The sequence below is a fragment of the Pseudaminobacter soli (ex Zhang et al. 2022) genome (assembly GCF_014595955.1).
Lineage (GTDB): Bacteria > Pseudomonadota > Alphaproteobacteria > Rhizobiales > Rhizobiaceae > Kumtagia > Kumtagia pseudosoli.
Map to the genome: position 1 here is coordinate 337,281 of NZ_JABVCF010000003.1, position 165,749 is coordinate 503,029.

Here is a 165,749-nt window from a genome sequence, read left to right on the forward strand (position 1 = left end):
GCGCCGGCCGCGCTTGCCGTTCGTGCCGGCACGGAGTGAAAAATCTGGATCCAACGTCGATCTCGAATGAATTCGCCGTTGGATCTGTTTGGCCTGGGGCGACCCCCTGTTTGTCAGGTAGCCGCTACAGGTTCAGGCCTCGACGACCTTCAGGGAAATTCCCACGTCAACGGTGGCCTTGATCGAAATCGAGTAGGGGCAGGTTTCATGCGCAGCCTGCACCAGAGACTCGGCATCTTCCTGAGACAAACCCGCCAGCGTGACTTCGAGATCGGCCGAGAGGACAAATCGGCCTTCGTCGCGCCGAACCAAGCCGATATGGGCAACCACTTCGTTTTGAGCCAGGGGCAATTTGCGCGCGCGCGAGAGGGCCTGGAGAGTGGCTCCGAAACAGGCGGAGTAGCCGCAGGCAAAAAGCTGCTCGGGATTGGTGCCCTGACCGCCCGGCCCACCCATTTCCTTGGGTCGCACGAGCACGAGATCGAGCGCGGCGTCATCCGTGGTCACTCGCCCTTCGCGACCGTTAAACGCGGTGGCATGGGCTGTATAGAGCCGTCCCGCGGCTTGCGCATCGTGAATGCGTGGTCATGCGAAAACTCCCTTGGTTCACATCAGTTGGACCCGCTGCGCGTTCACCGCACTTCGCTCGGCCGCGCGGCGGGTCTGGCCGGACCCAGCGCTGAAAGCCTGCCGCTCCTTTAAGAGATCACGGCCGCCCTGAAGGGGGAGGGCGCCAGGGTCTTCACCCAGATCACCACACCGAACGCTTGCCGGCGTGGGGACCGTCGCCGACCCCCTGGACCACGAGCGGCGAGATTCCACGCTCTCCTCGGACATCGCCATCATACCGAGCTACACGGATTTTCCGGCAGCATCTGATGGTGTCGATGATTGACGAGCCTGAATGGCTCGTCTGTTCAGGCCGGCCGCGACAACCTCCCACGGGCCACTGCATTCCAATGCATCATGCAAAATTTCTGCTTCTAGCCTCCGACTATATTCGTTGGACTCCGCTACCCGGCTGGAAGAGATTTGGGTTGACGCCGCCATTCGTCCGCTGCGTCGATCAGTAGGAATCCATCCGGCGTCGCCAATGCGTGAGGCGGATTTGATGATTGAGCAGTTTGGTAGCGATGACACGAGCATTGCAGTTCCAGAAACGGAGCGATCCGGCGGCAGGGATACCTCCGACGGCCTGAAATTGCGCCTGCGCCGGATGCTCGCTGAGCAGGCCCGCAAAGGGATACCGCTCACCTACGAAAGGATAGCAAGCAAGCTCCCCGGACTCGGGAGGGACAGCAAGCTGCTGTGGCGCATGCTCGAAGAACTGATGGAAGAAGACGCGCACGCCGGCCGTCCCTTCGTTTCGGCGGTAGCGATAAGGTCGAGCGGAAACGGATTGCCGGGGCCCTGGTTCTTCCTCAAGGCGGAAATGCTTGGAAGATTCGAGGGACGGCATGGCGACATCGAGGCGTTCGCCTTCCACGCCGCCGAACTGCACCACTGCTCGACCTATGACCTCCCATGAGGGCAAATCGACCATGCTGACCGGATCGCAGTGCCGCGCAGCCCGTGCGCTGGTGGAATGGACGCGGGAAACCCTCGCCCGAAGCTCCGGCGTGGACACCTCAGTCATCGAAGCGTTCGAACGCAAGCTGGGCAACCCCGATGTCGCCGAGAACGCCAAGCTCCAGCGCGCGCTCGAGGCGGCAGGCGCTTACTTCATAGCCGAGAATGGAGGCGGCGTAGGCGTTCGGCTCAAGTTCAGCCGGACCGACGTGCGCCGCCTCTCCATTCTCGAAGGCGAAGGCGGGACCGCCGCAATGGACGACGTGCCTTGAGGCGCAGCCGCGCTTCGCGCCACTCACGTCGCGCGGCAGTAATTGTGCCGGAGGGCGCCGCAACCGCAACGAAGGTCGCATGGGACGAACTCAGCCAGGACGAGAAGACCGCGTTGAAGCGCCTGAACCGCGGACCGTATCCGGACCTCGCCGACGAGACGGGCGCCCGATTGATCCGCCTCGGACTGGCAGCAGCGCGGCCTGAGGGCATCGGAATCAGCCGCGCCGGCCGGGAACTCGTCATCGACACCCTGCTGCAGGCCCGGCCCTCCGTTTCCGATCGGTCTTAGACTGCAGGATCAGGCCGCCACTTCCTTGAGGCCGCGTAGGGCTTCCTGCACGTCGCTCCGGGCCTCCGCGAACTCCGGATAGACGGCATAGGCCGGATAGGTGAACTGCGGCGCGCCCTCGACGAGTTCCAACTGGCCCGTTTCCAGGTGCGGGGTCACCGCTCCCTTGCGGAAATAGCCCATGCCGCCGGCGCGCAGTATATATCCCAGTCCCAGCGGGCCGAGGCCGACAAGCAGGCCAGGCTCCCCGAAAGCGGCCTGGCCGAAACCGTCCTGCGCCGCGAACTGCGGACCCCAATCGACGTGGACGTAGTCGGGACTGCCCTCCTCGCCATCGATGCCACGGGCCCTTACGAGAACGAGTTGCTCCTCCTCGACGAGTTCCACCCTGAAGCCTGGCAGAAGCTTCGGCGCGTAGAGCACCGCTACGTCCAGGACGCCCGTCCTCAGTTGCTCGATCAGTTGATCGGGAACGCCGACATGCGCGCGTATCGCGACCTCCGGCTGCTTCCTCTTCATCCAGACGAGCCAGTCGAGCAGCATCGGATTCCACAGGCTGAGTTCGCCGCCGAGGGCGATCACGCTGGTTCGCCCCGGCGGTATCTTGAGCTGCTGGCGCGCCCGCTCCCATACCTGGACGAAGGATTGGGCAAAGCGCTCGAATTCCCTGCCCGCGGCCGTCAGGGTGGCCCCGCTGCGGTTGCGATCAAACAGCCTGCGGCCGAGTTCCTCCTCCAGGGTGCGGATGCGGGCGCTTACCGTCGTCTGGGTGACGTGAAGCCGGTCCGCCGCCTTCAAGAAGCTTCCCGTGTGGACGATTTCCAGAAAGGTGCGCGCGCGGTCGATGTCCATGATTACCGCCAATATGCAATAATTTTGCAGTCATACAGCATTTAATTCCGTTTGCCTTCTTCCTTTGTGACGGGCAGCTTTGGTCCAGCACAAGCTGGACTTGAACCATGCAAGACGAACGAGAAGACGTCGGGTACGCGTCACCGCCGTGCTTCATGCACGAACTGTCGCCTGACTACAGCATCGAGACCGTCCGTCAGGACTGCTGGACTGATGTCCTCAGGTGGAGGAAGGCCGAACGCAAACGGCTGATCGCCGAGCGCCTCGCGCTCTCTGCGGACGAGCGCGAGGCGCGGTCGAACCGCATCGCCGTCATGCTCGACCGAGCGCTCGGGAACGTCAGCGGCCGCATCGTCGGAGCCTATTGGCCGTTCCGCGGCGAGCCGGACCTGCGCAACTGGAGCATTAGGCTCCTCGAGCGCGGCGGCCGTATCGCGCTGCCCGTCGTCGTGCAGAAGGGCTGGCCGCTCGAGTACCGGATCTGGTCCCCCGGCGATCCGCTGGAACGCGGAGTGTGGAACATCCTCGTGCCCTCCCGCGGGCCCGCCGTGCAGCCCTCTGCCGTGATCGCGCCGCTCGTCGGCTTCGACCAGGAGCACTATCGGCTCGGATATGGCGGCGGCTTCTTCGACCGGACGCTGGCGGCGATGGCGAAGAAGCCCCTCACGATCGGCGTCGGCTACGCGCATGGCAGACTGCCCACCATCTATCCGCAACCGCATGACATTCCCATGGACATCGTCATCACCGAGTAACCGAGCGGCCGAAGGTCCTGGCTCGCACCGGGTCCGGCCAGAGTGATAGGGAGAGTGAAGTGGATGCGGCCGTCACCGTGAAGGATCCAAAACCGGGCTTCGCGTCGCGCTGGCTGTTCTCAACCAACCACAAGGACATCGGGACACTCTATCTTTGCCTGTCCATGCTCTCAGGAATTCTTGGCACCGGACTATCGGTCGCGCTGCGTATGGAACTCCAGGAACCCGGCCTGCAACTCTTCTCCGATCCGACCGTCTTTAATGTGATCGTCAGTTCGCACGGGCTGGTGATGATCTTCTTCGTCATCATGCCGGCGCTGATCGGCGGATTCGGCAATTGGTTCGTCCCGATCATGATCGGCGCACCGGACATGGCCTTCCCGCGCTTGAACAACATCTCGTTCTGGCTGCTCGCGGCTTCACTCGTCTTATTCATCCTGTCGCTGTTCGTCCCCGGCGCGCCCGGTGCCCTCGGACACGGAGGCGGCTGGACGCTCTATCCGCCCTACTCCACGGAGGGCCAGCCCGGTCCAGCGGTCGATCTCGTCATCCTGTCCATCCACCTGTCCGGCGCATCCTCCATCCTCGGGGCGATCAACTTCATCACGACCATCTTCAACATGCGCGCGCCGGGCATGACGATGCACAAGATGCCGCTCTTCGCCTGGGCCATGCTGGTTACGGCGTTCATGCTGCTGCTCTCGCTGCCGGTGCTCGCGGGCGCGATCACGATGCTACTCACCGACCGCAACTTCGGTACGACCTTCTTTGTACCCGCGGGAGGAGGCGATCCGATCCTTTACCAGCACCTGTTCTGGTTCTTCGGCCATCCGGAGGTCTACATCATGATCCTGCCGGGCTTCGGCATCGTCAGCCACGTGATCTCTACCTTCTCCCGGAAGCCGGTGTTCGGCTATCTCGGCATGGCCTACGCCATGGTCGCAATCGGCATCATCGGCTTCCTGGTCTGGGCGCATCACATGTTCACGACCGGCATCTCGCTCGATTCGCAGCGCTACTTCGCCTTCGCCTCGATGATCATCGCCGTGCCGACGGGCGTGAAGGTGTTCTCATGGCTGGCCACCATGTGGGGCGGCTCTATCAGCTTCAAGACGCCGATGCTTTGGGCAACAGGCTTCGTCCTGCTCTTCACGATCGGTGGCGTCACCGGCGTCGTGCTGGCCAGTCCCGGCATCGACCGCGTCCTGCACGATACCTATTACGTCGTCGCGCATTTCCACTACGTGCTGTCGCTCGGCGCCGCCTTCGCAATCTTCGCCGCGTTCTACTACTGGTTCCCGAAGATGACGGGCTACATGATGAGCGAGACGCTCGGTCGCCTGCATTTCTGGCTGATGTTCGTCGGGGTCAACTTGGTCTTCTTCCCGCAGCACTTCCTGGGGATGGCAGGAATGCCGCGTCGTTACGCCGACTACCCTGATGCCTTCGCAGGGTGGAATTTCGTCTCGTCGGTCGGCTCCTACATCTCGGCCGTGGGCCTCCTTGTCTTCTTCGTCGCGGTGGCCGAGGCCTTTGCCCGGAAGCGCGTGGCCGGAGCCAACCCTTGGGGCGAGGGCGCTACCACGCTCGAATGGACGCTATCCTCGCCGCCGCCGTACCATCAATTCAGTTCACTCCCTCGGATACGATGAGCGGAGGCCGCCGTGAACGAGGCCGCAGAGGTCGCAAACAACGCTCCCGTAATCGTCGCGCTCTCCCTTTGGTGGGCGGTCCTGTTCGCCCTGCAGCTTTTCGCCGGAGAGCAACAGACCGGCAGCCGGGCAGCGACTGCTACGAAGCGGCGCGAGGCAGGCGGTGCCGCTGTCTCGCAGGACTCACGTATGTCAGAGATTTGCAGACTTGATCCGGAATTCAGTCAGGACGCCTTCCTGAGCGGTGCGGGGCGCGCTTTCGAGGCGGTGCTGAATGCTTATGCCCGGTGCGACCTCGAAGCGCTGCGGAAGCTGCTCTCCATGGAGGTGTTCCAGGTTTTCGCGGCCGCCTGCGCAAAGCGGCAGGAAAGCCGCGAGACGCTCGACCTCACCTTCATTGGCATCGAATCCGCCGAGATCGTCAGCGCCGAAGCGCTTCCCGGGAAAATGGAGATCACGGTGCTTTTCCGCGCCCAGATAGTCTTTGCTGAACGGACTTACAAAGGTGACCTGCTCAGCGGGGATCCGTCGGCCGTGACGACCACCGCCGACCTGTGGACTTTCTCTCGTCCAGTCCCGGCGAGCGATAGGACATGGCTCCTGGTAGCGACCGATCAGGCCTAGCAACTGGCCAGATTACTCTCATAGGCGCGCTTCAGCCGAAGATTCATCAGTTCCTGGCTGCCTGGGCCAGGAAGCCATCCGGGTTCGATGGCTTGCATGATCCCCCTCCCCGGCGCTGCGGGCTGCTTCCACGACCTCGGCCATGATCGAGATCGCCAGGTCGCTGGCGCTCCTTGCATGCGGAAGGAGCCCGGCGGGTCCCTGGATACGCTCGAGTTCACGCCTGCCGAATCCTTGCTTCTCAAGCCGCTCCAGCCGCGTCGCCTGGGTCGCGCGGCTCCCCATTGCGCCGATGTAGAAGGCATCGGTCGCAAGCGCCGCGGGAAGGAGCCTCTCTTCCCGGTCGTGATCGTGGAACGCGAAGACGATCGCGCTGCGATCATCGACGCCCGCCATTCCATCGAGCGAGCCGATGACGGCGCCCGCATCCCGCGCGCCACTGGCGGTGAGTTCGTCCGGTGTGTGGACGACCACTTCGAAGCCTGCCGCGACGGCAATCCTGGTCAACTGGACCGGGACCGGACCGATCCCGAAGACAGCCAGCCGCCGCCGGGGTCGGTAGAGCCGTGCGAACAACGCCTTTTCGTTGCCGCCGCCGTCCATGTCCGGGCCGCCGAGAGGCACGTTCAGGACCGCCTCGTACCGATTCAGTAGTCGCTGGTCGATCTGCTCCAACTGCCTCAGCGAGACATCGATGTCGAAGACCAACTCGATCGCGCTTCCGCATGGCAGGCTTATATCGATGTAGCGCGAGCCCCGACCGTACCGGACGCGGCGGCAGCGGCCGCTGGCGATCGCATCGACCGCTTCCGCCGCGACGGCGCGCTCAATACAGCCGCCCGACAAATAGCCGGTCCACGCTCCGGTCTCGGACACCGCCATCTGCGCGCCCAGCGGACGCGGCGACGAGCCTTCGATCTCCACCAGCGTGACGATCGCGACACGCTCCCTTGCCCGCATCCGCTCGATGGCGAAATCCAGGACGTAGTCGTCGAAGGTATCCCAAGTACCGTCCGGCCGCTTCATGAGTTGCTCCTCATGGATTGCGTCGGAGGTGGCTCCTCCGACTATCCGGCGTGCCGAGTATCGGAAGCAGGACGATGCACCGCAAACGAAATTATGTGCCCTTTCGAAGCAAAAATCTTGCATTATCCGAGTGGACACAGTTCGCCAGTAGCATCGTCAGTTGAAGCCCGCGGCCTATCGAAGCCGCACCGGGCGCCAAAGCGAGGCGGCCGTCACTCTCCCGGCAGAATGTGCGTGACCTCGGGCCGCCACGACACCCAGACCTTTGCCCCCGGCGCCAGATTGAGATCGCCGAGTTCGTCATGACTCTTCTGCGCCTTGATCTCGATGCGCTCGGCTCCCTCCAGATGGATGATGGCGGTGGCGCCGACAAACTCCTCGCCCACGACGGAGGCCTGCAGTCCGTTATAGCCATCGGAGGGCGGCTGATTGCTCAGGTGCACGCGGTCGCCGGACACGACGAATGTCGCCTTGTCTCCCTTCGACAGCGGCTTGGCCGTGTTCGGAGCGACGTCGAAATCCCCGGCCGGCGTCGAGATCCTGATTGCCTCCCCGTTCACATTCGACACCTTCCCCGCGAAGATATTGGACGAGCCAAGAAATTCGGCGACGAATTTCGTCCGCGGCGCGCGATAAATCTCCTGCGGGTTGCCGATCTGCTCGATCCGCCCGCGGCTCATGATGACCACGCGGTCGGCCATGGAAAACGCTTCCGACTGGCTGTGCGTGACATAGACGAAGGTAATGCCGAGTTCGCGCTGCAGATTGGACAGCACCGTCTGCATGCGCACCTTGAGATGAGCGTCGAGGGCCGACAGCGGCTCGTCCAGAAGCAGGATCGGCGGCTCCGTCACGAGCGAACGTGCGAGCGCTACGCGCTGGCGCTGGCCGCCGGAGAGATGTGCGACGTTGCGGTCAGCAAATTCGGTGATCTGCATGCGCTCCAGCCAACGGTCGACGCGGCGCAGGCGCTCCGCCTTCTCGACACCGCGCATGCGCAGGCTAAACTCGACATTCTCCCGGACCGTCAGAAAGGGAAAGAGCGCCAGGCTCTGCCACACCATTGGCGTGTCCCGCTGCCAGGTCGGCAGATCGTTGATGCGCTTGCCGGCGAGCCGGATCTCGCCCTCGCTCGGCGCCTCCAGTCCAGCCAGCATGCGCAGCGTCGTGGTCTTGCCGCAGCCGCTCGAGCCCATGATCGCGAGGAACTCGCCCTTGCGGATCTCCAGGTTGAAATCCTCGACAGCAACGAAGCTGCCGTAGCGCTTGGCGACGCCGTCGAAAACGACGAGGGCCTGTTCGGTCATCACAGTCCATCTCCGACGGGTTCGGCGGTCTTGGTGCTCGCGCCGCCGCGTTTCATGAGAAGTATCTGGGCGAGGATCACCAGCGTCATCGAGGCAAGGAAGACGAAGGTGCCGATGACGTTGATGCGGGGGCTCACCTGCCCTTGGAGGAAACCCAGAACCTTGACCGGCAGCGTCTCGTTGAGGCCCGAAACGAACCAGGCGACGGCGAACTCGTCGAAGGACACCGCCATGGTGATGAACAGCGCCGCAAAGATCGCCGGCCTGCAGAACGGCACGACGACATGGCGCATGGCCATCCATTCCGAAGCACCAAGGTTCCAGGCGGCCGCTTCCAGGGAGGGATCCATCTGCGAGAGCCGCAGCCGCACGATCGCCATGGCGAATGGGGCGCACATGACCACATGGGCGATGATGACCGAATAGATCGCCCCGGACAGGTTGACGTTCGACAGGAAAGCGAGCATCGCGAGGCCGAGGATGACCACGGGGATGGTCGGCGGCAGCAGGGCAAGCGCGACGTAGAAGGTCTTGCCGAAGAACTTGTACCGGAAGTCCGTATATGCGGCGCCGAAGCCGATCGCCGTAGCCAGAACCGACACGATCACACCAGCGATCAGCGTGTTACGCAGTCCCTCCCAGACGAGGGGATCATTTGCGACCGCCTCGTACCAAATCGTCGAGAATCCGCCGAGCGGAAGCGACGGAAATCGGTCGACATTGAACGAGAAGACGAAACTGGCGGCAATCGGCGCGAAGATGAACGCGAACGCCAGCAGGATGTAGAGCCTGAGCGCCCAGTCGATCAGGCGGCTGCGATTGAAGTCGCTCATCGTCCACGCTCCCGGTATGCATAGCTCACGGCGGCGAAGGCTACGGCGAGTAGGGTTGCGATCATCATCAGCGCGATCACTGCCGCCCGCGGCCATTGCTGGCCCGACTTGGTGGTGTCGGTGATCAGGATCGAGAGCGTCGGCGGGTCGCCGCCACCGAGATAGAGCGGGCTGACGAAGTCGCCAAAGGTCAGGATGAAGCAGAACAGCGCCGCAATGACCAGGCCCACCTTCGCCGCCGGGACGATCACCTCGAACACCGTCCGCAACCGGCCGCAGCGCAGATTATGCGCCGCCTCGATCAGGGTCTTGTCGACGAACATCAGGCTGAAGAGCTGCAGGAGCACGACGAGCGGCAGGCTGAGGGTGACATAGCCGACCATCGTTCCGAACACGGAGTTGAGCATGCCGAAGGGCCCGAGGCCGATCTTGGCGAAAAGCGCGTTGATGATGCCGTTGTCGGAGAGAAAGATCTGCCAGGAATAGACGCGCACCAGGTAGCTGGTGAAGAACGGGATGACCATCAGGAAGATCGCCCAGCGCCGCGCCGCCTCCGACAGTTTAAAGGCGATGCCGTAGGCACAGGGGAATGCCAGCGCGCTGGTGATGACCGCTGCTGAGGCGGCGAGCGCCAGCGTGCGGAAATACGCCTCCCAGAAGACGCTCCGGCCGAGCATTCTCACCCAGTTGTCGGGATTGAAGTCGGGCTCCATTCGGAAGTTGCGGACCGACCAGAAGCTGAGCGCGATCAGAAAGAGCAACGGCGCCAGGAAGAACAGCAGTTGCCAGACCAGCATCGGCAGCGAGAATGTCAGGCCGTAGACTGTGATCGATTTCCGGGAGGAAATTCCCTTACGCGATTGAATTATGGGCACCCGAACGCTCCTTACAACAAGGGCGGGCACTTGTGCCCGCCCTTGTAACCGGCGACCGATTCCGTAAGCGGCAGACTACGATCCCTTGTATTCGGACCAGAAGTCGTTCCAGTCTTCAAGACTTTGCTGCACCGGCAGTTGGCGATACTTGATGCGCCCGTTGCGAATGAGGTCCATGGCATTGGGCTCGTTGAGCAGCATGCCCTGGCGCTTGGCCTCCTCCGGTGTTTCCTTGGCCAGCAGTTCCCAGCCTTTCTTGTTCGGGATCATGCAGGGATAGGCGGCCATGTTGGCCGACTTCACCTGGCCTTTGGGCGAGGTGATGTACTGGATCCACTTCTTGGCGAGATCCGCCTTGGTCGAGCCCTTGCCGATGCAGAAAGATTCCGTGAACTGCAGGCCACCCTCCTCGGGGATGACGCTGCGCACTTTGGCGCCGCTCCGCTCGAGCGTGCCCGTGATCCAGTCGCCGATACCGGCCATGGCCAGCATCTGGCCATTCTGCAGCGACGCGAATGTGCCGCCGTAGTCGAAGAAGCCGCCGATCTGCGGCCGCAAGGTCTTGATCTTTTCCTGGACCGCCTTCCACGCCGCTTCGTCGATGTCGTAGGGACTGGCGTTGCCGTTCAGCAGACTGATCTGGCCGAGGTTCGGCAGATGCCAGTCGAAATGCCCGACCTTGCCCTTCAGCTTGTCGGCCCAAAAGACATTGTAGGTGGAGGCTTCCTTCTCGGTGATGGCCTCGGTGTTGTAGGCGACGCCGAGGAAGCCGAAGCGGGTGATGACGGAATAGAGATCGTCGCCCACCCAGTGCCCCGGAAACTTCTGGAACTCCGGGAAGAAGTCGGCAAAGGCATAGTCGGCCGGATCGAGCTTCTCGATATAGCCGGCGGCGTTGAGCTGCTGGACGTATTCGGCGTCAGAGAGGATAAGGTCGAAGGTTCCGGGAGGCGACTGCGAGATCAGCCCAAGCATGTTGTCGCCGCCGGTGTAGTATTTCGGCTTGAACTTAACGTTGTTCTCGGCTTCGAACTCTGCGACCACATCGGGTTCGGCATGGCCGTACCAGGCCAGCATGGTGAGTTCGACGGGCGCGGCAAAGGCAAGCCGGCTCAGATAGGGCATTGCGAGCGCACTTCCCCCCAGAATGCTCGCGCCCTTCAATATTTCGCGCCGGTTACGCCGGCCCAACAGCGTCGACATGGAACTCCTCCCCTTTTTCCATTAGTTTCCGCAAGGGTATTTTTGGTCCATGCATTTGGAAAATTAATTCTAATAATCTCTACATTAACGGCCTTTATTGATAGTCCAGCTTTGCATGGCGCTTCACGGGATCGCCGGATACCCCCGCCTCGTCCAGACGACCGATAACATGATTGACCAGCCTGATCCCGGCGTCCGACAGCCTCGGGTGTTTGTAGAACAGCCCCACGCGTATCTCCGCGAGCGCCGGAAATCCGTCCGCCTCTTCAAGGACACGCATGCCGGAAAGCATCGTATATCGGGTGAGCGCGCTGACGCCGAGACCGTTGATGACCGCGTTCTGCAGGCCGCTTACGCCAGACCCCGTATAGGCGATCCGCCAACGCATCTGGGCTCCGTCGAGTGCTTGGATCATTCGCGCCCGGTAAGCGCATCCTTCCGGATGCGCCGCCAAGGGAATGCCTCGTGTCGGATCTACGGTGAAGTCCTTGGCGGCCGCCCAGATGGGGCGTTCGATCCATGATCGGGACAGGTATTGAGCGCGTTCTCCGTTGACCATTGCGACAGCGACATCCAGTTCGTCGGCGCGCAGGCGGTCAAGAATATCCGCGCTCCAGCCGCAATGCAGTTCCAGTGAAATCTCTGGGTTTCGTCGCGTGTACTCAGTGATAACACCTTGCAGAAAGGCGACGGCGTAATCGTTGGGGAGACCTACGCGCAGGACGCCGGCGATCCGAGCGCGATTGAAGTAGGAAGCCGCCTCGTCGTTGAGGCGCAGGATCTCGCGCGCATAGCTCAGGAGCATTTCTCCCTCGCTGGTGAGAAGCAGTGTTCGGCCGACTTGTCTGATGACGGGGGCGCCTACTAGTTCTTCGAGCCTGCGGATCTGTAGGGAGATCGCGGGCTGTGTGCGTCCCAGCGCGTCGCCCGCCTTTGTAAAGGCACCAAGATCTATCACCGATACGAAAGTGCGTAGCAGGTCAGTCTGGAAATTGGTGAAGCTACGCATTTGCATCTCTCATGCCGGGATGATGAATATAAATTTCTCATATTGAAGCACAGGCAGCAATTATCTCTCGGTGTAAAACTGTGAGGTTATCATGCCTGCTGAAACAGTCTTCGCGGCCGAGTTGTCTTGGCCGGACTATGATGCGAAGGTGCGCGACGGTTCCGTGCCTATCCTGGTGCCGATCGGCTCCATGGAGCAGCACGGCCATCACATGCCGATGCATGTCGACGTGCTCCTTCCCGTCGAATTCGCGCGGCGCGCTGCCAGCTCTGTTGGCGCCCTGGTGGCGCCGCCTTTCACCTACGGTTACAAGTCGCATCAGAAATCCGGCGGCGGCAATCATCTGCCGGGCACCACCAGCCTGGACGGCGCAACGCTGGTGGCGGCGCTGCGCGACGTCATCAAGGAATTCGCCCGTCACGGGGTCAGGAAGATCTGCCTCGTCAACGGGCACTTCGAAAATTCCTGGTTCATCGTCGAAGGCATCGACCTGGCTCTCCGGGAACTGCGCTGGGGCGGCGTCGACGACATGAAGATCGTGGTGCTCTCCTATTGGGATTTCGTCGACAAGCAGACGATCGCTCGGCTTTATCCGGATGGTTTCACCGGCTGGGATCTCGAGCATGGCGGCGTGCTCGAGACATCGCTGATGCTCGCCCTCTATCCGCATCTGGTGAATGTCGACCGCGCCGTCGATCACGCCCCGGCGAGCTTTCCACCCTACGACGTCTATCCGCCAAAGCCGAAGTGGACGCCGAAGAGCGGCACCCTCTCCTCACCGAAGGAGGCCTCGAAGGAAAAGGGCGAGATCCTGCTCGACATCTGCACGCGCGGCATCATCGAAGCGTTGAAGGCGGAATTTTGAAACCGATCAACACAAGCAAAGGGCCGCGAGAATGTCGCGGCCCTTCTTTTCGACCCAAATAGTATCGCAACCCGTCAAACGCTGTGCCGTGGAAGGTCCGCCTGCTCACGATGCTCTGCGTCTACCGGGTTCGACGCTTCGCACGAGGTCCCAAGCATCAGCCTTCTTATCCATCCGCCAAGACCGCTTCGGGGCGAAATAGTCTCGCGGCGCGGAGCGCAGCGGTCACGCCAACCCGCCGGCAGCGGCGGGCAATCGTGCGGAATGACCGGGGCCATCAGTTCCGGATGACGTTGTGCTCGGGTCCGAACGGGAAGCCGCTGATGTTATCGGCCCCATCTTCCTTGACGATGAGGATGTCATGCTCGCGGTAGCCGCCGGCGCCCGGAACACCCTCGGGCAGCATCACCATCGGCTCCATCGACACGACCATGCCGGGCTTCAGGACCGTGTCGATGTCCTCGCGCAGTTCCACGCCGGCCTCGCGGCCGTAGTAGTGGCAGAGCACGCCGAAGGAGTGGCCGTAGCCGAAGGAGCGGTACTTCAACAGGTCCCACTGCCGGTACATGTCGTTGAGCTCCAGCGCGATGTCCTTGCAGCGCGCGCCCGGCTTGATGAGTTCGAGACCGCGGCGGTGCACGGCGACGTTCTTCTCCCAGATGTCGAGGCTGGCGTCATCGACGTGGTCGCAGAACAGCGTGCGCTCCAGCGCCGTGTAGTAGCCGAAGATCATCGGAAATGTGTTGAGCGACAGGATATCGCCCGACTGGATCACACGGTTGGTGACCGGGTTGTGCGCGCCGTCGGTGTTGATGCCCGACTGGAACCAGGTCCAGGTGTCCATCAGTTCGACGAAGGGGAACGATTTGGCGATCTCGCGGATCATCGCATTGGTGGTGGCGATCGCCACCTCGTGCTCGGGTACGCCGGCCTTGATGGCCGCCGCGCAGGCGGCACCGCCGACGTCACAGATGCGCGCGCCCTCACGGATCAGCTTGTGCTCCTCCGCCGACTTGATGGTGCGCATCCACATCGACGGCTGGCCGACATCGACAAACTCGACGCCGGGCAGCGCCTCTTCGAGCTGGCGGCGGAAGTCGAGCGAGATATGGTCGAACTCGATGCCGATCCGCTTGGCGCCGGGGGTGAGTTGGCGCACGGCCTGGTAGTAGTTGTCGCGGCGCCAGTCGGTGTAGGTGATGTTGTCGCCGAAGCTGCGGCGCCACGGCTGGCCGCCATCGATGCCGGCGGAGATGGTGGTCGCCTTGTCATGGTCGATGACCATGCCGTACTTGCGGCCGAAATAGCAGTACAGCCAGCCGGAATAGTAGTTGATGCAGTGATAGGAGGTGAACAGCGCCGCATCGACATTGTTCTTGGCCATCCAGCCGCGAACGTCGTTCTGGCGGCGGCTCATCTCGGCGTCCGAGAACGGGGAGAATTCTTTCTCGCCATTGTGCCACTTCATCACGTGCAGCATATCGTCGGTGACAGGCGTGCTCATTGGTTCCCTCTTTGAAGACCTGCCGCCAGCATACGAAATCAGCTAAATTTCCAAAATTTATTGACGTAATGCAGGCATTAACATTCCAAATGATTTTGGCTGCACGCGCCCGCGGCCGAATGGGATCGGGCAGATGACTGCTGAGCGTGGCGTTCGACGGGTGAACCCGGGCGGCAATAGGGATTCAGAACTCAATGAGGCGCATTAGTCTCGGCCACACTCGGGATGCCGGTGTGGAGGCGCCGAGAAGCCCGGAGCTTTTCTGGTGGGGAGTGCGCCTAGTCGGAGCCGCCCTGTTCTTCCACCTTGAACGCTTCGAGGACCTCGTAACAGGCCGCAAGCGGGTGGTAGTCCGTCTTCGCCGCAGGACTCTTCTCGTTGCTGTACTTGTTGCCAGCCGCGTCGAGGACGCGGAACCAGCCGCCGTAGCGATGGTCGACGAAATGGCGATCGGCATACCGCCAATGCCGGTCGTACCAGTCCCAGTACTCCGGATTGCCTGTACGCAGGGCCAGAAGTGCGGCCGCCGCGATCGCCTCGGCGCTGACCCAGTAGTAGCGGTCGGTGTCGAGGATGGTCCCGTCGGGTGCGAAGGCATAGTCGATGCCTCCCGTCGCCGGATCGAAGGCTTTGTTCATAGCCACCCGGAAGAGCCGCTCCGCGGTCGGTAGGTGCCAGGGCTCGGGCCGGTAGCGCTCAAGAATGACGAGGAGCTTGGCCCACTCGACGAAGTGGCCCGGCAGGTAGCCGTAGGGCTTGAACAAGTCCTTGGGATTGTCGCGATTGAACTCCCAATCCGGCGTCCAGTCGGTGCGATAGTGCTCCCAGATCAGTCCGTCGCTCGCCAGGTCGACGCAGATCCGGCGCGCCAGCGTTGCGGCGCGCGCGATGTAGCGCTCCTCGCCGGTCGCCTCGTAGGCGGCGATCATCGCCTCGCACATATGCATGTTGCAGTTCTGGCCGCGATAGGCCGAGACGGCGGACCAGTCTCCCGCCGCGATCTCGTCGACATAGAGCCGAGCCTCCGGCTCCCGGAAGCGCCTTTCGAGAAGGTCGTAGGTCTCGGCGACCACCTCCGCCGCCGTCGGGATGCCGGCCCTGGCGGCGCCGGCAGCCGCCAGCAGGACGAAGGCGTGGCCGTAGCAATGGCGGGTCGGATCGGCGACGCGGGTCTCGTCCAGCACCCAGGCGTAGCCGCCATCGGGCTGCCGATGATGATTGGCGAGGAATTTCAGCCCGTGCGAGGCCGCCTCGCGAAACGCCTCCTCGTCGAACAGCATGCTGCAGAGCGCGAAATTGTAGGTGAAGCGGCAGGTCCCGACGAGATGCTTGGTACGGGCATCGAAGATGGTGCCATCGTCTAGGAACTGGTTGATGAACCCGCCGTGGCGGCGATCGATGCAGGCCGGGTGGTAGAAGTCGATGATGCTGTGGATCTGATCTCGCAAGAAAGCCTTGTCTCGATAGTTCGGCATCGCTCCCCCTCCCCTTCCCTTCAGCTATCCGAGCGCGCTGCAGGCGATCCGGTAGCGCGTGACGAACGGAGCATCGGGGCTCAGCGCGATCGTGGTTGCCGTACCGCTTCCGGAAAGTGGATTCGGTCCCGCCGACGCGGCAGGCCCAAGGTCGAACGCCGCAGCGATCGGCTCGACGCCAAGCCCGCGGAAACGGCCGTTCCACGGTGGGAAGCGGCGGCCCTGCGCCGAAATCCAGAGGAGACAGGAAGGGAGATGGGGGGCGTCCCATTCCTGTGTGACGACGTAGCCGTCGTCGGGGTAGGTCAGCGCGATGCTGCCATCGAGGCCGGTCAGCAGCGCGAGATCCTCGCCTTCCGAGGGAAAGGGCAGTGCGCTCAGATCGAGCTTCGTACCCACGGCCGAGAGCAGCATCCCGGGAGCCGCGTTCCGCTGGTCCGGCTTCAGGACAGTGCGCCCGTGCTCGACGTCCATCGGAAAGGTCCAGGCACGTGCCCCCGGCTTCAGCTCGAGGAGAACGGAGCCGGGCCGCACAGGCAACCGGTAGACTGGATGGAAGCCGAAGGACGTCCTGCAGGCTTTTCGCGCACGGATCGTCAGGGAGAACTCGATCGCCGGCGCAGCATCGGAAAGAGCGATCGTCCGTTCCAGGCCCGCGATCGCATGCCCCTCGGGATAATCGATGCCGATGGTGATCGAATTGCCGCCATGCGCGACCAGATGCCAGTGGTGGTTTGAGGAGAAGCCGTGCGGATGCTCGTCATGCACCGCGTCGACCCGCGCCGCCTCGCTCCGCCAATCCGAAGGCAGGCCGGGGCGCGACGCGTCGGCCCCGAACGGCACGCAGGGCCATTCACCGCGCAGGTGCCGCAGGATGCCGGGCCGGTCGGGTAGATCCTCCTCATCCCAAGGCGCGACGACGAATGGCTGCACCTCCCGATCGCCGAGGCGGAAAATGGCCGGCCCGAGCATGCCGCCAAGGCTCTGCACCTCGGCGCCGCCGTGCCGGCCCGTAATCTTCCAAACCTCGCCTCTCACGAGGGAGCCCGCTCTGCGGAGTGATCGCCCGCATCATGCCTCGGGCCGGTGCGGCTCTCGAAATACTCGGGATAGCGCTCCTTAACGACGTCGAGGACCTCGAAGATGCGGCGAAGATGCGAGCGCATGGCGTTCTCCGCCTCCAGCGCGTCCGCCGCCTCCAGGGCCTCGACGATGCGCCTGTGCTGCCCCAGTACGACAGACATGCTGTCCAGCCGCGGGAAGGAAAGGAAGCGGAAGCGGTCCATGTGGAGCTTCGCGGCGCTGATGTCGGCCCAGATGCCAGGGAAGCCGGCATGCGCAGCGATGTGCTGATGGAAAAGCTCGTCGGACTTGTAGAAGCGGCGGTCGTCGGAGATCGAGGCGAACGTCTCCTGAATGGCGAGTTCGCCCTTGAGCGCCCTGATCAGTTCGTCGCGTCGCGGGCTCTCCACCGCCCGCTTGATCAGCCCGACCTCGAGGGATTCGCGCAGGAACTGCGACTTCTCCAGATCGGCTATGCGCAGCGGCGCAACCATGCTTCCACGCTGGGGATAGATGTCGATCAGTCCGAGACCCGCCAACCGTGCGAGCGCCTCGCGGACCGGCGTGCGGCTGATCCCGAGCGCCTCCGACATCGCCTTCTCGGAAACGAGTTCGTTCGGTTTCAGCCTGAAGGTGAGGATCTGGTCGAGCAGGATGTCGAATGTACGCGCCCCGACCGATGCGCCCGTAATTCCAATCTCAGTCAAGCGCCGTTCGTCCTGTCTCGTTCCCGCGGACGCACCCATATCGATACTCATAGGTTCTGCAACTTCATGCCGTTCATGAAATGCCTGCGCAGCAAGAAGAACAAGACGACTGTCGGCAGGCTGGCAAGCAGGGTCGCGGTCATCACCACGTTCGGCGTCTGCGCGGCATAGCTTCCCTGCAGCACCATCAGCCCGTTCATCAGCGAGCGCACCTCCTCGCGGCTGGTGAGCACCATCGAGAACAGCAGGTCGTTCCACACCCAGGTGAATTGGATCAGGAATAGGGCGGTCATCGGCCCCCAGCAATTGGGCAGGACGATAGAATGGAAGATGCGGAACTCGGAGCAGCCGTCGAGGCGCGCGGCTTCGTCCATCTCGCGTGGCAGGCCGGCCATGTAGTTGCGCAGCACGAGGACAGGAAAGGGGATGCAGATGGCCGTGTAGAACAGGATCATGCCGAGGCGGCTGTTGTTCAGCCCCAGCTTGTTGTAGCCGATGAACAGGGGGATCAGGTACATCTGGAGGGGAAAGATCGTCCCCGAGAAGATCAGCATGAACCAAAAATTCTTGCCGCGGAAATCGATCCTGGTCAGGCCGTAGGCGGCAAGCGCCGCGATGAAGACGGCGGCTCCCGCACCGACGATGCCGTAGAGTGCGGAATTGAACATCCCCTCGCCCATGCGAGTCTTGGTCCATGCCTCGTAGACGTTTTCGAGAATGGGCTGCCACGATTGAGGGAGCGCGAGCGGATGGCCGAGGCCGTATTCCGCGTTGGTTTTGAACACCGAAACGAGCAGATAGTAGAACGGCACCAGCCAAGCGATCGCCAGCAGCGCGGCGAACAGCCAGATCAGGGCGCTCGAACCCTGTGCGCGCCGCTCCTTGGCGGCAATCGCGTCCAGGTCGAGTTTTGCGATATCGAGGGCAGCCATGCTCGTTCCCCCTAGCGCCGATCGAGCCGCTGCTGCAGGGCGCCGAGCAGCCAACTGATGCTGAAGGCGATGACGCCAAGCACGACCGCGATCGCGGCACCGTAACCCCAATAGCCGGCGCGGAACGACTCCCAGTACTGGTTTACCGCGAGCGTCAGGGTAGAGCGGTTGGGGAAGTCGCGGCCCATCACCCAGACAAGGTCGAACGACGTGAAGCCTGCCAGCACCGAGACGGTGGCGACGACCAGGATGGTCGGCGCCAGCAAGGGCAGCACGATGTGCCGGAACACCCCCCAGCGCGAGGCGCCGTCGACCTTGGCGGCTTCGATGGGTTCCGAGGGAAGCGCGTTCAAGCCCAGCAGGAGCAACACCATGGTCAGGCCGACCTGCTGCCAGATGTGCGTGACGATCATCGCAGGGGTGGCGATTCCCTCTTCGTAGAGCCAGCGGCGGGTGAGCCCTTCAAGCCCGATCGCGCGGAGCCCCGAGTTGAGAATGCCCTCGTTGGCATAGACGTAGTACCAGACCACCCCGACGGCGGTGGCCGAGAACATTCTGGGCAGGAAATAGATGCTCTTGAAGGTCTCTTCGCCCTTCAGCCCCTTCACCAAGAGCGCCAGCGCCAGGCCGAGCATCGCCGGCAGGAAGAAGGAGGCCACCACCCAGAGGATGGTGTTGCCGGTGGCGGTCGAGAAATTCGGATTCGACAGCAGTCGCTGGTAGTTGGCGAGCCCGGCATACTGGTCGAGGCCGGAGAATTTTGCCCACTTCGTCATCGACGCGTAGACGTTGAAGGCGACCGGCAACAGCAGGAACACGCCGACGAAGATCAGCGCAGGCGACATGAAGGCGAGCGCGGTCCAGAGCCGTCTGCGCGCCCGGCGACGTTCCTCGCGCATCATCAGTTCGATCGGCGGAAGCGAGGCCAACTGCTCTGTTCGTGTCATCGAAGCGTTCACGTGCTGTTTCCCCGGAGGGACGGCGGCGAAGGACCTTCGCCGCCGTCAGGCCTTATCACTGGCGGGAGGCCCAGTACTGCGAGGCGATGGCTTCCATGTTCTTCATGGCCGTCTCGGCCTGCTCCTTGGTCGGGTTGGTCATGAAGCGGTTCATCTCCTCGACGGCCGGCAGGACGATCTCGGAGGGCGACGCCTCCCAGTAGCGGGTCATGGAGCGGTAGTTGCCATCGGCGGCCGTCTTCGCGATCTCGCCGATTATGGTGTTCGGCACCTTGGCGTTCTTGTTGCCTGCATAGAGGCCGGGGGTGGTCGCCCAGGCATCCATCGCGGCGGCGCTCAGGTACCAGTCGGCGAACTTCATCACGTCCGGGTTCTCGGCGCCCTTGATGCTGATCACCAGCGGCGACGCCTCGACGATCACGACGTTCGGCACCGACGCGTCGACGTTGGGCATGATGAAGCCGCCAAAATCGGTCTCGGCCTTGAGGCCGCCGGCTTCGACGAGGCCGATGTTCCAATCGCCGGCCAGGTACATGGCGGCCTTGCCGCGGGCGAAGTCGAGTTGCTCTTCCTGGCTCGCCGGGTCGGTGAAATAGCCCTTGGCGTAGAGGTCGCCCCAGATCTCGAAGACCTTCTTCACCGGCTCGTCGGTGTACTTCAGCTTGCCTTCGTTCAGCGCGACATAGGCGTCCGGATTGGTGCGGATCAGCAGTTCCTCGAACCAGACGAAGCCGCGCCAGCCTTCCTGCAGGGAAGCGTTGAAGGGCGTGATGCCGGCGGCCTTCAGCTTCTCACAGGTGGCCATCAGTTCGTCCCAGGTCGTAGGCGGCGCCGAGATGCCGGCCTTCTCGAACAGCGACTTGTTGTAGAGCACGATCCAGCGGTTGATGCCTGTCGGCATGCCGTAGATGTGGCCGTTGACCTTGAACGGTTCGGCCGACGAGGCGTCATATTCGCCTGCCGCAATCTTCTTTTCCCAAAGCTCATCCAGCGGTGCGATCTGGCCGCTCTCGACGATCTCGGCGAGCTTCGTGCCGTTCCACCAGGTGAAGGCCTGCGGCGCGTCGCCCGAAAGCAGGCTCTGCTGGATGAAGGCCTGGAACTGGTCGGTCGCATAGGCGCTGAACTTCAGGTCGATGTCGGCCTTCTTGGCCGCCTCAGTGAGGCCGTCCCAGCCGGCCTGGTAGAACGGCTTGTCGTGGAAAACGGTGACTTCGTCGGCCTGAGCAGCGGGGGCAAGCCCCAATGCGGTTGCAGTTAGTGCAATGGCCGCCAGGCCCCTGGTAAACATGTTCATGCCCTCTCCTCCTGTGTCGGTCGCTTCATTCAGCGCGCAACGAAGAGCCCGTCGCCGCGTCGAATAGGTGAATGCGATGCCGGTCGAGCTCGAAGCGCAGCACCTCTCCCTCGCGCACCGGCTTCGGCCGCTGCATGCGGCTGGTCACTTCCCCGCCGGCGAACGCGGCAAAGACGAGCGTCTCGTTGCCTAGCGACTCGGTAAGCGTGACGGGCGCGCTGAATTCGTACGGCGCGTCGGGACGCAGGCCGTGCCCTTCCGGGACGATCTCCTCCGGACGTGCGCCGAACGTCACAGGGCGACCCAGTTCGAGACCGGCGAACCGCCCGGCGTCGATGCGCACCCGGATGTCGCCGCTCAGTTCGACTGCGAGCGCGCCATTACCGTCGCTGACAATCTTGCCTGGCAGCAGGTTCATGGCGGGCGCACCGATGAAGCGGGCGACGAACTCGTTTGCCGGGCGCTCGAAGACGTCGAGCGGCGCACCCTCCTGCTCGATGAAGCCGTCGCGCATGATCACGATCTTGTCGGCCATCGTCATGGCCTCAGTCTGGTCGTGGGTGACGTAGATCGCTGTGGTCCCTAGCTGATGGTGCAGCCGCTTGATCTCCACGCGCATGGCGCTGCGCAGTTGGGCGTCGAGGTTGGACAGCGGCTCGTCGAAAAGGAATACCTCCGGCTCGCGCACGATCGCGCGGCCCATGGCGACGCGCTGCCGCTGGCCGCCCGAAAGCTGCGATGTACGGCGGTCGAGATAGTCGGTAAGCCGCAGGATGTCGGCCGCGCGCCGCACCCGCTTCTCGATCTCCGCGCGCGGCACTTTCGCGACCTTCAGCGCGAACGACATGTTCTCGAAGACCGTCATGTGCGGGTAGAGCGCGTAGGATTGGAACACCATCGCGATCCCGCGGTCGCGCGCCGGCAGATCGTTCACCGTCCGGCCGCTGATCCTGATCTCGCCGTGGGAGACGGATTCAAGGCCCGCAACCATGCGCAAGGTCGTGGACTTGCCGCAACCCGATGGGCCTACGAGCACGACAAAACTGCCCTTCTCGATCTCGAGGTCGATCCCCTTGACCACGATCTGGCGGCCATAGACCTTGACCAGTTGCCGAAGGCTGACGTGGGACACAGGCCCCTACTCCTTCCGCGGCGAGCCGCTGAGGCGGGAAAGCAGGCCGCCGTCGACGCGGACCACTTCGCCCGTCACGAAGGAGGCTTCGTCCGACAGCAGGAAGGCGACGACTGCCGCCACTTCCTCGGGGCGCGCGGTGCGGCCGAGCGGATGCATGCCGTTGAGCGTACGCCAGACCTCGTCGGGGTCTTCGTTGAGCTTTACGGCATCCTGGAGCATCGGGGTGTTGACCGCCCCGGGTGCCACCGCGTTCACCCGAACGCCATGGATCGCGTAATCCACGGCCATCGATTTCACCAGGCCGATCAGGCCGTGCTTGGCGGTCGAGTAGGCCAGCACACCCTCCTGGCTGGCGAGACCCTGGACGGAGGCCATGTGGACGATTGCGCCGTGGCTTTCGCGCAAGAGCGGCATGGCGGCGCGGGAGAGGAAATAGGCCGCCTTGAGGTTGACGTTCATCACCTCGTCCCACTGCTCCTCCTCGGTCGTCTCGACCGTCCCGTAGCGCTGGATGCCGGCATTGTGGGACAACATGTCGAGCCCACCGTATTCCTGGCGCGCGAGATCGGCAGCGCGCGCGGCAACCTGCGGGTCGGCCGTGGAGCCGTGAACGGTCGCGACCGCGGCACCTGTCGATCGAAGGTTCTCGGCAACCACCTCCATCTCGTCGCGGGCGAGATCGACCAGCACCAGCTTCACGTCCTGGGAGGCAAGCTTCTCGGCCACCGCGCGCCCTATGCCCATCGCGGCCCCGGTGACGATGGCGCGTTTCGCAGTCTCAGTTGCCATGCTGCTCTCCTCCCGAAACTTTCTATAGGCTACTACCATGGTAGTCAAACATGCGTCACGAATGCGGCGAGAGGCAGCCCGTGACCGTTGCAGCGACCTACGCATACGGACCGAAATTTCCGCCGGCTCCGCCCCGCCGCCAGCATCCAGGTGCCGCCGACCGACGCTATATTGGACAGCCGCGCGTATCCGGGCAGGAGTTCGAAGGTGATCTTTCCGCTTGGCATGAAGGCCACGTCCGGGAAGACACGTGCGAAATCTTCCAGTACGTCCGAGCCGCCTGCCGCCTCCGCCGGATAGAATTTTAGCAGGCGGACGCCCGGGCGCCGCGCCACCATGACCTCGCTTGCAGTCTGGACACCGGGCACCATTCGGCACGCCACGGCGCGCCGCATGCGCCACAAGATCGGCGTCCAGGCCGGGTGAGATGGTGAAAGCCGCACCGGCGGCGACCGCGTCGTCAAATTGCGCGGTCGACAGAACCGTCCCGGCGCCGAACAGGATCTCGGGAAACCGCTCTATTCCGGCGCGCAGGGCCTCCAGCGCGACCGGGGTCCGCAAGACGATCTCGATCCCTCGCGCGCCGCCCGCGGCGAGCGCCTCGATCTGTTGCAGTGTCTGGCCGACCGAATTCGGGACCAGAATCGGCATGACCGCGATCTGGCGGATCCGGGCGGCGAGTTCGTCGTGGTTCATCGATCCCCACCCCGCATGAACGCCAGCGTCTCCTCCCGCGTCGGGGCGCCGAGCCTGCCCCCGAAGCGCCGGCACTTCAGCGCCGCGGCTGCACTCGCAAAGGCCAGAGCCTCTTCTTCGTCACGATCCTCGGCCAGGGCCAGAGCAAACGTGCCACAGACGTCGCCAGCGGCGAGCGTGTCCACCGCTTCCACTTGCGGCGACGGGACGTAACCAAGCTTGCCACTTCGTACGAACCAGCTTCCCCGCGCTCCGTCGGTCACCGCAACGAAGACGCCCGTTTTCTTGTGCAGCGAGGCGGCTGCTTCCTCAGCGGATGCGGTATCGCCGGCAAGAATGCATGCAGCCGGCAGCGATGCCACGACATGGGTCGCGAGCGGCAATAGCCGTTCCAGGACCGACTTCGGCGCCACATCCGCGTCGAAGACGGCCGCTATGCCGACGTCCCGTGCAGCTTCCAGCGCAAGAGCGGCAGCCCCGGGCCAGCGCGCGTCGACCATCACCGCGCCGTAGCCCGCAAGATCGAAGGGGAAGGATGCGGGATCAGACTGCGTCAACGGGTCGTAGTAGGGCACCACGATGCGCTCGCCCTCGGCATCGACCAGAATGGTCGAGATCGCCGACTTGCCGCCCTCTACGCCACGAACATGCGAGCAGTCGACGCGCTCCTTGCGCATCTGCTCGATCATCTCGCGCCCGACGGCGTCGTTGCCAACGCTGGACCACAGCGACACGCTGCCTCCTTGGCGGGTCGCCGCGGTGGCCGCACTTGCGGCCATCCCCGCTGCGATCTGCATCATTTCGGACGGGAGATACTTCCCTCCCCGGCACGGCAAAGCTTCGAGCCTGAAGATCGTGTCATAGGTCAGGGCGCCGACGCAGAGCAGGCGGGCCGGATCATTCACAGGCGATATCCCCGCTGGCTGGCGATCGCCGTCATCACGCCCCGCAGTTCCGCCAGTCCACGCAGGCGCCCCACGACCGGATAGCCCGGATGCGTCTTGCGGGTGAGGTCGTCGATCAGATCGTGACCATGGTCGGGCCGGAACGGAATTTGCGCCCAGGGCTCGCCAGCATCGGCACGCCGCTGCTGCTCTTCAAGAAGTGCGGCGACCACTGCGACCATGTCGACATCGCCACCAAGATGATCCGACTCCATGAAGGAGCCATCGGCGTCCTTCTTCACATTGCGCAGATGCGCGAATTGGATCTTGTTGGCGAAGCGGCGCGCGATTCCCGGCACGTCGTTCGCCGGATTGGCCCCGAGCGAGCCAGAGCACAGGGTCAGTCCGCTGCAGTCCGACGGCACGGCATCCAGGATGAAGGCGATATCGTCAGCGTTCTTGACGATCCGGCACAGGCCCGCAAGGTCGCGCGGCGGGTCGTCGGGATGGATGCACATGGTCACGCCGGCCTCCTCGGCCGCGGGCAGCACATTCTGCAGGAACTGGACGAGATTGGCGCGCAGCGTTTCGTGCGTCACGCTCGACTGCTCGGCGATAACCTCGCGCAGTTCGGTGATCTCGTAGCGCTTGAAGGCTCCGGGTAGCCCAGCCATGATGTTGGCGAGCAGCCGGTCCTTGGCCTCTTTAGGCGTCGTCTCGAACCACTCGCTGGCCCGCTGCAGGACCGTCGGAGCGTATTCCCGCTCAGCCCCCTTCCGCTGGAGCATGTAGCAGTCGAACGCGGCCAACTCATGCATGTTGAGGCGCAGCGCACGTCCACCGCCGGGGAGTGGCACCGCAAGGTCCGTGCGCGTCCAGTCGAGGATCAGCATGAAGTTGTAGCAGACCGTGCGGATGCCGCAGGCGCCGAGATTGCGAAGCGTCTGCGCAAAGTTGCCGTAAAGCCGCTCGAGGTCGCCGCGGCCGAGCTTAATGTCCTCGTGGACAGGAACGCTTTCCACGACGCTCCACCGCAGACTCATGGATTGATCGGCCTCGATCAGCGCCTTTCGCTCGCGGATCGCCTCGATCGGCCAGACCTCGCCATAGGGGATGTCATGCAGCGCGGTGACGATCCCCGCCGCGCCGGCCTGCCTGGCATGCGCCAGCGTCGCTGCATCGTTCGGTCCGAACCACCGCCAAGTCTGTTCCATGCACCCCTCCGCGAGCGGTCCAACATGTTGACCGCCGGTCAGTTGCAGCTATATTGGCGACTACCATGGTAGTCAATCGGACATCCCAGCCCAGCGACAACTCACAGCCTGCCGACGGAAAACCCCGGCGGCTCGGCAATCTGAGATGCATCGTCGGCGAGAGCCTCATCTGGTCGCCGCGCGACGGAAAGCTCTTCTTCACCGATCTGGTGGGCAAGAGTTTTCACTCCTACGATCCGGCGACAAGGGTATTCGAAAGCTGGGACGCACCGGAGTTCGCTACCTCGATCGGCATCCGCCGCGACGGCGGATTCGTGGTGGGTCTCGAACAGCGGATCTGCCTCTGGGAGCCGGGCGGGGACTTCGCGACTTTGGCGATTCCTGAGCCCGACAGACCGGGCAACCGGCTGAACGAGGGCGTCGTCGGCCCAGACGGGGCATTCTGGGTCGGCACCATGGCGACCAACCTTCACTCGGACGGCACGCCGAAAGAGCAGGACGGCCCGTTGGGCGCCTACTACCGCGTCCGGCCGGACGGCCGCGTCGAGCGGCTCACGCCGAACGAATATGGCATCACCAACACGATGGCGTGGTCGGCGGACGGAAAGTTCCTGACCGCCGATACAGTCGCGAACACGATTCACTCGTTCCGCGTTGGCGACGACGGCCAGATCGGGAACCAGACAATCTTCGAGCAAGGCTTTCCGCGCGGCCTGCCGGACGGGTCCTGCATGGACGCGGAAGGCTTCCTGTGGAACTGCCGCGTGGCAGGAGGCAGTTGCGTTTCCCGCTTCGCGCCTGACGGGCGGCTCGACCGGATGGTGGAACTGCCGTGCGCTTGGCCGACAAGCTGCGCCTTCGGCGGTCCCGGACTCGACACGCTCTACGTGACCTCCGCGACCTTCACCATGTCCGAAGCCCATCTGGCGGCAAATCCGCACGAAGGCGGCCTTTACGCGGTCGACGCGGGCGTGAAAGGCATCGCATCGTATCAGTTCGGCTGAACTGAGGACGGAGGACCAACCCGGGTCCTGGTATGTTGCAGTTGGCCGTGTGATCAGAAGCGACCAGTTGCTTCGTTTCCAGGTGCTTCCCTCAAACCCGGTTCCTCGACTAGCGGCCCGAGCAGCGCCTTTACATAGATTGGCCGATAGCGCCGGCGCTGCGCCGGATCTTCCTTGAACGACAAGGCGTAGTAGCCGATCTGGTGGAAATAGGTGATGCGGGCACGCACGACACTCTCGTCCGCGGAATAGCCCATTGCGAGGAACGAGCGCTCGAGCAGCGAGATGCGCAGGTCGTCCATCGCCGCGACCTCCTTACTCAAGGCCCGCGAGGCTCGCGACCAGTCGCGCACGGCGAGGTCGAGTAACGGGCTGAAGGGATTTTCGTCCACCCAGACATGCACGATTTTCGAGAAGAACTTCGGGCCATCGATATCGGTCTCATGGCGCATCGCCTCGAAGGGGGCGCAGTTGATCCGGCGCCATTCCTCGAGAAGCTCGTTATGGAGGTCCTTGAGGCTGGAGAAGTGGAAGTAGAAGCTGCCGCGCGTCACCTTGAAGTGCCGCGCCAGCCGGTCGATCTTCACCTCGGCGATGCCGCGCTTCTCCAGCACCTTCCTGGCAGCGGCGAGCCAGGCCTCGCGGCTCAGCGTCTGACGCTGGGCCCCACCTCGATCGCGCTTCTCTGGGGACCTAGCGGTCGATCGTTCTGTCTTCACGTAAGGGCATCTCCGGTCTGAACGGGTGTCGACACGCTCGCCGCCAGGCCAATCCCGGCCCAAATAGATAAGATGCCCTCTGCTTACGAAAGTATTGACTTACGCTTTTGCTTGATAACGCCAGCGAGCCGATCCGCTCCAGTATCAGGTCGACCAGTGATTCCGGTCAATCCGACGAAGCGCCTTTCAGTTCCTCGGACGCCGAGCACTGGCCAGGTGCCATTGCGGCCCGATCCGGCTGTTCGATTGCCTATTGCCGATACGATTTTGACGTGTAGAAATACAGTACTGTACCTTATGTTCAAGGCACACAGTGAGTGCGGCTCGGCGCCGAACACGAGCCGGTGCTCTATGGCGACTACCTGATGAAGCGCATCGACAAGAACTATCACCATCGCAGGAAGCTCGCCGCGCAGGCCGAGGCCGCCTGATCCCCGCCGTCCCCCCGCCCGCGAATCCAGGAGAGCTCATTGGGACCGCCCGTCGATCCCGTAGCAACATCGGAGATCCCCCCGCACGCCGCCGACGTGGTCATCGTCGGCGGAGGCATCATTGGACTGAGCACGGCACTGTTCCTTGCCCGCCAGGGCGTTTCAGTCGTGGTCTGCGAAAAAGGCCACTTCGCGGGTGAGCAGTCCAGCCGCAATTGGGGTTGGGTGCGCCGCATGGGCCGAGACCCGCGCGAACTGCCACTCATCGTCGAGGCGATGCGGCTATGGGACGAGATGCCCGACCTGGTCGGCACGGATGTCGGTTTCCGCAAGTCCGGCATCCTATATCTCTGCGAAACCGAGAAGGACGTCGCGAGCCGCGAGCACTGGCTGAAAAGCGCCGGTGATTATGCGCTGGATACCCGCATGATCAGGGGCGATGAGTTGGCCGCGCTTCTGCCTGGCGCATCCCGGCCATTCCACTCGGCACTCTATACCCCGAGCGACGGGCGCGCCGAACCGCAAAGGGCCGCTCCCGCGATCGCGCGCGCGGCGGCGAAAGCTGGCGCCACCTTGGTGGCCAATTGCGCGGTGCGCGACGTCGATACGAGCGGGGGGCGCATCTCCGGCGTTGTGACGGAGCACGGCAGGATAGCGTGCAGCACGGTCGTGGTGGCGGGCGGCGTCTGGTCGACCAGGCTGCTGCGGAGGCTCGGCACCCGCCTGCCGCAACTCGGGGTTCGATCATCCGTCCTTCGGACCGCGCCTGTCGAGGGCGGCCCGCCGGGCGCTGCCTGGGCCGCGAAATTCGCCTACCGTAAGCGGCTGGACGGCGGCTACACGGTCGCGAACGGCAGCTATACAAGGCATGACATCGTCCCTGACAGCTTCCGCTTCTTCAGCGACTTCATTCCGGTGATGACCCTTGAATGGCGGGATCTGCGCCTCGGCCTCGGCGGCTGGGGACCGCGCTCACCGCTCGCGCCGGGCGTCAAGTCCTCCTTCGAGCGCATCCGCACGCTCGATCCCGAGCCGATCACCCGATCCCTATCTGCGGCATACGCTGCCTTTCAGGAGACCTTCCCGATCTTCCGGAACGTCCCCGTCGTGCAGCAGTGGGCCGGGATGATCGACGCGACGCCGGATGCCATGCCGGTCATCTCGACGATCCAGTCGCATCCGGGGCTGATCGTGGCGACCGGGTTTTCCGGACATGGCTTCGGCATTGGCCCCGGCGCCGGCCGGCTGACTGCCGACCTCGTGACCGGCTCGAAGCCGATCGTCGACCCCACGCCATTCCGCTACGAGCGCTTCATCGATGGCACGAGGCCGCGCCCGACGACGGGCGTTTGAGCAAGTTATAAGCTGACGAACAATCAACTCCGGTGGCATGCCGGACAAGAAATCATTGGGCTCTGCAGTTCAATCAGTGAGCGAATGGCCCACAGGTTTCGAACAGCAACATTCCCGATCAGAAATGCCGGCTTGCCCGCGCCGCCCGCCTTGAGGCATGAGCCATTCTGCAGGCGGAGCAATTTCGGATGATGCGGTATCTTCTCGGTGTCGATGCGGGCTCCTCGATCACCAAGGCGGCGCTCTTCGATTTCGAAGGCACCGAACTGACGCGCGCGGCAGAGCGCGTCGATCTCGACCGCTCGCGGGCCGGTTGGTGCGAGGTGGACCCAGACCAGGCGTGGAATGCCGCCAAGACGACGATCCGCGGTGCCGTGCGCCAAGCCTCGGTCCGGCCGGAGCAGATCGCGGCAATCGGCATCTCGGCGGCCATGGTCGGCGCCTGGCTCGTCGACGCCGAGGGCAATGCGCTACGCCCCGGGATAAACTGGGAGGACAGCCGCACCCAGCACATGCTCGACCGGCGGCTGGCCACCGATCCCGACTTCTACCGGCGCATCTTCCGGGCCGACGGCTGCGTCATGCAGCAGGGCTGCACTCTGCCGGTCGCCGCCTGGCTGCGGGAGAACGAGCCAGATGTGTTCGGGGCCGCAGCGCACATCTTCAGCTACAAGGATTTTCTGCGGATGAAGCTGACCGGCATTGCCGGAGCCGACCGCACAGAAGCGGCTGTCGCCCCAGGTGACGCCCGCAGGCGGGATCGCAGCCCTGAGATGCTGGAGTTGTTCGGTCTTTCCGACGTCGCCGGCAAACTGCCTGAAGCAAAGGATTCCGAAGAGATCGCCGGCTATCTCACGCAGGCGGCAGCCGAAGAGCTCGGACTTGCCCCCGGGACACCCGTCGCGGTCGGAGCCGGCGATGTCCCCTCCACTATCGTCGGCGCCAGCGCGCTGCAGCCCGGAACGGCCCTTGTCATCCTCGGCACCACCTGCATCGCTGGCGTTGTTTCCGACGAGCCGGTGTTCACGCCGCCTGATCTGGGTCTCCTGTTCACCCTGCCCGGAAAAACTTGGTTCCGTTCCATGGTGAACGTCGCCGGCACGCTCAACCTCGATTGGGTCATCAGCACTATCCTTGGCGAAACCAAGCGCGACGCGGCGCTGTTCGAGGCGCTCGATAGGGCGATCTCCGAGGTGCTGGTCGGCTCGGAAGGGGTCGTCTACCTGCCCTACCTCTCGGACAGTGGCATCATCGCGCCGGTCTTCGACCAGCGGGCGCGTGCCGGCTTCACCGGACTTGCCCCGCGCCACGGCCGGCCACACATGCTGCGCGCCGTCTATGAGGGCGTGATCCTCGCCGTGCGCGATCTGATGCAGCACCTTCCGCCTGTCCAGGGCGAGATACTTCTCACCGGAGGCGGGGCAAACAGTCTCGTCTGGACACAGATGCTGGCCGATGCCCTTAGTAAGCCGGTGGTGGTGCCGGCCGGCTTGGAATTCGGCGCGCGCGGCGCCGCACTGCTGGCCGCCACTGCGATCGGAGCATTCCCATCGGTTCGTGAAGCGTCGGTCTCAACGCGCAAAATAGCGCGGCGCCAGGAGCCGAATGCCGGTGCCCGAGAGGCCTGGGATCGGGCGTTCTCAGCCTATTCCACACAACGCGACCTGGCCTCGCGTAAATCCGTTTGACGCGCTTTTCCCGCGTGGTACATACCACTGGGGACAGCGGGACATACCGCCGGATGGCAACTGATCTGACAGTCGAGGACGCGCCGCTCTACCAGCGCATTGCGCGCCGGCTGGAGGACATGATCGGTTCGGGCGCCCTCAAGCACGGCGATCGCCTACCCTCCGAGCGCCGTATCGCCGACGAGCTTGGCGCCAGCCGCATGACGGCGCGCCAGGCCCTGAAATCACTGGAACGGCGAGGTCTTGTCGAGACGCGCGTCGGACGCGGCGTCTTCGTCGCGCGACCGCTTATCGAAAAGGAATCGCGCACGCTCCACGGTTTCACCGCGGAGATGCAGCGCGGAGGACGTATGGTATCAAGCGTCGTCCTCGATGCCGGTATCGGCGCGGCCGACCGGGAGGTCGCGCGTGCCCTGGATATCACCGAGCATACCCTCGTTCATCGTCTCGTGCGCGTGCGCCTCGTCGATGCCGAGCCGCTGGCGGTGGAGCGGACGGAGATACCCGTGGCTCTGGCGCCGAGCCTTCTCGACAAGACCGATTTTTCCAAGGACTCGCTCTATCGCGTGCTGCGCGACGAGTACGGCCTCGTCCCCACCGAGGCGGAAGAGACGGTCCGCGCCGACCTGGCCGACCCCGCCGCCTGCTCGGCGCTTCGCATCTCGGCGGAGGCGCCGGTGCTAAGGTTCACGCGCCGCACCTTCGATGGTGCCGGGTGCCCGCTGGAATATGTGCGCTCGGTCTATCGCGCCGACAGTTTCACCATGCGGGTGAGGCTTACTTTGACGAAGGCACAATGACTGAAGCAGCGACAGCGCAAACCTACCTGACACAACTCAGCGAGCGGATCGGCGCACTCTTTGTGGCCAATACCGAAGCGATTGCCCAAGCCGTCGAGGCGGTCGAGGCGACCGCGCGGAACGACGGCCTAGTCTACATCTTCGGCACCGGCCACAGCCATCTCCTGGCCGAGGAGGCGCATTACCGCGCCGGCGGACTTGCGCTAACCGTGCCTATCCTCGCGACGGCGACCATGCTGCACGAAGGCGCGATCGCCTCGACCGCCTTCGAGCGCATGTCCGGCATCGTCGGCCCGATCTTCGACCGCTATCCCATCGGAGCCAAGGACGTGCTGTTCGTCGTCTCCAACAGCGGCGTGAATGCCGCGCCGGTCGAGGCAGCCCGGATCGGCAAGGAGCGTGGGGCGACCGTGATCGCCATCACCTCGGAGGCGTATTCTTGGGAGGCAGCGAAGGGCCGCACCCGGCTGGCCGAGGTCGCGGACATCGTGCTCGACAACGGTGCGCCCGCCGGCGATGCGACCGTGGCCGTGCCGGGCAGCGAACTGCGGGTTGGGCCCGTATCCACCTCGATCGGAGCGGCGCTGATGAACGCCGTGCTCGCCGAGGTGGCATCGCGCCTGCAGGCGTCGGGCGCCGGCGCGCCGATCTATCTCAGCGCCAACATGCCCGGCGCCGCCGAGAACAACGCGGCGCTGATCGCCAAGTACAGGCCGCGAAACCCGCATCTTTGACAGCAACTCCGCGCAAGGGAACCGCGGAAAGAGAGGGAGAACAGCAATGAGAACCAGACTTCTGGCAGTGGCAAGCCTCGCATCGATGCTGCTTGCCGGCACCGCTTACGCCGAGCCGGTCAGCCTCACGCTCTGGCACATGGAGCAGCCGCCGCATCGCGTCCAGCGCATGCAGGAACTGCTCGACGAGTTCAACAAGGCGCACCCGGGCGTCCAGGTGAAGCAGGAGCCGCAGAGTTGGGGCGAGGTCTACGCCAAGGCGCCGGCCGCATTCGCGGCAGGCAACGGTCCGGACATGCTCTTCACCATCCCGGACTTCACCACGCTCATCAAGGGCATCGACGCGCTCGTGCCGGTGGACGATCTCGCCAAGGATCTCGAGGCCAAGCACGGCTTCGTGCCGGCTACCATCGCCCCCTACCAGTATGACGGCCACACCTGGGCTATTCCCGCCTACAACATGGCGATCTCCATGTGGTACCGAAACAGCGCGCTGAAGGCCGCAGGCATCGAGGTGCCGAAGACCTGGTCCGAGTGGAAGGCGGCCGCCGAGAAACTCTCCGCCGACGGCAAGTACGGCATCGGCCTGCCGGCCAACAAGCAGCTCTATACCGACCAGACCGTCTATTCCTTCATGGTCAACAGCGGCGCGGCCGACATCTACAACGAGGACGGCTCGATCGCCTTCGACAAGCCGCAGACGGTCGAGGCCTACCAGACCTATGCCGACCTGCAGAAGCTGTCGCCGCCGGATTCAACCAGTTGGACCTGGGGCGAGGCCGAGGCCTGCTTCGCCAGCGCCTCGTGCGGCACGATCCTGCAGTTCAGCGTCATCAACACCTACGAGACACAGGCCGAGGCCGATCCGGCGGACCTCGGCGTCGCGCCAGTGCCGCACGCCGACAACCAGTCGGATTCGGCAACGATCAGCTATTCCAACGCAATCATGCTGACCACCAAGGACGAGGCCAAGCAGGCCGGCGCCAAGGTGTTCCTCGCCTGGCTGCTGGAGCCGCAGAACTACGGCCGCTTCCTCACCATGGAGCCCGGCCTGTTTCTGCCGGTCACCAATGACGGCGCCAAGGCCGAGTCTTTCTGGAGCGATCCGATCGTGACCAAGTACAAGAGTCAGGTCGAGACGATGGTTGCCAACTCCCAGACCGGCAAGCTGTTCGGCTTCACCACCGGCAAGGTGTTCCCGTCGATCGGCGCTATCTCCGGCCAGAACGTGATTGCCGAGACACTGCAGAAAATCGTCGTCGACGGCCAGAGCGCTGCCGACGCGGTCAAGGCCGGTCAGGCCCGCATGAGCGAGATCGCGGCGAAGTAAGGCAAGGCCGCGTCATGAGCAAACGCCCGGCGCTGGCATTGCCCCTCACTGCCCTGCCGGGCATCTCTCCCCGCGTGAGGGGAGAGAGCCGCCGACCGCAATGCTGGCACTCTACCTCCGCCGGTGGTCGGCGAAAGCGTAGGCGACAGCCCTCCTCCCCCCGGGCACGGGGAGAGGATGGCGGCAGCCAGGTAAGGGGCAGCGCCAACATGTCTGTTGACGTACAACACTCATGACCAACCCCCGCCTTGCCCTCCTCTTCGTCGCGCCGGCGCTTCTCTTCCTCATTGCCGTACTCGGGTGGCCGTTGGTGCAGGCGGTGATCCTCAGCTTCCAGAATGTCGGCGTGATCGGCACGGAAGGCGAGTGGATCGGCTTCGACAACTATGCCGCGGTGCTCGGTGGAAGCAATTTCTGGAGAGCGCTCGGCCGCAGCCTGCTCTGGGTCGTCGCCAACGCCATCGTCCAGACCGCTGTGGCCTTAGGTGTCGCGCTCATCCTGCACCAGAAGTTTCCGGGCGTGCGCGTCGCCCGAACCTGGATCATACTCACCTGGATCGTGCCGACCGTCGTCGTCGTCATCATCTGGCGCTGGCTGCTGTCGACCTCCGGCGGCATGGTCAACCCGCTACTCATCCAGGCCGGCATCATCCAGCGGCCGATCGGCTTCTTCGCCACGCGCGAGAGCGCCATGACGACACTTGTGCTGATCAATTCCTGGCGCTGGTTCCCGTTCGTCGCGCTGATGATGCTCGCGGGCCTGACGCGCATACCCTCCGACCTTTACGAGGCTGCCCGCATAGACGGCGCGACCGCATGGAAACGCTTCACCCGCATCACCTGGCCGCTGCTGCAGCCGACGCTGATGATGCTCGGCGTCGTCGGCACGCTGCTTTCCTTCAACGTCTTTGACGTGATCTGGCTGCTGACCGCCGGCGGCCCGTCGCAGGCCACGCAGACGCTTCCAGTGCTGATCTACGAAACGGCCTTCAAGGGCTACAGGCTGAGCGAAGCGGCGACGGTCTCGGTGCTGACCAGCCTCCTGCTGATGGGCTTTGCGCTGCTCGCCACGCGGGCAATGACCGCCAGCGAGGAGGCTCGATGAAGCGCACGCTCCCGCAATCGCTCGCCCTCTATGCCGGGCTGGCTGTCATCGTTCTCCTGATCGGCCTGCCCTTTTGGTGGGTGATGAGCGGCTCGATCAAGCTGCCGCGCGAGATCATCAGCCGCGTGCCGACCATGGTGCCGCAGAGTTTTACGCTGCAGCATTTCGAGAAGCTGCTGCAGTCGACCGACTTTCCCGCCTATCTGGTGAACAGCCTCCTGGTTGCGCTGTTCTCGACCGTCTTCACCATCGCTCTGGCCTTGCCGACGGCCTACGCCTTTTTCAGGATGAAGTTTCCGGGCCGCGCCGCCCTCTACCGACTCATTCTGGTAGCCTATGCCTTCCCTACTGTGGTCGTACTGATCCCAATCTACGGTCTGTTCGCACGTTTCGGCCTGATCGACACGCGCGCCAGCCTGGTGATCGTCAACATCGCCTTCGCCCTCCCCTTCTCGATCTGGATGATGCGATCCTTCCTCGCCTCGGTACCCCGCGACATCGAGGAGGCCGCGATCGTGGACGGTGCGCCGCCGCGCGTAATTCTCTTGAGGATCATGGCCCCGCTGATCGCGCCCGGCATCGCCAGTGTCGCGATCTTCACCTTCATCGCATCCTGGACGGAATACCTCTTCGCCTCGGTGCTTATCGTTTCCGACGCAAGGCGGACCATTCCAGTCGGGTTCGCCGGCATCATCGGACAATACCAGATCGACTGGGGGTTGCTGCTGGCAGGCGCGACGCTCGCGACCATCCCGGTCGTCATCCTTTTCGCTTTCGTCGGACGCTGGTTCGTGACCGGCCTGACCGAAGGCGCGGTCAAGTAGGAACTGCGAATGGCTGGACTATCGCTCCAGGGCGTCAAGAAGCGCTTCGGCCACACCGAGGTGATCACCGGCGTCGACCTCTCGATCGCCGACGGCGAGTTCGTCGTCTTCGTCGGCCCCTCCGGCTGCGGGAAGTCGACGCTGCTCAGGATGATCGCAGGGCTGGAGACGGTGAGCGATGGGCGGATCGAGATAGGCGGACGGGATGTCACCAACGCCGATCCGGCGAAGCGCGGCATCGCGATGGTGTTCCAGACCTATGCGCTCTACCCGCATATGTCGGTCGCCGCCAATATGGGCTTCCCGCTCGAGATGGCGGGGCTGCCTCAGCCCGAGATCGACGCCAAGGTGGCCGAAGCGGCGAAGATTCTCCATCTCGAGCCATTCCTAAAGCGCAAGCCGCGGGAACTATCGGGCGGGCAGCGCCAACGGGTGGCGATCGGCCGCGCCATCGTGCGCAAGCCCGACGTCTTCCTTTTCGACGAGCCGCTTTCGAACCTCGATGCCGAGTTGCGCGTCCAGATGCGCATCGAGATCGCCAGACTGCACCAGCAGCTCAAGTCGACGATGATCTATGTGACGCACGACCAGGTGGAGGCGATGACGCTGGCGAGCCGCATCGTCGTCCTCAAAGCCGGCCGCATCGAGCAGGTCGGAGCGCCGCTGGACCTCTACGAGAACCCCGACAACATGTTCGTCGCCGGCTTCATCGGATCGCCGCGCATGAATTTCGTTCCGGTGACTGTGGTTTCCCAGGGCGACGGCTTTGCTGTGGTCGCCGCTGCGGAGGTTGGCCTTCGCGAGGTCTCGGTGGCTGTTCGCGGCGAGCCGCCCGTCGTCGGCACCCGGGGGGTGCTAGGTGTGCGCCCTGAGCATTTTGCGTCCGGGGGCGATGCCTGCTTCGAGGGCACAGTCAGTGTCGTCGAACGATTGGGAGGACTTACCTACGTGCACGCCTCACTTTCCGACAAATCGGCGCTCACCGTCGAAAGCCGCGATCCTCGCGGTTTCGACCTCGGCACGACGCGACGCTTCGCATTCGACCCACGGCGCGCCTTTCTGTTCGATGGCACAGGGCAGAGACTCTGATGGCAGGTGATCAGATGTAGAGACGGCCGCGCGGAGAGCTTCGCCAAACTTCCTTTCCAAAGACCTCCTGCGAGATCATTGCTGTGAACATGTGGCGCAAGCTCAGCCAAGCGCCCATGTCCGCTTATGCTTCGACCTCAGCCTGCCACCTTCGGATATCCGCCATTTCCTGCATATGGACGACGGTAGCTCATTCAATCGGCGGGAATGTAATCGTATACTTCTGGCGCTTATTTGATCCGGGTCAATACGCTTAGTTGTTCATTTTCCTAAGAAGTAGCGTTGTAAATCGATGTAAACCCGGCGCGGCCTGCGTTCCGACGTCCAGTCCGCTTTCTGGGCGGGCACTTGGCAGTCCGCTCTAGTCACGACCGGAGCCATACGGAGGGCGAAGTGGACCACCGAGTGACAGATCCAGCGTCGAGACGGGTCACCCTGCGTGATGTGGCCGACCATGCGAATTGCTCGACCGCCACCGTGTCGCGGGCCCTCAACAGCCCGGAACAGGTAGCGGTCGAGGTACGGGCAAGGATTGACGCGTCGATCAAGGCCCTGGGCTATGTTCCGAACGGCGCCGCCAGAGCGCTCCGAAGTCAGAGATCACAGATCGTCGGTGCCGTCATCCCGACCATCAAGTACTCGATCTACGCGCGCCTGATCGAGTCACTCGAGCGGCGGCTGGCGATGGACGGCTATTCGCTCCTCCTGACCACACACGATTACGACCCGGTCAAGGAACTCGAGCAGACGCAATTGCTTTTGACGCGAGGCGTCGAGGGAATCGTGCTGGTCGGCGACAGCCATGACGGCGGGCTACACCAACTGTTGGCGAAGCACCGGAGGCCCTACGTCAACACCTATGTCTTCAATCCCGCCAGCAAGCATCCCTGCATCGGCTTCGACAACAGACTAGCCGCGGCGCGAGCGGCCCGATACCTGCACGATCTGGGACACCGGCGCATTGCGGTAATCACCGGTCCAACCAAGAACAACGACCGGCAGGCCGATCGTCTCGCCGGAATCCGCTCCGCTCTTGAGGAACGCGGCCTCGACCTGCCCAGCAGCATGGTGATCGAGCGGCCACACCTCATCGAGAACGGGCGGGAGGCACTGGAGATCTTGTTCCAGCTTCCCGAGCCCCCGACTGCGGTGCTGTGCGGAAGCGACGTGCTTGCATTCGGCGTGCTGTCCGAGTGCCAGGAACTTGGCGTGAGCGTTCCGAACCAACTCTCCGTGGTGGGTTTCGACGACCAGGATTTCGCGAAGCATTTGCGCCCTGCCCTGACCACCGTCGGGATCCCTGCCGTTGAAATGGGGATCGAGGCCGCCAACTACATCCTGCGCAAGCTCAACCGCCAGCCGGCCAATAACTTCACCAATCTTGATGTCCAGTTGATCGTACGCGGCACGACCATGCCGCCAGCCGCCTTGTCCACGCAGGGGAAACGCGCCGTGCCCGTCTCGGCCTGATCAGTCGTTGCTTCGCGACACATCATCCAGCGGGGAACCAGGGAGCCGTCTGCAGAGTTGCTTTCAGCGCAACTGTGCGGAGGCTCGCATGACTCTGAAAGTACATCCTGGCGAAGTGGAGCAGGTGAAGCTCACGGCCGTGTCTCATTTTCTGCCGATGGTGCTGAAGGAGGCGCTTAGGCGGATGTGTGGTATGAACTCGTCGGACTGCCTCAAGGAATTCGAGCAGTCCATGGTCGACCTGATCGACCGTATGCATGACGATCAGCAGCCGAATTTCGAGGCGATGAAGGAATTCGCGATTGCCGAACTGCACCTGCTTATCAAGGACGTGCAGGACAATCCGGAAACCAAGAAGCCCGTCGAAAATATCTCGGACCGAAGAACGCTCGGCCGCTCGGAAGTCCCGGCAACGCTCGAGGAGCAGCTTCAGCACGGGCTCGAAGACAGTTTCCCGGCAAGCGACCCTCCCGCCGTCACCACGACGACCATTCCCGGGAAGGCCAAGGAATCTACCTGATCAGGACCCAAGAGCGATGGTCAGGCCGCGCAAGAGGCCGATCATCGCTCCGCTTTTGTGCCATCCGCTTCCGCGTTTGCGGCCATGGCGCGGCGGCGGGCGGTTCTCAGCGCGAGCTTCAGCGCCGCTGCTTTGGATCTGATCCCGACCGGCGTCCTCAACATTTTCTCGGCGATCTGTTGGGCGCTCAGTCCCGACTCTGCAAGCGAACGCAATTGCTGGACCTCCTGAGGATCCCACGGAGAGCCATTCTTGGTGGTCATTGGTCCTCCCATCGAACTGCGCTTCCCAACAGTGCGGGAGGCGGCTTTGTTCCTGCGGACCGGAACGATGTTCGCGCTGTCTTCTCCTTCCGGATGAAGGTCCTCCCTGAAGGTTCGCTCGGCAATGCCGCCCTCATCCACGTAGCGTCCAGCGGGAACGAAACTTCGGGCCGCATGTTTATCTGCGGCAAACAGAGTTCCCGTCACGAGACTGCTCGTTATGGCTGTGGCCATCTGGGCCGCCTATCGAATCATGGAAGAGAACCGGCGGCCACATGGGCCAATCGGCCTCTTGCCATCCCCTGACCGCATGCGCAGGGTTGGACAAAGAGGCGGTGCCAAGAGCACGGCATGATCGGCGAGTGCGGCTTCCGTGCCCCTACCGCAGCCTGATCCAGGCCGGCGCGTGATCGCTTGCGCCTTCCCGCCCACGCGCTTCCCGCTCGACACCAGCAGCGGCAAGTCGGTCGCCAAGATTGGGTGTCAGCAGAAGGTGGTCTAGCCTCAGCCCCGCATCGCGCTCCCAGCGATAGCGCCGGTAATCCCAGAAGGTGTAGATGCGCTGGCCAGGATGCAGCACCCGGATCGCGTCAATCCAGCTTCTGCCGACGAGGCGCCGAAAGGCCTCGCGGCTTTCCGGCTGAACCAGGGCGTTATCTTCGTATGATTTCGTCGGATAGACGTCGATCTCGGTCGGCGCGACGTTGTAGTCGCCGGCAAGCACCAGCGGCACGTCCTGCCTTCGCAGAGCGGTGGCATGTCGGCGGAGCCTTGCCAGCCAGGCCAGCTTGTAATCGAACTTGGGGCCGGGTTGCGGATTGCCGTTGGGAGCGTACAGGCAGCCGATCAGGACTCCCTTCACCGCCGCCTCGATGTATCGAGCCTGATGGTCGGCAGGATCGCCAGGCAAAGCCGTGCGGGTCAGTACCGGCTCGGCGCCGCGGGCGAGAATCGCAACGCCGTTCCAGCTCTTCTGGCCCTTCCACACCGCCTCGTAACCCTCCTGGCGCAGGACGGCCGCCGGAAAGGATCGGTCGTCGCATTTGAGTTCCTGCAGGCAGACGACGTCCGGCTCGGCCTCGCGCAACCATGCGAGGAGATTCTCGAGCCGCTTGTTCACATTGTTGATGTTGAAGGTCGCGATCAGCATGTCGGGTCGCAACGCAAAAGGCGGCGGCCCGAACATTGTTCCTGACGCGCTATGCTCAGGAATTCGGCGGAACGTTCGGTAGCCATCCGCCTCTTCGACCCAGACGGTCCCGCCCGGGATGCCGGGCGGACCACGGCGGCTTACGAGGACAGCCGCTCGATCACCGCACCACAGCCGGAGAGCTTCTCCTCCAGCCGCTCGAAACCGCGATCGAGGTGGTAGACACGATTGACGATGGTCTCGCCTTCTGCCGCGAGGCCGGCGATGACCAGCGAAACCGACGCGCGCAGGTCGGTCGCCATCACCTGGGCGCCCTTGAGCCTTTCGACGCCCTCGACCGTGGCCGTCTGCCCCGACAGCGAGATCCGCGCTCCAAGCCGCGCCAGTTCCTGAACGTGCATGAAGCGGTTCTCGAAGATCGTCTCGGTGATGCGAGCCCGTCCGTTCGCCCTCGTCATCAGACCCATGAACTGCGCCTGAAGGTCGGTGGGGAAGCCAGGGAACGGCTCGGTCGTGACGTCGACCGGATGGATACCGTGACCGTTGCGCGTGATGCGTATGCCCGAATTGGTGGGCTGGATCTCCGTGCCCGTCGAGGCGACGACGTCCAGCGCGTGCTCGAGCAGATCGGCCCGGGCGCCTTCGAGGACGACATCACCTCCTGCCATCGCCACGGCCATAGCGTAGGTCCCGGTCTCGATCCGGTCAGGGATGATCTTGTGGCGGGCGCCGGAAAGCATCTCCACGCCGTCGATATGGATCGTGCGCGTCCCGGCGCCCGTGATCCTGGCGCCCATCGCGTTCAGGCAGTCCGCCAGATTAACGACCTCCGGCTCGCAAGCGGCGTTGTCCAGCACCGTCTCGCCGCGCGCCAGACTCGCGGCCATCATCAACACGTGCGTGGCACCGACCGAGACCTTCGGGAAGACATAGCGGTTGCCGGTCAAGCGATTCTTCTTCGCCTTGGCGATCGCATAGCCGCTCTCGACATCGATCTCGGCGCCGAGGGCACGCAATCCGTCGATGAAGAGATCGACCGGCCGCGTTCCGATGGCGCAGCCGCCCGGCAGCGAGACCTTCGCCTCGCCCATGCGCGCCAGCAGCGGACCGATCACCCAAAAACTCGCACGCATCTTGGAGACCAACTCATACGGAGCGGTGGTATCGACGATGTGACGGGCGGTGAAATTGATCGTGCGCGAATAGCCTTCCTGCTGCTTCTCGCGCCGGCCGTTCACCGAATAGTCGACGCCATGGTTGCCGAGGATACGAATCAGTTGCTCGACATCGGCCAGATGCGGGACATTCTCCAGCGTCAGCGTGTCATCGGTCAGCAGCGACGCGATCATCAGCGGCAAAGCCGCGTTCTTGGCGCCGGAGATTGGAATACTGCCGTTCAGCGGGTTCCCGCCGACCAGTCTGATACGGTCCATCAGAGGTCACTTTCCCGGCGAGCCGGAGTTCGAACGTTGTTTGTACAATCGCGAGGCTCTAGCCGATAGACCTGTGCGATTCAAGGAAATGCAGGCGGCCGGAAGGCCAGCGGAGCGGAAGCACGATGCCCTGAACCGCGCCCGCCGTTCTGATGCCGGACGGGTTTGGCGAGTCGCTCACGGTTCGCGGCTCCCGGATCGATTGCCTCCAAGTGCCGGGGTTTCCGGATCCTCCGCGACTTGCTTGCCGGCGCTTCTCGAGCGCGCCTGCGCCTTGCGCCGTGCGAGATTGGCGCGCAGTTCCTCTGCCAGCCGGGTGGAGCGGTCGGACTTGGGCCGGGATGGATCGTCCTGCTTCTTCTTCATTATTCCGGTACTCAGCCACGGAAAGCTCCATTCTGCCAGGCCTTCTTTAGTTCCAGGAGGGGCGCAACAGTAGGGCCTGAAAAAAGCGCCGCAATTTAGGCTTCCACAACGGCAGCATCACAACCCTCATGAATGCCTTGCGCTTGTCCGCGCGATGTGGCACAGGTCCGCCGCGTTCGGCTGGCTGCGGTAGCTCAGTGGTAGAGCACTCCCTTGGTAAGGGAGAGGTCGAGAGTTCAATCCTCTCTCGCAGCACCATCTTTCTTCGGGAAATCAAAGGCTTAAATAAAACGCGACCCACGTGAGGCCGCGTGAATCTGTGTCAAAGGCACGGAACAGTCAGCAAATTGCAAAAGAACGCATGCAGAAATCCTGCAGGTACGTTTATGCTGTGTTCGCAAATTCGCTTGGCAGAAGCCCGCGAGTCCGGCAGATGCTTCAGATAGGATAAATTCCGCGCCGTCCTGAAGCCGCATTGCCGCAACTCAAGTGCGCGTTATCGAGCTTCAGGGCGTACAGCGGTTGCGCACTTGCGCGCGCAATGCACAGCCAGCCGGTTGAGGCCTAAAGCCAGCATGACTGCGAGGTGCCTTCTACAGCGATATTCGGCTCTCACTCCAGAGCAGCCAAAACGCCAACAGCGGCGCATTTGCAGACCGCATCGAATGTATGGTCCCCGGAGGATTGTGAACCAGACCCCCAATGCCAGGTACGTGCCACGGTTCGTCCCCCTTCTTCCATTCTCCAGGTGAAAGTACGACGTAAATCTCTTCGGGCGGATGCCTGTGGACTGGATACTGCACATTTGGGGACATCAGGCTCACGCCGATCCAGATATCGGCGCGCTCCTCTAGGCCGTTCGGTCCTATGATCAACGCATTGGCGTGACCGTCGTGGAATGCGGGGTCCTCTGCTGTTTCGCTGCCAGCGCGGCGGCGCCAAGACAGCAATGGCTCTATCTTTTCAAATGTGTCGGCAATTTCAGCGATCTCAGGATTTCCGCTGCGAGCCCGAGATATCGCATCGGCTACGCCTTCGCACGCGGGAAGCCTTTCAGGTCGATGCTCTGGACGCCGATCTGTCGGCGTTCGCAACGCGCGAAAAACATCGGAAATGGTTCCCCCAAGAGGCTCTTCGCGCATAGCCGAGGAAATGACCGACTCCAATCCAGCAAGAAGAGAGCCAAGTTCCTTTGATCTTCGCGTCATTCGTTTCTCCTAATTCAGGCGATGATGGCAATGACGTTATCAGGCGAGGCGAGCTTAGATGCTGTTCGGGATCCACAAAGACAGGCCGGGGACCGCAATGAGGAGGGCCAAAACAACGAGCTCAATCAGGAGGAACGGCATGACGCCGCGCACGATCTCGGAAAAGCTTGCTTCAGGACCGGCCGCGCTCTGAACAGCGAACAGGTTCAGGCCGATCGGAGGCGTTATGACGGAAATCTCGATGAGCTTGACGACGATTATGCCGAACCAGATGGGATTGACGCCGATCTCCTGCGATATGGGGAAAAGGAACGGCAGCGTCACTACTAGCATGGAGGTAGTGTCCAGGAAGCATCCGAGGATTATCAAGAAGATAGAGACGCCGATGAGGAAACCGATCGGCCCCAGTTCGAATGACCGGAAGAAAGCGACCAGCTCTGGGATGATCCCGACGGCCACAAGCATTCGAGAGAAGAGGAGGCCGCCGATGAGTATTATGAAAATGGTGCAGCTGATGTAGGCCGCTTCCTGCAAGGAGGGATACAGCCAGCCCTTGAGAGACCCACGTGTAAAGAGCAAGGCAATCAGGATTATCCCCGTCGCTCCAACTGCTCCAGCAGCGCTTGGGGGGAAAAGGCCTCCATAGATTCCTCCCATCACGATGACGAACAGCAACGCCACGGGCCAGACCCAAGTCAAGGCTCTGAGTTTGTCCTTCATGGGGTGCGCAGGCAGGGTTGCTGGCGCCAGGCCAGGAGCAACCCGAACCAGGATCATGATGCCCAGCGCATAGGCAACTGCACTCAGAATGCCGGGTATAATACCCGCCAACAGCAACTGCCCGACTGACTGTTCGGTCATGATGGCATAGATTACCATCGTTGCCGAAGGTGGGATCATCGCTGCGAAACTGCCGGCAGAGGCGATACAGCCGAGTGAAAGGCTGCGGGAATAGCCGTGCCGGATCATCTCCGGGAAAGCCATGCGGGTGAACACGATGGCATTGACGACAGTGGAGCCCGAGATCGCCGCGAACATCGCCGAGCCGGCGATCACCACCTGATAGAGACCTCCCCGAACCGAACGGAGCCAAACATGCGCGGCGTCAAAAAGCTTGACGGTCATGCCTGAGCGCTCGGCAACAATGCCCATCAGAACAAAGAGGGGCAGGATGGCAAATGCGTAATTGCTCGATACGGAGAATGGCAGAGAACGAAGTTGTCCGAAGGCGAATGAGGAACTGAGTCCAAAATACATTCCCGCTACGCCGACAATAGAAAGAGTCACGCCTACTGGAACACCGGAGATCAAAAGCCCAAGCATTCCGAGCACTGAAATTATACCGACTACGGTCTCATCCATGAAACTCTCCAAATTCTGGGGCGCGGGCTGGCTCAATCCGGACTAGTGGCAGCCGCATTGAATGCGGCTTGTCCGGCACGTCCGGCGTAGCCGGCGTGCGTTCCCTTCGCGGCAGAAAAGATGGTAATGACGGCGGTGCTGGACCCGCGTCGCTTAGGGCTGCTCTGCTCGTGACCGCGTGGTAAGGCCCACGAAAATCTCCCTCAGGCACTGGAGAACCATCAGCGTCGAACCCAACGCGAGCGCCATACGGGCTGGCCAAACCGGGAAGCCGAGTTGGCCCTGGCGGAACTCTCCGGTTGAAATGCTGCGCAGCGTGGAAGACCAGCCGAAGTAAGCTATCAGCGCAAAGCAGGCTAGAGAGCACACTAACGCGAATACGCTGAGGGCAACCTGTAGAGAAGGGCTAAGCTGCCGTGTGAAAAGCTCAACGCGAATGTGCGCATTGCGCTGCTGAGCGGAGGCCAGCGCCATAAAGATGGCGATCACCATCAGGGTTTCGGTGATCTCATGGGTGCCCACTAGGGGGCGGCCGGTCGTCGCCCCGACCACGTCCAAAGCGCCAACAATGGCCATCAGGAGAAGGGCTATTCCGGCCAGCGTGGCCGCATAGCGGTTCAAGTTCGCGATCATTTCGAGTCTAGCCTTGCGAGAGTTGCGCCACGCTATCGTTCGCGAGCCGCTACTCGCCCGAGCCTCGCACTTCCTCCCAGATGCGGACCATATGCTCGGCAGCGTCTCCCTTCCCCGAAGCGGTCATGCTCGACACGAAATCAGCAAAGAAGTCCGGGTTCGCGTCACGCCACTTGGCTAGCTCTTCTTCAGGAAATTCATGGATGGTGACGCCATTTTGCTCAAGATATTCCCGCGCTACGTCGGCGGCGCCAGTCACTTCGTCGTAGTCACGTTGCAGTGCTTCCTCAGCTACCTGGTTGACAATGTCCTGCTGCTCGGGGGAGAGGCGGCTCCACGCGGCTTCGCTTATCCACACGCCACCCGTCGGCCCAACGAAGGCGGGCACGGTCGAAATGTGAGGCGCGACTTCATACAGCCGATAGTCGCGGACATAGTCGTAGGAGAAAGGCGCAACATCGATGCCGCCTCGCGAAAGGCTCTCGTAGAGCTCGGCCAGACCCAGGGTGACAGGGATGGCGCCGGCGGCTGCGGCGAGCTTCGGCATTTCCGAGCCCCAGGTCCGCATCTTTTTTCCGTTCAGATCGGACAGCTTGGTGAGGGGGCTGGTCGACACGAGATAATAGGGGTTCAGATTATGGAAGAAGAGAGCACGGATCCCATTCTGCTTGTGCTCTTCCCGTATCGCCGGGACTTCGTTCAAAAGCCGGGTCATCAGTTGCATGGACTGACTGACTGTTGAAAGCGCCATGGGGATCGAATTGGGTGCCGAGGTAAGCGGCAACTCCGCCGGGTAGAAACCCGCCGACATACTCGCGAGATCTACCGCGCCATCCGACATCAAGGACAGGCTCTCCGTGGCTCGCCCCAAGCCCTCGCCGAAGAAGACCTTGATCTTGACCTCACCGTTCGTGCGCTTGGTAACCTCTTCTGCAAACCATTTCTCGACCTTGCCGGACACGGTGCTCTCGAGGACCTGGCTATTGAAGTTCAGCACCGTCTGGGCTGATGCCTGAATGCAGAGGCCTCCGACGAGAGCAGCTGCAACTAGCCATTTTCCAAGGATCGTCGTGGTCTTCATCGTTAGGTTCCCTCCCCTATGCATCGAAATTGCCTGGCGGGTCGGGAAGGTGCGGTTGAGCCTCCACCAACCGTACCGACACGCCTCAATCTCTCGAGTCGCAAGGAAAACAGAGGCCGCTACCAAAGGGAAATTGTGATTCCTGAGCATCGGTTATAAGCGGGGCCTATAATGATGGACCTTCGACACGTTCAGGCGTTTTGTGCAATCGTGCGGCTGGGGAGCTTCAGCGCGGCCGCCAAGGCGTTGTCCACGACTCAGCCAAGCATTTCGATGAGGATACGCGAGTTGGAGCGTGAACTCGGCGTGCAGCTTTTCGACACCAAGAGCCGCAGGACCAAGCTCACCCAGAAAGGCAGGAAGTTCATCTTTCATGCCGAGGAACTTCTCAAGCTCGTCGACACGATTCAGGAGAGTATGGCTGACGACAAGATAGTGTCGGGCACCATTCGTTTCGGCGCGACCGAGACAGTGGCGATGACATGGCTCAGTTCGTTCGTCGAAAGCGTGAAGAAAACTTATCCTGATATCGTACTTGAGCTGGACATCGACTTAACATTCGACCTCTGGGCCAAGTTTCACGCAGGAATGCTGGACGTGCTGATCGTCCCGCCGCCTGTGGGTGAGTTGGGGGTCTATTGCGAACCGCTGGGGGAGTTTGAGTATTGCTGGATGGCGAGTCCCAAGCTTGGAATACCCCACAAGCGATTTTCCCCGATGGAACTGGCGGAGTATCCAATCATCACTCTGTCCGCCTCTTCTGCCCTCTACCAAATGACTGTCCGATGGTTCGGTGACCACGGATCTGCCCCCAACTGGGTAAACCATTGCAGTAGCGTCAGCATGGTGGCCGCATTGACCCAATCAGCCTTGGGGATCAGTTTGCTGCCCTCAACGGTACTGAAGGAAAGGAGCGCCGCTGAAAATCTGCAGCTGCTGGAAGTACATCCGCCTTTTCCGAAACTGAAATTCTTCGTGGTTTACGGAACCTATGCAATCTCGTCAGCGCTAAAGGCAGTCGTTGACATTGCAAAGGCGACAAGCACTTTCACACCTCCAGACACTTCCATGGACGAGAGCCCGTAACCTGCAACGCTGAGCTGCAAAGCCGCTAGCTAGCCGAACGGGATCAAGGTTTGATCGAGAGACTTCCGGTTGATATGAGAGTGACAACGTTCCCAATGGCAGCATCGTAGCCAGCCAAGTCTAAAACGGCTTGGCCACAGTGGACTACATGCTCGGCGGGCATAAAGATCAGACCGAAGAGGCGTACGCCTAGATGTCAGAACGCTGCTCGATACACCTGGTCGCCGGAACACGCCCCAATGTCATGAAGGTGGCGCCTCTCTTCAAGGCACTGAAGAAACAGCAATGGGCGGAGCCCTCGATCGTCTTCCTGGGGCAGCATTACTCCGAGAACATGTGCCATGACCTATTCTCGGAGTTCGACATCCACGAAATACGGCATTTCCGTCCCCTGAAATCACGGTCATTCGGGGAGCGCATGGGCGAGATCATCTCGTCCTATACGGAGATCCTGACGGAAGATCCGCCTCATATCGTCGTTGTACCGGGCGATGTCGACGTTACAGTCGGCGCAGCGATGGCGGCCAAGCGGCGAAAACATCATGTGGTGCATCTGGAAGCCGGCCTGCGCAGCCATGACGGCAACATGCCGGAAGAGCAGAACCGCAAGCTGGTGGACAGCATTTCCGACTATCTGCTCGCCCCATCCGAGGACGCTTACCAGAACCTCATCTTCCACGAGGGACACGACCACCTGCGCGTGGCGCTCGTAGGAAACATCATGATCGATGCGCTGAAGCAGACCCTAGACCGCGAGCGCGCGCAGAGGCTTCTTGCGAAATTCGATCTGAGGGAGAGAGGGTTCGCGGCTGTCACCCTGCATCGGCCTTCAAACGTCGATACGGAGCAGGCGCTGGCAAAATGCTGCCTGATGCTCACGGAGATCGCCCAACGACTCCCTATCCTCTTTCCGGTGCATCCTCGAACCCGCGCCATGCTCGAGCGGACCGGACTGATCGAGCGTCTGGAGAGCAACCCGGCGATCCGGCTCTGCGCCCCCCTCAGCTACTCCGATTTCGTCAACCTGGTGAGCGCCAGCCGCCTCATCGTGACCGATTCAGGCGGCATCCAGGAGGAGGCGGTGGTGATGAAGGTTCCGTGTCTGACCTTGCGCGAGAGCACGGAGCGTCCGGTCACAGTCGTGGTCGGCGGGAACACGCTGGTCAGCGAAGAGGATGTCATCGCCCAGGTTGATTGGGAACTCGCTTCGGAGTCGCGGCCCATTGCGTCGGTGCCGCTCTGGGACGGGCGCACCGCTGAGCGCTGCGCTCACATCATGCGCGTGCAGTGGTTGAAGATGAACGGCGCGCAGTAGGCAGTCAAAGCCCAGTCACTGTGCGGCGGCAGTCCGGCGCCGTCCTCCTCCGACTCACTTGAGATAGGCGACCTGATGGAAGCCGTCGCGGGAGAAATCGAAGGCATAGTCGAAGCGCGCGCCGAGGACCGACATCCAGTCGCGGCTCCATTGCAGGTGCGGAGGTTTTACCGTGCCGTTTCCCTTGTACCAACTCTGGGAAACCAGGAAGGCGTAGAACCCGCTCGGCTTCAGCAGATTGCCGATGCGCTCGACGATCCTCTCAGCCTCCGCCTCATCCTTTATGACCGTCGTGCCGCCGCGGTCGGTGATCAGGTCGTAGCGGACTCCGGGAAGTCGTTCTTCGTGAGTGTCGAGAAAATGCTGGAGGGTGTCGCTGGCCCAGCGCGTGGCCGGATCTCGCCCGTGGGCCTGCCGGATCGCGACCCCGGCCCCATCTACCCCCATCACCGCGGCAGGCGACATGCCGGTCCGGCGCGTTTCGAGATGCTCCCGCATCGCCGTCGTGAAATATCCCTGACCGCAGCCGATATCGAGCACCTGAAGCTCGGCACGAGATGACAACAGGTCCAGGAGCCTTCTGATGAAGACCAGGTTGCCTTCCGTTACGTCAGCAAAGAGCGGGTCCTTGGCTTCGTAACGCGCATTGTACTGCTCGAACCCGGGATGCTGAATCTCATAGAGGATCATGCCATGCCCTTGTTTGACGCCGCCCGCGCTGCGCGGATCCATCGGGGGTCCTTCTGATCCGGCAGGCGCAGGTTGGGACCGTAGTAGTGGGGGTGGATACTGACAGAAAGCCGAGCGCCTGGCTTGGCATTCGCCTTTGTCCAGGTGGCGAGGTTCAGGTCGGCGCCCGCGCGCCGTTGATTGGGGAGCAAAGCGTCATCGTATAGCGTATCGGACTCCCCCGTGCCGTCCAGGAGACGAGCGAGGCCGGAGCTTTCGAACGCCTTCCTGACATCCTCGTCCAGCGGAGGCATGGACGGCGAGCGCTGAGCCGGGAAGGGCGCCATGACCTGGCAGCGCAGGCCCAGATCGTTAAGCCTTTTTATGTCCGAGGCCAGACCCTCGGCTGCGGCCGCTCGATCACCGCCGACGAGGTGCATGGCATTGTAGAGATAGCCGACGCATCCCAATCCGGCTTCGACATCCGCCCGGATGGCAGTCCAGTCGAGCGGATAGGGCTCAATGAGCCCCCAGGAGGGATGATGCCAACGCGCAAAGGCAAACAGCGTGTAGGGGATTTTAAGCCGCCGGCAGACAGCCAGCACGCGTTCGACTGCCTGCGGCTCCGGGCCGGCGTAAAGTTGAACAAGGATCTCGGTCGGCGCCTCTCGTTGCCGGTCCAAAACCCCGTGTTCGTGCGTTGCCCCGGAGGCTTTCCGTTCGCACTCAGGCTCATAAGTGCGCCAGGTCACGAGCCTGGTGTTCGGGAGATGCTTCAAGACGTCGAAGCTCCTCTCGAGATATGCGACAGGAAGGATGTGCGCATGCGGCGGCGGCTTCGGCTCTCTAGGCGCGGCGCGCCTGAGCGCTTCCACGGCATCCGTCCTGCCGAAAAGCCAATGATCCGCATGTATTAGTGCCTGGATTCCGGGCGAGCCCGAGCGCCCATAGGCATCGGCAAGCCGCTCTGCGTCAAGGACATCGATCGTTTCGACCATCGGGCGGCCCTCTTCGAACCACCGGATCGTCATCTGGCCTCCAGAATCCATGAGGTAGAAGCATGGCCCGATGAAATACGCTTCATACGACAGCCCGACATCTGCCATCGGGACGGAATTCAGGGTGAACTGGAAAGAGCCGTCGGCGATTTCCCGCCCATACATTGCCGGGACCTCCCGATCGACGAAGACCGTCGCAAGCCGGCGGTCGCATTCCTTGAACACCTCGTAATTCACGTAGCCCAGTCCGCGCGAGAACTTGCTGCCATGCGCGGCACTGCCGGAGATCGCGATTCCCTCAGCCGCGAACCAGGCGATCTCAGCGGTGATCAATTCCTGAGCCGGAACGCCTGTAATCCGCGAGAGCGCGATGAAGTCGTTGTGGAGCCCGATCTCGTGCCCCATGGCGACGAGGCGATGGGCCGCCTCGATCATTGTGGGCGCATGCTCGATGCCCTTGCCGCGGAGCCGGCCATAGTAGTTGGCAGGTATTCCCCCATGCCCAGGCGGAAGGAGATAGAAGGTCGACCTGACACCGCAATCCTGCTCGACGAGGCCCATCAGGAGGGCTCTCCCGAGATGGTAGTCCACGTCGTGGCGTACTGCGTAACTGCCGCCGAAGCCGCCCCGCTCGGCAGCTTCCCGCATGAGCAAGTTTTGACTGCAAAGGCTCGAGAGGGTTGCCAGGAAATGCCTGTAGCTGCCTACGGCTGAGCGGCTCTGGAGGACAGCGTCCGGTGCGACCGCAAGCCTCACGACGCCTCGCCGGTCCTAGAATGGCGTCTCGGCCTGCGGTCAGACATCGCGGGCGAGATCATAGCCGAACCGATCCGCGAGCGGCTGGAAAGTGTCGGTGATGGCGGGCATCAGCCGCCGGATGTACTCGACGTGCTCCGGATTGCGGCACCACCGTCCGACGACGGACGGGTCGGGCGAGCGGAGGCCGTGCATGGCCCTTTCGATGAACTCGTTGACACGGAAATTCTGATGAAAAGCAGTCGGATCACCAGCGATTTCGAGGCCGAAGGCTTCGCCGATGCGTACCTGTTCCTGACGAGGCTGCAGGACGAGGTCCTCGAAGCGAACCGTCAGCATATTGGGACGCCCGGCGTCGAGAAGGGTTCGCAACGCCTTCATCTCCAAGCTCCAGCGGTCCAGCGAGATGTAGTATTCCGTCCCGTTGTGGACGCTCGTCAGGACATCGCGCGGGTCGCGCAGCACATAAAGCAGCCCGATCGGACGAGGCAGGGCAGGCAGGAACTGATGCGAGTAGTGAATCCGCTTAACGATGTGCACCGGCTGCGACTCGCCGGCAATCGTGGCGAAATGGCCGAAATGGCGCTCCTCAGGGGCCAGATACGTCCCCGCGAAGGTGCCCATGATACCGAACGCGTACCAGGTCCCGGAGCGGCCGCATCCCGCCAGATAGATGCGCCGGCGCGGATTCGCGACAAGTATGCGCCCGAACTCGGGGGTGTATGCGGAGGCCTCCTCGAAGTAGGGCTCGCCCCGTCTGTCCTGCGGCGTTTCAGACAGGATGCGCGACCATAGCGCGGCGGCCCTACGGCGCCGTCCGGCCGCCTGAGCGTCGCGGGCTTGGCGGGCGATCCTGCGCAGATCACTCTCCATCACGGTCATTGCGCCTGACAAGGCCATTGCCGAAGACGCTCGCCCAGTCTCACGCCGCTTTCATTGAGCTGTGAGCGGGCGTCTCGGCAGCCATTTCGGAGTTGCTGCGGATGCGCACCAGTTCCTCGAAATCCTTCTGAATGGCCTGTGCACGGGCCTGAGGCAGGAAGTGCTCGATACGGATCGCCATCTGCCGCCTGGCCTCCGCCCGAACATCCTCATCGAACATGACCTCCAGGATCCGCTGACGGCAGGTCGCCTCGTCCTCGTAATAGAGCGGATAGTAGTCCCCGAGTTGCTCGACACGGGTGGGAGACTTGTATGCTATCACTGGGACGGACCTGGCCATCGAGTCCAGCACCTTGCCCGAGCCGAGGAAACGAGAATCGTTCCCCTCGTCGGTTGCTGTGGCCATGCAGGCTGTGAGCATGGCCGGCATCTGCTCGTGCGGCATACGCGGAACGCGCACGATCTCCCTGTCCAGCGGGATGCGCACTGTGCCGCCGACCACGAACCTTATCTCCGGGTGGCTTCTGATCACATCCTTGTAGGCCGACAGCAGGATGTACGGGAAAGTGTTGCTGTCTATCCGTCCGAAGAAGCCGATCGCCTTGCCGAAGGTCATGCGCGCGCGCGCCTCGATCACATCGTGCTCGACCGGTTCCGGGAGGAAATGCGTATCGAGGGTCTGCTTGATGTTGATGATGTGCTTGGGAGCGACGATCTCGACACCGTACCATTCGCGCATCGGCTCGCTGAACATGTTGCGTTCCGAGTAGGGCGTAAGTCCACGTCTCCAGGCCTCGGTGGTGACGACAAGCGCGTCGGCCGTCTGGAAGACCGTCTCATTATAGGGATAAGCCATAGCGATCTTCGGATGGGGAAGCTGAGCAAACACGTCGGGATTGCTGCGGACGTAATAAAGATCATAGCCCGAGGTCGGCACCACGATCTCCTCGGCCGTCAGCCCAAAGTCCGGCTGGTCTGGCCGAAACAACTGGCCGTTGTAATAGACATCGGCAAACTGCGAGAGGCTGGTGAGAAAACGGCCTTCATTGATGAGATCGCCGGCCGTGCTCCCGAGTTTGGGCCGGTTGGAGTGAAGCGCGTAGATTTTGAGCCGCCGCAGCGCCGCAGGATCATGCATTTCGGGTGCCCTCCTCGATCCCCGTGCGATCGGCGACGAGGTTCAGGAACTCCGCAAACCGCGGAAACACGGCCGTCTCGTCGAAATTGCCCATTGCGTAAGCGATGGCTCTGCGGGACGCCTCGGCGAACTCCCGTTCGCCGGCGTGTGACGTGACGATCTCAACTGCCTGATCGACCGTCTCGAAGCATTCCAGGCGGGGATAGGTGGACTCCGGGGCTCCGAACGGGCTGACCATGGGCCAGCGCCGTAGAACTGGAACCGCACCCGTGGCCATGCCTTCGAGAAGGGCCTCGTGCGTGCCTTCTCGCCAACTGCAGGAGAGGATGAATCCTACGCCTTCCAGCACCGCCGGGATATCCTTGCTGTAGCCGCTGAAGACGATGGCGTCCTCGAGCTTGTGCTCAGCGACCAGCGCCTTGAACTCGCGATAGTAGGCGAGTTCGGCGCCGTCGAGAGCCGCTTCGTTCCACGGGTGGCCCACGAGTTTCAGCCGCCAGGATGCATCTCTTCGACGCAGTTGCTCCAGAACGCGGACGGCAAAGATCGGGTCCTTGTTCATGTTGGAGTACCCCACCATCCCCAGCGTCCGGCGGGCGGACGGGGCTTTGGGCCTCGCAAACGACGACATGTCATTGAAATTGGGCAACACCGCAGTTGGAAAGCCATGCTCCAGCATGCGGAACTGCTTGTCGGCAAAGCTGCGGATGTGGCCCGCGACGAACAGCATGCCATCGATGCCGCCATAGTTGAGGAAGAATGGCCACTGCGAGAAAGCCTCGTAGCTGTGGAGCCGGACGAGCAGCCGCTTGTCGGCGGGCAGGAAGCGCGACAGCCAGATCGCATGGCTGCCCGCCCACTCGCAGAAGACCAGATCGCTCCACTCCACGAGTTCTCCCAGAGTGGCATCACTTTCTACGGTGCGCCTCCAAACCTCATACGGATCAAGCCCCAGTGAGACGGGAGCGAATATCTCGTGCAGGTGATCCTTCGCCAGCGACTCCTCGGTGGAGGAAAAGTCGTAGGTACGAACATCGAAGCCCGTGTCGTGGTTCTCGAAATATTTCAATATGTTGATGACGAACTTCCAGTTGCCGCCGGAGAGGAACAGGATCCGCGTCCGCCGCCTGGGAGCGGCTCGTCCTTGCGCATGCCGCGTGGCCCTCGCCGCGCGGCGATCGGCGGCTCTCTGGATATTGTCGAACGCCAGCAGCTTGGTGAGGGGAGACTCGTACCAACGCTGTGCATTCTTCTCGACCTCTGCATTGTAGGCGAGCGCCACCTCGGGCAGCAGGAGCGGCTGGGGATGTGGCGTCACAACGCCGGCGCGCTGACACTCATGCGCGAAGCCGCGCATCACCACAGTGATGCTCCGGCGCATGGAACCATTGAAGCGCGGCATTGCGCGAATGTATTCCATGACCGTGAAGCTGGCCTCCAGACCCCGGTCGGTCGCGGCCTGGAGAAGCGCTTCTTGCATGCGTAGCGACCAGGAACCCGGCAAGCGCTTCAACGCGGCCTGACAAAAGCGCTCCGCGAACTCGTACTCTCCTGCCGAACGAAGAGCCGAGAGAAGTTCGACAGAATAGGCCTCGGACTCCGGCTTGAGCATCGCTGCAGCCATCCGGCATGGAAGGACGGCGTCCTGACGTCCCTCCTCGCCAGCAATCTTGGCCGTTTCGGCGAACTGGTGGGCGTACTGACCGAGATATGCTGCCAGTTGCGAGTGCGACGTCGACTTCCGAAGAATGGGCTCCACTGCAACTGCGGCATCGGCCCAAGCAGACCGGGCGATTGAATCGACAAGGCCCGGAGTATCTCGTACCAACAGGAATACGCGCTTTTTGCGCGCAATCACCCACTGGATTGGGTCGAGATCGTGCTCCCTATCGATCGCCGCGACAAGCCCTACCGGCTCGAACGGCGACTCCTTGAGTATCTCGCTCACGGTATGCAGGGACAGTTCAGTGCTTCCAGATTGGCTCTGCAACTGCTTGCGAAAGTGCTCGGGTTGGCCGCTAAGATTGCTAGCCAAGCCAACGATCAGATATCCGCTGTCGTACAGGAGAGGTTCAATGGCTTCGAGGGCTGAAGCGATCGTCGACCAGTTGTAGGCATGCGGATAAAGGCTGACCAGGTGATATTGCCGCTGGCGCGGCAACTGGCCGAGGTCACCGGCGAGAACCTGCGCGCCTGGGGTGAGCATCCGGAAGTCGGGCCGTAGCTCCTGTGCGACGCGAACACAGTCGACACGCCCATCGGGCAAAAGGGCTTGGACGAGGTGGCGCGTGGTGACATGGGCCTGATCGCCGTGAGCGCCAATGTCCAGCGCCGCTAGACCACCCTCGCGAGAGGCAGCAGCAATCTCAGAGAGTGCCCATGCATAACTCGATCCCTCAGGCAATGTATCAGGTGGATCGGCGAAGCGGCGATCGAATCGCGTCGACAGGAACTTGAGGTCCTCGAGTGTATACTTCGCCGTCGTCTGAGGTCGCCACAGAAGTATCTCGATCTCCAGCATCGCGACCGGTGCATCGATGCTAAACTCTTTCGAAAATGCTCCCCGTTTAAGGATTTGAAGCGGGTAGAAATAGCGGCCGAGCCGTGTCCCCTCCGAGATCGACAAACCCTCGCATGCGGGATCGAGAATTGTGCCCTCGGCGTCCAGGAAGCGCACCGCGATCACCAGATCGTTTCGGGCCCCCTCCCCCTCCGTGGCCAGCCGGCCCGACAGTACAAAATTCGTCGCACCATCCTCGCAAGGAACAGCGAGGGCGAGACCTGCCCCCTCCCTGATCTGCTGGGGAGCCGACAGGGGTAAGGAAGTCCATCTTCGCGTCAAACCCGCGATATCCAAATCGCCCCTACGGGTCAGCATCGAAACCTACCCACTTTCAAGGTTGCCAAAGCGGTTCCCAGACGGCCTGTAACATCATCAGCCTCGAGCGCAAAGTCTGCAATGTAACGATTACAATGACGTATGATGACGAGTACTCAAGCTTTCCGCTCACCTACCCATTATCACCATCCTGATGCTGATCCTCTGCACAGGGAGAGCAGCGGCGATGGCGAGATATTCACAGAGACTCTCAAGGCGGTCGTGTTACGGATCGTGTCCCCCATCGCGGCCGCCACGCGACGATCGATGAATTCCTAAGGATCTTCCTTCCGGATTGTCCGGAGACGGGCGAGAAAGCGCTCGTGACTGATCGCAAAATTGCCTGTCACAGTGGCCCCCGGCTCCACATTCTCGGTCACGACCGCGCCCATACTGACCTTGGCGCCGGCGCCAATCTCAAGACCGTTACGGATCACAGCCGAAGGGCCAAGATAGGCACTATCACCCACCACGGTGCGGCCAAGCACATTGACCAGCGCGCAGATCTGTACACGGCGGCCAATCTGCACATCGTGCGCGATGTAGACGAGATTGTCGGCGACAGTCTCTTCGCCGATGACCGTGTTGCCGCCGAACAAAGAACGGGCCACGCAGCAGTTCGAAAGCAATTCGACGAACGGCCCGACCCTGACGCCGCCCAATTGTGGAACGATGCGCCGCCGGCCGCCGATGAAACCGGTATTGAAGCCCGGGCCCCCAATCGATGTCCCCGAATGAATGATGCTGTCGTGCTCAATGGCGGTACCTGGACGGACGACCGCTCCCGGGCCGATATAGCAGCGCGGCCCGATCTCCACGCCATAGGGGGCTATGTGGGCTCCAGGATCGATGTCGGCGCTGGAATCGATCCTGTTCGGAATCGCCCGTAACTCCTTGTCACGCAGCTTCGCGCATTGCGCATGGACTTCGCTGTGCGCCGCATCCGGGTCCGCGGCGATTGCCAGCCCCAGACGCGGATCTACGCCTTCCGAAAGCGCGACCGTAGTGATGACCGCGGCTACCCGATCGCTGCCATTCACCTCGCCGAGATAGTTCTCCGAGCGAAGGGGTACGCAAAGATCATCAAGTGGCGTCGAGAGTTTTCCGGTAACGGCGAACGCACTGTCGCGCACCACCTTCAATCCGGCCAGGCCCTCGAACTCGCTCAGCCGGTGCAGGCTCATGCAACCGCGAGCCCGGCGGCGGCGGATGCATCGCGAAGCAGTCTAAGGACAGGGATCGCTTCAGCCGGCCCGGAACGAGGTCTCCGTTTCGCCTCGACACAATCGAGGAACCATCGCATCTCGTTCAACAAGGGCTCGATCCGTTCGTAAGGCACCGGTTCCCCCGGCCCCTTGACGAAGGCCGGTACACGACCCTGCGCGTCGACATAGTCCCTGTAGAGAAGCAGGCGGCGCTCAGGATCGGCTACCGTGTCCTCGAACACCAGCGCCCCGCGCGTGCCAAGAACGGTCAGCTTGTGTTCCTTGTAGGGCGAAAGCCACGAGACGTTGGCTTGCCCCGTCACGAACTCGCCGAAGCGCATGTGGACGAAGAACTGGTCGGGGATCATGGGATCGACCACCCGCACGGCCAGTGCATCCACAACTTCGGGGTAGCCGCCGAGAAGACCCAGGATCATCGAGAAATCATGCGGCGCCATGCTCCAGAGTGCATTCTCTTCGATCCGGATGGCGCCCGGATTAAGGCGGTTCGAACTGACGTGCCTGACCTCCCCTATGGCCCCTCGTTCAACCTGCCGGCAGAGCTCCAGGAACGCCGGATGATACTGCAAAAGGTGTCCGACCATAAGGGTAAGCTCGCGCTCGTCTGCCAAGGCAGCAAGCTCCTCAGCTTCTGACACGTCCATCGCAAGCGGCTTTTCCACGAAGACATGCTTGCCAGCGAGCAGGGCGCGCCTGACCAGGCTAGCGTGCTGAACCGCGGGAGCAGCTATCGCGACCGCGCGGATATGTGGAGCAAAGGCGTCGGCGAGTTTGTTGCTCAGCCGCGCACCCAGGTCTTTGGCCAGCCCAGTCAACGCATCCGCATAGGGATCCACGATCAATTCCAAGGCGCCAGCGGCAGACAGGCTCCGGGCGATGTTCTTCCCCCAGCGCCCGCAGCCGATGAGGGCGATCCGCGGAAATTCCTCGATTCTGCTGACGACCATTCAACCTCCAAGACCGCCTCGACGACCCTCCGCCGGACCTGTGCGACAGGCCACCATCGCGACGCCACCGCCCTTCCCTGCTGAGAACAGTTGAGCACCATCAGACGCCGCCCTGCAGGACACGACGCCTCGCGAATTACGGCGGAGAGTAGATTCGACCTACCCAAAAGAAGTATTGCTCAGCACCTCCTTTAGATCAATTAGGATCGATCCGAAAAGTGATCAGACGGCCATCAGCAACATTGGCTGCCACGCACACTCACCCTCGCCTCGATATAGCAATCGCACAGAACGTCGGCTTTCCATGAATGAATAATACGCGGAACTTAGGTTTTGCCTGCGATATGATGGAACATCGCGTCATTGAAGATGATATGGCATGCGCCTCGTCTGTACGGATGGTCGTTGGGTATTCTTGATCGGAGAAAAGATGACTGCAGTATCGCGATCGCCGGGAGCAGTTCCAACCAAAGTAGCTGCAAAGCTAGGACCCAGATTTGCTCCGCCAATGTCGTCCAGTTGGTAGAGGGAGTACCCGTTCTGCAATCACGACGGCCGCATCGATCGATAGGCAAATATCAGGAAATGGCGGCCGCTCACGAGGAAGGGCTTCCCGGATTTCGCCATTTGGATCTGGACGGCGAGCAATACAGGACGCTCGAAGCCCGCGCGGAGTTCATAAGAAGTGTCCTGGATCAATAGTTGGTGCGTCACGGCCACAAACCGCAGCCCGGTACGGCGGAACCCGGTTCGACCGCGGATAGACCGAGAATCCGTCGGTGACTCTCCCACCTCGTCGGAGCCAGCCCTCTCCAAAATTTCTTGAACACGCCTGCGGCGTGAACGGCGTTGACATGGCAGGGCCATTGGGCGTTATCAGCCCTGACGAAAACAACGACCGGGAAAGCGGCTCATGACCCAAATCGCCCTCACCGGGCTGGCGCGCGAACTCGCCGAGCGCGCAGATCAGGGGCGCCCGGTGCGCATCGGCGTGATCGGTTCGGGCGAGATGGGCACCGACCTCGTGACCCAATGCATGCTGATGAAGGGGGTCCAGGTCTGCGCCATCTCGACGCGGCGGCCGCACACCGCGCGTGCGGCGATCCGCATCGCCTATGGAGACGAGGCCAAGGCCGCCGAGGCCGGCAACGACACCCAGCTGACGCAGGCGATCGAGACGGGCAAAATCGCAATCACGTCGAACGAACTGCTGGTGAAGAATCCGCTGGTCGACGTCGTGGTCGACGCGACCGGCAAGCCCGGGGTGGCGGCCGATTTCGACCTGCTCGCCATGGAGCACGGCAAGCATCTCGTGATGATGAATGTAGAGGCCGACGTCACGATCGGTCCCTACCTGAAGAAGCAGGCCGACCGGCTCGGCGTGGTCTATTCTGTGGGCGCCGGCGATGAGCCGTCCTCGTGCATGGAACTGATCGAGTTCGCCACCGCACTCGGCTACAGGATCGTCGCCGCCGGCAAGGGCAAGAACAACCCGCTCAATCACGACGCCGTTCCCGACGAATACCGCGAGGAAGCCGAGCGCCGGAACATGAACCCGCGCATGCTGGTGGAGTTCGTGGACGGCTCCAAGACCATGGTCGAGATGGCAGCGATCGCCAATGCGACGGGGCTGGTCCCGGATGTACCGGGCCTGCACGGCCCCAAAGCCGACCGGGACGAACTGGCGCGCGTGCTGATCCCGCGCGAGGACGGCGGCATCCTCAACAGAAAGGGCGTGGTCGACTACACGATCGGCAAGGGCGTGGCGCCCGGCGTGTTCGTTATTGTTGAGGCGACGCATCCGCGCATCATCGAGCGGATGGACGACCTGCATGTTGGAAAGGGGCCCTACTACGCCTTCTTCCGGCCCTATCATCTGACGTCGCTCGAGGTGCCGCTGACGGCGGCGCGCATCATGCTCACCGGCAAACCGGATATGGTGCCGCTGCCGAAACCGGTGGCGGAGGTCTGCGCGCTGGCGAAGCGGGACCTTGCAGCCGGCGAGACGCTCGATGCGATCGGGGAAACCTGCTACCGCTCCTGGACCATGTCGGTGTCGGATGCGCGCGCGAAAGGCGCCCTGCCCGTGGGCTTGCTCGAAGGCGGCAAGGTGTTGAAGTCTGTGAAGAAGGGCGAACTCCTGACCGCCGACAACTCCACGCCGGAGACGACGACGCGGCTCTATTGCCTGCGCAAGATGCAGGACGAGATGCTGTACGGTTAGGACGCGGTCGACCGGTCGCGGCCTACTTCCCCAGTTCTACCGACCTCGCCCGCGCTGCCTCCACTGCCTCGGTGAGCAGCTTCTTCAGCCGGTCGTCACCCATCAGCACCGACAAGGCAGCCGCCGTGGTCCCATTCGGGCTCGTGACCTGACGGCGCAGTTCAGCCGGGTCATGGGGGCTCTCGGCCGCCAGGCTGGCGGCGCCGAGCACGGTCTGCATCGCGAGGAGCTTCGCCGTCTGCGCAGGCAGACCGGCGGTCTCAGCAGCGGCTGTGAGGCTTTCGATGAAATGGAAGACGTAGGCCGGACCGGAACCGGACACCGCGGTGACCGCGTCCATCAATCCTTCGTCCTCTATGGTCGCGACCGCGCCACTGGCGGACAGCAGGTCCTTGATGAAGGTGCGTTCGGACGCGGGCACGCGCTCCGTCGAGAACACGACCATCATGCCCTTTCCGATCGCGGCGGGCGTGTTGGGCATGCAGCGCACGACCGGCGTCTCGGCACCGAGGATCTCCTCGAAGGTCCGGACCGGCGTTCCAGCCGCGACCGAAAGGAAAACCGTGCTACCGTTCCCGAGCCGCCGATAATCGGCCGTCACATCGCGGATCACCTGGGGCTTGACCGCGAAGATCACAAGCCGCGGCTCAGCGTCCGCCGGGGGTTCGGCCGCGCTGGCGCCGGTCGCCGCGCCCAGCGCCGCCGCGCGCGAACGCAGGTCGGAACTCGGCTCGACCACAAACACATCCGAGGGCGCGAGCCGGCCGGACTTCAGCCAGCCCTCGAGCATGGCGTAACCCATGTTGCCGCAGCCGACGAGCAAAACCTTGAACATCCTGAAATCCGCCGAGAGCCGATCCAAATCCTGAGCCACTGCTCTATCGGCGATTTGACCCTGCGCCAAGCGTGGAAGTCCAACTCCACCGCGAGCACGGTGGAGTCACTGCGCCGGTCGCCGCCCAGTGACGGGGAAGCGGGCGACCAGCCTCAGCCCCATCAGTGCGAAGACAAAGAACAGCCAGACGGGATCGGCGCGGCGGAAGAAAAAACTCTCCAGGAAGGCGTTCAGCGCCGTGAACATCAGGATCATCATGAAGAGATCGCCCATCAGCACGTTCTCGCGCAGCCGCGGCACCCGCAGATAGTCGATGACCGGACTGACGAGCAACGCCCAGACCGCCACGCCGAGCGCCGGCAGGCCCATCGGGATGGCAACGTCGAGATAGCCGTTGTGGCCGTGGACGATGCCGCGGATGTCCCATTCGGCGTCGAAGGGCTTGCTCACGGTCTCCATGAAGGGAGTGCCCCAAAAACTCTCGAAGCCATAGCCGGTCCAGGGTTTTTGCATGATCATTTCGCCGGCGAACCGCCAGAGCGTCGTGCGCCCGGTGAAAGTGAGCTCGGGGTAGTTCCAGGCAACGAACTCCCGCAACGGTTCGATGAAGACGACGCCAAGCGTTCCGAGCGCCGTGCCAGCGACGGAAAGCCAGAACAGCAGGGCGGTCAGCGGCCGCATGCCGAACAGGCCGGGAAGGGCAACCGCGATCATGGCCACCGGAACGAGGCCGGCCGTCGTTTTCGAGCCCGTATGGAGCATGAAGAACATCGCCAGCCCGAACAGGATCGCGCCCGGCAATTTGCGCCCGCGGCGCATCAGGTAGAGCCCCGAGAACGACAGGCAGGCCATGACGGGTGCGGCGACGTTCTTGTGGGTGAACACCCCGCGCCACAGGCCCGCGTGTTCCGGCTCCATCGAGTCGGCCGTGTGCTTTGCTTCGTTGGGGAAAAGCACGAGCCCAACATAACAGAGCGCCAGGACCACGAAGCCGGCCACCTCGATCGCGCGCGAGAACGCATCTGCGTCTCGCGGGATGGAAAGCGCCGCGGCCATCGTCACGATACCGATAAGGGTGAAGGCCATGGCCCGCATGGCCGAGGGAGGGTCGGCGGCGTTGAACACAGAGAGCATCGCCAAAGCAATCAGCAGCAGAAACGAAGGGCTGAACAGTGCCGACATCACCCGGGGCGTGGCGTAGACGACGAGAGCCAGGATGGAGATTGCGCCCAGCGAACCGTAACCCAGTTGGTTGACGATGTTGCCGCCCGTCTCGCCCGAGCCGGCGGGCTGGAACGGCTGGAACGAGATCATCAGCATCGCCAGCAGCACGCTGGCGATGGCCGTCGGCAGGTGCGGCGAAGAGAGAAACTGCGGCAGCGACTGCCGGTCAGTTCTTCTCGGGCTGACGATACTGCTCATTGGCGTATCCGAACTCGGCCATGAGCCGACCCGCAGCGACATAGACCGGGTACATGCCGATAGAAGCCGAACCCGTCTTCAGCAGGCGCAGGGCGCCACGCAAGGGAGAGGCGCCCAGCAGCGCCAGGCTCTTCAGCACGACCCTGGCATTCGCGAACGGCTTCCCGGTACGGCGCTTCTTCTCGACCAGCGTGGAGATCACGCCATTGCGGAGACTGCGCGCACGTATCCAGTCTCGCTCCACCCGCCGGGCCGGGACCGCCTCGCGTACGATCGCCTCCACGCACCAGGCGAGCCGAAAGCCCCGCTGCGAGGCGCGACTGAGGAAATCGGAATCGCCGCCGCCCATGAAGTTGAACTTCAGGTCGAGGAAGGGCCGCTCCATGGCGTCGAGCACCGGACGGGTCACGAACAGGTTGCCTGACGAATAGAGCGCCGGGACGATCCCGGTCTGCCGGTACGGCGGGGCGAAGACCGGATGGCTTGCCCAGCGCGCGTGCGAGGGTTCGGCGAACACCGGCACCTGCGGACCGCCTACGATGTCGGCGCCAAGGTCGGACGCAGCATTGGCCAGCCGGTCGAGCCAGTCCGGATCGGCGATCTCGTCGTCGTCGATGACGGCGATCGCCCGAAGGTTGGGGAACTGCTCCAGCGCGATCTGCCAACCGGCGTTGTAGGCGCAGCAATTGCCGCGCTCATGCGCGACAATGACGAGGCCCTGCAGCGATCCCGACAGAAACGCAGGCGACGCGGCTTCCGCTCCTTCCCTGCCCTCCGCCTCGTTCTCGATGACGACTATTGCGAAGCGCCGGGTGGTCCTCTGCGCGGCAAGCGACGCCAGCGTCGCCAGCAATTGCTGCGGGCGGCGGAACGTCGGCACGGTTATCGCGATCTCGATCGCGTCCCGGTCGAGGGACGGAAAGACCGCGGAGATGGTGACTGCAGTGGACAAAGAGAAAGCCTAGTCTCCGATGATCGCCGATCTCATCGCACCGAAGCCCATAAGGGTTCGTTAAACACCGGCGCGATTTCCAACGTCAGGCGATCAGCAATCGTGAACAATTGAACGATGATGTGGGGTCTTTATCAACCCTTGGCTGTCATCAGCTTGCCGGAAGATTCGGAATTCCGGAATGCATCTTCTGTTCGCAACTTCGATCGTGCCCGACGGCTCGCTCGCCTCCGGCTACGAGATCGCCAACGAGGCGATCGTCGACGCGCTGCGGCGCGCTGGCGTACGCGTGACCATCCTCGGCTTCACCTGGCCGGGCAGGAAGCCGTCCAATCCCGCCGAGACGATCGTTCTCGGCGAGGTCGACGTGCGCAACGATAGTGCCTCGGCCATGCAGAAGGTCCGCTGGCTGGCGGAAGCAATGAAATCCGGTCTCACCGCATCGTCCGCCAAGCTCCGCACCATCGGGTTTGATGAGGTGCGGGCTGCGATCCGCAAGGCGGGGCCGGTCGACGGCTATTTGCTCAACTCCGTGCAACTGGCCGGTGCGTTCGAGCCGTGCTTCCAGGACAAGCCGTTCCTGTTCGTCGCCCATAATGTCGAAGCGCAGTCGGCGCAGCAGAACGCGCGCACCGCGCCGGATGCATTCCAGCGGCTGCTCTATCGCCGCGAGGCGCAGCTTCTGGGCGGCCTGGAAAGCCGGCTGTGCCGCAAGGCGCGCTTCGTCTACACGCTTGCGGACGAAGATCGCGCGGCGCTCGGCGTCCCCTCGGACGAGCGCTCGGCAGCCCTGCCGCTGGTGACGCGCTCTGCGCTCCCGGCTCCCGCCGCCAAAATCGCGTGCGATGCGACTCTTATAGGAACCTGGACGTGGCAGCCGAACCGGGTCGGGCTCGAATGGTTTCTCGCCGAAGTGGCGCCCCACCTGCCAGATGACTTCACGATCCGCATTGCGGGTGCCGTGCCGGCGGGCATGACTTCATCGCATCCCGGCGTCAGCTTCGTGGGCCGCGTCGAGGATGCCCATAACTTCGTGCGCTCCGGCAAGGTCGTGCCTCTGATCAGCCGCGGCGGTACCGGCGTGCAATTGAAAACCATCGAGACGTTCGAGCTCGGCCTTCCGTCGGTCGCGACATCGAGTGCCCTGCGCGGAATCGCCTACAAGCCAGAGAACTGCGTAGTTGCGGATGAACCCGCAGCCTTCGCCACAGCGCTCCGGAACATGGCGGCCGGAAAGCCACGCGTCGTGGATGGCAGCGGCTTCCACAGGGCGCAATTGGCGGCGCTCGACCGGGCTATCGCCCAGGGCCTCGACGCGCTTCGGCCGACGAGGGTGGGGGCATACGCGTGAACACACACGCAAGATTCCTCGCGATAAGCGTAAGTGATTGGAAAGCTGTCCTCGGCATACCCGTCGCGAGCATTCCACGCGGCGAGGCGTTCAGGCTGCTTACGACCATCGTGGAACAAAGGCGTTTTACGCAGATCACATTTCTCAATGCTCATAATGCCAACCTGTCCGTGGCGGACGCGGATTTCGCCGCGGCGCTCAGGTCGTTTCTCGTGCTGCCAGACGGAATCGGCGTCGACCTCGCCGCAAAGATCCTTCATGGCGCGCCGTTCCCGGCGAACCTGAATGGCACGGATTTCGTGCCCGGCTTCCTCCGCCAGGCACCGGCGCCGCTCACCGTTGGGCTGATCGGGGCAAAGCCGGAGAACGTCGAGGGAGCCGTGCGCAACTTCGCAACGCAAGCGCCCCAGCACCGGTTCGTGCTCATCAACGACGGCTATTTCACGCCACAGCAGGAACCCGGGATCCTGGAGCGCATTGCTTCCGTCCGGCCGGACGTCCTCCTCGTCGCCATGGGGGTTCCGCGCCAGGAACTCTGGATCGCCCGCAACCTGACGCCCCAGCACTGCACGGTTCCGATCGCGGTCGGCGCGCTGTTCGATTTCATGAGCGGCGCGGTGCCCCGCGCCCCGGAACTCGTGCGGCGCATGCGCTTGGAGTGGGTCTTCCGACTGACGATCGAGCCGAGCCGGCTGTGGCGCCGGTATGTGCTCGGCAATCCCCTCTTCCTTGCCCGGGTGCTTCGCGAGAAGGCGATGCAAAGACTGGAGGCATGAACACACACGTTCCGCCCGTGGCTGGTGGAGAGCGCGTAGGCAGCGGCAAGCGGGAACCGCTTCGCGCCGCCTTGGTGACGGCGAGCTATGCGCCCGACTTCGAGCGATGCCGGCTGCTCTGCGAGACCGCGGACCGGCACGTCACAGGCATAACGCATCACTACATCCTGGTGGAGGGGCGTGACGTTCCCCTCTTCAGGCAGCTTGAGTCCTCGAAGCGCACCGTCGTGGACGAGCGCGACCTCCTGCCCGGCTGGCTGCGCGCCTTCGACGATCCCTTGAGCGGGTTCCGGCGACGGATCTGGCTCAGCCTGCGCACCCAGCCGCTGCGCGGATGGCATGTGCAGCAGCTCCGCCGCATCGGGATCGCAGCGCATGCCGCAGAGGACATGCTCGTCTTCTGCGATTCCGACGTGGCCTTCCTGAAGCCGTTCGATGTCTCGCGCTTCCGGCGCTCGGGCAAAACCAGGCTGTTCCGGCGCGACGGCGCGCTGTTGGGCGGCGGTCTCGACGAGCACCGAGTATGGTCGACGAATGCCGCAAGCGCGCTCGGCCTAAAACCGGGCATCGGCGATGGCCACGATTACATCACCACCCTGATCGCCTGGGATAGACCGACCGTGCAGGCGATGTGCCGCCGGATCGAGGAGATCACCGGGCGGCATTGGGTCGCCGCCCTCGGCAGGGCGCGGCGGTTTTCGGAGTGCCTGACCTACGGGCGCTATGTCGACGATATTACTGGCGGCAAGGGCCACTTCCACGATTCCCAGGAATTCTGCCGCGTCCAATGGGACGGCAAACCGATGTCCGACGCCGAATTCCGCACCTTCGTGGAGCGGATGTCGCCGACTGAGGTCGCGATCGGCATCCAGTCCTTCATCGGCACCGATATCGCCCGCATCCGCAGGCTGGTGGCGGGCGGCTAGCGGCGGTCAGATGCGCTTGGCCGGCAGCCTCAGGGCCGAATAAGTCAGCGCTGCCGAACCAAGATAGAGCAGCGCGAAGGCACCGTTGAGCATCCAGAGAAGCTCAGCGGGCTCCTCGTTGTGCAGGAGTAGCAGCGCAAGCAAGATGGCTTTTCCTGCTCCAAGCAGGGCCAGATTGAGGGCGCGTAGCGCTGTCTGGCCGCGCGCGAACAGCAGTTCCGCATGGTACTCCACCAGATTGCGCAGCCCCGGAATCGCCAACGCGAAGGAGACCAGCCCCGCTGCCTGGGCGATGTTTCGGCCGAGCGCGTTGGGGAAGAAATGAAGGACCAGGGCGAGGAACATAAGCGCCGCGGTCGAGATGACGAACACGCCAATTTCGATCCCCGCCTTCAGCCTGAGGTTGGACAATAGCGCGGGTGCGCGCATCATCTTCTGCACCAGCATCATCGTGAAGGTGCGGATCGGGATCGCGGTGAGGTCCACCAGCCGCATGATCACCGCGTAAATGCCAGCAAGGTTCGCCCCGCCGATCGCCAGCACGATGAACTTGTCGAACTCCATCTGCAGGTAGAAGAGCACCTCGGCGCCGGCGACATAGAGCGCATCAGGCAAGCGCCGCCAGTAGAGCCGGCCTCTCAGCCGCAGCCGCTGGCGCGGATAGAACATCGCGAAGGCGAACACCGCGACCGCGAGATTGGCGCTGAGATAGTACCCCGACCAGGTTGCAAGCGACGGGTCCGCCTGGAGCATGAACAGGATCGCCGCAAGCGCGCGAGCCGCCGTACCCAGGATGGTGAGTAGCGAGCCGCGCCCGAAGAAGCCCAGCCCGTTGTTGACGATGATGACCAGTTCGACGGGCCGCCAAAACAGCGCCTCGGCGACGATGATGAGCGCGAACACCGAAATAAGCAGCGAGCCTTCGAAGAAGAGCAGGTAGACGAGCCCTGCCGCCGCGGCGAGCACCGGAAGCGACAGGGCCGAGAGCAGCAGAAAGCCTGCCGTGAAGGTGCCGATCAGTGACGGCCGTACCGTCGCGACACGGTAGAGCGTGGAGATAAAGCCGAAGCTGAGAATGCGCGACAGCATCACGCCGGCGGCAGAGGCCGCGGCGAAGATGCCGAAATCAGCGAGCGGAAGCGTATTCGCCAGGAAGATGAAGTAGGCAAGCGAGAAGACGAGGCGCCCGGCCGACCCACTGATCGCAGCCAGATAGTCGCGCAGCAGCGCGCGACGCTCCCGGACGAGCGAGGTCAGGCGCGCCAGCCGCCACCGCGGCCGGCTGTCGTAGGAACTGGTCATCGCCGCGAATGTAGCGGCGAATGCTTAAACCGGCGTTCAAACCAAGTTTCGACTTGGAATCGACTGGCGCGGCCTATCGCTTGCACGAATTAACCTTCTGTTACCTATGGGTGTTTAGGGTCACTTAACGGCTCGCTCATCCACCCCCGCGATCCGTAGAAACTCGCGTGAAAATCGATGCTGGAACGGGACGACAAGGACAGCCCCCCTGACGAGCGCTCCCTGCTGTCGCTCGCGGACAGGCTGCGCACCGAGTCTGCGCCCCCGAACTCGCGGCTGAAAAATGCCGTAGCCCAAGCGCGAGCAGAGCGGAATCCGGCTACGCGCGATCGGCTTCCGCGCTCGCGCAGAGTGTCACAGAAGACCCCGCTGCTCGCCGCTCTGGAGAGCGCCCGCGAGGAAGACGCCTCGAAAAATCCGACAAGCTGGTCGCATCGCGCCTCGAATTGGCTTGGAAATCTCACAGGGCGCAGTGAGGCTGGCTCTGCCCCTAGTCACCGGTCCGAAGCGGCCGCAGGGCCAGGGTTTGAGGCCCGTACGGAACAAGCCGCCAAAGCGCGTGCGTCCTGGACGGCCAAAGCAAGAATTTCCCAAACCGTCGAAGACGACCGCTCGAGAGACGCCCGCCAATCCGGCAAAGAGGCCTCAGCGGGCGCGATCCACCACGGCAAAATCGGCGAGTCAGGATTCCCAGTGGAGTCTGGCTTGAGGGCGAATACGCCAAGCCTTCACCTGCATTCGACCCAATCGACCTCCCTCCCCCTGCCCGGCGCTGCGGTGGTCTCCGAATCGGAAGTCGTGTCGCCTCCTGGCGGCGGCATCTGGCAGCCCCTGATCGACCCGGCGGTGGTGCTGCGCGGGATTGTCCGGTCCAGATTGCTGATCCTGGCCAGCACCGTCGCGGGAGCGCTGATCGGTGTGATGGTCGCACTCAACACCCCGAAACAATATTACGCGGCGGCGGAGTTGCTCGCCGACCCCCGGGACCTCAATCTGGTCGAGCGGGAGCTGACGCAGTCCGGCATCTCCAACGAGGCGACGCTCGCCATCGTGGAGAACCAGGTGCGGATCCTGACCTCCGGCACCGTCATTTCCAAGGTGATCGACAGGCTCAATCTTGCCCAGGATCCCGAGTTCAATGGCCAGGATGGTGGACTGAGCCTACGGGGCCTCCTTTCTTCGCTGCTCTCACGCTCGGACGGCAACGATGATCCAGGCCGACGCTACGCGCTGGCGGCTACGAACCTGCACGAAAAACTCAACGTCCAGCGCGGAGGCAAGACCTTCGTGATCGGCGTGGGCGTGACCACTCAGGACCCGGAGAAATCCGCCCTCATCGCCAACACGATGACCGACGTGTTCCTCGAGAGCTACGGCCAGCTCCAGTCGAATGCGGCCGGGCGCGCTGCAACCGAACTGAACTCCAAGCTGGACGAGCTGCGCGCCAGTGTCGAAGCCGCCGAACGCACCGTGGAGACCTTCAAGGCCGAGAATGACCTTATTGGCGCTCAGGGCCGGTTGATAACCGACGACGAGATCCTCAAGCTCAACGACCAGCTTGCCACCGCCCGCGCACACACACTCGAGCTTAATGCGCGCGCCGCCTCGGCCCGCAGCGCGAATGCCAACGACGTCCTGACCGGCTCGCTTCCGGAAGAGCTCGCGTCGCCTTCGATGCAGGAGCTTCGGGCGCAGTATTCGGCGCTGAAGGGCGAAGTCGACCGGCTGTCGGTGCGACTCGGACCGAGGCATCCGCAGTTGCAGGCGCTGCAATCCCAACTCTCCGGGGCGCGCAGCCTGATCGAGGCGGAGATCAGGCGCATATCGGGATCCATCCAAACGGAGCTGAAGCGCGCCGTTCAGTTGGAACAGGAACTGTCCTCGCGTCTCGCGCAGTTGAAGGTTCGCCAGGGCAATCTCAGCAACGAGATGGTGACCCTGCGCGAGCTGGAACGCGATGCCACGGCCAAGCGCGCTGTGTACGAGTCTTTCCTTCTCAGGGCCCGCGAGACCGGCGAGCAGCAGGGCATCAACAGCGCCAACATCAGCGTCATTTCGAAGGCGCACCCACCGCTCGAATCCGAGCCTCCGTCGCGAAGCACCATCGTGCTCGCCAGCACTTTTCTTGGTCTGCTGGCCGGCGTGGGCCTGGGTGTCGTGCGCGGAACGGCGGCCGGCCTGCGCGACCGGCTCAGCGGCACCGAACGGACGAGACTATTGCGCCGACGGCGGCGTCCGGTGACCATGTTCGACCAGGACAATCCGGTTGAAACCGCCGGCCCGTCATTCGCCGAACCTGTCGAGGGCCGCCGGTCCCAACCGCTTCAGTCAGTGGCGGGGGTGCCGGATGCCTACCTGCATCACTCCGACGGCGCGCTGTATGCGGCCGCGGCGCCGGGTCAGCCCCTGACCAATCCTCATCCGACAGCGGAAGCCCGGTACCGGCCGCATGCGATGACCGAACCGCCATCGCCCTATCCCTTCAGCCCGGCGGCGGCTCCGGCATACCGTGCAACCGAACCGCGCCCTGCCCCCCGGCATCAGCGTGTGGAGCCAAATGCGTCCAAATCCGAGGCCACGATCGAAGAGATCCGATCGAGTCTGCAGGAGTGCCGCGATGCGATCCGGGAACTCGCCGAGCAGCGCTCGCGTCGCCGCTATTTCTGAGCGGACGCTGCCTTGGCGCGTTTTCTTCAGTGTGCGACGCTATGGCAGGGTTGCCTGCGGCATTTTTGACCAGTATTCGCCTCCGGTAGAAAATTGCGGGGGATTCCGACCATGGCGGATATCATCGACGGCAAGGCCGTAGCCGAGGACGTGGTTTCGCGGGTGAAGAGCCTCGCGGCCGAACTAAAGGCCAAGAACGGTGTCGTGCCTGGGCTTGCGGTGGTGATCGTCGGCGAGGATCCGGCCAGCCAGGTCTACGTCTCGTCCAAGGGCAAGAAGGCCAAGGAGTGCGGCTTCCATTCGGTACAGCACACGCTTCCCGCCGAAACCACCGAGCGCGACCTTCTGAAGCTGATCGATGAGCTGAACTCCGACGATGCCATCCACGGCATCCTCGTCCAGCTCCCGCTGCCGAAGCACATCGATTCCGGCCGCATCATCCAGGCGATCTCGCCGGAGAAGGACGTCGACGGCTTTCATTTCGTCAATGTCGGCAAGCTCGGCACTGGCGAACTGGAAACCGCATTCGTGCCTTGCACGCCTGCCGGCTCCATGCTGCTGATCGAGCGCGTGCGCGGCAAGGACCTTTCCGGCCTCAACGCGGTGGTGGTCGGTCGCTCTAACATCGTCGGCAAGCCGATGGCCAACCTGCTGCTCGCCGCAAACTGCACCGTGACGATTGCCCACAGCCGCACCAAGGACCTGCCGGCGCTCTGCCGTACCGCCGACATCCTGGTCGCAGCGGTCGGACGGCCGGAGATGATCAAGGGCGACTGGGTGAACCCCGGCGCCACCGTCATCGATGTCGGCATCAACCGCGTACCGGCGCCCGAGAAGGGCGAAGGCAAGGGCAAGCTGGTCGGCGACGTTGCCTTTGACGAGGCGGCCAAGAATGCCGGCGCGATCACGCCGGTGCCAGGGGGCGTCGGCCCCATGACCATCGCCCTGCTGATGGCCAATACGGTGGTCTCGGCCTACCTGCGCGCCGGGCTGGCGCGTCCCACCTTCTGATCAGGGCGGCGCCTTGCGCCCAGGCGTTGCCAGGCAGACGGCGTCAATGACCGGGGATTCCCAGACGGGCCGGCAGCTCGGCTTCCTGCTCGTCGACAAGTTCTCCATGTTCTCGCTTTCGGCGGCCATCGACGCCTTCCGCTCGGCGAACCGGCTCCTCGGAAACGACTTCTACGGCTGGAAGACAGTCTCCGCCGACGGCGAGTCGGTGATGGCTTCGAACGGCTTGCCGCTGAAGGTGGACTACGCCATCGGCGACCTCCCGCCGGTCGACATCCTGTTCGTATGCGTCGGGCTCACCACCGAGTTTTCGGGCAAGAGCAAGATTCTGGGCGCGCTCCGCAGCCTTGGACGGCGCGGCGCAGCACTCGGCGCGCTGTCGGTGGGGTCCCACGTGCTGGCGGAGGCGGGTCAGCTCGAAGGCCACCGCTGCACCATTCATTGGGAAAACCGCGCCGGCTTCATGGAGCGCTTCCCCAACATCGAATGCACGAGCAACGTCTATGAGATCGACCGCAAGCGCTACACCTGCGCGGGCGGCACCACGTCGATCGACCTCATGCTGGAGATCATCCGGCGCGACCACGGCATCAACATCGCAAACGGCGTCGCCAACCAGTTCCAGCATGAGCGCATCCGCTCGGACGGCGACCGCCAGCGCGTCGGGCCCGAGCGCGACCTGACCGGCAAATCGGAGAAGCTGCGCAAGATCGTCGAGCTTATGGCCGACCATCTCGATGATCCCTTCTCCGCCGTCGAACTGGCCAAGTCCGCCGGGCTCTCGGTGCGGCAGGTAGAGCGGCTCTTCCTGCGGCACCTGAATGTGACGCCCGGCCGCTACTACATGCGGCTGAGACTGGAGCGGGCGCGGGAACTCCTGCGCCAGACCAACATGCCGATCCTTGACGTGGCGATCGCTACCGGCTTCACCTCGCACTCCTACTTCGCGCAGAGCTATCGACTGCAGTTTGGCCGCCCACCGAGTGAGGAGCGACGGACGACGTATTGAGGCGGTTTCGCTTGGGCGTTCGGGGTGCCTTTTGCGCCCACTCTGCCGGTATGAGAGTGTTGTAGCCGACGCAATCCGATGCCACAGAAGAATTGATGGAGAAGGTGCTAGTCGGTGGCGAATCGGAGGGCCAGCGTGGGACGGCGGCAGGGCCATTGCGCCGGCCTGACGCCGGGCCGCTAATGATCGTCGCCGCCTCCCGCGGGACGCGCAAGACGCCCGGGCTCGGGACCTTTCTCGAAGCCGAGATCGTGCCGCTCTGGCTGAGCAGGTTCCAATCTTACGACGCTATCGTCGGCTGGGGGCACAAGCGCAGCTCGATGCGGGCCCGGCGTATCGCCGCGGCAGCCGGACGCCCCTTCCTGATGGTGGAGGACGGCTTCCTCAGGTCGGTCGGGCTAGGAAAGAAGGAGCCGCCGCTCTCGGTGGTGGTGGACGACCTCGGCATCTACTACGACGGAACGAGGCCCTCACGCCTCGAGAAGCTGATCGATCAGCCCCTCACCCCGCCGGAGACGGTCAGGGCACAGACGCTGATCCGCTCCTGGCGTGAAGGACGCGTCTCCAAATACAACCACACCCGCGACCCGATGGGCGAACTTCCCAGCCGCTTCGTCCTCGTCGTGGACCAGACCCTCAAGGACCAGTCGATCCGCTACGGCCTGGCAGGGCCCGCCAGCTTTCAAAAGATGCTGGACGCCGCGCTCGCCGAGAACCCCGACTGCGAGATTCTGGTCAAGACCCATCCCGACGTCTGGGCCGGGAAGAAGAAGGGAAATTTCGATCTCAGCAAGATCGCCCGTCTTCCTCGCGTGAAAGTGCTTTCCGAAGACCGCCACCCCGCCGAATTGCTTGCCCGCGCCGAGGCCGTCTACACGGTGTCGTCGCAATTGGGCTTCGAGGCGCTCGTCTGGGGGCGCCCGGTGCGCTGCTTCGGCATGCCATTCTATGCGGGCTGGGGTCTCACCGCTGACGAACTGCCGGCGCCCGACAGGCGCGGTAGCGCCAGCCTGGAGCAACTCGTTCACGCGGCCCTCGCCGTTTACCCCCGTTATGTCGACCCCGAAACCGGCAGGCGCTGCGAGGTCGAATCTGCACTCGAGAACCTGGCATTGCAGAGGAAGATGCGGTCGCGGTTCCCCGAGACGATCCATGCTCTTTCCTTCTCCTACTGGAAGCGGGACGCCATCCGCGACTTCATGGCCGGATCGAAAGTGCTTTTCGTCGACAGCGCACGCTTCATACCGCCGGGCGGGACCACCGCCATCTGGGGCAACGAGCCGAAGGAGCCGCTGCTGAACAACGGTTCCCTTATCCGGATCGAGGACGGTTTCGTTCGTTCCAACGGTCTTGGGGCCGAGCTGCGCCGCCCGCTTTCGCTCGCCCTGGATCAGGTCGGCATCTACTACGATTCCACGCGCCCCTCTGGACTGGAGCAGATTTTGGCGACCACCGAATTCGACGGCAAATTGCTCCGCAGGGCGGCGCGACTGCGGGAACGCCTCGTTGCAGGTGGAGTGAGCAAGTACAATCTTCGCGCGCGAAGCTGGAGAAGGCCCAAGGTGGGCAGCCCCGTAATACTCATCCCCGGCCAGGTGGAGGAGGATGCGTCCATCCGCTTCGGCGCCCCAGGCATCCGCCGCAACATCGACTTGCTGAGGACGGTCCGGACGAGCCACCCCGACGCCTACATCGTCTACAAGCCGCATCCGGACGTCGTCGCAGGTTTGCGGGGCCAGGGAAAGGATGAGGCCCGTGCCGGCGAAGTCTGCGACGAGGTCGTGCTGGATGCCTCGATCACGCAGATGCTCTCGGAAGTGGACGAGGTCCACCTCCTCACCTCGCTGACGGGGTTCGAAGCGCTGATCCGCGGCACGAGCGTGACCTGCTACGGCCAGCCCTTTTATTGCGGATGGGGCCTGACGCGCGACATCGAGCCGATAGCCAGGCGAAACCGCAGTCTGAGCCTGGACGAACTCGTCGCTGGGAGCCTGATCCTCTATCCGACTTATGTAAGCCGGACGACCGGCAGGTTCATCACGCCGGAACAGGCCGTCGACAGTCTTCTCGACTGGCACGGAGCCGATGACAATCGCACGCTTACGGAGAAGCTTATGCGGTTCGGCGCGGGCATCGAGCGCGCGTTCGTGGCCATGTGGCAGCGCCGAGCCGATCGAAATAGATAGGGGGCCGGTCCGGCCCTTCGAGCGAGCTTCGGCTGGAACGCTGGGTTATGCGTCAGCCGCTGCCTGGATCGACGCAAATCGAGCATTCGGCCGATCGGCCGAGCTTTCGTAATATTCGATCGCCTCATCCATGTCCGAGAACTGGATCAATCGTCCTGCCTCGAGCACGACCCCGTGCTGGCAGAAATCCTTCATGATTCCGCGGCTGTGCGAGATGAGCAGCACCGTGGAGTTCTTCAAGCGTTCGCCGAGGACGATCTTGCACTTGCGCTTGAAAGCCGGATCACCGACCGCGATGACCTCGTCGATCAGATAATAATCGAACTTGATGGCCATGGAGACGCCGAAGGCGACGCGCGCCCTCATGCCGCTGGAATAGGTCCGCACCGGCTGGTCCATGAATGCGCCGATCTCTGCGAAATCCTCGACGAAATCGCGAATTTCCGGATAGCTCTGTCCATAGATGCGGGCAATGAACGCAAGGTTCTCGTAGCCCGTCATGGATCCGTGAAGACCGCCCGAAAAGCCCAACGGCCACGAGATCGTCGAACTGCGCTCGACCTTGCCGGTGTCCGGCAGTTCTGCGCCCGACAAAAGGCGCATGAGAGTGGACTTGCCCGCGCCGTTGCTGCCCATGATCGCCGTGCTCCGCCCTGGCGGAAATTCGGCGTTGATGCCTTTGAGGACGGTCTTGCGTCCCCTCTTGGCCGGATAGGATTTGGTTACGTCTACTAGCCGGATCATCGGATTAACGGGTGTTTCGCAGGGCTGCTTGGGACCGCCTGCATCATCGCAGCCGATCCCTTGTACCGTGTGTTCAGATCAGGCCGTGTGATCGCGCACCGCCTGCATCACGATATAGCCGATCAGCCACAGCACGCAGAGCGCGCAGAAGGCGAGGAAGGTGTTGAGGAGGCTGGTCGGGTACAGCGAGATCTCCGGAGCGCTCGGTGCCACCGCAACCGCGAAATAGCGGTCCTGCCGCCGCGCCTCGGCCTGCGAGGTCTCCAGCGACGCCAAGGCTGCGGTATAGGCCTTCTCCGCAAACTCCTGCTCAAGGACGAGGGCGTTATATTCGGTGAGCTGCGTGGTGAGGGTCTGGCCATTGCCATCGCCCTGCCCGCCGGTTCCGATGCCCTGGCGCTTCGCTTCGAGCTGCGTGGTGTAGGATGCAATCTGCCGGTCCATTACACGCACGGACGGCGAACTTGCGTCGACGCTGGAAAGCAGCGATGCGCGCCGCGACTTGAGCTCGATGATCGTCTTCTCGAGTTCCTGGATGATCGCTTGATCGGATTGCGCGGTCATCGTCGGGTCCACGATCTTCTGCATGTCGCGGAACAGGGCGACCGCCTGCCGAGCCTCGACAAGACGCTCCTCCGTGCGGCTCACCTCGTTCTGCGCGCTGCTGATGAGTTGGAGGCGAGCCTTGCTCGACAGTTCGTTGACCAGTTGCTCGGACGCTCTCATAACCGCGCTGGCTATGGCGGCAGCGTCTTCGCCGGTGAAGGCAGTCACCTCGAAAGTCGTGATCTTGGTTGTCGAGTTGAAGCTCGCATCAACCATCCACCGCCAGTAGGAAATGAATTCGTCCAACGGCATGTCCGGATCGATGCGGTAGACGAAATCGATGTCCGGTTTCGAGAAGTACTGACGCACATCAACGCCGAACTTCTCGTTCATGTCGATGAGAACCTGCATCGAGTGAATGTAGTCGATGACGATGTAGGCGTCCTCTGCCTGGATGGACCCGCCGATCAGCGAATCGAGGCCCAGGTTCTGTACGGTCGATCGTTCGGTGCCCCGGACGGAGAAGCGCATCTCCGAACGGTACTGATCGGAGGAGACGAAAAGGTAATAGAGCGACACCAGCAGAACGGGCAGGATCACGGCCAGCAGGAACGAAAGCTGCGTTGCGTTTACCTTCTTGCGAGCGCGCGCAAGCGGAGAGACGCGCAACGCATCGTCCAGCGCCGGCTGCAGCGGCGGAGCTTGAACAGGAGGAGACTTGGTCTCCCGCTTCGGTGTCGAGGAGATTTTTTCTTCCGGGGCCTTCAGCGACTTCGCTTTCGCCTTCGCCTTGGCTTGTGCGTCCGGCTTCTTGGGGGCGGCCTCCGCGTTCGCGGTCTTCTCGTCGCCGGCCGCTTTCTGGTCCTTTTGTCCCGGATCCTTTTTTGCCACGGGCGCTGGATCGCTCGAAGCCGGCTTGACCGGAGCGGGGCTCTCGGAGGATTTCGACAGGCCCTTCGGGTCGGCCGCATTGGCGACCTTTACCTCGGGAACTTCGCTTTTCGATGCAGGTGCCGCGGCTGCGCCGTTCGCCACCTGAGGCTGCGCCGCTTGGTCCGTCGGAGCTTGTACAGCGGCAGTCTTTGCCGTCTGTGGCGACGCTTCGAGATTCGCTGCCGACTGGTCGGCCTTGGTTGCCTGGGGCGCCGACGCCTCATTTTTGGCGACGGGACTCGCAGCAGTGGGAGCAGAACCAGTCGCGGGGCCTGGACCGTTCGGCGCCGTGCCTTCCGGAGTGTGAACCGTTTTGGCCTCGACGGGGGCCAGAGACTCCTTGATTGCTCTGGGCGCAGGGGACGCATCGCCCGCGAAGGGAGTTGAGTTCGTAGCCGGTGCGGGCGTGACCTGCCGTACGGCCGGCGCGGTCGGAACAATCGCTCCGGAAGGCGCTGGCTTGGGCATCGACGCCTGGGAAGATCCGGCTGGCTGCGGCGCCGGGATGGGAGATGCCTGCGGCGCGGCTTGCGGCGGACGGGCCGGCGGGACGGGGCGCAATACTTCCACATTCCGAGCCGCCGGAGTGGCGACTGGCCGCAGGGGAACCGCATTCGGCACAGGCCGCAGGGCCGCGGCAACATTGCTGCCGGCGCCAGACGGCAGGGGCATGCCCGGGTTTGGGCGCATTGCCGGCCCGGCCACGGGCGCGGCAGGGCGGGCAGAAGCCGGATATCCAGACGTTACCGGCGCTGAAGTAACAAGTCCAAGCGGCCGCTGCACAACTGGCGGAGCGGGAGGTGTCGGGACATTCCTTGCGGCTGCGATCGCCATGCCTGCAGCGGATGCCAGAGTGGGACCTGGGCCGGCGAGGGATTCAAGTGCAGGTTCGGATCGACCCGCGACGACTTCGAGATTCGGCCTATGGACCGGAGCCGCAGAGTCAGCCTGGACCGGTTGCGCAGCCGTCGCCGGACCCGGCCCTGGTTCCACATCGCGAGTGCGAGCGAACGCATCCCCGAAAGCAGGGTCAGAGCGCAAAGCTTCTACAATCGCGTCGATCGTATCGGATTCGTTCACTCGTCAACAGCCCGTTCTGGAGTCCCCAATCCAAGGACGAGCCTTGGGTGACGCAAAGGTAAACCTCCCGAGTTTGTCGAAAACTCGGCGGTCCTGTGTTCGCGCAATATAACCGCATTGAAGCGTTGCCACCAGCCTAACAATGCCATTGCGGGGAATCGCGCTGGGTGAGGAGCGCGCGTAAGGGGCGACTTGCCGGCGTGGGGATCTTTCCCGATTTTGCCGGATATGCCTTGGAGATGCGGGGAAACCGAAGTGAGATGGCGCCTGTTCGGGGCAAAATTGGACAGAAAACCACAGGCCTTCTTTGACAAGCCTGGGCCGGAAACAGAAAGTAAGTCCCAGAAGTGACCGTATAACAAGAACCGCGCGGAGCAGCGTCTGCACAATAATCGGTCTGGAATGGGAGAGTCTGGAATGATCAGTCCGCGTCCGGCGAAGTCGTTGGCCCGCACGCTTGCTTTTCCTGTCTCGATTGCTTCAGCTTTTCGCCGGCCCGTGCGGCGCACAGGAACCCAACACGATAGTGGAGAACAAGCTGCGATGGTCGGAGCGGATCAAGAATTAGGCGCCGGCAGGGCTGCACCTTCAGCATCTCTGCCAAGCCTCGTGAAGGCCGGATGACCTCGCTCTCCCGGTCCGCAACAAGCCCCTAACTTGGACCTAGCCCTTTGACCCTGCCCCTGCACGTGCCGATCGGCGCCACCGGCACGGTGTTCGATTAGGACCGCCCCAGCAGGTCTTGCTGCTTCTGCTCTTGGCAGGCAAGCTGGCCTCGGCTAGTCCCCGGGTAGCGCCCCCTTACTCCTGGCGCGCAACGATCTGGCAGCAGAGGACGATCACATGGCGGTTCTGGTCACGGGCGGCGCCGGCTACATCGGCAGCCACATGGTCTGGAAGCTTCTGGACGAAGGCGAGGAGGTCGTCGTCATCGACCGTCTCTCGACCGGCTTCGAGTGGGCTGTTCCGCCCGAGGCCGAGTTGGTGGTTGGCGATATCGCGGATCAGGACCTCGTCGAGGCGACCATCGCCCGCCGGAATGTCGATGCCATCATCCATTTCGCGGGGTCCATCATCGTTCCGGAGTCGGTCGCCGATCCCCTATCCTACTACCTCAACAACACGGTGAAATCCCGTGCGCTCATCGAAAGCGCCGTGCGCAAGGGCGTGCCGCACTTCATCTTCTCCTCGACCGCCGCTGTCTATGGCGGAAAGCACGGCGAGCCGGTCACCGAAGACGCCCTGACCTTGCCGGAATCGCCCTATGGGCGCTCCAAGCTGATGACCGAGATGATGCTCGCCGATGTCGCGACGGCGCATCCCTTCGCCTATACGGCCCTACGCTATTTCAACGTCAGCGGCGCCGATCCGAACGGGCGCACCGGCCAGTCCACCAAGGGCGCCACCCATCTGATCAAGGTCGCCTGCGAAACCGCGACGGGCAAGCGCTCGTCCATGGATGTTTACGGGACCGACTATCCCACACCCGACGGCACCTGCATCCGCGATTACATCCACGTCTGGGATCTTGTCGAGGCACACTACCTCGCTCTGAAGCGCCTGCGCGCCGGCGGTGAAAGCATCGTCGCGAATTGCGGTTACGGCAAAGGCTACTCCGTCCTGCAAGTGATCGATGCGGTGAAGCGCGTGGTCGGGCATGACTTCGAGGTCAACGTGTCCGGCCGCAGAGCGGGCGACCCCGCCAGGATCGTTGCCAATGCCGATCGCGCGCGGGCCGAGTTTGGCTGGGGGCCGAGGCTGGACAACATCGACACGATTGTCTTGGATGCGCTGAGGTGGGAAGAGGCGCTCAAGCGCCGCAACAACGGCTAGATGGCACGCTATTGAGCAGCCACGCTCTCGGAACCTGGCGGACCGATCGGGAGGAAGGCGGAATGAGGATACTCGTTACCGGCGCTGCCGGTTTCATCGGTGCCGCGACCGCGGAGGCGTTGCTTGCGCGCGGCGACCAGGTCATCGGGATTGACAATCTCAACGCCTACTATGATGTGAGCCTGAAGAGGGCGCGGCTCGCTCGCCTGAACGATCGCGACGGCTTCCATTTCGTCGAATGCGACCTGGCCGACCGAAACGCGATGCAGACGGTCTTTTCGCAGCATCAACCCAGGCGCGTCGTCCACCTCGCGGCGCAGGCCGGCGTGCGCTACGGGATGGAGAACCCGCACGCCTATGCGGATTCGAATCTGGTCGGCTTCCTCAACGTTCTCGAGGGGTGCCGGAGGTCTAAGGTCGAGCATCTGGCCTACGCTTCATCGAGTTCCGTCTACGGTGCCAACACCGCCATGCCCTACAGCGTCCGGCACAATGTCGACCACCCGCTCAGTCTCTACGCCGCGACCAAGAAGGCGAACGAGCTGATGGCGCATTCCTATGCGCATCTCTATCGTCTGCCGGTCACCGGCCTTCGCTTCTTCACCGTCTATGGGCCATGGGGGCGTCCCGACATGGCCCCCTTCCTGTTCACCAAGAGGATCCTCGCCGGCGAGCCGATCGACGTGTACAACTTCGGCGATCACGCCCGCGACTTCACCTATATCGACGACATAGTGGAAGGGGTTATCCGCACCCTCGACAAGGTTGCGGAGCCCGATCCCGCCTGGGACGGTGCCAAGCCCGATCCTGCGACCTCCTCGGCACCCTACCGGCTCTACAACATCGGCAACAACCAGCCTGTGGCGCTGCTCGACTTCATCCGCTGCATCGAGAATGCGACGGGACGCAAGGCGGTGATGAACATGCTCCCTATGCAGCCGGGAGACGTGCCAAAGACCTTCGCCGACATCGATGCGCTTGCCGCCGATGTCGGCTACCGGCCTAAGACGCCGATCGAGACCGGCGTCCGGCGGCTGGTGGAGTGGTTCCGGGAGTTTTATGGCGTGCATTGAGGCGCCGTTCGAGGGGTTTGCCAGCCCTGAAAGCCGCTCCCTCTAGTGCTTGCAGTTATTTGCTGGCGAGCAGATCCCGGATTTGCGTGAGCAGCGCGATCTCTGGAGGCGGCGGGGCCGCCGGAGGGGCGGGCTTCTCGTGCTCGAGTTGGCGGCGCACCGTGTTCACGGCCTTCACCATCAGAAAGATGACCCAGGCCAGGATCAGGAAGTTGATCACCACGGTGATGAAATTGCCGTAGGCGAAAACCGCCCCCTGCTTGCGGGCCTCAGCCAGCGAGGTTGCGGTGACGTTCTTCGACAATGCGATGAAGTAGTTCGAGAAATCGAAGCCGCCGAATATTGCGCCGAAGATCGGCATGATGACGTCGTTGACGAGCGAGTTCACGATCAGCCCAAACGCACCGCCGATGATGATGCCGACGGCAAGGTCCATCACGTTTCCCTTGGATATGAACTCCTGGAACTCCTTCAGCATAGTGCCCTCCGTGACATCAGACGGTCGCCTGTTGCCCTGCGACTCTGCGAGCTTAGCAGAACAAGACAGGCGACACAGTTGCTGATTTCAGCTGTATACGGCCGCTAACTACCGATTACGACCCGTGGATTCGCCGAAGGCGCGATTGAATTTGTGCTCGCAATGGTGATCCTTTGAAGCGGGAGGGTCTTCTCGCGTGCAGGGCTGGTTCGTCGTCTTCCTGGCCGTCGCCTATGTGACGCTGCTGTTCGTGATCGCCAGCCTCGGCGACCGCTGGGCGTCGAGGATCCGTTCGAGCCGGGTGCGGCCCTACATCTATGCGCTCAGCCTTGCCATCTATTGCACGTCCTGGACGTTCTTCGGCTCGGTTGGTCTGGCGGCGGAACGCGGCTTCGAGTTCCTCGCCATCTATATCGGGCCGGTTGTGGTGTTCCTGTTCGGGTTTCCGCTGCTGCGGCGGATCGTCAAACTGGCGAAGGCCCAGAAAATCACTTCGATCGCGGACTTCCTCGGTGCGCGCTATGGCAAAAGCTTCCCGGTCGCCCTTATCGCCACGCTGATCGCCACGGTAGGCGCCCTCCCCTACATCGCGCTGCAACTCAAGGCGATCTCCGGCTCGGTCAGTCTGATGATCGAGTACTACACCGGCTCTCCGCCGTCCTTCGATCCGTTCCTCAGCGACATCTCGCTTGGCGTGACGCTGATGCTTGCTCTCTTCGCCGTGCTCTTCGGCACCCGGCACGCGGATGCGACCGAACATCAGGACGGGCTGGTCCTTGCCGTGGCGGTGGAATCCGTCGTGAAGCTTGCCGCCTTCCTGGCGATCGGGCTGCTGGTCGTCTTCATTCTCTTCGACGGGCCGGCCGACATGGCCGAGACGCTTGCCGCGAGCAACGTCGTCGAGCCGGCGATGCATCACAGCACCTCGCTCGGCACCTGGCTTGTGGTCACGGTGATCAGCGGCTTCGCCATCATCATGCTGCCGCGGCAGTTCTACGTGATGATCGTCGAGAATCGCAGCGAACCGGAACTGCGGCGTGCGAGTTGGGTGTTTCCGCTTTATCTGATCGCGATCAATCTCTTCGTCCTGCCGATAGCCCTGGCGGGTCTCCTGAAGATCGGCCCGGCCACGAGCAGCGATCTATACGTGCTGTCGCTGCCCCTGTTCGCAGGCTACGACACTCTGGCAATGGTCGCCTTCGTCGGCGGGCTTTCGGCGGCGACAGCGATGGTCATCGTGGAGAGCGTGGCGCTCGCCATCATGATCTCCAACGACCTTGTCATCCCGCTTTTTGTCCGGCGCCGGCTCAAGGCCGAAGCCGGCGATGGCGGCGACTGGTCGAGCCTCATCCTCAACGTTCGGCGCGCGGCTATCTTCGCGATACTGCTCGCCGCCTTCCTCTACTACCGCGAGAGCACCTCGAACACGCGTCTCGCCTCGATCGGCCTGATGTCCTTCGCGGCGATCGCGCAGTTTGCGCCTGCCTTCATCGGCGGACTGGTCTGGCGCCGCGCCAATGCGCGCGGGGCGGCGCTCGGCATGTGCGCGGGCATCGCCGTCTGGTTCTACACCCTGCTGCTTCCATCCCTTGCCTCTCCCGACCTGGCGCTCCTGACGGAAGGTCCATTCGGCGTCGAGGCTCTGCGGCCGCAAGCGCTGTTCGGCACCGTGGCTGAGCCGCTGAACCATGGAGTGCTCTGGAGCCTCTCCATCAATCTGCTGTTCTACGTGCTGGGTTCCCTCTCCCGCGCGGCGGTTCCGCTGGAACGTATCCAGGCGGCGATCTTCGCGCCTCGCGACGCCAGTCCGATGCCGAGTCTCCGCCGCTTCCGAACGGCTGTCACGGTCAACGACCTGAAGGACACGATTGGAAAGTATCTGGGCGTGGAGCGCACCGAACGTTCGTTCCAGACCTTCGAAGCCAAGGGCGGGCTTGAGCTCAGCGGCAACGATCAGGCGAGCATGGCTGTTGTCCGCTTCTCGGAGCAACTGCTGGCAAGCGCGGTCGGCTCGTCGTCGGCCCGGCTGATCCTCTCATTGCTCTTCCAACGCCAGGACAGGACATCACGCGATACCTTTCGCCTGCTGGACGACGCGACTGAAGCGCTCCAGCACAATCGCGACCTGCTCCAGATCGCGCTGGACCAGATGGAGCAGGGCATCACGGTCTTCGACCAGGACTTTCAGCTGACCTGCTGGAACCGGCAGTTCCGAGTGCTGCTAGATCTGCCTGAAGAAATGGGAAGGGTCGGGGTATCGCTTGACGAGATTCTTCGGCTGCTGGTGTCGCGCGGCGAGATCGCGACGGAGGCTCGGGTATCGCTGCTCAACCGCTTCACCAGTTTCGGCACCCCGTGGCAGCTCGAGCTGGCGAAAAGCGGCCGCATCCTCGAGCTCAGGTCGAACGCCATGCCCGACGGCGGCATCGTCGCCACCTACGCGGACATCACGGCGCGGGTGCAGGCCGACCTCGCGCTCAAGCGCGCGAACGAGTCGCTGGAACAGCGCGTGCGCAGCCGCACGGCCGAACTGCTGCAGGTCAACGAAGAACTGGCTCAGGCACAGATGCTCGCGGAAGAAGCAAATCTCGGCAAGACACGCTTCCTGGCCGCTGCCGGCCACGACATCCTTCAGCCGCTCAATGCGGCGCGTCTTTACTGCGCGTCGCTGCTGGAGCGCATGAGCGGCGGATCAGAGGCCGAGGCCGCCCGAAACATCGAATCTTCGCTGGAATCGGTCGAGGCAATCCTCGGCGCAGTACTGGACATCTCCCGCCTCGATGCCGGCGCGATGAAACCGGTAGAGACCGTGTTCAGGCTTGACGCCCTGCTGCGGCAGATCGCGACCGACTTCTTGCCTCTCGCGCACGCGAAAGATCTCGAACTCACGATCGTGCCGTCCTCGCTGAAGGTGGAAACCGACCGGAATCTGCTGCGCCGGCTGGTTCAGAACCTGGTCTCCAACGCAGTCAAATACACCCGCAAGGGCCGCGTCCTTGTCGGCGTGCGGCGCAGAGGCGATCTCGCGGAGATCCAGGTCTTCGACACCGGCATCGGGATCCCGTCTGACAAGCTCAGCAGCGTGTTCCAGGAGTTCACCCGTTTGGACGACGCCATGCGCGAAGCCCAGGGGCTTGGCCTTGGCCTGTCGATCGTCGATCGCATAGCGCGCGTGCTTCGGCTCGAGTTACGCATCCACTCCGTGCACGGCAAGGGAACGTGCTTTTCGGTCCTCATGCCAATCTGCGCGGCCGCCGAGACGCCGGTGTCGGTGGATGCCCGCCCGAAACTAGCCGCAGCGACCGCGCTGCATGGACTCTCGGTGCTATGCGTCGACAACGAGCCTCGGATCCTGGAGGGCATGAAGCTGCTGCTGGAAGGCTGGGGCTGCGAGGTCCGGACTGCGACCGGCAGGACCGAGATCTTCGCCGACGATCAGCGGTTGCCGGCGCCGGATGTCATTCTGGCGGATTTTCACCTAGACGGCGAAACCGGTCTGGACCTGATCAGGGATTTGCGCCTTCGATGGGAAGTGTCCGTTCCGGCCATTCTGGTCACAGCGGACCGCTCAAGCGAAGTCCGCGCAGCCGCGGGCGAGGCCGACATTCCCATCCTCAACAAGCCGCTCAAGCCGGCGGCACTGCGCACACTGATGTCGCGCATTCGCAGAATGGCCGAAGCTGCCGAATGAGAATATTCGGCCATCTCTGGTAGCATTCACAATAAAAATGTAGTAATTGGTTTTGGATCGCAGGCAACGTTGGGGGACAGTTGCCGTGGGTGCGTACGAGTTCTGCAGCGTAGCATCGTTCATCCGCACGGAGTCGTTGACGCGCCGTTGCCGACCGACCCTGTCCATTAACAGACCTGATCTATTCTCAAATCGAGACCACTCCTTCGACTTCGAAGCGAGCGGGCTGCTCTGACATGGACTTGAGCGGCTTCTCGATACTGGGGCGCAGCAAGCCGACGCATCAATCCAAGCCCCAGTGGGCCAATAGAAGCATCTCGGCGTTCGACTCGGGAGACGAGTTGGTACGCTTCTTCTTCTCTGAGTTCGAAGCTTGGCACCCTATTCTCAAGAGGCTCCGCCTCTCGCCAGATACGGTGATCCGGCTGGCAGCCAGGGTGAAGGATCACGGGACCGATTTCCAGAGCGAACTGCTCGCCTCCAACCTGGTCTCGGAAGAGGAACTGTTCCGGGCGATCGCCGAGGAGTTCCGCATAGCATTCATCGCCGAGCTTGACCCGGATCGGCTGGTCGTCAAGCCAGAGGACCGAGAGCTGCTTTTGCGCAGCCGCAGCAAGCACGTGCATGTCTGGATGCTGGGACGCGACGGCCGCACGCATCCTTTGATCGCTCCCGCAGGCATGAGCCTCGGCAGCTTGAAATCGATCCTGCAACGCAACGGCAGGCTTCTTCCTCTCCTTCGTCTCACAACCCCGCGAGTGCTGCGACAGGCCATATTGGCTCCATCATCCAAATCGCTGTCCGAGCACGCAAGAAATCGGCTGTATGAGCAGTTTCCAAGCTTATCAGCCAAGATCGTCGCGACGGCGCGTCAGGGCCTGATCCTCGGCCTGGTGATGGCCTCCATTCCTCTGGGTTTTGCTCTGGAGCCGTCGGCCACCCTCCTGGCCGTCCATATCTTTTCATCCCTGTTCTTCCTATCATGCGGCGCGCTTCGCTTCGCGGCAGCCGCAAGTTCTCCGGAGCCTACGCCGGCCAATCTCGAGCGGACGCCGGCCAACACCCTGCCTGTCTATTCGGTGCTGGTCGCGCTTCGCAACGAAGTGGACGTCATTCCCCAGTTGCTTGCAGCCCTGGAGCAGATCGTCTGGCCTCGCAGCAAGCTGGAGATCAAGCTGGTGTGCGAGGCCGACGACCACCTGACGCTTGACGCGATCGCAGAATTCGAACTGCCTCACCACTTCGAGGTGGTGAAGGTTCCGCCGGGCCTACCCCGCACCAAACCGAAGGCCCTCAACTTCGCGCTGCAACTCATCAAGGGTGATTTCGTCGTCCTGTATGACGCCGAAGACCGCCCGCACCCGCTGCAACTGCTGGAAGCCTGGCGGCGCTTCGAGGAAGGGGGCGAGGATCTCGCCTGCCTGCAGGCGCCGCTGGAGATCACGAATGGTGCTTCCGGCGTCATTCCCCGGATGTTCGCCTTCGAATACTCGGCGCTGTTCTCCGGGCTGCTCCCCTGGCTGTCGGGTCGGCGGATCATCATCCCGCTCGGAGGAACGTCCAACCATCTGAGCGGTATTATGTAGCAACCTCAAATGAAATGCGCTATGCCAACGATAAGCGTTGATATATGCTGTTGGCATGACCGATGGGTATGACCTCACCATAGCCGGACTGCTTCGCAAGCGAGGCGAGATGCTGGCCAACCTCGCGGATCTCCGGGAGCAATTGGCCGTCGTCTCGAATGACGTAGAGGCCATAGAGCGCATTCTGGAGACGCTCGGCTACGATGGCGATCTGCCGACCAAGACCACGCGAGCGCCGCGCATCGTCCTCTTCTACAGGGGAGAGCTTCGCCAGTTCCTGCGGCAGTCCTTGGAGGAACACGGCCCGTCAACGTCACGTCAGCTTGCGGAGCGATTGGTTCACATGGAGGGAAAAGACGCTCGCGACCGGCGCTTGATGAATGATGTGGTCAAGCGAATGGGCAAGGCGCTTCGACAAATGCGGGAAGTTGGAATAGTTACCCGATCGCCGGGCAAGATAAAAGGTGAGTTTACCTGGGCTGTCCAGAAGTAAACAACTCACTAACACGCTGATTCTTCTTCATTAACTATCACGTCGTATTATTGCGATCGCGCGGCGGAGGCCACGGGGATGAATAAGCTTTTCTTTGGCGATAATTTGGATGTGTTGCGGGAGCACATAAAGGACGAGAGCGTCGATCTCATCTATCTAGATCCCCCGTTCAATTCAAAGGCCAACTACGGCGTTATTTTCTCTGACAAATCAGGAGTAATGTCCGAGGCGCAGGCCGAGGCGTTCAAGGACACTTGGACATGGGGGGAAACGTCAGCCCATGCCTACCAGGACTTGATCGGGATGCGAAGTGAACTGTCTGTCCTCATGGAGGCCTTCCGAAAATGGCTCGGGACAGGTGGAACGCTCGCCTATCTATCAATGATGGCCGTTCGACTGGTCGAGCTGAAGCGGGTTTTGAAGGAAACCGGCAGCATCTATCTACACTGCGACCCCACCGCGAGCCACTATCTCAAGATAATTATGGACGCCATTTTTGGGCATCGGAATTTCCGAAATGAGGTCATCTGGGACTATTCGTTCAGGCTGATGGACCTTCCCCGATTTTTCAATCGTAAGCACGACGTCATACTCTTCTATGCTGCTAGTGATCGGTCGTTCTTCAATATGCCCAAAACAGAGTGGACGCGAGAAGACTTGATGCGCTCGCGAAAGCAGAAGATTCATGTCGATGATGAGGGCGTCGAGTGGATTTGGATGCCGGGAGGTAGAGGGAACTCAAAGAGTAGGCTGCGGCGTGTGGACGAAATAATCGCGGGCGGGAAGGCGGTATCGGATGTATGGCCGATCCCGATCATCTCCTCTTCGTCACGCGAGAGGGTGGGCTATCCAACACAGAAGCCCCTAGCGTTACTGGACCGGATTATCTCAGCTTCATCGAAAGAAGACGCAGTCGTCCTAGATCCTTTTTGTGGCTGCGGCACGACAATCGAAGCCTCTGAGCGCTTACGGCGAAACTGGCTTGGTATTGATATCACCCACTATGCCATCACCGTGATCCAGAATCGCCTGGAGAGACGCCGGCCGGACGCGAAGTTCTCAATCTATGGCCGTCCCACCGATTTAGCGGGCGCTATCGCACTGGCAGAACGCGATAAGTATCAGTTTCAATGGTGGGCAGCATGGAAGTTGGGCGCCCAAACCTACGAGTCAAAGAAGGGCGGCGACAAGGGGGTGGACGGCAACATCTATTTCGCGAATGGTCCGTATGGACTTGGTCGCATCATTATCTCTGTGAAGGGTGGGCATCATGTGAACCCATCCATGGTGCGAGATTTGGCTGGCACGGTTGAACGCGAGAATGCCGAGATGGGTGTTCTGGTCACCCTCAATGAGCCTACGCGGGGGATGATATCGGATGCCGCCAATTATGGTTTCGTTTCCAAGACGCCTCACGGTCGCCTGCCTCGCGTCCAGATCGTAACGGCGGCAGACCTGATAGACGGTCGTCTGCCGAATTTCCCGCCCATACCAATTTCTCAGAGTGCTGCGCGTCCCCGAAAGCGAGACAAAGACCAATTGGAATTGATGCTGCCCTTCGCCGGATCGCAGTCATTGCGGACAGGGACCGGCGATATGATAGACCCACGCTTTCTGTCGTTCGCCTAGTTGCTCCGCTGCCAGTATCCAGCCCAAACCCGGCTCACAGGATGATTGAGCGCCCCACCAAGGATCGCGAAGGCGTTTGCACCGTTTGAGTGGCGGCGATGATCCTCCAGCCAAGCGGCGTGGTTGGCATACTGGTAAAGGTACTGCGGCGAAACGTGATGGTGCTGACCGGAGACCATCCGGCGAAGGCGAGAAAAGAAGCTTTCGACGCCGTTGGTATGGACGCCGTCCAGATAGCTGTACGCCTCGCTGTGATTGATGCGGAAGGCTACTAAACTGTCATGAAGCGCATCCCAGTGGCTCGCCTCGTCGGCATAGAAGGTTGACCCCTTACGAGCCTTCGCTGCGATGGACAGACCGTCAGCTTCGCTGGTTACGACGTGGGTATAGGTACGCCCCTGACGCTCACGTAGCGCGACTACAACCCGGCGCTGGCCAGTCTGATGGACCGCCTTGCGGCGGTCGATGCGCTTCTCTTTGAAGTTGGCCGGTCGGATATGGCCACCAAAATATGCGCCGTCTATTTCGATCTCACCGCCCGGAGTAGCGTCGGCAAGTTCGGCAGCAAGGGCCTCACGCAGCTTGTGCGATAGTACGAAGGCCGTCTTGTACTGGCAGTCGATATCACGTGACAATTGGAGGGCGGAAAGGCCCTTGGCAGCATTCACGAAGATGCAGATGGCGGCCAGGAGGTCCACATAAGCCATCTTACGGGACGCGAATATCGTTCCAGACGTAACGCTAAACTGCTTGTTGCACGCGATGCAACGGAAGGTCGGACGGTCCTTGATGGGCTTGCTGTCCAGGCAGCCGCAAGCGGGGCAAACTGGCTGGCCGTGAGTATCAGCCCACCGCATCCGCTTGAACGTCTCGTATGCCGACTGTTCGCCGCCCCTGTATATGTCGCGGAGGCTAAGGGTTCGAGCTTCGGCGCTTAGGAGGAAATGTTGAGCCACTGTCAGACCTCAACGAAAATCGTTGATGTAAGTGATATTGGTGATTATCACTCATGTCAACTAAAATCGTTGGCCTTGACATAAAGCGGTTGAATCCTTAGAAATGTCGTATGTTGACACCGGAACAGAGTCGGGCGGCGCGCGGGTGGCTGGACTGGTCGCAAGACGAACTTGCCGGCCGAGCCAAGGTATCGCTTTCGACTATCCGAGACTTTGAGAAGGGACGGCGGACGCCAATCGCGAACAACCTGGACGCAATCGTGCGAGCCTTGGAGTCCGCTGGCGTCGAACTTTTGTTCTCGGATGAGGGCAAGGCAAAGGGTGTTGCCGTTTCCAGCAACACCCCCGCATAGGCGACTAGGCTTAGATGTCGTCCCCTGGAGGAGGCAGCGGGACGGCAGACACAAAGCGGCGACCGTGGATGATGTGGTTTACGGTGCCGACGTTGAGATTGAAGGCAATGGCAGCCCTCGTCTGCGACCAGCCGTTAACCACCACGGCCCAAAGGACGTGACAAGCTTTGAGATGGTCGCAAGGATGGTAGTCGAAGTTTGTGCGCATGATGGGGTTCCTATTTTGCGCGATTTGGGAGCCCCGGCCTTGAAAACAGGCCAAAAAGATGCGACTTTCAGAGTGCGTAGTATGCATCTGAGCCGTTCCTGACCGGGGCAGTTTGGATCATGCGAACCGGGCCAAGTGTTCCACCACCTGACCCGGCCCGATTAGACCGCTAATAACGGTCCATGGTTTTTAACCATGAAGTCCTCCGTGTTCTAGCGCTCGTGCTGCGCGGGGTTGGAATGGTTCTCAGGCGGGTACGAGCCGCCAGTCGAACCGGGTTTAGAGCCGTCCGTCGCGAAAGCGTCGGGCGGCTCATCTCTTATGCCCGCAATCGCCATCTGGTATCGCGCGCTCTTGTCGCGCGCCTCTGCGATGTGCGGCGATCCTTTCGGATACCATTTGCCGTCGTAGTTCACGACGGCGTCCTCTTGGGTGTTAAGCTGCCAAAGCGTGCCTCGCACCGAATTGTGCTTGAAGCCCGTCATCTCGATTATCTGACGGCGCGTAAGGCCACGCGGGTTATCCTGAATGAGCTTTAGCACCGCAGGCTTGACCGTCCCAGGTGCGGCTCTATCAACCTCTACTGACCCGTTATCGGTTGCCACCTCCGCGTTGCGAACGTCAGTACTTGATGGCGTAAAAGAGGCCGAGACGGGCTCATCCGAAGAAAGAACAGCGTTAAGTTTGGTGAGAAGCTCCGCCCTAGCGGACTCTTTCCCTGCCGCGAAACCAGCCTCATACGCGTCATCAAGAGCCAGCCGCATCATCGCAGCCATGTCGCTATTCAGCTGGTCGAGCTTGTCCATTGGAGCGCCCTCATGATTCTATCAAGGTATATAGCAGCGGGCGTCCATTTCGACAATCATAACGTGTGTGAATAACGCGAATATCTGTTGCTTACGTGCGTAATGCACCCGTTACGTAACGCTTTTGAGTTTGATACCTAATACCGCATCTGAGGACGTCGGTCCTTGAGGAAGTCGGGGGCTGGGACCCCTACAATGTCACGGAGGATGCCGACCTCGGCCTCCGCCTCACGAGATTCGGCTACAGGACTGCCACCATCACGCTGCCGACGTTCGAGGATGCACCCGAGACCCTGTCGGACTGGCTGCCGCAGAGGACCCGATGGCTGAAAGGTTGGATGCAGACCTGGCTCGTCCACATGCGCCATCCTGTCCAACTCGTGCGCGAGATCGGTCCACGTTCGTTCGTGATCGCACAGATCCTCTCCGCAGGATTCGTGGTATCGGCGATGCTGCATCCGATCCTGCTACTCGCCGGAATCTACCTCATGCTGGAGATGGCGTTCACAACCCCGGTCAGCGGCTGGAGCGTCGTGCTCCTTACGATCGACATGCTCAACCTCGTCTGCGGCTACACGTCTTTCCTGGCACTGGGCTGGCAGACCCTGCCGAAAGCGCAGCGGCGAGGTTTTTGGCGGATCGTGCTTTTCACGCCGCCATACTGGTTCCTGATGTCGGCGGCAGCCTGGCGCTCGCTGTTCCAGATCTATCGCCGTCCCCACCATTGGGAGAAGACGCGGCATTTCCGAACGAAGGTGCAGTAGGAGCCCCGAAGGGACCTCCCTGAGAATCCTTCTCTTCCCGCCTTGCCCTCTAAAACGCAGGTCTGCTCAGTTCCTCGGTAGGAACTCCGGTCCGTTGCCGATGATGCGTTTGTCAGGCTCTCCGATCGCTTTCTCCTCCTTTCCGCCATAGGGGATCGACTGCAGGACGCGGCGGATGACCTCGATGCGGGCACGGCGCTTGTCGTTGGAGCGCACGATGGTCCAAGGAGCAAATTCGGTGTGCGTCGCCTCGATCATCCGGTCGCGCGCCTCGCCGTACTCGGCCCACTTGGCCATGCCGGCGAGATCGATCGGCGAGAATTTCCAGTTGGTGAGCGTGCTGTGCCGCCGGTCATGGAAGCGCTTCAGCTGGGTTTCCTGCCCGATGTCCAGCCAGAACTTGAAGAGCCGCATTCCATCGCGCACGATCGTCAACTCGTATTGCGGCGTCTCTGCCAGAAAACGGGCATACTGCTCGGGCGTGCAGAAGCCCATGAGCGGCTCGACCCCTGCGCGGTTGTACCAGGATCGGTCGAACGTGACGAATTCCCCGTGCGAGGGGAAATGGGCCACATAGCGCTGATAGTACCACTGGCCGCGCTCCGTCTCGGTCGGTTTCGACAGCGCGACGTTGCGCGCCCGGCGCGGGTTCATGTATCGGCGCAGCGCATCGATCGTGCCCCCCTTGCCCGCGGCATCGCGGCCCTCGAAGACAGCGACGACACGTTCTCCCGTCGTCTCCATCCAGGCGAGCAGCTTGACCAACTCGACCTGCAGGCGCTCGAGAGTTTCCTGGTACTCGTCCTTGTCGAGTTTTTTGTCGTAGGGATATCCGCCGGATGTGAGTTTTCGCTTCTTCACCCAGCCGGGCAATTCAGGATTATCGATATCGAAGACACGCTTCACCCCTCCTACATCGAGCTCAATCGCCGACCCTGTCATCTGGCCTTTATCCATTTGGCGTTCCCTGTGCCGACGATGTCCAAAGTGAATACATGGTAAGACGCGGCATGGCGGCCCATCAACAGCAACACGACGTCCAAAAACCTGCCCAGGCGCGCATCTCGGTGACCTCCTCCGACAGCGAGGGGAAGGAGGGGCTCAGACGGCAGTTCAGCAGCCTCCTGAAGGAACGCGGGTGGCTGCTCGCTGCAGCGTTCGCTGCCATGCTCGTGCTGCACCTGGCCGGCGGGGGTTCACTGCTGGTCCTCGTGGCCGCAATCCTGGTGTTCTTGGCAGTGGCGATGGTCGTGCCGGTACGCAAAGCGGAACTCGGTGTCGCCGCCCGGGCAGCGCCTGGATCAAACTCCGGGTTCACCGCCGAGAGCCTCGCCGCAGCCGTGGCCGACCCGCTGATCGTGTTCGATCAGCGCGGCGTCGTCGTGCTGGCAAATCCCGCGGCCCTTGGCGCCTTCGGCGACGTTGACCCCGGTATCTCGCTGCCGCTCAAATTCCGGACGCCGGAGATGCAGCAGTTGATCGGGCGCGCGCTGGAAACAGGAGAGCGGGCCGTCTCGGCGGAGTACTCCGAGCGCGTCCCGATCGAACGGAATTACCTCGTAAGCTGCACCGCCATCGGCGGTACAAGCCTCTTCGTCATGGTCTTCAAGGATCAAAGCGAGTCCCGCCGGATCGATCGCATGCGGGCCGATTTCATTGCCAATGCCAGCCACGAACTGCGTACCCCACTGGCATCCATCGCCGGTTTCATCGAGACCCTTCGCGGCCCGGCGAAGGACGACGCGGGGGCGCGGGAGCAGTTCCTGCAAATCATGCAGAACCAGACGTCACGGATGGCGCGGCTGATCAACGATCTTCTTTCGTTGTCGCGCCTCGAGATGAGGGCGCTGAGGATGGGCGGGGCGAAAGTCGATCTCCGCGCCGTGATCGACAGTGTCGTCGATTCCCTGCAGCCGCTCGCCTCCGACAGCGGCGTCGATATCGAGAACAGGATCGGCGAGGCCCGGATGGAGGTCGCCGGCGACCGCGACGAGCTTTATCAGGTCTTCGAGAACCTTATTGAGAATGCCTGCAAATATGGTCGTTCGGGCGGCAAGGTGGTGATCTCTGCCGCCAGCAAGAAAATCGGGCCTGCCGAAGAGATTTCTGTGGAAGTGCGAGATTTCGGGCCGGGCATTGCCGAAGAGCACATCCCACGCGTCACCGAGCGCTTCTACCGGATCGACGGCAATGGCTCCCTGAAGGGCACCGGTCTCGGCCTGGCGATCGTCAAGCACATAGTGACACGCCACCGTGGGCGTCTCGTGATCTCGTCGAGCCTGGGGGAAGGCTCGGCATTCACGGTCCATCTGCCTGCAGAGTGAGTGGGATTCTTCAATCTGTTACATCGATGCTCTATCCTAAAGCTATCGCTTCGCCTTGGGAGCCGTCGAGAAAATGACCGCAGTGCTGTCGCACCACATCGTCAGCGCCTATGATGATGAGCTGAAGAGCTTGACGCTGCGGATCGCCGCCATGGGCGGTCACGCCGAGAGGATGGTGGACCTGGCGCTCTCCGCGCTCATTCATGCGGACCTCGCGCTGGCGCGCAAGGTGATCGCCGATGATGCCATCCTCGACGAGGCGCAGCGGGAGATCGACACGCAAACGATCTCGATGATCACCCGGCGGCAGCCCCTTGCCGACGACCTGCGCGAGATCGTCGGCGCCATCCGTATCTCGGCCGACCTCGAGCGCGTCGGCGATCTCGGCAAGAACATCGCCAAGCGGGCCTTCGTCGTCGGCCATTCGCTCGACCGCATGAGCGCGATCCGCGGCCTGGAGGCCCTTGTCGATCTCGCACTGACGCAGTTGAAGGACGTGCTGGACGTATATGCCTCGCGTTCGGTCGAGCGCCTGGTGGCGGTACGTGATCGGGACGAGCAGATCGACGCGATCTACACCTCGCTTTTCCGGGAACTGCTGACCTACATGATGGAGGACCCGCGCAACATCACGCCCTGCACGCATCTGCTGTTCTGCGCGAAGAACATCGAGCGGATCGGCGATCATGCGACGAACATCGCCGAGACGATCTACTACATCGTGACAGGCGAGCAGCTTCCGCTCAACCGGCCGAAGGAAGACAGGAGCCACGTCGTCACGGTGGAGCCGCACTCGCCTGCGTGAATTCGGCTCCGGCCTTTTTCGACTAGGCGGTGTGAACGGATTGCCGCAGGTATTGCGTTCGGGATTTCTGACTTGAGCTTTGTCTGATTCATGGAGTGCCGACTGATTCGGAGGTCGGTAACCGCACCTCAATGGTTGGCGTGTAGCGCCAACCAATGTTCTGGAATGACCTCCGAAAAGCGCTCGTGCCGACGGTGCTGAGCTTCGTATTGCTTGCATCTCTGCACGCTGCACCCCTTGGCGCGGCTGAATCCATGGACATTCGCAGCGCCTGCTGGACGTCGAGCAGTTTGTCGGACGACTTGGTCACTGTCGTCCAATCGCCCGGGCGCTGGATCTGCGGAGATCGGATCTATTCGCTCGAAGGCGAGCGGACGTTGCTGCGTTTTGAAATCGGTCCAAACGATGTCCTTCCCCAATATCTCTTTTCTAGGCGAAGTGCGCTCGCGGCCGTGCATCTGCTGGCGATCGACCGAGACGGCGCAATGCGCCATACCTCCTTGGCGGCGGGTGAACTTCCTAGCGCTCTCTCTGGCGGGTATTTCAAGGCCTCTCTGCCGGGTGTGACCCGCGACACGCTGCAGGTCGTTGTCGCGTTCGATTTGCCGAGCCACCAGATGACACTGGAGAGAGCCTATCTGTCACCGTCCGACATCGCTCTGGGCCCCGACCTTCTGCGGTCCCTGCTTCTCTTGGCTGTCCTTGCCGGAATGCTGTCCATGCCGCTCATTTTCAACGCGGCCTTCTACCGGATACTGCGCGAGCCATTCGTGCTTTGGCATTCCACGCTCACCATCTCCTTGCTGCTGACGATCCTGGTCTCTTCGGGCCTTGCAGTCATTCTGTTCGATCCGCCAGCAATGACGTTGAGCTGGATGACGACAGTGATCTTCGGCCTTACGGTCGCTTCCGGGGCGATGTTCACTCACAGCTTCATCGAACCCGGCCGCATGCATCCGCTCCTGCGGCGTGCGCTGCTCTGTTGCGCCGCATGGGCGATGTTTCTCAGCACGTCTCACGCGGCATTTCCGTTCGTGGGGCGCTCAGTTCAGTCGACCGTGTACACGGCGGCTTTTGCTCCGGTGGTCGTCATTTTCATATTGTCACTTGCTGACGCACTGCGGCGCGGAAGTCGGGCCGCCAAGTTCCAGGCGGTCGGCTATATACCTATGATTTTGGTAGGATTGGTGCGCCTGGTCACGGGTGTGGTTCCCTGGCTGCAGACCAATGATGCCATGCTACTGTTCTATGTGGGTTGCGTATGCGAAGTCTTGTTCACCACACTCGGCGTGGCAGACCGCTTCATGACGATCAAGCGCCAGCGAGACAGCGCACGCTTCGAAGCTGACGCGCTTGAGCGCCTGTCCGAACGCGACGCACTGACGGGATTGCTCAACCGGCGGGCAATCGAGCAGAATTTCAAGAAGTTCCGCGCCGACGGCTACCGCACACTTGCCGTGCTCGACCTGGACCACTTCAAGGCAATCAATGATGTTCACGGCCACGTGGTCGGCGACGCCGTGCTGAAAGCCGTGGCCGAAGCGCTCCAGGCGGACCCTCAGGTTCATGCGTTCCGCCTCGGCGGAGAGGAATTCTTGCTGCTTGTGCGCGGAGAAGATGCCCAGGCCCGGGCGGAGCGTCGGCGCCAGGCGATCCCCGCCATCGTCGCCAATGCCGTTCCAGGCCTTGGACGCCCCGTAACTGCCAGCATGGGCATGACGAATGCGTCGCCAAATGCCGATGCGGAGTTCGCAGAGCTCTACGAACAAGCCGACAGGCTACTTTACAACGCCAAACTTGCTGGCCGCAATCGAACCAAAATAGCATTGGTGCGAGGATCGAAGACTGATGCGGATCCAGTCTTTGATACTATGGCTAGGTGAGATGCAGTTGAGGTCGACGATACAAAAGCCGCCACCTTCGGTCAGGTAAGGTTTACCCGATCGCCCATGGCTCCACAGCGTGCGAAGCCAAAATCCTTTGAATTCAGATTGCCGCCCGGCTTACGGCCGGTGAGCGCAATGCTTTCGGGACGACCCTCGACCCCGGACGGAGCACCTCCGGGTCAGCGGACCCGGCGGCGCTCGGAAGCCGGCTGGAAGGCCAGCCGAGCATGATACCGGCAATAGGGTCCGGTCTCCCCGCTCTCATTGCCGCAGAAGTGGAAATCGTCGGCAAGAGGGTCGCCGATGGGCCACTTGCAGGTACGCTCGCTGAGCTCGATCAACTGCAGCTGACGCGAGATCGGCACCACGATATTCTCGGTCGAAGCCTCCAGGTGCCGCGCCGGTGCAGCCTCGAATTGCGCCTGGAGGGCGGTGGCGCCGACCGAAGCCGTAACTGGGCGCGGAGCCGGAGCGGGACGCTGCGGCGGCTTGGCCGTTGTCGCCTGTGCAGGCTTCTTCGGCCGTGCCGGCGAGGGCGCAGTGCGTCCACGCCCCGACAGTTTCAGCCTATGGACCTTGCCGATCACCGCATTGCGGCTGACGCCGCCCAGCTGGGCGGCAATCTGGCTGGCGCTCAACCCCTCGGACCAGAGTTTCCGAAGTGTCTCGACACGCTCGTCTGTCCAGATCATGATTTTCTCCCGTCGCCGCGTTGGGGAATCCGAATCCGTTCACGCCCCGGCCCTGCCGGGTCCAACACCACTAATGCCTGTGTGGATGTGTCCGCCGCACGAAATGTAGTCGTCTCGTGCCTCTTCAGTACCGTATCGGCTGACTCGGTGACAAGAGTCCGGCCGAGTCCACGAATCGGAAATTTCAGTTTTCCCCAACTTGCCGTGTTCCAGCGAGTGAGCCTCGCGCAGGACGCCCATAGGGTACGTTTTCGTTGACTTCGCGGCGGAAAGACTCAATATGCCGGCAAGGCCGCCTTCGAGGCGGCTTTTTGATTTGACTTGGACGCACCCTATGAGCGGATCCGCGCTTTTCGAGACTTTCGCCCGGGCACCATTGTCGTTCGAACGCGGCGAAGGCTGCTGGCTGATCGACGAGAAAGGCGAGCGATACCTCGATTTCGCGGGCGGCATCGCCGTGAACTCGCTCGGCCACAGCAATCCTGCCCTGGTGCAGGCGCTGACGGATCAGGCGCAGAAGCTCTGGCACGTCTCCAACCTCTATGAGATCCCCGGCCAGACACGCCTTGCGGAGCGGCTCGTGGCCAACAGCTTCGCCGACAGGGTGTTCTTCACCAATTCCGGCGCCGAGGCTTTGGAATGCGCAATCAAGACGGCGCGGCGCTACCACTACGTCGCGGGCCGCCCCGAGCGCTTCCGGACGATCACTTTCGAGGGCGCCTTCCACGGCCGGACGCTGGCGACGATCGCGGCCGGCGGGCAGGCGAAATATCTCGAAGGCTTCGGCCCGAAGGTCGACGGCTTCGACCAGGTGCCTTTCGGTGACATCGAGGCAGTCGATAGGGCGATCGGCCCGGAAACCGCCGCCATCCTGATCGAACCTGTCCAAGGCGAAGGTGGCATTCGCGAAGTGCCTGCCCAGGCGATGAGGCGGCTGCGCGAACTGTGCGATCAGCACGGGCTGCTTCTCATCTACGACGAAGTGCAGTGCGGCATCGGGCGCACCGGGAAGCTGTTTGCCTATGAGCGGTCCGGCGTCGCCCCCGACCTGATGGCGATCGCCAAGGGTATCGGCGGCGGTTTTCCGATGGGCGCTTGCCTGGCTACGGAAGAGGCCGCCTCGGGCATGACGCCCGGCGTTCATGGCACCACTTTCGGCGGCAATCCGCTGGCGATGGCTGTCGGCAACGCCGTCCTCGACGTCGTGCTGGCGGACGGGTTCCTCGAAGCGGTTTCCAGGAAATCGCTGCTGCTGAAGCAGGGACTGGCTTCGATCGCCGACGAGTTCCCAGACGTCGTCGAGGAAGTCCGCGGCGTCGGCTTGCTGCTCGGGGTGAAATGCCGCGTGCCGAACACCCGCATGATGGCGACGCTTCGGGACGAGAAGATGCTGTCGGTCACGGCAGGCGACAATGTCGTGCGGCTCCTGCCGCCGCTGATCGTCAGCGACGACGAGATCCGCGATGCGCTCGGCCGTATTCGCGCGGCGGCGGACCAGCTGTCGGCCCCGGCTGCGGCCGCGCAGTAGGAATCCGTATATGCAAGACGGCATCCGGCACTTCACCGATCTTTCGGCGCTCTCCTCGGCAGACCTGCGGGGGCTGCTCACGGACGCGGCCGCACGCAAGACCGATCTCAAGGCGGGCCGGCGCTCTCGCCCCCTGGAGGGGAAGGTGCTTGCGATGGTCTTCGAGAAGCCGTCGACGCGCACCCGCGTGTCTTTCGACGTCGGCATGCGTCAGCTCGGCGGCGAGACGATCATGCTGACCGGGACGGAGATGCAGCTTGGCCGCAGCGAGACGATCGCCGACACCGCCAAGGTGCTTTCCCGCTATGTCGATGCGATCATGATCCGTACGACCTCGCACGCCAAGCTCATCGAGCTCACCGAGAACGCCACGGTGCCGGTGATCAACGGCCTCACCGACGACACACATCCGTGCCAGATCATGGCGGATATCCTCACTTACGAGGAGCATCGCGGGCCCGTCTCCGGCAAGACCTTCGCCTGGGTCGGCGACGGCAACAATGTGCTGCATTCGCTGCTCGAGGCTTCAGCGCGGTTCAGCTTCAACGTAAATATTGGCGTTCCCGACGGTAGCGAGCCACAGCAGAAATTTGTCGACTGGGCCCGCGCCAATGGCGGCAACGTCCGGCTCGTGCAGTCTGCCGAGGAGGCGGTCGAGGGCGCCGACTGCGTGGTGACCGACACCTGGGTGTCCATGGGCCAGGAGCACCGTGCCCGCGGCCACAATGTCTTCCTGCCCTACCAGGTCAATGAACGGCTGATGCAATTGGCGAAGCCGGACGCGGTGTTCATGCATTGCCTTCCGGCGCATCGCGGCGAGGAGGTGACCGACGAGGTCATCGACGGATCTCACTCGGTGGTGTTCGACGAGGCCGAGAACAGGCTGCACGCCCAGAAGGCGATCCTGGCCTGGTGCCTGGGCGCTTGAAGCGAGGGGCAGGCGGGCCTATCTGTCCGCTTATCACCTCAACAGACTGACGAAATGTCAGCCAGCGGCCCTCGCCAGATCCGCTGGAAGCAAGGAATTTTCTATGACCAAGACTTCACTGAAGCTTGGAGACATCGGCTTTGCCGGCGATGACGACGTGGTGCCTTTCGAGGTCGCCGCGCTCGACGTGCGCGGCCGCGCAGTGCAACTCGGCCCGATGCTCGACCAGATCCTTACCCGGCACGACTATCCCGAGCCGGTGGCTCGACTGGTGGCGGAGGCCTGCCTAGTCACGGTCCTGCTCGGCACTTCGCTGAAGTTCGAAGGCAAGTTCATCCTGCAGACCAAGACGGACGGCCCGGTCGACATGGTCGTCGCCGACTTCTCGACGCCGAAGTCGCTGCGCGCCTATGCCCGCTTTGATCCGGAGCGCCTGGCCGAAGCTGGCACGGGCGAGGACGCCCCCGGCAAGCTGCTCGGCAAGGGTGTGCTGGCGCTCACCGTCGACCAGGGCGAGCACATGCAGCGCTACCAGGGCATAGTCCCGCTGGACGGCACGAACCTGCAGGAGGCGGCGAAGACCTACTTCCGTCAGTCCGAGCAGATCCCGACCGACGTAAAGCTTTCGGTCGGCAAGCTGGTGCGGCCCGGCGAGGGCGGCGAGACATGGCGCGCCGGCGGACTTCTGGCGCAGTTCCTGCCTCAATCGTCCGAGCGCATGCGCATGCCGGACCTACCTGGCGGTGACGGCGACGAACTCGCCATGCCGCAGGAGGTCGCGGACGCCGCCTGGCAGGAGTTGCTGGCGCTGGTCGCAACCGTAGAGCACGAGGAACTCCTCGATCCGGAAGTCGGCGCGGAGCGCCTGCTCTACCGGCTCTTCAACGAGCATGGCGTGCGGGTCTTCGATGCAACGAGCGTGGAGGACCGCTGCTCCTGTTCGGAACAGCGCATCCACGGCATTCTCGAAAGCTTCACGGCCGAGGAGATCCAGGAGTCGACCGAGGACGGGCGGATCACCGTGTGCTGTGAATTCTGCTCGAAGTCGTACGAGTTCGAGCCGGCGGAGTTTTCCGCCGGCTCCTGAAGCAGCGAGTTCGAGTGCGGCTTGCTATCTCCGGGTGCGACGGTGGCCCGCAGTAGCAGGACGTTCCTGACTGTCATGCGGCTCAGTTGAAAGTCCGCTTCTCAGCAGGCAGATCAAGCGAGAAGGCAGGGATGTCGATGTCGAACATCTGGCCCCTGCCGGAGAGCATCGTATAGTTCCCGACCATAATGCCCGAGGGTGTCGTCAGCGGGCAGCCTGACGTGTATTGATAGCTGTCGCCAGGACCAAGCTCGGGCTGCTCGCCGACCACGCCGGGGCCCCTCACCTCCTCGACCCGCCCTGCCCCGTCGGTGATGCGCCAATAGCGCGACAGGAGCTTGACCGCATCGTCGGAGTGATTGGCGATAGTGACCCGGTATCCCCAGACATAGCGGTTCTCGTCCGGCTCCGACCGCTCGGCGATGTAGAACGGTTCGACGCTCACCTCGATCTGGCGCGTGACTGCGACGTACATGGCGGAACCCTGAATACTACGGCGCATCAAGACCTATATCGCCGCTGCGGCAAATCCAACCCGTGCGACATTGAGCGCCCAGTTCAGTCCGGAATGTTCAGCCCACAGCCTTCAGCGCCCGCTCCAGATCGTCGATCAAATCGCCGGCGTCCTCAAGCCCGACTGACAGCCTCAGCGTTCCCGGCCCGATGCCGAGTTCGGCGCGCGCCTCGTCTGTCAGGTTCTTGTGCGTGGTCGTCGCCGGGTGGGTGATTAGGCTCTTGGCGTCGCCCAGATTGTTGGAGATCAGGATCAGCCGCAGTGCGTTCGAGAGGGCAAAGGCGGCCTTCTTACCGCCCTTCACGTCGAAGCAGATGAGCGTCGAGCCGCCTTTCATCTGGCGGGCGATCACGTCGGCCTGCGGGTGATCGGGCCGGCCGGGATAGATCAGGCGAGCCACTTCAGTACGGTCGGCGAGGAAATCGGCAATCTTGGCGGCGCTCTCCGTCTGCTGGCGAACACGAAGCGGCAGCGTCTCCAGCCCCTTCAGCAGCGTCCAGGCATTGAAGGGCGAAAGGCTGGGGCCCGTGTGCCTGAAATAGTCGTGCAGGTTCTCGTCGATCCACTTCTTGTCCGAGAGGACCACGCCACCGAGACAGCGTCCCTGCCCGTCGATGTGCTTTGTGGCGGAATAGACGACGATGTGCGCGCCCAGTTCCAGCGGCTTCTGCTGCAGCGGCGTGGCAAAGACGTTGTCGACTACCACTCGCGCGCCGACCTCGTTGGCCAGCCTGGCCACGGCGGCGATGTCGATGACCTCCAGGGTCGGATTGGTCGGACTCTCCAGGAAGAACAGTTTTGTGTTCGGCCGGATCGCCGCCTGCCAGTTCTCGATCCTGGTTCCGTCAACGAGCGTGGCCTCGATGCCGTACCTCGGAGCCAGCTTCTCGACGACCCAGCGGCAGGAGCCGAACAGGGCGCGTGCGGCAACGATATGGTCGCCGGCCTTCAGCGAACAGAGGATGGCCGCCGTGACGGCAGCCATGCCCGAGGCCATGGCGCGCGCATCTTCGGCGCCCTCCAGGGCGCACATGCGCTTCTCGAACATGTCGACGGTCGGGTTGGCATAGCGCGAATAGATGAAGCCTTCGGTCTCGCCCTTGAAGCGCGCCTCGGCGGCTTCGGCGGTCTCATAGACGTAGCCCTGGGTGAGATAGATCGCCTCGGACGTCTCGCCGAATTCGGAGCGGAGCGTGCCCCCGTGGACGAGGCTGGTCTCCGGCTTCCAGTTGCGTTCTGCATCGTGGCTCATGGGCGTTTCCCAAACAACAAAAAACCGGTCGCGATCGTCGCAACCGGTGCCCACGGCCTTGCGGCCCGACGGTCCTTTAGCGACTTATTTAACGTGGCTGCAAGCCGACCGGCCAAATCACCACGGGATAATCGTTCCCATAATCCTCTTGAGCGCTTGCGTCAATCAGGGGGTGGTCTAAAGCAGGGCATGACCAACCGGAGCTTCGACGTGCGCGACGACGGGATTCTTCCCGACCATCAGATCGCCCAACTGTTCCGCACGGGCTCACTCACCGCCGTGCGTCCGCTCGACCAGGACCAGATCCAGCCGGCGAGCCTGGACCTTCGCCTGGGCGACAAAGCGTATCGCGTGCGTGCGAGCTTCCTGCCGGGACGCGAGAACTGCGTCACTGAGAAGCTGGAGCGGCTGAAGCTGCATGAGATCGACCTCTCCCGCGGCGCCGTGCTGGAAACCGGATGCGTCTACATCGTGCCATTGCTGGAACGGCTCGCCCTCCCATTCGAGATAGCGGCATCGACGAACCCGAAGAGCTCGACGGGCCGGCTCGACATCTTCACCCGCGTGATGACCGACTACGGCCAGGAGTTCGACAAGATCCCGGCCGGCTACAGCGGACCGCTCTGGCTGGAGGTCAGCCCCAGGACCTTCCCGATCGTGGTGCGCACCGGCTCGAGGCTGTCGCAGATCCGGTTCCGGAAGGGCGAGACGATCGTCGGCGAGTTCGCGCTGCAGGCCCTGCATGACACCGAGACGCTGGTGGCCTCGGAAGAACCGAACATCTCCGGCTCGGGGATCGCGCTGTCCATCGACCTGATGGGCGACGACTCGGGACTGATCGGCTACAGGGGCAAACACCACACCAGCATCGTCGACGTGGACAAGCGAAGCGCGCATGATGTGCTGGATTTCTGGGAGCCCATCTACCGTCGTGGCGAGATCAGCGAACTGATCCTGGACCCGGACGAATTCTACATCCTCGTTTCGCGCGAAGCGGTACATGTGCCGCCGCTCTATGCGGCGGAGATGACGCCATTCGATCCACTGGTGGGCGAGTTTCGCGTCCATTATGCCGGCTTCTTCGATCCCGGCTTCGGCCATTCGGCGGCCGGCGGAACCGGGAGCCGCGCCGTGCTCGAGGTCCGCAGCCATGAAGTGCCCTTCATCCTGGAACATGGGCAGGTGGTCGGCCGGCTGGTCTACGAGCACATGCTGTCGCGGCCAACCGCGCTCTACGGCACCGACCTCGGCTCGAACTACCAGGCGCAGGGCCTGAAACTGTCGAAACACTTCCGCTGAGGCGGATCAATTTTTCCCCACACGCGTTCGGCTTTCGCGAACCATGCGAGGCAGACGCGTGTCCCAGGCAGCTTACCGACCCTATCACGAAGATCATCGAGCAGCGGCCGCCGAACCGGGACGCGGCCGCGACGCCACGAAGCCGACGGACATCCCGGCTCGCGGCTGGCTCGACATTGCCTGGCGCCTCTGGACTGAGATCACCGGGGACAGAATCCTCCTCATCGCCGCCGGCGCCACCTTTTATCTGCTGCTGGCCCTGTTTCCGGCCCTCGCCGCCTTCGTGTCGCTATATGGCTTCGTGGCCGATCCCAAGACGATCGCCGACCATATAGCCTTCCTCGGCGGCGTGCTGCCGACAGGCGGTCTCGATCTCATCCGCAACCAGCTGAATTCGCTTGCCTCGCAGAGCACTTCGGCCCTGAGCTGGGGCTTCATCTCCGGTCTGGTGATTGCACTTTGGAGCGCCAACAGCGGCATCAAGAGCCTCTTCGACGGACTGAACGTGGCCTATGAAGAGGAGGAGAAGCGCTCGTTCATCAAGCTGAACCTCATTTCCTTCGGGTTCACCCTTGGGGCGATGTTCGTCGGCATCGTGATGATCGTTTCGGTCGGCGTGGTGCCGGCCGTGCTTGCGTTCCTACATCTCGACCGCTGGACGGAATTGCTGGTCAGCCTGCTTCGCTGGCCAATCCTGCTCGTGCTGGTAGGCTTCGGCATATCGCTGCTGTACCGGTACGGCCCCAGCCGCGCGCGGGCAAAGTGGCGCTGGATCACGCCTGGCGCGATCATGGCAACCGTCGTCTGGCTGCTGGCGTCCTGGGGGTTCTCCTTCTACCTGCAGCACTTCGCCGACTACAACGCCACCTATGGATCGCTGGGCGCGGTGATCGGTTTCCTGGTATGGACCTGGATTTCCGTCATCATCCTGCTGGCCGGCGCCGAGCTGAACTCCGAAATGGAGCACCAGACGGCGCATGATTCAACGACGGGGGAGCCCCGCCCAATGGGCGAGCGCGGGGCTGCCATGGCCGACAAACTCGGCATCAGCGCCGACGCAAAGAGCTGACGCTTCTTAGCTCACCCGCTCCGGAGCCCGAATTACCGACCTGAGTTCCTTGAGTTCGGTGCGCAGGGCCCGCAGTTCGGCCATCATCTCATCCTGGTCGTTCTGCATGGCTTTGCGCTCTGCCGTGGCGGCTGCCTCGTGCTCCTCCTCCATTGCCGAGACGATGACGCCGATGAAGAGGTTGAGGACGGTGAAGGACGTCGCGACGATGAAGGGGATGAAGAAAAGCCATGCGCCCGGGTAGACCTCCATCACCGGGCGAACCACGCCATCAGACCAGCCCTCCAGCGTCATGACCTGGAACAGCGTGTAGAGCGATGCCGCGATGTTCCCGAAATGCTCGGGGAATGAGGAGCCGTAAAGCTTGGTCGCCATCACGGCGAAAACGTAGAAGACCAGCGCGAGGAGCAGCATGATCGAGCCCATGCCGGGAAGCGCTGTGATGAAGCCGGTCACCACGCGCCGCAGCGACGGGACGATGCTGATTAGCCTCAATACGCGCAGGATCCGGAGCGCGCGAAGCACGGAAAGGCTTCCTGTGGCGGGAATGAGCGCAAGCGAAACGACGGCGAGATCGAAGATGCGCCAAGGGTCGCGGAAGAAGCTGCCTCGGTAGACGATCAGGCGGGCCGCGAGCTCGAGCACGAAAACAGCGAGGATGGCGCGGTCGGCCAAGACCAGCACGTTGCCGAAGCTTGCCACCGCCGAGGCAGAGGTTTCGAGGCCGAGCGTAATGGCGTTCAGCACGATCAGCGCGGTGATCCAGTACTCAAAGCGCCGGGATTCTATCAGGGATTTCAACGCGTACACTTGCCCCGCCCTTGTTTTTGTGAGTCGCTGATGTGGCGAGCCCAATAGATTCCGTCAAGCGGACGCATGCGAGGATCAGGCGGCGAGTGCCGGAAATTGCTTCTCGCTCCCGACCCAATCGCCTGTCTCGGAAAAGCTCGATAACAGCTACATTGAATTCGTAGCCCGGCTATGGACAGGCGGAGCATCGGTCATTAAGTTCAGGTATATTTTCCTTTCCAAGCGGAGCCTGCGATGCTCTCGCATGATCGTGTCTGGGCGGCGATCGACGCACTGGCCGCCCGTAACGCGCTGTCCCCTTCGGGACTTGCCAAGCGGGCGGGGCTCGATTCGACCGCCTTCAACAAGTCGAAGCGCCGCTCATCCGATGGTCGCCCGCGCTGGCCCTCGACCGAATCGCTCGCCAAGATCATCGAGGCGACGAACTCCTCGCTCGAGGACTTCATGCGGCTGGTATCGGGTAGCGGAAGCGCCGGTGACGCTCTCTCAATGCCGCGCTCCACGGTGCCTCTGCTAGGCTTCGCACAGGCCGGAGCAGGTGGGTTCTTCGACGATGCCGGCTTCCCGGCGGGTCATGGCTGGGACCTGATCGAACTGCCGGTACGGGCGGGCGACAGCGCCTACGCGCTGCAAGTGCAGGGCGATTCCATGCTTCCCGTCTATCGCGACCGGGATGTGCTGATCGTCGATCCGGGCGCGAGAGTGGACAAGGGCGACCGCGTCGTCGTCAAGACCACCTCCGGAGAGGTGATGGCCAAGGTGCTGGCCAAGCGCAATTCGCGTGAAATCGAGTTGCTTTCGATCAATCCCGCCCATCCGATCCGGCGCATTGCCATGGCAGAGGTCGAGTGGATGACGCGCATCTTGTGGGCCAGCCAATAGTGCGGCGGCCGGCAGCCCTCGCACTCGGGGCTTTCGCCGTTGCCGGGGCGTCGCTCCTGGTGATGTCCGCCGGCGGAAATCTGCGGACCGGGAACGTCTCTAAAGCGGTGCATAGCGAGACGGATGCTTCGATCGGCGAAATCCCGCTCGATCGAGCTGAACAGGCAGCCGTGTCCTTGGGTGAGAAGGAGGCATCGACGGCAGGCCCGGCCCTAGCGGAAAGCAAAGAGGATATCACCGGCGGCACACCGCCGAAAGCCGTCCAGGCGGATCCTGTAATCTCGGCAGGCGATACGCAGATGCGGCAGCAACAATCCCCGGCCACCCCGCCCCATCATCCCCGCGCCGTGGCGCCGAACGAAATCGCCTTCCCGCAAGTCGAGGAGCAGGAACTGGAGCGGGTCGAGCCTCGTGCAGCGCTGAGCGACATCGGTCCGGCCCTGCCGCCCAAGCAGAAAGCTCCCGAAGGCGGGGCCAAGCTCGTTCGTCCGGTCACGACCGCCGCCGGTACGCTCGAAGTGAGCGGGTATCGGATCACGATCTCAGGGCTCGAGCCGATCTCCCCCGAGGAGACTTGTTCTTTCGAGGGCAAGGATTGGCCGTGTGGCACGCGAGCCCGCGCCGCTTTCCGTGCCTGGCTGCGCGGCCGCACAGTCTCCTGCGACATACCGCCGGAGGCGGACAAGATGCTCACCATCAGCTGCCGGATGGGAAAGCAGGACATCGGCGCCTGGCTGGTCGGCAATGGCTGGGCCCGCGCGGCCCCGGACGGCGCCTATGCCGAGCTCGGTGCCAGGGCGGCCCAGGAGAAGAAGGGCGTCTTCGGGCCGCCGCCCGCGATGAACGCTCCGCCTGTCACCGCGGTCTCCAGCGAATTGCCGGCTCCATCCGCGGAAAGCGGCGCAACCACGTCCATCCTTGCGCCTGAGCCCGCGATTGCGCCCGCGGAATCGGACCTGCCCGGACCGGCTGTCGAGGTGTTCCCTACGCCGCCAGCCGCCCCGCCAAAGCCTCTCCAATGAGCGCGCGCGTCTCGGCGATGCCGTAGAGCGCGACGAACGAGCCGAAGCGCGGCCCACGCTCCTGCCCCAGCAGCACCTGATAGATCATCTGGAAAAAGGCGACCGAGACGCCGGGCCCGCCCTCGGGGCTCTGCTTGGAGTGGTCCTGATAGCGCTCGATGCGGCGCGCTAAGTTCAGCGCCGCATTCTGGATCGCCTCGCCGTCCGCATCCGACGGAAGCTCCGCGAGCGCGTCCGAGAGCGATGCCAGCGCCTCGCGCTCGACCTCGTCGGGGGCACGATAGCGCTTCTGCGGCTTCACGAAATCCTCGAAGTAGCGGATCGCATAACCCGTCAGCCGGTCCAGCTCCGGATGGGTGATGGCCGTGACGCCCGGGGCGTAGCGCGAGATGAAGCCCCACAGAACGCTGCGATCGTGGGCATTCGAGGCGCTGACCAGGTTGAGCAGCAGGCCGAACGAGACCGGCATGTCGACCTTCGGCGGCTCTCCGTCGTGGATGTGCCAGACGGGATTGCCGAGCCGCTCCTTCCACTCCTGGCGCGGGAAGGCGGAGAGGAACTGGTAGTACTCCTCGACCGCCCGCGGGATCACGTCGAAGTAGAGCTTCTTTGCCTGCCGCGGCCGCTGGAACATGTAGAGCGCAAGGCTCTCGGTTGGCGCGTAGGTCAGCCATTCGTCGATGGTCAGCCCGTTGCCCTTCGACTTCGAGATCTTCTGGCCGTTTTCGTCCAGGAAGAGCTCGTAGACGAAATGCTCTGGCGGCTTGCCGCCGAGGATCGAGCAGATGCGGTCGTAGATCACCTGGTTGGTCTGGTGGTCCTTGCCGAACATCTCGAAATCGACCCCGAGCGCAGCCCAGCGCATGCCAAAGTCCGGCTTCCACTGCAGCTTCACCCGGCCGCCGGTGATGGGCAGCGTCGTTTCGGCGCCGTCTTCGTCGTCGAAGGTGATCGTGCCAGCCTTCGCGTCGACGTTCTTCATCGGCACGTAGAGCACGCGTCCTGTCTTCGGCGAGATCGGCAGGAATGGGCTGTAGGTTGCCTGCCGCTCCGGTCCGAGCGTCGGCAGCATCACTTTCATGATGTCGTCGTACTTCTCTGCCGCGCGAAGCAGCACTTCGTCGAAGCGCCCGGCCTTGTAGTATTCGGTCGCGCTGGCGAACTCGTAGTCGAAGCCGAAGGTGTCCAGGAAGCGTCGGAGCATGGCGTTGTTGTGATCGCCGAAGCTCGCATAGTCCCCGCCGAACGGGTTCGGCACTGAAGTCAGCGGCTTGTGCAGATGCGGCTCGAGGAAGGCGCGGTCCGGCACGTTGTCCGGGATCTTGCGCATGCCGTCCATGTCGTCGGAGAAGCAGAGGAGCTTCGTCTTCACCTTGTCTTCAGTGAGCACGCGGAAGGCATGGCGCACCATCGTCGTGCGCGCTACCTCGCCAAAAGTGCCGATGTGCGGCAGGCCGGATGGTCCGTAGCCGGTCTCGAACAGCACGGTCTCAGGGAAGTCGCGCCCCTTGTAGCGCTCGATGATCTTCCGCGCCTCCTCGAACGGCCACGCTTTGCTCTCGGCGGCGGCCGCGAGCACTTCGGGACTGAGTTCGACTGGCCTGATCATGGACTGTTCCTGAGGGTCGGCACCCCGCGGGTGCAAAAGTCGCGCCTGCTCTATTCGCCGGGGCGGGAAGCGTCAACTTTTCGCGGCCGCGACGGGTTGTGATGGCGAACCCGTCCTCCTACGTTCCCAGCAGATCGAGGGAGGGAAGAATGGCCAAGCCGGGCACGCAGGAAGCTCTGATCTACCTGATGGTGGTCACGTCGGCCGCCGATCGCGAGATGACCGACATCGAACTCGGGCGGATCGGCACGGTCATACGCACCTGGCCGGTTTTCGAGGATTTCGACCAGCGAAGGCTGATCCCGGTCGCGCAGAAGTGCCAGCGGCTACTTGCCGAAAATGAAGGGCTGGAGCGCGTCCTGACCACAGCGCGAGCGGCAATTCCCCCGCGCCTGCACGATACCGCCTATTCCGCCGCGTTCGAGGTGGCGTGTTCGGACATGGAAATGCGGCTTGAAGAGGTCCGCATCCTGCAGCTTGTGCAGCGGCATCTCGATCTCGACGAGGAAACGGTGGCGGCGATAGAGCGTGCCGCCAAGGCGCGACATCGTTCGCTGACGTGACCGAAGGGCCGTCGCGCATTATTAGCGCTGACGGGATTCCGTTTTTCGATGGCCACCCTCGCCGGCCCTCGTGCAGGCTCAATAGAAGCTCAGCGGAAAATAGCGCAGGTAGAGCTCGCTGAAGACGCCCTTCGCGGATATCTGCTGCAAAGCCGCATCGAATGCGGCGATCAGTTTCTCGTTGCCGGGTGCCGCGGCCAGCATCAGCCCGGTACCGAGATAATCCGGCGCGAGGTAGGGCCCGCCCGAGAACCGGCAGCAATTGGCGGCCTCGGGCCCCGCCAGCCAGAAGGCCAGCCGCATGCCGTCGCCAAAGGCCGCATCGAGCTTGCCTGCCTTCAGGTCCGCCAGCAGCGCCTTCTCGTCCTTAAAGGTGACCTCCTGAACGTTGCCGAAGACATCGCGCAGCAGCCGCTCGTGCGCGGAGCCTGCAACGACGCCGACCCGCTTACCCTTCACCGAGGCGAAGAGCGGTTCGTTCAGCGCCTTCGCATTAGTCGTCACGAAGCGGGCCGTGAAACGTAGATAGGGTCGCGAGAACAGAAGCCGCTTGCGGGCCTCCGGCGTGGTGGCAAGACCCGCGATGATCGCCTCGCCCTCGCGCTTGGCGAGCGCTGGCTCGAGCTCGTTCCAGGGCAGCGCCTGGATCTGGCATTTGTCCGCGATCCCGAGTTCCGCGCAGACCGCGCGCGCCAGATCGACATGGAAGCCGGACAGCCTGCCGCCGCTGTCCAAATAGTTGAAGGGCGGGAAGTCTGTCGTGGTGAGGAACCGCAGACGGCTCAACTCCGCAAGGTCCGGCTTGGCGAGACGCTCGCGCGTGTCCCAGAAGGTCGGGATGTTCGGCTCGGCAAGGGCAGGGAAACAGGTCGAAGCCATCAGCAGGGTGACGGCAGCGAACACGGTTTTGGTGAGGGCGGTCCAGAGCTTCACAGGAAGGACGCATGCACCATTTCAGAGGCGCGATGCAAGTTTTGCAATCGAACTCACACGAATGTCTCGTACTAACCCGTCACCACCTGCGGGTCGGTGCCGATGCGCGACAGCAGGATGACCGCCTGCGTGCGATTGTCGACGCCGAGCTTCTGCAGAATGGCCGAGACATGCGCCTTGATGGTGGCCTCGGACACGCCAAGCTCATAAGCGATCTGCTTGTTGAGCAGCCCGTCAGCGAGCATGCCGAGCACCCGCGTCTGCTGCGGGGTGAGGGTTTGCAGCCGCTTGATGAGATCCAAGATCTCCGGGTCCTGCTCGGTGCCTAAGTCGACGCCAACGGGAGCGGCGATGTCGCCCGCCAGCACGGCGCTGACTGCGGCCCTTATGTCTTCCATGCTCGCGGATTTGGAGATGAAGCCCGATGCGCCGAGTTCGAGGGAACGGCGGATGGTCTCCGGGTCGTCATGCGCCGAAACGACGATGACTGGCACCAACGAGTTGATGCCGCGGATCGATATCAGCCCCGACAGGCCGGAAGCGCCGGGCATCGACAGGTCCAGCAACAGAAGATCGAGGCCATCATGGGCGATGGCGAGCGACTTCGTCGTTTCGAAGTCGCCCGCTTCGAAAATCTGCTCGACCTCGTCGAATCCGGAAAGGGCCTGCTTCAAAGCGCCGCGAAACAGCGGATGATCGTCCGCGATCAGGAACCTGTAGCCATCCGCCAAGCGTGCCTCCCGGCCCGCTGTTGTTCTGGTCTAAGCGGGTCCCGAGGCCGATTATGCGGCGTAAACGCGTCAGTGCAAGCGGCAAGCGCGAAGCTTTCCTTTGGCGCGTCCTTCGAGGCTCGCGCACGAACGTCCTGCGGGCGATTTCGAGGTGCGAGCCCCCGTTGGCGCTGGAATTTTTGCGCAAACTCTCGCGGGCGAGCCTCGAAGGGCGCACCTTCCGGATGGATCAGGTCTTGTGGCCCTCGGAGCCCGGATTGCCCTGGTCCTCGTGCTCGAAATCCTTCATCACGCCCATGAACCTGCGAAGAAACCGCTCCATGTAGCCGAGCGTCTGGTCAAACTCCTGTTCGGTCGGGAGTTTCGATTCCAGCCGCGCCGTCAGCGAATTCTCGAGTTTTCCGACACGCTGTTCTAGGTTCGTGATCGATTTCTGCAGACGGTCGATCTCGTCCTGGTATGCGGTGCGCTCGTCCGCTGCCAGCTTGCAGACCAGCCCGGTCGCTTCCGTCCTGCATGTGGACATCTCGCCGCTCTTGCGGTCCATGCGCACGAAGCCGTCATCGGACTTTTCCAGGACATAGCGGTCTTCCTGGGCGAGCGCCGTCGTGGCGACGAGCCCGAACAGGAGCGGCGTGGCGAAAAGGGCAATGCTGCGCATGGGTCGGCCTCCGGACTGTCGTGGCAAGTTTGCATGAGTTTATGCCGGAAATGCGAAGGACGTGCTCCCTCCCTTCCCGCTTCGCGCCGATCGGCATATAGGGGCGGTCATGCACAAGATCATCTACAAGATCGCCCCGCAAGAGCTCTGGACCGAAGCAGAGCGCAAGGGAACCTTCATCGGCGCGCCGGTCGACCTCGCCGACGGCTTCATCCACTTCTCGACGGCTGCGCAAGTTAAGGAGACGGCCCGCCGGCATTTCGCGGGCCAGGACAACCTGCTGATCGTCGCGATCGCGGCGGATCAGCTGGGGCCGGCGCTGAAATACGAGCCTTCCCGCGGCGGCGACCTGTTTCCGCATCTCTACGGGCCGCTGTCAATGGAGGCAGTCGTCTGGGCAAAACCTCTGCCGCTCGGACCAGACGGCCACGTCTTTCCGGATCTCGAGGCGTGAGAAAGGTGCTGGGAGCGCTGGGCCGGCGGGCGCTGTTCTGCCTCGATCCGGAATCCGCGCACGGGCTGTCGCTTAAAGCCCTCCAGATAGGGGTTCCCCTTACATCGTCGGCTCCGCGCGACGCCAGACTCTCGGTCCGGCTCTGCGGGCTCGACTTTCCGAACCCACTCGGCATGGCCGCCGGCTATGACAAGAACGCCGAGGTGCCGGACGCCCTGCTTGCCCTCGGCTTCGGCTTCGTCGAGGTGGGCAGCATCACGCCGCTGCCGCAGCCCGGGAACCCCAGGCCACGCATCTTCCGGCTGGAGCAGGACGAGGCGGTCATCAACCGGCTCGGCTTCAACAATGAGGGGCATGGCGCTTGCGCGGCCCGCCTTGCCGCGCGACGGCTGCGACCAGGCATCGTGGGCGTGAACATCGGCGCCAACAAGGACAGCCCCGACCGGATCGGCGACTACGAAGAAGGAATTCGCCGCTTCGCTCCGCTCGCTACCTATCTCACCGTCAATATCTCCTCGCCCAACACGCCCGGCCTGCGCTCGATGCAGGCTCGCGAAGAGCTTTCTGAACTCCTCAGTCGCCTAATGGCGGCGCGCGCCGATCTGCCCGATGATCGGCATAGGCACGTTCCGATCTTCCTGAAGATCGCGCCCGATCTCACCGAACCCGAGTTGGAGGACATCGCCGCGGAAGTCACGGCACATAAGATCGACGGATTGATCGTCTCCAACACCACGCTCTCCCGCACCGCCCTGCGCGACCAAAGCCAGGCCCAGGAGTCCGGCGGGCTCTCGGGAAAACCACTATTTGCGCGCTCCACCGCCGTTCTCGCCCGAATGCGGAATCTGGTCGGCCCCGACATGGCGATCATCGGCGTGGGCGGCGTTTCGAATGCCGAGACGGCGCTGGAGAAGATCAGGGCGGGCGCCGACCTGGTTCAGCTCTACACGGGCCTGATCTATGGGGGGCCGACGCTGCCCGGCCGCATCCTGCGCGGGCTGATCTCGACGCTCGAGCGCGAAGGCGCGGCGTCGATCTCGGCGCTGCGCGGCACGCGGACGGAACATTGGGCCGCTCAGCCGATCGAGTCTACAGAGCCAGCCTGAGTCGCTGCCGAAGTCTCATCAAAAGGCTGAGCCCGCGCACGATGAGAAAAATGTGGAGCGCCGCCCACAGGCCGTGATTGCCGAGCGGCTTCAGCGCGTAGGACGCGAGCACGAAGCCGGCGAGCGAGGCCAGCATCATGTTGCGCATGTCGCGCGACCAGGTTGCGCCGATGAACACCCCGTCCATCTGGAAGGCAAGGACGCCGCTCACCGCGGTCAGCGCCGCCCAGGGCAGATAGGTCGCCGCGATCTCTCGCACCGCCTCGGCGGTGGTGATGAAGTCGATGAAATGCGGGCCGAAGACGAGGAAGACGGCGCTGACCAGCGCCGCCATGCCAAACCCCCACGTGGTGCTCAGCCGGACGGCCTTGCGGAAAGTTGCCGCATCGCGCGCCCCGACGGCACGGCCGGCTAGCTGCTCGGCCGCCGTCGCAAAGCCGTCCAGGAAGAAGCTGCCAACCATGAAGAAATTCATCAGCACCGCGTTGGCGGCGAGCGTCAGCGTACCCATCGAGGCGCCCTGGCGCGTGAACAGCGCGAAGGCAGCGAGCAGGCTGAACGAGCGGATCATGATGTCGCGGTTGAGCGACAGCATGGTCAGGAATGCGGCCCGATCGAGGAGCTGCTCGCGCGGCAAGCCCGGCCCTGCTCTGAAGCGGGCATGGAGGATGGCGAGGCCGACCACCGCCACCAGGCATTCGCCTGCGACCGTTCCCCAGGCGACCCCAGCAACGCCCCAGCCGAGCCCCAGTCCGAGCAGCACCGAAAGAACGATGTTGGCCCCATTGAGCACCAGTTGCAGGATGAGCCCCAGGCCGCCCTCGCCTCTTCCGAGCACGTATCCCAGCACCGCATAGTTGATGAGCGACAGCGGCGCCCCAAGCATGCGTATCAGCACGTATTCGCGCATAGCGACGGCGACGCGCTCCTCGACGCCGAGGAACCGCTCCCCAAGCGCGACGAAGAGCGGCGCCAACACCGCAAGCACGAGCCCGGCTGTGACAGCGATAGCGAAGGCCCGCCAAAACACCGCCTGCTCCTCGACCGCGTCGCGTCGGCCCATCGCCTGGGCGACGAGGCCGGTCGTGCCGGAGCGCAGAAAATTAAACGTGGTGAAAACCACGTCGAAGACCAGCGCCCCCGCGGCGAGGCCGCCCAGCAGCGCAGCATCGCCGAACTGGCCGACCACCGCCGTGTCGACCACGCCGAGCATCGGTGTCGTCAGATACGCGAGCGTCATCGGCACGGCGATCTTGAGGACCGACTTGTTGGTGATCGCGAAACTCGCGTCGAGAGGTTTTTCCATCGCTTTGCCAGCTACTCAGGTCCGCCTGCTTCTTACGCGACGTTAGCCCGCGCGCAAGGCGGGCGGCGAGATTTGCCGGGCGAAGCACATGCGCTAGCATCGCGCCAATGAGCCTGCACATCGTCAGCCATCCCGACTACGACGCCAAATTTCCTGCCGGCCACCGCTTTCCGATGGGCAAGTACGGGGCGTTGATAAAGCGGCTCGACATGACGGGCGTGCTCGGCGCGTCGGTTCACGTCGAGGCGCCCTTGGCAGAAGAGCGGGCGCTGATGCGCGCGCACGATGCGGCCTATGTCGACCAGGTGCTTTCCTGCAACGTTCCCACGACAATCGAGCGAGAGATCGGCTTTCCCGTCGATGACCTCGTGTCGAGGCGGGCACGCCGTGCCGCCGGCGGTACCTTGCTCGCCGCGCGCCTGGCCTTTGCCCATGGTATCGCGTGCAACGCCGCTGGCGGTAGCCATCACGCCAGGCAAGCGCAGGGCGCGGGCTTCTGCACGTTCAACGACGTGGCGGTGGCGGCCCTTGATCTGCTCGCCGAGCGCGCCGAGGCGCGCATTCTGGTGGTCGACCTCGACGTCCATCAGGGCGACGGGACGGCTAACATCCTCGCCGACGAGCCGCGGGTGTTCACCTTCTCAATGCATGCCGAGAAGAACTATCCGGCGCGGAAGGAGGCCTCCACCCTCGATATCGGCCTGCCTGACCGGACCGGCGACGAGCGATACCTACGCGAGTTGCGCTCGGCCCTCGTCCGGATGGCGGCGGAACAGTGGGACCTCGTCTTCTACAATGCCGGCGTCGACCCGCACGAGGACGACCGGCTGGGACGGCTTTGCCTGAGCGATGCCGGTTTGCGTGCGCGTGACCGCATGGTGATCGGGACTTTTCGCGAGATCGGTGTGCCGGTCTGTGCAGTCATCGGCGGCGGCTATTCGCAGGACATCGCCGCTCTGGCCGCGCGCCATGCGATCCTGTTCGAGGTGGCGGCGGAATTCGCGTGACGGTCTATCGGCGGTAGCTCAGCAGCCTGAGCAGCAGGAAGGCCGGCACGACGATCGCCGCGCCCAGCAGAAAGTATCCGACGAAACGGTCGATCGCGTGAAAACCCATGTTCCAGAAGTAGCGGACCGTGTCCTCGACCCAGTAGTACAGGTCGACCGGCGACCAGCCGAACGTGCTCATGACGATCCCGACGAGGAACGACACGACGGCAAGCTTCAGGAACACGCGCAGCGGGCTGTCGCCGAGGAACTTGTTGAGAGCTGACAAGAATCGCCTCCTTGGTCGACGCTCGCATAAGCCCTCACTCCGACGCCATCAAGGCGTGAGTGAGTTGCCGGACAGCGCCGAACCGGATTGTTGAAGGGCGGGAGGCTATCTCATCGAAGCTGCCGCAAGGCTATGCCAGCCCTGCCGGAGCGTCCGCCGACCCTTGAGCGGACCGCAACGGGCCAGCCCGCGGCGCTCGTCGGTCCCGATCCGTCCGCTCGCCGAAATTGCTATTGCTCGGTGAAGGCGCGGGACATGGAGTCCGCTATCGGCTTTGTCAGATAGCTGAAAAACGTCCTTTCGGCGGTCTGGATCAGCACCTCGACCGGCATGCCGGGCGTCGGAGCAAAGTCGGCCACTCGTGCCAGTTCATCCGGCGGCAGGCTGATGCGCGCCAGATAGAACTCCTGACCGGGTGCGACCTTATCTCCCGGCAACGCGTCGGCAGAAACGTAGAAGACCGTGCCATTCAGCACCGGAGTGGTCCGCTGATTGAGCGCCGTCATTCTTAACGTTGCACTTTGGCCGATCCGCACGCTGTCGATATCCGTGCGCCTCACTTGCGCCTCTACGACAAGCGGCACGTCGGCCGGCAATATTTCCATGATCCCTTTGCCGCTCTCAATGACGCCGCCGGGTGTGTGATAGAACAAGCGGATGACGGTCCCTGCGACCGGAGCGTTGATGGTGGCGCGCCGCAGCACACTCTTCGCCTCCCGCGACTGCTCCCGGACGGTATCAAGCTCACCCTGGATCTTCTGAAGCTCGTCCAGGGCAGCTTCTCGCTGGGCCTGCTCGGTCTGCTCTATCTGCTGCCTTTCCTTTATGATCTGTGCCTCGGTCTCGGAGATTTCGGCTGAGAGCCGCCCGATCTGTCCAGTTGCTTCCGCAATCGCGCGCTGAACCACCTTGATGTCGGTTGCGCGGATAAGCTCCTTCTTGAGGAGGACCTGCTTGCCTTGCAGTTCCTCGCGCAAGAGCTGCAATTGCAGTTCCACCGCCTCCCGCTGCTTGGCGTAGCCCTCGGCGCGGTAACCGTATGCTTCAATGTTCTGCCTAAGCAGAGCGGTGTCGCCGTTCAGCCTGTTCTTCCAGGCTTCGAAGTTAAGGTTCTGCCCTTCTATGATGGGAGCGACCTCGGAGTCGCGCTGGTTGTCCGTCACAAGGTCCGGGTACTGGACCCGATCATCGCCGTGGATCTGGGCTGACAGGCGGGCCGCGATCGCCTCGAGGCGGACCCGCCGAAGGAAAAGCTCCCTCTCCTTTGCCAGTGCGGCGGTTTCGTCCAGCCGGATCAAAGGCTGGTCGAGCCCGACCTGGTCGCCTTCGCCGACCAGTATCTGCTCTATGATGCCGCCTTCGAAATGCTGGACCACCTTGTTCTGGCCGGTAGCGACAAACCTGCCCTGGGCGATTATCGCCGCCGCAAGCGGCGCAGTGAAAGCCCAGCCCCCGAAGCCGCCGAAAGTGACCAAGAGCAACAGAATTCCGAACGTAGTGTGCTTCCGGATCGATCGCGGCACATCGGCATACCACTCGATGTCGTGAAATTTCGCGCTGTCCGACATTGTCAGGCGCCCTGCTGGATCTGCTGGTGACCGAACGATCCGGTGCCGGGATCAAGCTCCACGCCGCGAGCAGAAAGCGCCTTCAGCACATCGTTGCGCTTGCCGAACAAGGCGACCGTTCCGTTGACGAGAAGCAGTATCTTGTCGACGTTGTTCAGCAGCGATGGCCGCTGTGTGATCGTCACCATGGTGATCTTCTGCTCCATTGCATGCTGGAGAGCGCGCGTCAGCGCAGCGTCGCCGGCGCTGTCCAGATTGGAGTTCGGCTCGTCCAGAACGATAAGGCGCGGGTTACCGAAGAATGCACGCGCAAGCGCGACCCGCTGTTTCTGTCCGCCGGACAGAGGCGAGCCGTCGGCCGCAACCACCGTCTCATAGCCGTGCGGCAGGTTGGCGATCATCTCATGCACGTCGGCCAGCCGGGCGGCTTCGTAGATCTGCGCGTCGGTGGCATCATCGCGCATGCGCGCGATGTTGGCCTTGATCGTGCCTGGAAACAGTTGAACGTCCTGGGGTACGTAACCGATATTCTCCCCCAGTTGGCGCTGGTCCCAATTCCGCAAATCCATCAGGTCGAGCCGGACGCTGCCGGATGTCGGCAGGATCGAATTGACAAGCATCTTCCCGAGAGTCGTCTTCCCGGCTCCCGAGTTTCCTATGATGCCCAGCGAATCGCCCGGCGCGAGCGCAAAAGTCACGCCGTTTAGCACTACCTTCTTGGTACCTTGTGGAACGTAGAGCAGCCGCTCGACGTCGAGCCGTCCTTCGGGCCGGGGCAGGTTCAGGCGCTCGAAATTGAGGGGTGAGGCGCTAAGAAGCGTGGATATCCGGCCAAAGGCCGCGCGGGACTGGCTGTATTGATGCCAGCCTTCAATAGCGCCTTCGATGGGCGCCAGAGCGCGGCCGGCGATTATCGAAGCGGCGATCACCATGCCGCCGGTGATCTCGCCTTCAAGCGACAGGAACGCTCCCCATCCCAGCATCCCGACCTGAGTGAGCAGTCTCGATGCTTTGGAGACGGCGGCAAACGCGATGTTGCGGTCTTGAGCCGCGACTTGGAACTTCAAAGAATCGGCCGTGTCGTGCCCCCAGATCCGGACCGCCTCCGGTATCATGGCGAGGGCGTTGATGATCTGCGAGTTGCGCGACATCGACTCGAGGTGAAGATTTGCCTTCACTTGCGCGGTATTCGCAGTAGCGAATGGAGCGGCGGTAGCCTTCTGGTTGAGGAGGGTGAGGATGAGCAGAAGCAGCGCCGTCCCGACCACGATGAAGCCGAGATGGATGTGGACGAGGAACACCGCGAGCACGAATAGGGGCGCCATCGGCACATCGAAGAAGGAGAGCAGCGTCCGGGAAACCAGGAAGGAGCGGACCTGCTGGAGATCGCCGAGCGTCTGGTATTCGCGACCGTTGCTCTGGAGGGATGCGCGCGCCGCCGCGCTCAGGATCGGTGCGCCGAGTTGCGCAGCGAACTCCACCGCCGTTCGCATGAGGATGAAGCGCCGGATGGCGTCGAACATCGCCTGCAGCACCACCGCCCCTGCGATCACCGCTGTCAGCATGATCAGCGTGTCGATCGAGCGACTGGTCAGAATCCGATCAGAAATCTGAAACAGATAAATCGGGACGGCTAGGACCAGGATGTTGCTGGCGATGGTAAACAGCATCACCACCGCCAGGTTGTATTTTACCGCGAACACACCTGCCTTGAGGCTGGCGTTGAAGTCGATCGGACCGAGGCGCTTGTGGAACACTCCGTTGGCGCCATGCGCGGCGCGACCGCTCCTCTCGTTGCCGCCTGATCTGTCGTTCTGAGGCGCTTTTCGCGCCTCGATTGGACCGCGATCTCCCTCGATGGTGACAAGTCCTTCGGGCCGGTTGGAAGCCCTGAGCTGAATCTGAGGCCCTGCCGCATGGCTGCGGTCCGCTTGGGTCGTGCGCGCCTCCGTCGCCATACGCCCGTTGGGCGGGTTAGTTGCACCTCGTGCGGCGGAACCGGCGCCATTGTGAGCCAAGGGGTGGTGCGCGGCCGAAGTAGCCTCGGCCGCGACAGCATCCTTGGTGGTGACAGGTCCTTCGGGCTGGTTGGAAGCCCGGAGCTTGATCTGAGGCTCCGCCGCGTGGCTTCGGACCAACTGCCCCGATGTCGGCGCCTCCATCGCCACACGCCCGTTCGGCGGGTTAGTTGCACCTTGTCCGGCGGAACCGGCGCCATTGTGGGTCAGGGGATGGTGCGCAGCCGAAGCAGCCGCGGCTGCCGCAGCAGACCGATCGCTTGATCTTGGCGGCGGGCGGGACACCTGTTCCATCATGGCCGCGCTACGCAGTTCGCGCACGACACTATCGAGGTCGGCCAAAGTCCTGTCAGTTTCCTTTTCCTGCGACCGCAGGGTCGTCGACAATCTCGCCGGTGCTACCCGCTCGTCGGGCGGGGAATTGGAGCCGCCGGGTCCGCACGATTCCCCATCGAAGCCGGGTGGCTCGCTTAGCTCGCGGGACATCAACCAACCTTTCAATTCAGCCTATCAGGGATGCCAAGGGATCGCCGTGCATGTTGTCGGGATCGAGCCTGCCGGCGGTGTAATAGTCGCCGACATCAGCATCAGCGGTCATGCTGTCGTCCAAGAACGCGACCGCTTCGTTGATCAAGGCGTCGGGATTCTGCTTTGCGAATGCAGGGTCTTGCTGGATGATATCCGCCTGAAAGAGGAAATCTTGGGAATACTGGTCGCCACCCACATAGGTCTTTCCCAGGGAGTCCAGATCAACGATCGCCGCATTGTTGATAAGAGCGTTGTTGCCCGTGGTCACAGACCATTTTGCATCGGAATATGCTCCGCTCTCATGCATGGCCAAGGCGATCTGGTCTTCGTCTCCGAGGATGTTTGTTTGCTTCACGTATTGGAAATTGACGAGGTCGCCTTCGATATGGAGGACGCGCAGTGCCGTCTGCCCGGCGAAAGCATCGTCCGAGAGCACACCATCCTCGATGTCCTGCTTGCCTGCTGCAAGCTTGTCGGCCGTCTCCTGGTAATCCGCGGGGAGAGCCTCGTAGGGGCCACCCGTTCCCACATTGTAGATCTGAGCCTGGTTCCAGAGGAGGTTGCCTGACGTAGAGTATGCGCCCTCACCGGTGGTCTCGAAACCGGGCACGGCTCCGATCACGTCGTTGTCCGACAGGATATTCACCTGCTGAATGAGATTGACATCGTAGACGCTGCCGCCGACGACGATCAGGTCGTACCCAATGCCGAGTTCGTAGATCGACGTACTGTTGAAAGCGGAATTGCTTCCGGAATAGACAAAGCTCGTCGCGCCTGATGACGACAGGATGCCGATATCGTTGTCCTTCATGAAAGTGATCTGCTCAAGCCAGTTCACGATCATGAGATCGCCCGTCACCTCCGTGACCGCCCAGTATTTTGGGAAGGATTTGCTGACCTCGGCGTCCGGCTCGTCCTTGTCGGCGGAGTTTTCGATGCGTTCGAAAATTCCGATGTTGAACGCCATCGTTTCAGCAAGAGATTTATTCCAGCCGCCCAATGCGGCGGGGACCATGTCGCTGTCCGTCCACGCATTCATTTGGATGATGGCGTTGATCTCGATGTGATCGCCAACCACCGCCGTGACGGTGGAGGCCGTCCACATATTCTTCAGGACGGCATTGTTGATGAGAACATCACTTCCCGTGTCCAGGGTCACGGAGGCATCGATCTTCACGCCGTCGTCGGTAATTGTCACATTCGGCTTGAACGCCTCCTCCGGATGCGGGCCGGCCTCGCGTCTCGCCTCAAGAGAGAAATAGTCCTCAAGATCGGGGGCCTCATCGGCCCGTCCGTTGACGAACGTGCCCTCAAGCGACTCGGCCTTCTCGATCAAGGTGTTCTGCGCGGTCAGGCCGTCCAGTTCTCCGATGTGCCCTGCGATCATGTCCTGATTGAAATCGTTTAGCGCCTGAGCAGTCTCGGTCGCGAATTTCGCCAGAGCCATCGCGTTGCCGGGCATTCCGGGATCGGGAATGGGTGAAAGGCTGGAGGATGCGTCCAGGAGCTTGAAAACGTTCCCATCGCCGGCAGGCTGGGGCGCGAAGGTCAGGCCGTGCCCTCCCACGCCGAAGTAGTCATTGTCCGCAAGCGCTATGCCCTGGTGCAGATAATTCGCGACAGACCCGAGCGGTTCGATTTCGACGGTGGCCTGCTTGGCGGATAGCGATGCGACCGAACGCCCGGCATGGGCGAATTCAGGTTGGACGGAGATTGGACGGAGCGACAGTCCCTGAGAATTGAAATCGACGGAGGACCAGTTCGTCCAGGAAATTATGTCCGGTGCGACGGGACGATAGACCAGACCGGGATCGAAACCTTCGAACTCGTAGGCAACTGAAAGGGCAAGCTCGACATTGGGGAGGGGCTTAAGACTGCCAGGGTCACCTTTTGCAGCCGTGAACTGCTCGAACGCCTCTCGCTGCCGCGCTTCCTCCACGGTGTTCGAGAAGAGACCAATGAAGTGCGCAATGGCTTCAGTCGCCCTATCCAAAAGCACGTGGCCCCCTCCGGAGTCGGTCGGCTTCTTCAATAGCTTCTGGGAGTGGGCTGCGCGGGTTAACCCGCGCAGCCCACTCAACGTAAGCTTCACTCAGGCAGCGGCGTCGTCGTCTTCGCCGATGACGTTGCTGTCGAGATTGCCACCCACGATGGTCATGTCGATGGCGTTCTGCTGCAGGTTGGCGCCCATCACGATTTCCTGGTTGAAGGCGCTCGTCTCGATAATCGAGTCGGCACTCGCGTGACTGGTCCCGGTGACGAACCCGTCGTCGCCGTTGTTCGAGCCCCAGACGCCGCTATCCCCGCCGGCGCCGCCGGTGCTCGAGGCAGTCCCCCCGGCTCCGCCGAACGCATCGCCGCCGGCGGCCCAGCCACCCAGGCCGTCGCCTCCGACACCAGAAGCCCAGGCGCCGCTCAGCGCTTCCCCGCCGAAGCCATCGCCAGCGTTCCCGTTGGCGCCGTTGCCGCCGACTGCATCCGCATATCCGCCAGTGGCATCGCCGCCGGTACCATTACCGCCAGTTCCTGCGCCGCCGTCGCCGCCGTCGCCGCCGACACCTGCACCAATGCCGACCCCGACCCCTACTCCGATCCCGTCACCGTCAGCAGCGCCGCTGTCACCGCCGCGGCCTGCATCTGTGGCGTCCCCGGCGCCACCGACGATGCCTCCATTGCCACCTTGGCCGGAGTCGCCGGTGCCCGAATTGCCGTCGTTGCCTTCGTTGCTGGCATTGCCACCTCTATCGAACAGGTCGATCGCCAGGAAGTCGAGTTCTGATCCGCCGAGCGAATTGCCGTCGGGGCCGTCGTTCGACGCGTCACCACTATAGGAATCGCCGCCGTCGCCGCTCTGGCTACCGCCAGCGCCACCCGTGTTGCTGCCGCCGTCACCGCCGGCACCGCTCAGAGCTGCACCGATCCCAAGACCCAGCCCAAGTCCGAGGCCAAGACCCGTTCCGGCACCGCCTGCGCCGCCATTACCCCCGTCGCCTCGGCCACCTTCGCCTTCTCCGCCAGTCGCATCGCCTCCGGTCGCTGCTGCCCCGCCGCCGGCGCCGCCTGTCCCATTTCCTCCGGTGCCCGCACCTCCGGTCGTCGGACCGCTCGTGGCCGCACCGCCGGTGCCGTCACCGCCCACGCCGACAGCCGCTGCGATGCCACCGAACGCGTTGCCGCCGTCGGCGCTTGTGCCGAAACCGCCCAACCCGCCATCGGCGCCAGCGTCAATGCCGTCATCGGCCTTCGCCCATCCGCCTCTACTATCAAAGTCCTGGCTGAAAGAGCCCTTGTTCTCGACCTCGGCGTTCTCCAACTTGTCGTTGTCGGTGATGTTCGCGTTCTGGCTGATGACGTTTGCGACATCGTTTCCTGCGCCATTGAGAGCGTGGTTCAGCACACCACCGATTTTGGCGTTGATCATGCCGTCGATGTCGCTGTGGTCAATGTCGGCAAAGTCGTCATCGGAAGGCATAAAGCCTTCGAGGTCCACTCTGACGTCGACGTCTACGTCCGTATGGCTCGTGTTCGTATTGGTGTTGGTGTTCGTCGACTCGTTGTCATTGTGATTTTTCGATGCGTTCAGGTTTCCATTGAGGTTCGCGTTCTCGTTGAACCCTTTGCTCGAGCTGTGAGCATTGCTGTCTGAATCGCTCTCGGCCTTGCCGATACCAACGCCAGCACCCACCCCGGCACCAACGCCCAGGCCGGCACCAACCCCTGCACCTACGCCGATACCCGCCGACTCATTGGTATTGGTGTTTTCGTTGCTGCTCTCTTGCTGCTGCCGCTGCTGCTCGCGCTGTTGCTGCTGCTGTTCCTGCGAAGGATCGCGGTGCGCGATATCATAAAGGTCTCTAGCCATTGTCGTGTCCTTGCTAGGCCGCGACAGCTTGACCGCTATTCATCTCCTTAGGGTCTTCGCCGCGCGGACGCTGTTGAACATGTATGGTTGGAAGTTGGTGCATGGACGCGCAACGACGCGGCACACACCGGACGGGTCGGTGTTGGCCTGGTGACGGTTCCTCCCTCTCGTTCGGATACCGCACGGCGTCGCGTATCGGGCCACCCACGACTTACCTGGGAGTGGCTGCTGGTCCCGAGCCCCTGCGGTTCCGGTGTTCTGATGAGGGAAGTGTGCTTTGAGAGCCCCTGGCCTATAAGCTGCCAAATCGGCTTATGCTGGCTTTTCGGAACGTACTGGATGTAAATTTCGGCTAGTTTATTTCCTTCGTTCGGAGTAATTTGTCATTCTCTTTTATGGCAGCCTTTTGTAGCAAGGACGCTGCAATGAGATTTACTCGTACAGCGAATATCATCATTTATGCATTACATATAAGTTTTCGACTGTCATAAATTGGATGATTCGGCTCTGGAGGTGATCATGCTTGACCAGGCAGCAACTCCCACCAGAACCGATCCCGCAGCACCTGTTCCGGATAGGGCACCAAACGCCTATATTGAACAGATCTTGCTGCTCGTCGGGCGCCTCAATTACACTTGGACGAACACCGAGAGCCTGCTCATCTACCTGATCGCCGGCCTGTCGAAAGTCGACAAGGAGACCGCGATCATCATCTTTTTGACCTTGAACACAACGCGGGCTCGCATCGACCTTGTCGAGCGCCTGGCCAAGATGTCGAGGACGGATGCCGGATGCCGGCGTGAGATACTTGAGATAACACGGCAGTTGGGGCGGGAGTCAGGCCTACGGAACAAATACAATCACTGCATCTATTCGTTCGATCCGGAGAGTGGCCGCGGCATGACGCAACTCATGCGCATCTTCGACAATAAGGATCAGATCAAATACGGGAAGGTCGAACATCTCGACGACATGGAAATCGCCAGGATCCAAGCGAGCATCTCGGCGTTGGCCGAGATAAACAGGACAATATGGGCGCTCGTCCGCAAGCATGGCTTCCCGACCTGAGTGGCACACCGCGTCCGCTGCTGCCGGCCGGATCGGTAATGCGCTGCCGACGCAGCCAATACCTTCAGTAAAAGACGGAACTCCAAGCAGACCTGAGGTGCGGTACCGAAATACAGCTAGAGCAGTCGAAGACCAGCAAGGCCATATATCTGATTGGGTCATTGCAACAACGCGACGGAAAGGAGGTGCCGCTGAAGCACAATTTCAGTGGCCTGCTCCGCCTAATCGTGTCTGCTCTGGCGGAGTAGGTTGGGATCGATAACTTCGACCCGCAGCGGGAGCGTGCCGCCGTCAATGCACTCGCCGGTCCACAGGTTCCACTTCCAATGGTGCCGGGGACATTCGATGACGCCATCGCACACAATGGCATAGGTCAGGTCCTCTCCTGCATGAGGGCAGAACCGCTGCATGCGCAGGCCATCGCGCTCGATCGTTTCGGTATTGTAGGTCTCACGCAGCATCTGCAGCGTCTGGACCGGCTCGTTGCCATAACGCAGCAGGCCCATGAAACGTGAATCGAAGATGTCGGGCTCACGCTTGAGCACGACGCGCATGGAGAGCAGCGCCTCCTCCCATCCCTCTCGGCCGTCGATGATCTGCCGCAGCACGCGCGGCGACATGAAGAACGAATATTCGGGGTCGTAGGGCTCCTCGCCTTCGATGACAAAGTGCTCGGCAAGCTGGCCAAGCTGCACCCTCCAGGCATTGCTGCCCGCAACGAGCCGGACATCCTTGCTGAAGTCGGCAAGAAAGTGCTTGTTCCTGCGCTGCAGCCGCGCGAAATAGGCCTCGAGCTCTTCTGGGGCGATAGGCCGCTCGGCCTCGCGGTAGAATTCACCCCAGTCGTCCTTGCGGCGCCGGGAATAGTCGTCGAGGTCTTCGGATACACGCCGGTCCGCAGACAGTTCGTGGACAGGCTCCTGCTCAGGCTTGTCGAACAAGAGCCGGTCGCCCGGCTGCAGCCGCAACGCCTCAACCTCCGGACAGGCCACAGCGAACTCGTCTGAAACATTCTCCCAAATCGGGAAGATCGTCCGGTCCCTGTCATTGTAGTGCATGAGAACGGGGTCGAGAAAGCAGGCCGGCCCCGCCGACGGGATATAATACCTGGCCTTCGTGATGCGGGCCTTGCGGACCAGCGTATCCATCAGATCGCGCCGGACGGCCTCCACCTTCTGCAGCATTACATCGGGCGGGTAGTCGTAGCAGTTCGGGTACCACATGGCGCCCGAGTACTGGGCCGCCAGCACGTCGATGTCCGTGGGCAGTTCGGAGATGCGGGTGTTGCAGTCGTTCAAATCAAGAAAACGAAACCCGTCGGTTTCCAGCAGAAGCCCGCTGTCCTCCTTGTGGCTCGTGTCGAGATACATCGTCGCCGTCAGGCCGGGGGCAACTTCGATCGACTGCTTGTGGTCGAGCGGAATGAGGTTCTCAAACCCGAGCCCGCGGAATTTTCTGGCCAAGCTGCGCGATCGATAGTTCGGAGCGAGTATCTTGATGGACTTGTCCAATCTCTCGAGCAGACGACGGTCGAAATGGTCCTGATGCAAATGCGATACGTAAAGATAGTCTGCTTTGAGGCCGTAGACTGCATCTAGGAGAAAACGATTGTCCGGGTACGGAAACCATGACTTCAGAAACGCAGGAAAGAACCATGGATCAACTAGTATTGTTGTATGCCTATGTATAACGATAAATCCTGCATGACCGAGATATCGAATAATAGTGTCCATACAAACTCTCAGCGGAGCATGTGTTGCACCCAACCTTTAAGACTAATACGCAGCGGCTTTGATCTGCAAGTACTACGTGTGACGTATTACTTATACGGTGATTAGTCCCCCGCATTGCTCCATCGGCCATACAGGAATCCAAGCATCCTGCGACCGGCGGCGGTCAAGGCCCGCACGGCTTTCACTTCATGTAACCGGCTGCCCAAATTGCGCCCGAGCGCCAATTGGGTTCGATCCCGAGAGTGGCCGCGGCATGACGCAGTTCATGCGGATCTTCGACAAAAAGGATGAGATCAAATACGTCTCGACGAGATTGAGATCGCCAGGATCAGGACGAGCATCTCTGCTTTGGCCGAGATAAACGGGACGATATGGGGGATCGTCCGCAAGCATGGCTTCCCGACCTGAGTGGCGGACCCGCGAGTTCTCCTGCAGACTGGATGGTGAGCATAGTGTTCTGCCGTGCGAAGCGGATTGCAGAACCGTGCGGCCCCATGCTATCGAAGCTGCCGCGCGGGTATGATGTAATGGTAGCCTGTCAGCTTCCCAAGCTGAACGCGCGGGTTCGATTCCCGCTACCCGCTCCAGCGAACACTAGCCGTCCGGACCCGGAACCTGGTCAGCGCAAGGCTTTCGCCCACCCCCACGCGCGGTGACGCTCCACCATTAGGGCACATCCTGTGATACAGGCGGGCTTCGGAGCGGAGTCGCCTGTGGCAAAACGGACGCGCGCCCAGCCCGGACCGCTGCATCATCCAGCCGATGGAACATTTCGAAGTCGGGACAGTTGCGAGGCACTTCTGGATCTGTCGCGTAATACGTAGCGCTCTCTTCGCCTCGATGTTCCGCAAGTCCAGCAGCGGAACATCGAGGATTGCATGGACGCCTCATCGCAGGTCCGGGCGAAGTCGCGGACGGTCGCCCTGATCCTTAGTCTCATCTTTCTCAGCCTCGGATGGGACACTCCGAGCGCAGAGGCACAGGGATCCCCGTGCGTCGATCCTTCGCAACTGGCCTCTTCGGTCGTCAGCATCGCGTGGTATTTCGAGGAGCCACGGCCTGCAGGCACGCCTGCAAAGGATATCGTCGGCGAACGCGCCACGGCCTGGCTCTACACTTCGCCCAGGCTTCTTGTTACGGCCGCGCACTTTGCCAGCGATCTTTTGGCCAAGGCCTGGCAGGAGGCTGAGCTTACCCAGGCGGCGGCCGGAGGCAGGCCGGAGAGAACTATCCGGGTCCGGATCAGGGTGGCCGATCAGGTCAGAGTTCCCGGCCCCGGTGAGGACAGTCGGGCGGGATGGCCGACCGATGTGGCTATCCTGGAACTGGAAAATCCCTTCCCGGATGCGCAAGCCCTCGCCCTAGAGCCGACCAGGCCGGCGAAGGATACCACCGTCCTGGTCTTGGGCTATCCCGACGGGCAGATGCGCGCTGCGCGGGCGATTGTGCGCGAGACAGACGACCCGGCCGACGAGTTGGCGGGATTGGCTCTGGTCGAAGTCGAAGGGCCGAACCGCCTCCTGTTCAATGCGGGCGCGTCCGGATCTCCGGTCGTCGATTGCCGAAAAGGCAGGGTCGTCGCGGTGCTGAACGGGCTGCTGACCGCGCGCGCCCTGCCCTTTCTTCCCCAGGAGTATTCCGTGATCCCGACCCCTTGGGGTAGCCCGACCAATACTGCCGTCCCGGCGTCGGCTCTGGCAGCTCTCGGCAGCGCAGCGCCCGAGCTTCCGACAAGCCAACTCACCAGCGTATTCGCCCTGACTCTCGAACGGCAGCTATCGCCCCTGGAGTGAAGCGTTGCCCTCAAATTTCTCGAGCACGGCCTATCATTGGCCCTGCGGGGAATGGATCGACCGCTCGATCTGCTGCTTCACCGACTCCATGTTGAAGCTCCCGCCCTTCTGCATCGGCGGAAATTCGATGAAGCTCTGCGCTGCCTTCCCGACTTCCTGCTGCACGAAGACGAAGCGCCAGAACTCCGTGGCAAACCAGTTGTAGTAGGCGAGCGAGCCGCTCTTGCCGTCGGAGATGCCTGTGCGCTCGAACGGATCGAGCCGTAGGTTGGTAAGAATTGGCCAGTCGACTTTCTCCGTTGCGCCCAGCCAGCCGTTCGGCTGGTCGGTGAAGCGGTATTTGAAGTCGTTGATCCGCACCGCGCCCAGAGTGGACTCGGTGAAATAGAAGATCTCGTTCCGCTTCGAGGGACCTTGGCCTGTGATAAGCGCTGTCTGGTCGTAGCCATCCAGATGGACCTTGTAGGTCGTGTCGCCGATCTTCTTGCCGGCCTTGAATTCGTCGATGATCGATGGGTTACCTGCCGCTGCCACGAGGGTCGGGAACCAGTCGAGACCGGACATGATGCTGTTCTCGACCTTGCCCGCTGGCACCTTGCCAGGCCAGCGGATGATCGCCGGAACCCGGAAGCCGCCTTCGAGCGCCGTCCCCTTGCCGCCGGCGAACGGCGTCTGGCCGCCGTCCGGCCAGGTGAAGTTCTCTGCACCGTTGTCGGTCGAGAAGACGACGATGGTGTTGTCGCTGAGACGGTTCTCGTCGAGGTACTTCATGACCGAGCCGACGACGTCATCGAGTTGCGCCAAACCGGCCTCCTCGACGCTCCAGCCGTTTTGAGACGTGCGCATCCCCTCGTATTTCGGCGAGAGATGCGTGATCACGTGCATCCGGGTGGGATTGAGCCAGATGAAGAAGGGTTTGCCACCGCCCCTCGCCTTGTCCGCGAACTTTAACGTGGCATCTAGGATCTCGTCATCAACGGTCTCCATCCGCTTCGGGCAGAGTTGGCCGGCATCCTCGATCCGCTGCTTGCCGATCTTGCCCCAGCGCGGCTGCTCGGTCGGGTCGTCGCGGTCGGTCGCAAAGGAGTGGACCATGTTGCGGGGGCCCACCTTGTCGCGCAGTTCCTGCGGATAGTTCGGGTGGCAGGGGTCCTCCATCGCATCGAGGTGATAGAGATAGCCGTAGAACTCGTCGAAGCCATGCACGGTCGGCAGGAACCGATTGAGGTCGCCGAGATGGTTCTTGCCGAACTGGCCGGTGGCGTAGCCCATCGACTTCAGCGCAGTCGCAATCGTCGGGGCCTCGTCCGGCATGCCGAGCGGCGACCCGGCCTGCCCGACTGTGGTCAGTCCGGTGCGGATCGGCAGTTCGCCGGTGATGAAGTTGGCTCGGCCGGCCGTGCAGCTTGCCTCGGCATAGTAGTCGGTGAAGCGCATGCCCTGTGCGGTGAGCCGGTCAAGATTGGGCGTACGCCCGGACATCATGCCCTGGTTGTACACGCCAATGTTGTTCCAGCCGATGTCGTCGCCCATGATGAAAATGATGTTGGGCTGGGCCGGCCCGGCAGGCGCGACCTGGGCAGCGGCCGGCGTCACGTCCGATGCTCCGCAGAGCAACGCCGTCCCGCAAGCCAAGGCGGCCAATGATGCGAGTCTCATGACGATCTCCTCTTCTGTGAACAACCCCCGCAACGCACGGCGGCACCGCAGCCTCTAGTCCAGGAAGGTGATCCGCCCACTGCCGACGTCATGCATGGCCGCGACTATCTTGAGTTCGTTGCGGGCGGCCAGGTCCCGAAGGATTGGGCTTTCCTTCTGCAGCGCGTGGAAGCACGCGGGCGGAACGCTCCTACCCCGCGTCAACGGTTGTGATCAGCGATCCATCGATCCCCGCAACGATGTGCCTTCGGCTGGTATGGCAAACTCGCCCGGCTCTCTCGGCCGGACTCCATCGTGGGGTCCGGCGTGTGGCTACTGAATACCTTTGGGCCTTCGAAGCAGCCCAACTTTTGTCAAATCGGTCCGAGATCGTCTTTGATTCTTGTCAACAGGCCGCGACAAATCGGCTGGAACTGCGGCACTGCCACTATCGACATTCGGATACGGGCTATGTCAGCCCTGTGTTGAGCCTCGCAAGGTTTCGGATGCGGGTTTTCGCCCGGGCTGCGGCGAGGCGTCTCTACCGCCTCTCCGTCTTACCTGGTCAAGCGAGCCCACGGGAGCCGGATTTCAAACGCTCTCCGGGACCGGCGGGTTGTCCTGGACCGACTTCCGGCGGCCTTGCCCGCTCCGCAAGCCCTTGACGGCTGCGATCAAGGGCTTTTCCAGCATTTCGTAGGCCGCAACGCCGACCGCCACGCCTGATGTCACGGCAAGGAGCATTGCCGTCTCAGCCGGTATCGACAGCAATGCAGCCAGCTTGGCGACGACCGAAATCGCGAAGGTGTGGAAGAGATAGACCGAATAGGACGCGTCGCCGAGATAGAGCATCGACCGGACATGACGAACCGCGCCGCCCTTTTCCAGGGCGAGCACGCCGATCAGTAGCGCAGCAGCCAAGGTACCGAAAGATAGCGGGCCGAAACCGAGATGGGTCGCGCCGACGACCGCGAAACCAAGGAGCGCGCCAATGATCAGGACAGCGCCCGTCGCAGGCGAGGGAATTCTGCCGTCCAGCCAGAGCTTGCCGATAAGAACGCCGATCAGGAACTCCAGGATGATCGGGTTGGTGTAAGTCGCCAACAATGGATTGCCGCTGCCCTGGACGAAGCCGAATCCAGCCAGGCCAACCAGCACGGCCGCCAAGCCCGCGAGCCTGAACCGTGACGGCAGCAGCAGGCACGCGGCGAAAACCACGTAGAAAAAAATCTCGTAATTCAGCGTCCAGCCCTGGACCAGAACCGGCCAGATCTGCCCGTTGCTCGGCGACTGATGCGGAATGAAGGACAGAGAACCGAGTACGTGGCCAAGCGTGAGCTTCAAATTCGGGAACAGACCGGCAAGCGCGCCGGCAACCATGATGGCGGTCGCTATCCAGTAGACCGGTGCGATGCGCTCCAGCCGATCGCGCAGGAACCGGGCGGGCGTGGTCGGCCTGCGCGCGGAGATGACCCACATGATGAAGCCGCTGATGACGAAGAATACGTCCACGCCGGCCGCACCGATGGCGAAATGCCCGCCAGTGCGTTCGACCGCGTGAAAGACCACCACCGCAAGGGCGGCGATGGCGCGCAGATACTGGATGCCATGCAGTCTGTTCATCGGGTGTGAGCAACCAGCACATGCGAAGCTGGTTGGGCGGCGGGGAATCCCAGGCTGGGCGCCGGTTTCGATGCCGCAAGCAGGCCGGCCGAATAATAGAGCAGGAAGGATCCGATCGCGTAGGGGTGCATCACGTCGACTTCGAAGAAGGAGCGCACCAGCAGCATGAAGGCGACGCCGAACAGTAGGTGGGAGCGCGCGATATCGTCACCGTGGAGAATGCGGAGCAGATGGCCGATCCAGACTCGGATGATGATCAGACCGGCAAGCAGAAGTCCGATGAAGCCGAGTTCGACGAAGACTTCTATGTAGGTGTTGTGGAAATGAAAGCCACTGCGGGTGCCGATGTAGAATTCTTCCCAGAGACGCTCGGCTTCGGAAAAGCCCTGGACCCAGTAGGCGTAATAGCCGACGCCGAGGACCGGAGACTGCCAGCCCGCAGCGATACCTTCCGCCCAGAGATAGGTTCGCCCCGTCAGCGTCGCGTCCTTGCCGAAGGCACCGAGCACCATCTCCATGCCGCCAAGATTCAGTCCGACGAACACGAGTCCAAGCAAGAGTACAATGCCGAGCGCGAATAGGGCCTTCCTGGTGCGCGGCGCGAACCGGATGGTAAGGCCGAGGCCGACCATGACGGCCAGCGTGGCTGCGGTTGCTATGATCGATGTGGCGGACTGCGAGGCAATCAGCGCATAGCCGGACAGGCATGCGCCAAGAACGGAAAGGACCCTCCAGAAGCCACGCTCGCCCAGGACGAAGAGGCAGGCAAGGGCGAAATAGATGCCGAGCGAGGCGAAAAAGCCGAGCTGATTCTTGGAGGCGAAAGCGCCCACGAAGCTGTAATCGCCGTCCAGCGGATCATAGTGATAGCCGCCGAAGGCAAGCGAGTAGAGCAGCACAACAATGACGCCGGCGAGCATGCCGAGCGCCATCGTGCGCACATTAACGGTCCGCGCCGCGATCAGCGCACAGACGATGTGGGACATATACTGCACGCCCGCGCGTGCGGTGACGCCGGGCGCCGCGGACCAGAATATCGACAGGCAGGCGAACAGACCGAAAGCGATGATCCAGTAGAATCGGGCGTAGTTGCCCAGCGAATGCCGATAGTCGACCAGGATCAGCGGCAGCCACAGCGCATAGTAGGCAAGCACCGAGACCTGCCCGAAACGCGCCGAGTAGGCCAGGATGAAGGTAGAGACGGCGATCGCGACGAAGCCGTACCAGAAATTGTGGTCCGGGCTGACAAGACTCGCCTTTGCAATCTTCATGGCCAGTTCCGCCGCGAGCAGGCGCTAGTTGCCCGGCATTGCCGCGATGCCCACTTTGATGACGTCGCCTGGCAGAACGGGAGTGTTCTCTTCGGCCGGCATCTCCGTCGTCTTGCCTTTCGCTTCACGGACTATGGAGAAGCTGATCACGGGTGACGCGTCAGCGCCTGCGCCCGCGGCCATCGGATCGCGCGCCAGCGCTTCAGCCATCAGGTCCCTGTACATCGAGATTTTCAGGTTCAGCTGTTCGATAGCGGATTCCGACTGCTGGCGTTCCTGCGCGATCCCGGCGTTCCACTCGTTCTGCAGGTTGGTCGCGTCTTGAGTTGCCTTGCTTATGTCCTGCTTGGCCCGCAAGACCGAGGTCTCCATGTCCAGGACCTTGGTCTCCAGATCTGCGGTCGAACGCTCGATCGAAAGAACCCGGGAATTCACCGCCAGGCCCTTGTCGGCGAGGTCGCCGATACCCTTCAGTTCCTTGCGCGAAAGCTCTATCTGTCGGGTCTGGCTTGCGATCTTCTTTTCCAGCGAGGCCACCTCGCTCTCCAGCAGCCCTTTCAGATCATCGAGCGCCGAAAGTTGCACGCTCAGCCGTTTCTCGCGCGCTTCCTTGAAAGCGGTTTCATCCGCAATCATTTTCTTGCCACTGGCGGTTTCCTGAAGCTCCTTCGGGAAATCGATCTGCTCGACGCCCCCGGCTTCGGCAATCAGCCGCGCCCGCTTGGCCATGAGGCCATTCCGCTCGGCGATCAGAACCTCGTAGTTGCCGCGGGCGTTGATGAAATCGCGCTCAATGCGCAGACCGGCATCGGCCGCGCGGCGTACTCCGCCGGCCAAGCTGACGGCCTTCAGTACGGTCAGATCTGGAGCGTAGGGATATCTGCCGGGCGTCTGAACATCGCCGGAAATGAAGACAGGCCGGAATTCGGCGAGCTCAACCGACGCGTCCGGGCGGTCGAGGAGTCCGAATTTCTGCTGCAATGTCTCGCTGATTGCCTCACCGATCTCGGACGTCGTTTTCCCGGTGGCGGCCATTTCGCCGACGAATGGCAAAGAGATATTGCCCGAGGGGCCAACGGTATAGTCGCCGCTGATCGTCGACCAGTCGCGAACCGCGCCTTCCGCGGTCCGCCACTCGGCAACGCGGATGCGGACCTTGTCCATGGCTCCCAGCTGATAGTCCGCAGCCTGCGCCGAAACCACGGTCAACGCTGCCAGCACCATGGCGAGTTTCGTCGCGCCCGTGAGGAAGGAACGTCCTAGGCCGAGCCATGCGGCCCGGCAGTTGGTGAGTTTCGCTTTCAAGACAAGCCTTTCCGGCGCTGCCGTAAACGCGCGCACGCTGCGCGAATCAGTAGCTGCCACGAGACGAGAAGACGGCGGGAACCGTCTTGACGATGATTTTGAGGTCGAAAAGGAAGGACCAGTTTTCGACATAGTGCCGGTCGAAGGCGACACGCGTGCAATAGGAAACGTCATTGCGGCCGCTGATTTGCCACAGTCCGGTAAGGCCGGGGCGTGACTTCAGATAGCAGTCCGCAGCCGCGCCGTAGAGTTCGAGTTCGTCCTTAACCACCGGCCTGGGGCCGACGATGCTCATATCGCCGCGCAGGATGTTGAACAACTGAGGCAACTCGTCGAGGCTGAGCTTGCGCAGCACGGCGCCGATGCGGGTGACGCGAGGGTCGTTCTGCAGCTTGCGGGTAGCCAGCCATTCCTCGCGGCTCTGCGGATTCTTAGCGAAGTAGGCCGACAGGACCTCATCCCCATTTTCAACCATGGTGCGAAATTTGAGACATTGGAAAACCTGGCCGTTCCGCCCGATTCGGCGGTGGCCATAAAGCACCCGTCCACCATCCGAGAACTTCACCAGCATCGCCAGCATAAGAAGCAGCGGGCTCAGCAGGAGGATACCCGCAGAGGCGCCGATTATGTCGAAACCGCGCTTGAAAACCCCGCCGATCGGCGGGTGATTCCCGGAAGCCGATCGGAGTCGGTAGGTCGAGTTGGCCAATCTGACGGCGGATTTCATTTGCTGCTCCAAATGGTCGAACGACTCAAAATGCTGCAACGCAACATGACAAATGCGCCGCGACCAATGGGCCACGCATGTGTCCAAAATTTGAACCGCGAAAATATCGTCAGATCATATTGTGTGACGCACGGTTACACATGTGCTTACCCAGCGTGACTCTTGTGGAGCCTAGATTGTACATGCAGATTGTCACAAGTATAAATTTTTACCTTTGGCACTGACATTACATTTCCGCGTCGTTATTATAAACTATGACTTATACAACCCCCCTATACGCCTATTCGTTTCTATGATTGTCTTGTTGATGGCGCATCTCAACGCAGTGTTTACGATGAATTGGTTGAGCGACGCGGCCGTCAAAAAGCACATAAAAGGATTAAGTCGGCCATATTGCCGAGCCTCGCCCACGCGAATATATGATGTCGGGATTGGCGCGCAGCCCGAATATCCGCAGACCACTGGCGCCGGACATTTCAGAGGAAATGTGCGAATGATTTTGGACGCGAAATCGCGTTCGGACGACGCGAGGGCATAGAAATGTCCTTTCTGCTCTTCCTTCGGGGCCTTGTCGGCGTCCTGCTGGTTGTCGCGATTACTACCTACGTGATGACGCAGTCGCTCTGGACGACGTTCGTTCAGACCTTGATCTGCGCGGTCCTGATACAGGTCGGTTATTTCGCAGTTGTCCTGTTCCTCGTGTGGCGATCGGCCGACAAGACGAGGCATGTCGAAAGCGCGGCAAACGAGGCGGAATTGCAGAACGCGCCGAACGAAATTCCGCAGGCGCGGAAGGTGGGTCGCCTGCCTGAGGTACCCCACTCAGGTCATTCGTAAGACGAGCGATCGCTCGCCTGTCATCAAATCGCCGTTCGCAACTGCGAACAATCCGAGTTCCAGTCCGAATCGGTAGTGTCAGTACGCCGATTCGGCCGTGTGCAGACCAATGCTGCTTGGTCTGCTTCGTTTCCGGAACGGATTGATCGAGGTGTGAATGACATCCGCAGCCACCGTCTGCGTCATCATTGCGGCAAAAAATGCTTCCGGCACGATCGCGCGCGCCATCCGTTCGGCCTTGCGCGAGGATCGTGTTGCCGAAGTGATCGTCGTCGACGATGGATCGACCGACGAAACGGCCGCGACGTCGCGGGCGGCGGATGACGGCAGCGGTCGCCTGCGGGTCTTGTCGCTCAATACCAACCAGGGACCGGCCTTTGCCCGCAACCACGCCATCGCCAACTCGTCCGCTCCGTTGATCGCAATCCTTGATGCCGATGACTTTTTCCTGTCCGGACGCTTCGACCAGCTGCTCGCGGAGGACGACTGGGATTTCGTCGCCGACAACATCGTTTTCGTGGATGGCCGAGGCCAGGTGGTGGAGCCCGACGTGCCGGAGTTCGAGGCCGCGCCACGCTTGCTCGACCTTCGCGGCTTCATTGAAGGCAACATCTCCAGGCGCGGCGCTACGCGTGGCGAGATAGGGTTCCTCAAGCCGGTCATGCGCCGGTCCTTTCTCGACTCCCATGGGCTTCGGTACAAGGAGGAACTGCGGCTGGGCGAGGATTACGACCTCTACGCGCGCGCACTGCTGAATGGCGCGCGCTACAAGATCGTCCACGGATGCGGCTATGGCGCGGTCGTTCGACCGGATTCGCTTAGCGGCCGGCATCGCACGCTCGACCTGAAGCGGTTGTACGAGGCCGACCGGGCGATCCTCGCCACGCCCGGGCTGCCGAAGGAGAGCGCAGCCATTCTCCGACAACACGAACGCCACATTCGCGGGCGCTACGAATTGCGTCGCTTTCTCGACGTGAAGGCCGAGGCCGGGACCTGGAAAGCGGGGCTTTACGCCTTGGCGAACCCATCCGCGATCCCTGCGATCGCTGGCGGGATCGCGGCCGACAAGTTGGCCGCCTTCACGGCGCGCCGCAAGCCCGACACCGCAAAACCCGCGACACTCCGCTACCTGCTGCCGGCAACGGTCGCTCAGAAGTAATCCCGGCGTATTCCGGCAAGAACTTCTCGGAAGCGCTCCTTACGCTCGGCCAGCGCACCATCGGCGCTCAATTGCGGGTGCGCCTTGCTTGCCTGGCGCAAGGCACGGATGGACGGTGCCGCCAGAAGCTGCTTTGCCACACTGCGAAGCGCAGAGGGACGGGGATCGCTGCGCGTCATGACAAGGCTGTCGTCGAAGCTGCGGCTGTTGGGATTGTCGGGTTGCGGCCCCCTGTTGCCGAAATCCACGCCCCAGAAGCGTGTACCCTTGGTGATCGCCTCGGCTCTCGAGGAAACCGGCACGTAGCGGGGCTTATAGGCAACGCCGACGGTTTCCGCCCAATCCTGCCATTTGAAGCTGTTGATGTTGTGCGATGTGCTGACCGCGACCCAAGGCACGCGGAAAGCGTCGGCCAGTATGGCCGCGTGCATCGACTCGGCGACCACCAGCCGCGACTGCGCGATCGCCCGGATGACGGACTTCGCCTCGCCGCACGGATCGACATAGACCAGGCCGGCGGCGTTGCAGACGATCGGCCAAATGCCGCCCACCGTCGATTCCCAGTGCGGAATGAAGATCGCATCCTGGGTCTTCGGCAGGTTTGTGAATTCCGGCATGTCGGCGACCATGACCGCCGGGTCGATGATGCCAAGCTCAGGGTCGAGGCCGAGCTTGCCCGCCGTCAGCGGACCGCGCACGCAGCGAATGTCCCATTCGGACGGATCCGAAAAGTCCGGCAGCTTGCCATATCCGAAGCCGCTTCCGACGACGAGTTTCGGTGTTTTCTTCGGCAGCAGCGCCTGATTGAGGACGGTGCCTACACCGACGAGAAGCGTTTCGGGGTGAACCTCGCGAAAGCCGGGGAGAAGAAAGTCCCAGAGCCAGAGATTGAGGTCGTCGCCAAAATTGCCGTGTTCGGATTCCCAATAAAAAGGATGCATGTCGTCCCAATCGCTAGCGGGTGATCTTGGCGACGGCGAGTTCCACCGCGCTGCGTAGTATCTTGGGATCGCGCCAGGCCCATTCGGCCAGAAGCCCAAGCTGTGGCGCCTTTCGGCGGCGAACCAGCCGCATCTGCCCCCATAGCGCCTGTCGGCGCGCCACCTGCTTGTAGGCTTCGATCGAGGCCTTGTCTTCCGGCGCGTGGGAAAAGCGGCTTTCGAGTTGGTCGAGCGCGACCCAGGTGTTGAACTGCTGTTTGAGGAAGAGCGGCGAATCGCTGTCCAGGCCGTGGAAGATGTTGATGCCTTCGCCGCGCGTAGCCCCTATCCCGTCGCTCAGGATGACGCGCTTTGCGCCTCGAACGCAGTCGTAGAAGAACAGGACGTCCTCGGCGGCCAGCCGCAAGGCCGCTTCGAAGCGGACCTTACGGAACAGGTCCTTGCCGATCACCATGCAGGAGAGGTGGAGAAAGCTCCAGTTCTTCAGCATGACGCCTGCGAGATTCGGGATTTCCACCAGTGGCGGCTCGTCGGAAAGCCGGGTGACCGTGGTGACCTCGGCCAGCGCGGACACGCCGAAATGGTAATGAAACTCTTCACCGCCCTTGATCGAGGCCCAGTAGCAGTCTGCGCCAAAACGTGAGAGGCCAGCGGTCGCGTGCTTCAGATGGTCGGGTGTCCACTCGTCGTCCGAATCGAGAAAGGCTGCATAGGAACTGTCGGCGGGCACGTGGTCGAGGCCCATGTTGCGCGCCCCGCCGGGACCGGCATTCGGTTGTTTGATAACCGTTATGCGGGCCCGTTCGGCCAGCGAAAATCCCTCCAATTCGATCTCGACCGGCGACGGAGAGGCGTCATCCACGACGATCACATCGAAATCCGGATGCGATTGCGCGAACACCGACCTCAGTGCGCGCGCGAGGATGCCGGGCTCTCTCTGATAGTAGGGGATGATGACGGTGCACTTCGTCATTTTTTCGCGCCTTATCAAATCTAGGAGGTTTGCGGGCTCCCGGGGACTTCCCGGTCGGGGCCTGATTCGGGGTCCGGATGAGGACAAGACCCGCTTACAAACAACGGTGCTCGTCCATGTCGCCTGCCATTAACCTGAAAACTGTGACGAATAATGTCGGCTGGAGCGTACTGGCCAAGACAACCACATTCGGGCTGAAGTTTGTCACCGTGCCGCTTCTCGCCCGTATCCTCTCCCCCGAGGAGTTCGGTGTCGTCGCCGTTGCCCACACCGTCGTGCTGTTTCTGACGATGGTCGGCAGCGCCGGTCTTGCGGCCTCGCTGGTGCTCGGGCGCGACCTCGAATCGGAGACGCTACACTCCGTCTTCTGGGCAAATCTGCTGATGGCCTGCGCGCTGGCGACCGGCCTCTATGTATGGGCGGATATCCTGGCGGAACTGCTCGGCGCCGCGGACGCCGCCTTCCTCGTCAGGGTCATGGCATTCCTTATTCCGATCCAACTGTGCGGCGATGTGGCCTATTCGTTGCTGGCGCGGAACATGGCCTTCGGCAAGGACGCGACCTGGAGCGTGCTTTCTGAATCGATCGGCGCGATGACAGCGCTCGGACTGGCCTTCTTAGGGTGGGGTGTTTGGGCGCTGGTGGCGCAGCTTTTCGTATCGGCTGTGGTCCGGCTGGCGGGGCTCTTCTACGCAAGCCGCTACAGGCCGCGCCTGGTCATGTCCTTCGGCAAGCTTCGGGGGCTTGCCAAATTCAGCCTCGGGGTCATGGGCTCGGAGATCTTCAATTTCATCACCTTCCAGTCTCCGCTGGTCATCATTTCACGCCACCTCGGTCTTGCCGATGCCGGCGCCTATTCGGCCGCAAACAGGTTTTCGAGCATTCCGAACCAGGTCGTGCAGTCGGCATTGATGGGCGTGCTCTTTCCGGCATTCAGTCATATGAACGAGGATCGCGCACGGCGGTCGCACGCGCTGATGCTCAGCACCCAGGTGTCGACCGTTTTCCTGGCTCCGATGATGTTCGGTATCTGGGCGATTGCCGAGCCTGGGATGCTGCTGATCTTCGGGCCGCAATGGGCCTATGCCTGGCCGATCCTAGGGTTGCTCGCCTTGTCGAAGGGCATTCTCACCCCTTGCAGCACCTTCATTCCCTATCTGAAGGGCGCCGGGCAGAGCAATGTGCTGTGGTGGGTCGCGGTGATTCGGGCGATTCTCGTCTATGGCTGTGTCACCTACGGCGTGATGACGGGCGGGCTGGTTGAAGCGATGATATGGCTCTGCGTCGCCAATGCGCTCACGCTGGTCGGCTATTCATGGGCGGTATTTCGCACCGACGGGACGGCGTTCCTCTCAGGCCTCTACGTAACCAGCCGACCGATGGTCACCGCCCTCATCATGGCCATCGCGGTCCGATTCCTGCTCGATCACATCAAGGAAGACGTGCCGAGCGCGGTATTGCAGGTGATCGTTTGCGGCCTGGCGGGCAGCATCATCTATGCCATCCTTGTCCTGTTGACCGAGCGGGAATTGATGCGGAAGCTACTGCAGTTGCTGCGCAAGAGGCAGGTGCCCGAGGCAAGTGTCGGTTCCGGCAGCTAGCATTCGGCACAGCGTCGATGGGCTTCGCTGTGGACGCAAGCAAGGGATCGAATCGCAATGGCGCTGTTTCGCTTTCAAGTCCGAAACCCGAATCGGGACCGAGACACAGATGCAGGCCGACTGCAGCGGCTCGATCGCATGCTGGACGATCTTCGCGTGGAAATAGAGCGCGAGCGAAACGGTCTCCGTGACCGCTACGACAAATTGGCCGCCGATGCCGCGTTTTCCTATCAGGCCCTGGAGAACGATAGTGTCGCGTCCTCCATGTCGTCGAAGATCGATGACATGACCGATACGATGATCCGATACAGCGGGCGCATCCAATCACTGGAAAGGCAGATCGGTTTTGTGATCGGCCTGCGCAGCCAAGTGGAGGAGTTTTCCCAGGAGAACGCTGCGGAAGGCCTTGCCGCCGATGCCGTGCCGCCAGGGCGGGGGTAACGAGCGCTCACAAAACGTTATCGTAAGTTCGAACGCACGTCACATTCTGATCCTACCCCATGCTCCAATTCACCGCGCAGCATTTGCTGTGATTTGGACGGGCCGCGCTGGGAGGACGCTGCCAAGATACGAATGAGGGTCTTGTGATTCAGAACGCGACCAGCACGACCGGAACCAACCTCAAACTGCTTGTCCTCGCCACTGGACTGCTCCTTGTCTCACTCAATCCGAGCGCGTCGCTCGCGCAGGATCTCGTGGGAGAAAAATCCTTTGTCGAGAATTTCGACCGGCTCGATACAAAGCATTGGTACGTTTCAGATGGCTGGTCGAATGGCAATCATCAGAACTGCACCTGGTCGAAGGGGCAGGTGAAGGTCGCCGATGGAACGCTCCGGCTGGGCTTCGCCAAGCAGCAGACGAAGGATCGCGCCTATGTCTGCGGCGAAGTCCAGACCAACCCCCGCTACGGCTACGGCACCTACGAAATTCGCATGAAGGCCGTGGCCGGATCAGGCCTGAACACGGGCTTCTTCACCTATATCGGGCCTGCTCACAAGCAGCCGCATGACGAGATCGACTTCGAGGTTCTCGGCAAGAACCCCTCGAAGGTGCAGATCAATACGTACGTCGACGGGAAAAGCGTCGGCCCTGAAAAACTGGTGGCAGTTCCCGGCGGCGCCGATAAGGCCTTCAACGATTATGCCTTCGTCTGGGAGAAGGAGCGCATCCGCTGGTACGTGAACGGCGAACTCGTCGGTGAAGCGACCGACCCCGACAAAGTGCCGAGCCACTTATCAAAAATCTACATCAGCCTGTGGGGCACCGACACGCTGAAGTCGTGGATGGGCACATTCGCAGAGCCCGAAGGCCCCATTGCCGCCGAAATCGACCGGGTCGCATTCACCGCTGCCGGCGATGCCTGCCAGTTCCCCGAATCCATCGTCTGCAAGCTGAAATAAGCAGGCAGGGGTGAATTCCATTTCCATGCTGCACGTTCTCTATCTCGTGCACGATCTCTCCGATCCGGCCGTCCGCCGTCGGGTGATCATGCTTCAAGCGGGCGGAGCCAAGGTGACGCTGGCCGGGTTTCGCCGGGCCGCGCATCCGGCGACTGCACAGATTGAGGGGCTTTCGCCGATCGATCTGGGGCCGACGCAAGACGGCAAGTTCGGGCAACGGCTTGTTGCGATTGCAAAGGCCGCGCTGTCGCTGCGCGCCAAGCTGAAGGGCGTTGCGAAGCCCGACGTCATCATTGGCCGCAATCTTGAGATGCTGGCGCTGGCCAAGCGGGCCAGGACGTTGCTTTCAGGCGATATCCCTGTCGTCTACGAATGCCTCGACATCCACCGCCTGCTGCTCGGGCAGAACCGCGTGTCGAGGGCGATGCGCGGTGCCGAACGCGCGCTTGGCAGGGATGCCGCGTTGCTGATGACCAGTTCGCCCGCCTTCGTGCGCGATTACTTCGAGCGCCTCGGGCAGATCGACGCACCGGTCATGCTGCTGCAAAACAAGGTGCTCGATCTCTCTGGCAATTCCGTCGATGGGGAAAGCCACGTCATCGAAGCTTCGAGCCCCAAGCCATGGAAGATCGGCTGGTTCGGCGCGTTGCGCTGCCGAAAGTCGCTGCAACTACTCGCCGAGTTCACCCGGCGGATGGAAGGCCGTTACGAGGTCGTCCTGCGCGGTCGGCCGGCCTATTCCGAATTTCCCGATTTCGATGCATTCGTCGGCTCCGAACCGCATCTCCGCTTCGAGGGCGCCTACCGGAACCCGGAAGACCTCGCCCGGATCTATGGCGAGGTGCATTTCGCCTGGGCGATCGACTTCTTCGAGGAAGGGCTGAATTCAAGCTGGCTGCTACCCAACCGGCTTTATGAAGGCTGCCGCTACGGAGCGGTCCCGATCGCGATGAGGCAGACCGAAACGGGCCGGTTCCTTGCCGAGCGCCAGATGGGGATTCTGCTCGACGAAGCGTCGGTTTCGGCGCTCGGCGCGCGCCTCGGCGGTATGGACGCCGGCAACTATGCGGCCGCCCGGCAAAAGATCCTGAGCGAAGACCGCGGGACGTGGGTCAGCGATCTCCGCGACTGCCGGGCGCTTGTCGACAGGCTGAGGTCCCTGGCCAGCTCGACTGCATTCGATGCGGCATTGCAGGCAGCGTAAATCGGTGAGTGAGATGAGCAGACAGACGACGGGCTCCGTCCCGGTGCTGCCGTGCATGGCGGTGATTCCCTGCCTGAACGAAGCGGAACACATCGAGGCGCTGATCGAGCGGCTGAGTCCGTCGGCAAACCGCCTCGGAATGAAGATCGTGGTTGTGGACGGCGGCAGCGTCGATGGAACGCAGGAGATCGTGAAGGCCATCGCGGCGGCGAACCCGCACGTATTGCTGCTGCACAATGCTAGGAAAATCCAGAGTGCGGCGGTGAACCTTGCGGTCGAGGAGTTCGGCGACTGGTTCGAGAGCTTTATCCGGATCGACGCCCACGGCGACTATCCCGAGGATTATTGCGATCGGCTGATCGACGAAGCCGAAGCGACGCAAGCTGCTTCCGTCGTCGTTTCGATGGCGACAAAGGGCTTCGGAGCCTTTCAGAAGGCGACCGCCATTGCCCAGAATTCGCGACTCGGGAACGGCGGCTCCCCCCACCGGCACGGCGCCAAAGGTCACTGGACCGACCATGGACATCATGCCTTCATGCGTGTGTCGGCATTTCGATCCGTCGGCGGTTATGACGAGAGCTTCAGCCACAACGAGGACGCCGAACTCGACTACCGACTGCGGGCGGCGGGCCATCGCATCTGGATGACCGACAAGACTTTCATGGTCTATTACCCGCGCGCCTCGGTGCCCGCCCTGTTCCGGCAGTATCTAGGCTACGGCAGGGGCCGCGCCAAGAACATCCTGAAACACCGGGCGGTGCCGAAGATCCGGCAGATGATTCCGCTGATGGTGTTCCCGGTGGTCGTCGGCATGTCGTTGGCGTTCCTGAGCCTTGCCGCGCTGGTCCCGGCTGGGCTGTGGGCGGCGGCCTGCCTCGGCTACGGCGCGTGGATGGCCGTCAGTCAGCGCAATCCCTACGGTCCGCTCGCCGGGTTTTCCGCCATGGTCATGCACCTCGCATGGTCGGCGGGCTTCTGGTTGCAGCTACTCGATTTCCGAAAGCGCGAGGCGCCTGCAGCATGACAAAAGGTGAAAACTTGCGAATTGATGTTTGCGTATGCACCTACCGCAGGCGCGAACTGGACGACACGCTCCTCTCAATAGGCGCGCTGACCGTGCCAGAGAATGCGACTGTTAGAGTGATCGTTGCCGACAATGATGTCGTGCCGAGCGCCCGGGAAAGGGTCTATGCGCTGGCGGCGGAGATCCCCTTCCCCGTCGTCTACGTGCACTGCCCCGCATCCAACATTTCCATCGCACGCAACGCCTGCGTCGAAAACAGCACGGGCGATTTCCTGGCCTTCATCGACGACGATGAGACGGCGTCGGAGGAATGGCTGACGGAATTGGTCCAAGTCGCCGAGTCGACCTGCGCGGAAGCGGTGCTCGGGCCGGTGCAGGCCGTTTATTCCGATGATGCGCCCGGTTGGATGAAGCGCGGCGATTTTCATTCGACCGCTCCCGTGTGGGTCAAGGGCGAGATCCGCACCGGATATACCTGCAACGTTCTGCTGCGCCGCACCTCACCGCATGTTGCGCAACGCCGCTTCAATCTTGCGCTTGGCAGGACGGGCGGCGAGGACACCGAGTATTTTACGCAGTTGCACCAGGCGGGCGGCTCGATCGCCTATGCGCCGCAAGCGACGGTCTACGAGCGGGTTCCTCATAACCGCTCGCAGTTCTCCTGGCTGACGAAACGCCGGTTCAGGTTCGGCCAGACCCATGGCCGGCTGGTCGGCGAGACCCGCCAGGGTCTCGCGACCTTGCGGCAGGTCGTGCTTGCAGCGGCGAAGGCGGGCTATTGCTTCGCTGCCGCCGCGGCGCTCGCGATCGCACCTGTCAGGCGCAATCGCTTCGTTCTGCGCGGCATAATGCATTCCGGAGTGGTCAGCGGGCTGCTCGGCATCCGCGAGATCCGTCAGTACGGCGAACCGGCAAGTGGACGCGCCGATGCAGCCTGACGTGAGCTTCGTGATCGCCGCTTTCAACGCGGAACGGTCGATCGCGCGCGCCATCGAAAGTGCGCTGGCCCAGCGCGACGTGACCGTGGAGGTGGTGGTCGTCGATGATTGTTCCACCGACCGGACCGTCGAGGTGGCGCGCTCCTTCCCGGCCGAACTGGTGCGGGTGGTCGAACTTGAGAAAAACCGCGGCCCGGGCGGGGCGCGCAATGCCGGACTGGAGATCGCGCGCGGCCGCTGGATCGCAGTGCTCGATTCGGATGACGTGGTCTATCCGGACCGTCTCGCCCGGATGATCCGCCGCGCCGAGACGGCCGATGCCCAGATCGCGGTCGACAATCTCGGAGTGGTACAAGAAACGAGCGGCACCAAAACGATCATGTTTGCCCCGGCGCAATTGGCGAAATTTTCTGAGCTCCGTCTCGCCGACTTCATCGGGGCGAACATGCTGTTCGAGGAGACCTTTTCGTTCGGCTACATGAAGCCGATCTTCGAACGGCGCTTCATCGAACGAAACGCGCTCCGCTACATCGAAACGCTGCGCATCGGCGAGGATTATGTTTTTCTCGCCTCGGCGCTGGCGAGAGGCGGCCGCTGCATCGTCGTGCCCGAGCCGGGATACGCCTACCACATTCGATCGAGTTCCATCTCCCGCGTGCTCAAGCTAGACCACGTCGAAGCGATGATGGCGGCCGATGAAGCCTTCGTGCGGGACCACCCGCTGGATCCCGCGGCGCAAGCGGCGCAGGCGAGGCGCGTGCGCAGCCTTGAAGAGGCTAAGTCCTTCCTCACCATCGTGCAGCATCTGAAGCAGCACGCGCCGTTGAAGGCGATGAAGACCGCGCTACGCGATCCGATGGCGGTCAGGCATCTGAGAATGCCGATCGCAGCCAGGCTGCGTCGGCTCGGTACACCGTTCTGTTCGCGAAAGACGCTCCAACAGACCGGATAGACGAAATCACGGAATTGGGCGGGGTGGCGCAATTACCATGAGGGATATGAGATGAACAAAGTCAGGAAAGCAGTGATCCCGGTTGCCGGCCTCGGAACGCGGTTCCTTCCGGCCACAAAGGCCATGCCGAAGGAAATGCTGACCGTGGTCGATCGTCCTGTCGTGCAATATGCCGTCGACGAGGCCCTGGAGGCGGGCATCGAGCACATCGTCTTCGTCACCGGGCGCAACAAGCACGTGATCGAGGATTATTTCGACATCCAGCCGGAACTACTCGACACACTGACCCAGTCGCGAAAGCACGCGCAACTCGAGACACTGCAGGCAATGCAGTTGCCGGCCGGAGCAGTGAGCTTCACGCGACAGCAGGCGCCGCACGGCCTCGGGCATGCGGTCTGGTGCGCCCGCGACCTCGTCGGCGACGAGCCCTTCGCCCTTCTTCTGCCGGATATGGTTTCTTTCGGGAAAAAGGGATGCCTCGCCGGCGTCATGGAGCTTTACGGGAAGACGGGCGGCAATGTCATTGCCGTCGAGCAGTGCGATCCGACCGAAACAAACAAATACGGCATCGTCGGCAAAGGCGAGGACGTCGGCTCGGGATTTGTCGTTACGGAGATGGTCGAAAAGCCGGCCCCCGCCGTCGCTCCGTCAAACTACTACATCAATGGCCGCTACATCCTGCAGCCGGAAGTGTTCGAGCTTCTTGGCACGCAGGAGCGCGGCGCGGGCAATGAGATCCAGTTGACCGATGCCATGAAGCGGCTTGCCCAAAGCCAGCAGTTCCATGCTCACCCGTTCGACGGGCGCATGTTCGACTGCGGCTCCAAGGAAGGCTTCATCCAGGCCAACGTGGCCTTCGCGCTTGCCCGTAGCGACATGCGCGATCTCGTCTTCGAGCCGATTGCCGAGATGGTGGCGGCAGTGGAACCTCGCGCCGAAGCGGCCTGAGCACGCATCACCTATGCCACAGCCGGACAGAGCGTCCGGCTGTGGAAACATGGGATCGGACGAACTTGCGTCACAGATGGCGCGGGAAACGCATTCTCGCCCCATACAAATGTTTGATGCCGCCTCGCGGCTCCTGACCAGCAGCCAAGAGAACAGAAGCGGCGATCGACGCCTGCGAGGATCATGCATCAAACCAGCTTTCCGCCGACCAGCCGACTGTCGATGACAACCGACGATGCAGATCGCTTCATCGACCTGGAGCGGCTGGCCGCGATCGCGATCCGGCAGGCGAGGGTCGCAGCGCTTTGCGCAGCGGTCGGTCTTGTGCTTGGCGCCCTCTATCTTGTGTTCACGCCAGCGGAATACACCGCCTCGACGCGCATCCTGCTTGACGACAGCCTCACCAAATTCGCCGAGGAGAAAGATGCGGCCCCGGTTCGGATGCAGGCGGATTCGATGATCTCGAGCGAGGTCGAGATCCTGAAATCCGCCCGTCTCGCTCGCGCCGTCGTGCTTGCCGAGAAGTTGCATGAGAACGAGGCATTCCTGAATCCGCCGCGCTCGCCGATCGGATGGATGAAGGATCAGATCAAGAGCATCGTCGGATTGTTTTCCTTCGGCCCGGCGCCATCGGCCGCTTCGGTCGAGAATGCCAAAATCGGAAAGGCCGTTGCGCTTCTGCAAAGCTCGATATCGGCCGAGCGGGCAGGGCGCAGCTATGTCATTGATGTCTCGTTCAGATCCAATGACCGCAAACTTGCCGGCGCAACTACGCGCGCCTATGCTGAGGCCTACCTTTCCGATCAGTTGGACGCCAATTTCGACGCCACCCAGCGTGCCACTATCTGGCTTCAAGGCCGCCTCGACGAATTGCGCGAAAGTTCACAGGCCGCGGCGCTAGAGGTCGCAAAGTTCCGCGCAGAAAACGGACTGACCGCGGCGCGCGGTGAGTTGATCTCGGAGCAGCAACTCTCCGACCTCAACAGCCAGTTGATTGTTGCGCAAGCCGACACCGCGAACGCGTTTGGCCGCTACAGTCAGTTCAAGTCGATCATCGACAGCGGTCCGGAGAACGCCGTCAGGAATGCGACGATCCCGTCCAATAGCGGCAACAGCGCCGTCATCAACGATCTCAAGGCCCGTTATCTCAACGTCTCCAAGCGCCAGCAGGAGATTGCCGCCCGCTTCGGCGAAGAGCATGCCCAGGCGGTTGCGCTGCGTCGCGAGCAGGCCGATCTTGAGAAACAGATTTTCCAGGAACTGAAGCAGATCACGGAAAGCTATCGCAACGAATACGAAGTCGCTAAGGCACGTGAGACCTCGTTGCGCGAAAATGTCGGCCACATGGCCGGCCAGAGTTCCGAAACCAGCGAGTCCATGGTGCAGTTACGCGCGCTGGAGCAGAGGTCCACCGCGCTGGCGACGCTCTACCAGACATTCCTGTCGCGCCACGAGGAAGCCTCGCAGCAACAATCGTTTCCCATCGCCAAGGCCCGCGTGATCTCCGAGGCCGGCGATCCGGTTTCGCCGTCGAGCCCGCGCAAATCGATGGTGCTGGGCCTGTCGCTGGTGCTAGGTCTCTTTGCCGGAGCGGGATTAGGTGCCTTGCAGGAATTCCGCGAGCGGTTCTTCCGCACCGGCGAAGATGTCCGCTCCGCACTCAACATCAACTTCCTTGGCTACCTGCCGATCGTGGGTACCCGCCTCACCACAGCAGCCAGCCCAGTTGCGGCTGGCCCGAATCCCGGAGACAGGCAGCCGCGAGACCAAAGCGGCTCTGTCACTCCGCGGATATTGCGGGTCGCCGTCAACGCACCGGCCTCCTCGTTTGCGGAAACGCTACGCAACGCCAAGGTCGCCAGCGACGTCGTCCTGCAGGACAGGCCCTCCAAGGTGATTGGTTTCGTCTCGTCGCTGCCGAGCGAGGGTAAGACCACAGTGGCTGCGAATTTCGCCGGCCTGCTCGCTTCCCAGGGCGCAAGAACGTTGCTGATCGACGGCGACCTCAGAAATCCCGGGCTGAGCCGCGGCCTGTCGCTGACGCCAGACAAGGGGCTGGTCGAAGCGATCGTCGGCGACCAACCCTGGCGAAGCACGGTGTTGGTCGACCGCTCGACGAAACTCGCAGTGATGCCGGCGGCTGTGCGTGGACGCCTATCGCACACGAGCGAACTCATATCGGGACCCGGGATGCGCGACCTGCTCAAGGACGCGCGCACGGCCTACGACTACATCATCGTCGACCTGCCGCCGCTCGGTCCGGTGGTCGACGCCAAGGCCTTCGCTCCTTTGGCTGACGGCTTCGTGATGGTGGCCGAATGGGGCGGGACGCCACGCGCGCTGGTTCGCGCCACGTTGCAGGCGGAACCGCAAATCGCGGCCAAGGTGCTCGGGATCATCCTCAACAAGACCGATATGAAGAAACTGGCCCGCTATGGGTCGTTTGGCGGCTCCGAGCAGTATCTCGACCGCTACTCCGCCTACTACGTCGATCAGGTGGGCATGGACGGGAAGGCGTGACGAATGCCGGCCCGTCAGTTGGTCAAATACAAACCTTTGTCCTGCCAGATTCGCAAGGCGGTCAATTTGCCGCCGAAGACCGCGCCGGTGTCGATGTTGACGCGCTTGTCTTCCAGTTTCGGCTCTGCAGTAGGCGTGTGGCCATGAACCACATACTTCTTGAGCTGAGCAGAGTGCTTGTAGAATTCCGATCGGATGAGCACCAGGTCGTCGTCCGTTTGCTGGGCGATGTCGAGTTCGGGACGGACGCCGGCATGCACGAAAATGAAGCGCGGCGCCTCGACCAGGATCGGCATAGATCTCAGGAAGGCCACATGTGGGGCCGGAATCGCCTTCCTGATCACCTCGTCGACCTGCCGGCTGGATCGGTAGACCTGGACGAGGCGCTCCTGGTCGATGCCGTAGGAATGCAACGTCGCGGCTGCGCCCATGCTCATCCAGTCCGCCAGCCCGAGCCGGCCGTCGATGTAATCGAGCATCATGACTTCGTGGTTTCCCGCGAGGCAGATGCGTTCAAACCCGGCGGGTGCGGGGGCGATCAGATGCTCAAGGACCTGCGACGATGCCGGTCCCCGATCGACATAATCGCCGAGCATGATGATCAGCTTGCGGGCCGGCAGATCCTTGCCATCCGCCACGATGGCGCGCTCCAGCGAAAGCAGTTCGTCGAGACAGCCATGGACATCGCCCACCGCGTAGATGGCGACGCCGGCGGTATCGAGTCTCAGTCGCGCCCTGCGTTCCCTGTCCGCATGCCTGCGCAGGCCCAGAAGGCCAGCCAGTTTTCTCATCAAAGGCTCTTGCAATTCCTGTACGCGGCCGGGTTCGGTCGATGGCTTCCTGTTAGACGTGGTTGCATATTGTGAACCGGCGACAGGAGTAAATGCCGCTTCTTTCACATTTGGTCCATCTCCACAATCTACCACGCGTTCTGCGTGTGGCCGCACAAGCCGGTTGTCGGCTGGCCCCGCTTTGCGACGGGCATATGAGACGTGCCCACCTCTCGCGCCCCGTCCTTCCCTGCTCGAAAAGTGACATTTGTCACGGTGCCGGGAACGCCTAGCCGATCAGTTGTTGAGGAGATGCATGTGACAAAAAGCGCTTATTCCCTTGCGCCAAACGACTCCGTAGCGCCGGTCGCGAAAGAGGTATCGGAGCGCATCAAGATCGCGCGCACGCTCTGCATCTTCTTCATGACCTTCGTCCACGTCCAGCCGGGCATCGCCGAGAACGTCTATGACCGCGATGCCGGTTTCTTCGACATCGTCTACTTCATCCTGACGCGGCTGATGGGACTGAGTTCCGTTTCCCTGCTCAGCATCGTCTCCGGCTATTTCATCGTTTCGAGCCTGCTCAAGGCCGGGGCAAGCCCGTTATTCGCCTCCAAGTTCAAGACGCTCGTGGTGCCCCTGGTCGCCTGGAACGTCCTGATGCTGGCGCTCCTTGCGGCCTACGGCGTCATGTCCGGCAACTGGCAGGACTTCCCTGAACTCAACGTAGGCGGCCTCGCCAATGCACTTTTTGCCGTCACCGAATGGCCGCTCGTCGTCCCGCTATGGTTCTTGCGGGACCTGTTCGTCTGCTGCCTGTTCGCGCCGCTTCTCTATCTGGGGCTGCGCCGCCTTCCAGTCGCGACCATTCTGCTGCTGGTCGCCTTCACGCTATTCGGCGAAGACCTCTACATCCTGCAACGACCCCAGCTCATGCTGTTCTTCGGGCTCGGCATGTGGCTGCGTATCGGCCGCTTCAGCGGAGAGGCGATCGACCGCGTTGCAACGTTTCTCGCCATCGGCCTCGTCGTCATGGCAGCGATTTTCCTGACGATCCGCATTGAGCGCATATTGCTTTCGGAAATGGACGAAACGCTGCGGCTGACGCTCGACACGCTGCTGCGCGTGACGATGGCGGCGGGCTTCTGGAAACTGACCGAACTCATCCGGCGATCTGCGCTGTCCGAACTCTTCACGCGTTTCGAGCCATACGCATTCTTCCTGTTCTGCAGCCACGCGATCCTGTTCAACTTCGCCGGCATCGTCTTCCGGCGCGCCTTCGGCAACTACGGTTCGGATCTGTTCCCGATCACCTTCTTCGTGCTGCCCTGCCTTGCCGTCATCGCGGCAATCATCGGGCTGAGCGTGGCAAATCGCTCCGCGATCCTCGTTTTCCTGTTCAATGCCGGCCATCGCCTTCGGACCCGTCCAGTGGCCACGATGGAAAGGGCATCAGCTTAGGTTTGCAACGTCATGGCAATCAGGGAATCCGAGTGGGTCTTCGGCCGAAGGTGCTCCGAACGGAGCACAGGGCTGCCAAATGTTGGCAGCTTCGCCCCAGCCATGACGGGCAGGCTCGGCTCGTCGGACGACCAGCGCCAGGCGTGACGCCGATGGCGCTTTCGCTCAGCCGAGTTGCGCGAGCAGGTGGCCCAACTGAGCGAACGCTTGGCCTTGCCGCGTCGGCTCCAAGTCGGAGAGAGAAGAGCCGACGTCCCGGCGGTTTCTCCTCCTCCGTGCGAGTGGAGAAGGTGCTCCGGCAGGGAAGCGTTACGCCGCCTTCTTCTCCGCGGCTTTTCGGTAGGGATCGAAGCGCTGGTAGAAGGTCTCCCCCTTCTCCGCCATGTCTATGACCAGTTTCGGCGCCTTGAACTGGTCGCCGAACTTCTTGCGAAGCGACTTGGCCAGAGCCACGAACCGCTCCACGCCCATGCCGTCGATGTAGGAGAGCGTGCCGCCGGTGAAGGGCGCGAAGCCGAAGGCGAGAATCGAGCCGACATCCGCCTCGCGCGGATCGGTCACGATGCCCTCCTCCATGACGCGCGCCGCCTCCAGAGCGATGGTGACGAGGAAGCGCTGCTTGAGCTCCTCGACATCCACTTCTTCGGGCCGCTTCTGCGGATAAAGGTCCTTCAGGCCCGGCCACAGCTTCTTCTTCGCCGGCTTGGCGGGATAATCGTAAAAGCCCTTGGCGTTCTTGCGACCGTGGCGGCCGTGCGTGTCGACCATCGTGTCGATCAGCGCCATCTGGGCCGGATCGACGGCCTTGTCGCCCAGATCGCGCTTGGTCTGGCGCATGATCTTCTGCGCCAGATCGATCGCCGTCTCGTCGGTGAGCGCCAGCGGGCCGACCGGCATGCCGGCCATCCTCGCCGCGTTCTCGATCATCGGCGCAGGCACGCCCTCGATCAGCATGCGGTAGGCTTCCGACATGTAGCGCAGCACGCAGCGGTTCACGTAGAAGCCGCGCGTGTCGTTGACGACGATCGGCGTCTTGCCGATGGCGCGCACGTAATCCATCGCGGTCGCCAGCGCCTTGTCGCCCGTCTTCTTGCCGAGGATGATCTCGACCAGCATCATGCGGTCCACCGGCGAGAAGAAGTGGATGCCGATGAACTGCTCCGGCCGCTTCGAGTTCTTCGCCAGCGCGGTGATTGGAATGGTCGAGGTGTTGGAGGCGAAGATCCCCGCCTCGGGCAGAACCGCCTCGGCCTTCTCGGTCGCCGCCTTCTTCACCTCCGAATCCTCGAACACCGCCTCGATGACCAGATCGCAGCCTTGCAGGAGCGCGTAGTCGTCGGTCGGCGTGATCAGCGACAAGAGCGCGTCCTTGTCCTCGGGCTTGGCCCTGCCCTTCTTGACGGCGTCGGAGATCAGGCTTTCTGAATGCGCCTTGCCCTTTTCGGCCGAGGGCATGTCGCGGTCGAGCAGCACCACCGGGATGCCGGCCTTGGCGGTCACATAGGCGATGCCGGCGCCCATGAAGCCGGCGCCGAGCACGCCGATCTTGCTGAACTTCACCGGCTCGACGCCCTGCGGGCGGCGGGCGCCCTTGTTCAGTTCCTGCAGCGAAACGAAGAGCGAGCGGATCATCATCGCCGCCTCGGTCGTCTGCATGATCTCGGTGAAGTAGCGCTGCTCGATCCTGAGCGCGGTATCGAACGGCACCAGCAGCCCTTCGTAGACGCATTTCAGGATCGCGGCCGCGGCCGGATAGTTGCCGTAGGTCTCGCGGCGCAGGATGGCGATCGCCGGCGGCCAAAGCATCGCGCCGGCGGCGGAATAGACCGGACCGCCAGGGATCTTGAAGCCTTTCTCGTCCCAGGGCTGCACCGGCTTCAGGCCGGCGGCGATCATCGCCTTGGCGGCGTCGATCAGTTTCCCGGGTTCGACGACCTCATGGACCAGGCCCATCTGCTTGGCGCGCTTCGGCGTCAGCGTCTTTCCGGTCGTCAGCATTTCGAGGGCGGCCTGGGTGTCAGCCAAGCGCGGCACGCGCTGGGTACCCCCGGCGCCCGGGAAGATGCCGACCTTCACCTCAGGCAGGGCCAGCTTCACCTTGTCGCCGTCGGCCACGACCCGGCCATGGCAGGCGAGCGACAGCTCAAAAGCGCCGCCCATGCAGGTGCCGTTGATCGCGGCGACCCACGGCTTGCCGCTCGTCTCCAGCTTGCGCCAGAGCCAGGTCATGCGGCCGGCGCCATCGAACAGCATCTTGGCCGCCTTTTCGGGGTCGCGCGCCTTCTCGGTATGGAAGCGGCCGAGATGGCTCTTCAGCATGTTGAGGTCGGCGCCGCCCGAAAAGCTGTCCTTGCCGGAGGTGATCACCGCGCCCTTGATCGCGCCATCGGCAACCACCCGGTCGATGATCCTGTCGAACTCGTCCATCACCTCCTCGGTGAAGACGTTCATCGAGCGGTCGGGCATGTTCCAGGTGACCAGCGCGATGCTGTCCGCGTCGGTCTCGACGGTGAAGTTCTTATATTCGGCCATTGGAGTTCCTCGGCGGGGCTACCCCTCCCCCTTGAGGGGAGGGTGACCCGCGAAGCGGGTCGGGTGGGGTAATCTCAACTGCCTCGGCCTGGGATGGCGCCGGCGCACTGCCGCTCCGACCCCTCCCGGCCGCTACGCGGCCACCCTCCCCTCAAGGGGGAGGGGAAACTCGCGCTACACTCTCTCGATAATCGTCGCGGTACCCATGCCGGCGCCGATGCACAGCGTCACCAGCGCGGTGTTGAGGTCGCGCCGCTCCAATTCGTCCAGCACCGTGCCGAAGATCATCGCGCCGGTGGCACCCAGCGGATGACCCATCGCGATGGCGCCGCCATTGACGTTGATCCTGTCCTTGTCGATGTCGAAGGCCTGGATGTAGCGCAGCACGACGCTGGCGAAGGCCTCGTTGAGCTCAAACAGGTCGATGTCCGAGAGCTTCATCTTGGCGCGCTTCAGGAGTTTTTCGGTCACGTCAACCGGGCCGGTCAGCATGATCGCCGGCTCCGAGCCGATATTGGCGAAGGCCCTTATACGCGCCCGAGGCTTCAGGCCCATCGCCTTGCCGGCCTTCTTGGAGCCCAGCAGCACGGCGGCCGCTCCGTCCACGATGCCGGAAGAATTGCCGGCATGGTGGACGTGGTTGATCTCCTCCAACTCCGGATAGCGCTGCACGGCGACCGCATCGAAGCCGCCCATCTCGCCGGGCATGACGAAGGAAGCATTGAGAGAGGCGAGCGACTGCATGTCGGTGCCCGGCCGCATGTGCTCGTCGCGGTCGAGGATGGTGAGGCCGTTCTGATCCTTCACCGGGATGACGGAATTCTTGAAGTAGCCCTTCTCCCACGCCTTGGCGGCGCGTTTCTGGCTCTCCACCGCATAGGCGTCGACGTCGTCTCGCGAAAAGCCGTGTTTGGTGGCGATCAGGTCGGCCGACACGCCCTGCGGCATGAACCAGCCGGGCAGGCCGACCGAGGGGTCCATGAACCAGGCGCCCCCCGACATGCCCATGCCGACGCGCGACATGGATTCCACGCCCCCGGCGATTACGATGTCGTCCGAGCCCTGCACGATCTTGGCGGCGCCGAGATTGATCGCGTCCAGCCCCGAGGCGCAGAAGCGCGAGATCTGCATGCCCGGCGCCCTGGTGTCATAGCCGGCCTCGAAGGCGGCCGAACGCGGGATCACCGAACCGGCCTCGCCGACCGGATCGACGCATCCGAAGATGATGTCATCGACCTGGGCGGTATCGAGGCCGTTGCGGTCGCGGATCGCCTCCAGCACCTTGGCGCCGAGGCGCACCGCCGGCACCTCGTGCAGCGCGCCGTCCTTCTTGCCGCGCCCGCGCGGCGTGCGTACGGCGTCATAGACATAGGCCTCGGGCATGGTGGTCTCCTTCAATGGAAGGTAACGGCACGATAGCCGCTGCCCTCGCTACGTTGTCGACCCCCACTCCGTCTCGCTTCTCTCGACACCTCTCCCCCGCTCGACGGGGGAGAGGTGGCCGCGAAGCGGCCCGAGTGGGGGGCTTGCTTTACCTGTGTCCTACAAACTCCTGGCGATCAGAAGCTTCATGATCTCGTTGGTGCCGCCGTAGATGCGCTGCACGCGCGCATCGCGATACATGCGGGCAATCGGGTATTCGTTCATATAGCCGTAGCCGCCGAAGAGTTGCAGGCACTCGTCCACGATCTTGCACTGGAGATCGCTCAGCCACGACTTGGCCATCGAGGCGGTCACCGTGTCGAGACCTCCGGAGATGTGGCGCGCGACGCAATCGTTGTAGAAGACGCGGCCGATCGTGGCTTCGGTCTTCATTTCAGCGAGCTTGAACTGGGTGTTCTGGAAATCGAGGATCGGACGGCCGAATGCCTGTCGCTCCTTGACGTAGTCGATGGTGACGGCGAGCGCCCGCTCGATCATGGCGATCGCCTGGCCGGCGATCAGCAGGCGCTCCTGCGGCAGTTGCTGCATGAGTTGCACGAAGCCCTGCCCCTCCTCGGTCCCCAGCAGGTTGGCGGTGGGCACGCGCAGGTCGTTGAAGAACAGTTCAGAGGTGTCGTTCGCCTTCAGCCCGATCTTGTCGAGGTTGCGCCCACGCTCGAAACCTTGCGCGCCGTCCGTCTCGACCACGATCAGCGAGACACCCTTGGCGCCTTGCGCGGGATCGGTCTTGGTGACGACGATGATCAGGTTGGCGTGCTGGCCGTTGGTGATGAAGGTCTTCGAGCCGTTGATGCGGTACTGGTTGCCATCCTTCTCCGCGCGGGTCTTCACGCCCTGAAGGTCCGACCCAGCGCCCGGCTCGGTCATGGCGATGGCGCCGATCAGTTCGCCCGTCGCGAGCCGCGGCAGCCAATTGCGCTTCTGCTCCTCGGACCCGTAGTGGAGGATGTAAGGGGCGACGATGGCGTTGTGCAGCACGATGCCGAAGCCGTCGACGCCTACATGGCCGATTGCCTCTATGATCGCGCTCTCATGGGCGTAAGTACCGCCGGAGCCGCCGTACTCCTCGGGCATGGAGGCGCAGAGCAGGCCCGCGGCGCCGGCCTTCTCCCAGGCGGAGCGGTCGACAATCTCGTTCTTCTCGTAGGTCTCGTAATGCGGCGCGATCTCGTCGGTCATGAACCGGCGAGCCATGTCATAGAGCATGGCGACGTCGGCGGCGGCCCAAGCCGGCTTCGGGGTGCCGAGGATGGTGGCGGGATCGGAGGTCATATCTTTCCTCCACCGGAAGAGGCCGCGGCGCCGACGTCCCCCTCCCCCTTGAGGGGAGGGTGGCCGCGCAGCGGCCGGGAGGGGTCGGCGACGAGACGCTCGGCCTTCTCCTTCACCAGTTGAGCGACGTGCCACGCGCTGTGCATCACATCCGGCTCGTCGATCCGAAGAACGATGAATCCCAACGACCTCAAATAGAGGTCGCGGTTGAGATCATGTCGCTCGCCCGCCTCAGTCTCGTGTCCATCGCCATCGACCTCAACGACCAGCCTGGCGGACGGACAGACGAAGTCCACAATGTACGGTCCGATCGGCTGCTGCCTTCGAAATACCAGACCCTCAGCGCGGAATGCTCGGAGTTCGTACCAGAGGAGCGACTCAGCCTTGGTCGCATGAAGGCGTGGCGAACGCGCCTTCTGCCGCATTTCGAAGCTGACGCGGGTACGAGGCATGGAATTCACCCTCCCAACGTTTTGGGCCAGACAAGGTCGGCGTGCGGCCGCGCGCACCCCTCCCGGCCGCTTCGCGGCCACCCTCCCCTCAAGGGGGAGGGGGACGCTGCCGCGCACTTTAAAACGCCTCCGCGGGCAGCGCCATCATGGTGTCGGCGCCGGTCGAGATGCGGGCGAGGTGGGCACCTGTCTCGGGCATGACCCGCTCCATGAAGTACCGTCCGGTGACGATCTTGTGCTCGTAGAAGGAAGCCACCTCGCCCGCGCCGTTCGCCAGCTTCTCTTGCGCGGCCTTTACCATCAGGCCCCACATATACCCCAGAGAGACGAGGCCGAAGAGATGTATGTAGTCGGTCGAGGCCGCGCCCGCGTTCTCGGGCTTCTGCATCGCATTCTGCATCAGCCAGAGCGTTGCCGCCTGAAGGTCGTTGAGCCCCTTTTTCAGCGCTTTGGTGAACGGGGCCATCCTGTCGTCGGAGCGCCCCCCCTCGCAGAACTCGCCCACTTCCTTGAAGAAGGCCTGGACGGCGCGGCCGCCGTTCAAAGCGAGCTTGCGGCCGACGAGGTCGAGCGCCTGGATGCCGTTGGCGCCCTCGTAGATCATGGCGATGCGCGCATCGCGCACGAACTGGCTCATTCCGTGCTCTTCGATATAGCCGTGGCCGCCAAAGACCTGCTGCGCCATGACTGCGTGCTCGAATCCCTTGTCGGTGAGCACGCCCTTCACGATCGGAGTCATGAGGCCGAGGAGATCGTCGGCAATTTGGCGCTCCTGCTCGTCGGGTGAGCGATGGACGATGTCGGAATGGAGCGCCGTCCAGAGGATCAGGGCGCGGCCGGCCTCGTTGAACGACTTCATGGTCATGAGGGCGCGGCGCACGTCGGGGTGCACGATGATCGGGTCGGCCTTCTTCTCGGGTGCCTTCGCTCCGGACAGAGAGCGGCCCTGCAGGCGCTCCTTCGCGTAGGCGACCGCATTCTGGTAGGCGATCTCGGCGATCGACAGGCCCTGCAGGCCGACGCCGAGGCGCGCCTCGTTCATCATGGTGAACATGGCCTTGAGCCCGGCATTCTCGCCGCCGATCAGGTACCCGACCGCCTCGTCAAAATTCATCACGCAGGTGGCGTTGCCATGGATGCCCATCTTCTCCTCGATGGAGCCGCACGAGACGCCATTGGGCTTGCCGGGATTTCGGTCCGTGTCAGGGATGAACTTCGGCACGATGAAGAGCGAGATACCCTTGGTCCCCTCTGGCGCACCTTCGATCCGCGCCAGCACCAGATGGATGATGTTCTCGGCCATGTCGTGCTCGCCAGCGGAGATGAAGATTTTTTGGCCGGATATCCGGTAAGTGCCATCTCCTACGGGGATCGCCTTGGTGCGGAGAAGGCCCAGATCCGTGCCGCAATGCGGCTCGGTGAGGTTCATCGTGCCGGTCCAGGTGCCGGCGACCATCTTCGGCAGATAGGTCTGCTTCTGCTCGTCCGTGCCATGCGTGATGATGGCGGCAATGGCGCCCTGGGTCAGCCCGGCATACATCATCAGCGACATGTTCGCCGACACCATGTACTCGGAAACCGCATTGTGCAGGCAGTAGGGCAGCCCCTGGCCACCGAACTCCTCAGGTGCTGCCAGCCCCATCCATCCGGCTTCGTTGTACTGGTCGAATGCCTCTTTGAACCCCTTCGGGGTGGCGACCGAGCCATCCTCGCTGCGCAAGCAGCCTTCGATATCTCCGACCCGGTTCAGCGGCAGCATCACCGCCTCGGCCAGCTTGGCGCCCTCGCCAAGGATCGCCTCGACGACGTCCAGAGTTCCATCGGAAAAGCCGGGAAGATTGCTGTAGCGCTCATATCCGAGCACTTCGCGAAGCACGAAAAGCGTATCCGCGACCGGAGCCTGGTATGTCGGCATGCTTCCTCCTGGACGGCCCGTCGACAGACGCTAACATGTGCGACGGCCAGAGTGGACGATCACGAGCAACCAATAATTGACGTTTGCGTAAACGTCAATTCCGGCGCGCCGGTTCCTCAGCCTCAAAGCACAAGGGCGGCGGACCTTTCGGCCCACCGCCCTTCGCTTGTATCCTTCAGAGAAAAACCGGCCTTGCGGCCGTCCGTCAGCCGGGATTCGACGAAGCGACCGTCCGCTCCGAAAGCCTGCGGCGGACCTCCGTCATCAGTTTGTTCAATTCTGCGATCGCCTCGTCGATTGCGGTGCGCTGCTTCTGCAGCCGGCCGAGCTGTTTTTCCGACTTGTCGAGAGTGAGGCGCAGTTGTTTCGCGTTGGAACCGGTCGGGTCGTAGAGGTCGATCATCTGCTTCACCTCGCGAAGAGAGAAGCCGAGCTTGCGGCCGAGCAGGACCAGCTTCAGCCTGGCGCGGTCGCGCCGCGTATAGAGCCGAGCGCTGCCTTCACGGATCGGGCTGAGCAGGCCCTTGTCCTCGTAGAAGCGCAGGGCGCGGAGCGTCACGTCGAACGCCTTCGCCATGTCGCCGATCTTCATCAGGTTGTCTTCGCCGTCCGTGCCTTCCGACAAGGCAACAAATTCTTCACCGGCAGCGTCGCCGGCTCTCAAGGGTTTCATCATTTTTCTGTTTTTCCCTATGCGCACCCACAAGCCGGATGCTGGAATGGCTGGCCCCAGAGCAGCGGCCACCCGCGGTTTGCTTTTAACGCCTCAGTTCAAATCGCCTCAAGCGTGCTCGTTATTGGGGCCGGCTATAACCGCCATTCCCCAAGGTCGCAACCATCCCAAAGTTGAGGCCTGTGCGACTGGTAGCCGCGACCCACGCCGGAAATCCAAACGAGAAGTTAAGCTTAGTTAACGGGTTATTTACGCTAAACGTTGATTACAAAGGGAAATCCGCTGAACGTATAAAAACGGCGTTTTAGCAAGGCATTGGAATCGCAGCGGAATCCGTAAAAACGCTGCGCATAAAAAAGGAGGGGTCGATGCCCCTCCTTTTTCGTCTCTGCTGACCCGTTTTTCGTCAGCCTTTGGCACCGAGTCTCTTCCGGATTTTGTAGACGTATGTGCGGGCATTTTGCTCGGTGATGTCGAACTTTTTCGCGGTCTGTTTCACGAAGTCCGCGATCGTGGTCTCCTGCGGCTTCGCATCTACCTCTTTGTAAAATTTCTCGATCTCATCGATGCGGCTGACTCTGCTCGAAACGATTGGCATTACCTTCTCCCTTTCAGAAACTTTGGTCGAACCCATCTTCCATCCGAATCCCCCTGTCAAGGAAATTCCATCACGGTTTTAGGCTAACTCGGGTTAGCAGTAAACTCATTGGGGGCTTCGAACTGCTGATTTGTTCGTTAGCTGTTTTCTTCGTTTCTTGCGTTGGCTTCGTTTACCCACAACCCGTTTTCAGCTATGGTGCAACCGTAAGCTGTATGCTTTGATGGGGATGCACACCTATGTCTCGTGAGAAAGAACTGGAAGAAATGGTCGAGAGCCTGAAGCTGAAGAACTGGATGCTGGATCAGGTTCTCACCAAGATCGAGAACGAACTGATCAACAACCGCCGTCCGTATCTGTCGAAGCGGTGGTCTCGGGAGATTGAGGAGGCGCGATCCATTAAGTGAACAAACCACGAACGGGAATGGCTACTAAATATCTGGAAGAGGATGGGATGATCCGTCCTCTCCAAACCGCATGGAGGAATTGAAATGGGATTCACGCAAAGACAACAGCAGGTGCTGGTCGCGATAATTTGGGCGATCTGCCTGACGGGAGCGCTCGCGACCGGTGGCTTCTTCTAAGTTCGACAAAGACAAACGGGGAGCCTTGCGCTCCCTCATTTTTCATCCAATAGGAAGATCCATAGAAAGGGAGTGGGAGGCGAAGAAATGGGACAGATTTTAGGGGCGGCTGTATCGGCGGCGCTTTTTGGAGCGCTCATCGCATGGGTTCTACGGAAAGTGATGACGAACGTCACACTGCGGCAGTCTTATGCGTTGGGCGTGATCCTGATGGTTTTCATCGCCCCAGCTTTATATGTGGTGGGTTCTGATGGAGCTCTTAACTACGGTCAGGCTTGGATCATATATGCCATCGGTGGCGTGATCGGGTATGGTATCCTCCACGTCACAGCGAGGAAGCCACGAGACAACGCACCAGTCTGAAGATCGACATACAGCGACAGACTAAAAAGGGAGCCTCTGTGCTCCCTCTTTTTTCATCCAAAGTCCCCTGCCCTAGCCGAGACTCCGAACGCTTGTCAGTGAGGCTGAAATCGGCCTGTCAGTCCCTTCTGATCAGCAAGCTATAGAAGTTGTCGAGTCTCGTTGAGATGCTTTTTAGCACGTCAAGGACCTGATCGATTCGAACATCGAGGTTGTCTTTGGTGGCGAACGTCTCTGATGCCTTCACCTTGAAGTCGTTCAACTCTTTTCTCGTATCATCGTTCAAATCTCTCACACCCTGAACCTGTGAGCTAACCCATTTGAAGATACCTAAAAATGCGCCCGCGAACGTGATCAAGAATCCAATGATGTAAAAGATTTTGTCGTATTCCATTGGAGGTTGTTCCCTCTCTTATTGTTATTTGTTGATTGGTAGCTCGTATCACACTGAAGGCCAGTGCTTGTCGTCTCGATAATCCAGCGGAACCGGACCCATATCCTTGAGTGCTCTCGCAGCGAACACATGAGCCTTTTCCCACGCAGCCGCTGCTTGTCCAAGCTCGAACACCTGATGGCAATCGAGTAGCATTGTGGTGTTGTCTTTCACGATCCAGCTGAATGGCAAACCGCCAGCGTCAATCTCGGCCTGTGTCAGATGCCAGTGGTAATCGCCGGGCAATTTCCCCTGCGTGATAGCCGCAAGAGCTAGCGTTCCTGCTCCGCTGATACGACGGTTCGAAAGCGTGTCGTTGTCGAACATTTTCCCATTGAACCTGAACCCTTGTTCGATACGTCTTAAAGCTTCCGCATTGACCTCCTCGGAGGTCACGGTCGCATCAACCAGCGTATGAACATACTTCACCACGCCATTGACACGTGCTGGATGGGTCAGTGTTGCCACTTTTCCAGCTGGAATCGGATCGGGTTCAACAGGGCGATAGAGGCCGATTGCCTCAAGATCCTCGTCTGACCAGAATTCTTCAATATTCATTGGATGACGCACGTCACCGACTGGCTCACCAACCCACTGCAAAAATTGACCTTCTACTTCTTTAAACAAAGGCATTAATTAACTCCATGTAAATACGATTCTACCATTGCCACCAAGACCACCGTTCTGACCAGTAGTGGCAACTCTAGCGCCAACAACTGCTGTTTCTGCTGTTCCGGGAACGGGAGCTCCCGCTGCACCAATTGTATATGTTCTTTTCACATATCCACCGCCGCCACCACCTTTGCCACCCTTACCAATGTCATTGATCCCGTTATTGAACTTATAAACTGAGCCACCCCCACCGCCTCCGGGTGAAGCTCCATCATTGCCGCCTACACCTCCGTTCGCAGTTCTGCTAATTTGCGCACCACCGGCGCCACCGTTTGGTGAATCACCACCTTTACCGCCAATCGCAGGATCAGGACTTCCGCCCGCAGTTCTGCTATAATCACTTCCGTTGGCACCAGTACCACCTACCGTATTTGTAGTTCCTCCGGTCGCAGTACCTCCGGCACCACCGGATGTGTTTCCAAGTCCACCTTGGCCACCACCAGCAACCATGCCTTTGAAAGTTGTATTACCACCGTTAGCACCTGGAAAATCGTTACCTGTGCTTCCACCAATGGATGTTCCTTCACCACCGGCTCCCCACATCTCGACTGTGAGCGTGTTGTACTTCGGGACGGACCACGAATAAGTGCCGGGTGACGTATAGGATTGAGAACCGGGTGCGACACCGTTAACAGCGCCAACTACCCTTACAGCAAGAGACCCCGGAACCATTACGCCAATCCTCTTGCGATGGTCGCGTAAATGGTTGTTGAGTTATAGACCTGATAGAACAAGAAGTTGAGCGCGCTTGCGCTGGTTGTTAGAGTTGGTGTTACACCATTCTCGAATTTCCAAGATGTACCGAATGAAAGCGTTCTGCCTCCCGTTGCATCTTGAATGATGCGAATAAAGCCGGATTGACCGTTCGTTGTTCCAGTTGGGTTTGCCAACGTACAGTTGCCAGTCAGCGTCATTGTGCCATTGATAAGCGTGGCGAAATCAATAGCTACTGAAGCTGCATACGGAATTGTCACGATACCAGCCGCAGACCAAACACCATTGACGCCCAAAATTGCGTTAGTGTTATTGCGGATTTCCGCAGCAGTAGCCAAAGTCACATCGTGAGTGTGGCTTGTTGTAGTTACAGCGTTTGTGGTTGCGTGAGTCAGTGAACTAGGTGTACCGAGTGTGACTGTTCTAGTTGCAGCAAGAGTGCCACCACCTGACAAACCATTACCAGCTGTGATTGATGTGGCTGATTTAGCTAATCCACTATCATTGCCTGTGTGGTAAACATCGTAACCAGTTGATCCTACAACGAACCCGAGACCGTCCGAAGCCAAACCAGAATTGCGCAGAACCAAGGTAAGGTTTGTGGCTGCTTGCTCATTAACAAGCTTCAGACCGTTCGATGTTGCTGAGCCGTCCTGTGATTGGAAATAACCCTGTCTGGTTCCTGCCGTGTAGAACGAGATATATGGATCGTTGCCGGTTGTTGGCGCGTCAAGACGGATAGCTTCACTTGTAGACGTGAGATTCAGACGAAGCCCGAGATCAAGGGTTGAAGTTGACAGCGTCATTCTGTTGACACCGCCTGTGGTGAAGCCAATTTGGTCGGCACCAGCGGCCCACATTCCGGTGTTGGGGTCGCTTGTCCATGTAAAGGACGGAGCCGCTGCGGAATCGGCGTCGTTGCCATTGAACTTGGCGAAGTCTGCGATGCCACTACCAGTGATATTGGTGAACCCAGTGTAAGCACCAGCAATACGAGCACTTGGGACTGTACCAGAAGTCAAATTGGTTGCGTTCAAAGCCGTCAGTGAAGTACCAACGCCTGAGAACGATGCACCAGTGACAGCACCACTGAATGTTCCGGTTGTGCCGGAGTAGCCAACTGTAGAAGTCAGTGCAGTGGTTGAAAGAGTGAGGCGATTTGTGCCGCCTGTGCTGAAGCCGATGGAGTCAGCAGCCGCATTCCAAATTCCGGTGTTGGTATCCCCTGTCCAAGAGAACCCCGGAGCGGTCGCAGCGTCGGTGTTGATTGCTCGGAACACACCGTTTGTGGAGACGCTTCCGGTGGCTGTTAGCGCACCTGTGACTGTCAGTGCACCGCCAACGTTGTCAATCGGCGCGCAAAACTGACCCCTGATCGGCGTCCAATTTTGACCCCCTTATTGTAGGGCGACGGTGAGCGCC

The 165,749-nt window shown here is 62.2% G+C and carries 147 protein-coding genes, 2 tRNA genes, 1 pseudogene and 1 riboswitch; of the genes and pseudogenes, 68 read left to right on the plus strand and 82 right to left on the minus strand.

The genetic code is table 11. The annotated features are described in order from the left end of the window. Positions 1-132 precede the first annotated feature (132 nt). Positions 133-579: an Ohr family peroxiredoxin gene (locus tag HUI96_RS07520; protein ID WP_188254177.1), complete on the minus strand. Its 447-nt coding sequence runs from the start codon at positions 577-579 to the stop codon at positions 133-135. A 514-nt stretch (positions 580-1,093) separates the two neighbouring features. Between HUI96_RS07520 and HUI96_RS07525 the strand changes: the two genes are divergently transcribed. Genes HUI96_RS07525 through HUI96_RS07535 form a run of 3 tightly spaced genes read left to right on the plus strand, consistent with a single transcriptional unit; the run spans position 1,094 to position 2,131 of the window. Continuing rightward, positions 1,094-1,528, plus strand: a complete 435-nt coding sequence (locus HUI96_RS07525) for a hypothetical protein (protein WP_188254022.1) — start codon at positions 1,094-1,096, stop codon at positions 1,526-1,528. Positions 1,529-1,541: 13 nt separating this feature from the next. Continuing rightward, on the plus strand, positions 1,542-1,841 hold the full coding sequence (locus HUI96_RS07530; RefSeq protein ID WP_188254023.1) for a helix-turn-helix domain-containing protein: 300 nt from the start codon (positions 1,542-1,544) through the stop codon (positions 1,839-1,841). A gap of 44 nt (positions 1,842-1,885) precedes the next feature. After that, positions 1,886-2,131, plus strand: coding sequence for a hypothetical protein (locus tag HUI96_RS07535; protein WP_188254024.1), 246 nt, complete (start codon positions 1,886-1,888; stop codon positions 2,129-2,131). A 9-nt stretch (positions 2,132-2,140) separates the two neighbouring features. Here the strand turns inward: HUI96_RS07535 and HUI96_RS07540 are convergent, their stop codons facing one another. Beyond that, positions 2,141-2,983, minus strand: a complete 843-nt coding sequence (locus HUI96_RS07540; protein WP_188254025.1) for a LysR family transcriptional regulator — start codon at positions 2,981-2,983, stop codon at positions 2,141-2,143. Positions 2,984-3,090: 107 nt separating this feature from the next. On the opposite strand from HUI96_RS07540, the gene HUI96_RS07545 reads away from it, so the two are divergent. From HUI96_RS07545 to HUI96_RS07555, 3 genes are read left to right on the plus strand one after another with little or no spacing between them, the layout of a single operon-like run. After that, positions 3,091-3,738: a 5-formyltetrahydrofolate cyclo-ligase gene (locus tag HUI96_RS07545; protein WP_188254026.1), complete on the plus strand. Its 648-nt coding sequence runs from the start codon at positions 3,091-3,093 to the stop codon at positions 3,736-3,738. 59 nt (positions 3,739-3,797) lie between these two features. Further along, a complete protein-coding gene (gene ctaD / locus HUI96_RS07550; protein ID WP_337918135.1) occupies positions 3,798-5,390 on the plus strand; it encodes a cytochrome c oxidase subunit I in 1,593 nt (530 codons plus the stop codon). Positions 5,391-5,402: 12 nt separating this feature from the next. Then, the gene (locus HUI96_RS07555) at positions 5,403-6,014 is read left to right on the plus strand and encodes a Tim44/TimA family putative adaptor protein (RefSeq protein ID WP_188254027.1); all 612 of its coding nucleotides are present in this window, start codon (positions 5,403-5,405) and stop codon (positions 6,012-6,014) included. An 18-nt stretch (positions 6,015-6,032) separates the two neighbouring features. On the opposite strand, the gene HUI96_RS07560 is transcribed toward HUI96_RS07555, so the two are convergent. From HUI96_RS07560 to HUI96_RS07585, 6 genes are all read right to left on the minus strand, one after another. Next, positions 6,033-7,040: an XdhC family protein gene (locus HUI96_RS07560; protein ID WP_188254028.1), complete on the minus strand. Its 1,008-nt coding sequence runs from the start codon at positions 7,038-7,040 to the stop codon at positions 6,033-6,035. A gap of 212 nt (positions 7,041-7,252) precedes the next feature. After that, the gene (locus HUI96_RS07565; protein WP_188254029.1) at positions 7,253-8,347 is read right to left on the minus strand and encodes an ABC transporter ATP-binding protein; all 1,095 of its coding nucleotides are present in this window, start codon (positions 8,345-8,347) and stop codon (positions 7,253-7,255) included. Next, entirely contained in the window at positions 8,347-9,180 is an 834-nt protein-coding gene (locus tag HUI96_RS07570; RefSeq protein ID WP_188254030.1) for an ABC transporter permease, read from the minus strand. Before HUI96_RS07570 ends, HUI96_RS07565 begins: the two co-directional genes overlap by 1 nt. Then, complete coding sequence (locus tag HUI96_RS07575) at positions 9,177-10,055, minus strand: ABC transporter permease (protein ID WP_337918137.1); 879 nt, start codon at positions 10,053-10,055, stop codon at positions 9,177-9,179. Before HUI96_RS07575 ends, HUI96_RS07570 begins: the two co-directional genes overlap by 4 nt. Before the next feature lie 75 nt (positions 10,056-10,130). Then, positions 10,131-11,258, minus strand: coding sequence for a polyamine ABC transporter substrate-binding protein (locus HUI96_RS07580; protein WP_188254031.1), 1,128 nt, complete (start codon positions 11,256-11,258; stop codon positions 10,131-10,133). A 94-nt stretch (positions 11,259-11,352) separates the two neighbouring features. Further along, positions 11,353-12,267 (minus strand): LysR substrate-binding domain-containing protein, encoded by a 915-nt coding sequence (locus tag HUI96_RS07585; RefSeq protein WP_188254032.1) that lies wholly within the window; start codon positions 12,265-12,267, stop codon positions 11,353-11,355. Positions 12,268-12,358: 91 nt separating this feature from the next. Here HUI96_RS07585 and HUI96_RS07590 point away from each other — a divergent pair, with 91 nt between their 5' ends. Further along, entirely contained in the window at positions 12,359-13,132 is a 774-nt protein-coding gene (locus HUI96_RS07590) for a creatininase (RefSeq protein WP_188254033.1), read from the plus strand. Positions 13,133-13,409: 277 nt separating this feature from the next. Here the strand turns inward: HUI96_RS07590 and HUI96_RS07595 are convergent, their stop codons facing one another. The 13 genes and pseudogenes from HUI96_RS07595 to uxuA form a co-directional block, all read right to left on the minus strand. Then, positions 13,410-14,636, minus strand: coding sequence for a M24 family metallopeptidase (locus HUI96_RS07595; protein ID WP_188254034.1), 1,227 nt, complete (start codon positions 14,634-14,636; stop codon positions 13,410-13,412). 278 nt (positions 14,637-14,914) lie between these two features. Beyond that, positions 14,915-16,111, minus strand: a complete 1,197-nt coding sequence (locus HUI96_RS07600) for an AGE family epimerase/isomerase (RefSeq protein WP_188254035.1) — start codon at positions 16,109-16,111, stop codon at positions 14,915-14,917. A 24-nt stretch (positions 16,112-16,135) separates the two neighbouring features. Beyond that, complete coding sequence (locus HUI96_RS07605; protein WP_188254036.1) at positions 16,136-17,149, minus strand: hypothetical protein; 1,014 nt, start codon at positions 17,147-17,149, stop codon at positions 16,136-16,138. Further along, positions 17,146-17,880, minus strand: a complete 735-nt coding sequence (locus tag HUI96_RS07610) for a GntR family transcriptional regulator (protein ID WP_188254037.1) — start codon at positions 17,878-17,880, stop codon at positions 17,146-17,148. The genes HUI96_RS07605 and HUI96_RS07610 overlap by 4 nt, the downstream gene beginning before the upstream one ends. Before the next feature lie 47 nt (positions 17,881-17,927). Then, positions 17,928-18,812, minus strand: coding sequence for a carbohydrate ABC transporter permease (locus tag HUI96_RS07615; protein ID WP_188254038.1), 885 nt, complete (start codon positions 18,810-18,812; stop codon positions 17,928-17,930). A gap of 11 nt (positions 18,813-18,823) precedes the next feature. After that, positions 18,824-19,759, minus strand: coding sequence for a carbohydrate ABC transporter permease (locus HUI96_RS07620; RefSeq protein ID WP_188254039.1), 936 nt, complete (start codon positions 19,757-19,759; stop codon positions 18,824-18,826). 67 nt (positions 19,760-19,826) lie between these two features. Next, a complete protein-coding gene (locus tag HUI96_RS07625) occupies positions 19,827-21,068 on the minus strand; it encodes an ABC transporter substrate-binding protein (RefSeq protein WP_188254040.1) in 1,242 nt (413 codons plus the stop codon). Positions 21,069-21,093: 25 nt separating this feature from the next. Then, on the minus strand, positions 21,094-22,200 hold the full coding sequence (locus HUI96_RS07630; RefSeq protein WP_188254041.1) for a sn-glycerol-3-phosphate ABC transporter ATP-binding protein UgpC: 1,107 nt from the start codon (positions 22,198-22,200) through the stop codon (positions 21,094-21,096). 6 nt (positions 22,201-22,206) lie between these two features. Beyond that, a complete protein-coding gene (locus HUI96_RS29320) occupies positions 22,207-22,992 on the minus strand; it encodes an SDR family NAD(P)-dependent oxidoreductase (RefSeq protein WP_237684004.1) in 786 nt (261 codons plus the stop codon). Positions 22,993-23,036: 44 nt separating this feature from the next. Continuing rightward, on the minus strand, positions 23,037-23,363 hold the full coding sequence (locus HUI96_RS29325) for a hypothetical protein (protein ID WP_237684005.1): 327 nt from the start codon (positions 23,361-23,363) through the stop codon (positions 23,037-23,039). A 22-nt stretch (positions 23,364-23,385) separates the two neighbouring features. Next, positions 23,386-23,688 (minus strand): annotated as a pseudogene (locus tag HUI96_RS30245) (keto-deoxy-phosphogluconate aldolase); the annotation flags it as partial. Next, positions 23,685-24,593: a PfkB family carbohydrate kinase gene (locus HUI96_RS07640; protein WP_188254043.1), complete on the minus strand. Its 909-nt coding sequence runs from the start codon at positions 24,591-24,593 to the stop codon at positions 23,685-23,687. The pseudogene HUI96_RS30245 and the gene HUI96_RS07640, both read right to left, overlap by 4 nt. Next, positions 24,590-25,786: a mannonate dehydratase gene (gene uxuA / locus HUI96_RS07645; RefSeq protein WP_188254044.1), complete on the minus strand. Its 1,197-nt coding sequence runs from the start codon at positions 25,784-25,786 to the stop codon at positions 24,590-24,592. The genes HUI96_RS07640 and uxuA overlap by 4 nt, the downstream gene beginning before the upstream one ends. 65 nt (positions 25,787-25,851) lie before the next feature. Here uxuA and HUI96_RS07650 point away from each other — a divergent pair, with 65 nt between their 5' ends. Beyond that, entirely contained in the window at positions 25,852-26,790 is a 939-nt protein-coding gene (locus HUI96_RS07650; RefSeq protein WP_188254045.1) for an SMP-30/gluconolactonase/LRE family protein, read from the plus strand. Positions 26,791-26,843: 53 nt separating this feature from the next. Here HUI96_RS07650 and HUI96_RS07655 read toward each other — a convergent pair whose 3' ends face one another. Next, on the minus strand, positions 26,844-27,509 hold the full coding sequence (locus tag HUI96_RS07655; protein ID WP_188254046.1) for a TetR family transcriptional regulator: 666 nt from the start codon (positions 27,507-27,509) through the stop codon (positions 26,844-26,846). A 470-nt stretch (positions 27,510-27,979) separates the two neighbouring features. Here HUI96_RS07655 and HUI96_RS07660 point away from each other — a divergent pair, with 470 nt between their 5' ends. The 10 genes from HUI96_RS07660 to HUI96_RS29330 all read left to right on the plus strand — a co-directional run bounded on the left by HUI96_RS07660 (position 27,980) and on the right by HUI96_RS29330 (position 38,853). Continuing rightward, a complete protein-coding gene (locus tag HUI96_RS07660; RefSeq protein ID WP_188254047.1) occupies positions 27,980-29,293 on the plus strand; it encodes an NAD(P)/FAD-dependent oxidoreductase in 1,314 nt (437 codons plus the stop codon). 188 nt (positions 29,294-29,481) lie between these two features. After that, complete coding sequence (locus HUI96_RS07665) at positions 29,482-30,981, plus strand: FGGY-family carbohydrate kinase (protein ID WP_188254048.1); 1,500 nt, start codon at positions 29,482-29,484, stop codon at positions 30,979-30,981. A 53-nt stretch (positions 30,982-31,034) separates the two neighbouring features. Beyond that, the gene (locus HUI96_RS07670; protein ID WP_188254049.1) at positions 31,035-31,781 is read left to right on the plus strand and encodes a GntR family transcriptional regulator; all 747 of its coding nucleotides are present in this window, start codon (positions 31,035-31,037) and stop codon (positions 31,779-31,781) included. Beyond that, positions 31,778-32,515 (plus strand): SIS domain-containing protein, encoded by a 738-nt coding sequence (locus tag HUI96_RS07675; RefSeq protein WP_188254050.1) that lies wholly within the window; start codon positions 31,778-31,780, stop codon positions 32,513-32,515. Before HUI96_RS07670 ends, HUI96_RS07675 begins: the two co-directional genes overlap by 4 nt. A 46-nt stretch (positions 32,516-32,561) precedes the next feature. Next, positions 32,562-33,845 (plus strand): ABC transporter substrate-binding protein, encoded by a 1,284-nt coding sequence (locus HUI96_RS07680; RefSeq protein WP_188254051.1) that lies wholly within the window; start codon positions 32,562-32,564, stop codon positions 33,843-33,845. A 232-nt stretch (positions 33,846-34,077) separates the two neighbouring features. Continuing rightward, positions 34,078-34,950, plus strand: coding sequence for a carbohydrate ABC transporter permease (locus HUI96_RS07685; RefSeq protein ID WP_188254052.1), 873 nt, complete (start codon positions 34,078-34,080; stop codon positions 34,948-34,950). Next, the gene (locus HUI96_RS07690) at positions 34,947-35,774 is read left to right on the plus strand and encodes a carbohydrate ABC transporter permease (RefSeq protein ID WP_188254053.1); all 828 of its coding nucleotides are present in this window, start codon (positions 34,947-34,949) and stop codon (positions 35,772-35,774) included. Before HUI96_RS07685 ends, HUI96_RS07690 begins: the two co-directional genes overlap by 4 nt. A 9-nt stretch (positions 35,775-35,783) precedes the next feature. Further along, positions 35,784-36,863: an ABC transporter ATP-binding protein gene (locus tag HUI96_RS07695; protein WP_188254054.1), complete on the plus strand. Its 1,080-nt coding sequence runs from the start codon at positions 35,784-35,786 to the stop codon at positions 36,861-36,863. Positions 36,864-37,268: 405 nt separating this feature from the next. After that, the gene (locus HUI96_RS07700; protein WP_188254055.1) at positions 37,269-38,333 is read left to right on the plus strand and encodes a LacI family DNA-binding transcriptional regulator; all 1,065 of its coding nucleotides are present in this window, start codon (positions 37,269-37,271) and stop codon (positions 38,331-38,333) included. An 88-nt stretch (positions 38,334-38,421) separates the two neighbouring features. Continuing rightward, a complete protein-coding gene (locus HUI96_RS29330) occupies positions 38,422-38,853 on the plus strand; it encodes a hypothetical protein (protein ID WP_237684007.1) in 432 nt (143 codons plus the stop codon). Positions 38,854-38,894: 41 nt separating this feature from the next. Here HUI96_RS29330 and HUI96_RS07710 read toward each other — a convergent pair whose 3' ends face one another. The 4 genes from HUI96_RS07710 to HUI96_RS07725 all read right to left on the minus strand — a co-directional run bounded on the left by HUI96_RS07710 (position 38,895) and on the right by HUI96_RS07725 (position 42,065). Continuing rightward, on the minus strand, positions 38,895-39,116 hold the full coding sequence (locus HUI96_RS07710; protein WP_188254056.1) for a hypothetical protein: 222 nt from the start codon (positions 39,114-39,116) through the stop codon (positions 38,895-38,897). A gap of 379 nt (positions 39,117-39,495) precedes the next feature. Continuing rightward, on the minus strand, positions 39,496-40,266 hold the full coding sequence (gene xth, locus HUI96_RS07715; RefSeq protein WP_188254057.1) for an exodeoxyribonuclease III: 771 nt from the start codon (positions 40,264-40,266) through the stop codon (positions 39,496-39,498). Between the two features lie 140 nt (positions 40,267-40,406). Continuing rightward, on the minus strand, positions 40,407-41,699 hold the full coding sequence (gene murA, locus HUI96_RS07720; protein ID WP_188254058.1) for a UDP-N-acetylglucosamine 1-carboxyvinyltransferase: 1,293 nt from the start codon (positions 41,697-41,699) through the stop codon (positions 40,407-40,409). A gap of 177 nt (positions 41,700-41,876) precedes the next feature. Continuing rightward, the gene (locus HUI96_RS07725; protein ID WP_188254059.1) at positions 41,877-42,065 is read right to left on the minus strand and encodes a hypothetical protein; all 189 of its coding nucleotides are present in this window, start codon (positions 42,063-42,065) and stop codon (positions 41,877-41,879) included. Positions 42,066-42,248: 183 nt separating this feature from the next. Between HUI96_RS07725 and HUI96_RS07730 the strand changes: the two genes are divergently transcribed. Beyond that, positions 42,249-42,323 (plus strand) — tRNA-Thr (locus HUI96_RS07730). A gap of 335 nt (positions 42,324-42,658) precedes the next feature. Here HUI96_RS07730 and HUI96_RS07735 read toward each other — a convergent pair. From HUI96_RS07735 to HUI96_RS07750, 4 genes are all read right to left on the minus strand, one after another. Then, the gene (locus HUI96_RS07735) at positions 42,659-43,273 is read right to left on the minus strand and encodes a dimethylsulfonioproprionate lyase family protein (RefSeq protein WP_188254060.1); all 615 of its coding nucleotides are present in this window, start codon (positions 43,271-43,273) and stop codon (positions 42,659-42,661) included. A 54-nt stretch (positions 43,274-43,327) separates the two neighbouring features. Further along, on the minus strand, positions 43,328-44,635 hold the full coding sequence (locus HUI96_RS07740) for a TRAP transporter large permease (RefSeq protein ID WP_188254061.1): 1,308 nt from the start codon (positions 44,633-44,635) through the stop codon (positions 43,328-43,330). 153 nt (positions 44,636-44,788) lie between these two features. Then, positions 44,789-45,268 carry a TRAP transporter small permease subunit gene (locus HUI96_RS07745; protein ID WP_188254062.1) on the minus strand — a complete coding sequence of 160 codons (480 nt, stop codon included), beginning with the start codon at positions 45,266-45,268 and terminating at the stop codon, positions 44,789-44,791. A gap of 49 nt (positions 45,269-45,317) precedes the next feature. Beyond that, positions 45,318-46,349, minus strand: a complete 1,032-nt coding sequence (locus HUI96_RS07750) for a TRAP transporter substrate-binding protein (protein ID WP_188254063.1) — start codon at positions 46,347-46,349, stop codon at positions 45,318-45,320. Positions 46,350-46,520: 171 nt separating this feature from the next. Here HUI96_RS07750 and HUI96_RS07755 point away from each other — a divergent pair, with 171 nt between their 5' ends. After that, entirely contained in the window at positions 46,521-47,435 is a 915-nt protein-coding gene (locus HUI96_RS07755; RefSeq protein WP_188254064.1) for a LysR family transcriptional regulator, read from the plus strand. Positions 47,436-47,628: 193 nt separating this feature from the next. Beyond that, positions 47,629-48,750, plus strand: a complete 1,122-nt coding sequence (wecB, locus tag HUI96_RS07760) for a non-hydrolyzing UDP-N-acetylglucosamine 2-epimerase (RefSeq protein ID WP_188254065.1) — start codon at positions 47,629-47,631, stop codon at positions 48,748-48,750. A gap of 54 nt (positions 48,751-48,804) precedes the next feature. Here wecB and HUI96_RS07765 read toward each other — a convergent pair whose 3' ends face one another. From HUI96_RS07765 to HUI96_RS07795, 7 genes are all read right to left on the minus strand, one after another. Continuing rightward, complete coding sequence (locus tag HUI96_RS07765; RefSeq protein WP_188254066.1) at positions 48,805-49,482, minus strand: class I SAM-dependent methyltransferase; 678 nt, start codon at positions 49,480-49,482, stop codon at positions 48,805-48,807. Continuing rightward, positions 49,437-51,065 (minus strand): hypothetical protein, encoded by a 1,629-nt coding sequence (locus tag HUI96_RS07770; RefSeq protein ID WP_188254067.1) that lies wholly within the window; start codon positions 51,063-51,065, stop codon positions 49,437-49,439. Before HUI96_RS07770 ends, HUI96_RS07765 begins: the two co-directional genes overlap by 46 nt. Before the next feature lie 147 nt (positions 51,066-51,212). Further along, positions 51,213-52,049, minus strand: coding sequence for a hypothetical protein (locus HUI96_RS07775; RefSeq protein WP_188254068.1), 837 nt, complete (start codon positions 52,047-52,049; stop codon positions 51,213-51,215). Positions 52,050-52,095: 46 nt separating this feature from the next. Beyond that, positions 52,096-53,193, minus strand: a complete 1,098-nt coding sequence (locus HUI96_RS07780) for a glycosyltransferase (protein WP_188254069.1) — start codon at positions 53,191-53,193, stop codon at positions 52,096-52,098. Continuing rightward, on the minus strand, positions 53,186-55,879 hold the full coding sequence (locus HUI96_RS07785; RefSeq protein WP_188254070.1) for a glycosyltransferase: 2,694 nt from the start codon (positions 55,877-55,879) through the stop codon (positions 53,186-53,188). The genes HUI96_RS07780 and HUI96_RS07785 overlap by 8 nt, the downstream gene beginning before the upstream one ends. A 467-nt stretch (positions 55,880-56,346) precedes the next feature. Further along, a complete protein-coding gene (locus HUI96_RS07790) occupies positions 56,347-57,207 on the minus strand; it encodes a DapH/DapD/GlmU-related protein (protein WP_337918162.1) in 861 nt (286 codons plus the stop codon). A gap of 44 nt (positions 57,208-57,251) precedes the next feature. After that, positions 57,252-58,244, minus strand: a complete 993-nt coding sequence (locus HUI96_RS07795; RefSeq protein WP_188254072.1) for a Gfo/Idh/MocA family protein — start codon at positions 58,242-58,244, stop codon at positions 57,252-57,254. Positions 58,245-59,157: 913 nt separating this feature from the next. Here HUI96_RS07795 and HUI96_RS07800 point away from each other — a divergent pair. Further along, positions 59,158-60,468 (plus strand): NAD(P)H-dependent oxidoreductase, encoded by a 1,311-nt coding sequence (locus HUI96_RS07800; protein WP_188254073.1) that lies wholly within the window; start codon positions 59,158-59,160, stop codon positions 60,466-60,468. 22 nt (positions 60,469-60,490) lie between these two features. Here HUI96_RS07800 and proC read toward each other — a convergent pair whose 3' ends face one another. The 3 genes from proC to HUI96_RS07815 form a co-directional block, all read right to left on the minus strand. Continuing rightward, positions 60,491-61,303: a pyrroline-5-carboxylate reductase gene (proC, locus tag HUI96_RS07805; protein ID WP_188254074.1), complete on the minus strand. Its 813-nt coding sequence runs from the start codon at positions 61,301-61,303 to the stop codon at positions 60,491-60,493. A 105-nt stretch (positions 61,304-61,408) separates the two neighbouring features. Then, the gene (locus HUI96_RS07810) at positions 61,409-62,725 is read right to left on the minus strand and encodes an O-antigen ligase family protein (protein ID WP_188254075.1); all 1,317 of its coding nucleotides are present in this window, start codon (positions 62,723-62,725) and stop codon (positions 61,409-61,411) included. Beyond that, a complete protein-coding gene (locus HUI96_RS07815; protein ID WP_210320074.1) occupies positions 62,694-63,677 on the minus strand; it encodes a glycosyltransferase family 2 protein in 984 nt (327 codons plus the stop codon). The genes HUI96_RS07810 and HUI96_RS07815 overlap by 32 nt, the downstream gene beginning before the upstream one ends. A gap of 181 nt (positions 63,678-63,858) precedes the next feature. On the opposite strand from HUI96_RS07815, the gene HUI96_RS07820 reads away from it, so the two are divergent. From HUI96_RS07820 to HUI96_RS07830, 3 genes are read left to right on the plus strand one after another with little or no spacing between them, the layout of a single operon-like run. Beyond that, on the plus strand, positions 63,859-65,028 hold the full coding sequence (locus HUI96_RS07820) for a glycosyltransferase (protein WP_188254076.1): 1,170 nt from the start codon (positions 63,859-63,861) through the stop codon (positions 65,026-65,028). Then, complete coding sequence (locus HUI96_RS07825; RefSeq protein ID WP_188254077.1) at positions 65,025-65,804, plus strand: WecB/TagA/CpsF family glycosyltransferase; 780 nt, start codon at positions 65,025-65,027, stop codon at positions 65,802-65,804. The genes HUI96_RS07820 and HUI96_RS07825 overlap by 4 nt, the downstream gene beginning before the upstream one ends. Continuing rightward, positions 65,801-66,730 (plus strand): DUF6492 family protein, encoded by a 930-nt coding sequence (locus HUI96_RS07830; protein ID WP_188254078.1) that lies wholly within the window; start codon positions 65,801-65,803, stop codon positions 66,728-66,730. Before HUI96_RS07825 ends, HUI96_RS07830 begins: the two co-directional genes overlap by 4 nt. Before the next feature lie 6 nt (positions 66,731-66,736). On the opposite strand, the gene HUI96_RS07835 is transcribed toward HUI96_RS07830, so the two are convergent. Further along, the gene (locus tag HUI96_RS07835) at positions 66,737-68,032 is read right to left on the minus strand and encodes a lipopolysaccharide biosynthesis protein (protein WP_188254079.1); all 1,296 of its coding nucleotides are present in this window, start codon (positions 68,030-68,032) and stop codon (positions 66,737-66,739) included. Between the two features lie 705 nt (positions 68,033-68,737). Here HUI96_RS07835 and HUI96_RS07840 point away from each other — a divergent pair. The 4 genes from HUI96_RS07840 to HUI96_RS07855 all read left to right on the plus strand — a co-directional run bounded on the left by HUI96_RS07840 (position 68,738) and on the right by HUI96_RS07855 (position 74,905). Beyond that, entirely contained in the window at positions 68,738-70,699 is a 1,962-nt protein-coding gene (locus tag HUI96_RS07840) for a GumC family protein (RefSeq protein WP_237684008.1), read from the plus strand. 111 nt (positions 70,700-70,810) lie between these two features. Beyond that, complete coding sequence (gene folD, locus HUI96_RS07845; protein ID WP_188254081.1) at positions 70,811-71,710, plus strand: bifunctional methylenetetrahydrofolate dehydrogenase/methenyltetrahydrofolate cyclohydrolase FolD; 900 nt, start codon at positions 70,811-70,813, stop codon at positions 71,708-71,710. A 46-nt stretch (positions 71,711-71,756) separates the two neighbouring features. Next, positions 71,757-72,719 (plus strand): GlxA family transcriptional regulator, encoded by a 963-nt coding sequence (locus HUI96_RS07850; RefSeq protein ID WP_188254082.1) that lies wholly within the window; start codon positions 71,757-71,759, stop codon positions 72,717-72,719. A 95-nt stretch (positions 72,720-72,814) separates the two neighbouring features. Continuing rightward, positions 72,815-74,905 carry a capsular polysaccharide biosynthesis protein gene (locus tag HUI96_RS07855; RefSeq protein ID WP_188254083.1) on the plus strand — a complete coding sequence of 697 codons (2,091 nt, stop codon included), beginning with the start codon at positions 72,815-72,817 and terminating at the stop codon, positions 74,903-74,905. A gap of 45 nt (positions 74,906-74,950) precedes the next feature. Here HUI96_RS07855 and HUI96_RS07860 read toward each other — a convergent pair whose 3' ends face one another. Beyond that, entirely contained in the window at positions 74,951-75,649 is a 699-nt protein-coding gene (locus tag HUI96_RS07860) for an ABC transporter ATP-binding protein (RefSeq protein ID WP_188254084.1), read from the minus strand. Between the two features lie 78 nt (positions 75,650-75,727). Further along, entirely contained in the window at positions 75,728-77,230 is a 1,503-nt protein-coding gene (locus HUI96_RS07865) for a hypothetical protein (protein WP_188254085.1), read from the minus strand. Positions 77,231-79,051: 1,821 nt separating this feature from the next. On the opposite strand from HUI96_RS07865, the gene galE reads away from it, so the two are divergent. Both galE and HUI96_RS07875 read left to right on the plus strand, forming a co-directional pair. Beyond that, positions 79,052-80,041 carry a UDP-glucose 4-epimerase GalE gene (gene galE / locus HUI96_RS07870; protein WP_188254086.1) on the plus strand — a complete coding sequence of 330 codons (990 nt, stop codon included), beginning with the start codon at positions 79,052-79,054 and terminating at the stop codon, positions 80,039-80,041. 62 nt (positions 80,042-80,103) lie between these two features. Next, a complete protein-coding gene (locus HUI96_RS07875; RefSeq protein WP_188254087.1) occupies positions 80,104-81,114 on the plus strand; it encodes an NAD-dependent epimerase in 1,011 nt (336 codons plus the stop codon). Positions 81,115-81,169: 55 nt separating this feature from the next. On the opposite strand, the gene mscL is transcribed toward HUI96_RS07875, so the two are convergent. Beyond that, a complete protein-coding gene (gene mscL / locus HUI96_RS07880) occupies positions 81,170-81,592 on the minus strand; it encodes a large conductance mechanosensitive channel protein MscL (RefSeq protein ID WP_188254088.1) in 423 nt (140 codons plus the stop codon). Between the two features lie 196 nt (positions 81,593-81,788). Here mscL and HUI96_RS07885 point away from each other — a divergent pair, with 196 nt between their 5' ends. From HUI96_RS07885 to HUI96_RS07900, 4 genes are all read left to right on the plus strand, one after another. Further along, entirely contained in the window at positions 81,789-85,283 is a 3,495-nt protein-coding gene (locus HUI96_RS07885; protein ID WP_188254089.1) for a NahK/ErcS family hybrid sensor histidine kinase/response regulator, read from the plus strand. Between the two features lie 236 nt (positions 85,284-85,519). Next, the gene (locus HUI96_RS07890; RefSeq protein WP_188254090.1) at positions 85,520-86,869 is read left to right on the plus strand and encodes a glycosyltransferase; all 1,350 of its coding nucleotides are present in this window, start codon (positions 85,520-85,522) and stop codon (positions 86,867-86,869) included. Positions 86,870-86,978: 109 nt separating this feature from the next. Then, positions 86,979-87,362: a hypothetical protein gene (locus tag HUI96_RS07895; RefSeq protein WP_188254091.1), complete on the plus strand. Its 384-nt coding sequence runs from the start codon at positions 86,979-86,981 to the stop codon at positions 87,360-87,362. A 78-nt stretch (positions 87,363-87,440) separates the two neighbouring features. Beyond that, positions 87,441-88,991 carry a DNA methyltransferase gene (locus HUI96_RS07900; protein WP_188254092.1) on the plus strand — a complete coding sequence of 517 codons (1,551 nt, stop codon included), beginning with the start codon at positions 87,441-87,443 and terminating at the stop codon, positions 88,989-88,991. Here the strand turns inward: HUI96_RS07900 and HUI96_RS07905 are convergent. Further along, complete coding sequence (locus HUI96_RS07905; protein ID WP_188254093.1) at positions 88,988-89,947, minus strand: IS1595 family transposase; 960 nt, start codon at positions 89,945-89,947, stop codon at positions 88,988-88,990. The two genes, HUI96_RS07900 and HUI96_RS07905, sit on opposite strands and share 4 nt — an antisense overlap. A gap of 110 nt (positions 89,948-90,057) precedes the next feature. On the opposite strand from HUI96_RS07905, the gene HUI96_RS07910 reads away from it, so the two are divergent. Then, entirely contained in the window at positions 90,058-90,300 is a 243-nt protein-coding gene (locus HUI96_RS07910; RefSeq protein WP_188254094.1) for a helix-turn-helix domain-containing protein, read from the plus strand. A gap of 10 nt (positions 90,301-90,310) precedes the next feature. Here the strand turns inward: HUI96_RS07910 and HUI96_RS07915 are convergent, their stop codons facing one another. Then, positions 90,311-90,508 (minus strand): hypothetical protein, encoded by a 198-nt coding sequence (locus HUI96_RS07915; protein ID WP_188254095.1) that lies wholly within the window; start codon positions 90,506-90,508, stop codon positions 90,311-90,313. Positions 90,509-90,720: 212 nt separating this feature from the next. After that, on the minus strand, positions 90,721-91,314 hold the full coding sequence (locus HUI96_RS07920; protein WP_188254096.1) for a hypothetical protein: 594 nt from the start codon (positions 91,312-91,314) through the stop codon (positions 90,721-90,723). A gap of 149 nt (positions 91,315-91,463) precedes the next feature. On the opposite strand from HUI96_RS07920, the gene HUI96_RS07925 reads away from it, so the two are divergent. After that, positions 91,464-92,078: a glycosyltransferase family 2 protein gene (locus HUI96_RS07925; protein WP_210320103.1), complete on the plus strand. Its 615-nt coding sequence runs from the start codon at positions 91,464-91,466 to the stop codon at positions 92,076-92,078. A 66-nt stretch (positions 92,079-92,144) separates the two neighbouring features. Here HUI96_RS07925 and ppk2 read toward each other — a convergent pair whose 3' ends face one another. Next, positions 92,145-93,035 (minus strand): polyphosphate kinase 2, encoded by an 891-nt coding sequence (ppk2, locus tag HUI96_RS07930; protein ID WP_188254097.1) that lies wholly within the window; start codon positions 93,033-93,035, stop codon positions 92,145-92,147. A 53-nt stretch (positions 93,036-93,088) separates the two neighbouring features. Here ppk2 and HUI96_RS07935 point away from each other — a divergent pair, with 53 nt between their 5' ends. The 3 genes from HUI96_RS07935 to HUI96_RS07945 all read left to right on the plus strand — a co-directional run bounded on the left by HUI96_RS07935 (position 93,089) and on the right by HUI96_RS07945 (position 97,090). Further along, positions 93,089-94,402 (plus strand): ATP-binding protein, encoded by a 1,314-nt coding sequence (locus HUI96_RS07935; protein WP_188254098.1) that lies wholly within the window; start codon positions 93,089-93,091, stop codon positions 94,400-94,402. 82 nt (positions 94,403-94,484) lie between these two features. Further along, a complete protein-coding gene (gene phoU / locus HUI96_RS07940; RefSeq protein ID WP_188254183.1) occupies positions 94,485-95,207 on the plus strand; it encodes a phosphate signaling complex protein PhoU in 723 nt (240 codons plus the stop codon). Positions 95,208-95,362: 155 nt separating this feature from the next. Then, complete coding sequence (locus tag HUI96_RS07945; protein WP_188254099.1) at positions 95,363-97,090, plus strand: sensor domain-containing diguanylate cyclase; 1,728 nt, start codon at positions 95,363-95,365, stop codon at positions 97,088-97,090. A 182-nt stretch (positions 97,091-97,272) separates the two neighbouring features. Here HUI96_RS07945 and HUI96_RS07950 read toward each other — a convergent pair whose 3' ends face one another. Beyond that, positions 97,273-97,785 (minus strand): GcrA family cell cycle regulator, encoded by a 513-nt coding sequence (locus tag HUI96_RS07950; protein ID WP_188254100.1) that lies wholly within the window; start codon positions 97,783-97,785, stop codon positions 97,273-97,275. A 334-nt stretch (positions 97,786-98,119) separates the two neighbouring features. Between HUI96_RS07950 and HUI96_RS07955 the strand changes: the two genes are divergently transcribed. The 3 genes from HUI96_RS07955 to HUI96_RS07965 all read left to right on the plus strand — a co-directional run bounded on the left by HUI96_RS07955 (position 98,120) and on the right by HUI96_RS07965 (position 101,328). Then, positions 98,120-99,313 (plus strand): aspartate aminotransferase family protein, encoded by a 1,194-nt coding sequence (locus HUI96_RS07955; protein ID WP_188254101.1) that lies wholly within the window; start codon positions 98,120-98,122, stop codon positions 99,311-99,313. 10 nt (positions 99,314-99,323) lie between these two features. After that, complete coding sequence (gene argF, locus HUI96_RS07960; RefSeq protein WP_188254102.1) at positions 99,324-100,241, plus strand: ornithine carbamoyltransferase; 918 nt, start codon at positions 99,324-99,326, stop codon at positions 100,239-100,241. Positions 100,242-100,344: 103 nt separating this feature from the next. Further along, complete coding sequence (locus HUI96_RS07965) at positions 100,345-101,328, plus strand: Hsp33 family molecular chaperone (protein WP_188254103.1); 984 nt, start codon at positions 100,345-100,347, stop codon at positions 101,326-101,328. Between the two features lie 82 nt (positions 101,329-101,410). Here HUI96_RS07965 and apaG read toward each other — a convergent pair whose 3' ends face one another. Together apaG and HUI96_RS07975 are read right to left on the minus strand one after the other, a co-directional pair. Then, entirely contained in the window at positions 101,411-101,803 is a 393-nt protein-coding gene (gene apaG / locus HUI96_RS07970) for a Co2+/Mg2+ efflux protein ApaG (RefSeq protein WP_188254104.1), read from the minus strand. Between the two features lie 97 nt (positions 101,804-101,900). Next, positions 101,901-103,094 (minus strand): O-succinylhomoserine sulfhydrylase, encoded by a 1,194-nt coding sequence (locus HUI96_RS07975; protein WP_188254105.1) that lies wholly within the window; start codon positions 103,092-103,094, stop codon positions 101,901-101,903. Between the two features lie 56 nt (positions 103,095-103,150). Further along, positions 103,151-103,228: riboswitch (SAM riboswitch) on the minus strand. A 76-nt stretch (positions 103,229-103,304) separates the two neighbouring features. Here HUI96_RS07975 and HUI96_RS07980 point away from each other — a divergent pair. Continuing rightward, on the plus strand, positions 103,305-104,393 hold the full coding sequence (locus HUI96_RS07980) for a 2'-deoxycytidine 5'-triphosphate deaminase (RefSeq protein WP_188254184.1): 1,089 nt from the start codon (positions 103,305-103,307) through the stop codon (positions 104,391-104,393). Between the two features lie 43 nt (positions 104,394-104,436). Then, the gene (locus HUI96_RS07985) at positions 104,437-105,462 is read left to right on the plus strand and encodes a YihY/virulence factor BrkB family protein (RefSeq protein ID WP_188254106.1); all 1,026 of its coding nucleotides are present in this window, start codon (positions 104,437-104,439) and stop codon (positions 105,460-105,462) included. A 6-nt stretch (positions 105,463-105,468) separates the two neighbouring features. Here the strand turns inward: HUI96_RS07985 and HUI96_RS07990 are convergent, their stop codons facing one another. Next, positions 105,469-106,272: an ion transporter gene (locus HUI96_RS07990; RefSeq protein ID WP_188254107.1), complete on the minus strand. Its 804-nt coding sequence runs from the start codon at positions 106,270-106,272 to the stop codon at positions 105,469-105,471. Between the two features lie 234 nt (positions 106,273-106,506). On the opposite strand from HUI96_RS07990, the gene HUI96_RS07995 reads away from it, so the two are divergent. After that, positions 106,507-107,154 carry a S24 family peptidase gene (locus HUI96_RS07995; RefSeq protein WP_188254108.1) on the plus strand — a complete coding sequence of 216 codons (648 nt, stop codon included), beginning with the start codon at positions 106,507-106,509 and terminating at the stop codon, positions 107,152-107,154. Next, on the plus strand, positions 107,121-108,176 hold the full coding sequence (locus HUI96_RS08000) for a thermonuclease family protein (RefSeq protein WP_188254109.1): 1,056 nt from the start codon (positions 107,121-107,123) through the stop codon (positions 108,174-108,176). The genes HUI96_RS07995 and HUI96_RS08000 overlap by 34 nt, the downstream gene beginning before the upstream one ends. On the opposite strand, the gene HUI96_RS08005 is transcribed toward HUI96_RS08000, so the two are convergent. Further along, positions 108,139-109,785 carry a lysine--tRNA ligase gene (locus HUI96_RS08005; protein ID WP_188254110.1) on the minus strand — a complete coding sequence of 549 codons (1,647 nt, stop codon included), beginning with the start codon at positions 109,783-109,785 and terminating at the stop codon, positions 108,139-108,141. The genes HUI96_RS08000 and HUI96_RS08005 overlap by 38 nt on opposite strands. A 149-nt stretch (positions 109,786-109,934) precedes the next feature. On the opposite strand from HUI96_RS08005, the gene HUI96_RS08010 reads away from it, so the two are divergent. After that, positions 109,935-110,348: a tellurite resistance TerB family protein gene (locus HUI96_RS08010; RefSeq protein WP_188254111.1), complete on the plus strand. Its 414-nt coding sequence runs from the start codon at positions 109,935-109,937 to the stop codon at positions 110,346-110,348. Positions 110,349-110,426: 78 nt separating this feature from the next. Here HUI96_RS08010 and HUI96_RS08015 read toward each other — a convergent pair whose 3' ends face one another. From HUI96_RS08015 to HUI96_RS08025, 3 genes are all read right to left on the minus strand, one after another. Further along, a complete protein-coding gene (locus HUI96_RS08015) occupies positions 110,427-111,227 on the minus strand; it encodes a transporter substrate-binding domain-containing protein (RefSeq protein WP_188254185.1) in 801 nt (266 codons plus the stop codon). Positions 111,228-111,352: 125 nt separating this feature from the next. Continuing rightward, positions 111,353-112,012 (minus strand): response regulator transcription factor, encoded by a 660-nt coding sequence (locus HUI96_RS08020; protein WP_188254112.1) that lies wholly within the window; start codon positions 112,010-112,012, stop codon positions 111,353-111,355. 229 nt (positions 112,013-112,241) lie between these two features. Continuing rightward, positions 112,242-112,673 carry a hypothetical protein gene (locus HUI96_RS08025; protein ID WP_188254113.1) on the minus strand — a complete coding sequence of 144 codons (432 nt, stop codon included), beginning with the start codon at positions 112,671-112,673 and terminating at the stop codon, positions 112,242-112,244. 109 nt (positions 112,674-112,782) lie between these two features. Between HUI96_RS08025 and HUI96_RS08030 the strand changes: the two genes are divergently transcribed. Next, positions 112,783-113,127: a DUF952 domain-containing protein gene (locus HUI96_RS08030; protein ID WP_188254114.1), complete on the plus strand. Its 345-nt coding sequence runs from the start codon at positions 112,783-112,785 to the stop codon at positions 113,125-113,127. Continuing rightward, a complete protein-coding gene (locus tag HUI96_RS08035) occupies positions 113,124-114,233 on the plus strand; it encodes a quinone-dependent dihydroorotate dehydrogenase (RefSeq protein WP_337918150.1) in 1,110 nt (369 codons plus the stop codon). Before HUI96_RS08030 ends, HUI96_RS08035 begins: the two co-directional genes overlap by 4 nt. On the opposite strand, the gene HUI96_RS08040 is transcribed toward HUI96_RS08035, so the two are convergent. Beyond that, positions 114,217-115,539 (minus strand): MATE family efflux transporter, encoded by a 1,323-nt coding sequence (locus HUI96_RS08040; RefSeq protein ID WP_188254115.1) that lies wholly within the window; start codon positions 115,537-115,539, stop codon positions 114,217-114,219. The genes HUI96_RS08035 and HUI96_RS08040 overlap by 17 nt on opposite strands. Positions 115,540-115,646: 107 nt before the next feature. Here HUI96_RS08040 and HUI96_RS08045 point away from each other — a divergent pair, with 107 nt between their 5' ends. After that, positions 115,647-116,546, plus strand: coding sequence for a histone deacetylase family protein (locus HUI96_RS08045; RefSeq protein ID WP_188254116.1), 900 nt, complete (start codon positions 115,647-115,649; stop codon positions 116,544-116,546). Positions 116,547-116,550: 4 nt separating this feature from the next. On the opposite strand, the gene HUI96_RS08050 is transcribed toward HUI96_RS08045, so the two are convergent. The 5 genes from HUI96_RS08050 to HUI96_RS08070 all read right to left on the minus strand — a co-directional run bounded on the left by HUI96_RS08050 (position 116,551) and on the right by HUI96_RS08070 (position 124,790). Further along, positions 116,551-116,814 carry a DUF6460 domain-containing protein gene (locus HUI96_RS08050; RefSeq protein ID WP_188254117.1) on the minus strand — a complete coding sequence of 88 codons (264 nt, stop codon included), beginning with the start codon at positions 116,812-116,814 and terminating at the stop codon, positions 116,551-116,553. A gap of 230 nt (positions 116,815-117,044) precedes the next feature. Next, on the minus strand, positions 117,045-118,382 hold the full coding sequence (locus tag HUI96_RS08055) for an HlyD family type I secretion periplasmic adaptor subunit (RefSeq protein ID WP_188254118.1): 1,338 nt from the start codon (positions 118,380-118,382) through the stop codon (positions 117,045-117,047). A 2-nt stretch (positions 118,383-118,384) separates the two neighbouring features. Continuing rightward, complete coding sequence (locus HUI96_RS08060; RefSeq protein ID WP_237684033.1) at positions 118,385-120,544, minus strand: type I secretion system permease/ATPase; 2,160 nt, start codon at positions 120,542-120,544, stop codon at positions 118,385-118,387. Positions 120,545-120,902: 358 nt separating this feature from the next. Beyond that, positions 120,903-122,927: a hypothetical protein gene (locus tag HUI96_RS08065; RefSeq protein ID WP_188254119.1), complete on the minus strand. Its 2,025-nt coding sequence runs from the start codon at positions 122,925-122,927 to the stop codon at positions 120,903-120,905. A gap of 93 nt (positions 122,928-123,020) precedes the next feature. Continuing rightward, entirely contained in the window at positions 123,021-124,790 is a 1,770-nt protein-coding gene (locus HUI96_RS08070; RefSeq protein ID WP_188254120.1) for a hypothetical protein, read from the minus strand. 519 nt (positions 124,791-125,309) lie between these two features. Between HUI96_RS08070 and HUI96_RS08075 the strand changes: the two genes are divergently transcribed. After that, entirely contained in the window at positions 125,310-125,858 is a 549-nt protein-coding gene (locus tag HUI96_RS08075) for a hypothetical protein (protein ID WP_237684011.1), read from the plus strand. A gap of 221 nt (positions 125,859-126,079) precedes the next feature. On the opposite strand, the gene HUI96_RS08080 is transcribed toward HUI96_RS08075, so the two are convergent. Continuing rightward, on the minus strand, positions 126,080-127,591 hold the full coding sequence (locus tag HUI96_RS08080; RefSeq protein ID WP_188254121.1) for an MBL fold metallo-hydrolase: 1,512 nt from the start codon (positions 127,589-127,591) through the stop codon (positions 126,080-126,082). Between the two features lie 513 nt (positions 127,592-128,104). Between HUI96_RS08080 and HUI96_RS08085 the strand changes: the two genes are divergently transcribed. After that, a tRNA-Gly gene (locus HUI96_RS08085) sits at positions 128,105-128,178 on the plus strand. A 291-nt stretch (positions 128,179-128,469) separates the two neighbouring features. Then, positions 128,470-129,384 carry a S1 family peptidase gene (locus HUI96_RS08090; RefSeq protein ID WP_188254122.1) on the plus strand — a complete coding sequence of 305 codons (915 nt, stop codon included), beginning with the start codon at positions 128,470-128,472 and terminating at the stop codon, positions 129,382-129,384. Between the two features lie 33 nt (positions 129,385-129,417). Here the strand turns inward: HUI96_RS08090 and HUI96_RS08095 are convergent, their stop codons facing one another. From HUI96_RS08095 to HUI96_RS08115, 5 genes are all read right to left on the minus strand, one after another. Further along, positions 129,418-131,043, minus strand: a complete 1,626-nt coding sequence (locus HUI96_RS08095) for an arylsulfatase (RefSeq protein ID WP_188254123.1) — start codon at positions 131,041-131,043, stop codon at positions 129,418-129,420. A 570-nt stretch (positions 131,044-131,613) separates the two neighbouring features. After that, positions 131,614-132,645 carry an acyltransferase family protein gene (locus HUI96_RS08100; protein ID WP_188254124.1) on the minus strand — a complete coding sequence of 344 codons (1,032 nt, stop codon included), beginning with the start codon at positions 132,643-132,645 and terminating at the stop codon, positions 131,614-131,616. Beyond that, positions 132,642-133,916, minus strand: coding sequence for an O-antigen ligase family protein (locus tag HUI96_RS08105; protein WP_188254125.1), 1,275 nt, complete (start codon positions 133,914-133,916; stop codon positions 132,642-132,644). Before HUI96_RS08105 ends, HUI96_RS08100 begins: the two co-directional genes overlap by 4 nt. A 24-nt stretch (positions 133,917-133,940) precedes the next feature. After that, positions 133,941-135,140 (minus strand): polysaccharide biosynthesis/export family protein, encoded by a 1,200-nt coding sequence (locus tag HUI96_RS08110; protein ID WP_188254189.1) that lies wholly within the window; start codon positions 135,138-135,140, stop codon positions 133,941-133,943. Positions 135,141-135,267: 127 nt separating this feature from the next. Further along, positions 135,268-135,948, minus strand: coding sequence for a sugar transferase (locus HUI96_RS08115; protein WP_188254126.1), 681 nt, complete (start codon positions 135,946-135,948; stop codon positions 135,268-135,270). Between the two features lie 540 nt (positions 135,949-136,488). Between HUI96_RS08115 and HUI96_RS08120 the strand changes: the two genes are divergently transcribed. Both HUI96_RS08120 and HUI96_RS08125 read left to right on the plus strand, forming a co-directional pair. Next, positions 136,489-136,785, plus strand: a complete 297-nt coding sequence (locus HUI96_RS08120; RefSeq protein ID WP_188254127.1) for an exopolysaccharide production repressor protein — start codon at positions 136,489-136,491, stop codon at positions 136,783-136,785. A gap of 157 nt (positions 136,786-136,942) precedes the next feature. Next, the gene (locus tag HUI96_RS08125; RefSeq protein WP_188254128.1) at positions 136,943-137,944 is read left to right on the plus strand and encodes a glycosyltransferase family 2 protein; all 1,002 of its coding nucleotides are present in this window, start codon (positions 136,943-136,945) and stop codon (positions 137,942-137,944) included. On the opposite strand, the gene HUI96_RS08130 is transcribed toward HUI96_RS08125, so the two are convergent. Continuing rightward, complete coding sequence (locus tag HUI96_RS08130) at positions 137,935-138,885, minus strand: polysaccharide pyruvyl transferase family protein (protein WP_188254129.1); 951 nt, start codon at positions 138,883-138,885, stop codon at positions 137,935-137,937. The two genes, HUI96_RS08125 and HUI96_RS08130, sit on opposite strands and share 10 nt — an antisense overlap. Before the next feature lie 13 nt (positions 138,886-138,898). Next, the gene (locus tag HUI96_RS08135) at positions 138,899-139,858 is read right to left on the minus strand and encodes a glycosyltransferase family 2 protein (protein ID WP_188254130.1); all 960 of its coding nucleotides are present in this window, start codon (positions 139,856-139,858) and stop codon (positions 138,899-138,901) included. A gap of 116 nt (positions 139,859-139,974) precedes the next feature. On the opposite strand from HUI96_RS08135, the gene HUI96_RS08140 reads away from it, so the two are divergent. The 9 genes from HUI96_RS08140 to HUI96_RS08180 all read left to right on the plus strand — a co-directional run bounded on the left by HUI96_RS08140 (position 139,975) and on the right by HUI96_RS08180 (position 150,445). After that, a complete protein-coding gene (locus HUI96_RS08140; RefSeq protein WP_188254131.1) occupies positions 139,975-141,459 on the plus strand; it encodes a lipopolysaccharide biosynthesis protein in 1,485 nt (494 codons plus the stop codon). A gap of 138 nt (positions 141,460-141,597) precedes the next feature. Beyond that, complete coding sequence (locus HUI96_RS08145; protein WP_188254132.1) at positions 141,598-141,900, plus strand: hypothetical protein; 303 nt, start codon at positions 141,598-141,600, stop codon at positions 141,898-141,900. Between the two features lie 185 nt (positions 141,901-142,085). Then, entirely contained in the window at positions 142,086-142,859 is a 774-nt protein-coding gene (locus tag HUI96_RS08150) for a glycoside hydrolase family 16 protein (protein ID WP_188254190.1), read from the plus strand. A gap of 25 nt (positions 142,860-142,884) precedes the next feature. Further along, the gene (locus HUI96_RS08155; protein WP_188254192.1) at positions 142,885-144,063 is read left to right on the plus strand and encodes a glycosyltransferase; all 1,179 of its coding nucleotides are present in this window, start codon (positions 142,885-142,887) and stop codon (positions 144,061-144,063) included. Between the two features lie 13 nt (positions 144,064-144,076). Then, positions 144,077-145,087, plus strand: a complete 1,011-nt coding sequence (locus HUI96_RS08160; RefSeq protein ID WP_237684013.1) for a glycosyltransferase family 2 protein — start codon at positions 144,077-144,079, stop codon at positions 145,085-145,087. Continuing rightward, positions 145,084-146,025 carry a glycosyltransferase gene (locus tag HUI96_RS08165; protein WP_188254133.1) on the plus strand — a complete coding sequence of 314 codons (942 nt, stop codon included), beginning with the start codon at positions 145,084-145,086 and terminating at the stop codon, positions 146,023-146,025. The genes HUI96_RS08160 and HUI96_RS08165 overlap by 4 nt, the downstream gene beginning before the upstream one ends. Further along, positions 146,015-146,977, plus strand: a complete 963-nt coding sequence (locus HUI96_RS08170) for a glycosyltransferase family 2 protein (protein ID WP_188254134.1) — start codon at positions 146,015-146,017, stop codon at positions 146,975-146,977. Before HUI96_RS08165 ends, HUI96_RS08170 begins: the two co-directional genes overlap by 11 nt. Positions 146,978-147,028: 51 nt before the next feature. Then, positions 147,029-147,925 (plus strand): UTP--glucose-1-phosphate uridylyltransferase, encoded by an 897-nt coding sequence (locus HUI96_RS08175; protein WP_188254135.1) that lies wholly within the window; start codon positions 147,029-147,031, stop codon positions 147,923-147,925. A gap of 222 nt (positions 147,926-148,147) precedes the next feature. Further along, complete coding sequence (locus HUI96_RS08180; protein ID WP_237684014.1) at positions 148,148-150,445, plus strand: polysaccharide biosynthesis tyrosine autokinase; 2,298 nt, start codon at positions 148,148-148,150, stop codon at positions 150,443-150,445. Between the two features lie 14 nt (positions 150,446-150,459). On the opposite strand, the gene HUI96_RS08185 is transcribed toward HUI96_RS08180, so the two are convergent. Next, a complete protein-coding gene (locus HUI96_RS08185) occupies positions 150,460-151,137 on the minus strand; it encodes a metallophosphoesterase (RefSeq protein WP_425299206.1) in 678 nt (225 codons plus the stop codon). Between the two features lie 396 nt (positions 151,138-151,533). Between HUI96_RS08185 and HUI96_RS08190 the strand changes: the two genes are divergently transcribed. Further along, positions 151,534-152,676 (plus strand): acyltransferase family protein, encoded by a 1,143-nt coding sequence (locus HUI96_RS08190; protein WP_337918157.1) that lies wholly within the window; start codon positions 151,534-151,536, stop codon positions 152,674-152,676. A 309-nt stretch (positions 152,677-152,985) separates the two neighbouring features. On the opposite strand, the gene HUI96_RS08195 is transcribed toward HUI96_RS08190, so the two are convergent. The 7 genes from HUI96_RS08195 to HUI96_RS08225 form a co-directional block, all read right to left on the minus strand. Then, a complete protein-coding gene (locus tag HUI96_RS08195; RefSeq protein ID WP_188254139.1) occupies positions 152,986-155,208 on the minus strand; it encodes a 3-hydroxyacyl-CoA dehydrogenase NAD-binding domain-containing protein in 2,223 nt (740 codons plus the stop codon). A gap of 174 nt (positions 155,209-155,382) precedes the next feature. After that, on the minus strand, positions 155,383-156,591 hold the full coding sequence (locus HUI96_RS08200; RefSeq protein ID WP_188254140.1) for an acetyl-CoA C-acetyltransferase: 1,209 nt from the start codon (positions 156,589-156,591) through the stop codon (positions 155,383-155,385). Between the two features lie 159 nt (positions 156,592-156,750). Beyond that, on the minus strand, positions 156,751-157,923 hold the full coding sequence (locus HUI96_RS08205; RefSeq protein WP_188254141.1) for an acyl-CoA dehydrogenase family protein: 1,173 nt from the start codon (positions 157,921-157,923) through the stop codon (positions 156,751-156,753). Then, positions 157,920-158,375 (minus strand): endonuclease domain-containing protein, encoded by a 456-nt coding sequence (locus HUI96_RS08210; RefSeq protein ID WP_188254142.1) that lies wholly within the window; start codon positions 158,373-158,375, stop codon positions 157,920-157,922. Before HUI96_RS08210 ends, HUI96_RS08205 begins: the two co-directional genes overlap by 4 nt. 118 nt (positions 158,376-158,493) lie before the next feature. Next, a complete protein-coding gene (locus tag HUI96_RS08215; protein ID WP_188254143.1) occupies positions 158,494-160,290 on the minus strand; it encodes an acyl-CoA dehydrogenase C-terminal domain-containing protein in 1,797 nt (598 codons plus the stop codon). 205 nt (positions 160,291-160,495) lie between these two features. Then, complete coding sequence (locus tag HUI96_RS08220; protein ID WP_425299207.1) at positions 160,496-160,963, minus strand: MerR family transcriptional regulator; 468 nt, start codon at positions 160,961-160,963, stop codon at positions 160,496-160,498. A gap of 406 nt (positions 160,964-161,369) precedes the next feature. Next, positions 161,370-161,597 carry a hypothetical protein gene (locus HUI96_RS08225; RefSeq protein WP_210320078.1) on the minus strand — a complete coding sequence of 76 codons (228 nt, stop codon included), beginning with the start codon at positions 161,595-161,597 and terminating at the stop codon, positions 161,370-161,372. A 203-nt stretch (positions 161,598-161,800) separates the two neighbouring features. Here HUI96_RS08225 and HUI96_RS08230 point away from each other — a divergent pair, with 203 nt between their 5' ends. Both HUI96_RS08230 and HUI96_RS08235 read left to right on the plus strand, forming a co-directional pair. After that, the gene (locus HUI96_RS08230; protein WP_188254146.1) at positions 161,801-161,968 is read left to right on the plus strand and encodes a hypothetical protein; all 168 of its coding nucleotides are present in this window, start codon (positions 161,801-161,803) and stop codon (positions 161,966-161,968) included. 264 nt (positions 161,969-162,232) lie between these two features. Further along, complete coding sequence (locus tag HUI96_RS08235; protein WP_188254147.1) at positions 162,233-162,508, plus strand: hypothetical protein; 276 nt, start codon at positions 162,233-162,235, stop codon at positions 162,506-162,508. 118 nt (positions 162,509-162,626) lie between these two features. Here the strand turns inward: HUI96_RS08235 and HUI96_RS08240 are convergent, their stop codons facing one another. From HUI96_RS08240 to HUI96_RS08255, 4 genes are all read right to left on the minus strand, one after another. Continuing rightward, positions 162,627-162,902, minus strand: a complete 276-nt coding sequence (locus HUI96_RS08240) for a hypothetical protein (protein WP_188254148.1) — start codon at positions 162,900-162,902, stop codon at positions 162,627-162,629. A gap of 48 nt (positions 162,903-162,950) precedes the next feature. Next, positions 162,951-163,574 carry a DUF4376 domain-containing protein gene (locus HUI96_RS08245; RefSeq protein ID WP_188254149.1) on the minus strand — a complete coding sequence of 208 codons (624 nt, stop codon included), beginning with the start codon at positions 163,572-163,574 and terminating at the stop codon, positions 162,951-162,953. 401 nt (positions 163,575-163,975) lie between these two features. Further along, positions 163,976-164,140 carry a hypothetical protein gene (locus HUI96_RS08250; protein WP_188254150.1) on the minus strand — a complete coding sequence of 55 codons (165 nt, stop codon included), beginning with the start codon at positions 164,138-164,140 and terminating at the stop codon, positions 163,976-163,978. Positions 164,141-164,284: 144 nt separating this feature from the next. Then, positions 164,285-165,607 (minus strand): hypothetical protein, encoded by a 1,323-nt coding sequence (locus tag HUI96_RS08255; RefSeq protein WP_188254151.1) that lies wholly within the window; start codon positions 165,605-165,607, stop codon positions 164,285-164,287. Positions 165,608-165,749: the final 142 nt, after the last annotated feature.

Coding starts and splice junctions, on each gene's coding strand:
- HUI96_RS07525 (WP_188254022.1), top strand. CDS start 1,094: ATGCGTGAGGCGGATTTGATGATTGAGCAGTTTGGTAGCGATGACACG.
- HUI96_RS07530 (WP_188254023.1), top strand. CDS start 1,542: ATGCTGACCGGATCGCAGTGCCGCGCAGCCCGTGCGCTGGTGGAATGG.
- HUI96_RS07540 (WP_188254025.1), bottom strand. CDS start 2,983: ATGGACATCGACCGCGCGCGCACCTTTCTGGAAATCGTCCACACGGGA.
- HUI96_RS07545 (WP_188254026.1), top strand. CDS start 3,091: ATGCAAGACGAACGAGAAGACGTCGGGTACGCGTCACCGCCGTGCTTC.
- HUI96_RS07560 (WP_188254028.1), bottom strand. CDS start 7,040: ATGAAGCGGCCGGACGGTACTTGGGATACCTTCGACGACTACGTCCTG.
- HUI96_RS07565 (WP_188254029.1), bottom strand. CDS start 8,347: ATGACCGAACAGGCCCTCGTCGTTTTCGACGGCGTCGCCAAGCGCTAC.
- HUI96_RS07570 (WP_188254030.1), bottom strand. CDS start 9,180: ATGAGCGACTTCAATCGCAGCCGCCTGATCGACTGGGCGCTCAGGCTC.
- HUI96_RS07580 (WP_188254031.1), bottom strand. CDS start 11,258: ATGTCGACGCTGTTGGGCCGGCGTAACCGGCGCGAAATATTGAAGGGC.
- HUI96_RS07585 (WP_188254032.1), bottom strand. CDS start 12,267: ATGCGTAGCTTCACCAATTTCCAGACTGACCTGCTACGCACTTTCGTA.
- HUI96_RS07590 (WP_188254033.1), top strand. CDS start 12,359: ATGCCTGCTGAAACAGTCTTCGCGGCCGAGTTGTCTTGGCCGGACTAT.
- HUI96_RS07595 (WP_188254034.1), bottom strand. CDS start 14,636: ATGAGCACGCCTGTCACCGACGATATGCTGCACGTGATGAAGTGGCAC.
- HUI96_RS07600 (WP_188254035.1), bottom strand. CDS start 16,111: ATGCCGAACTATCGAGACAAGGCTTTCTTGCGAGATCAGATCCACAGC.
- HUI96_RS07615 (WP_188254038.1), bottom strand. CDS start 18,812: ATGGCTGCCCTCGATATCGCAAAACTCGACCTGGACGCGATTGCCGCC.
- HUI96_RS07620 (WP_188254039.1), bottom strand. CDS start 19,759: ATGACACGAACAGAGCAGTTGGCCTCGCTTCCGCCGATCGAACTGATG.
- HUI96_RS07625 (WP_188254040.1), bottom strand. CDS start 21,068: ATGAACATGTTTACCAGGGGCCTGGCGGCCATTGCACTAACTGCAACC.
- HUI96_RS29320 (WP_237684004.1), bottom strand. CDS start 22,992: ATGGCAACTGAGACTGCGAAACGCGCCATCGTCACCGGGGCCGCGATG.
- HUI96_RS29325 (WP_237684005.1), bottom strand. CDS start 23,363: ATGGTGCCCGGTGTCCAGACTGCAAGCGAGGTCATGGTGGCGCGGCGC.
- uxuA (WP_188254044.1), bottom strand. CDS start 25,786: ATGGAACAGACTTGGCGGTGGTTCGGACCGAACGATGCAGCGACGCTG.
- HUI96_RS07650 (WP_188254045.1), top strand. CDS start 25,852: ATGGTAGTCAATCGGACATCCCAGCCCAGCGACAACTCACAGCCTGCC.
- HUI96_RS07665 (WP_188254048.1), top strand. CDS start 29,482: ATGATGCGGTATCTTCTCGGTGTCGATGCGGGCTCCTCGATCACCAAG.
- HUI96_RS07670 (WP_188254049.1), top strand. CDS start 31,035: ATGGCAACTGATCTGACAGTCGAGGACGCGCCGCTCTACCAGCGCATT.
- HUI96_RS07675 (WP_188254050.1), top strand. CDS start 31,778: ATGACTGAAGCAGCGACAGCGCAAACCTACCTGACACAACTCAGCGAG.
- HUI96_RS07680 (WP_188254051.1), top strand. CDS start 32,562: ATGAGAACCAGACTTCTGGCAGTGGCAAGCCTCGCATCGATGCTGCTT.
- HUI96_RS07685 (WP_188254052.1), top strand. CDS start 34,078: ATGACCAACCCCCGCCTTGCCCTCCTCTTCGTCGCGCCGGCGCTTCTC.
- HUI96_RS07690 (WP_188254053.1), top strand. CDS start 34,947: ATGAAGCGCACGCTCCCGCAATCGCTCGCCCTCTATGCCGGGCTGGCT.
- HUI96_RS07695 (WP_188254054.1), top strand. CDS start 35,784: ATGGCTGGACTATCGCTCCAGGGCGTCAAGAAGCGCTTCGGCCACACC.
- HUI96_RS29330 (WP_237684007.1), top strand. CDS start 38,422: ATGACTCTGAAAGTACATCCTGGCGAAGTGGAGCAGGTGAAGCTCACG.
- HUI96_RS07710 (WP_188254056.1), bottom strand. CDS start 39,116: ATGACCACCAAGAATGGCTCTCCGTGGGATCCTCAGGAGGTCCAGCAA.
- xth (WP_188254057.1), bottom strand. CDS start 40,266: ATGCTGATCGCGACCTTCAACATCAACAATGTGAACAAGCGGCTCGAG.
- murA (WP_188254058.1), bottom strand. CDS start 41,699: ATGGACCGTATCAGACTGGTCGGCGGGAACCCGCTGAACGGCAGTATT.
- HUI96_RS07725 (WP_188254059.1), bottom strand. CDS start 42,065: ATGAAGAAGAAGCAGGACGATCCATCCCGGCCCAAGTCCGACCGCTCC.
- HUI96_RS07735 (WP_188254060.1), bottom strand. CDS start 43,273: ATGACGCGAAGATCAAAGGAACTTGGCTCTCTTCTTGCTGGATTGGAG.
- HUI96_RS07740 (WP_188254061.1), bottom strand. CDS start 44,635: ATGGATGAGACCGTAGTCGGTATAATTTCAGTGCTCGGAATGCTTGGG.
- HUI96_RS07745 (WP_188254062.1), bottom strand. CDS start 45,268: ATGATCGCGAACTTGAACCGCTATGCGGCCACGCTGGCCGGAATAGCC.
- HUI96_RS07750 (WP_188254063.1), bottom strand. CDS start 46,349: ATGAAGACCACGACGATCCTTGGAAAATGGCTAGTTGCAGCTGCTCTC.
- HUI96_RS07755 (WP_188254064.1), top strand. CDS start 46,521: ATGATGGACCTTCGACACGTTCAGGCGTTTTGTGCAATCGTGCGGCTG.
- wecB (WP_188254065.1), top strand. CDS start 47,629: ATGTCAGAACGCTGCTCGATACACCTGGTCGCCGGAACACGCCCCAAT.
- HUI96_RS07765 (WP_188254066.1), bottom strand. CDS start 49,482: ATGGATCCGCGCAGCGCGGGCGGCGTCAAACAAGGGCATGGCATGATC.
- HUI96_RS07770 (WP_188254067.1), bottom strand. CDS start 51,065: ATGCGGGAAGCTGCCGAGCGGGGCGGCTTCGGCGGCAGTTACGCAGTA.
- HUI96_RS07780 (WP_188254069.1), bottom strand. CDS start 53,193: ATGCATGATCCTGCGGCGCTGCGGCGGCTCAAAATCTACGCGCTTCAC.
- HUI96_RS07795 (WP_188254072.1), bottom strand. CDS start 58,244: ATGGTCGTCAGCAGAATCGAGGAATTTCCGCGGATCGCCCTCATCGGC.
- HUI96_RS07800 (WP_188254073.1), top strand. CDS start 59,158: ATGACCCAAATCGCCCTCACCGGGCTGGCGCGCGAACTCGCCGAGCGC.
- proC (WP_188254074.1), bottom strand. CDS start 61,303: ATGTTCAAGGTTTTGCTCGTCGGCTGCGGCAACATGGGTTACGCCATG.
- HUI96_RS07810 (WP_188254075.1), bottom strand. CDS start 62,725: ATGAGCAGTATCGTCAGCCCGAGAAGAACTGACCGGCAGTCGCTGCCG.
- HUI96_RS07820 (WP_188254076.1), top strand. CDS start 63,859: ATGCATCTTCTGTTCGCAACTTCGATCGTGCCCGACGGCTCGCTCGCC.
- HUI96_RS07830 (WP_188254078.1), top strand. CDS start 65,801: ATGAACACACACGTTCCGCCCGTGGCTGGTGGAGAGCGCGTAGGCAGC.
- HUI96_RS07835 (WP_188254079.1), bottom strand. CDS start 68,032: ATGACCAGTTCCTACGACAGCCGGCCGCGGTGGCGGCTGGCGCGCCTG.
- folD (WP_188254081.1), top strand. CDS start 70,811: ATGGCGGATATCATCGACGGCAAGGCCGTAGCCGAGGACGTGGTTTCG.
- HUI96_RS07850 (WP_188254082.1), top strand. CDS start 71,757: ATGACCGGGGATTCCCAGACGGGCCGGCAGCTCGGCTTCCTGCTCGTC.
- HUI96_RS07855 (WP_188254083.1), top strand. CDS start 72,815: ATGGAGAAGGTGCTAGTCGGTGGCGAATCGGAGGGCCAGCGTGGGACG.
- HUI96_RS07860 (WP_188254084.1), bottom strand. CDS start 75,649: ATGATCCGGCTAGTAGACGTAACCAAATCCTATCCGGCCAAGAGGGGA.
- galE (WP_188254086.1), top strand. CDS start 79,052: ATGGCGGTTCTGGTCACGGGCGGCGCCGGCTACATCGGCAGCCACATG.
- HUI96_RS07875 (WP_188254087.1), top strand. CDS start 80,104: ATGAGGATACTCGTTACCGGCGCTGCCGGTTTCATCGGTGCCGCGACC.
- mscL (WP_188254088.1), bottom strand. CDS start 81,592: ATGCTGAAGGAGTTCCAGGAGTTCATATCCAAGGGAAACGTGATGGAC.
- HUI96_RS07890 (WP_188254090.1), top strand. CDS start 85,520: ATGGACTTGAGCGGCTTCTCGATACTGGGGCGCAGCAAGCCGACGCAT.
- HUI96_RS07895 (WP_188254091.1), top strand. CDS start 86,979: ATGCTGGCCAACCTCGCGGATCTCCGGGAGCAATTGGCCGTCGTCTCG.
- HUI96_RS07900 (WP_188254092.1), top strand. CDS start 87,441: ATGAATAAGCTTTTCTTTGGCGATAATTTGGATGTGTTGCGGGAGCAC.
- HUI96_RS07910 (WP_188254094.1), top strand. CDS start 90,058: ATGTTGACACCGGAACAGAGTCGGGCGGCGCGCGGGTGGCTGGACTGG.
- HUI96_RS07915 (WP_188254095.1), bottom strand. CDS start 90,508: ATGCGCACAAACTTCGACTACCATCCTTGCGACCATCTCAAAGCTTGT.
- HUI96_RS07920 (WP_188254096.1), bottom strand. CDS start 91,314: ATGGACAAGCTCGACCAGCTGAATAGCGACATGGCTGCGATGATGCGG.
- ppk2 (WP_188254097.1), bottom strand. CDS start 93,035: ATGGATAAAGGCCAGATGACAGGGTCGGCGATTGAGCTCGATGTAGGA.
- HUI96_RS07935 (WP_188254098.1), top strand. CDS start 93,089: ATGGCGGCCCATCAACAGCAACACGACGTCCAAAAACCTGCCCAGGCG.
- HUI96_RS07945 (WP_188254099.1), top strand. CDS start 95,363: ATGTTCTGGAATGACCTCCGAAAAGCGCTCGTGCCGACGGTGCTGAGC.
- HUI96_RS07950 (WP_188254100.1), bottom strand. CDS start 97,785: ATGATCTGGACAGACGAGCGTGTCGAGACACTTCGGAAACTCTGGTCC.
- HUI96_RS07955 (WP_188254101.1), top strand. CDS start 98,120: ATGAGCGGATCCGCGCTTTTCGAGACTTTCGCCCGGGCACCATTGTCG.
- argF (WP_188254102.1), top strand. CDS start 99,324: ATGCAAGACGGCATCCGGCACTTCACCGATCTTTCGGCGCTCTCCTCG.
- HUI96_RS07965 (WP_188254103.1), top strand. CDS start 100,345: ATGACCAAGACTTCACTGAAGCTTGGAGACATCGGCTTTGCCGGCGAT.
- apaG (WP_188254104.1), bottom strand. CDS start 101,803: ATGTACGTCGCAGTCACGCGCCAGATCGAGGTGAGCGTCGAACCGTTC.
- HUI96_RS07975 (WP_188254105.1), bottom strand. CDS start 103,094: ATGAGCCACGATGCAGAACGCAACTGGAAGCCGGAGACCAGCCTCGTC.
- HUI96_RS07985 (WP_188254106.1), top strand. CDS start 104,437: ATGCGAGGCAGACGCGTGTCCCAGGCAGCTTACCGACCCTATCACGAA.
- HUI96_RS07995 (WP_188254108.1), top strand. CDS start 106,507: ATGCTCTCGCATGATCGTGTCTGGGCGGCGATCGACGCACTGGCCGCC.
- HUI96_RS08005 (WP_188254110.1), bottom strand. CDS start 109,785: ATGATCAGGCCAGTCGAACTCAGTCCCGAAGTGCTCGCGGCCGCCGCC.
- HUI96_RS08010 (WP_188254111.1), top strand. CDS start 109,935: ATGGCCAAGCCGGGCACGCAGGAAGCTCTGATCTACCTGATGGTGGTC.
- HUI96_RS08015 (WP_188254185.1), bottom strand. CDS start 111,227: ATGGCTTCGACCTGTTTCCCTGCCCTTGCCGAGCCGAACATCCCGACC.
- HUI96_RS08025 (WP_188254113.1), bottom strand. CDS start 112,673: ATGCGCAGCATTGCCCTTTTCGCCACGCCGCTCCTGTTCGGGCTCGTC.
- HUI96_RS08030 (WP_188254114.1), top strand. CDS start 112,783: ATGCACAAGATCATCTACAAGATCGCCCCGCAAGAGCTCTGGACCGAA.
- HUI96_RS08040 (WP_188254115.1), bottom strand. CDS start 115,539: ATGGAAAAACCTCTCGACGCGAGTTTCGCGATCACCAACAAGTCGGTC.
- HUI96_RS08045 (WP_188254116.1), top strand. CDS start 115,647: ATGAGCCTGCACATCGTCAGCCATCCCGACTACGACGCCAAATTTCCT.
- HUI96_RS08055 (WP_188254118.1), bottom strand. CDS start 118,382: ATGTCGGACAGCGCGAAATTTCACGACATCGAGTGGTATGCCGATGTG.
- HUI96_RS08060 (WP_237684033.1), bottom strand. CDS start 120,544: ATGGAGGCGCCGACATCGGGGCAGTTGGTCCGAAGCCACGCGGCGGAG.
- HUI96_RS08070 (WP_188254120.1), bottom strand. CDS start 124,790: ATGGCTAGAGACCTTTATGATATCGCGCACCGCGATCCTTCGCAGGAA.
- HUI96_RS08075 (WP_237684011.1), top strand. CDS start 125,310: ATGCTTGACCAGGCAGCAACTCCCACCAGAACCGATCCCGCAGCACCT.
- HUI96_RS08080 (WP_188254121.1), bottom strand. CDS start 127,591: ATGGACACTATTATTCGATATCTCGGTCATGCAGGATTTATCGTTATA.
- HUI96_RS08090 (WP_188254122.1), top strand. CDS start 128,470: ATGGACGCCTCATCGCAGGTCCGGGCGAAGTCGCGGACGGTCGCCCTG.
- HUI96_RS08095 (WP_188254123.1), bottom strand. CDS start 131,043: ATGAGACTCGCATCATTGGCCGCCTTGGCTTGCGGGACGGCGTTGCTC.
- HUI96_RS08100 (WP_188254124.1), bottom strand. CDS start 132,645: ATGAACAGACTGCATGGCATCCAGTATCTGCGCGCCATCGCCGCCCTT.
- HUI96_RS08105 (WP_188254125.1), bottom strand. CDS start 133,916: ATGAAGATTGCAAAGGCGAGTCTTGTCAGCCCGGACCACAATTTCTGG.
- HUI96_RS08110 (WP_188254189.1), bottom strand. CDS start 135,140: ATGGTGCTGGCAGCGTTGACCGTGGTTTCGGCGCAGGCTGCGGACTAT.
- HUI96_RS08115 (WP_188254126.1), bottom strand. CDS start 135,948: ATGAAATCCGCCGTCAGATTGGCCAACTCGACCTACCGACTCCGATCG.
- HUI96_RS08120 (WP_188254127.1), top strand. CDS start 136,489: ATGTCCTTTCTGCTCTTCCTTCGGGGCCTTGTCGGCGTCCTGCTGGTT.
- HUI96_RS08125 (WP_188254128.1), top strand. CDS start 136,943: ATGACATCCGCAGCCACCGTCTGCGTCATCATTGCGGCAAAAAATGCT.
- HUI96_RS08130 (WP_188254129.1), bottom strand. CDS start 138,885: ATGCATCCTTTTTATTGGGAATCCGAACACGGCAATTTTGGCGACGAC.
- HUI96_RS08135 (WP_188254130.1), bottom strand. CDS start 139,858: ATGACGAAGTGCACCGTCATCATCCCCTACTATCAGAGAGAGCCCGGC.
- HUI96_RS08140 (WP_188254131.1), top strand. CDS start 139,975: ATGTCGCCTGCCATTAACCTGAAAACTGTGACGAATAATGTCGGCTGG.
- HUI96_RS08145 (WP_188254132.1), top strand. CDS start 141,598: ATGCTGGACGATCTTCGCGTGGAAATAGAGCGCGAGCGAAACGGTCTC.
- HUI96_RS08155 (WP_188254192.1), top strand. CDS start 142,885: ATGCTGCACGTTCTCTATCTCGTGCACGATCTCTCCGATCCGGCCGTC.
- HUI96_RS08160 (WP_237684013.1), top strand. CDS start 144,077: ATGAGCAGACAGACGACGGGCTCCGTCCCGGTGCTGCCGTGCATGGCG.
- HUI96_RS08165 (WP_188254133.1), top strand. CDS start 145,084: ATGACAAAAGGTGAAAACTTGCGAATTGATGTTTGCGTATGCACCTAC.
- HUI96_RS08170 (WP_188254134.1), top strand. CDS start 146,015: ATGCAGCCTGACGTGAGCTTCGTGATCGCCGCTTTCAACGCGGAACGG.
- HUI96_RS08175 (WP_188254135.1), top strand. CDS start 147,029: ATGAACAAAGTCAGGAAAGCAGTGATCCCGGTTGCCGGCCTCGGAACG.
- HUI96_RS08180 (WP_237684014.1), top strand. CDS start 148,148: ATGACAACCGACGATGCAGATCGCTTCATCGACCTGGAGCGGCTGGCC.
- HUI96_RS08195 (WP_188254139.1), bottom strand. CDS start 155,208: ATGGCCGAATATAAGAACTTCACCGTCGAGACCGACGCGGACAGCATC.
- HUI96_RS08200 (WP_188254140.1), bottom strand. CDS start 156,591: ATGCCCGAGGCCTATGTCTATGACGCCGTACGCACGCCGCGCGGGCGC.
- HUI96_RS08205 (WP_188254141.1), bottom strand. CDS start 157,923: ATGACCTCCGATCCCGCCACCATCCTCGGCACCCCGAAGCCGGCTTGG.
- HUI96_RS08210 (WP_188254142.1), bottom strand. CDS start 158,375: ATGCCTCGTACCCGCGTCAGCTTCGAAATGCGGCAGAAGGCGCGTTCG.
- HUI96_RS08215 (WP_188254143.1), bottom strand. CDS start 160,290: ATGCCGACATACCAGGCTCCGGTCGCGGATACGCTTTTCGTGCTTCGC.
- HUI96_RS08220 (WP_425299207.1), bottom strand. CDS start 160,963: ATGAAACCCTTGAGAGCCGGCGACGCTGCCGGTGAAGAATTTGTTGCC.
- HUI96_RS08225 (WP_210320078.1), bottom strand. CDS start 161,597: ATGGGTTCGACCAAAGTTTCTGAAAGGGAGAAGGTAATGCCAATCGTT.
- HUI96_RS08230 (WP_188254146.1), top strand. CDS start 161,801: ATGTCTCGTGAGAAAGAACTGGAAGAAATGGTCGAGAGCCTGAAGCTG.
- HUI96_RS08235 (WP_188254147.1), top strand. CDS start 162,233: ATGGGACAGATTTTAGGGGCGGCTGTATCGGCGGCGCTTTTTGGAGCG.
- HUI96_RS08240 (WP_188254148.1), bottom strand. CDS start 162,902: ATGGAATACGACAAAATCTTTTACATCATTGGATTCTTGATCACGTTC.
- HUI96_RS08245 (WP_188254149.1), bottom strand. CDS start 163,574: ATGCCTTTGTTTAAAGAAGTAGAAGGTCAATTTTTGCAGTGGGTTGGT.